185 protein-coding genes and 4 tRNA genes are annotated in these 200,445 nt (G+C 69.4%); 125 read left to right on the top strand and 64 right to left on the bottom strand.

Annotation, left to right across the window (positions count from 1 at the left end; genetic code table 11):
* Positions 1-127: 127 nt before the first annotated feature.
* From ACFUCU_RS15210 to ACFUCU_RS15200, 3 genes are all read right to left on the bottom strand, one after another.
* Positions 128-880: a hypothetical protein gene (locus tag ACFUCU_RS15210; protein ID WP_377973312.1), complete on the bottom strand. Its 753-nt coding sequence runs from the start codon at positions 878-880 to the stop codon at positions 128-130.
* Between the two features lie 140 nt (positions 881-1,020).
* Complete coding sequence (locus tag ACFUCU_RS15205) at positions 1,021-1,542, bottom strand: hypothetical protein (RefSeq protein ID WP_377973311.1); 522 nt, start codon at positions 1,540-1,542, stop codon at positions 1,021-1,023.
* 154 nt (positions 1,543-1,696) lie between these two features.
* Positions 1,697-2,245, bottom strand: coding sequence for a YceI family protein (locus ACFUCU_RS15200; RefSeq protein ID WP_290256118.1), 549 nt, complete (start codon positions 2,243-2,245; stop codon positions 1,697-1,699).
* 213 nt (positions 2,246-2,458) lie between these two features.
* Here ACFUCU_RS15200 and ACFUCU_RS15195 point away from each other — a divergent pair, with 213 nt between their 5' ends.
* The 5 genes from ACFUCU_RS15195 to ccsB are packed head-to-tail and all read left to right on the top strand — an operon-like array spanning position 2,459 to position 7,460.
* Entirely contained in the window at positions 2,459-3,124 is a 666-nt protein-coding gene (locus ACFUCU_RS15195; RefSeq protein ID WP_377973310.1) for a histidine phosphatase family protein, read from the top strand.
* A gap of 2 nt (positions 3,125-3,126) precedes the next feature.
* Complete coding sequence (locus ACFUCU_RS15190; RefSeq protein WP_377973309.1) at positions 3,127-3,738, top strand: TlpA family protein disulfide reductase; 612 nt, start codon at positions 3,127-3,129, stop codon at positions 3,736-3,738.
* A gap of 16 nt (positions 3,739-3,754) precedes the next feature.
* The gene (locus ACFUCU_RS15185) at positions 3,755-4,510 is read left to right on the top strand and encodes a cytochrome c biogenesis CcdA family protein (RefSeq protein ID WP_290256115.1); all 756 of its coding nucleotides are present in this window, start codon (positions 3,755-3,757) and stop codon (positions 4,508-4,510) included.
* Positions 4,510-6,363, top strand: coding sequence for a cytochrome c biogenesis protein ResB (locus ACFUCU_RS15180; protein ID WP_377973308.1), 1,854 nt, complete (start codon positions 4,510-4,512; stop codon positions 6,361-6,363). Before ACFUCU_RS15185 ends, ACFUCU_RS15180 begins: the two co-directional genes overlap by 1 nt.
* Positions 6,363-7,460, top strand: coding sequence for a c-type cytochrome biogenesis protein CcsB (gene ccsB, locus ACFUCU_RS15175; protein WP_377973307.1), 1,098 nt, complete (start codon positions 6,363-6,365; stop codon positions 7,458-7,460). The genes ACFUCU_RS15180 and ccsB overlap by 1 nt, the downstream gene beginning before the upstream one ends.
* Before the next feature lie 1,256 nt (positions 7,461-8,716).
* On the opposite strand, the gene ACFUCU_RS15170 is transcribed toward ccsB, so the two are convergent.
* Positions 8,717-9,124, bottom strand: a complete 408-nt coding sequence (locus ACFUCU_RS15170; RefSeq protein WP_377973306.1) for a PLD nuclease N-terminal domain-containing protein — start codon at positions 9,122-9,124, stop codon at positions 8,717-8,719.
* A 130-nt stretch (positions 9,125-9,254) separates the two neighbouring features.
* Here ACFUCU_RS15170 and ACFUCU_RS15165 point away from each other — a divergent pair, with 130 nt between their 5' ends.
* On the top strand, positions 9,255-9,569 hold the full coding sequence (locus ACFUCU_RS15165; RefSeq protein ID WP_377973305.1) for a DUF4229 domain-containing protein: 315 nt from the start codon (positions 9,255-9,257) through the stop codon (positions 9,567-9,569).
* 64 nt (positions 9,570-9,633) lie between these two features.
* Here the strand turns inward: ACFUCU_RS15165 and ACFUCU_RS15160 are convergent, their stop codons facing one another.
* The 5 genes from ACFUCU_RS15160 to ACFUCU_RS15140 all read right to left on the bottom strand — a co-directional run bounded on the left by ACFUCU_RS15160 (position 9,634) and on the right by ACFUCU_RS15140 (position 13,972).
* On the bottom strand, positions 9,634-10,515 hold the full coding sequence (locus ACFUCU_RS15160) for a 1,4-dihydroxy-2-naphthoate polyprenyltransferase (protein WP_377973304.1): 882 nt from the start codon (positions 10,513-10,515) through the stop codon (positions 9,634-9,636).
* A gap of 63 nt (positions 10,516-10,578) precedes the next feature.
* Positions 10,579-11,742: an AMP-binding protein gene (locus ACFUCU_RS15155; protein ID WP_377973303.1), complete on the bottom strand. Its 1,164-nt coding sequence runs from the start codon at positions 11,740-11,742 to the stop codon at positions 10,579-10,581.
* A gap of 7 nt (positions 11,743-11,749) precedes the next feature.
* Complete coding sequence (locus tag ACFUCU_RS15150) at positions 11,750-12,700, bottom strand: 1,4-dihydroxy-2-naphthoyl-CoA synthase (RefSeq protein WP_377973302.1); 951 nt, start codon at positions 12,698-12,700, stop codon at positions 11,750-11,752.
* A 21-nt stretch (positions 12,701-12,721) separates the two neighbouring features.
* Positions 12,722-13,162 (bottom strand): VOC family protein, encoded by a 441-nt coding sequence (locus ACFUCU_RS15145; RefSeq protein ID WP_290256106.1) that lies wholly within the window; start codon positions 13,160-13,162, stop codon positions 12,722-12,724.
* Positions 13,163-13,222: 60 nt separating this feature from the next.
* Complete coding sequence (locus ACFUCU_RS15140) at positions 13,223-13,972, bottom strand: CPBP family intramembrane glutamic endopeptidase (protein ID WP_377973301.1); 750 nt, start codon at positions 13,970-13,972, stop codon at positions 13,223-13,225.
* A 203-nt stretch (positions 13,973-14,175) separates the two neighbouring features.
* On the opposite strand from ACFUCU_RS15140, the gene ACFUCU_RS15135 reads away from it, so the two are divergent.
* Positions 14,176-15,636 carry an amino acid permease gene (locus tag ACFUCU_RS15135; protein ID WP_290256104.1) on the top strand — a complete coding sequence of 487 codons (1,461 nt, stop codon included), beginning with the start codon at positions 14,176-14,178 and terminating at the stop codon, positions 15,634-15,636.
* 137 nt (positions 15,637-15,773) lie between these two features.
* Here the strand turns inward: ACFUCU_RS15135 and ACFUCU_RS15130 are convergent, their stop codons facing one another.
* Together ACFUCU_RS15130 and ACFUCU_RS15125 are read right to left on the bottom strand one after the other, a co-directional pair.
* Positions 15,774-16,493, bottom strand: a complete 720-nt coding sequence (locus tag ACFUCU_RS15130; protein WP_377973317.1) for a dienelactone hydrolase family protein — start codon at positions 16,491-16,493, stop codon at positions 15,774-15,776.
* 159 nt (positions 16,494-16,652) lie between these two features.
* Positions 16,653-16,829 carry a CsbD family protein gene (locus ACFUCU_RS15125; protein WP_377973300.1) on the bottom strand — a complete coding sequence of 59 codons (177 nt, stop codon included), beginning with the start codon at positions 16,827-16,829 and terminating at the stop codon, positions 16,653-16,655.
* Positions 16,830-16,929: 100 nt separating this feature from the next.
* Between ACFUCU_RS15125 and ACFUCU_RS15120 the strand changes: the two genes are divergently transcribed.
* From ACFUCU_RS15120 to ACFUCU_RS15105, 4 genes are all read left to right on the top strand, one after another.
* Entirely contained in the window at positions 16,930-17,592 is a 663-nt protein-coding gene (locus tag ACFUCU_RS15120) for a pentapeptide repeat-containing protein (protein ID WP_377973299.1), read from the top strand.
* Between the two features lie 133 nt (positions 17,593-17,725).
* Complete coding sequence (locus tag ACFUCU_RS15115) at positions 17,726-18,937, top strand: thiolase family protein (protein ID WP_377973298.1); 1,212 nt, start codon at positions 17,726-17,728, stop codon at positions 18,935-18,937.
* On the top strand, positions 18,937-19,743 hold the full coding sequence (locus tag ACFUCU_RS15110; RefSeq protein WP_377973297.1) for an enoyl-CoA hydratase/isomerase family protein: 807 nt from the start codon (positions 18,937-18,939) through the stop codon (positions 19,741-19,743). Before ACFUCU_RS15115 ends, ACFUCU_RS15110 begins: the two co-directional genes overlap by 1 nt.
* A 2-nt stretch (positions 19,744-19,745) precedes the next feature.
* A complete protein-coding gene (locus ACFUCU_RS15105) occupies positions 19,746-20,633 on the top strand; it encodes a 3-hydroxyacyl-CoA dehydrogenase family protein (protein WP_377973296.1) in 888 nt (295 codons plus the stop codon).
* 42 nt (positions 20,634-20,675) lie between these two features.
* Here ACFUCU_RS15105 and ACFUCU_RS15100 read toward each other — a convergent pair whose 3' ends face one another.
* Positions 20,676-21,122: an SRPBCC family protein gene (locus ACFUCU_RS15100; protein ID WP_377973295.1), complete on the bottom strand. Its 447-nt coding sequence runs from the start codon at positions 21,120-21,122 to the stop codon at positions 20,676-20,678.
* Positions 21,123-21,204: 82 nt separating this feature from the next.
* Here ACFUCU_RS15100 and ACFUCU_RS15095 point away from each other — a divergent pair, with 82 nt between their 5' ends.
* From ACFUCU_RS15095 to ACFUCU_RS15085, 3 genes are read left to right on the top strand one after another with little or no spacing between them, the layout of a single operon-like run.
* Positions 21,205-21,834 carry a GNAT family N-acetyltransferase gene (locus tag ACFUCU_RS15095; protein WP_377973294.1) on the top strand — a complete coding sequence of 210 codons (630 nt, stop codon included), beginning with the start codon at positions 21,205-21,207 and terminating at the stop codon, positions 21,832-21,834.
* Positions 21,831-22,541, top strand: a complete 711-nt coding sequence (locus tag ACFUCU_RS15090) for a tyrosine-protein phosphatase (RefSeq protein WP_377973293.1) — start codon at positions 21,831-21,833, stop codon at positions 22,539-22,541. The genes ACFUCU_RS15095 and ACFUCU_RS15090 overlap by 4 nt, the downstream gene beginning before the upstream one ends.
* A gap of 9 nt (positions 22,542-22,550) precedes the next feature.
* On the top strand, positions 22,551-25,217 hold the full coding sequence (locus ACFUCU_RS15085) for a S1 family peptidase (protein WP_377973292.1): 2,667 nt from the start codon (positions 22,551-22,553) through the stop codon (positions 25,215-25,217).
* Between the two features lie 145 nt (positions 25,218-25,362).
* On the opposite strand, the gene ACFUCU_RS15080 is transcribed toward ACFUCU_RS15085, so the two are convergent.
* Complete coding sequence (locus ACFUCU_RS15080) at positions 25,363-27,360, bottom strand: adenylyl cyclase (RefSeq protein ID WP_377973291.1); 1,998 nt, start codon at positions 27,358-27,360, stop codon at positions 25,363-25,365.
* Positions 27,361-27,499: 139 nt separating this feature from the next.
* On the opposite strand from ACFUCU_RS15080, the gene ACFUCU_RS15075 reads away from it, so the two are divergent.
* Positions 27,500-28,558 (top strand): LacI family DNA-binding transcriptional regulator, encoded by a 1,059-nt coding sequence (locus ACFUCU_RS15075; RefSeq protein WP_377973290.1) that lies wholly within the window; start codon positions 27,500-27,502, stop codon positions 28,556-28,558.
* 57 nt (positions 28,559-28,615) lie between these two features.
* Here the strand turns inward: ACFUCU_RS15075 and ACFUCU_RS15070 are convergent, their stop codons facing one another.
* Positions 28,616-29,032, bottom strand: coding sequence for a PaaI family thioesterase (locus ACFUCU_RS15070; protein ID WP_290256092.1), 417 nt, complete (start codon positions 29,030-29,032; stop codon positions 28,616-28,618).
* Between the two features lie 185 nt (positions 29,033-29,217).
* Here ACFUCU_RS15070 and paaZ point away from each other — a divergent pair, with 185 nt between their 5' ends.
* From paaZ to ACFUCU_RS15055, 3 genes are all read left to right on the top strand, one after another.
* On the top strand, positions 29,218-31,329 hold the full coding sequence (gene paaZ, locus ACFUCU_RS15065; RefSeq protein ID WP_377973289.1) for a phenylacetic acid degradation bifunctional protein PaaZ: 2,112 nt from the start codon (positions 29,218-29,220) through the stop codon (positions 31,327-31,329).
* A 363-nt stretch (positions 31,330-31,692) separates the two neighbouring features.
* Positions 31,693-32,100, top strand: a complete 408-nt coding sequence (locus ACFUCU_RS15060; protein ID WP_377973288.1) for a VOC family protein — start codon at positions 31,693-31,695, stop codon at positions 32,098-32,100.
* A gap of 119 nt (positions 32,101-32,219) precedes the next feature.
* On the top strand, positions 32,220-32,522 hold the full coding sequence (locus tag ACFUCU_RS15055) for a hypothetical protein (RefSeq protein WP_377973287.1): 303 nt from the start codon (positions 32,220-32,222) through the stop codon (positions 32,520-32,522).
* A 21-nt stretch (positions 32,523-32,543) separates the two neighbouring features.
* Here ACFUCU_RS15055 and ACFUCU_RS15050 read toward each other — a convergent pair whose 3' ends face one another.
* From ACFUCU_RS15050 to ACFUCU_RS15040, 3 genes are read right to left on the bottom strand one after another with little or no spacing between them, the layout of a single operon-like run.
* Positions 32,544-33,146 carry a TetR/AcrR family transcriptional regulator gene (locus ACFUCU_RS15050; protein WP_364133690.1) on the bottom strand — a complete coding sequence of 201 codons (603 nt, stop codon included), beginning with the start codon at positions 33,144-33,146 and terminating at the stop codon, positions 32,544-32,546.
* 44 nt (positions 33,147-33,190) lie between these two features.
* Positions 33,191-34,540 (bottom strand): phenylacetate--CoA ligase PaaK, encoded by a 1,350-nt coding sequence (gene paaK, locus ACFUCU_RS15045; RefSeq protein ID WP_290256087.1) that lies wholly within the window; start codon positions 34,538-34,540, stop codon positions 33,191-33,193.
* A gap of 15 nt (positions 34,541-34,555) precedes the next feature.
* The gene (locus ACFUCU_RS15040) at positions 34,556-35,038 is read right to left on the bottom strand and encodes a hotdog fold thioesterase (RefSeq protein WP_377973286.1); all 483 of its coding nucleotides are present in this window, start codon (positions 35,036-35,038) and stop codon (positions 34,556-34,558) included.
* Between the two features lie 91 nt (positions 35,039-35,129).
* Here ACFUCU_RS15040 and pta point away from each other — a divergent pair, with 91 nt between their 5' ends.
* Both pta and ACFUCU_RS15030 read left to right on the top strand, forming a co-directional pair.
* Positions 35,130-37,256: a phosphate acetyltransferase gene (gene pta / locus ACFUCU_RS15035; protein WP_377973285.1), complete on the top strand. Its 2,127-nt coding sequence runs from the start codon at positions 35,130-35,132 to the stop codon at positions 37,254-37,256.
* A gap of 9 nt (positions 37,257-37,265) precedes the next feature.
* On the top strand, positions 37,266-38,426 hold the full coding sequence (locus tag ACFUCU_RS15030; RefSeq protein WP_377973284.1) for an acetate kinase: 1,161 nt from the start codon (positions 37,266-37,268) through the stop codon (positions 38,424-38,426).
* A 128-nt stretch (positions 38,427-38,554) separates the two neighbouring features.
* Here ACFUCU_RS15030 and ACFUCU_RS15025 read toward each other — a convergent pair whose 3' ends face one another.
* The 4 genes from ACFUCU_RS15025 to ACFUCU_RS15010 form a co-directional block, all read right to left on the bottom strand.
* A complete protein-coding gene (locus ACFUCU_RS15025) occupies positions 38,555-40,981 on the bottom strand; it encodes a hypothetical protein (protein ID WP_377973283.1) in 2,427 nt (808 codons plus the stop codon).
* A gap of 7 nt (positions 40,982-40,988) precedes the next feature.
* Positions 40,989-41,666, bottom strand: a complete 678-nt coding sequence (locus tag ACFUCU_RS15020) for a peptidoglycan-binding protein (protein WP_377973316.1) — start codon at positions 41,664-41,666, stop codon at positions 40,989-40,991.
* Between the two features lie 122 nt (positions 41,667-41,788).
* Positions 41,789-44,029, bottom strand: a complete 2,241-nt coding sequence (locus ACFUCU_RS15015) for a S9 family peptidase (RefSeq protein WP_377973282.1) — start codon at positions 44,027-44,029, stop codon at positions 41,789-41,791.
* A gap of 25 nt (positions 44,030-44,054) precedes the next feature.
* The gene (locus ACFUCU_RS15010; RefSeq protein WP_377973281.1) at positions 44,055-45,179 is read right to left on the bottom strand and encodes an LCP family protein; all 1,125 of its coding nucleotides are present in this window, start codon (positions 45,177-45,179) and stop codon (positions 44,055-44,057) included.
* Positions 45,180-45,398: 219 nt separating this feature from the next.
* On the opposite strand from ACFUCU_RS15010, the gene paaA reads away from it, so the two are divergent.
* Genes paaA through ACFUCU_RS14980 form a run of 6 tightly spaced genes read left to right on the top strand, consistent with a single transcriptional unit; the run spans position 45,399 to position 50,335 of the window.
* The gene (gene paaA, locus ACFUCU_RS15005; RefSeq protein ID WP_290256080.1) at positions 45,399-46,451 is read left to right on the top strand and encodes a 1,2-phenylacetyl-CoA epoxidase subunit PaaA; all 1,053 of its coding nucleotides are present in this window, start codon (positions 45,399-45,401) and stop codon (positions 46,449-46,451) included.
* Positions 46,448-46,753 (top strand): 1,2-phenylacetyl-CoA epoxidase subunit PaaB, encoded by a 306-nt coding sequence (gene paaB, locus ACFUCU_RS15000; RefSeq protein WP_290256078.1) that lies wholly within the window; start codon positions 46,448-46,450, stop codon positions 46,751-46,753. Before paaA ends, paaB begins: the two co-directional genes overlap by 4 nt.
* Positions 46,750-47,688, top strand: coding sequence for a 1,2-phenylacetyl-CoA epoxidase subunit PaaC (gene paaC, locus ACFUCU_RS14995; RefSeq protein WP_377973280.1), 939 nt, complete (start codon positions 46,750-46,752; stop codon positions 47,686-47,688). Before paaB ends, paaC begins: the two co-directional genes overlap by 4 nt.
* Before the next feature lie 11 nt (positions 47,689-47,699).
* Positions 47,700-48,263: a 1,2-phenylacetyl-CoA epoxidase subunit PaaD gene (paaD, locus tag ACFUCU_RS14990; protein WP_377973315.1), complete on the top strand. Its 564-nt coding sequence runs from the start codon at positions 47,700-47,702 to the stop codon at positions 48,261-48,263.
* 15 nt (positions 48,264-48,278) lie between these two features.
* The gene (paaE, locus tag ACFUCU_RS14985) at positions 48,279-49,511 is read left to right on the top strand and encodes a 1,2-phenylacetyl-CoA epoxidase subunit PaaE (protein WP_377973279.1); all 1,233 of its coding nucleotides are present in this window, start codon (positions 48,279-48,281) and stop codon (positions 49,509-49,511) included.
* 44 nt (positions 49,512-49,555) lie between these two features.
* Positions 49,556-50,335 carry an enoyl-CoA hydratase/isomerase family protein gene (locus tag ACFUCU_RS14980; RefSeq protein ID WP_377973278.1) on the top strand — a complete coding sequence of 260 codons (780 nt, stop codon included), beginning with the start codon at positions 49,556-49,558 and terminating at the stop codon, positions 50,333-50,335.
* Positions 50,336-50,369: 34 nt separating this feature from the next.
* Here the strand turns inward: ACFUCU_RS14980 and ACFUCU_RS14975 are convergent, their stop codons facing one another.
* Positions 50,370-50,831, bottom strand: a complete 462-nt coding sequence (locus tag ACFUCU_RS14975) for an Lrp/AsnC family transcriptional regulator (RefSeq protein ID WP_377973277.1) — start codon at positions 50,829-50,831, stop codon at positions 50,370-50,372.
* A 159-nt stretch (positions 50,832-50,990) separates the two neighbouring features.
* Between ACFUCU_RS14975 and ACFUCU_RS14970 the strand changes: the two genes are divergently transcribed.
* The 7 genes from ACFUCU_RS14970 (at position 50,991) to ACFUCU_RS14940 (ending at position 59,510) form a co-directional block, all read left to right on the top strand.
* On the top strand, positions 50,991-52,208 hold the full coding sequence (locus ACFUCU_RS14970) for a thiamine pyrophosphate-dependent dehydrogenase E1 component subunit alpha (RefSeq protein WP_377973276.1): 1,218 nt from the start codon (positions 50,991-50,993) through the stop codon (positions 52,206-52,208).
* Entirely contained in the window at positions 52,205-53,317 is a 1,113-nt protein-coding gene (locus ACFUCU_RS14965) for an alpha-ketoacid dehydrogenase subunit beta (RefSeq protein WP_377973275.1), read from the top strand. Before ACFUCU_RS14970 ends, ACFUCU_RS14965 begins: the two co-directional genes overlap by 4 nt.
* Positions 53,318-53,319: 2 nt before the next feature.
* Positions 53,320-54,936 (top strand): dihydrolipoamide acetyltransferase family protein, encoded by a 1,617-nt coding sequence (locus tag ACFUCU_RS14960; RefSeq protein ID WP_377973274.1) that lies wholly within the window; start codon positions 53,320-53,322, stop codon positions 54,934-54,936.
* A 73-nt stretch (positions 54,937-55,009) separates the two neighbouring features.
* On the top strand, positions 55,010-55,825 hold the full coding sequence (locus ACFUCU_RS14955) for an MBL fold metallo-hydrolase (RefSeq protein ID WP_290256069.1): 816 nt from the start codon (positions 55,010-55,012) through the stop codon (positions 55,823-55,825).
* Positions 55,826-55,966: 141 nt separating this feature from the next.
* On the top strand, positions 55,967-57,454 hold the full coding sequence (locus tag ACFUCU_RS14950) for a MinD/ParA family protein (protein WP_377973273.1): 1,488 nt from the start codon (positions 55,967-55,969) through the stop codon (positions 57,452-57,454).
* Positions 57,455-57,470: 16 nt separating this feature from the next.
* Positions 57,471-58,205 (top strand): GAF and ANTAR domain-containing protein, encoded by a 735-nt coding sequence (locus ACFUCU_RS14945; RefSeq protein WP_364133653.1) that lies wholly within the window; start codon positions 57,471-57,473, stop codon positions 58,203-58,205.
* 90 nt (positions 58,206-58,295) lie between these two features.
* A complete protein-coding gene (locus ACFUCU_RS14940) occupies positions 58,296-59,510 on the top strand; it encodes an MFS transporter (protein WP_377973272.1) in 1,215 nt (404 codons plus the stop codon).
* Here ACFUCU_RS14940 and ACFUCU_RS14935 read toward each other — a convergent pair.
* The gene (locus tag ACFUCU_RS14935; protein ID WP_377973271.1) at positions 59,504-60,427 is read right to left on the bottom strand and encodes a phosphatase PAP2 family protein; all 924 of its coding nucleotides are present in this window, start codon (positions 60,425-60,427) and stop codon (positions 59,504-59,506) included. The two genes, ACFUCU_RS14940 and ACFUCU_RS14935, sit on opposite strands and share 7 nt — an antisense overlap.
* 97 nt (positions 60,428-60,524) lie before the next feature.
* On the opposite strand from ACFUCU_RS14935, the gene ACFUCU_RS14930 reads away from it, so the two are divergent.
* From ACFUCU_RS14930 to ACFUCU_RS14910, 5 genes are all read left to right on the top strand, one after another.
* The gene (locus ACFUCU_RS14930; protein ID WP_364133643.1) at positions 60,525-61,553 is read left to right on the top strand and encodes an o-succinylbenzoate synthase; all 1,029 of its coding nucleotides are present in this window, start codon (positions 60,525-60,527) and stop codon (positions 61,551-61,553) included.
* 132 nt (positions 61,554-61,685) lie between these two features.
* On the top strand, positions 61,686-63,758 hold the full coding sequence (locus ACFUCU_RS14925; protein ID WP_377973270.1) for a PhoX family protein: 2,073 nt from the start codon (positions 61,686-61,688) through the stop codon (positions 63,756-63,758).
* A gap of 179 nt (positions 63,759-63,937) precedes the next feature.
* Positions 63,938-65,683: an arginine--tRNA ligase gene (gene argS, locus ACFUCU_RS14920; protein ID WP_377973269.1), complete on the top strand. Its 1,746-nt coding sequence runs from the start codon at positions 63,938-63,940 to the stop codon at positions 65,681-65,683.
* Positions 65,684-65,721: 38 nt separating this feature from the next.
* The gene (menD, locus tag ACFUCU_RS14915; RefSeq protein WP_377973314.1) at positions 65,722-67,386 is read left to right on the top strand and encodes a 2-succinyl-5-enolpyruvyl-6-hydroxy-3-cyclohexene-1-carboxylic-acid synthase; all 1,665 of its coding nucleotides are present in this window, start codon (positions 65,722-65,724) and stop codon (positions 67,384-67,386) included.
* 164 nt (positions 67,387-67,550) lie between these two features.
* On the top strand, positions 67,551-68,516 hold the full coding sequence (locus ACFUCU_RS14910) for a hypothetical protein (protein WP_377973268.1): 966 nt from the start codon (positions 67,551-67,553) through the stop codon (positions 68,514-68,516).
* 86 nt (positions 68,517-68,602) lie between these two features.
* On the opposite strand, the gene ACFUCU_RS14905 is transcribed toward ACFUCU_RS14910, so the two are convergent.
* The 4 genes from ACFUCU_RS14905 to ACFUCU_RS14890 all read right to left on the bottom strand — a co-directional run bounded on the left by ACFUCU_RS14905 (position 68,603) and on the right by ACFUCU_RS14890 (position 72,940).
* Positions 68,603-69,379 carry an amino acid ABC transporter ATP-binding protein gene (locus ACFUCU_RS14905; protein WP_290256060.1) on the bottom strand — a complete coding sequence of 259 codons (777 nt, stop codon included), beginning with the start codon at positions 69,377-69,379 and terminating at the stop codon, positions 68,603-68,605.
* Positions 69,376-70,341 (bottom strand): amino acid ABC transporter permease, encoded by a 966-nt coding sequence (locus ACFUCU_RS14900; RefSeq protein ID WP_364133635.1) that lies wholly within the window; start codon positions 70,339-70,341, stop codon positions 69,376-69,378. The genes ACFUCU_RS14905 and ACFUCU_RS14900 overlap by 4 nt, the downstream gene beginning before the upstream one ends.
* A 26-nt stretch (positions 70,342-70,367) precedes the next feature.
* Complete coding sequence (locus ACFUCU_RS14895) at positions 70,368-71,324, bottom strand: ABC transporter substrate-binding protein (RefSeq protein WP_290256058.1); 957 nt, start codon at positions 71,322-71,324, stop codon at positions 70,368-70,370.
* A gap of 296 nt (positions 71,325-71,620) precedes the next feature.
* The gene (locus ACFUCU_RS14890) at positions 71,621-72,940 is read right to left on the bottom strand and encodes an isochorismate synthase MenF (protein ID WP_377973267.1); all 1,320 of its coding nucleotides are present in this window, start codon (positions 72,938-72,940) and stop codon (positions 71,621-71,623) included.
* 86 nt (positions 72,941-73,026) lie between these two features.
* Here ACFUCU_RS14890 and ACFUCU_RS14885 point away from each other — a divergent pair, with 86 nt between their 5' ends.
* The 4 genes from ACFUCU_RS14885 to ACFUCU_RS14870 all read left to right on the top strand — a co-directional run bounded on the left by ACFUCU_RS14885 (position 73,027) and on the right by ACFUCU_RS14870 (position 77,509).
* Positions 73,027-73,818, top strand: coding sequence for a demethylmenaquinone methyltransferase (locus ACFUCU_RS14885; RefSeq protein ID WP_364133627.1), 792 nt, complete (start codon positions 73,027-73,029; stop codon positions 73,816-73,818).
* A 12-nt stretch (positions 73,819-73,830) separates the two neighbouring features.
* Positions 73,831-75,171 carry a geranylgeranyl reductase family protein gene (locus ACFUCU_RS14880; RefSeq protein WP_377973266.1) on the top strand — a complete coding sequence of 447 codons (1,341 nt, stop codon included), beginning with the start codon at positions 73,831-73,833 and terminating at the stop codon, positions 75,169-75,171.
* Positions 75,168-76,268, top strand: coding sequence for a polyprenyl synthetase family protein (locus tag ACFUCU_RS14875; RefSeq protein ID WP_377973265.1), 1,101 nt, complete (start codon positions 75,168-75,170; stop codon positions 76,266-76,268). The genes ACFUCU_RS14880 and ACFUCU_RS14875 overlap by 4 nt, the downstream gene beginning before the upstream one ends.
* 404 nt (positions 76,269-76,672) lie before the next feature.
* Positions 76,673-77,509, top strand: a complete 837-nt coding sequence (locus tag ACFUCU_RS14870) for a DUF559 domain-containing protein (protein ID WP_377973264.1) — start codon at positions 76,673-76,675, stop codon at positions 77,507-77,509.
* A gap of 113 nt (positions 77,510-77,622) precedes the next feature.
* Here the strand turns inward: ACFUCU_RS14870 and ACFUCU_RS14865 are convergent, their stop codons facing one another.
* Both ACFUCU_RS14865 and ACFUCU_RS14860 read right to left on the bottom strand, forming a co-directional pair.
* The gene (locus tag ACFUCU_RS14865; protein ID WP_377973263.1) at positions 77,623-78,048 is read right to left on the bottom strand and encodes a hypothetical protein; all 426 of its coding nucleotides are present in this window, start codon (positions 78,046-78,048) and stop codon (positions 77,623-77,625) included.
* Positions 78,049-78,062: 14 nt separating this feature from the next.
* Positions 78,063-78,734: a trimeric intracellular cation channel family protein gene (locus ACFUCU_RS14860; RefSeq protein WP_290256051.1), complete on the bottom strand. Its 672-nt coding sequence runs from the start codon at positions 78,732-78,734 to the stop codon at positions 78,063-78,065.
* Between the two features lie 57 nt (positions 78,735-78,791).
* Between ACFUCU_RS14860 and ACFUCU_RS14855 the strand changes: the two genes are divergently transcribed.
* The 12 genes from ACFUCU_RS14855 (at position 78,792) to ACFUCU_RS14800 (ending at position 92,485) form a co-directional block, all read left to right on the top strand.
* Positions 78,792-79,523 (top strand): sirohydrochlorin chelatase, encoded by a 732-nt coding sequence (locus ACFUCU_RS14855; RefSeq protein WP_377973262.1) that lies wholly within the window; start codon positions 78,792-78,794, stop codon positions 79,521-79,523.
* 87 nt (positions 79,524-79,610) lie between these two features.
* Complete coding sequence (locus ACFUCU_RS14850) at positions 79,611-81,365, top strand: nitrite/sulfite reductase (RefSeq protein ID WP_377973261.1); 1,755 nt, start codon at positions 79,611-79,613, stop codon at positions 81,363-81,365.
* Positions 81,362-82,186, top strand: a complete 825-nt coding sequence (locus ACFUCU_RS14845) for a phosphoadenylyl-sulfate reductase (protein ID WP_377973260.1) — start codon at positions 81,362-81,364, stop codon at positions 82,184-82,186. The genes ACFUCU_RS14850 and ACFUCU_RS14845 overlap by 4 nt, the downstream gene beginning before the upstream one ends.
* Positions 82,183-83,253 (top strand): sulfate adenylyltransferase subunit CysD, encoded by a 1,071-nt coding sequence (gene cysD, locus ACFUCU_RS14840; protein ID WP_377973259.1) that lies wholly within the window; start codon positions 82,183-82,185, stop codon positions 83,251-83,253. Before ACFUCU_RS14845 ends, cysD begins: the two co-directional genes overlap by 4 nt.
* Entirely contained in the window at positions 83,253-84,683 is a 1,431-nt protein-coding gene (locus ACFUCU_RS14835) for a sulfate adenylyltransferase subunit 1 (protein ID WP_290256046.1), read from the top strand. The genes cysD and ACFUCU_RS14835 overlap by 1 nt, the downstream gene beginning before the upstream one ends.
* Positions 84,684-84,760: 77 nt before the next feature.
* Positions 84,761-85,510 carry a hypothetical protein gene (locus ACFUCU_RS14830; protein WP_377973258.1) on the top strand — a complete coding sequence of 250 codons (750 nt, stop codon included), beginning with the start codon at positions 84,761-84,763 and terminating at the stop codon, positions 85,508-85,510.
* A 102-nt stretch (positions 85,511-85,612) separates the two neighbouring features.
* Positions 85,613-86,785 carry an ABC transporter substrate-binding protein gene (locus ACFUCU_RS14825; RefSeq protein ID WP_377973257.1) on the top strand — a complete coding sequence of 391 codons (1,173 nt, stop codon included), beginning with the start codon at positions 85,613-85,615 and terminating at the stop codon, positions 86,783-86,785.
* A 38-nt stretch (positions 86,786-86,823) separates the two neighbouring features.
* Positions 86,824-87,549: an ABC transporter ATP-binding protein gene (locus tag ACFUCU_RS14820; protein ID WP_364133597.1), complete on the top strand. Its 726-nt coding sequence runs from the start codon at positions 86,824-86,826 to the stop codon at positions 87,547-87,549.
* Entirely contained in the window at positions 87,539-88,483 is a 945-nt protein-coding gene (locus tag ACFUCU_RS14815; protein WP_364133594.1) for an ABC transporter permease, read from the top strand. The genes ACFUCU_RS14820 and ACFUCU_RS14815 overlap by 11 nt, the downstream gene beginning before the upstream one ends.
* 135 nt (positions 88,484-88,618) lie before the next feature.
* Positions 88,619-89,887 (top strand): uroporphyrinogen-III C-methyltransferase, encoded by a 1,269-nt coding sequence (gene cobA, locus ACFUCU_RS14810; protein WP_377973256.1) that lies wholly within the window; start codon positions 88,619-88,621, stop codon positions 89,885-89,887.
* 44 nt (positions 89,888-89,931) lie between these two features.
* Positions 89,932-91,392, top strand: a complete 1,461-nt coding sequence (locus tag ACFUCU_RS14805) for an FAD-dependent oxidoreductase (RefSeq protein WP_377973255.1) — start codon at positions 89,932-89,934, stop codon at positions 91,390-91,392.
* Between the two features lie 103 nt (positions 91,393-91,495).
* On the top strand, positions 91,496-92,485 hold the full coding sequence (locus tag ACFUCU_RS14800) for a DNA topoisomerase IB (RefSeq protein ID WP_377973254.1): 990 nt from the start codon (positions 91,496-91,498) through the stop codon (positions 92,483-92,485).
* A 21-nt stretch (positions 92,486-92,506) separates the two neighbouring features.
* On the opposite strand, the gene ACFUCU_RS14795 is transcribed toward ACFUCU_RS14800, so the two are convergent.
* Entirely contained in the window at positions 92,507-93,373 is an 867-nt protein-coding gene (locus ACFUCU_RS14795) for a DUF1206 domain-containing protein (protein WP_377973253.1), read from the bottom strand.
* A 196-nt stretch (positions 93,374-93,569) separates the two neighbouring features.
* Here ACFUCU_RS14795 and ACFUCU_RS14790 point away from each other — a divergent pair, with 196 nt between their 5' ends.
* A complete protein-coding gene (locus ACFUCU_RS14790) occupies positions 93,570-94,109 on the top strand; it encodes a hypothetical protein (RefSeq protein ID WP_377973252.1) in 540 nt (179 codons plus the stop codon).
* Between the two features lie 159 nt (positions 94,110-94,268).
* On the opposite strand, the gene ACFUCU_RS14785 is transcribed toward ACFUCU_RS14790, so the two are convergent.
* Positions 94,269-95,711: a PucR family transcriptional regulator gene (locus ACFUCU_RS14785; protein WP_377973251.1), complete on the bottom strand. Its 1,443-nt coding sequence runs from the start codon at positions 95,709-95,711 to the stop codon at positions 94,269-94,271.
* 160 nt (positions 95,712-95,871) lie between these two features.
* On the opposite strand from ACFUCU_RS14785, the gene ACFUCU_RS14780 reads away from it, so the two are divergent.
* The 8 genes from ACFUCU_RS14780 (at position 95,872) to ACFUCU_RS14745 (ending at position 107,867) form a co-directional block, all read left to right on the top strand.
* On the top strand, positions 95,872-97,302 hold the full coding sequence (locus ACFUCU_RS14780; protein ID WP_377973250.1) for a gamma-aminobutyraldehyde dehydrogenase: 1,431 nt from the start codon (positions 95,872-95,874) through the stop codon (positions 97,300-97,302).
* Between the two features lie 82 nt (positions 97,303-97,384).
* Positions 97,385-98,749, top strand: a complete 1,365-nt coding sequence (gene gabT, locus ACFUCU_RS14775; RefSeq protein WP_290256034.1) for a 4-aminobutyrate--2-oxoglutarate transaminase — start codon at positions 97,385-97,387, stop codon at positions 98,747-98,749.
* A gap of 771 nt (positions 98,750-99,520) precedes the next feature.
* On the top strand, positions 99,521-100,120 hold the full coding sequence (locus ACFUCU_RS14770; RefSeq protein WP_377973249.1) for a hypothetical protein: 600 nt from the start codon (positions 99,521-99,523) through the stop codon (positions 100,118-100,120).
* Positions 100,121-100,128: 8 nt separating this feature from the next.
* Positions 100,129-101,466, top strand: a complete 1,338-nt coding sequence (locus ACFUCU_RS14765) for a glycosyltransferase (RefSeq protein WP_377973248.1) — start codon at positions 100,129-100,131, stop codon at positions 101,464-101,466.
* Positions 101,456-103,258, top strand: coding sequence for a polysaccharide deacetylase family protein (locus tag ACFUCU_RS14760; RefSeq protein ID WP_377973247.1), 1,803 nt, complete (start codon positions 101,456-101,458; stop codon positions 103,256-103,258). The genes ACFUCU_RS14765 and ACFUCU_RS14760 overlap by 11 nt, the downstream gene beginning before the upstream one ends.
* A gap of 58 nt (positions 103,259-103,316) precedes the next feature.
* Positions 103,317-105,104, top strand: a complete 1,788-nt coding sequence (locus ACFUCU_RS14755; RefSeq protein WP_377973246.1) for a polysaccharide deacetylase family protein — start codon at positions 103,317-103,319, stop codon at positions 105,102-105,104.
* A gap of 164 nt (positions 105,105-105,268) precedes the next feature.
* The gene (locus ACFUCU_RS14750) at positions 105,269-106,864 is read left to right on the top strand and encodes an endo-1,4-beta-xylanase (protein WP_377973245.1); all 1,596 of its coding nucleotides are present in this window, start codon (positions 105,269-105,271) and stop codon (positions 106,862-106,864) included.
* A 130-nt stretch (positions 106,865-106,994) separates the two neighbouring features.
* Positions 106,995-107,867: a universal stress protein gene (locus tag ACFUCU_RS14745; RefSeq protein ID WP_377973244.1), complete on the top strand. Its 873-nt coding sequence runs from the start codon at positions 106,995-106,997 to the stop codon at positions 107,865-107,867.
* 12 nt (positions 107,868-107,879) lie between these two features.
* Here the strand turns inward: ACFUCU_RS14745 and rarD are convergent, their stop codons facing one another.
* A complete protein-coding gene (rarD, locus tag ACFUCU_RS14740) occupies positions 107,880-108,812 on the bottom strand; it encodes an EamA family transporter RarD (protein WP_377973243.1) in 933 nt (310 codons plus the stop codon).
* Between the two features lie 307 nt (positions 108,813-109,119).
* Between rarD and ACFUCU_RS14735 the strand changes: the two genes are divergently transcribed.
* The 9 genes from ACFUCU_RS14735 (at position 109,120) to ACFUCU_RS14695 (ending at position 119,755) form a co-directional block, all read left to right on the top strand.
* Positions 109,120-110,559 (top strand): FAD-dependent oxidoreductase, encoded by a 1,440-nt coding sequence (locus tag ACFUCU_RS14735; RefSeq protein ID WP_377973242.1) that lies wholly within the window; start codon positions 109,120-109,122, stop codon positions 110,557-110,559.
* A 191-nt stretch (positions 110,560-110,750) separates the two neighbouring features.
* Positions 110,751-112,160, top strand: a complete 1,410-nt coding sequence (locus ACFUCU_RS14730) for a GAF domain-containing protein (RefSeq protein ID WP_377973241.1) — start codon at positions 110,751-110,753, stop codon at positions 112,158-112,160.
* A gap of 175 nt (positions 112,161-112,335) precedes the next feature.
* Entirely contained in the window at positions 112,336-113,859 is a 1,524-nt protein-coding gene (locus ACFUCU_RS14725) for an aldehyde dehydrogenase family protein (protein WP_290256025.1), read from the top strand.
* A gap of 93 nt (positions 113,860-113,952) precedes the next feature.
* Positions 113,953-114,369 (top strand): DUF779 domain-containing protein, encoded by a 417-nt coding sequence (locus tag ACFUCU_RS14720; protein ID WP_290256024.1) that lies wholly within the window; start codon positions 113,953-113,955, stop codon positions 114,367-114,369.
* A gap of 106 nt (positions 114,370-114,475) precedes the next feature.
* Complete coding sequence (locus tag ACFUCU_RS14715; protein ID WP_377973240.1) at positions 114,476-116,053, top strand: amino acid permease; 1,578 nt, start codon at positions 114,476-114,478, stop codon at positions 116,051-116,053.
* A gap of 247 nt (positions 116,054-116,300) precedes the next feature.
* Positions 116,301-117,284, top strand: a complete 984-nt coding sequence (locus ACFUCU_RS14710; RefSeq protein WP_377973239.1) for an ABC transporter substrate-binding protein — start codon at positions 116,301-116,303, stop codon at positions 117,282-117,284.
* A complete protein-coding gene (locus ACFUCU_RS14705; RefSeq protein WP_377973238.1) occupies positions 117,281-118,126 on the top strand; it encodes an ABC transporter permease in 846 nt (281 codons plus the stop codon). Before ACFUCU_RS14710 ends, ACFUCU_RS14705 begins: the two co-directional genes overlap by 4 nt.
* Positions 118,123-118,896: an ABC transporter permease gene (locus ACFUCU_RS14700; RefSeq protein ID WP_290256021.1), complete on the top strand. Its 774-nt coding sequence runs from the start codon at positions 118,123-118,125 to the stop codon at positions 118,894-118,896. The genes ACFUCU_RS14705 and ACFUCU_RS14700 overlap by 4 nt, the downstream gene beginning before the upstream one ends.
* Positions 118,886-119,755 (top strand): ABC transporter ATP-binding protein, encoded by an 870-nt coding sequence (locus tag ACFUCU_RS14695; protein WP_290256020.1) that lies wholly within the window; start codon positions 118,886-118,888, stop codon positions 119,753-119,755. The genes ACFUCU_RS14700 and ACFUCU_RS14695 overlap by 11 nt, the downstream gene beginning before the upstream one ends.
* Before the next feature lie 111 nt (positions 119,756-119,866).
* Here ACFUCU_RS14695 and ACFUCU_RS14690 read toward each other — a convergent pair whose 3' ends face one another.
* Positions 119,867-121,363, bottom strand: coding sequence for a catalase (locus ACFUCU_RS14690; RefSeq protein ID WP_290256019.1), 1,497 nt, complete (start codon positions 121,361-121,363; stop codon positions 119,867-119,869).
* A gap of 26 nt (positions 121,364-121,389) precedes the next feature.
* Entirely contained in the window at positions 121,390-121,857 is a 468-nt protein-coding gene (locus ACFUCU_RS14685) for a Fur family transcriptional regulator (protein ID WP_290256018.1), read from the bottom strand.
* A gap of 81 nt (positions 121,858-121,938) precedes the next feature.
* On the opposite strand from ACFUCU_RS14685, the gene ACFUCU_RS14680 reads away from it, so the two are divergent.
* On the top strand, positions 121,939-123,210 hold the full coding sequence (locus tag ACFUCU_RS14680; protein WP_290256017.1) for an MFS transporter: 1,272 nt from the start codon (positions 121,939-121,941) through the stop codon (positions 123,208-123,210).
* 75 nt (positions 123,211-123,285) lie between these two features.
* Positions 123,286-124,155: a zinc metalloprotease HtpX gene (htpX, locus tag ACFUCU_RS14675; RefSeq protein WP_377973237.1), complete on the top strand. Its 870-nt coding sequence runs from the start codon at positions 123,286-123,288 to the stop codon at positions 124,153-124,155.
* An 87-nt stretch (positions 124,156-124,242) separates the two neighbouring features.
* Here htpX and ACFUCU_RS14670 read toward each other — a convergent pair whose 3' ends face one another.
* Positions 124,243-124,734 (bottom strand): YajQ family cyclic di-GMP-binding protein, encoded by a 492-nt coding sequence (locus ACFUCU_RS14670; RefSeq protein WP_377973236.1) that lies wholly within the window; start codon positions 124,732-124,734, stop codon positions 124,243-124,245.
* A gap of 202 nt (positions 124,735-124,936) precedes the next feature.
* On the opposite strand from ACFUCU_RS14670, the gene ACFUCU_RS14665 reads away from it, so the two are divergent.
* The 8 genes from ACFUCU_RS14665 (at position 124,937) to trxA (ending at position 129,292) form a co-directional block, all read left to right on the top strand.
* Positions 124,937-125,191: a hypothetical protein gene (locus ACFUCU_RS14665; protein ID WP_377973235.1), complete on the top strand. Its 255-nt coding sequence runs from the start codon at positions 124,937-124,939 to the stop codon at positions 125,189-125,191.
* 208 nt (positions 125,192-125,399) lie between these two features.
* A tRNA-Tyr gene (locus tag ACFUCU_RS14660) sits at positions 125,400-125,481 on the top strand.
* A gap of 223 nt (positions 125,482-125,704) precedes the next feature.
* The gene (locus ACFUCU_RS14655; protein ID WP_377973234.1) at positions 125,705-126,028 is read left to right on the top strand and encodes a hypothetical protein; all 324 of its coding nucleotides are present in this window, start codon (positions 125,705-125,707) and stop codon (positions 126,026-126,028) included.
* A 194-nt stretch (positions 126,029-126,222) separates the two neighbouring features.
* The gene (locus ACFUCU_RS14650) at positions 126,223-126,399 is read left to right on the top strand and encodes a DUF1059 domain-containing protein (RefSeq protein ID WP_290256012.1); all 177 of its coding nucleotides are present in this window, start codon (positions 126,223-126,225) and stop codon (positions 126,397-126,399) included.
* A complete protein-coding gene (locus tag ACFUCU_RS14645; protein ID WP_377973233.1) occupies positions 126,396-127,562 on the top strand; it encodes an EAL domain-containing protein in 1,167 nt (388 codons plus the stop codon). The genes ACFUCU_RS14650 and ACFUCU_RS14645 overlap by 4 nt, the downstream gene beginning before the upstream one ends.
* Before the next feature lie 4 nt (positions 127,563-127,566).
* Complete coding sequence (locus tag ACFUCU_RS14640; protein WP_377973232.1) at positions 127,567-128,121, top strand: GNAT family N-acetyltransferase; 555 nt, start codon at positions 127,567-127,569, stop codon at positions 128,119-128,121.
* Between the two features lie 96 nt (positions 128,122-128,217).
* Complete coding sequence (locus ACFUCU_RS14635; protein ID WP_377973231.1) at positions 128,218-128,763, top strand: acyl-CoA thioesterase; 546 nt, start codon at positions 128,218-128,220, stop codon at positions 128,761-128,763.
* A gap of 124 nt (positions 128,764-128,887) precedes the next feature.
* A complete protein-coding gene (gene trxA, locus ACFUCU_RS14630; protein ID WP_290256008.1) occupies positions 128,888-129,292 on the top strand; it encodes a thioredoxin in 405 nt (134 codons plus the stop codon).
* 122 nt (positions 129,293-129,414) lie between these two features.
* Here trxA and ACFUCU_RS14625 read toward each other — a convergent pair whose 3' ends face one another.
* Positions 129,415-129,693, bottom strand: coding sequence for a putative quinol monooxygenase (locus ACFUCU_RS14625; RefSeq protein WP_377973230.1), 279 nt, complete (start codon positions 129,691-129,693; stop codon positions 129,415-129,417).
* 112 nt (positions 129,694-129,805) lie between these two features.
* Between ACFUCU_RS14625 and ACFUCU_RS14620 the strand changes: the two genes are divergently transcribed.
* Positions 129,806-131,479, top strand: coding sequence for an AMP-binding protein (locus tag ACFUCU_RS14620; RefSeq protein WP_377973229.1), 1,674 nt, complete (start codon positions 129,806-129,808; stop codon positions 131,477-131,479).
* Between the two features lie 23 nt (positions 131,480-131,502).
* Here ACFUCU_RS14620 and ACFUCU_RS14615 read toward each other — a convergent pair whose 3' ends face one another.
* Positions 131,503-132,483, bottom strand: a complete 981-nt coding sequence (locus tag ACFUCU_RS14615) for a DNA-3-methyladenine glycosylase (protein ID WP_290256005.1) — start codon at positions 132,481-132,483, stop codon at positions 131,503-131,505.
* 135 nt (positions 132,484-132,618) lie between these two features.
* On the opposite strand from ACFUCU_RS14615, the gene ACFUCU_RS14610 reads away from it, so the two are divergent.
* Entirely contained in the window at positions 132,619-133,020 is a 402-nt protein-coding gene (locus tag ACFUCU_RS14610; protein WP_377973228.1) for a VOC family protein, read from the top strand.
* A 25-nt stretch (positions 133,021-133,045) separates the two neighbouring features.
* Here the strand turns inward: ACFUCU_RS14610 and ACFUCU_RS14605 are convergent, their stop codons facing one another.
* Positions 133,046-134,179: an SLC13 family permease gene (locus ACFUCU_RS14605; RefSeq protein WP_377973313.1), complete on the bottom strand. Its 1,134-nt coding sequence runs from the start codon at positions 134,177-134,179 to the stop codon at positions 133,046-133,048.
* A gap of 132 nt (positions 134,180-134,311) precedes the next feature.
* On the opposite strand from ACFUCU_RS14605, the gene ACFUCU_RS14600 reads away from it, so the two are divergent.
* The 7 genes from ACFUCU_RS14600 (at position 134,312) to ACFUCU_RS14570 (ending at position 142,352) form a co-directional block, all read left to right on the top strand.
* Positions 134,312-135,697 carry a cystathionine beta-synthase gene (locus tag ACFUCU_RS14600; protein WP_377973227.1) on the top strand — a complete coding sequence of 462 codons (1,386 nt, stop codon included), beginning with the start codon at positions 134,312-134,314 and terminating at the stop codon, positions 135,695-135,697.
* A gap of 17 nt (positions 135,698-135,714) precedes the next feature.
* The gene (locus ACFUCU_RS14595) at positions 135,715-136,893 is read left to right on the top strand and encodes a cystathionine gamma-synthase (RefSeq protein WP_377973226.1); all 1,179 of its coding nucleotides are present in this window, start codon (positions 135,715-135,717) and stop codon (positions 136,891-136,893) included.
* A 5-nt stretch (positions 136,894-136,898) separates the two neighbouring features.
* A complete protein-coding gene (locus tag ACFUCU_RS14590; RefSeq protein ID WP_377973225.1) occupies positions 136,899-138,176 on the top strand; it encodes a glycosyltransferase 87 family protein in 1,278 nt (425 codons plus the stop codon).
* 48 nt (positions 138,177-138,224) lie between these two features.
* Positions 138,225-138,737: a winged helix-turn-helix transcriptional regulator gene (locus ACFUCU_RS14585; RefSeq protein WP_377973224.1), complete on the top strand. Its 513-nt coding sequence runs from the start codon at positions 138,225-138,227 to the stop codon at positions 138,735-138,737.
* Positions 138,734-140,071 carry an MFS transporter gene (locus tag ACFUCU_RS14580; protein WP_377973223.1) on the top strand — a complete coding sequence of 446 codons (1,338 nt, stop codon included), beginning with the start codon at positions 138,734-138,736 and terminating at the stop codon, positions 140,069-140,071. The genes ACFUCU_RS14585 and ACFUCU_RS14580 overlap by 4 nt, the downstream gene beginning before the upstream one ends.
* 92 nt (positions 140,072-140,163) lie before the next feature.
* Positions 140,164-141,561 carry a glycosyltransferase 87 family protein gene (locus tag ACFUCU_RS14575; RefSeq protein ID WP_377973222.1) on the top strand — a complete coding sequence of 466 codons (1,398 nt, stop codon included), beginning with the start codon at positions 140,164-140,166 and terminating at the stop codon, positions 141,559-141,561.
* 5 nt (positions 141,562-141,566) lie between these two features.
* The gene (locus ACFUCU_RS14570; RefSeq protein ID WP_290255996.1) at positions 141,567-142,352 is read left to right on the top strand and encodes an SDR family oxidoreductase; all 786 of its coding nucleotides are present in this window, start codon (positions 141,567-141,569) and stop codon (positions 142,350-142,352) included.
* A gap of 25 nt (positions 142,353-142,377) precedes the next feature.
* Here ACFUCU_RS14570 and ACFUCU_RS14565 read toward each other — a convergent pair whose 3' ends face one another.
* Genes ACFUCU_RS14565 through ACFUCU_RS14550 form a run of 4 tightly spaced genes read right to left on the bottom strand, consistent with a single transcriptional unit; the run spans position 142,378 to position 146,974 of the window.
* A complete protein-coding gene (locus ACFUCU_RS14565; RefSeq protein ID WP_377973221.1) occupies positions 142,378-143,568 on the bottom strand; it encodes an acyl-CoA dehydrogenase family protein in 1,191 nt (396 codons plus the stop codon).
* A 9-nt stretch (positions 143,569-143,577) separates the two neighbouring features.
* Positions 143,578-145,098, bottom strand: coding sequence for an APC family permease (locus ACFUCU_RS14560; protein ID WP_377973220.1), 1,521 nt, complete (start codon positions 145,096-145,098; stop codon positions 143,578-143,580).
* Positions 145,095-146,309 carry a glutathionylspermidine synthase family protein gene (locus ACFUCU_RS14555; RefSeq protein ID WP_377973219.1) on the bottom strand — a complete coding sequence of 405 codons (1,215 nt, stop codon included), beginning with the start codon at positions 146,307-146,309 and terminating at the stop codon, positions 145,095-145,097. Before ACFUCU_RS14555 ends, ACFUCU_RS14560 begins: the two co-directional genes overlap by 4 nt.
* Positions 146,310-146,311: 2 nt before the next feature.
* Positions 146,312-146,974 (bottom strand): Tat pathway signal protein, encoded by a 663-nt coding sequence (locus ACFUCU_RS14550; RefSeq protein ID WP_377973218.1) that lies wholly within the window; start codon positions 146,972-146,974, stop codon positions 146,312-146,314.
* 179 nt (positions 146,975-147,153) lie between these two features.
* On the opposite strand from ACFUCU_RS14550, the gene ACFUCU_RS14545 reads away from it, so the two are divergent.
* The 6 genes from ACFUCU_RS14545 (at position 147,154) to ACFUCU_RS14520 (ending at position 153,231) form a co-directional block, all read left to right on the top strand.
* Positions 147,154-147,807, top strand: a complete 654-nt coding sequence (locus ACFUCU_RS14545) for an MOSC domain-containing protein (RefSeq protein ID WP_364133479.1) — start codon at positions 147,154-147,156, stop codon at positions 147,805-147,807.
* A 431-nt stretch (positions 147,808-148,238) separates the two neighbouring features.
* Positions 148,239-150,251, top strand: coding sequence for a DEAD/DEAH box helicase (locus ACFUCU_RS14540; protein WP_377973217.1), 2,013 nt, complete (start codon positions 148,239-148,241; stop codon positions 150,249-150,251).
* A gap of 255 nt (positions 150,252-150,506) precedes the next feature.
* Positions 150,507-150,578 (top strand) — tRNA-Thr (locus ACFUCU_RS14535).
* Positions 150,579-150,639: 61 nt separating this feature from the next.
* A tRNA-Met gene (locus tag ACFUCU_RS14530) sits at positions 150,640-150,713 on the top strand.
* Positions 150,714-150,872: 159 nt separating this feature from the next.
* Positions 150,873-151,532 carry an NAD(P)H-binding protein gene (locus tag ACFUCU_RS14525; protein ID WP_364133470.1) on the top strand — a complete coding sequence of 220 codons (660 nt, stop codon included), beginning with the start codon at positions 150,873-150,875 and terminating at the stop codon, positions 151,530-151,532.
* Positions 151,533-151,659: 127 nt separating this feature from the next.
* Positions 151,660-153,231, top strand: a complete 1,572-nt coding sequence (locus tag ACFUCU_RS14520) for a Na+/H+ antiporter (protein ID WP_377973216.1) — start codon at positions 151,660-151,662, stop codon at positions 153,229-153,231.
* A gap of 9 nt (positions 153,232-153,240) precedes the next feature.
* Here ACFUCU_RS14520 and ACFUCU_RS14515 read toward each other — a convergent pair whose 3' ends face one another.
* The gene (locus tag ACFUCU_RS14515; RefSeq protein ID WP_377973215.1) at positions 153,241-154,461 is read right to left on the bottom strand and encodes an ROK family protein; all 1,221 of its coding nucleotides are present in this window, start codon (positions 154,459-154,461) and stop codon (positions 153,241-153,243) included.
* An 83-nt stretch (positions 154,462-154,544) separates the two neighbouring features.
* On the opposite strand from ACFUCU_RS14515, the gene ACFUCU_RS14510 reads away from it, so the two are divergent.
* The 9 genes from ACFUCU_RS14510 (at position 154,545) to ACFUCU_RS14470 (ending at position 162,893) form a co-directional block, all read left to right on the top strand.
* A complete protein-coding gene (locus tag ACFUCU_RS14510; RefSeq protein WP_377973214.1) occupies positions 154,545-156,251 on the top strand; it encodes a glycoside hydrolase family 13 protein in 1,707 nt (568 codons plus the stop codon).
* An 11-nt stretch (positions 156,252-156,262) separates the two neighbouring features.
* The gene (locus tag ACFUCU_RS14505; protein WP_377973213.1) at positions 156,263-157,228 is read left to right on the top strand and encodes an aldo/keto reductase family oxidoreductase; all 966 of its coding nucleotides are present in this window, start codon (positions 156,263-156,265) and stop codon (positions 157,226-157,228) included.
* Between the two features lie 144 nt (positions 157,229-157,372).
* A complete protein-coding gene (locus ACFUCU_RS14500; RefSeq protein ID WP_377973212.1) occupies positions 157,373-158,236 on the top strand; it encodes an HpcH/HpaI aldolase/citrate lyase family protein in 864 nt (287 codons plus the stop codon).
* A 26-nt stretch (positions 158,237-158,262) separates the two neighbouring features.
* Positions 158,263-159,186 carry a DUF2797 domain-containing protein gene (locus ACFUCU_RS14495; protein ID WP_377973211.1) on the top strand — a complete coding sequence of 308 codons (924 nt, stop codon included), beginning with the start codon at positions 158,263-158,265 and terminating at the stop codon, positions 159,184-159,186.
* Between the two features lie 69 nt (positions 159,187-159,255).
* Complete coding sequence (locus ACFUCU_RS14490; protein WP_290255982.1) at positions 159,256-159,480, top strand: DUF3188 domain-containing protein; 225 nt, start codon at positions 159,256-159,258, stop codon at positions 159,478-159,480.
* A gap of 19 nt (positions 159,481-159,499) precedes the next feature.
* Positions 159,500-159,979: a MaoC family dehydratase N-terminal domain-containing protein gene (locus ACFUCU_RS14485; protein WP_377973210.1), complete on the top strand. Its 480-nt coding sequence runs from the start codon at positions 159,500-159,502 to the stop codon at positions 159,977-159,979.
* A gap of 2 nt (positions 159,980-159,981) precedes the next feature.
* A complete protein-coding gene (locus ACFUCU_RS14480; RefSeq protein ID WP_377973209.1) occupies positions 159,982-160,419 on the top strand; it encodes a MaoC family dehydratase in 438 nt (145 codons plus the stop codon).
* A gap of 15 nt (positions 160,420-160,434) precedes the next feature.
* Positions 160,435-161,712 carry an MFS transporter gene (locus ACFUCU_RS14475; protein WP_377973208.1) on the top strand — a complete coding sequence of 426 codons (1,278 nt, stop codon included), beginning with the start codon at positions 160,435-160,437 and terminating at the stop codon, positions 161,710-161,712.
* Between the two features lie 113 nt (positions 161,713-161,825).
* The gene (locus ACFUCU_RS14470) at positions 161,826-162,893 is read left to right on the top strand and encodes a UDP-N-acetylmuramate dehydrogenase (protein ID WP_377973207.1); all 1,068 of its coding nucleotides are present in this window, start codon (positions 161,826-161,828) and stop codon (positions 162,891-162,893) included.
* On the opposite strand, the gene ACFUCU_RS14465 is transcribed toward ACFUCU_RS14470, so the two are convergent.
* Both ACFUCU_RS14465 and ACFUCU_RS14460 read right to left on the bottom strand, forming a co-directional pair.
* Positions 162,890-163,378, bottom strand: a complete 489-nt coding sequence (locus ACFUCU_RS14465) for a hypothetical protein (RefSeq protein WP_377973206.1) — start codon at positions 163,376-163,378, stop codon at positions 162,890-162,892. The genes ACFUCU_RS14470 and ACFUCU_RS14465 overlap by 4 nt on opposite strands.
* A gap of 42 nt (positions 163,379-163,420) precedes the next feature.
* Positions 163,421-163,903 carry a hypothetical protein gene (locus tag ACFUCU_RS14460; protein ID WP_290255976.1) on the bottom strand — a complete coding sequence of 161 codons (483 nt, stop codon included), beginning with the start codon at positions 163,901-163,903 and terminating at the stop codon, positions 163,421-163,423.
* Positions 163,904-164,002: 99 nt separating this feature from the next.
* Here ACFUCU_RS14460 and ACFUCU_RS14455 point away from each other — a divergent pair, with 99 nt between their 5' ends.
* Positions 164,003-165,130, top strand: a complete 1,128-nt coding sequence (locus ACFUCU_RS14455) for a winged helix DNA-binding domain-containing protein (RefSeq protein ID WP_377973205.1) — start codon at positions 164,003-164,005, stop codon at positions 165,128-165,130.
* 9 nt (positions 165,131-165,139) lie between these two features.
* Here the strand turns inward: ACFUCU_RS14455 and asd are convergent, their stop codons facing one another.
* From asd to ACFUCU_RS14390, 13 genes are all read right to left on the bottom strand, one after another.
* The gene (asd, locus tag ACFUCU_RS14450) at positions 165,140-166,282 is read right to left on the bottom strand and encodes an aspartate-semialdehyde dehydrogenase (RefSeq protein WP_377973204.1); all 1,143 of its coding nucleotides are present in this window, start codon (positions 166,280-166,282) and stop codon (positions 165,140-165,142) included.
* Between the two features lie 74 nt (positions 166,283-166,356).
* Positions 166,357-166,689, bottom strand: a complete 333-nt coding sequence (locus ACFUCU_RS14445) for a hypothetical protein (protein ID WP_290255973.1) — start codon at positions 166,687-166,689, stop codon at positions 166,357-166,359.
* 55 nt (positions 166,690-166,744) lie between these two features.
* Positions 166,745-167,398: a hypothetical protein gene (locus tag ACFUCU_RS14440; protein WP_377973203.1), complete on the bottom strand. Its 654-nt coding sequence runs from the start codon at positions 167,396-167,398 to the stop codon at positions 166,745-166,747.
* Between the two features lie 9 nt (positions 167,399-167,407).
* The gene (locus ACFUCU_RS14435; protein WP_377973202.1) at positions 167,408-168,508 is read right to left on the bottom strand and encodes a WXG100 family type VII secretion target; all 1,101 of its coding nucleotides are present in this window, start codon (positions 168,506-168,508) and stop codon (positions 167,408-167,410) included.
* A gap of 185 nt (positions 168,509-168,693) precedes the next feature.
* On the bottom strand, positions 168,694-168,909 hold the full coding sequence (locus ACFUCU_RS14430; protein WP_290255970.1) for an NF038396 family protein: 216 nt from the start codon (positions 168,907-168,909) through the stop codon (positions 168,694-168,696).
* Positions 168,909-169,520, bottom strand: coding sequence for a dihydrofolate reductase (locus ACFUCU_RS14425; protein ID WP_377973201.1), 612 nt, complete (start codon positions 169,518-169,520; stop codon positions 168,909-168,911). Before ACFUCU_RS14425 ends, ACFUCU_RS14430 begins: the two co-directional genes overlap by 1 nt.
* On the bottom strand, positions 169,517-170,320 hold the full coding sequence (locus ACFUCU_RS14420) for a thymidylate synthase (RefSeq protein ID WP_290255968.1): 804 nt from the start codon (positions 170,318-170,320) through the stop codon (positions 169,517-169,519). Before ACFUCU_RS14420 ends, ACFUCU_RS14425 begins: the two co-directional genes overlap by 4 nt.
* A gap of 49 nt (positions 170,321-170,369) precedes the next feature.
* Complete coding sequence (locus ACFUCU_RS14415; protein ID WP_364133426.1) at positions 170,370-170,759, bottom strand: GntR family transcriptional regulator; 390 nt, start codon at positions 170,757-170,759, stop codon at positions 170,370-170,372.
* Positions 170,756-172,390: a hypothetical protein gene (locus ACFUCU_RS14410; RefSeq protein ID WP_377973200.1), complete on the bottom strand. Its 1,635-nt coding sequence runs from the start codon at positions 172,388-172,390 to the stop codon at positions 170,756-170,758. Before ACFUCU_RS14410 ends, ACFUCU_RS14415 begins: the two co-directional genes overlap by 4 nt.
* Positions 172,391-172,468: 78 nt before the next feature.
* A complete protein-coding gene (locus tag ACFUCU_RS14405) occupies positions 172,469-173,434 on the bottom strand; it encodes an NUDIX hydrolase (RefSeq protein WP_364133417.1) in 966 nt (321 codons plus the stop codon).
* Positions 173,435-173,445: 11 nt separating this feature from the next.
* Positions 173,446-175,710 carry an RNA degradosome polyphosphate kinase gene (locus tag ACFUCU_RS14400; protein WP_377973199.1) on the bottom strand — a complete coding sequence of 755 codons (2,265 nt, stop codon included), beginning with the start codon at positions 175,708-175,710 and terminating at the stop codon, positions 173,446-173,448.
* 97 nt (positions 175,711-175,807) lie between these two features.
* Complete coding sequence (mshD, locus tag ACFUCU_RS14395) at positions 175,808-176,827, bottom strand: mycothiol synthase (protein ID WP_377973198.1); 1,020 nt, start codon at positions 176,825-176,827, stop codon at positions 175,808-175,810.
* A 288-nt stretch (positions 176,828-177,115) separates the two neighbouring features.
* On the bottom strand, positions 177,116-177,814 hold the full coding sequence (locus ACFUCU_RS14390; protein WP_290255962.1) for a response regulator transcription factor: 699 nt from the start codon (positions 177,812-177,814) through the stop codon (positions 177,116-177,118).
* A 343-nt stretch (positions 177,815-178,157) separates the two neighbouring features.
* Here ACFUCU_RS14390 and ACFUCU_RS14385 point away from each other — a divergent pair, with 343 nt between their 5' ends.
* The 6 genes from ACFUCU_RS14385 (at position 178,158) to ACFUCU_RS14360 (ending at position 183,674) form a co-directional block, all read left to right on the top strand.
* Positions 178,158-178,892, top strand: a complete 735-nt coding sequence (locus ACFUCU_RS14385; protein WP_377973197.1) for a permease — start codon at positions 178,158-178,160, stop codon at positions 178,890-178,892.
* A gap of 179 nt (positions 178,893-179,071) precedes the next feature.
* The gene (locus ACFUCU_RS14380; RefSeq protein ID WP_290255960.1) at positions 179,072-179,692 is read left to right on the top strand and encodes an FABP family protein; all 621 of its coding nucleotides are present in this window, start codon (positions 179,072-179,074) and stop codon (positions 179,690-179,692) included.
* Between the two features lie 91 nt (positions 179,693-179,783).
* Positions 179,784-180,518, top strand: coding sequence for a flavodoxin family protein (locus ACFUCU_RS14375; RefSeq protein WP_377973196.1), 735 nt, complete (start codon positions 179,784-179,786; stop codon positions 180,516-180,518).
* Between the two features lie 22 nt (positions 180,519-180,540).
* On the top strand, positions 180,541-181,623 hold the full coding sequence (locus ACFUCU_RS14370; protein ID WP_377973195.1) for a YgfZ/GcvT domain-containing protein: 1,083 nt from the start codon (positions 180,541-180,543) through the stop codon (positions 181,621-181,623).
* The gene (locus ACFUCU_RS14365) at positions 181,620-182,027 is read left to right on the top strand and encodes an ankyrin repeat domain-containing protein (protein WP_377973194.1); all 408 of its coding nucleotides are present in this window, start codon (positions 181,620-181,622) and stop codon (positions 182,025-182,027) included. The genes ACFUCU_RS14370 and ACFUCU_RS14365 overlap by 4 nt, the downstream gene beginning before the upstream one ends.
* 75 nt (positions 182,028-182,102) lie before the next feature.
* Positions 182,103-183,674, top strand: coding sequence for a DHA2 family efflux MFS transporter permease subunit (locus tag ACFUCU_RS14360; protein ID WP_377973193.1), 1,572 nt, complete (start codon positions 182,103-182,105; stop codon positions 183,672-183,674).
* Positions 183,675-183,747: 73 nt separating this feature from the next.
* Here the strand turns inward: ACFUCU_RS14360 and ACFUCU_RS14355 are convergent, their stop codons facing one another.
* From ACFUCU_RS14355 to ACFUCU_RS14335, 5 genes are all read right to left on the bottom strand, one after another.
* On the bottom strand, positions 183,748-184,458 hold the full coding sequence (locus tag ACFUCU_RS14355; RefSeq protein ID WP_377973192.1) for a GNAT family N-acetyltransferase: 711 nt from the start codon (positions 184,456-184,458) through the stop codon (positions 183,748-183,750).
* A 54-nt stretch (positions 184,459-184,512) separates the two neighbouring features.
* Positions 184,513-185,538: a 6-phosphofructokinase gene (locus tag ACFUCU_RS14350; RefSeq protein ID WP_290255954.1), complete on the bottom strand. Its 1,026-nt coding sequence runs from the start codon at positions 185,536-185,538 to the stop codon at positions 184,513-184,515.
* A 169-nt stretch (positions 185,539-185,707) separates the two neighbouring features.
* Positions 185,708-185,962 (bottom strand): PspC domain-containing protein, encoded by a 255-nt coding sequence (locus tag ACFUCU_RS14345; RefSeq protein ID WP_290255953.1) that lies wholly within the window; start codon positions 185,960-185,962, stop codon positions 185,708-185,710.
* A gap of 3 nt (positions 185,963-185,965) precedes the next feature.
* Positions 185,966-186,241 (bottom strand): hypothetical protein, encoded by a 276-nt coding sequence (locus ACFUCU_RS14340; RefSeq protein WP_377973191.1) that lies wholly within the window; start codon positions 186,239-186,241, stop codon positions 185,966-185,968.
* A 1-nt stretch (position 186,242) separates the two neighbouring features.
* The gene (locus tag ACFUCU_RS14335) at positions 186,243-187,841 is read right to left on the bottom strand and encodes a PspC domain-containing protein (RefSeq protein WP_377973190.1); all 1,599 of its coding nucleotides are present in this window, start codon (positions 187,839-187,841) and stop codon (positions 186,243-186,245) included.
* Between the two features lie 125 nt (positions 187,842-187,966).
* On the opposite strand from ACFUCU_RS14335, the gene ACFUCU_RS14330 reads away from it, so the two are divergent.
* The gene (locus ACFUCU_RS14330; RefSeq protein WP_377973189.1) at positions 187,967-189,397 is read left to right on the top strand and encodes a PspC domain-containing protein; all 1,431 of its coding nucleotides are present in this window, start codon (positions 187,967-187,969) and stop codon (positions 189,395-189,397) included.
* Entirely contained in the window at positions 189,394-190,083 is a 690-nt protein-coding gene (locus ACFUCU_RS14325) for a response regulator transcription factor (RefSeq protein ID WP_290255949.1), read from the top strand. Before ACFUCU_RS14330 ends, ACFUCU_RS14325 begins: the two co-directional genes overlap by 4 nt.
* 167 nt (positions 190,084-190,250) lie before the next feature.
* On the opposite strand, the gene ACFUCU_RS14320 is transcribed toward ACFUCU_RS14325, so the two are convergent.
* Positions 190,251-191,468 carry a pyridoxal phosphate-dependent aminotransferase gene (locus ACFUCU_RS14320; RefSeq protein WP_377973188.1) on the bottom strand — a complete coding sequence of 406 codons (1,218 nt, stop codon included), beginning with the start codon at positions 191,466-191,468 and terminating at the stop codon, positions 190,251-190,253.
* Positions 191,469-191,681: 213 nt separating this feature from the next.
* Here ACFUCU_RS14320 and ACFUCU_RS14315 point away from each other — a divergent pair.
* The 10 genes from ACFUCU_RS14315 to ACFUCU_RS14270 all read left to right on the top strand — a co-directional run bounded on the left by ACFUCU_RS14315 (position 191,682) and on the right by ACFUCU_RS14270 (position 200,366).
* Positions 191,682-191,754, top strand: a tRNA-Trp gene (locus ACFUCU_RS14315).
* Positions 191,755-191,833: 79 nt separating this feature from the next.
* Entirely contained in the window at positions 191,834-192,118 is a 285-nt protein-coding gene (gene secE, locus ACFUCU_RS14310; RefSeq protein WP_377973187.1) for a preprotein translocase subunit SecE, read from the top strand.
* Positions 192,119-192,229: 111 nt separating this feature from the next.
* Positions 192,230-193,057, top strand: coding sequence for a transcription termination/antitermination protein NusG (gene nusG / locus ACFUCU_RS14305; protein WP_377973186.1), 828 nt, complete (start codon positions 192,230-192,232; stop codon positions 193,055-193,057).
* Between the two features lie 130 nt (positions 193,058-193,187).
* Positions 193,188-193,619: a 50S ribosomal protein L11 gene (gene rplK, locus ACFUCU_RS14300; RefSeq protein WP_003803853.1), complete on the top strand. Its 432-nt coding sequence runs from the start codon at positions 193,188-193,190 to the stop codon at positions 193,617-193,619.
* A gap of 185 nt (positions 193,620-193,804) precedes the next feature.
* Positions 193,805-194,512 (top strand): 50S ribosomal protein L1, encoded by a 708-nt coding sequence (rplA, locus tag ACFUCU_RS14295; RefSeq protein WP_290255946.1) that lies wholly within the window; start codon positions 193,805-193,807, stop codon positions 194,510-194,512.
* A gap of 110 nt (positions 194,513-194,622) precedes the next feature.
* Positions 194,623-195,738: a GNAT family N-acetyltransferase gene (locus ACFUCU_RS14290; protein ID WP_377973185.1), complete on the top strand. Its 1,116-nt coding sequence runs from the start codon at positions 194,623-194,625 to the stop codon at positions 195,736-195,738.
* Between the two features lie 137 nt (positions 195,739-195,875).
* Positions 195,876-196,994, top strand: coding sequence for a GNAT family N-acetyltransferase (locus ACFUCU_RS14285; protein WP_377973184.1), 1,119 nt, complete (start codon positions 195,876-195,878; stop codon positions 196,992-196,994).
* A gap of 292 nt (positions 196,995-197,286) precedes the next feature.
* Positions 197,287-197,868, top strand: a complete 582-nt coding sequence (rplJ, locus tag ACFUCU_RS14280; protein WP_364133372.1) for a 50S ribosomal protein L10 — start codon at positions 197,287-197,289, stop codon at positions 197,866-197,868.
* Between the two features lie 76 nt (positions 197,869-197,944).
* Entirely contained in the window at positions 197,945-198,322 is a 378-nt protein-coding gene (gene rplL, locus ACFUCU_RS14275) for a 50S ribosomal protein L7/L12 (RefSeq protein WP_290255942.1), read from the top strand.
* Between the two features lie 202 nt (positions 198,323-198,524).
* Complete coding sequence (locus tag ACFUCU_RS14270; protein ID WP_377973183.1) at positions 198,525-200,366, top strand: 5'-nucleotidase C-terminal domain-containing protein; 1,842 nt, start codon at positions 198,525-198,527, stop codon at positions 200,364-200,366.
* Positions 200,367-200,445: the final 79 nt, after the last annotated feature.

The raw sequence follows: 200,445 nt of genomic DNA, 5'->3' as shown, positions 1-200,445 counted from the left end.
GTCGGGGCCCCGGCCACACACACCTGCTCCACCACCACCACCCCCCACCTGCGCCCCCGCCCCCGGACCCCCCCGCCTCACCGGGGGCCTTCGCCCGGGTCCCGCGCCCGGCGCGTGAACGCGGCGTCTAGCGGCCGTACGGGTTCTGGCCGTACGGGTTGGCGAACGGCTGCTGCTTCTTGAAGTACGGGGCGACGGCGGGCATGTACAGGATGACGATGCCGGCGACGCCGAGGACCACGGCCAGCGTGCCGAGGCTGAGCGGGAACAGGCTCAGCAGCGACAGGGCCGCCAGCACGGTGCCGAGGATGCGGGCCCAGTTCCGGCCCTTCCGGACGTTCAGGGCCACCAGGGCGTACAGGCCGGCGCTGATCACGGCGAAGACGATGATGCTGACCATCACCGCGCCCTTGATGCTGTCGTAGCTGATGTCCGCGCCGCCGGCGGCCATCTGCTGCTCGACCGTGCTACGCATCGCGGGGTTGTCCAGGGTACCGAGCGCCAGGAGCAACGAGATCACCCAGACGACGCCGGAGGCCACCAGCAGCCAGAAGGCGGTGTTGAGCAGCTGCGGCTGGCCCGCGGCTGACTGCTGCGGCTGCTCGGACGGGTACCCGTACGGCGAGGGGCCCTGGGTGTATGCCGGGGGCTGCTGGCCATACTGCGGCTGGCCGTACTGGGAGCCGTTCTGCCCATACTGAGGCGCCTGCTGGCCGTACTGGGGTGCCTGCTGGCCATACTGCGGCGCATTCTGGCCGTACTGCGGCTGCTGCCCGTACTGCGATGCCTGCTGGCCGTACTGGGGAGCGTTCTGGCCGTACTGGGGTGTGCCGGACTCGTGCCCGTCAGGGCTGGAGGGCTCGACTGGCGGGTTGGTCATGGCGGTCCTCTGCATTTGAAGGCGAACTGCCGGGATCAGCGCCTAGACCCTGCCCCCAGCGTGGATAGTCCCACCGTACCCCGACCGCGCGCCGTTGTGGGGGAACGGATGCCGCGCACTTCCCGTGAAATACGGCGGCCTCAGGTCCGGGACTTGCCGGCTTCGAACCAGGCCTCGGCCGCCGGCAGCCACATCAGCACCGTGGCAGCGAGGCAGATGACGAAACTGGGCCAGCTTCCGCCCCCGGCCAACCCGGTACTGACGGCGGCCAGCAGGAGGCTCACGCCGGCGGCGACGGTCAGGGCGTACCGGGCCCACTCCCGGCCCTCCTTCATCTTCATGGCCAGCGTGACCTGGGCCGCCGCGAGGGCGAGGGCGATCAGCACCAGAAGCAGCAGCAGGATGCCGGGACCGGGGGAGACGACGAAGAGGACCAACCCGCCAAAGAGCCCGACGACGCCGGCCAGCAGCCCGAGGAGACCGCCGGCCACCCAAATCCAGTACGAAATCCTCAGTGGAACGGGCATCGGCGGGACCATGAACATTCCCGCGTAACCGCCCACCGGCAGAACCTCACGGAAGTTCCGGGGATGGTCTGCAGGCCACGCGAACCGGTTGGCGCCTGGCTTGGGTGGCTCGGGAAGGTCGCCGGTGGTGCTCATGAATTTCACTGTAGACGGACCCGCTGACGGTTTCGAGCCGCCACCCGGGGGCCGCCCCAATGAGCGAATGCCCCGCACCATCCTAAGAGGTGCGGGGCATTCGAGGGGCCGGCCGCGGTGGCCGGAAGTGCCCGGCGCTGCCGGGGTGTGCAGACTAGGCTGCGGGGGCGATGAAGGCCAGTTCCAGGTTGATGGCGACCTTGTCGCTGACCAGCACGCCGCCGGCTTCGAGCACGGCGTTCCAGGTCAGGCCGAAGTCCTTGCGGCTGATGGTCGTCTCGGCGGTCAGGCCGGCGCGGGTGTTGCCGAAGGGATCGACGGCCACGCCGTTGAGCTCGGTCTCGAGGGTGACGGGGCGGGTGATGCCCTTGATGGTCAGGTCGCCCTGCAGCTCGTAGGCGTCGCCTTTCTCGACAATGCCGTTGGAGACGAAGGAGATCTCCGGGAACTTCTCGACGTCGAAGAAGTCTTCGCCGCGGACGTGGCCGTCGCGGTTGGCGTCGCCGGAGTCGAAGCTGGCGGTCTTGATGGTGGCGTTGACCTTGGAGTCGGCGACGTTCTCGGAGAGGTCGAGAGTGGCGTCGGCTTCCTTGAACTGGCCGCGGACCTTGCTGATGCCCGCGTGGCGGACGGTGAAGCCGATCTCGCTGTGCGAGTTGTCGAGGGTCCAGGTGCCGGCGGTGAGGTTAGCGGGAAGTGCCATGGTGGTTCTCCTTGAGTAAGTGATTCGTTCGGATCGTTGTCTGATCGTCGGTCGCGGCCTCATTGGTTGAAGTCTCAACTAACTGCTTCACCCAGTATAAACATGCATTTGCATCTTTTATTCCACCTGCGGGGAACATTTCGGAAAAAACTTGAGTTCTACTCCTCGTAGAAGATTTCGTCATTGCCCCTGCCCTTTGAGAAACTGGTACACATGCCCCACGCGACTGTTCATCTGCTCCGCCATGGCGAGGTCCATAATCCCGACGGCGTCCTCTACGGCAGGCTCCCGGAATTCCACCTCTCCCAGCTGGGCCGGGAGATGGCGCAGACCGTCGCGGACCACTTCAGCCGCCGCGTCGCCGAGGGCGCCAACATCGTGCACCTGGCGGCGTCGCCGCTGACCCGGGCGCAGGAGACGGCGCAGCCGATCTCGCAGGCGCTGGGCCTGCCGATCGCCACCGAGGGACGCATTATCGAGGCGGCCAATTACTTCGAGGGGATGCAGGTGTCCCGCTCCGAGATCCTCAAGCCCCGGCACTGGCCCATGCTCCGCAACCCGCTCCGCCCCTCCTGGGGAGAGCCATACCAGGAGCAGGCCACCCGCGTCCGCGCCGCCGTCCAGGACGCCCGGCTCAAGGCCATGGAACTCGGCGGTGAGGACGCCCAGGCCATCCTGGTCAGCCACCAGCTGCCCATCTGGGCCACGCGCCTGAGTGCCGAAGGCCGCCGCTTGTGGCACGATCCCCGCAAGCGCGAATGCACCCTGACGTCCGTCACCTCCCTGGTGTTCAACGACGACGGCACGTTGCTGCGCGTGGACTACAGCGAACCTGCCGCCGCCCTGCTTCCGGGCGCGTCGAGCACGCCGGGAGCCTGAGCATGGAGACGACGAACGTCCGCGTCACCCGGCGCGGCCTCCTCGCCGCCGGCGGTGCGGGCCTGGCCGCGGTACTGGGCCTGACCGGCTGCGCCCAGGAAGACGACCTGGCCAAGCAGGCCAAAGCCGGGGACAACAAGAATTACGTTGCCGGCGACGGCTCCGTCACCGAATTCGCAGCCGCGGACCGCAAGAAGCCGGTGGACCTCAAGGGCACCCTCTTCGACGGCACCACCGTCACCGCCGCGCAGTTCCAGGGCAAGGTCACCGTCCTGAACTTCTGGTTCGCCGCCTGCGCCCCCTGCCGGGTGGAGGCACCCTCGCTGGAGGCCCTGCACCAGGAGTTCAAGGACCAGGGCGTGCAGTTCTACGGCGTCAACCTCCGCGACGAGAAGGCGACGGCGGACGCGTTCGACAAGACCTTCAACCTGACCTACCCGAGCTTCAACGACAAGGACGGGGCTGTCCTGCTGGCCGTCTCCGGCCTGGTTCCGCCCGGCGCCGTCCCCACCACCCTGGTCCTCGACAAGCAGGGCCGGGTGGCCTCCCGCGTGCTCGGCGAAATCGAGAAGGGCACCCTGAAGTCCCTCATCGCCGCGGCCGTGGCCGAGTGAGCCGGTAGCTGCCGCCGTGAACAGTCCCTTCGCCGAAGCCATCCTCAACGGATCCCTCCTGCTGGCCATCCCGGTGGCCCTGCTGGCAGGGTTCGTGTCATTTCTGTCCCCCTGCGTGCTGCCGCTGGTGCCCGGCTACCTCGGCTACGTGACCGGGCTGACCGGCGTTGACCTGCAGAAACAGCGGCGGGGAAGGATGCTGGCCGGGATCGGGCTTTTCGTACTGGGCTTCTCGGTCATCTTTGTCCTGCTCGGCGGGGCGTTCGGCCAGCTCGGCACGCTGATCACCGGATCCCAGAACGGCTGGATCACCCAGCTGCTCGGCATCCTGGTGATCATCATGGGCGTGGTCTTCCTGGGCGGATTCTCCTGGCTGCAGCGTGACGCCAAGATCCACGCCAAACCGCCGGCCGGGCTCTGGGGAGCGCCGCTCCTGGGCGTGACCTTCGGCCTCGGCTGGGCGCCGTGCATCGGCCCCACCTACTCCGCCGTCCAGCTCCTGAGCCTCTCCGGCGGCTCCTCCGCCGCCAAGGGCGCCCTGCTGGCCTTCGTCTACAGCCTGGGCCTGGGCATCCCGTTCCTGCTGATCGCCCTGGCCGTGCGCCGCGGCGTCGGCGTCATGTCCTTTTTCCGCAAGCACCGGCTCGCCATCCAGCGCACCGGGGGCGGCATCCTGATAGCCCTGGGGCTGCTGATGGCCACCGGCGTGTGGGGCGCCTGGGTGTCCGGCCTGCAGTACTGGTTCCAAACCGATGTGAAGTTGCCGATCTGATGAGCGAGCGAGTGAACGAACAAACGAAAACCACGCCGGACGGCAAAAGCGGCACCACCACCAAGCCCCGGAAGAAGGCCGTCTCCTCGGCCAAGTCCGAGGCGGTGCTGCCCACGCTGGGCCCGCTGGGCATGCTCCGCTGGGCCTGGACCCAGCTGACCAGCATGCGCACCGCGCTGTTCCTGCTGCTGCTCCTCGCCGTCGCCGCCGTCCCCGGGTCCCTCTTCCCGCAGCGGCCGGCCAACCCCGCGATCGTCACGCAGTACATCAAGGACCACCCCGACTACGGCAAGCTGCTCGACTCGCTGCAGCTCTACGACGTGTACTCCTCGGCCTGGTTCTCCGCGATCTACCTGCTGCTGTTCATCTCGCTGATCGGCTGCGTGGTGCCGCGCGCCATCGTGCACTACAAGGCGATGCGCTCCCAGCCCCCGCGCACCCCGGCCCGGCTGTCCCGGCTGCCCGAATACGGCACCCTGATCATCCCCGCCGACGCCGGGATCCCGGCGTCGCGCGCCATCGAGGACGCCGCGGCGCTGCTGAAGAAGCGCGGCTACCGCGTGGAGGTCAGGGACCGCGACGGCGAACGGCCCTCCGTTGGCGCCGAACGCGGCCTCTTCAAGGAAGTCGGCAACCTGGTCTTCCACACCGCCCTGATCGGCGTGCTGGTTTCCGTCGCGGCCGGCGGCCTCTTCGGCTACAGCGGCCAGCGGATCCTGGTGGAGGGCGATACCTTCGTCAACACCCTGGTGGGCTACGACCAGTTCAGCCCCGGTACCAACTTCCAGTCCAGCCAGCTGCAGCCGTACTCGATCCAGCTGGACAAGTTCCAGATCACCTTCGACCGCGAGTCCAAGGGCAAGTTCGGCCAGCCGATCGACTTCAAGGCCGACGTCACCACCAAGGAAACTCCGGACTCGCCGGCCAAGCAGGAAGTGCTGAAGGTCAACGACCCGCTCAGCCTCGGCGGCACCAGCGTCTACCTCACCGGTAACGGCTACGCCCCCGTGGTCACCGTCCGCGACGGTGCCGGAAACATCGCCATGCAGGGCCCGGTAGTGGCCAAGCTGCAGGGCGACAACTACTACTCCTCAGTGGTCATCAAGGTCCCGGACGCCAAGCCGGACCAGCTCGCGTTCGCCGGGTTCTTCCTGCCCACCGCCTTCATCACCCCCGAGGGCGTCTCCTTCAGTGGGGACCCTGATCTGTTCAACCCGCAATTGACGCTGAACTCCTACTACGGCGACCTGGGCCTGAACGATGGCGCCCCGCAGAACGTCTTCGAGCTCGACGTCAAGAAACTGACCCCGCTGAACGCCCGCAACCTGCCCACCAAGGGCATCGTGCTCACCCCCGGCGCCACGCAGACCCTCCCGGACGGCAAGGGCTCCATCACGTTCGACGGCGTCAAGCGCTACGTCGGCGTCGACATCCACCACAACCCCGGTCAGGCCTCCGCCCTGGCGTTCGCTCTGATCGCAGTCGCCGGCCTGGTGACCTCGCTCTACGTCAACCGGCGCCGGGCCTGGGTCCGGACCGGTACGCACCCGGACGGCCGGACCATGGTCGAATACGGCCTGCTGGCCCGCGGCGAGGACCACCGCCTGGCCGGCGAAGCTGCCGCGATCCGCGCCATGCTCGCCGTCGCCTGGCCGCTGGACGAGGAACCTGACTCCGCGAAGGGTCCCGGCGACGGGGCCCCGGCCTCCCAGCCCGCTCCCAGCACCATGGCGGATAATGGCCGGGCGGAGACCGTGCTGCCCGGCGCCGAGGGCGAACAAGCCCCGGAGGACGCCGCCGCAGACGCCACCCAGCCCACACCCGGCTCTACCGAGTCAAAGAAGGATCAGTAATGTTCCCCATCAACGAAACCATGGGCCAGTACAGCGAGCTCTTCATGCTCCTGGCGGCCGGTACATACACGGTCGCGTTCATCGCCTTCGCCTGGGACCTGGCCAAGAGCAGCAAGATGCTCCGTGCCGTGGACCAGAAGGCGGCCGAGCTGTCCGCCTCAGAGCGCTCAACCGCCGAGCCCGCGCGCGTCCCGGTGGGCGCCGGGGTCGGTGCCGCCGGTGGCAGCTCTGACGCCCCCCGACTGACCGGTCCCGCCGACCGGGCGGAGCGGCCCACCTCCTCCGCCGCCGACGGTGCCGGTCTGACCGCCGACGGCGGCATGCGCTACGGCTCCGAGCGCCGGGTGCCCGCTCGCGTCGCCGTCGCCCTCGCCGTCCTGGGTGCGGCCATCCACGCCGCCGGCGTCATCACCCGAGGCTTCGGCGCCGGCCGAGTGCCGTGGGGCAACATGTACGAATTCCTCACCACCGGTGCGTTCGTGGCCGTGGCAGTGTTCCTGCTGGTGCTGATCCGCCGCGACCTGCGCTTCCTGGGTACCTTCGTGATCGGCCTGGCCATCATCATGCTGGTGGCCGCGTCCGTCGCCTTCTGGACCCCCGTCGGCCACCTGGTGCCGGCGCTGCAGAGCTACTGGCTGCTGATCCACGTGTCCATCGCGGTGCTGTCCTCGGCGCTGTTCACCCTGACCTTCGCGATGTCCGCCCTGCAACTGGTGCAGTCGCACCGGCAGAAGACCGTGGCGGCCGGCGGCAAGGACAAGCTGGGCTTCATGCGGCTGGTCCCGAACGCCCTGAGCCTGGAAAACCTCTCCTACCGGATCAACGCCATCGCCTTCGTGGGCTGGACCTTCACCCTCATGTTCGGCGCGATCTGGGCCGAGAAGGCCTGGGGCCGGTTCTGGGGCTGGGACACCAAGGAAGTCTGGACCTTCGTGATCTGGGTGGTCTACGCCGGATACCTGCACGCCCGCGCCACCCGCGGCTGGACCGGTACCCGCGCGGCCTGGCTCTCGATCGTTGGCTACCTGTGCGTGGTCTTCAACTTCACCATCGTGAACCAGTTCTTCAACGGCCTGCACTCCTACTCGGGGCTGTAAGGCCGGAGGCCCACTTTGGGGCGCTGGTGCTCTGCTCCTCGGGGGGTACGGCGTCCATCCGCGGTCCAGCAGGGCCGCCCGCACGCGGGTGACCGCCGTCGGCTCCAGCCCCGGAGCGAACGGGGTCAGGTCCCACTGGGTCAGCACCACCACCCGCCAGCCGGCGTCCCGGGCCCGCTCGTCCCGGAAGATATCGCTGCGGCATTGGCGGGGTCCGGCATGGTGTCCGCCGTCGTACTGGACCGCCACCTTCTCCCGTTCGTAAGACATGTCAGGGTCTTGGATCCAGCCGCCCGTCTCGTCCAGCATCGGGACGTTGATTCCGGGCTCCGGCAGCCCATAGCTGAGCAACAGGAGCCGGAGCTCCGTTTCCTTGGGGGAGTCCGTGCCTTGCCGCATCAGTGCCCTCGCCCGGGTGGCTTTCCGGTAGCCGGCCTTCCCGGCCCGCGTCTGAAGGTAGGCGTCCACGGCCTGCAGGGTGGACAGCGGGTTGCGGCGCCTAAGCAGAAAGTCTCCGGCGATCACCAGGTCGTCGGGGCTCAGGCTGCCGGCGAGGTCGAACCCGGTCCGCAGCGGTGAGGTGCAGCGGACGTGCGCGCCCGTGACAATTTCGTCCGACGCCAGGAGTTGCTGATGGCCTACGACGCTCCTGCGCCGCACTGCCCGATGCCCGGGCTGACTTGTCAGATAGACGACGGCGGTGTCGGCGGACGCCAACGGCAACGGGAACCCCCACAGGAGTGCCGCCGAAAGATGGCTCACGACGGCGTCGGTGACCGTGGCCAAGGCGCGTGCCCGGCTGAGGAGCGTGTCCGGTTCGGTGATGTCCGCCCGGACGCCGTGACAGGGGCTGACAGGATCCCGCGCCCGGGTCCGGCCCCGGGACACCGCCGCCGCCCGGGCCTCCGCCGTGCTAAAGGGCCGGTGCAGAAGCTGGGGCGGGAGCGTGCTGGGTGGGCGCATGGAGGTCATTCTGCGCCGGTTGGAGCCGGGCAGGTGGGTTGTCCACAGGGGACCCGGGGTGTGGGGGAGGGGTGGTGCGCGTCGGACCGGCCGAAGGGACCCGTAGCAGGACCGGCGGATCCGGGGCCGAGATGCTAGGCCGGAGACGTTCCTGGCGGCGCCGGTTTGCCAGAGATGGCTGTTCGGAGGCTGCTTGAGCGACCGTTTGTGGCAAGTGGGGCCGCGGTCGATGGCCCTGGCGGACCTCAGCAACGTCGCGTGTGGAATCCAACGGGCGGTTCAGCGGGGAGGGGCTACTTGACCTCGTCGGTGCCCGGGGCGGGGTCGCCGGTGCCGTGGGCTTCGCCGGACCCGGAGTCGCCGCGCAGGTCCCGTTCCCGGGCCTCGAGGTCGTCCTTGATTTTCTTCAGCCGGTCCGCCTCCGCCTGGTTGCGCCGGCGCAGCTCGAGGTTGCGGAGGAATTCGGGGTCGTCGTCCGGGGCAGTGGGGTGGCGGTAGGTCGCGGGGGCCGGTCCTGCGTTGCCGCGGGGACGCCCGATCAGGAACCAGAGCACGGCACCGAGTACCGGAAGGACGATCTGCACCGCGATCCAGGCGGGCTTGGAGATACCCTTCACGTCGCGGGCGTCCGTGCGGATCAGGTCGATCAGTCCGTAGACAAAGACCACCAAAACAATGATTGGTACCACCACGCGGAGCATACTTTCAGTCTAGCCGCCGCCCGGCCTTTCGGCGGCGGGGCCAGGGCACGGAGCAATAACACTCTGCCGTGGACCTCCAGTGGAACAACCGGCCGCGGACCGACGGGTCCCGGACGGCTAAACTGGGACCGTGGCTTTCCTGAAATACTCCCTGATCCGCCTGGTGCTGTTCGCGCCGCTCTTTGCGCTCTTCGTCTACCTGCAGCTGGGCTGGCTGCTGGCCGCGCTCTGCGCCGGGATGATGGCGTTCGCGATCAGCTTCCTGTTCTTCCAGAAGCAGCGCGACCAGGCCACCGCGTCGCTGCACAACCGGTTCTCCGGCAAGGCCAAGCCGCTGCGCACCGCGGGCGAGGTTGACGACGCCGAGGCCGAGGACCGCCTGGTCGAGGCCCACCCGGACGTCACGGTCCGCACCGAGCGCCGCAAGGACGCCGACGAGTCCTAACCCCCCGGAGCAGGCCCGCAATCCTCGTGAGCGGACAGGTGGCCCCGAGCCCGCCTGGCGCCGCCTAGAAACCGTGGCTGAGGACCAGTCCGATGGAGAACAGCGCCGCATAGCCGAGGTTGATCAGGCCAGTCTGTTTCAGGACCGGTATCAGGCTCTTGCGGCGCCGGCCGGCGATCATCAGCCAGGACGGCATCAGGCTGGCCGGGATCAGCAGCAGCACGATCAGCATCCACGGCTTCGCCGGCGCCAGCACAATCACCAGCAGGATGGCGACGGCCAGCATCAGCACGTAGCTTTCCCGGGCGTGCTTGTCGCCCAAACGCACGGCGAGGGTCTTCTTGCCCGCCACCGTGTCCGTGGGGATGTCCCGGACGTTGTTGGCCATCAGCAGCGCGCAGGCGATCAAGCCGGTGCCGATCGCGCCGATGACCGCCGCGAGGCTGACCTGACCGGCCTGCGTGTACGTGGTGCCGAGGGTGGCCACCAGGCCGAAGAAGACGAAGACGAACAGGTCGCCGAGGCCCAGGTACCCGTAGGGATTCTTGCCGCCGGTGTAGCCCCACGCGGCCAGGACGCAGCCCACGCCCACCAGGATCAGCCACCACGCCTGCGTGATGATGACCAGCACCAGCCCGAACAGCATGGCCAGTCCGAAGGCCCCGAAGGCCGCCCGCTTCACCAGCGACGGTTCCGCGGCGCCGGACCCCACCAGCCGGAGCGGGCCCACCCGGTCCTCGTCGGTGCCGCGAATGCCATCGGAGTAGTCGTTCGCGAAGTTCACGCCGATCTGCAGGAACAGCGCCACCAGGGCCGCCAGCACGGCGTTGACCGGACGGAACGCGTCCATCTCGTAGGCGGCGGCCGACCCGATCAGCACCGGCGCGATCGCGGCGGGGAGGGTGCGGGGACGGGCGCCCTGGATCCATTGTGCGGCTGTGGCCACGTTTAGTACCTCGTTGCTTGGGGGGTGGCGGCCTGCTGGGAACAGGCCTGGTGGAAGCTTCTACTATTTTCCCTGATGCAGGGCGTCCAGCCGAACGGCCATGCCCAGCCGGTCCGGTTTCCCGTTGGGGAGCATCAGCAAGTCCTCGGCAAGGTGGATGGTCTTGGGTGCCAGCGCGCCGGTCAGCGGACCCGCCGTTCCGGAGCCCAGAAGGGCGCGGAAGTCCGCCGCGGCGTCCTCGGATCCGTCGGTCAGGACCACGTACGCGGCCAGCGCCTGCCCCCATTCGGCGGAGGGCACACCGGTCACGAACGCGGCGCGCACGCCGTCGAGCCGTTCGAGCTCTGCCTGCACGTGCGCGGCCGAAACCTTGACGCCGCCGGTGATGACGACGTCGTCCGCGCGACCCTGCACCGTGAGGGTCCCGTCGGGGGCGAGGGTGCCGAGGTCGTTGGTGCGGTACCAGCGAAGGCCGTCGCTTTCGACAAAGGCCGCCGCCGTCAGGTCGGGCTCTCCCAGGTATCCGGCAGCCACCGTGGCGCCGCCGAGCAGGATCCGCCCGTCGGCGTCGACCGCCACCTCGACGCCCTCCAGCGGGACGCCGTTGTACACGCAACCGCCGCTGGTTTCGGCCGAGCCGTAGGTGGTGACGACGCGGACGCCGGCTTCCCGGGCCGCGGCCAGCAGCTCCGCCGAGGCCGGGGCGCCGCCGAGCAGGACGGCGTTGAACCGGCGCAGCGCGGCCAGCGTTTCGGCCGACGGGTCATCGAGCAACCGCTGCAGCTGGGTGGGCACCAGGGAGGTGTAGCGGAGGGTGTCGGTCAGTTCCCCGGCGGCCGCGGTGAAGGCCTCGGGGGTGAATCCGCCGGAGAGGTCCATGGCCCAGGGCCGGGTCCCGGCGAACAGCGAGCGGACCAGCACCTGCACTCCGGCCACGAACTGCACCGGCAGGGCCAGCAGCCACTGGCCCTCGCCGCGGAGCGCGATCGCCGTCGCCATGGATGAGGCGGCGAGTGCGTCGACGGTCAGGACCGTGGCCTTGGGGGTGCCGGTGGAGCCGGAGGTGCGGACCACGACGGCGGCGCCCTCTACTCCGGGGACGCCCACCGGGCTGGCCACGGGTGAGCCGTCCGGGCCGGCCGAGAGCTCGACGGCGGGGCCCTCCCCGCCGAGGGCGGCGGCGAGGGCGGTCAGGACCTGGTCCAGGTTTGGCGGGGCGGCTGTCACGGCGGGCCTAGAAGTAGTAGGGGAACTGGGACCAGTCCGGGTCCCGCTTTTCCAGAAAGGCTTCCTTGCCCTCCACGGCCTCGTCGGTCATGTACGCCAGGCGGGTGGCCTCGCCGGCGAACACCTGCTGGCCGGCCAGGCCGTCGTCGGCGAGGTTGAAGGCGAACTTGAGCATCCGGATGGCCTGCGGGGACTGCCGGGCGATGTCCGCCGCGTACTCCAGCGCCACCTCCTCGAGCCGCTCATGGTCCACGGCCTCGTTCACGGCCCCCATCCGGACCATGTCCTCGGCGGAATATTCGCGGGCCAGGAAGAAGATCTCGCGGGCGGCTTTCTGCCCGATCTGGCGGGCCAGCAGCGCCGAACCGTAGCCGGCGTCGAAGCTGCCCACGGTGGCGTCGGTCTGCTTGAATTTGCCGTGCTGGCGGGAGGCGATGGTGAGGTCGGAGACGACGTGCAGCGAGTGCCCGCCGCCGGCCGCCCAGCCGTTGACGACGGCGATGACCACCTTGGGCATGGTCCGCATCAGCCGCTGGACCTCCAGGATGTGCAGCCGGCCGGAGCGCGCCGGGTCGATGCTCTCCTGGGTCTCGCCGTCGGCATAGCGGTACCCGTCCCTGCCGCGGATCCGCTGGTCACCGCCGGAGCAGAACGAGTGGCCGCCGTCCTTGGGGGAGGGGCCGTTGCCGGTCAGGAGCACCGTGGCCACGTCCGGGGTCATCCGGGCGTGGTCCATCACGCGGTAGAGCTCGTCGACGGTGCCGGGCCGGAAGGCGTTGCGCACCTCAGGCCGGTTGAACGCGATCCGCACCGTGGGCAGGTCCCGGACCACGGTGCCGTCCGCGGTGCGCTCGACCTGCCGGTGGTAGGTCATGTCCTGCAGGTCGAACCCGGACACGTTGCGCCACCGGGAGGGGTCGAAGACGTCGGATACCTTGGCGGGGATTTCGTTGCTCACACACCGAGTCTAGTAATCGGCTCAGCTGATGCAGAACTCGTTCCCCTCGGGGTCCGCCATCGTGTACCAGGAATGCGGTCCCTCGTTGGCGGTCCAGAGGTAGGTGGCGCCGCGGGCCTCGAGGGCGGCGCGGACCTCGTCCTTGTCGCCGCCGGCCAGGTTCACGTCCCAGTGCACCCGGTTCTTGACGGTCTTGGGCTCGGGGGCGGTCTGGAACAGGATTCTCCGAGTGGCCGGCCTGCTGGCCAGGTCCTCGGGAGGCCGGATGGCGGCGCCGGTCCGCCAGACCAGTTTCCCGCCGTGCCGGAGGGTGTCCGCCTCGGTCGCGAAGCCCTGCTCGATCATGGACCGGATGAAGTCCTCGTCCTGCGGCTCCACGGCCCAGTCCAGGGTCTCGGCCCACCAGTCGGCGAGGGCGTGCGGGTCGGTGCAGTCGACGGCGATCTGGATGTTCAGTGTCATGGCAGAAACCTACGACGGCGGCCCGCGGGGCGCCAGAGGCTGGTGCCGGCAACCAGTTGGCTACTGCAGCCGGTCCAGGACGTCCGGCGGGATCGCGTAGATGAAGATGACGGCCAGCAGGTTCTTGGCGGCGTGCACGAAGTAGGAGAACATCAGGTTCCGCCCCGTCCAGACGTATACGAACACCAGGACGGCACCCATCGCGATGTACGGCATCAGCACCGGCAGCGTCAGCGCCTCCTGGCCCACGATGTGCAGCCCCGCGAAGAGCACCACGGAGAGCGCACTGCAGACCCAGATGTTGAGCTTGCGGCTGAGTTTGCCGATCAGCAGGTGCCGGAAGATGTACTCCTCCACGAAGGGGCCCACAACCACCAGCAGGGGCACCATCAGCCAGGCCGGCACCTGCTGCATCAGTGCCTGCAGCCCGGCCTGGTTGGCGGAGGTCTGCGGCGGGCCGGTCAGCGCCACCAGGACGGCGGTCAGGATCATCGCGGCCACAACGGACGCCGGCACCATCAGCAGGGTGAACCAGGGGCGGGTGGCCAGGACCTGCAGGTCCCGCCGGACTACGCGGCGTGCCGCGGTCAGCGCCAGCGCGCCGATCACGCCGTAGAAGACCAGGTTGATCGCGTACGACGCGGCGGCGGGGTTGGGGGAGAGTTGCAGCACCACCGGCGTCAACAGATCCGCGGCGGTGGCGAAGAACGCGGCAACCGCCACATAGATGCCGGCGGCGGTGAAATCCAGCCGGGAAAACACGTAGAAATCCGGTCGCGGTGCCGGGATGCGGCGGAGATCGGTGCCCATGGAAACAGACTATCCGGCGTCGGCCCGGTGTTGCCCGCGTCACGGCAGGCCCGGCCCAGCTAGTACTATAGACGAGCCGCGCGACGCCGAGCCGCAGCCGGCTCCGGTACCACCGGCTGCCCCGTTCGCCGGGCGCCCCTGCTGCCGAACGCCCGGAAAACGCCGCCCTGTCCCGGCCAGATCCCCAACCGCAAGGAACAGCTGTGCCTCAAAGTACGTCCACAGACAAGCAAACCGCGGCCGCCCCCACCGCCGTCGACTCCTCCCTCAGCGCCGAGGGTTACAAGAAGTCCCTCAGCGGCCGCCAGGTCACCATGATCGCCATGGGCGGCGCCATCGGCGTCGGCCTCTTCATGGGAGCCGGCGGGCGCCTCGCCTCCACCGGCCCCGCCCTGGTTTTCTCCTACGCCATCGCCGGCGTCATCGCCTACCTGCTGATGCGGGCCCTCGGCGAGCTCATCATGTACCGCCAGACCTCCGGCTCCTTCGTCAGCTACGCGGGCGAGATGTTCGGCCGCAAGGGCGCATACCTCTCCGGCTGGATGTACTTCATCAACTGGGCCATGACCGGCATCGCCGAGCTGATCGCGATCGGCCTCTACTTCCAGTTCTTCTTCCCCAACGTCCCGGTCGAACTGACCGCGGTGGCCGCGCTGCTGCTGCTGGTGGGCGTCAACCTGCTCAGTGTGAAGGCGTTTGGCGAATTCGAATTCTGGGCCTCCGTCCTGAAGGTCGGGGCCATCGTGATCTTCCTGGCCGTGGGCACCTTCATGGTGGTCACCAATGCCAAGGTGGGCGAGGGCCACGCCTCCGTCACCAACCTCTTCGCCGGCGACGGCGGCATGTTCCCCAAGGGCGCCCTGGTGATGATCCTGGTGCTCAACGCCGTGATCTTCGCCTACAACGCCATCGAACTGGTCGGCATCACCGCCGGCGAGATGGAGGACCCGGCCAAGGAGGTCCCCAAGGCCATCCGCGCCGTTGTCATCCGCATCGTGGTCTTCTACGTCGGCTCAGTGACCCTGCTGGCCATGCTGCTGCCCTCGGACCAGTACAAGGCCGGCACCTCGCCGTTCGTCACCGTCTTCGGCCAGATGGGCCTGCCCTGGATGGGCGACGTGATGAACATGATCGTCATCACCGCTGCGCTCTCGTCCTGCAACTCGGGCCTGTACTCGATCGGCCGGATCTTCCGCACCATGGCCAACAACGGCCACGCCCCGCAGTGGCTGACCCGGATGTCCAAGAGCCACGTGCCCTACGCCGCCATCCTGGCGATCGGCGCGGTCTACCTGGTCGGCATCCTGCTGAACATCTGGCTGGGCGGCTCGCACGCCTTCGATCTGGCCCTGAACACGGCCTCGATCGGCGTCATCTTCACCTGGGGCTCGATCTTCGCCAGCCAGATCGCGCTGCGCAGGATCAAGGGCAACGACGCCTCCTCGCTGCCCATGCCGGGCTCCCCGTGGACCAGCTGGGCCGGCCTGGTGGCGCTGCTGGCCATCACCGTGCTGATCGGCTTCGACACGATGACCAGCAAGACCGGCGAGGTCTTCCAGCTGGGCCTCTGGACGCTGGCCACCATCCCGTTCTTCGCGGTGGTGCTGTGGCTGGGCTGGCAGAAGGTCAAGCACAACGCCCCCAAGAGCGAGCTCTACAGCTAGTTCCTCCTGTTCGGACACGTTCGGTTCGCTGTACAGGGTTCAGCCACCCACGGACGACGGCGGTCACCCGCGCTGCGGCGCGGGTGACCGCCGTCGGCTTTTAAGTCGCCGTCCAGTCCGGTATCGGGCGCGCCCCGTTAGCCCCTCAGGTGCCGGGCGAAGTGGTCCTCGATGCGCCGCCAGGCCTCCGGCGCCGACGTCGGGTCCGGGCCCACGCCCATCACGCGCAGAAGCGGGCGCAGCGGCCGCGGGCCGGCCTCGACGTCATTGAGGAAGGCATGCCCCGCCGTCGGGAACTCCTTCACGTCGTGACTGACGTTGAGCCGCTCCAGCACATCGGCGAGCTTCTCCGCGGCCCCCGGCAGTCCCCGGTCCCGGCCGCCGTAGTTGGCCATGATCGGACACGCCCCGGCCAGCTCCCGTTCCGGGTTGGAGGGCAGCTTGCCGTAGTTCACCGCGGCCGCGTCGAAGCCGTCGTTGGCCAGCAACAGGGCAAAGCCGCCGCCCATGCAGAAGCCGATGACCCCCACCTTCCCGTTGGTCCGGCCCGAGTCGAGCAGCCACCGCCGCGCCGCCTCAAGGTCGGCGAACGCCTTGCCGTGGCCCGAGGCCAGGGAGCGCATGGTGGAGACCAGGCAGCGGCGCGCGCCCCCGTCGCTGAAGAGGTCGACGGCCAGGGTGAGGTAGCCGGCGGCGGCCATCCGGTCCGCGTGGCGGACCGTGATGTCGTCCAGCCCGAAGACCTCGTGGATCATCAGCACCGCCGGGAAGGGGCCCTCCCCGTCCGGGGTGGCCAGGTAGCCCCGAAGCGTCCGGGACCCGTCCGGCCCGGCCGGGCCGAGGTCGACGTTGTGCAGGTCGGTGCTGCCGGCGGTGGGGCGGTTGGCGGTGCTGGCCACGGGGGCTCCTCGGTTCGTCGGGCGGGATGGTGGAGTCGCTGGGTGAGGGGTGAAAAAACGACGCCGGGCACGCCCCCAAAGGAGCGCCCGGCGTCGTCGGCCATCGCGGCGGGGCGGCTAGTCGCGCCGGACCGCATCCTTGACGTTCTCGCCAACCTTCCTGGCATCGGAGACCACCTGGTCCTTCTGGCCTTCGGCCTTCAGACGGTCGTTGCCGGTGGCGGTCCCGGCAGCCTCCTTGGCCTTGCCACCAAGGTGCTGCGCCTCGTGCTGAATCTTGTCGCCGAGACCCATGGGGAACCGCCTTTTTCTCCGGTTGGCTGCTTCGGTCCCAGCATAAGCAAAGCATGCTTACTAGTTCAAGTCTTTTCCGGTCGGCGCTAGGCTCGACGTCATGAAACCCGGCAAGCCCCGAATCACCGCCCCGCGCCTCCCGGACCTCCGGCTGGATGATCTCCAGGAGGACGCGGACCCCGACTTCCGCCGCGGGGAACGCTACGAGGGCCGCTCCTACCGGCAGGCCATCGCCGACGGGCTGGACCTCGCCGGCACGGACTTCGTCGAGTGCTCGTTCGCCGGGATTTCCTTCCACGAGACGCAGCTGCGCGGCGCCGGGTTCCGGGACTGCATCCTGTCCGACCCGAACGCCCCCGTGCTTACCGCCGCCCGGGCGGGGCTGACGGAGGTGGAGATCCGCAATCCGCGCTGGGGTTCCGCCGAACTCTACGAGGGGCGCTGGCAGTCGGTGCGGATCGACGGCGGAAAGCTCGACTACGTCAACCTCCGCGGCGCCACCCTGGTGGACGTGCTGATCAGCGACTGCATCATCGGGGAGCTGGACCTCGGCGCGGCTACGGCCACCCGGATGGTCCTGAAGGACTGCACCATCGGCGCCTTGGACTTCACCGGCGCCCGGCTCAAGGACGTGGACCTGCGCGGGAGCGCCTTCCGAGCGGTCAGCGGCCTGGGCAGCGTGTCCGGGCTGGTGGTTGACGAGCGCCAGTTGGACCTGCTCGCCCCGCTGCTTGCCGCGCATCTGGGGATCGCTGTCGCCTGAGCCGTTGGGGATATGCCCGAACGTCATGCAGGCGTCCCCGGTTGACCCTCTTGACCCGCCGTGTAATCTTTATAGAACGAACGGTCGGTAATTTATTCTACTGCCGGCCCCCTCTCTGGTGAAGGATGTTCTCATGGTCGAGGCTTTTCTCGTTGGCGGTGCCCGCACCGCGGTTGGCCGGTACGGGGGAGCCCTGTCCGCGGTCCGTCCCGACGACCTGGCGGCGCTGGTGGTCCGTGAGGCCGTCGCCCGCGCCGGCGTCGACCCGGACGCGGTGGAGGAGGTCATCCTCGGCAACGCCAACGGGGCCGGTGAGGAAAACCGCAACGTCGCCCGGATGGCCACGCTGCTGGCCGGCCTGCCGCTGCACATCCCCGGAATCACCGTCAACCGGCTCTGCGCCTCCGGCTTGAGCGCCATCATCATGGCCAGCCACATGATCAAGGCCGGCGCCGCGGACATCGTGATCGCCGGCGGCGTCGAATCCATGAGCCGCGCGCCCTGGGTGCAGGAGAAGCCGCAGACAGCCTTCGCCAAGCCCGGCCAGATCTTCGACACCTCCATTGGCTGGCGCTTCACCAACCCGCTGTTCCAGAAGGGTGAGCTCTCCCGCGACGGGAAGATGACCTACTCCATGCCGGAAACCGCGGAGGAGGTGGCCCGGGTCGACGGGATCACCCGCGACGACGCCGACGCGTTCGCCGTCCGGTCGCACGAACGGGCACTCGCCGCGATCGCAGCGGGCCGGTTCGCTGAGGAAATCGTTCCCGTCACCGTCAAGACCCGCAAGGGCGAGACCGTGGTGGACACCGACGAGGGCCCCCGCCCCGGCACCACCGCCGAGGTGCTTGCCGGGCTGCGCCCCGTCGTCACGGATGGCTCGGTGGTCACCGCCGGCAACTCCTCCACCCTCAACGACGGCGCCTCCGCGATCATCGTCGCCTCCGAGGCCGCCATCCGGAAGCTAGGCCTGACCCCGCGCGCCCGCATCATCGCCGGCGCCTCCGCAGGCTGCGAGCCCGAGATCATGGGCATCGGCCCGGTCCCCGCCACCCGCAAGGCCCTGGCCAGCGCAGGGCTCGGCGTCGGCGACCTCGGCGCCGTCGAACTCAACGAAGCCTTCGCCACCCAGTCGCTGGCCAGCATGCGCCGGCTGGACCTGGACCCGGAAATCGTGAACCGCGACGGCGGTGCGATCTCCCTGGGCCACCCGCTGGGCTCCTCCGGATCGCGGATCGCCATCACCCTGCTGGGCCGGATGGAGCGCGAAAACGCCAAGGTGGGCCTCGCCACCATGTGCGTGGGCGTGGGCCAGGGCACCGCGATGCTCCTGGAGCGCGTCTAATGGCCGCCGGCGGCCTGGACACCACGGGCTTCGCCACGCTCCTGGTCGAGGAGCGCGCCGACCGGCTGGTGGTGCTGCTCAACCGGCCCGAGGTCCGCAACGCGATCGACCAGCAGATGGTCGACGAGCTTCACCGGGTCTGCGCCTACCTGGAACAGACCCCCAAGGTGCTGATCATCGCCGGGACCAACGGCGTATTCGCCTCCGGCGCGGACATCGCACAGCTGCGCGAACGCCGCCGCGACGACGCGCTGCAGGGCATCAACTCGACGATCTTCGTCCGGATCGCCAAGCTGCCCATGCCGGTCATTGCGGCCCTCGACGGCTTCTGCCTCGGCGGCGGCGCGGAGCTGGCCTACGCCGCCGACTTCCGCATCGGCACCCCAGGGGTCCGGATCGGCAACCCCGAAACCGGCCTGGGCATCCTGGCCGCGGCCGGGGCCAGCTGGAGGCTCAAGGAACTCGTCGGCGAGCCCGTGGCGAAGGAAATCCTGCTGGCCGGGACCGTCCTGCGCGCCGACCGGGCCCTCGCCGTCGGCCTCATCACCGAAGTCCACGACGCGGACCGGCTCATGGATGCCGCCCACGATCTCGCGGACCGGATCGGCCGGCAGGACCCGCTGGCGGTGCGGATCACCAAATCCGTCTTCCACGCCCCCGCCGAGGCGCACCCGCTGATCGACCAGCTGGCCCAGGGCATCCTCTTCGAATCCCAGGCCAAGTTCGACCGGATGCAGGCGTTCCTGGACAGGAAAAACACCAAAACGACTTCCACACCTCAAGACCAGCACGACGGGACGAAGTAACCATGAGCAATTCCGCACAGTCCGCCCCCACCGCCGACGGCGTTCTTCCCCAGTTCGTCGGGGTGCTCGGCGGCGGCCGCATGGGCGCCGGCATCGCCCACGCCTTCCTGATCAAGGGCGCGGACGTGCTGGTGGTCGAACGCGACGAGCAGTCGGCCGAGGCCGCCCGCGAACGGGTGGAGTCAGCCGCCGCCAAGAGCATCGAGCGCGGAGCCGTCGACGGCAACCTCGACGAGATGGTCTCCCGGCTCACCGTCTCCGTGGACTACGACGACTTCAAGGAGCGACAACTGGTGGTCGAGGCCGTTCCCGAGGACTGGGACCTCAAGGTCGCCTCACTGCGCGGCATCGAGGAGCGCCTGGCCGACGACGCATACCTCGCCTCCAACACCTCCTCGCTCTCCGTAAACGGGCTGGCGCGCGAACTGGACCGGCCGCAGAACTTCCTGGGCCTGCACTTCTTCAACCCGGTGCCGGCGTCCACCCTGATCGAGGTGGTCCTGGGCGAGCAGACCTCGGACGCGGCGGCCGCCGCGGCCCGCGGCTGGGTCGAGGCACTCGGCAAGACCGCCGTCGTCGTCAACGACGCCCCCGGCTTCGCGTCCTCCCGGCTGGGGGTCGCGATCGCGCTGGAAGCGATGCGCATGGTCGAGGAGGGCGTCGCGTCCGCAGAGGACATCGACAACGCCATGGTCCTGGGCTACAAACACCCCACCGGCCCGCTCCGGACCACGGACATCGTGGGCCTGGACGTCCGCCTGGGCATCGCCGAGTACCTCGCCTCGACCCTGGGCGACCGCTTCGCACCGCCGCAAATCCTGCGCGACAAGGTGGCCCGGGGCGAGCTCGGCCGGAAGACCGGCAAGGGATTCTTCGACTGGGACAGCTGAACCGGCGTCAGGGAGCCGGCCCGCCCTCTTGAGCCGCGGCGCCTAGCCGGAGTGCGTGGCCAGTGAATCCAGCGTCCGCTTCATCCCGTCCATGGCCGGGTCCGCGAGCTTCTGGAACATGGGCCGGGCGATCGGCTCGGCCAGCTTCATCCAGCCCTTGAGCTGGAATTCCGCGGTGTAGTTGACCTCGCTGCCGGAGCCCGCGGGCCGGACCTCGATGGTGTCCACCGAGATGACGCTCTTGTTCTCGCCGCGGAGCACGATCTCGGAACCGGAGAGCTTGACCACCTCGTAGGTCAGGCTCTGGCGCTTGCCGCGGAACTCCGCCTCCGCGTGGTAGCGGTGGCCCACCGCGACCGGGCCGTCGGTGAGCTTCCTGACCACCGGCGTGCCGGGGTCCCACTCGGGCGTGTGCTCGAAGGCGGAGAGGTAGGCGAAGGCCTTGCCGGCCTCCAGCGGGGTGCGGACCGTGCCGGTGACTGTGATCATGGGCCCAGCCTACCCACGGCGTCCAGCCCCCCCGGATGGGAATGCTCAGGGTCCGCCGCTGCCGCGGCCCTAGGATGGTGCCGTGAACCCCTTCCAGCCGCTCACCCTGACCGGCCGCTACGTTGCCCTCGAACCCCTGGACCACAGCCACCACGACGGGCTGGTGGACGCGGTCCGGGACGGGGAGCTATGGAAGCTCTGGTACACCGCCGTCCCCGCCCCGGAGGCCATGAGCGCCGAGATCGACCGGCGGCTGACGCTGCAGGCGGCCGGCTCCATGCTGCCGTTCACCACCCGGCTGCTTGACCCCGCCACCGGCGAACCCGGCCGGATCATCGGGATGACCACCTACATGAACATCGACGCCGCCGTGCCCCGGGTGGAGATCGGCTCCACCTGGAACGCCGCGTCCGCGCACGGCACCGGCAGCAACCCCGACTCCAAGCTGCTGCTGCTCCGGCACGCCTTCGAGACCCTGGGCTGCCCGGCCGTCGAATTCCGCACGCACTGGCTCAACCACCAGTCCCGCGAAGCGATCGCCCGGCTCGGCGCCAAACAGGACGGGGTGCTGCGGAGCCACACCAGGAGCGCCGACGGCGCCCTGCGGGACACCGTGGTGTTCTCGATCCTGGAACACGAATGGCCCATGGTCCGGAACAACCTCGAATACCGCCTCGCCAGGCAACGGACCGAAAAGGAACCTGCCCGATGAGCAGGAACGGAGCCGTGGGCGGAGCGGTCACCTGGGACGGGGCGGTGAACGCCTGGCACGTCGGCGGCGCGGTCTACCGGATGGGCCGGCGCGAGTGGCTCACCGAGGCCGGCTGGCGGCAGGCGTACGACGCCGGGATCCGCACCGTCATCGACCTGCGCAACCCGGAGGAGATCCGCCGCCGCGAGACTGATCCGCGGGTGCCGGAGGCGGCGCTGGCGCCGTTCGACGTCGTCCATGCCCCCACCGAGGACCCCGCCAACGAAGAATTCCGGGCCCTCTGCGTGCCCTACTTGAACGACCCCGCGTCCTACCCGGACAACGCCCGGCTCTTCCCGGATCGGATGGCCCGCGTGTTCCTGGCCATCGCGGCCGCGCCCGCCGGCGTCGTGCTGCACTGCTCCGCCGGCCGGGACCGCAGCGGCATGATCGCCGCGATGCTCCAGGACCTCGCCGGGGCGGGGGAGGACGCCATCGCCCTGGCCTACGAACGGGCCATGCGCGGCATCAACGAACACCACCGCGTCTCCCCGGTCAAGCACCCGCACGAGCGCTACCTGACCGAGGCCGAACTGGCGCCGCTGCTGACCACCCGGCAGGCCAGCCTCCTGGGATTCCTGCGCAACCTCAGGACTTCCACATTTTTGGGCCACAATGGCGTAACGGAAGGGGAGCTGGCGGCCATTCGGGCCAAACTCGGACGCTAAAGTGACCGGGTGAAGATAGCAAAAAGCGTTCCTGCGCTGCGGATGACGGCCGCCGTGGCCGTCGCGCTCGCCGGAGCGTCCCTGGCCGTTCCCGCGCTCGCCGAAACGGGCTCCGTCCAGCCGACACCCGCCGCCACCTCCAGCCCCTCCGCCTCTTCCGGGGCAACGGCCGCGCCGACGACGTCGCCCGCGCCGGGCTCGCCCGCGACTGCCTCTCCCACAACGACGGCTACCGCCACGACGGCCCCGGCCCCCGGCATCAGCGAGGACGGCCTCGCCGAGGCGACCCTCCGCGACCTCGGCATGACCCTCGAGCAGTTCAACGCCGCCGGCGAGCTCGCCCGCCGCGCCGCCGACGCACTGCCCTCCCTGTCCGGACTGCCCGGCTACGTCGGCATCAGCATCAGCAACGGCAGGATCATCGTCGACGGACAGGGCGCCGAGCTGCAGGCCCGGGTGGATACCCTCAACGCGGCCGGCCCCACGGCCGTGTTCACGCTCGCAGCCCCGGCCGCGCCGGCCCCGGCACCGAGCGCCGCCGACCTCATCGCGGCCAGCACTGACCAGCTCTTCGCCGCCTACGTCCGCGACGTCGGTCCCGCAGGACTGCAGGCCGTGGCCTACGCCGGCGGCCACTTCGTCATCCGGACCGGCGGCGTGACCGCCGCCGAGGAAACCCCCGCCGCCCCCGCCACCCCCGCCCCGGCTCCCGCGGCGACGGCGACGCCCGCTCCCACCGTGGGAGCGACGAACGTCCCGGCGGGCACCAGCCCGGCCCTGACCACGGCCGCCCCCGGCAAGATCTCTCCGGCCGCGTTCGTGGCCCGCTACAAAAACGTCCAGCTGGAAAAATCCGCCCCGATCACCACCGAGGCAAGCACTGACTACTTCGGCGGCCAGGGCTACGTCACGGATGTGAGCATCATCTGCTCCGCCGGGTTCGGCGCCTATGATCCGACCGGGCTCCCGCTGATCCTGACCGCCGGCCACTGCGCCGAAGACGGCATCAGCAAGGCCACCACGGTGGAACCGGCCACGGCCTCGACCGCGGGCGGAGCGACCATTCCGCTCCCGGCCACCCGCGACCCGCTGGGTACGTTCGGCTTCAGCCAGTTCGGCGGCCCCGGTAACACCGCCATCACCGGCACCCGGGACACCCCGGGCAACATCGGCACGGACATCGCCGTCATCCAGGGCCTCGCCGCCGGCGTCACGCCCCGGCCCGCCGCCACCACTTGGGACAACGTGTCCAACCCGGCGCCGTCGTCGGTCAGGATCATCGGCACCCTCGCCCCCGTCCAGGGCCAGGCGGTCTGCCACTCGGGCCGGACCAGCGGCTGGAAGTGCGGCACCGTCGACACCGTGGGCATCATGCTCATCCCGGGACGGGCCAGCGTGGCTCCCAACGACGACAACGATCTGCGCGCCGTCCGTGCGTTCGATTCGACCACGGTGAAGTCCGCCGGCGGCGACTCGGGCGGGCCCTGGATCAGCGGCAACTTCGCCGTCGGCACGCACACCGGGGCCGAGACCCAGAACGGGACCCAGCTGCGCGCCATCGCCGCCACCCTAAAGGACGCCCTGGCCACGGTTCCCAACGTCCAGCTGCAACTCTTCCTCAACGCACCGCAACTCGACGGGACCGCCAGCGGCGCCACCCTCCAGCCGGGCACCACGATCCACGGCCGTGTCGCGGCCGCCCCCGCGTCCGCCGTCGCTTCCGGCTCCTCGGTCCGCCTGACTCGCGACGGCGGCGCCCCCACTGATGTACCCGTGCAGTCCGACGGCACCTGGTCCTTTACCCTGCCGGCGACCGAGGGGAAATACGCCTACACCGCGGCCACCGTCAACGGCTTCAGCCACTCTGAGACCACCGCATTTGCGCTCACGGCCTCGGTACTGACCGCCCCCGCCATCACCACCCCCGCTGCGGTCCCCACCGCCTCGGCACCCGCCCTGATCGAGGGCACCGGGACGCCGGGCAACACCGTCGTGGTGACCGGTGCCGTCACCGGCTCGGCCACGGTCGCCGCCGACGGCCGCTGGAGCGTCCCGTTCGGGGGCGGCCCGCTGTATGGCAAGCTCGCGGTCTCGGCGGTGCAGACCTCCCCGGGCCACGAGGACGGTCCCGCGGCCACCGCGGTATACCTGGTCCAACCACCGGTCCCCGCCTTGGCACTGTCCCTCGACGGAGCCACGTTCCGGCAGGACGCGCTGCCCAAGACCATCTCCGGCACCGGGGTGGAGGGGGCCTCGGTCAGCGTGAGCATCGACGGCGTCCCGCTGGACGCCGGCCAGGGCGGCGGCCCCGGCGTCGGCGGCAAGGCCGTCGCAGGGTCGCTGGCCTTGGCGGTCCTCGCCACCGGCGGGCACTGGTCCGTGCCGTTCCCCGCGGGACTGGCCGCGGGACAGCACACCCTGACCGTGTCGCAGTCCCTGGACGGCATCGCCTCCGCGCCGCTGTCCTCCACGTTCTCGATCAGCGCACCGGTGGCGGCCGCCGCCGCCGCGGCCGTGTCCCCGGACCGTTCTGCCGGGACTCCCGTCCTCGCCAGCACCGGAGCCGGCGGACTGGTGCCCGCGGCCGGAGCCGCCGCGGCCGCGGTCCTGCTGGGCGCCGGCATGCTGGCCCTGGGCCGCCGCCGAAAGCCGGCAGCGCAGGGATCTGCCCGCTAAATCGGACGGCCAAAGCGCCCCGGCACATCGGACCGGCAAAGCGTTCCGATAGGCAGTCCCCGGAAACGCCAAGCAGGCACAACAAAGCCCGGCGGGACGGGCCCCTTGGAAATTATCCAGGGTCCGGTCCGGCCGGGCTTTGCGTTTAGCCGAAGTTCGCGACGTAGCTTGGCTTGCCCACCTCGGCGGTGGTCACCGGGGCGCCGGTGTCGTTGACCACGTGGTCCAGCGTTCCCGCGCCCAGGTTCACGGTCAGCAGCCCGTGCAGCTTCACGCCCGGGGTGACCGGGACTTCGAAGCCGCGGGTCGCGTGGATCGAGGGATCCACGTTGGTGTAGACGTAGCTGCCGCCGCCCCAGAGTTCGTGGGACCGGACCGAATCGGCCACCTTGTACCCGGCCCAGCCGAGGACGCCGTCGTGCTGCCAGGCGGCCTGATTCGGAGCGTCGTAGGGCAGCTCGTTCTGGAAGAAGACCGTCCGTCCGCGCTCACCGTTCCAGGTCACGTTGTACTTCTGATAATGCTCCACGAACAGGCCGGTGGCGGTGACGTCGTCGCCGTTGATGGTGACGCCGTTGTCCGCCGTGTTGGTGTCCCAGCCCACGCCGTTGCCGTGGTCCGCACGCCAGGCCCAGATGTGGTCGAGGAGCACGCCGTCGCTGTTGACCTCGAGGCTGACGGAGGCCTTGCCCACGTGCGGACCGCCGATGCGGAAGAACACGTCGTGCAGGGCGGTGGGGTTGGCCGGGTCGCCGTGTTTGCCGGAGGCGTCAGTGTGGGAGGCGTTGCCCTTGGCCTTGCCCAGCCGCATCAGCGCCGGGGAGTTCACGGTGCCGGCGTCGATGGTGAGCCCGGCGACCTGGACGCCGGAGACGTCGGCGACCTCCATTGGAACGGCGCCGCCGACGGCGGTCAGGGTGGTCATGCCAAGCCCGAGGACCACGGTGTCCGCACGCTTGACCTCGACGGTGCGGTCGATGTTGTACACGCCCGGGGTTAAGAGCAGGTTCTTGCCGCGGGCCAGCTGGACGTTGATGTCCTTGGCCGAATCGGCGGGCGTGGCCACGTAGAAGTCGGAGAGCGGCACGCTGCGTCCCGCCGTCGGGCCGTTCTCCCAGGTGGTGCCGGAAGAATTCTGCCGCGCGGAGGGAACGAACACGCTGTAGCTGCCGGCGCCGTCGATGGTCAGGTACGGCTTTTCGCGGCTGACCGGGGTGCTGGCCAGCGTGGTGTACGGCGGGTCCGGGAAGGACTGCGCGGGTGCGCCGTTGACGCCGGAGAAGACCTGGTTCCAGACGGCGTTGGACCAGCCGCCGAGGGTGCTGTCACGGACGTAGTACTGCTGCTGGGAGCCGTTGATCACGAACCCGGTCTTGGAGTCGGCGATGAAGCCGCCGCTGGCGTACTGCGGGCCGGCGGTGCAGTAATCCATCAGGGTGAGGTTCCCGCCGGTGACGTTGACCCGCCGCATCGGCGAGGCCTGCGAGGCGGCCCAGAAGTTGGCCGAGGCGCGGCAGCCGTCCAGGCCGGTGACGTTGATGGTGAGGTTGGAGACCGACCGCCAGAAGTTGTTCAGGGCGATGCAGTTGTCCGCGGTCAGGCAGCGGTTGTAGGTGTCCACGTGGCCGTTGATGGTCACGTCGGTGGGGGAGTTGCCCAGGCCCGCCACCTCGGTGGAGTAGCCCACCTGGATGATCAGCGGTGTCTGCGCGGTGCCGTAGGTGCCGGGCTTGAAGAGCAGCGAGTAGCGGTTGGTGCCCATCTCGTCGTCGACCTGCTGGGCGGCGATGGCGTCGACGGTGGCCTGGATCTGCGCCACCGGCATGCTCGGATCGAAGACCCGGACGTTGGGGCCGAACGCGGACGCGGCGCCGGGTGCCGGCTTGCCCACCGCGGCGGGCTGCGCAGGAGCGGACTGCGCAGGAGCGGGCTGCCCAGGAGGGGTGGCGGGGGCTGCCGGGACGACGACGGCGGCTGGCGCGGGGCCGGTCCCGGCGGGTATGGCGGCGGTGGCCGCGGTGCTGCCGGCCAGGGCAGCGGCGAGGGCGACGACGCCTCCGACGATCAGCCGGCCTGCGCCGTGCGGGGAGGTGCGGAGGCCCGGCGGGGACGCCGGGCGGGACGGGAAGTGGGCTAGCGGCATTGCTCGGCCTGCTCTCTGTGGGGGTGGCGGGGCTCCGTGCGGAAGGTTGTGGGAGCGCTCCCAACCGGGGAAGCGTAACACCGGGCCCACGACCGGACAAGGGCTCCTCACCGTCGGGGGATCCCGTATTCTCAAGGTGATGAGCGCACAGACCCACCACGGATCCCGGCCGGGAGCGGCCCGTCCCACTCCCACGCTTGAAGACCTGGCGACGGCAGCGGGCGTGTCCCGTTCCACCGCCTCCCGGGCCATCAACGGCGGATCCAGGGTCAGCCCGGAGGCCAAGGCCGCCGTGGACGCCGCCGTGATCTCCCTGGGTTACACCCCGAACCGGGCGGCCCGCAGCCTGGTCACGCGCCGGACGTCCTCAATCGCGCTCGTCATCAACGAACCCGATGCCAGGGTCATGATGGACCCGTTCTTCGCCGCCGTCATCACCGGGGTGACCGAGGTGCTGCGGGAGACGGACATGCAGCTGGTCCTGCTGATGTCCCGGGCCAGCGGGGACCCGTCCCGGACGGTCCGCTACCTCCGCGGTGGCCACGTCGACGGCGCCATCGTCGTCTCGCACCACAAGACGGACGGCTGGACGGAGGAACTGGCGGCCTCCGGGCTGCCCACCGTCTTCATCGGCCGTCCCTGGGACACCGGCCTGGGCATCCACTACGTGGACGTGGACAGCTTCGAGGGTGCCCGGCAGGCTGCGCTGCACCTGGCCGCCACCGGGCGCCGCCGGCTGGCCACCATCACCGGTCCGCTGGACATGACCGCCGCGGCGGACCGGCTCGAGGGCTGGCGGGCGGGCCTCAAGGATGCCGGGCTACCGGCCGGGCCCGAGGAGCCGGGGGACTTCACGGCGGCCGGCGGCACCGAGGCCGCCGCCCGGCTGCTGGCCCGCGACGGCGGCATCGACGGTATTTTCGCCGCGTCCGACCTGATGGCCCGGGGTGCCATCACGGCCCTGCAGGCGGCCGGCCGCACGGTGCCCGGCGACGTCGCCGTCGTCGGCTTTGACGACCACCTGTCCGGACCGGGGGAGCTGCCCCTGACCACGGTCAACCAGCCCACCGTGGACATGGCCGCGCAGGCCGGGCGCCTGCTACTGGCCGATATCGAGAACCCCGGGGCCGGCCGGGAGCCGCTGATCTTCCCGGCACGCCTGGTGATCCGGGCCAGCACGGAGCCGGCCGCCGGCTAGGCGGTACCCCGAAAGGCGCGCCGGGTTCAGCCCTGGCGGGCCAGCACCGGACCGGGCTCAGCCCTTCCGGTCCAGCAGCAGGTTGGTGATCCGCAGCGTGCACAGCCGCTCGCCGGCGGCGTTGCTGATGACCACTTCGTGGGTGGTGACTGTGCCGCCCAGGTGGATCGGCGTCGCAGTGATGGTGACCAGGCCCTCCCGGGCGGACTTGTGGTGGGTGGCGGAGACGTCGACGCCGACCGCCGTCTTGCCCAGCGTGCTGGCGTGCTTAACCGCGGCCCAGGAACCGACGGCCTCGCCCACGGCCAGCGAGGCGCCGCCGTGCAGGAGCCCGAACGACTGACGGTTGCCCTCCACGGGCATGGTGGCCACCACGCGCTGAACCGATTCCTCGACGATCTTCACACCCATCTTCTCGTCGAGCTCGCCGAGGGTGATCTTCCAAGGCTCGTTGGCGCCGGGCTGGGTAGTCATCGGGTCTCCTCGGGGTCGGGACGGGGTGGGGCGGAACCGGAACGGGACCGGGGCGGGGCCGCAATGGTCCGCGGTACTAGTGTGCCGCAGGCCTCAGTCATGTACTGTGGTCATATTACCGAACGGCCGGTCAGTAATGTTCCGGACGTGCTGCTCTTGCCCCGCGTTGGAAGGACCCGTCAACGATGACCACCACTGCAACAGCCCCCGCATCCGCCGTGGATACCGCCGAAATCGTCCCCAGCTTCGTGCGGGGTTCTTGGTGGACGCCGGACGCAGCGGCCGCCGCCTCCGCCTCCCCGGTCCTGGACGCCAGCACGGGGGAGCTGCTCGCCAGGGTCAGCACCGAGGGCCTGGACCTCGCCGCCGTCGTCGACTACGGCCGCACCACCGGGCAGGAAGCATTGGGCCAGCTGACGTTCCACCAGCGCGCCCTCAAGCTCAAGGAACTCGCCCAGTACCTCAACGGCCGCCGGGACGAGTTCTACGCCCTCTCCGCCCAGACCGGCGCCACCAAGGTCGACTCCATGATCGACATCGACGGCGGCATCGGCGTGCTCTTCACCTTCGGTTCCAAGGGCCGCCGCGAACTGCCTAACTCCCAGGTGGTGGTCGACGGGCCGATGGAGATCCTGTCCAGGGACGGCTCCTTCGCCGGCGAACACATCTACACGCGGATTCCCGGCGTCGCGGTCCAGATCAACGCCTTCAACTTCCCGGTCTGGGGCATGCTGGAGAAGCTCGCCCCGGCCTTCATCGCCGGCGTCCCCACCATCGTCAAGCCCGCGACCCCCACCGGCTACGTCGCCGCGGCTGTGGTGAAGGCGATCGACGAGTCCGGCATCCTGCCCGAGGGCTCCCTGCAGCTGGTGTCCGGCTCCGTCCGCACCCTGCTGGACCACCTCGACTACCGCGACCTGGTCGCCTTTACCGGCTCGGCGTCCACCGCGAACACGCTGAAGTCCCACCCCAACGTGGTCAAGGGCGGCGTCCGCTTCACCTCCGAGACGGACTCGCTCAACGCCGCCATCCTCGGTCCGGACGCCGTCAAGGGCACGCCCGAATTCGACGCCTTCGTCAAGTCTCTCGTCACCGAAATGACCGCAAAGGCCGGCCAGAAGTGCACCTCGATCCGCCGCGCCATTGTGCCGCAGGAGCTCGTCGCGGACGTTGCCGCCGCCGTGGGGGAGCGCATCACCGAACGCGTCGTGCTCGGAGACCCGCGCGCCGAGGGGGTCACCATGGGTGCCCTCGCCTCCCTCGAGCAGCTCGCCGACGTGCGCGCCGCTGTCCAGTCCATGCTCGACGCCGGCGGCGAGCTCGCCTACGGCTCCCTCGACGCCCCAAAGGTCACCAGCGCGGACGGGAGCGTCGGCGTCGTCGACGGCGGAGCTTTCATGTCGCCGGTGCTGCTGCGCTGGGCCGACCCCGAAGCCGAGGAGATCCACTCGCTGGAGGCCTTCGGCCCGGTGTCGTCCGTAATCGGCTACAGCGACATCGCCGACGCCGTCCGCCTCGCCGCCCGCGGCGGCGGCTCCCTGGTCGCCTCGGTCTGCACCAACGACCCCGACGTGGCCCGCGAACTGGTCACCGGCATCGCCGCCCACCACGGCCGCGTGCTGATGCTCAACCGCGAGGACGCCCGCAGCTCCACCGGCCACGGCTCCCCGGTCCCGCACCTGGTCCACGGCGGCCCCGGCCGTGCCGGCGGCGGCGAGGAACTCGGCGGCATCCGCTCGGTCATGCACCACATGCAGCGCACCGCCATCCAGGGCTCACCCAACATGCTCACCGCCGTCACCGGCGTCTGGCACACCGGCGCGGACCGGAACTTCACCGTCGAGACCGAGGGGCTGCACCCGTTCCGCAAGCCGCTGGCCACCCTGCGCATCGGCGACGCCGTCCGCTCCGGGCTGCGCGAGGTGACGCTGGAGGACATCACCGCGTTCGCCAACTCCACCGGCGACACCTTCTACGCCCACACCAACCAGGAAGCGGCGGAAGCCAACCCGTTCTTCCCCGGCATCGTGGCGCACGGCTACCTGCTGCTCTCCTGGGGTGCCGGACTGTTCGTGGAACCCGCCCCGGGCCCGGTGCTGGCCAACTACGGCCTGGAGAACCTGCGCTTCATCACGCCGGTAGCCGCCGGGGATTCCATCCGGGTCACCCTCACGGCCAAGAAGATCACCCCGCGCGAGACCGACGAATATGGCGAGGTGGCCTGGGACGCCGTCCTGACCAACCAGAACGACGAGATCGTGGCCACCTACGACGTCCTCACCCTGGTCGAGAAGTAGCCCCACCCCTGTTGGCGCTCCCTCAGATGTGGCGCCTTCTTGCCCGACGCTCCCTCAGGTCCGGCGCCTTCTTGCCCGACGCTCCCTCAGGTCCGGCGCCTCGTAACCTAACCCTCCCTCACGTCGGGCGCGTCATAACCCAACCCTCCCTCAGGTCCGGCGCCTCGTAACCCAACCCTTCCTCAGGATGTGAGGGAGGGTTGGTCGTGGGGCCACCAGACGTGAGGGGGCGTCCTTCGTGGGGCCACCAGACGTGAGGGGGCGTCCTTCGTGGGGCCGCCAGATGTGAGGGAGGGTGGGGGCGAAGTGCCCGTTCATCCAGCCGCGCTCCGGCGTAACATCGTGCCCGTAGGAGGTGGCATCATGTCCCTGGTACTCAACACAGCCACAACCATCCTGCCCGTCGATGATGCGGCGCGTGCCCGGCACTTCTATGCGGACACCCTGGGACTCCCGCACCGCGGCGTGGCAGCGGACGGCAGCGAAATCTTCGGTTCGGACGGGGGCCCGCTGCTCCAGCTCATGCCGGTCACGGACGGAAAGCACTCCGAGCACACCGCTCTCAGCTTTGAGGTCAGCGGCATCGAACGCACGGTTCAGGACATGGAGGCCCGGGGCGTCACGTTCCAGGATTATGACCTTCCCGGACTCAAGACCGAGAACCACATCTGCACCACGGACTCAGAGAAGTGCGCCTGGTTCATGGACACCGAGCACAACGTTCTCTGCATCCACGAGAACCTGCCCGGCCCGGCCGACTACCAGCTCTAAACGGGCCGACGGCGGTGCGGGCACACGCTGGCGGGACTGCGGGACCGGCCCCGGGACGGACGCCGCCGAACGCCCGAAGCGGGACGAGGACCTGGTGGCCCACCACCCGGACCGGGAGGGTGGCCCTCGCCATCGACGTCGTAATGCTCGGATTCCCGCTATGGCTGGTCCCGTCCTGGTATCTGGTGACGTACCTCGCCGGCGCCGGGACCCTCTTCGAATCGCCCCGGGCGGTGTTTGCCAACAGCGTGTTCCAGGCCGCCGTCGTGGCCGTCGCCGTGCTCGCCAACCTTGCGGCGCTGGTCCTGGCCAGGGACCGCTCCGTGGTGCTGGTGATGGCGGTGATCCCGCTGTCCGGGGTACTGGCCTACATGGGCTGGGTCGCGGCCGTCCGCGGGTTCCCGGGAATCATCCCCGGCTAGGAGGTCCTCGCGGAGGAAGGGCTAGTCCGGGACGTGGAGGCCGTGGAACGCCATGGTGATGACGTCGTCGGCGAGCTTCTCGGGGGAGAGGGAGCCGCCGGGCTTGTACCACTCGACGATCGAGTTGATGGTGCCGAAGAGCAGGCGGGTGACGGTCCGCGGGTCGATGTCCTGGCGGAGCGAGCCCTCGTCGCGGGCGGCGGAAATCAGTGCGGCGACTTTGCGGTCGAAGGTGCGGCGGCGGGCCAGGGCGTCCCGTTCAATCTCGGTGTTGCCGCGCAGCCGCAGCAGGAGGGTGACGAACGGCAGCCGTTCCACCAGCACCGAGATGGTCTCGCGAAGCACGAACTCCAGCCGGGCGTCCGCGGAACCGGTCTGCGCCTCGGGCCGGTCAAGGATGGCCTCGAGGCCGCCCAGGGCGTGGTCGAGCGCAAGCTTCAGCAGGTCGCCCTTGGAAGGGACGTGGTGGTAGATCGCGGACTTGGAGATGCCCAGGTTCTCGGCGAGGATGCCCATCGACGTGGCGTCGTAGCCGTGACGGTTGAAGACGTCGACGGCGATCATCAGCACGGACTGCTGGTCGTAGCCGGGCCGGCCGCGCTTGGTGGATGCTGTTGTGGGCATACTCGCTAGTTTCTCATGACGGGCCGGAGTGGTTCGGGCGGTTCTCAGCCCTTGGGGCGCATGTCGTAGATCCGGCGCAGTTTGCCGTTGGAGCGCTCCAGGGAGCCGGGCTCGACGACGTCGACGGCGCAGGAGGACCCGACGTGGATCTTGATCTGCTGCTGCAGAACCTTCGCCGCCGTCGCGCTGCTCTCCACCGAGACGGCGTCGCGCCGTTCGATCTTGACCGTGAGCTGGTCCATCCGCTGGCCCTCGGGACGGGTCAGTTCCAGCTGAAAGTGCGGGCTGAGCTCCGGGATCCGCAGCGCGATTTCTTCGATCTGGGAGGGGAAGAGGTTCACGCCGCGCAGGATGATCATGTCGTCGCTGCGGCCCGTGATCCGGCCCATGCGGCGGTGCGCCGGACGCGCCGTGCCGGGCAGCAGCCGGGTGAGGTCCTTGGTGCGGTAGCGGATGATCGGCAGGGCCTGCTTGGTCAGCGAGGTGAACACCAGTTCGCCGTGCTGGCCGTCGCCCAGCACGGACTCGACGCCAACGGCAGGGTTGAACGGGTCGATGATTTCGGGCCGGAAGTGGTCCTCCCAGATGTGGCTGCCGTCCTGGGTCTCGACGGCCTCGCCGGCGACGCCGGGGCCCATGACCTCGGAGAGGCCGTAGATGTCGCAGGCCTTGAGGTTCATGGTGACCTCGAGTTCGTGCCGCATTTCCTCGGTCCACGGCTCGGCCCCGAGCACCGCGTACTTCAGCGAGGTGGAGGCCGGGTCGATGCCCTGCTTCATCATGGCGTCGGCGATGGTCAGGAGGTAGGTGGGCGTGGCCAGGATGGCGTCCGGCTCGAAGTCCTGGATGAGCTGGATCTGGCGTTCGGTCTGGCCGCCGGAGATCGGGATGACCGTGCAGCCGAGGGCCTCGGCGCCGGCGTGGGCGCCCATGCCGCCGGTGAACAGGCCGTAGCCGTACGCGTTGTGGACCTTCATGCCCGGACGGACGCCGGAGGCGCGGAGCGAGCGGGCCACGAGCTTGGCCCAGTCGGCGAGGTCCTGCTTGGTGTAGCCGACCACCGTGGCACGGCCGGTGGTGCCGGAGCTGGCGTGGATCCGTGCCACCTCGTTTTGCGGCACCGCGAACATGCCGAACGGGTACTCCAGGCGGAGGTCTTCCTTCGTGGTGAACGGGAACTTGCCCAGGTCCGAAAGCTCGCGCAGGTCGGTGGGGTGCACCCCGGCCTCGTCGAACTTCCGCTTGTACAGCGGGACGCGGTCATAGGCGTAGGCAACGGTGTGCTGGAGCCGGGAGAGCTGAAGGGCCTCGAGCTCGTCGCGGGAGATGGTTTCTTCGCGGTCCAGGACGGCGTCGCTGGTGGCGAGGGCGGATTCAGCGGTGGGGGTGGTCATCTGCGTCCTACGTTTCTATTTCTTGGAGATGGTGCGGCTGCGGCCGCGGAACTCGGCGATGAGTTCTCCCGCGCCGGCGGGGATGGTGGTGGATTCAGCGGTGAGGTCGACGGCGTCGGGGTCGGCGGCGTAGATCTGCACGTCGTAGATGCCGCTGCGGCCGGTGCTGGCGCGGCGGTTGGCGACGGCGGTGAGGACCTGGCCGCGGTAGGCGGACTTGATGAAGTTGATGTCGACGCCGGAGGCCACCGTCATGGTCCCCTCGTCATGCGGCCCGGGTTCGGCGGGGTTGCAGGCGAGGGCGAAGGCGGTGTCCCCGAAGGCGAAGATCATTCCGCCGTGGGCCATCCCGAATCCGTTGAGCATTTCCTGGCGCAGCGGCATCCGCAGTGTGGCGTGGCCGTCGGCGAGTTCGAGGACTTCGACGCCCATCCACTCGGAGGCATAGTCGTTGTTCAGGAGCGGGTGGGTCTTCCCCGGAATTGTCAGTTCAGCCATGCGTCGTTGCCTCCAGCTTTATTTACCGAATGTTCATTAGGTAATCCCATCGCGGGCCCCGCTGTCAAGGGGTGTAAGTATGCTGGGACACATGGCCAAGGGAATCTACGTCAGCGCAACCACGCCGGGATCCGGCAAGTCCCTCGTCGCCCTGGGCCTCGCGGACACGCTGCACCGGCACGCGGACCGCATCGGCTTCTTCAAACCCGTCGTCCACGGCCACGCCGACGTCGACCCCATGGTTTCGCTGATGAAGGCCCGCTTCGACCTCGACGACGCCCGGTGCCGGAGCGGGCTGACCTTCGAGGAGGTCCGCAGCCTCCTCGCCGAGGGCAAGCGCGAGGAAATCGACTCCCGCTGCGTCGAGATCTTCGCCGAGATGGGCCGCCACTGCGACGTGATCATCATCGAGGGCACGGACCTCACCGGCCAGGACGCCGCCGTCGAATTCGACCTCAACGCCCGGCTCGCCAACAACCTCTCGGCACCCGTCGTCGCCGTCGTGGGCGCCAAGGGCCGCACCGTGGCGGAGACCGCCGACGCCGTCGAGGTGGCCCGCAAGGAGCTCATTGCCGAGCGCTGCACGCTGCTGGCGATCATGGTCAATCGCGCCGAGCCGGAGGACCTGGAGGGGATCGCGGCCGCGGTCCGGCCCGGTGCCTCCGGCCGCCCGGTCTACGTCTTCCCGGAGCTGGAGGACATCGCCCGTCCCACCACCGGCGAGGTGGCGTCCGCCCTTGGCCTCGGCCAGGTGGCGGGCCTGCCTGACCTGGAGCGGGACGTGCACTCGGTGAAGGTGGCGGCCATGAACGTGGCGAACTTCCTGCACGTACTCGACGACGGCGCCCTGGTAATCGTCCCGGGCGACCGCGCCGACGTGCTGGTCGCCTGCCTGGCCTCATCGTTCTCGCCCGAGTTCCCGGTCCCGTCCGCGCTCATCCTTACCGGCGGGCTGGCCCCCGACCCCACCATCTACTCGCTGCTGGCCCAGGCGCCGTTCCCGATCTTCGCCGCCCCGGACGACACCTACGTCACCGCCAAGCGTGTCTCCGAGGTCCGCAGCGAGATCTGGTCCGGGCACCGCCGCAAGGTGGCCTCCGCGCTGGGCCTGTGGTCCAAGCAGGTGGACGAAGCCGAGCTGCTGGAGCGGCTGCACCTGCCCCGGCCGGAGCGGATGACGCCGCTGCGGTTCCTGCACGACCTGATCGAAAGGGCCCGCTCGCAGCGCCGCCACATCGTGCTGCCCGAGGGCAAGGACGTGCGGATCCTGCGGGCCGCGGAGATCCTGCACCGCCGCGACGTCTGCGACCTGACAGTGCTGGGCCGCGAGGCCGAGGTCCGCGAGCTCGCCGCCACCCAGGGCATCGACCTGGCCGGGATCAATATCGTGGACCCGGTCACCTCCGAGCTGCGCCAGGGCTTCGCGGAGAAGTACGCGGAGCTGCGCGCGCACAAGGGCGTGGACCTGGCGAAGGCGCTGGAGGTGATGGAGGACGAGAGCTACTTCGGCACCATGATGGTCCAGCTCGGCGTGGTGGACGGCATGGTCTCCGGCGCCGCGCACACCACGGCGCACACCATCCGGCCGGCCCTGGAGTTCGTGAAGACCCGCGAGGGCGTGAAGATCGTCTCCTCGGTGTTCCTGATGCTGATGCCGGACCGGGTGCTGGTCTACGGCGACTGCGCGGTCAACCCGGAGCCGAATGTCGAACAGCTCGCCGACATTGCCCTCGCCTCGGCCGAGACCGCCGCGCAGTTCGGCGTCGAACCGCGGGTGGCGATGCTGTCCTACTCCACCGGCGGCTCCGGTTCCGGGGAGGCCGTGGAGGCCGTCCGCAAGGCCACCGAGCTGGTCCGCGCCCGCCGTCCGGACCTGGCCGTCGAGGGGCCCATCCAGTACGACGCCGCCGTCGACGCCTCGATCGCGGCCTCGAAGATGCCGGGCTCCACCGTGGCCGGACAGGCGACGGTGTTCATCTTCCCGGACCTGAACACCGGCAACAACACCTACAAGGCGGTGCAGCAGTCCTCCGGGGCGGTCGCCGTCGGGCCGGTCCTGCAGGGCCTGCGCAAGCCGGTCAACGACCTCTCGCGCGGCTGCACCGTGGACGACATCCTGAACACCGTCGCGATCACCGCCATCCAGGCCCAGTCCGTGCCGGCAGCCGCATCACACGAAGTGCCCCAGCCCGTTCCGTCCGTCGACGCCCAGGCCTAGGAGGCCCCCGTGCTCGTGCTCGTCATCAACTCCGGTTCGTCCTCGCTGAAGTACCAGGTCCGTGACGTGGCGGCCGGCAGCGTCCTGGCCGAGGGGCTGGTGGAACGGATCGGCATGGGCAACGGCGGCGGCGGAGACGGCGCCGTCGAGGGCCCCCGCGACCACGCCGAGGCGCTGGAACTGGTCGACGGCGCCATCCACGAGACGCTGGGGGACCGGGCCCTGGACGCCGTGGGCCACCGCGTGGTGCACGGCGGCGAGCGGTTCGCGGAGCCGGAGCTGATCAACAACGAGATCACCCGCGCCATCGAGCGGCTCAACCCGCTGGCGCCGCTGCACAACCCGGCCAACGTCCTGGGCATCCGGGCCATCGCGAAGAAGTGGCCGGACCTGCCGCAGGTGGCCGTGTTCGACACCGCCTTCCACCGCACCCTGCCCGAGCACGCCTGGCGCTACGCGGTGCCGGATGAGCTGTACACCAACCACGGCATCCGGCGGTATGGTTTCCACGGCACCTCGTACGAGTACGTCGCGCACCGGGCCGCGGCCCTGCTGGACGTGCCGGTGGAGGAGTTCGACGCCGTGATCGCCCACCTGGGCAACGGCGCCTCCGTCACCGCGATCCACGGCGGGAAATCGATCGACACCTCGATGGGGTTTACGCCCCTCGAAGGACTGGTGATGGGGACCCGCTCCGGCGACCTGGACCCCTCGATCCTGGTCTTCCTCGGCCGCGCCGGCTGGTCAGCCGAGGACATCGATTCCATGCTGAACCGCCAGTCCGGGCTCAAGGGCCTCGCCGGGAACAACGACATGCGCTCCGTGGTCGAGGCCGCCGAGGCCGGCGACGCGAAGGCCGCCATGGCGCTTGCGGTGGCCTCCTACCGGCTGGCCAAGTACATCGGCGGTTACCACGTGGCCGTCGGCGGGGCGAAGGCGTTGGTCTTCACCGCCGGGATCGGGGAGAACTCCCACCAGTTCCGGAACCTCGTGGCCGAACGGCTCGGCGCGCTGGGCATCGAGCTGGACACCGCCCTGAACCGGGAACGCTCGAAGGAACCGCGGGTGATCTCGACGCCGGAGTCCGCCATCCCCGTCCTGGTGGTCCCCACGGACGAGGAGCGCGCCATCGCCGAGGCGACCGCCGCCGTCGTCTCCGCTTCCCGGTAGGTCCGTGGGCGTTTCTCGGCTAGGTTCCGCTGGAACGTTCGCGAAGTGAAGCCGTCGACTTGCCGGAAATGGTCGCTATGGGAGTTCCATAGCGACCATCTCTGGCAATTGGTCCCGTGCTCAGCCCCTTACGGCGACGGTGCGGCTGTGCCTGTAGGGGCGGCCGACGTCGCAACCGGGGCGGGTGCGACGGCGTCGCCGGCAGGCTGGCTGGGCTCGGACGAGACCGTGGCATCCGGGACGGTCGTTTCGGCCGGTCCGGGCGCGGCCGTCGTACCCGGAGCGGGCTGCTCCGTGGCGCCGGTTGTTGGCGTTTGCGGGGCCTCCGGCGAAGGGGTTGCCGGCGCCGTCGCGGTTCCGGTCCCACCCGGAGTGGGGGTACTCGTAGCCGTGGCCCCGCGCGGCTTGGCGCTGGGGTCGGCCTGGACCACGTCCATGATCTGCTTCTTGAAGCCCTCCAGCGTCCCCTGGATCTCCGAGAGCGGCACGTTTTGCAGGTTCCGGCCATAGTCGGCGATCTGCTGCCAGAGCGCGTTCAGTTTGGCCGTGCCATCGGCGCTCAGTGGTCCGTCGAGGGTCAGGACCAGCTGGTTTGCGAGGGCATAGGTGAGGCAGCGGACGCAGTTGTAGTTCGCGGCGGTGGAGAGGTTCTGCGGCACCACGACGTCGGCCTGCCCCACAATCAGGACCACCTGGAATCCCACGGCCACGGCCGCGCAGTCCTTGCAGCTCGCGAACGCGTAGGCCTCGTTGGTGTTCAGGACGTCCGCGCCGTCGTCGGCCCACACCAGAGCGAAGGCGACGTCGTAGACGACAGATCCGTCCGTGGTGTTCACGGCGAGGGCCTGGTTGCCGCCATCGTCGGGGGCGGCCGGCTTATCGAAGGGGAACACCCACGACGGCGCCGCCGCCGGTGCGGTGGCGCCCGCGGCGCCGGGCGACGTCGCAGAAGCCCTGGGGACCAACACCATGCTCAGTTGCGGTTCTTCCCGGGTGGGCTTGCGGGCGCCCTGCGGCCAGAGCGCCACGGTCCGACCCGCCTGGCCCTGCTTCAGGTCGCGCCCGGTGGCGGTGGGGAAGATGGCGGTGGTGGCGTCGGTCAGCGTCCCGCGTTCGTAGGGCTGGACGGGCCGGTAGGTCCCCCCGGCGGGCCACCATGCCCAGGCGAGGCCTGCCACGACGGCGGCGACCGCGGCGAGGGCCACGCCGCGCTGCCAGGCCTTGCCGCGGGTCTTCTGCCACAGCCCGGTGATGAGCTGCCGGCCCAGCCGGATCAGGATGTAGAGGATGCCGGCCACGGGCAGTGCGATGCAGATCAGTGCGAGGACCCGCACGGCGGCATCCGTGGGGTCGCCGGTTGCCAGACTGTGGGCGAGTGCGGCCTGCTGTTTGACACCGTTGTCCCAGGCAGTGCCCACCACGCGGGGAAGCGTGAGGACCATGGTGACCAGGCTGAAGACCAGCAGCGGCACGGTGACGAGGACCCAGAGAGTGACGACGGCGCGGGCCCAGGGCTTGAGCAGCTGCGCCTGCGGGTCGGTTTTGCGCCAGGGAATCAGCGCCAGCAGGGTGGGCTTGATCCGCTGGAAGAGGTCCGGCACACCGGTGGCGTCCGCAAGGATGTGGTAGCCGTCGAAGCGGACCATGGGCATGAGCTGGCGGACCATCTGCAGGATCTGGGTGACCACCACCAGGAGCAGGGCGTCGAAGCCGGTGGCCCACCAGATGCCCATGATGGCCACCGCGACGATGGCGTTGAAGTAGAGGCCGCCGAGGTCGGTGCGGATCCGGCCGGCCCGTCCCAGCCGGTAGGAGTCGGTGACATCCGTGTAGAAGGCCGGCCACATCAGGTAGAGCCCGGTGCCCATGGCTCCGGGTGTCGCGCCGCCGCGGCGGGCAGCGGCCGCGTGGCCGAACTCGTGGAAGCCTGCTGACAGGACCGTGACGACGAAGATCAGCAGCACCAGCCCCGGGTTGGCGAAGGCCTCGTGCGTGGCCGAGGCGAGTCCCTTGACCATGAGGAGCCACCAGCAGATCGCCAGGAAGGCGGCGGTAACCGCTACGACGATCAGCGGGTTGAAAAGGGTGGCGAAGGGTGCCGTGATCTTCCGTGTGCGTTCGGGGTCCGTGACCGAGTAGCGGAACCGCATGCCCAGCAGCGGGTTGGCCTTGCGGACCTCCGGCTGCGAGCCGTCCGCCAGCCGCAACAGCCCCAGCGGCAGCAGTTGTTGATCGATCAGGGTCCGGACGTTGGCGGCGCTGATGGGTTTCCCGGCGGCCGCCCCGGCGTGGGCGGCGATCTCCTCGAGGCCGCGTTGGCCGTCCACGGCCTCGAGGACCAGATACAGGAGACTGGTCAGCTGGATGGTCTGGCCGTCGGCGCGCCGGACCAGGGAAGGGGCCTGCTTGTACCCGGAGCCCTTGGTCTCGCCCAGGAGTTGGACGCCGTCGGCCAGCGCCGGCGGCGGGAGGGTGCCGGCGGTCGGGGCGGCGGCGTCGGGGGCAGGAGCCGGCGGGCCGTCCTGGGTGGACGGCCCGCCCTGCACGCTAGTCATGGACCGATTACTGCTTCAGGGTGGACTGCTGCTCGGCCCCGGCCGTGGCATTGCCGTTGATGTCCTGGTTGATGATGGCGTCCTGCTGGGCGACGGCGGTCGCGTTGCTGTCGATCGAGCCGATGTTGGCGGCGACAGCGGCGTCGATCGGGGCGGCGACGTTGGCATTGGCGGCCACCGCACCGTTGATCGGGGCGGCGATGCCGGCGTTCGCGTCGAGGTTGACGTCGACGTTGAGCAAGTTGCCGTTCAGGGCGCCGGCCGCGGTCGGGTCGGCCGTCGTGGTGGTGGTCGGGTCCGTGGCGGCGGTGGTGCCGGCGGGGTCTGTCGTGCCCGTGGTGGCGGTTCCGTCGGTGGGGGTGGCGGTACCCTGGTCGATCCCGCTGTCCTGCACGGAGTGCGCGGTGGCGTCGCCGGTGATGCCCTGGGTAATCAGGGTGCCCTGATCGGCCAGAGCCTGGGACCCGGAGCCGAAGGAGAGGACGTTCGCGGAGGCGGCTGCGTCGATCGGGGCGGCGACGTTGGCGTTGGCCGCGACGCCGAGGTCGATCGGGGCCGCGGCACTAATGCCAAGGTTGAGGTCGGCATTGAGGTCCAGGACGGAGGCGACTTCCTTGTCAGGCAGCGCGGTGGCGCCCTCGGCCATCAGTTCCTCATCGGACAGTCCGTTGGCGGCAGATTCCATGCTCACGATTGGCTCCATTTTCCGGCGCCCGTTCTGCTGCCCCCAGCGGGCAGTGTCCCCAAGGCACCTAACGCCGCTCAATAGTAAGCATGATTAGCAAATAACGCACCACCCCGGCCGGGTTACTTCAGCCCGGCCCCCGGCAGCAGTTCCGTGGCGCCGAGGGAGTCCGCCACGAATGCGTAGTCCCAGGCCCGTTCCTTCCACTGCACGTACCGGCCGGACGCGCCGCCGTGGCCGCCGTCCATCTCGATCTTCATCACGATCGGCTCACTGCCGGTGTTGACCTCCCGCAGCCGCTGCACCCACTTGGCCGGCTCAACGTAGAGCACCCGGGTGTCGTTGAACGAGGTCACGGCCGCGATCTTCGGGTACGCCGCGGCGTGGACGTTCTCATACGGCGTGTACGACTTCATGTACGCGTACACCTCGGGGTCCGTGATCGGGTTGCCCCACTCCTCCCACTCCAGGGCCGAGAGCGGCAGCTCCGGGTCCAGGATGGTGGTCAGCGCGTCCACGAACGGGACGGCGGCGACGATGGCGGCGTACTTCTCCGGCGCCAGGTTCGCGACGGCGCCCATCAGTAGTCCGCCGGCCGATCCGCCCATCGCCGCGATCCGGGCCGGGTCCACCCAGCCGGAGCCGGCCAGCCAGTCCGTGGCCGCGATGAAGTCCGTGAACGTGTTCTTCTTGTGCAGCTTCTTGCCGTCGTCGTACCAGTGCCGGCCCAGCTCGCCGCCGCCGCGGATGTGCGCAATCACGAACACGATTCCGCGGTCCAGGAGCGAGAGCCGGGCGATCCCGAAGCCGGGGTCCATGCTCATCTCGTAGGAGCCGTAGCCGTACACCAGGCCGGCCGCGCTGGAATCCCTCGCCACGGAGGCGTGCCGCAGCACCGAGAGCGGGATCCGGGTGCCGTCGGAGGCCTCCGCCCATTCCCGGGTGGCGACGTAGTCGGCGGCGGAGTAGCCGCCCAGCACCGGGCTTTCCTTGCGCAGCAGCAGCTCGCCGGCGGGGCGTTCGGGCGTCGGCAGCACGAAATCGTAGACGCGGGACGGGGTGAAGTAGGACGTGTAGCCCATCCGGATCACCGGCGCCTCGTAGTCCGAGCCCGAGACCCCGGCGGTGTAGAGCTCCTCGTCGAAGGCCGGTTCCACGGCGGGGGCCTGCTCCGGCGTGCCCAGCCCGGCCAGCGGCACCACCTGGACGCGTTCGATCGTGTCCTTCCGGATCGAGAGCACCAGGTGGGTGGCGGTGACGCCGGCGCCGTTGACGCGGACGTCGTCGGAGTGGGCGACGACGGTCTGCCAGTGCTGCTCCGCGACCGGCTTGGCGAGCTCGGCCGGGTCCACCAGGGACACCATGGAGTTGATGGCGTCCTTGTTGTGGGTCAGCAGGATGGTCTCGCGCGGGGCGCCGGAGGCGTCGGCGAGCAGGAACGGCTCGGCCTCGTAGAGGATGCGTTCGTCGCGGGAGATGACGGTGGTGAGGCCAGCGCCGGGGTCATCGAAGCGCAGCAGCCGGGTCTCGCTGAACTCGGAGCAGCCGATGCCCAGGACCAGATGGCGGCGGTCCGCGGAGAGCTCGAAACCGAGCCACATGGCGACGTCGTCCTCCTGGTAGATCACCTCGTCCTCCGCCACGGGGGTGCCGAGGACGTGGGCCTTCACCTGGTAGGGCCGCCAGGAGGCATCCACCACGGTGTAAAAGATCCGGGTGCCGTCGGGGGAGAAGGAGAGCCCGTAGAAGACATTCTCGATCACGTCCGGCAGCAGTTCGCCGGTCCGCAGGTCCTTGATCCGCAGCGTGAAGCGTTCGTCGCCGGCGTTGTCCACGGCGTAGGCGTAGAGGTTCCCGTCGATGGTCACGGCGGCGCCGCCGATGGAGAAGAACGGCTTGCCCTCGGCCTCGATGTTGCCGTCGAGCAGGACCTCCTCGCCGGGGATGGCGACGCCGACCTCGACGGCGGGCGGCGTCCAGTCCGCCACCGGGTCGCCGCTGTCCTGGGCGCGGACGCGGCACTGGATGCCGTATTCCTTGCCCTCGACCGAGCGGGTGTAGTACCACCAGCCGTCCTTGCGGTTGGGTACTGAGAGGTCCGTCTCCTGGGTCCGGCCCTTGATCTCCTCGAAGATGGCCTGGCGCAGCGGCTCCTGGTGCGCGGTGACGGCCTCCTGGTAGGCGTTTTCGGCCTTCAGCAACTCCACGACCTCGGCGGATTCCTTGTCCCGCAGCCACTCGTAGTTGTCCTCGAACACATCCCCGTGGTGGGTGCGGAGCGTGGGAACCTTCCGGGCGACGGGCGGCTGCGGAGCGGCCTGGGCGGGGGCGGATGGGCTGCCGGCGGCGGGAGTCTCAGTCATGGACCCAATCTACCCGTGACCGGTGTCAGTTCCCGTTCTGTAAACCGTGCGCGGCGATGTAGTCCGGCAGGGTCCCGGCCGCCAGCGCGGCAGCCACCTCGGCGGTGGCCGCCGGGTCCTGCAGCACGATCGACTGCCCGTCCGTGCTGGTGCCTATTCCCGCCGTCGGCAGCGTGAAGAAGGCGGCGTTCCCGGGCGGGGTGCCACGCATGCTGTAGGAGAGCCGTTCCAGGGTTTCCAAGGTAAGTCCCGGGGTGACCGAGACGTGCGGCAGGACGCCCGTGACGAAGGCGCGCGTCGTGGCCCGGTCCGCCAGGTCGCCGCTGCCCACCGCCTTGGCGAGGACCGCCTTGAGGAAGGTCTGCTGGTCCCGGACCCGCTGATAGTCGCCGTCAGGGAAGGCTTTGCGCTCGCGGACAAAGTCCAGGGCCTGCGGGCCGGTGAGGTGGTTGATCCCGGGTGTGAACGTGTGGCCGGATTCCAGGGTGGAGGTGAACGGCAGCGTCACGTCCACGTCGATGCCGCCGACGGCGTCCGCCAGGGCGGCGAACCCTTCGAAGTCGGCCATCACCGTGTGGTCGATGTGGGTCTGCAGCAGGGCCTCGACCGTCCTGGTCTGCAGGGCGATGCCGCCGAGTTCCAGGGCCGCGTTGACCTTGGCCTGGCCGTGGTCCGGGATGTCCACCCAGAGGTCGCGCATGATGGAGATGCCGTAGACGTGCTGCCGGTCCGCGGGCAAATGGACGAAGATCAGGGCGTCGCCGCGCTGGTCCGACGGCGCGCCCGCGACCGCGTCCGCCCGGGCGTTGACCCGGCTGTCGCTGCCGATGATCAGGAGGTTGAGGTCGGTCGCCGGCGGCTCCGGCGTGGGAGTGGGGGAGGGGGTAGGGCTGGGGGAGGCCGACGGCGACGGCGTGGGGGTCGGCTGCGCGGCGGGCCGGACGGTCTCGGGCTGGGGACGCCCCAACCAGATGGCGGCCACCGCCAGCACCGCCACCAGCAGTGCCGCGCCGCCGATCAGCAGGATGCGCCGCCGTCGAAGAACCGCGCCCGGCCCGGCACCGGCCCCTGTACCCGCGGCAGCCGCGCCGCCGGCCCCACCTGTACTGCCGGCCCGATCTCCCTGTCCGCCCTGAACATCGTCGTTCACGTCGCCCCCTTCCACCGCGGCCCGTTGCCGGTGCCGCGGAGTGGTCCTCACGGCCCGGGCGCACTGCCGGTCCGCGTGGTGCAGACGCTACCACCGGCTCTCGGCCCGGCCCGGAAACACGCCTGCGCCGTGGCGCCCGGTGCTTGACGCGCTCCGAACCTTCCGCATATCCTGAACGAACGGTCGGTAATTATTTATCGGAAACGCATAGGAGCAACCATGGCATCGCAGACCCTGCAGTCAGTGCCCGCCGAGCCTTCGCCGGCACGGCACGATTCACGGCTCGAGAGCCGGCACGAAATGAGCCCCGAGGACGCGGCCCGCCGTGATGCCGAAGGCCAGGCCTACTTCGACAAGGTGATGGCGGACGATTCCCGGATCGAGCCCCGCGACTGGATGCCGGCGGCGTACCGCAAGACCCTGGTGCGGCAGATCTCCCAGCACGCGCACTCCGAAATCATCGGCATGCAGCCGGAGGCGAACTGGATCACCCGCGCCCCCAGCCTGAAGCGCAAGTCCATCCTGATGGCCAAGGTCCAGGACGAGGCCGGCCACGGGCTCTACCTGTACTCCGCCGCCGAGACCCTCGGCCAGCCGCGGGACCAGATGATGCAGGACCTGATGGACGGCAAGGCCAAGTACTCCTCCATCTTCAACTACCCTGCCCGCACCTGGGCGGACATGGGCGCGATCGGCTGGATGGTCGACGGCGCCGCAATCGCCAACCAGGTCCCGCTGTGCCGTGCCTCCTACGGGCCCTACGGCCGCGCCATGGTCCGGGTCTGCAAGGAAGAGTCCTTCCACCAGCGCCAGGGCTTCGAGATCCTGCTGGAACTCTCCCACGGCACCCCCGCGCAGAAGCAGATGGCCCAGGACGCCGTGAACCGCTGGTACGCCCCGGCCTTGATGATGTTCGGCCCGCCGGATGACGACTCGCCCAACTCCAAGCAGTCCATGGCCTGGAACATCAAGCGCTTCAGCAACGACGAGCTCCGCAACCGCTTCGTCGGCATGATGATGGAGCAGGTCAAGGTCCTGGGCCTGACCCTGCCGGACGAGGACATCCGTTTCAACGAGGAAACGAAGAAGTGGGAACACGGCCCGCTGGACTGGGATGAATTCCACGAGGTCATCGCCGGCCGCGGCCAGTGCAACGCCCAGCGCCTGGAACGGCGCCGCGAAGCCCACCAGAACGGCGCCTGGGTGCGCGAGGCCGCAGCGGCCTACGCCGAGAAGCAGGCCAAGAAGAACGCAGCGAAGGAAGTCGCATGACAACCCCCGAACCCCATGCCGGCAATGTCTGGCCGATCTGGGAAGTCTTCGTCCGCTCCAGCCGCGGACTGTCCCACGTCCACGCCGGATCCCTGCACGCCCCGGATGCGGCAATGGCGCTGCGAAACGCCCGCGACCTCTACACCCGCCGCAATGAGGGCGTCTCCATCTGGGTGGTCCCGGCCGAGGCCATCGCCTCCTCCGATCCGGACGCCAAGGGCTCCTTCTTCGAGTCCCCCCAGGGCAAGGACTACCGGCACGCCACCTACTACACCAAGAGCGAGGGCGTGAAGCACCTGTGAGCACCCCCGAAGCAGTCACCACCAACGCCTCGGCGACGGACCATGACGGCGGCCACGGAGATATCTCCGTCGGTGTCGCGGGTGCGGGAGCGGGCGGCGACGGCATGGCCAGCGCCACCCGCATCACCCCCGGCAACGCCCTCCGCCCCGAGGACATCGCCCTCGCCGTCAGCCGCGGCACCGCCACACCGGACGCGGATGCCGCCGAGCTGGCCCTGCGCCTGGGCGACGACGCCCTGATCCTCGCCCAGCGCCTGAGCCACTGGATCTCCCGCGCCCCCGAGCTGGAAGAGGACATTGCCTTGGGCAACATTGCCCTGGACCAGTTGGGCCACGCCCGTTCCTTCCTGACCTATGCAGGCGGCCTGGACGGCCGCAGCGAGGACGACCTGGCCTACTTCCGCCGCGAGCACGAGTTCCGCTCCGTGCAGCTCTTCGAGCAGCCCAACGGCGACTTCGCGGTCACCATCGCCCGGCAGTTCGCCGTCAGCTACTACCAGTTCGAGCTCTACCGCCGGCTGTCCCAGTCGAGCGACGCCATGATTGCCGGCATCGCCGCGAAGGCGGTCAAGGAAGTCGACTACCACCGGGACCACAGCGCCCAGTGGGTGCTGCGCCTGGCCCTCGGCACGGAGGAATCCCGGGCCCGGATGATCCACGGCCTGGCCGTGGTCTGGCCCTACGTGGACGAACTGTTCCGCGACGACGAGCTCACCGGCCGGCTCAGCGACGCCGGCGTCTCCGTCCAGCCCTCCACCCTGCGCGCCGACTTCGACCGGCTGACCGGAGAGGTGCTGACCGAGGCCGAACTCGAGGTCCCGAAGGTCCAGCCCGCCCCCGGTGGCGGCCGCCGCGGCCTGCACTCCGAACACCTGGGCTACCTGCTCGCCGAGATGCAGGTCCTGGCTCGCGAGCATCCCGGAGCGAGCTGGTAACCATGGCCGAGATGTACCTCAGCCACCCGACGGCGGACGCTGCCCCCAGCCCGAAGTCCGCGGAGCAGAAGGCCTGGGACCTTGCCGCGACGGTCTGCGATCCCGAAATCCCCGTCCTGACCATCGCCGACCTCGGCATCCTCCGGGATGTCCAAGTGGCGAAGGAACCGGACGCGGGCGACGGCGGCATGGTCCCGGCGGTGCGGGTCACCATCACGCCCACCTACTCGGGCTGCCCGGCCATGGACACCATCCGCGACGACCTCACCGCGGCCTTCCACGCCGCCGGGTACCCGCGCGTCGACGTGGACCTGGTGCTGTCCCCGGCCTGGACCACCGACTGGATGAGCGAGGAGGGCAAGGCCAAGCTGGAGCAGTATGGCATCGCCCCGCCCTCCGGCCATTCCCGCGCCGGCGGCCACTCCGGCCCGGTCCGGCTGAGCCTGGCCGTGAAATGCCCGCAGTGTTCCTCGCTGCACACCAAGGAACTCACCCGCTTCGGTTCCACCTCCTGCAAGGCGCTCTACGTCTGTCAGGACTGTAAGGAACCGTTCGATTACTTCAAAGTCTTGTAAGGAACAGGTGCAACCATGACCGTTGTCCGCCAGACCGCCGCCGAGACGGCGGCAGCCACCGGCCGCCGTCGTGCGTCCTTCCACCCGCTGACCGTGGACCAGGTCCGCAGGCTCACCGACGACGCGATCGAGGTCACCTTCGCCGTCCCGGCCGAACTCGCCGGCCAGTTCGACTACCTGCCCGGACAGTACGTTGCCCTGCGCACCACCCTTCCGGACGCCGCCGGGGAACGGCACGAGATCCGCCGCAGCTACTCGATCTGCGCGGAGCCGCGCAGCTTCGCGGACGGCAGCAGCGAGATCCGCGTGGCCATCAAAAAGGACTTGGGCGGCCTGTTCTCCACCTGGGCCAACGCGGAGCTCAAGGCCGGGGACGTGCTGGACGTGATGAGCCCGATGGGCGCGTTCGTCTCAAAGCACGGCAGGGACGGCCAGGAGCAAAACCTCATGACGTCCATGAACCGTCCGCAGGAGATGGAAACCGAGCTCGCCGGCGAGGCCGGGAACTTCGTGGCGATCGCCGCCGGCTCCGGCATCACCCCCGTGATCGCTATCGCCCGGACCCTGCTGGCCGCGCACCCGGACACCCGGTTCGACCTGATCTACGCCAACAAGGCGGCCATGGACGTGATGTTCCTGGAGGAACTCGCGGACCTCAAGGACAAGTACCCGTCCCGGCTGGCCCTGCACCACGTGCTCTCCCGCGAGCAGCGGATCGCCCCGCTGCTCAGTGGCCGGATCGATGCCGAGAAGCTCGAGGCGCTGCTGGGCACCGCCATCCACGCCGACGACGTGGATGAATGGTTCCTCTGCGGCCCGTTCGAACTGGTACAGCTGTGCCGCGACACCCTCGCCGCCCGCGGGGTCAAGCCCGAGCACATCCGCTTCGAGCTGTTCACCTCCGGCAAGCCGGACCGTCCCGAGGGCAACATTGGCCGGCCGGTGGTGGCCGACGAATCCCAGGAAACCTACAAGATCACCTTCACCCTCGACGGGCTGCAGGGCGAGGTGGCCAGCCCCACCCACGCCCGCGAGTCCATCCTCAACGCCGCACTCCGGGTCCGCCCGGACGTCCCCTTCGCCTGCGCCGGCGGCGTCTGCGGCACCTGCCGGGCCAAGGTGGTCACGGGTTCCGTCACGATGGACGAGAACTACGCGCTGGAACAGGACGAACTGGATAAGGGGTACGTGCTGACCTGCCAGTCGCACCCCACCACCCCCAGTGTCACCGTCGACTTCGACGTCTAAACCCGCCCCATTTCCCCGTCTGCCCTTCCATGCCTAGGAGCCGCATGATTTCCCTGACCATCGCCGACGGCGTCGCCGAGATCGTCCTGGACGCCCCGCAGAAGCTGAACTCACTCGACGAGCAGGCACTGCGGGACCTGGACCGGGCCTACGACGACGCCGCGGCCGCCGCCGCGCGCGGCGAGGTGCGGGCGATGCTGCTTCGCGGCGAGGGCCGGGCATTCTGCGCGGGCCGGGACATCGCCGGCGTCACCCCCGCGAACGACGACGCCGAGGCCTACCTCGGCGGCCTGGTGCAGCCGTTGATGGAGAAGATGAGCGCCTTCCCGGCGCCCACCTTCGCCGCCGCGCAGGGCGCCTGCCTGGGGGTGGGACTGGGACTGCTGCTCGCCACGGACGTGGTGTACGTGGCGGAGAATGCGAAGTTCGGCTCGCCGTTTGCCAAGCTCGGCGCCACGCTGGACTCCGGCGGGCACTGGTACTTCACCGAGCGTCTCGGGATGCACCGCACCCTGGACCTGATCTACACCGCGGAGCTGATCTCCGGCACCGAGGCGGTGGCGCAGGGGCTCTTCAGCCGTGCGCTCCCGGCAGAGGAACTGCTGGAAACCACCCGCGGCATCGTTGCCAAGGTCGCCGGCGGGCCCACCGGCGCCTTCACCGCCAGCAAGGAGCTGGTGGCCCACATCCGCGATCAGCGGCTGGGCCTCTGGCAGTCCATGGCGGAGGAGAACTCCGAGCAGGCCCGGCTCTGCAAGAGCGAGGACTACGCCGAGGGCTTCCTGGCCTTCCAGGAAAAGCGCACGCCGGTCTTCAAGGGCTGACCCGGGCCGCCGGCGATTCCCACCACTTCCTGCGTCAGCGTGTGTCCAGGTCCTCGAAGACCAGGAACGTCTGGGTGTCCAGCACCCCCGGCATGGACTGCAGCTGGTCGAAGATCACCCGGCGCAGATCCACGTTGTCCACGGCCCGCACCAGCAGGATGACGTCGAAGTCCCCGCCGACCAACGCGACGTGGTGAACCTCCGGAATGGCCCGCAGCAGCTCGCGGAGCTCCCGCCAGGAGTGCTGCCGCACCTTGAGCGTCACGTAGGCGGAGGACTTCAGTCCGGCCTTGATGGGGTCCACCAGGGCCGTGAACTTGGTCAGCACGCCCTCGCCGGTCAGGCGGGAGATGCGCGAATAGGCGTGGGCCCGGGAAATGTGCACGTTTTCGGCCACTTGGGTCACGGACATGCGCCCGTCTCGGGTCAACTCGGCGATGATGCTCCGGTCCACCTCGTCCAGCGGCACCGCCTGCTCCGATTCGGTTCCTGCCATTTGTCTTCAACTCCCGCCGGTAACCCAGCTCACACTTACGATTTGTCTTCAAGAGTAAGCCGTTTGAGATGAAGTCTCCACGATCTTGCCCGGGCGTGGATACGAAAGCGCCTTTGGAAGCATACTTGGTGCGAATAGTGGCTACAGAAGGACGGACCAATGACGATCTCCGCGGACTCCGCTGCACAGGAATCCGAGACCCGGCAGGGCAGCGCCGCCAGCGAGGCGGTACGCAAGTTCGGGATCACGGTCGAGGATTACATGCTGCCCGCCCGGCACCCGATCCAGATGGTGAGCCCGGACGGGACGCCGAACGCGCACACCGAGCAGGGCGCGCAGCCCGGCCACGAATACGGACTCCCCGGCGATGCGGAGCTGCTCGCCGCCTACGAAGAGCTCGTCGTCGGACGCCGGGTCAACGACCAGAACTCCGCCCTGGTCCGGCAGGGCCGGATGGCCGTCTACCCCTCCAGCCACGGCCAGGAAGCCTGCCAGGTGGCAGCCGCCCTCTGCCTCGCCGAGGGCGACTGGATCTTCCCCACCTACCGCGACTCCGTGGCCGTGATGGCCCGCGGCGTGGACCCCGTCCAGACCATGACGCTGTTCCGCGGCGACTGGCACGGCGGCTACGATCCGGCCAGGCACAAGGTCGGGATCCAGTGCACGCCGCTGACCACCCAGTTGCTGCACGCCGTCGGCGTCGCCCACGCGGCCAAGCTGCGCGGCGAGGACACCGTGGTCCTCGCCATGTGCGGCGACGGCGCCACCAGCGAGGGGGACTTCCACGAGGCCCTGAACTTCGCCGCCGTCTTCCACCTTCCGGTGATCTTCTTCGTCCAGAACAACCAGTACGCCATCTCCGTGCCGCTGGCGCACCAGTCGGTGGCGCCGTCGCTCGCGCACAAGGCCGTGGGCTATGGCATGGCCGGCGAACGCGTGGACGGCAACGACCTGGTGGCGCTGCTCGCCGTGCTGGGCCGGGCCGTGAAGCTGGCCCGCGAAGGCTCCGGCCCGCTGCTGGTGGAGGCCCACACCTACCGCATGCAGGCCCACACCAACGCCGACGACGCCACCCGCTACCGCCAGGACAGTGAGGTAGCCGAATGGCTGGCCAAGGACCCGCTCACCCGGATGCGGACCTACCTGACGGAGCGCGAACTGCTCGACGACGCCGGCGCCGCCCGGATCGCCGACCGCGCCGAGGCGGTCGCCGCCCAGCTCCGAGAGGGGCTGGGCGAGGATGTCCCGGTGAACCCGCAGGACCTCTTGTCCTACGTCTTCTCCACCCCCACACCGCAACTGAAGGAACAGTCCGCGCAGCTCGCCGACGAGCTGGCCCGCGACGCCGCAGCAACCTCCGAGGAGTCCGCACGATGAGCCCCACCGTCACCACCTCCTCCGAGGCCAACGGCAACGTCAGCGCCGCCACCGCCCGCGCCGCCGCGAAGGCCGCCGTCGAAGCCGAGCAGACCGGTCCCCAGCCCCTCACCCTGGCCAAGGCCCTCAACACCGCGATGGCTGACGCCATGCGCGCCGACGACTCCGTTCTGGTCTTCGGCGAGGACGTCGGCCTGCTCGGCGGCGTCTTCCGCATCACCGATGGGCTGACGGCAACCTTCGGGCAGAACCGCTGCTTCGACACCCCGCTGGCCGAATCCGGGATCGTGGGCATGGCCGTCGGCATGGCGATGAACGGCATGCGGCCCGTCATCGAGATGCAGTTCGACGCGTTCGCCTACCCGGCCTTCGAGCAGATCGTCAGCCACGTCGCCAAGATGCACAACCGCACCAAGGGTGCCCTGAAGCTGCCCATCGTGATCCGGGTGCCCTACGCCGGCGGCATTGGCGGCGTCGAGCACCACTGCGACTCCTCCGAGGCCTATTACGCACACACCGCGGGCCTCAAGGTCTACACGCCGGCCACGGTGGCCGACGGGTACCGGATGCTCCGCGAAGCCATCGACTCCGACGACCCGGTCATGTTCATGGAGCCCAAGAAGCTCTACTGGTCCAAGGACCAGGTGGACCTGGGTGCGCTCCGGGCCGAACACGACGCCAACGCCGCACGCGGCACCTCCTCCGAGGGCCGCGCCGCCGTCGCCCGCCCCGGCACCGACGCCACCCTGATTGCCTACGGCCCGTCGGTCCCCACCGCGCTCGCCGCCGCCGCGGCGGCCGCGGAGGAGGGCCGCTCCCTCGAGGTGATCGACGTCCGGTCAATCGTCCCGTTCGACGACGAAACCGTCGCCGCCTCCGTCCGCAAGACCGGCCGCGCCGTCGTCATCGCCGAGGCCCACGGCTTTGCCTCCGTCGCCTCCGAGATTGTGGCCCGGGTCCAGGAACGCTGCTTCCACCACCTCGCCGCCCCGATCCGGCGCGTCACCGGCTTCGACGTGCCCTACCCGGCGCCCAAACTCGAGCACTACTACCTGCCCGGCGTGGACCGCATCCTCGACGCCGTCGACGACCTCCAGTGGGAAGACTGACCATGAGCGAACCGAAAGTATTTCTCCTGCCCGACCTCGGCGAAGGCCTCACCGAAGCCGAACTGGTCAACTGGCTCGTCGCCGTCGGTGACGAAATCCGCGTCGACCAGCCCATCGCCGAGGTGGAGACCGCCAAGTCCATGGTCGAGGTCCCCTCGCCATACGCCGGCACCGTCGCCGTCCTGCACGGCGAGCCCGGCCAGACGCTCGACGTCGGGAAGCCGCTGATTTCCGTGACTCCCGTGGGTGCTGCTTCCGTTTCGGCCCGTGGGGCCGCTGGTGGCGCCGCCACAGGCAATGCCGCCCCCGCCCCTTCGCCGGACGGCATTTCTGCAAGCAGCATGCCGTCCGGCTCCGGAAGGCCCGATGCCACTCCCGGGGCGGCATTGCCTGCGTCGGCTGGGCCTGCTTCTGACGCACCTTCCGCCGTCGCTGACTCACCTGCTGCTTCAGCCTCACCTTCCGCCGCTGCGGCCGAGGCCTACCGCGAGGAGGAGAAGGCCGGGTCCGGGAACGTGCTCATTGGGTACGGGACGCCGGGCGGGCATGGGGTGGCCCGGCGGACGCGGGCTCCGAAGCGGGCCTCCGGGGCCGAAGCCGGGGCTGTTCAGGTTTCGGAGGCCGAGAAGGCCGCCGATGAGCTGATCCTCATGCGGACCCGGGTGCCGGGGAAGCTGGGGGCAGTGATTTCCCCGCTGGTGCGGCGGATGGCCCGGGACCATGGGGTTGATTTGGGGGGACTCCAAGGTTCCGGGACCAGCGGGATGATCATGCGGCGCGACGTCGAGGCCGCCATCAAGCCTGCGCCGGCCGAGCAGCAAGCCGTGACCGCACCGCAGACCGCGCCGGTCTCAACACCGGAAATTACCTCCGCCGGCGGGACCGACTCCCGGACCGGGCTCGGCATCACCGGCCGGACGCCGGTGCGCGGCGTGCGCAAGGCCGTCGCCGTGAACATGAGCCGCAGCCGCTCTGAAATCCCCGAGGCCACCGTCTGGGTGGACGTGGACGCGACCGCGCTGGTCGAGCTGCGCGCCGGCCTCAAGAAGGCCGACCCGCACCACACCCCTGGCCTGCTCGCCTTCATCGCCCGGTTCGTCACCGCCGGGCTCAGGAAGTACCCGGAGCTGAACACCCGGATCGTCACCACCGGCGATGCCGACGGCGGAACCGGCCAGGAGATCGTGGCGTTCGACGGCATCAACCTTGGGTTCGCCGCGCAGACGGACCGCGGCCTGATGGTCCCGTCCATCCGGAACGCCGACAAGCTCAGCGCCCGCGGGCTGGACGCCGAGATCCGCCGGCTCACCGCCGTCGTGCGCGAGGGCAAGGCGACCCCGGCGGAACTGGGCAGCGGCACCTTCACGCTGAACAACTACGGCGTCTTCGGCGTCGACGGCTCCGCGGCGATCATCAACCACCCCGAGGTGGCGATCCTCGGTGTGGGCCGGATTATCGACAAGCCCTGGGTGGTCAACGGGGAGCTCGCCGTCCGTAAGGTCACCGAGCTCACGCTGACCTTCGACCACCGGGTCTGCGACGGCGGCACCGCGGGCGGCTTCCTGCGCTACGTCGCGGACGCGATCGAAAACCCGGGAGCCGTGCTGGCGGATCTCTAAGCGCCGGTGGGTAGAATCGAGCCCTGAACATCGCACCAACCACGCCGGCCAAGCGTCGGACTACGGAGATTTCATGTCACGATGGCTCGAAGTCGGCCAGGACAACTACGTTCTGACCACCGAAGGATCGCTGCTCAACACGGGTCTGATTGTGGGCACCGAACGTGCCATGGTGATCGATACCGGCGGCGGGCCCCGGCAGGGCCGTGAAATCCTGGACGCCGTCCGTGAAAAGACGGACCTGCCGCTGGTGGTGGTCAACACGCACGCCCACTACGACCACTTCTTCGGCAACGCCGTGTTCGCGGACGACGGCGTGACCGAGTTCTGGGCGCACGAGAACTGCGCGGCCGAGATCGAGGAGAACGGGGACGCCCAGCGCCGGCTCGTCGCGGCCGCCGAACCGGAGATGGCGGCCGCCGAGGGCGGCGCCGTGGAACTGGTGGTGCCGAACGCGATCGTGAAGGACCAGCCCGTTCTGGTGGATCTGGGCGGCCAAAGCGCCACCCTGTTCTTCCTGGGCCGCGGCCACACCGACGGCGACCTGCTGGTGGGCACGTCCACCACCCTCTTCGCGGGCGACCTGGTGGAACAGGGCGCCCACCCGTCCTTCGAGGACTCCTACCCCGAGGAATGGGCGGACGCTCTGCGGCACATCTCGGCCCTGCGGCACCGCTACGAGTTCCTGATCCCGGGCCACGGGGAACCCTGCAGCGACCAGTTCGTGAAGACCATGGCGAACACCATGAGCACCGCGGTGCGGCAGGCTACCCAGGCCACCCGGGAGACTCCCAACGACGCCACCAAGGCCATCCCGATCCTGCCCTACGGCCCCGAACAGTCGCGCTGGTTCATCCGCCGGCTGCAGGAAACCCGCGCCCACCACTAGCCTCCGCGGCGCCGGTTTGGGCCGTCCTGCAGTGACAGAAGATAAGGGTGCGCACTACTGCACCTAGACTGGGTCCTTGAAAGAAGTTCCAACACGCGCCGCAACGGTCACCGCTGCGGGTCCTGGGGGAGAAACCAACTTATGCCCGAACCGGTGGAAGACAACTCAGCTGCCACTGCTGAAAACTCAGGACAGCCTGAACTCCGGCGCCGCCGCGACCTTCGTCGCGGCGATAACGACGACTTCGCTGCCCGGACAGGAACCATGCCGGTCATCAACCCCCGCGCCTCCGACGACGCGACCGCGCCGGCCCGCCCGGCGCCGGTCCGGAGCAGCTCCTGGGCCCAGGCCGCCGAAGCCGCCGACGAGCGCTTCGGCAACCCCGCCACCGGCACCAACCCCGTGATCCGGCAGGTCCCGGCCGCCCAGCGGCCCGCCCCGGAACAGCCCGCCCAGCAGCCGGACGCCGCCCAGCCGTCCTTCCGGCGGCTCGCACCCGAACAGCCCGCCCAGCAACCTGCCACGCCCCGCCAGCCCGTCGCGCCGCCGTCGTCGGCAGCCCCGGCCGTGGAACCGGCAGAGCTGGACGAGGCGGACGAATTCCGGCCCGCCGAGCCCGCCAGCGAATCCGGCACCGTCCCGCCGCCGCCCGCACGGGCCACGCGCGCCGGGTTGCGCGCCGCGGCCTTGAGCGAGCCCGCCCCGGACTTCATCAGTTCCCCGGGCCTGTTCGTCCGCGAACAGAAGCCCCGGCCCGTCGGCGGTGTCCGTGGCGCGCTGTACAAGCTCACCGGCGGCAGCCTGAACCTGGGCCCCAGCGCCAAGCAGCGCGAGGAGGACGAGCTTGCCCGCCGCATCTCCCGCCAGCTGCAGGGCAGCTACAACACCGCCGTGCTGAGCCTCAAGGGTGGCATCGGTAAGACCTCCACCACCGTGGGCGTCGGGCTGACGCTGGCCGAATACAGGGGCGATCCGCCCTGCGCCATCGACGCCAACCCGGACTCCGGCGACCTGGTGGAACGGGCGCTGGGCGAGGGGATCTACCAGCAGCAGACCCCGCGGACCATCAGCGACCTGCTCCGCAACGTCGACTCGATCGATTCGCTGACCGCCCTGGCCCGCTACATGCACCACGCCGGCCGGCTGCACCTGATCGCCGGCGAGCAGGACCCGGAAGTTTCCGATTCGCTCACCGCCGAGGAATACCTGCGCATCCGCAAGCTGATCTCCGGCTACTACTCCGTGGCCCTCACGGACTGCGGCACCGGTGTCACCCATAACGCCATGAGCGGGATCCTGCAGTCCGCGGACAACCTCATCATCGCCGCCGGCTACGCGGTCAGCGGCGCCAAGCGGGCCCGCAGCACCCTGCACTGGCTTGCCGACCACGGCTACGAGGACCTGGCGCGCAACGCCGTCGTGGTCATCACGGACAAGGACGAGGTGTCCTCCCGCGTGGATAAGGACGCCATCGAGGACCACCTCTCCGGCATCTGCCGGCAGCTGATCGCGGTTCCGCACGACCGCGGCGTGGCCGACGGCGACCTGGTTACCCTGGACGCGCTGCGCCCCGAGACCCGCCGTGCCTACCGGGAGATTGCGGCCGCAATCGTGGACGGGTACGTTTAGCCGCTACATTTAGGCCATGAGCAACTACGTCGGGGACGACGCCACCGCCCACCTGCAGGAGCTTGTTGCAGGAACCGAAACCGTCGAGGACTTCCTGGACGGCCTCTCGGAATTCGCCGCGTCGACGCTGACCCACTTCGCTGGCACCGACATCGAATGCGGCGTCACGCTGCAGCGGCGCCGGAAAACCATGACCGTGGCCGGCTCCAGCAGCACCGCCGTCGCCCTCGACCAGATCGAGCAAAGCCTGGGCGACGGACCCTGCATCGAGGCGCTGCGGACCAAGAAGGTCATCCTGCTGGCAGACGTCGTGACGGACCCGCGCTGGCCGGAGTACCAGAAGCAGTTGGCAGCCCACGGCTGCCGCAGCAGCCTGGGCGTCCCGCTCGAAATCGGCGATGACTCCACCGCCGCCCTGAACTTCTTCGCCCCCGCCACCGGCGTCTTCACCACCGAGGTGGTCTCCGAGGCCGCCGGGCTGGCCGACATCGCCGGCCGGGCGCTGCGGCTGGCCGTCCGGATCGGCACCGCCCAGGGCCGGGCCGAGGACCTGCAGGCCGCCATGGAACACCGCACCACCATCGACTTGGCCTGCGGCGTGGTGATGGCGCAGAACCGCTGCTCCCAGGACGAGGCGATGCGGATCCTCACCAGCGTCTCCAGCAACCGCAACCAGAAACTGCGGGTGGTCGCCGCGGACATTCTCGGCAGCGTCACCTCCCACGAGGTCCACACCCACTTCGACGGGTAAAGCGCCCGAGGGCCCGGACACCTTCCATGGCGGATGTCACACACCGCCGGACACCCTCCCGGCCGGTGCCCCGGACCTAGGATGAAGGGGATGACCAGCACAGAGACCGCCCCCTTCAGCCTCCGCAGCATCGCCGTTCCCGCGTTCGGGCCGGCCCTGCTGTTCAGCTTTGGCGAGGGGGCGATCTTGCCGGTGGTGGCCCTCTCCGCCCGCGACCTCGGCGCCTCCGTGGCCGTCGCCGCGCTGATCGTCACGCTGATCGGGTTGGGCTCCTGGTTCTTCAACCTGCCGGCGTCTGTGATCACCCTCCGCTTCGGCGAACGCTGGGCGATCGTCGGCGCCGCTGCCGCCAGCGCCGTCGCCCTCGTCGGGGCCGCCCTGGCCCCGTTCGCGCCGCACGGACTCTGGCTGCTGGCCGCGTCGATGGTGGTGGTCGGGATGGCGGCGAGCGTCTTCAGCCTGGCCCGGCAGAAGTACCTCACCGAGGCCGTCCCGGTGGTCCTCCGCGCCCGCGCCCTGTCGAGCCTGGGCGGCGTGAACCGGATCGGCATCTTCATCGGCCCGTTCATTGGTGCCGCCGTCATGCAGTTCGGCGGCATCCCCGCCGCGTACTGGGCCGGCGTCGTAGGCATGGCCGCCGCGGCAGCCCTGTCACTGACCATCCCCGATCTCGAAACCCCTGCCGCGGACGTCGACGGCGCCCCCGTGCAGGCGGCCACCATGCGCAGCGTCGCGGCCTCGCACGCCGGCGTCTTCCTCACCGTGGGCATCGGTGTGCTGCTGCTCAGCGCGCTGCGGGCCTCCCGGCAGGTGGTGATCCCGCTCTGGTCCGAGCATCTGGGCCTCGATGCGACCCAGGCGTCGCTGATCTACGGCATCTCCGGCGCGATCGACATGCTGGTGTTCTACCCGGCCGGCAAGCTCATGGACCGCAAGGGCCGGCAGTGGGTGGCCATCCCGTCCACGCTCATCATGGGCACCGCGATGCTGCTGATCCCCCTGAGCGCCGGGTTCGTCGGGTTGCTGCTGGCCTCGCTGCTGATCGGCTTCGGCAACGGCATCAGTTCCGGGCTGAATATGACCCTGGGCGCCGACTTCTCGCCCGACAACGGCCGCGGACAGTTTCTGGGGATCTGGCGGTTCCTGGCCGACGCCGGGTCCACCGGCGGCCCCGTGCTGCTCTCCGGCGTCACTGCCCTGGCGTCACTCGGCGCCGGCGTGGCGTCCACGGGCGTGCTGGGCTTCGCCGCCGCCATCGTCTTCGCCATCACCATTCCCCGGCTGAAGCACCGCCGGAACTACTGAACGGGCCGCCGTCCCGGCGTGCCCTGATGGCGCGGCCGCAGCCGGAGCGCGGCGTGGCCGAAGAGCCACACGCCCGCCACCGTGGCGAGGTACCCGGTGATGACGATCAGCGCCGTGCCGGCCCAGAAGTAGTTGGTGGTGCTGCCTTCCTGGCCCGGGCCGGGCGCGATCTTCAACAGCGAGTACGCCGCCACCACAGCCGAGGCCAGCCCGGCGAGCACCGGCAGCGCCACCCACAGCCGGACCGAGGCCCAGTGCCGGTTGTACCCCTCCCAGCCGTTCCACCGCGGGCCGGTGCGCATGACCAGCCACCCGGCCGGCAGGGTGAACATGCCCACCACCAGGAAGGCGGCCACGACATCGGCCGGGCGGTGCCACTGGTTGATCAGCGTCGAGACCCCGGTGGCGACGGCGAAGGTGCCGCCGAGGAACCCGGCCAGCGGCCGCCACCGCGGCGAGGACATCAGGAACACCGCGGCCGCGGCGGACGCGGCCAGCGTGGTGTGCCCGGACGGCAGCGAATTTAGCTCCAGCGTCTCGATCCCGCGGTAGGGCCGGTCCGGCACCAGATTCTTGATCAGCTGGGTGGTCAGGTTCGCGCCCACGGCGGCGGCGACGGCGATTCCCGCGGCCGCCCAGCGCCGCTTCACCACGGTGACCACCAGGACCACCAGCGTGGCGATCAGCAGGGAGAGCGCGGGCAGCCAGTCCAGAAACTGGGTGGCCGCCTTTCCGGCGGTGCCATAGAGCTGCACCGCCTCCACGAGGGCGGACTCGTCAATGAACTGCCCGGTGGTGGTGCGCACGAAGAACAGATAGGTGGCCGCCAGGGCCACCGCGCAACCGAGCGTGCCGACGACAAAGAGGGCAGCCGTCAGCGCGTGGCTGGTGCTCCTGTACCGAAAACTCATCGTCATACAGGTTCCCACAGAACCCTTTGACTCCGCTGGGCCGAGGGGCGGAGGTGCCCGGTGACGCACGGCCCGGGGTGGTGGCCGCCGGTAGAGTACAGCCATGCCCACCAGCGCCCCGGACCCCGCCCCGCTCCCGCTCAACCCCGGCGGGTTCGACGAACTCCTCGCCGCGGCCCGGGTGGTCAGCCTGCCCATGCGGGTGAAGTTCCGGGGGATCACCACCCGTGAGGCCTTGCTGTTCAACGGCCCGGCCGGCTGGGCCGAGTTCTCCCCGTTCCCGGAGTACGGCGACGCCGAGTCCTCCCGCTGGCTCGCGGCCGCCATCGAAGCCGGCTGGCACGGCTTCCCGGAGCCGCTGCGGACCAGCATCCCGGTCAATGCCACGGTCCCGGCCATCTCCGCGGCGCGGGTCCCGGAGATCCTGGCCCGCTTCGGCCGCGTGGACGCCGTCAAGATCAAGGTAGCGGAGGCCGGGCAGACGCTCGAGGACGACGCCGCCCGGGTCGCGGCGGTGCGGGCCGCCCTGCCGGAGGCCGCGGTCCGGGTCGACGCCAACGGCGGCTGGGACGTCGATTCCGCGGTGGCCGCCTTGACCCGGCTCGCCGGCGTCGGCCTCGAGTACGCCGAGCAGCCCGTCCCGGATATCGCCGGCCTCGCCGAGGTGCGCCGCCGGCTCGGGGCCGCGGGCGTGCCGGTGCCGATCGCCGCCGACGAGAGCGTGCGGAAGGAAGAGGATCCGCTCAAGGTTGCCCGGGCCGGTGCCGCGGACCTGATCGTGGTGAAGGTGGCCCCGCTCGGGGGAGTGCGCCGCGCCCTCGAGATCGTCGCCGCCGCGGGACTCCCCGCCGTCGTCAGCTCCGCCCTTGACACCTCCGTAGGCATCCGCGCGGGCCTGGCGCTCGCCGCCAGCCTCCCTGAGCTTCCCTACGCGTGCGGCCTGGGCACCGTGTCGCTGCTGGCCGCCGACGTCGCCCGGGACTCCCTGGTGCCCGACGACGGCGCGATCGCCCTCCGCGACGTGGCCGCCGACCCGGCCCTGCTGGAGGAGCACGCGGCGTCCCCGGAGCGCCGCGACTGGTGGCTGGCCCGCGTCCGCCGGGTGCACGGGGAATTGACCCGCGCCCGGTAGGCTCCCAGCATTCGGTAGGCTCCCAGGTTTCATTGGGGAAGTTCACCGGAATTTCACTGCCGGGCCGCCGGGACGTCGCGTCCCGGTGACAGGGTGGGCGGTACCGCACCCCACCCTCTCGAAAGGTCCGCCATGCCTGAACGTCCCGGACGCCCCTTCCCGCTGCTGCCGATGCTCGGCCACACCAAGGGCAAGCGAAGCCCCGTCACCTGCGCCCTGAAGTGCGACAACGCGTGCTCCGGCGAAGTCTGCAACACCAGCTCCAACGCCTACTTCCGCGACATCGCCTCCGCCACCCTGTCCCGCCGCTCCGCCCTCGGGCTCGGGGCCGCCGGCGCGCTCGCCGTCGTCTTCGGCAACGCCGCCCTCACCGGCACGGAGGGCAAGGGTGCCAGTCTGGCCGGCGCCGCGAAGGCAGGCTTCGGCCCCTCGAAACTCCAATTCACCGCCATCGCCCCGGTGGACGTCGCAGTCGATGCCCTCACCGTCCCAGACGGTTTCACCTGGCAGCCGGTGATCCGGTGGGGTGATCCGCTCTTCGCCGACGCGCCGGACTTCGAAGTGGACCACCAAAGCGCCGCGGCGCAGGCCCGCCAGTTTGGCTATAACAACGACTACACGGACATCCTGCCCATCGACGCCAAGAACCGCCGGGCCGTGCTCTTCACCAACCACGAGTACACCAACGAAAACATCATGCTCCCCGCCGGTTTCGACCCCGCCGAGGCCCGCGCGATCGGCCGCGCCGCCCACGGCCTCACCGTCGTCGAACTCGAGCGCCAGAACACCACGAAACCGTGGACCTACGTCAAGGGCGCGCCCCGGAACCGCCGCTTCCTGACCGACACGGCGTACACATTGACCGGACCGGCCGCCGGCTCCGCCCTGGTCCGCACCGCCGCCGACCCCGCCGGACGGACCATCAGGGGAACCCTGGGCAACTGCTCCGGCGGCACCACCCCGTGGGGGACCATCCTCTCCGGCGAGGAGAACTTCAACGGCTACTTCGTCACCGCGGGAACGTCCGCGGCGGACAAGCGCTACGGCCTGACCAACAAGCCCACGGCCCGCCAGTGGGAGCTTGACGACCCGCGCTTCGACACCCGCAACCCCGGGTTCGGGAACGAGGCCAACCGCTTCGGCTGGATCGTCGAGGTGGACCCGCTGGACCCGACGTCGACGCCGCGCAAGCACTCCGCGATGGGCCGCTTCAAGCACGAAGGGGCCAACGTCATCGTCGCCGCCTCGGGCCACGTCGTCGCCTACATGGGCGACGACGAACGCTTCGACTACCTGTACAAGTTCGTCTCCCGGGACACCTACCGGGAGGGCGACCGGGCGCACAACATGACCCTGCTCACCGAGGGCGACCTCTACGTCGCCCGGTTCTCCGGCGACTCGCCCGCGGCGGAGATCGACGGATCCGGTGCCCTGCCGGCCGACGGCGCCTTCGACGGGGCCGGCGAATGGCTGCCGCTGGTGGTGGGCGGCCAGTCCAAGGTCCCCGGCATGAGCGTGGAAGAGGTCCTCGTCTATACCCGGCTCGCCGCGGACAAGGTGGGCCCCACCAAGATGGACCGCTGCGAGGATGTCCAGCCCAGCCTGCACACCGGCAAGGTCTACGTGGTCTGCACGAACAACACGGACCGCGGAAAGGCCGGCAAGGAAGGCCCCACCGAGGTCAACCCCCGCGCCATCAACCGGGACGGGCACATCGTCGAGATCTCCGAGACCGGGGACCAGGCCTCGACCACCTTCACGTGGAACCTGCTGATGGTCTGCGGTGATCCCGCCAGGAACCCGTCTGCTTACTTCGCCGGCTTCCCGGCCAGCCAGGTCTCACCGATCTCCTGCCCGGACAACGTGGCCTTCGACTCGGTCGGCAACCTGTGGATCTCCACCGACGGCGCCCCCTCCAGCACCGGCTACGCCGACGGCCTGTTCAAGGTCACCCTCGACGGCCCCGAGCGCGGCCGGGTGGAGCAATTCCTCGCGGTGCCCCGGGACGCCGAGACCTGCGGGCCGGTCATCCACGACGACGAACGCCGCGTCTTCGTCGCCGTCCAGCACCCGGGCGAGGAGGGCACCTTCGCGAACCAGCACTCCGCCTTCCCCGACTACGTGCCTGCCGGCGCAGCGCCGAAGCCCGGCCAGGCCCGGATTCCCCGCCCGTCGGTGGTCCAGGTCTTCCGCGGCGGCAACTAGCCCCTCCGCCACTGCCGACGCTCCCTCACGTCCGGCTCTATTCCGGTGGACGCCCCCTCACGTCCGGCTCTCGCGGGTCCGGATGTGAGGGGGCGTTGCAGCTGATAGGGCCGGATATGAGGGAGCGTCTGGCGCGGGGCGGAACTGATAATTTGAACAGTGTGAATAATCCGGCCGAAATGGTTGTCCCCAGAGTCCAGGCAGCGATTGCCACCGCGTTCGGCGACGAGTTCCGCGGAACGGACCCGGTGATCCGCCCCTCGCAGTTCGCGGACATCCAGATCAACGCCGCCCTGGCCCTGGCCCGCAAGGTCGGGCTGCCGCCCCGTGACGCCGCCGCCCGGATCGTCGACGCGCTGGACTTGGACGGGGTCTGCAGCCTGGTCGAGATCTCCGGCCCCGGCTTCATTAACCTCACCTTCGACGGAACCTGGATCGAGGAGCTGCTCAACGCCCCCACCGCACAGGCCGCCGGGGGCGACGGGCACGGCCCGCTGCACCGCGTCGTCGTCGACTACTCCTCCCCGAACGTCGCCAAGGAAATGCACGTCGGCCACCTCCGTACCACCGTGGTGGGCGACAGTCTGGTCCGGGTCATGGAGGCCCTCGGCCATACCGTGATCCGCCAGAACCACATCGGCGACTGGGGCACCCCGTTCGGCATGCTGATCGAGCACTGGCTGGAGGTGGGCGAGGATTCCCCCGAAGCCGCCCTGCTGGTCGATGACCCCAGCGCCTTCTACCAGGCCGCGCGTGCCAAATTCGACGCATCCACCGAGGAACCGGACGGCTTCGCCACCCGCGCACGCCTGCGCGTGGTGGCCCTGCAGGGCGGGGACCCGGAAACTTTCGCCGTCTGGGAGCGCCTGGTGGCCCAGTCCAAGCGCTACTTCAACGCCATCTACGCCATGCTGGGCATCAGCCTCACCGACGACCACATCGCCGGCGAGAGCTCCTACGACGCGCATCTGGCACAGCTGTGCCAGGAGCTCGAGGAACGCGGCATCGCCCGGATCAGCGAGGGGGCGCTCTGCACCTTCCCGGCCGGCTTCACCGGCCGCGAGGGCGATCCGCTGCCGCTGATCATCCGCAAGTCGGACGGCGGGTACGGTTACGGCACCACCGACCTGGCCACCATTCGCTACCGCGTCCGTGAGCTGCAGGCGGACCGGGTGCTCTACGTCGTCGGCGCCCCGCAGAACGTGCACCTGCGCATGGTCATGGCCACCGCGCGCGACGCCGGCTGGCTGCCGGACACCGTCGAGGCCACCCACGTCCAGATCGGCAACGTCCTGGGCGAGGACGGTAAGATTCTGAAGTCCCGCGCCGGCAACCCGGTCAAGCTGATGGCGCTGCTGCAGGAAGCCGTGGACCGGGCCCGCGCCGTCATCGACGCCAACCGGCCCGAGCTCAGCGATGAGGAGCGCGCCGTCACCGCCCGTCAGGTGGGCATCGGGGCGGTCAAGTACGCCGACCTCTCCACCGGCCACGACACCGAGTACGTCTTCGACTTCGACCGGATGCTGGCCCTCAGCGGGAACACCGGCCCCTACGTCCAGTACGCCGCCGCCCGGATCCGCTCCATCCTCCGCAAGGCCGGGGCGCTGGAGCAGCACGAGGCCGCGACCGTGACCGTGCCGGCGGCGACCATCGCCGTCGTCGAGCCGGCCGAACGCGCCCTGGCCCTGCACCTGCTCGAGTACGACGCCACGCTGCGGAAGGTCGCCGAGCTGCTCGAACCGCACCGGCTCTGCGCCTACCTGTTCGAGCTCGCGCAGCTGTTCACCTCCTTCTACGACCAGTGCCCGGTGCTCAAGGCCGAGGACAGCGTGCGGGAATCCCGGCTGGCCCTCTGCGGGCTGGTGCTGCGCCGGCTGAGCGCGGGCCTGGACCTGCTGGGCATCGAGACGCCGGAGAACATGTGAGCCAGGGCGGGGGACTGGGCGCCGTCGAGAGCGCGCGGATGGCCGTGGCCGCCCTGCTCGGGGCCGGCGTCCGGTACGTCGTCGTCGCCCCCGGCTCCCGGTCCGCGCCGATGGCGTACGCGCTGGCCGAGGCGGACACCGCCGGCCGCGTGGAACTGCTGGTCCGGATCGACGAACGCGACGCCGGCTTCACCGCCCTGGGCCTGGCCCTCGCCACCGGCGCCCCCGCCGCCGTCCTCACCACCTCAGGGACCGCCGTCGGGAACCTGCTGCCGGCCGTCATGGAGGCCAACCACGCCGCCGTGCCACTGGTGGTCCTCTCCGCCGACCGGCCCGACGAACTGCGCGGCACCGGCGCGAACCAGACCACCATCCAGCCGGACCTGTTCGGCGAGCACGTCCGCTTCGCCGTGGACGTGGCCGCCGGGGACAACCCGGTCCGCGCGGTGGAGACCGCGCTCAGCGCCGCCACCGGAGCCTTCGAGGACATCCCGCCCGGCCCCGTGCAGCTGAACCTCGCCTTCCGGGACCCACTGGTCCCCGCCGAGGGGGAAAGCATGGGCGACCCCGCCGCCCGCCGGGTCCACCACGCCCCGCGGAGCCCGCTCGCGCTGGACTTCCCCGCCGCCGACGCCGCCCTGCCGGAGCGGCGCACCGTGGTCCTCGCCGGGCACGACGCCGGCCCCGTCGCCGAGGCGTTCGCCCGCGCCCACGGACTGCCGCTGCTGGCCGAACCGTCCTCCAACGCCCGGTTCGGTCCCAACGCCGTTGGCCCCTACCGGCTGCTGCTGGAACACTTCGGCCCGGACGCGGCCCAGCCCATCGAACGCGTGGTCCTCTTCGGCCGGCCCACCCTGTCCCGGCCGGTCTCGGCGTTGCTGGCCCGCGCCGACGTCCCCTCCGCCCTCTACCAGCCGGTGCCCGTGGCCTGGTACGAACCCGGCCGCCGGACCGAGCTGCCGTTGGAAACCCTCGCGGACCTGGCCGAGTTCGCCGGCCGCGGACCCGCCGCCTGGCTGGACGCCTGGGTGCTGGCCGGGGCCGCCGCACAGCACGCCCTGGACTCCGTTCTCGCCGGGACTGCCGAGGCCACCGGTCCCGCCGTCGGCGCCCAGGTCTGGGAGCACGCCTCCGGGCAGCTGGTGCTGGGCTCCTCCAACGGCATCCGCGACGTGGACCTGGCCGGTGTCCCGCCGCAGGAACCGCGGGCCACCGTCTTCGCCAACCGCGGCCTCGCCGGGATCGACGGCACCCTGGCCACCGCCACCGGCGTCGCCGTCGGCGGGCGGCAGGAAACCACCGTCCTGCTGGGCGACGTGACCTTCCTGCACGACGCCGGGGGATTGTTCCTCGGGGCGGGGGAGGAGGACCCGGCGCTGCGGATCGTGGTCCTCAACGACGCCGGCGGCGCAATCTTCGGGCTGCTGGAACACGGCGGAATCGACCAGTCCGGCCGCTACGGCACCGCCGTCGAACGCCTCTTCGGCACCCCGCACACCGTTGACCTGTCCTCCCTCGCCGCGGCGTACGGCGTGCCGCACCGGGCCGTGACCACGACGGCGGAGCTCGCCGCGGCCCTGGCCGAACCGGTGGAGGACCGCAGCATCATCGAGGTCCGGACCGACCGGCGGCGCCTGCGGGCCCTGCACGGCAGCATCCGCACGGCGGTGGCCGCCGCCGTCGCCGGCACCCTCGGCGGGTAGCTCCGCGCCGCCCGCCTGCCTGGCGACGCGCAAATGACCCTGCGCCCGCGGAATACCCTGTGCGCAGGGTATTTTGCGGGTCGATGGGACCGGGCCGCTGCGAACTGTCCACATAGTGCCTACCCCGGAAACCACGAGCGGCACTTACGAGTCACCCTCGGATCATGAGCGAACTCCCCAGATTGATTCTGGCCCGTGAACATCTGCAGCTTGGACTGACCCCTAAGCAACTGGCCGCGCGCTGCCGGGCAGGTGCCCTCACACGGATCAGGCACGGCGTGTACGTCGACGGACCAGCATGGGCGGCCCTGTCCGACTGGGAGAAGTACCGGCTGGGCGTGAGTGCGGCGGCGGAGACCTTCGTGGCACCTACCGTGTTTGCCCGGCACTCGGCAGCGTCCGTCTGGGGCATTCCCACGATCGGCTACGGGCGGCCAATATACGCCTTGACGCTGAAGAACGACGGCGGACGGTCCCGCGCCGGGGTGAAGCGGCACTACGCGCGCTTCGCCGGCCTCGACGTCGTCGAACGGGAAGGGCTGCTGGTGACGGGGCGGATCCGAACCGTTCTGGATCTTGCGGCCTACACCCCGTTCACCCAGGCGGTTGTGCCCGTAGACCACATCCTGAAGGCGGACACCACCCGCGGGCTGGCGCCGGTTTCGAAGGAAGAACTGCTTGCCGCCGTCGAAGGGAACTACACAGCCGCCGCGGCCCAACGGATCCGGGCTGCCGTTGAGTTCGGAGATCCGAGGTCCGGTTCGGCGGGGGAGTCCTATGGGCGGGCCCTGATGTGGGCTGCCGGCTTCGAGGCTCCGGCGCTGCAGTACGAGATCCGGGACCGCGCGGGGCGGGTGGGCTTCTCAGACTACTTCTGGGCCGAGGGCCGGGTTGCGGGGGAGTTCGACGGGGTCGTGAAGTACATGAAGCCTGAATATTTGAAGGGCCGCACAGCATCGCAGGCCGTGGTCGACGAGAAACGGAGGGAAGACCGGATGCGGGCCGCCGGTTTCTCCGTGGTGCGGTGGGTCTGGCAGGACCTGATGTCACCCGCGCGGCTGGAGAGTGCGCTGTCGGCGGCAGGCGTTCCCCGCCGTCGTGCCCGGTCCGCCCGTCGGCGACCCGAATAAGTCCCTACGACGCGCAGATGCCCTGCTGCTACCGGAATACCGGCAGCGACAGGGCATTTGCGCGTCGACAGGAAGAGATCCGGACCCTAGAGCACCCGGCTCAGGAACTCCTTGGTGCGGGCGTGCTGCGGGTTGGACAGCACCTCGCGCGGGTCGCCGGATTCGACGACGACGCCGCCGTCCATGAACGTCAGCCGGTCACCGACCTCCCGGGCAAACCCGATCTCGTGGGTCACCACGATCATGGTCATGCCGGACTTGGCGAGGTCCTTCATCACGTTCAGCACGTCGCCCACCAGCTCGGGGTCCAGCGCCGAGGTGGGCTCGTCGAAGAGCATCAGCTCCGGATCCATGGCCAGCGCCCGGGCGATCGCCACACGCTGCTGCTGCCCGCCGGAAAGCTGCGAGGGGTAGTGCCCGGAGCGGTCGGCCAGGCCGACGCGGTCCAGCAGCTCCAGTGCCCGCTTCTTGGCGACGTCCTTCGGCTGGCCCTTGACCTGGACCGGAGCCTCCATCACGTTCTGCAGTGCCGTCTTGTGTGGGAACAGGTTGAAGCGCTGGAAGACCATGCCGATCTCGCGGCGCTGGGCGGCGATCTCCTTGGCCTTCAAATCGTGCAAGCGGCCGTTGACCTCGCGGTAGCCGATCAGCGATCCGCCGACCGAGATCCTGCCGGCGCTGATGGTTTCCAGCAGGTTCACGCAGCGGAGCATGGTGGACTTGCCGGAACCGGACGGTCCGATCACCACGGAGACCTCGCCCTGGTTGACGGTCAGGTCGATGCCGCGCAGCACATGATGGTGGCCGTAGTACTTGTGCAGCCCCTGGATTTCGACCAGTGGCTTCTCGGCGATGGCCGTCATCGGGCACTCTCCTCGGGGAAGTCCGTTTTCAGTGACCGCTGGGCGTCGGCGCCGGGCGTGCCGGCGGCGGCGGCCTTGGCGGCGGCGGGGTTCACCGCGGCGGGTGCCAGGTTGTCCACGCCCTTGCCGTAGTACGCCTCAAGGTAGTGCTGGCCCACCATCAGGATGCTGGTGACCAGTAGGTACCAGAACGCCGCGACGATCAGCAGCGGGATCGGCAGGTAGATCCGGTTGGCCAGGGCGTTGGTGGCGAAGGTCAGGTCCAGGGTGAACGGCACGGCCAGGACCAGGGACGTGGTCTTGAGCATGCCGATGGTCTCGTTGCCCGTGGGCGGGACGATGATCCGCATGGCCTGCGGCAGGATGATCCGCCACATGATCTTGCCCTTGGACATGCCGAGCGCCTCGGCGGCCTCGGTCTGGCCCCGGTCCACGGACTTCAGGCCGGCCCGGAAGATCTCGGCCAGGTACGCGGACTCGTTCAAGCCCAGGCCCAGTATTGCGGGGATCAGGCCCTTGCTGGGATCCGAGAGCGCGTAGCTGAACAGCTCCGGACCGAACGGGATGCCCAGGGTGATGGCCGGGTAGAGAACGGTGACCAGGCCCCAGAACACCAGCTGGGTGTAGACCGGGGTGCCGCGGAAGAACCAGACCCAGAGCCAGCTGGTGTAGCGCAGCACCGGGTTGTCGGACTGCCGCATGACCGCCAACAGGATGGCCAGAACGATCGCCAGGACCATCGAGGTGACGGTCAGGAGCAGGGTCCAGCCCACGCCCTGGACCACCTTGACGTCCAGGATGTAGGTGGCGACGACGTCCCAGCGGAAGTTGGGGTTGGTCACGAGGCTCTGCAGCAGCAGGATCAGGGCGCCACCGATGATGATGGCGCTGATCCAGCGGCCGGGGTGGCGCACCGGTACCGACTTGTTCAGTACCGGTGCTTCCTCATTCCGGTCCTTCATTGCAGCATCCGAGTGGCCGGTTAGGCTCAAGACGACGCCGCCGGGTTGAGCTCGGACTTGGTGATGGCGCCTTCGGCGTTGCCCCAGCCCTCGAGGATCTTCTTGTAGGACCCGTCAGCGATCAGCTTGGTCATGGTCTTCTGGACGAGGTCCGCGAGGGCCGTGTCCGACTTGGCGACGGCGATGCCCTGCGGAGCGGCGTCGTAGACGTCGCCGAGCTTCTCGAGCTGGCCGTTGGTCTGGGTGAGGGCGTAGCCGATGATCGGGGAATCGGCGGCCATCGCGTCGATGCTGCCGTTGACCAGGCGGGTGGTGACGTCGGTCTGGTTCTTCAGCGTCACGATTTCGATCGGCTTCTTGCCCTCGGCGGTGCACTTCTTGTTGCGGTCGGCGAGGTCCGGGTCTTCCTGCACGGTGCCGGTCTGGACGCCGATGGCCTTGCCGCAGACGTCATCGAGCGAGAAGCTCTTCGGGTTGCCCTTCTTCACTGCCCAGGCGGTGCCGGCGTTGAAGTAGCTGACCATGTTCACCGCGCCGAGGCGCTCCTTGTTGATGGTGAAGGAGGAGATGCCCAGGTCGTACTTCGGGCCGAGCGCCGGGAGGATGCCGGTGAATTCCGCGGTCTGGACCTGGACCTTGAGGCCCAGGGTCGCGCCGATCGCCTTGGCGATGTCGACGTCGTAGCCCACCGGGGTCTGGCCGTCCGGGCCGAGGAATTCGGCCGGGGCGTAGCTGGTGTCGGCGCCGATGGTCAGGGTGCCCTTGGACTTGATGGCCGCGGGGACCATGGCGGCCAGGGAATCGTCCTTCTGCACGGTCGTGGGGTCGAAGCTGGCCTTCGTCGCGCCGGAGGCTGCGGGGCTGCCGGCGCCGGACCCGGTCTCGGAGGCGTTGGTGCAGGCGGACAGTGCCAGAGCACCGACGGCAAGGACGGTGGCGGCCTTGAGCGTGGAGGCGCTCAGGAGCGAACGGGAGATCTGCATTTTTTCTTACCTTTTGTTGCAGGGGAGCCGGGAACTAAATCGGTTCATAGTGTATCGCCGAACAAGAGATGTACGTCACAGAAAACTAAGTTTCACTATTGGATAACTATAGTGAACGCTTTTGCAACCATTACCGCCGGGCAGATGTCTGGAATCCCGGATTCCGGTGTCGCGGCGGACGGTCGCCTGGTGAGCCAGGGATACGACGGCGGTGCGCCGGCCTCCCCTGCACGGCGCCGGTGTGCCGGCTTCCCGCCGCCAGCGGCTACGCCCGTGTGCGCTTGAAGAACCGGGGCTCAGCTCTCGATGCCGAGGGATTCCAGCATCGGCCGGAACTTCGCCCAGGTCTCGGCCAGCTCCATCTCCGGAACCGAACCCTCGACCACGCCGCAGCCGGCGTAGAGCCGGACCGTGTCCGGGCCCTCGACCACCGCGCCGCGCAGGGCGATGCCCCACTCGCCGTTGCCGGCCGCGTCCAGCCAGCCCACCGGACCGGCGTACGGGCCGCGGTCCAGGTGCTCGAGCTTGCGGATGAGCGCCCCGGCCACCGTGGTGGGGGTGCCGCAGACGGCCGCGGTGGGGTGCAGGGCATTGATCAGCGCCAGGCAAGTGGGGACGTGGCCCTCCACCTCGGTCAGCTCGGCCTTCACGTCGGAGGCGAGGTGCCAGACGTTGGGCAGTTCGAGGATGAAGGGCTCGCTGTGGGCGTTCATGGCCTCGGAGAACGGCGCCAACTGGGTGGTCAGCGACGCAATGGCGATGTCGTGCTCGTGGCGCTGCTTCTCGGACCCGGCCAGGACCCGCTCGGCGAAGTCCAGCGGGCTGCCCTCGACACCGTCGGCGTCCCGCCGGTCCAGGGTCCCTGCGAGAACGCGGGCCTGGGCCGTGCGGCCCTCCACCTGGATCAGCATCTCCGGGGTGGAGCCCACCAGTCCGTCCACGCCGTAGGTCCAGCACTCGCGGTACCGGACGGCCAGTTCGCGGAGTATGGCGGCCGCGTGCACGCCGTCGGGCAGGGTGGCCACGATGTCCCGGGCCAGCACCAGCTTCTCCAGGGCGCCGGTGCGGATTTCGGCGACACCGGCGGCGACGGCGGTCATCCAGTCCGTCTCGCTGAGCGCCCCGGTGCTGAGCTTGGCCTCGCGGTCGCCCTGCGGCTCCTGCTCCGGAGCGGTGTCCAGCCAGCGGTTCAGGGCGGCGCGCGCGCCTGCTTCGGTGAGTTCGACGTCGTCGGCGGTGATCTGGGTCAGCCAGGCCGTCCCGTCGCGCAGCCCCACCACGACCTCGGGGATGATCAGCCGGGATTCGTGCGCGGAAACCTTGGAGAAGGCAAAGGATCCGAAGGCCACCGGGCCGGTGCCGGGGCACTCCACCGCGTCGGTAACGTCGGCCTCAAGGACCAGGTGGCGCCACCAGATGTCGGCCTCCAGGAACCGCTCCGGGCCCGTGGCCGTGAACCGGTCCACCTCGCCGAAGCCCACCAGTCCGGCCTCGCGGCGGGTCCAGCAGAGCACGTCGTCACGGAACAGAAATGACGGCAGCCCCCCGGGGAACGAATCAGCATCGAGGGGGACTGTCAGGGTCCTGATGTGTCTGGTGCCGGGCGCGCTCGTCATGATGAGACAACACTACTCCCGCGTGTCCCGACCTCTGCCCGGTCCGGCGGTTAGGGGGAGGGTGGAAGTTTTGAGACAATGACGGGGTGAACCGAGCATCCTTGGATAAGCGTCCGGACGAAGTAGCCACGATGTTTGATGACGTCGCGCCTAAATACGACGTCGTCAACGATGTGCTGTCGATGGGACAGACCCGGCGCTGGCGCCGGATCGTCGTCGAGGCCATGGATGTGAAGGCCGGCCAGCGGGTGCTGGACCTGGCCGCGGGAACCGGCACCTCCAGCGAGCCGTACGCGGACGCCGGCGTCGACGTCGTCGCCTGCGACTTCTCCCTGGGCATGCTGAAGGTGGGCAAACGCCGCCGCCCGGACATCGACTTCATCGCCGGCGACGCCACCCGGCTGCCGTTCGCCGACAACACCTTCGACGCGAGCACCATCTCCTTCGGCCTGCGCAACGTCAACGAGCCCAAGAAGGCCCTCGCCGAGATGCTCAGGGTCACCAAGCCCGGCGGCCGGCTGGTCATCGCCGAGTTCTCCCAGCCCGTGGTGCCGCTCTGGCGAACCATGTACACCGAGTACCTGATGCGCGCGCTGCCTGCGATCGCCGTCAAGGTCTCCTCCAACCCGGACGCCTACGTCTACCTCGCCGAATCCATCCGCGCCTGGCCGGATCAGGACCACCTGGCCGCCTGGCTGCAGGAAGCAGGCTGGGAGTCCGTCAGCTACCGCAACCTCAGTGGCGGCATCGTTGCCGTGCACCGGGCGCAGAAGCCGGCCGGTCCGGCGGACGGCCCCGCCGCCGGTGCGCAGGCCCTGGCCAACCACACCGGCCCGGTCGCGAAGCTGCGGCGCAACATCGCCCGGCCCGGGCGCTAGCCCGGCGATGCCGTGAAAGTACTGATCGTCGGCGCGGGTCCCGCCGGATCCACCGCCGCGTACTACCTGGCGCAGGCCGGCCTCGAGGTTACGGTGCTGGAGAAGACCAGCTTCCCGCGCGAGAAGGTCTGCGGCGACGGCCTCACGCCCCGCGCGGTGCGGGAAATCCAGAAGCTCGGCCTGCCGCACCCCGAAACCGAGGGCTGGCGGCGGAACAAGGGCCTGCGGCTGATCGCGGGCGGCCGCACCATCGAACTGCCCTGGCCCGAGGTCTCCGACTTCCCGCAGTACGGCCTGATCCGGACCCGGTTGGGCTTCGACGAGGAGCTCGCCCGGCACGCCCAGTCCGCGGGCGCCGTCGTGTTCGAACGCCACAGCGTCACCGAAGCGCTCCGCGACGATGACGGTCGCGTCACGGGCGTCCGTGCCGCGCTGCTCGATGACGCCGGCCGGAAGACGGGGGAGACCCGGGACTTCACCGCCGACGTCGTGCTCGCCGCCGACGGCAACTCCACCCGCACCGCCGTGTCCCTGGGGCTGCCTAAACGCGACGACCGCCCCCTCGGCGTCGCCGTGCGCACCTACTTCACCAGCCCCCGCCACGAGGACGACTGGATGGAGGGCTGGCTGGAACTGCCCGGCGCCGACGGCAAGCTGCTGCCCGGCTACGGCTGGATCTTCGGCGTCGGCGATGGCACCTCCAACGTGGGCCTCGGCATCCTGAACTCCTCCAAGGAATTCGGGAAACTGGACTACAAGCAGGTCCTGCGCGAGTGGACCGCCGGGATGCCGCCGGAGTGGGGCTTCACCCCGGAGAACCAGGAGGGTGAAATCCGCGGTGCTGCGTTGCCCATGGGCTTCAACCGCACCCCGCACTACGCTCCCGGCCTGCTACTGCTCGGTGACGCCGGCGGCATGGTCTCCCCGTTCAACGGCGAGGGCATCTCCTACGCGATGGAGTCCGCCCGCTTCGCCGCCGAATACCTGATCGACACCGCCTCCCGGTCCGCGGCGGCCGGCTGGGACCGGAACGACGCCGACGCGCACCTGTCCGGGTACGCCGGCTACGTCCGTGACCAGTGGGGCTCGCACTTCACCCTGGGCCGTGCCTTCGCCGCCGTGATCGGCAAGCCGGCGGTCATGAAGCTGGCGCTGCGGACCGGCATGCCGCTGCCGCTGCTGATGAAGTTCGTGGTCCGGCTGATGGCTAACCTGACCGACCCCTCCGCCAGGGGCATCGAGGACCGGATGATCCGGGTCCTGGAGGCCCTGGTCCCGGCGACGTCCAATACCGGCACCGTTCCGGCCCCGAATCCGCGGTTTCCGCAACAAAAAGTTAGGGTTAACCCGTGACCAACTCCGCAGACCAAAGCTGGACGCACGCCGGGCACGGCCTGCAGGGCTCCGAGCCCGACCTGAACACCACCGCCATCGCCACCGGGCTGCAGCTTCCGGCAGGGTTTGCGGCGATCGCCGGCGACGCCGAACTGGGTCCCGCGATCACCACCAACCTCGCCCGCGTGGAGAAGAAGCTGCGCGAGGCGATCGCCAACTCCGACCCGCTGGCCGACGCCACCTCCCGCCACCTGGTGGAGGCCGGCGGCAAGCGCATCCGGCCGCTGCTCACCCTGCTGTGCGCGCATCTGGGGGACGCCTCGCGGCCCGCCGTGGTGCAGGCCGCCGTCGTCGTCGAGCTGACGCACCTGGCCACGCTGTACCACGACGACGTGATGGACTCCGCGCCGTTCCGCCGCGGGGCCCCCACCGCCCACGAGGTCTGGGGCAACTCCGTGGCCGTCCTCACCGGGGACCTGATCTTCGCCCGGGCCTCGATCCTGGTCTCCGAGCTGGGCTCCCGGGCCCTGGGCATCCAGGCCCGCACCTTCGAACGGCTGTGCCTCGGCCAGCTGCACGAGACCGTCGGCCCGCGGCCGGACGAGGATCCCGTGGAGCACTACCTGTCCGTGATCGCGGACAAGACCGGCTCCCTCGTGGCGGCCTCGGGCCAGCTTGGCGCGATCTTCTCCGGGGCCGACGAGTCCTACGAGGCCCTCCTGGTCGAATACGGCGAGAAGGTGGGCGTGGCTTTCCAGCTGGCCGATGACGTCATCGACGTGACCGGCGTCAAGGTCAAGAGCGGCAAGTCCCCGGGCACCGACTTGCGCGAGGGCGTGCCGACCCTGCCGGTGCTGCTGCTGCGGAAGGCAGCCGCCGACGGCGACCAGTCCGCCGTGGACCTGCTGACCCTGATCGACGGGGACCTGAGCTCCGACGAGGCGCTGGCTGCCGCCGTCGCCGGGCTGCGCGAGCACCCTGTCACCGCCCAGTCCTGGACCGTGGCGCGGGAGTGGGCCGCCGAGGCGATCGCCGCCTTGGAGCCCCTTCCCGAGGGCGTGGTCAAGGATTCGCTGACCAGCTTCGCGCACGCCGTGGTGGAGCGCAGCAGCTAGGTTCCTTGCGGTGCCGTGGCCCCTGTCCGGGCCGGCATCCCTTTGGACGCGGAATGGCCCCGGTCCTCACAACGTTCGAGTCGTCCGTTGTGCGGAACCGGGGCCATTTCTCCGTTCGCATCAGATTCACCGGAGGCATTTAGTGAACCCGTGAACAAGCGTATGACAACTCTGTCAAGTTGTCTAGGGTTTCTGTAAATTCGGTGTCACGGGTTTGCGAGAGGTCCTCGCTGCGGTCCGGGGGCACATTGAACTCCTCAGCCCGGACCTAGCCCCTCAGGCGCCGGCGTTTCTGAGTCGAAGTGCCTCCACCCGGCTGAACCGGGCCGGGGACGCTGTCCGTGATGTCCACATACGGCACCGTAATCGGTGCGCGTGCGCATGGGGTCTGTGACATTGAGCTGATGGAGCTTTCCGCATTTCTGGCAGTGCGGGGTGGAACGGCGACGACGGCGGCGCTGCAACGGGCCGGGTTTACCCGTCACGACCTCACCGCAGGCATGGACTCTGGCGTCGTCGTGAGGGTCCGCCGCGGACATTATGCCCAGCCGGATACCACCGGTGCTTACGGCGCCGCCCGCGAGATCCGGGGTCTGCTGACCTGCCTTTCGGCCGCGCCCGGATACGGCCTCTGGACGCTGAATCCTGCAGAGCAGCTGCATCTCTGCATGGGGCATCGCACGTCCCCGCCCGACGTCATCCAGCACGGCCGCCTCCTTCATCCCCGGCATCCGAACCTTCCCATGGTGGGCCTGGCCGACGTCCTGCTGCACGCCCTGCGCTGCCTGCCGGAGCTTGAGGCTCTGGTGATGGTCCAATGCGCCGTCGGCCGCGGCGACATCAGCCTGGCTTTTCCGCGCGGACGACTCTCCGGAAACCGGAATGCCCGGTCGAGGGCAGTGCTGGATCTGGTCATTCCACGGGCGGACTCGCTACTGGAGGTACTCGCAAACGTCGCCTTCGTTCGTGCCGGACTCAGTGTCCGCCGGCACGTAGAAGTACCCGGCGTCGGGGAGGTCGACTTCCTCGTCGAGGACGTGGTGATCGTCGAGACCGACGGGGCAACCCACTTGGAGCCGTATCAGGTCAAGAAGGACCGTCGACGCAACAACGCGGCCGTCATCGGCGGATACTTGGTCCTTCGGTTTAGCTATGACGACGTGGTGTACCACCCGGAGCGGATGGTGACCCAGGTCCGAGCACTCATTGATATCTGGCGGAGGGGAGATTTCCGTTCATGACACTGAACCACCGGCGATCCGGGGGCAGTTCGACGCCGGATCGGACGTTCACAGCCACCTACTGCGGCGTGTTCGTGTCAAAGTGCCCCCGGAGGGACGCAGACGGCGGGAGGCTAGTCCTCGTCGTCGTTGAAGGCCCACTCGAACATGTCGAAGACGAACTCGGAGAAGGTTCCCTCTTCGCTCTTCCACTGTCCGCGGGCGTTGTTGCGGCGGTACACGATGGGATCCGGGACGCTGAGGTCGCCCACGCGGAAGCCCCAGGTGAACTGCTCTTCCTCGTCCTCGAGGAACATCAGGAAGCCCTCGTCGTCGACTTCGAGTTCCTCGGGATCCCAGAAGTAGTGATACGCCTCCATCAGGTCCTCGCAGCCGCCTAGGGCCAGGTAAAACTCGCGGAGAACCAACGGGATGGTGAACTGGTGCTCGGCCAGGGCCTCGTCCAGCTCCTGCTCGGACAGGCCGTCCGCTTCCTGCCATTCGTCTTCGAGATATTTCGGAACAAGCGCGCGGAACTTCTCGAGGAACATGTCAGTCATGCTTCATATCCTAGCTAATCCGAGGGCCCTCTCCCCGCCCGGCCCAGGCCCAGCCGGTGCCAGCCGCGCACGGCCAGCGGAACCCGCCATCGACGCCGCCACGCGGTGACCCGGAACGCGAAAACCAGGGCCGCCACCACCGGCCCGGTGACCGGGTTGAAGGAGCCCGTCACGGACAGCGCCACCGTCAGTCCGGCGCCGGCGAACGCGGGCAGGGCGTACAGGTCGCCCGGGTCGAATAGCTGCGGTACCTCGTTGGCGGTGATGTCGCGCAGCAGGCCGCCGCCCACCGCCGTCGTCACACCCAGCAGCACCGCGGCCACCGGGTGCATCCCCGCGGCGAGGGCCTTCAGGCTGCCCGTGATGCAGAACAGGGCCAGGCCGCCGGCGTCGAAGAGCACCAGCAGCGAGGTGAACCGCTGGACGCTTGAGTAGAGGAAATACACCAGCACGGTCGCCAGCAGCGGCGGAGCGAGGTAGGCGGGGTTGGTGAACGCCGCCGGGGAGCCATTGTTGATGATGATGTCCCGGATGACGCCGCCGCCCAGGCTCACCACCGAGGCCAGCAGCAGGGAGCCGACAATGTCGAATTCCTTCCGCGCCGCCAGCAGCGACCCGGACACTGCGAAGAAGAAGACACCGGCCAGGTCCAACCACACCAGGACGAGGCTGAAGGAAAAGGTCATGGCGGTCCTGGTTATTCGGCGGGGCGGAGGGGCGGCTCCAAGGTTACGCTAACGGCTATGGATAGCCCCCTCCTGATCGCCTGCGCCCACGGAACCGCCAACCCCGACGGCGCCGCCGAAGTCAACGCCCTGCGCGCCGCCATCGCGGCCCTGCGCCCTGGACTGGAGGTCCTGGAGGCCTACGTCGACGTCCAGGAGCCCACCCTGCCCGACGTCGTCGCGGGACTCCCCGCCGGGCGGAGCGCCGTCGTGGTGCCGCTGCTGCTGAGCATCGGCTACCACGTCAAGGTGGACATCGCCCGCGCCGTGGGCAGCCGCCCCGGCACGGCCGCAGCGGCGCCGCTGGGGCCGGATCCCCGCCTCGCCGCCCTGCTTGACCGGCGGCTGCGGGAGGCGGGGGTGACGGACAACGACGCCGTGATTGTCGCCGCGGCGGGCTCCTCGGACCCCACCGCCGCGGACAACGTCGAAGAACTGGTGGGTCAGCTCCGGGACCTCCGCTCGAACCGGATCGTCGCCGCCTACGGAGCCTCCGCGAAACCGTCGGTTCCCGAAGCCGTCGCAATGCTGCGCGAGGAGGCGGCCGGGGGAGCGGGGGCCGGGGCGTCCGCCGGCGCCGTCGACCTCGGTGGCCGGGTGGTGATCGCGTCCTACCTGCTGGCGCCCGGGTTCTTCCACAACCAGCTCGCCAAGGCCGGGGCGGACCTGGTCACCGCGCCGCTGCTGCCCTCCCCGGACCTGGCCCGGATCGCCTTGGACCGCTACGACGCCGCGGTGGCCGCGTCCTAAGGTCCGCGTATGACGAATTGTTGCCCACGGTGACCCCGCGTTTCTGATCCGTTGTCGGCCGATTCGGGCCGCCCCTACAGTCGAGCCATGACTGATACAGCTCTAGCCGGAGCGCCCCAGGACCAGACCGCCGGCGGCCGTTCGGCCCGCGCCGCCAGGCCCGGCCGGCCCGCCGCCAAGCCCCACGGGCAGTGGAAGGTGGACGGCACCGCGCCGCTGAACGCCAACGAAACCTGGAAACAGGAAGACAACGGCCTGAACGTGCGGGAGCGGATCGAAACGGTCTACGCCAAGCACGGTTTCGACTCTATCGATGGCACCGACCTGCATGGCCGGTTCCGCTGGTGGGGTCTCTACACGCAGCGCAAGCCCGGGATCGACGGCGGCAAGACCGCCACCCTGGAGCCGCACGAGCTCGAGGACAAGTTCTTCATGCTTCGGGTCAGGATCGACGGCGGCGCCCTATCCACCGAGCAGCTGCGCGTCATCGGCGGCATCTCCGTGGACTTCGCCCGGGACTCGGCCGACCTCACGGACCGGCAGAACATCCAGCTGCACTGGATCCGGGTCGAGGACGTCCCCGAGATCTGGCGACGCCTCGAGGCGGTGGGGCTGTCCACCACGGAGGCCTGCGGCGACGTGCCCCGGGTGATCCTGGGCTCCCCGGTGGCCGGGATCGCCAAGGACGAGGTCATCGACCCGACCCCGCTCATCCGGGAGCTCGCCGAGCGCTTCATCGGCGACCCGGAGCTGGCCAACCTTCCGCGCAAGTTCAAGACGGCCATCACCGGCCACCCCAGCCAGGACGTAGTGCACGAGATCAATGACGTCGCCCTGGTGGGTCTGCTTCACCCCGAGCTCGGCGCAGGCTACGACCTCTGGGTGGGCGGCGCGCTCTCCACTAACCCGATGCTCGGCAAGCGCCTCGGCGCCTTCGTCCGCCCGGACCAGGCCGCCGACGTCTGGCTTGGAGTCACCAGCATCTTCCGCGACTACGGCTACCGGCGCATGCGCACCAAGGCCCGGCTGAAGTTCCTGCTCGCCGACTGGGGTCCGGAGAAATTCCGCCGGGTCCTCGAGGAGGAATACCTCGGCTACGCGCTCAGCGACGGCCCGGCCGCGCCCAAGCCGGCAACCCCCGGCGACCACATCGGCGTCCACGAACAAAAGGACGGCAGGTTCTTCATCGGCGCCACTCCGGTGGCCGGACGCCTCTCCGGCAGCCAGCTCGTGGCCCTAGCCGACACCCTCGAATCCCGCGGTTCGCGGCGGCTGCGGACCACCCCGCACCAGAAGCTCGTGGTCCTGGACGTCCCCGGCGGCCAGGTGGAACCGCTCGTGGCCGAGCTCGACGCGCTGGGCCTCTCCGCCCGGCCCTCCGTGTTCCGCCGGGGCACCATCGCCTGCACCGGGATCGAATTCTGCAAGCTCGCGATCGTCGAAACCAAGGCGACGGCGGCGACGGCGGTGGCCGAACTGGAGCGACGCCTCGCCGACCTCGTCGACGCCGGGAAGCTGCCGGAGTCGCTGTCCCTGCACATCAACGGCTGCCCCAATTCCTGCGCCCGCATCCAGACGGCGGACGTCGGCCTGAAGGGCATGATGCTTCCCACGCCCGACGGCGACCCGACGCCCGGCTTCCAGGTCCACCTCGGCGGCGGACTCGCCTCCACCGACCGGGAGGAGGCGGGCCTGGGCCGCACCGTCCGGGGCCTCAAGGTCACCGCCGACGAACTGCCCGACTACGTGGAGCGGGTGGTGCGAAAATTCGCCGACACCCGTACCGACGGCCAGAGCTTCGCCGAATGGGCCTTCGCCGCCGACGAAGGGGACCTGCAGTGACCGCTCCCCAGCCACAACCCAACCTCGCAAGTCCCAACTCGCTCCCTGTCCTCGCAAGCTCGGACCGGGGCCCTCGCGAGTCGGGGCCCTCGGCCGGGGACCTCGGTGGCCGTGGGCCCTCCCTCCGGAGCCGCGAGGAGCTCAAGGCCCACGCCGCGGCCGGGGCCGCCGAACTCGGCTGGGACGCCCCGGCCGGCGACGTGATCGACTGGGTGGCGCGCACCTTCGAACGGCCCGCCGTCGCCGTCGCCTGCTCCATGGCCGACGCCGTCCTGCCCGCCCTCGTAGCGGAACGGATCCCCGGCGTCGACGTGCTCTTCCTGGACACCGGCTACCACTTCCCGGAGACCTACGCCACGCGCGACGAGGTGGCCGCGAACCTGCGCGTCACCGTCGTGGACGTGCTCCCGGAAACCACCGTGGAGCAGCAGGACCGGATCCTCGGCAAGGACCTCTTCGCCCGTGACGCCGCCCAGTGCTGCGCGCTGCGCAAGGTCGCCCCGCTGCGCCGCACCCTGGCAGGCTACGAACTCTGGTTCACCGGCGTCCGCCGCGACGAGGCACCCACCCGCACTAACACCCCGCTGGTGACCTGGGACGAAGCCAACGGACTGGTCAAGGTCAACCCCGTGGCGGCCTGGACCTTCGAGCAGCTGGTCCAGTACTCCGCCGACAACCTCCTGCCTGTCAACCCGCTCCTTTCACAGGGCTACCCGTCCATCGGCTGCCAGCCCTGTACCCGCCAGGTCGCCCCCGGCGAGGACCCCCGCGCCGGCCGCTGGGCCGGAACCGACAAGACAGAATGCGGACTACACGTATGAGCATCAAGACCACCAACGAGGAACTGCAGCTGGCCGGGCTGGTCCACGGCACGGCTGGGACGCCGATTGCCGCCCCGGGAGTGGCATCGGGCCTGTCGGAGCCGCGCGCTCGGCTGATCGAAGATCAGCCGCGCGGCGCAGGGGCGGGGGCGGCAATCGGCGTCGCGGCCCCGGCACGTCTTTCATCCCTGGACACGCTCGAGTCCGAGGCGATTCACATCATCCGGGAGGTTGTTGCCGAGTTTGAGCGGCCCGCGCTGTTGTTTTCCGGCGGCAAGGATTCCGTGGTGATGCTGCATCTAGCCACCAAGGCTTTCTGGCCCGGGAAGGTGCCGTTCCCGGTCCTGCATGTGGATACCGGGCACAACTTCCCGGAGGTGATCGACTTCCGGGACCGGACCGTGGAACGGCTGGGTCTCCGGTTGGTGGTGGGGTCCGTGCAGGAGTTCATCGATTCCGGCGAGCTGGCCGAGCGCGCGGACGGCACCCGCAACCCGCTGCAGACCGTCCCGCTTCTGGACGCGATCAGCCGCAACAAGTTCGACGCCGTCTTCGGCGGCGGCCGCCGGGACGAGGACAAAGCCCGGGCCAAGGAGCGCATCCTGAGCCTGCGCGACGAATTCGGACAGTGGGACCCGCGCAACCAGCGCCCGGAACTCTGGAACCTGTACAACGGCCGGCACACCGTGGGCCAGCACGTCCGGGCCTTCCCGATCAGCAACTGGACCGAACTGGACGTCTGGCGCTACATCGAACGCGAGAACATCGACCTGCCCGGCCTCTACTACGCCCACGAGCGCGAGGTCTACGCCCGCGACGGCATGTGGCGCGCCGTCGGGGAAGTCTCGCAGCCTCGCGCCGACGAGCAGGTCATCACCAAGACGGTCCGCTACCGCACCGTCGGGGACATGTCCTGCACCGGCGCCGTCGAATCCGACGCCGCCACCGTGCGCGACGTCGTGATTGAAGTTGCCGCCTCCACCATCACCGAACGTGGCGCCACCCGGGCCGATGACCGCATCTCCGAGGCCGCCATGGAAGACCGCAAGAAGGACGGCTATTTCTAATGAGCACCATTCCCGCCACCCAGGATGCCGCCGCCGCAGACCTGGGTCTCGCCTCCGCCTCGCTGTTCCGTTTCGCCACCGCCGGCTCGGTCGACGACGGCAAGTCCACCCTGGTGGGCCGGCTCCTGCACGATTCGAAAGCCATCCTCGCCGACCAGCTCGACGCCGTCGCCCGCACCTCCGCGGACCGCGGCTTCGGCGCGGCGGACGGGGAGTCCGGAGGGCAACGGATCGACCTCGCCCTGCTGACCGACGGGCTGCGCGCCGAGCGGGAACAGGGCATCACCATCGACGTCGCCTACCGCTACTTCGCCACCGACCGGCGCAGCTTCATCCTCGCCGACTGCCCCGGGCACGTGCAGTACACCCGGAACACGGTGACCGGAGCCTCCACCGCCGACGCCGTCGTGGTCCTCATCGATGCCCGCAAGGGCGTCCTGGAACAGACCCGACGGCACCTGTCCGTGCTGCACCTGCTGCGGGTGCCGCACGTGATCGTAGCGGTGAACAAGATCGACCTGGTGGAATTCAGTGAGGACGTCTTCCGCGCCATCGAGGACGAGGTGCAGCACATGGGCCGCGAACTGGGGCTGGGGGACGGGGACGGTTCCGGACTGCTGGTGGTGCCGGTGTCCGCGCTCGACGGCGACAACGTCGTCGACCGGTCCACGCGCACCCCCTGGTACCGCGGACCGGCGCTGCTGGAGATCCTTGAGACCCTCCCGGCCGCCGATGAGATCGAAACCCACCTGGAAAGCTTCCGCTTCCCGGTCCAGCTGGTAGTTCGGCCGCAGGGGGCGCTGGCCCCCGACTCGCTCGCCCGCGGCCTCAACCCCGGCGCGTACCGCGACTACCGGGCCTACGCCGGCCAGATCACCGAGGGTGCGGTCAAGCTCGGCGACCCGGTCAGCGTCCTGACGCCCGGGCAGGCGCCGCGGAACACCACGGTGACCGGAATCGACTTCGCCGGCCGGCAGCTCACGGAGGCTGTGGCGCCGCAGTCGGTGGCGCTGCGGCTGGCGGACGAGTTCGACGTCGCCCGCGGCGACACGATCGCGGCCGCCGGAACGATATCCAAGTCCACCGCCGACCTCTACGCCTCGCTCTGCTGGCTCTCGCCTAAGCCCCTCCGCGAGGGCGCCAAGGTGCTGGTCAAACACGGCACCCGCACGGTCCAGGCCCTGGTCCGGAACGTTACCGGCAGGCTGGACCTCGGCAGCTTCCGGGTGGAACCGGCCTCCACGCTGGAACTCAACGACATCGGCCACGCCCAGCTCCGGCTTGCCGCCGCCTTGCCGCTGGAGAACTACCAGCACCACCGGCGGACCGGTGCGTTCCTGGTGATCGACCCTCGGGACGGCAACACCCTCGCCGCGGGACTGGTCCGGGACCACCCTGGCGACCACGAGGACGAGCGCTACAGCATCTGAGCCGCGATCTGAGCTTCGGCGGAGGCGGCGCCCAACGACCCTAGCCGCCGCCAAACCGGCGGAGGACAATGGGCGCCATGCCGGAGAACACGGCTCCCACCCCGGCCCCAGCGCCGGCCCCCGGCCCTGCGCCCGATCGCGGCCCTGGACCCGAACCCGGCCACGCCGTTGAACCCGCCGGGCCGCCGCCCGCGGTGCGGGCGCAACTGCTCGCCACCGAACACTGGAGCCTGCTGGCCTCCCGAAGCACCACCCAGAGCGAGGTGCTGACCCGGATCAGCATGTTCCTCACGCTGACCTCCGCCGGGCTGCTCAGCCTGGCCCTGGTGGGCCAGGCGACGGGGTTCACCGGGCTGTTCCCGGTGTTCGAGCTCTCGGTCCTTGGCTTCGTGACGCTGGTGGGAGTCCTCACCCAGGTCCGCGTCATGAACGTCGGCATCGAGGACCTGATGTACGTGATCGCCATGAACCGGATCCGGGCCGGGTACCTCGGCCTGGACCCCGGACTGGCGCCGTACCTGATGTCCTCCCCGCACGACGACCGGCCCGGCTCCGAGCAGACCTATTTCTTCTTCCGCAACCGGAGGCACGCCAGCCAGTTCCTGGGCAGCAGCATGGTCTTCATCGCCGCCGTCAACGCCGCGCTCGCGGGCCTCCTGACCGCCGCCGTCTCCGGAACCCTGACCGCCCCGGCGCCGGTCACCGTCGGGCTCGGCGCGCTCGCCGCCGTCGGGTACCTCGCCGTCGCCCTGGTCCGCAGCGGCCGCCGCTACTTCGGCCTCTGGACCCGCTATTCACCGAGCTTCCCTACGCGCCCCGAGGACTGACGCCTGCCCGTTGCGGCGCGCTGTGTGACGCCGCGTGAACCCCCGTGACCCCCGGTTTCCGGACCATTGAACCCGGTTCGGACGGCTCCCTAGGGTGAAGCCATGACAAGCTCACAGCCCGGGACCACCCGAATCGTTGCCGGTGAACCGGGCCCCTCCCGGCACCACAAAACCCAGCGCCGCCGCGGCCTCGAGGTGGGCCTCGCCGTCGGGCTCGCGCTCCTGATCGGTGCCGGGGCCGCCGTCGCCTCCACCGTCAGCCGCGGGCGCGGCCCGGCCCCGGACGCCGGCACGGTCGGCGGCACCCCCGCGGCCGAACTCAAACTCGGCTACTTCGGCAACATCACCCACGGGGCCGCCCTGATCGGCGTCAGCAAGGGCTTCATCGCCGCAAGCCTCGGCCAGACCAGGCTCAGCACCCAGGTCTTCAACGCCGGCCCCGCCGCCATCGAAGCCCTCAACGCCGGCGCCATCGACGCCACCTACATTGGCCCCAGCCCGGCGATCAACTCCTTCGTCAAGAGCAAGGGCGAATCCATCAGCGTCGTCGCCGGTGCCGCCTCCGGGGGCGCCCAGCTGGTGGTACGTCCGGAGATCAGCGCCCCGGACCAGCTGCGCGGAAAGACGCTCGCCACCCCGCAGCTGGGCGGCACCCAGGACGTGGCGCTCCGGGCCTGGCTCGGCAAACAAGGCTTCCACGTCAGCCCCGACGGCGGCGGCGACGTCACCATCAACCCCACCGAGAACGCCCAGACCCTGAAACTGTTCCAGGCCGGAAAGCTCGACGGCGCCTGGCTGCCCGAACCCTGGGCGTCCCGGCTGGTGCTGCAGGCCGGCGCCAAGGTCCTGGTGGACGAGAAGGATCTTTGGGACGGCTCGCTGTCCGGCGCCCCGGGACAGTTCCCCACCACCGTGCTGATCGTCAACAGGGCCTACGCCGCGGCCCACCCGGACACGGTCAAGGCCCTGCTCAAGGGCCACGTCCAGGCCGTGGACTGGCTGCAGCACGCCCCCGCCGAGGAGAAGGCCGGTGCCCTGAACGCCGCGCTCAAGGACGTCGGCGGTGCCGAGCTGCCCGCCGACGTCGTGGACCGCTCCCTGCAGAACATCGTCTTCACCGTCGACCCGCTCGCCGGCACCTACCCGAAGCTGCTCCAGGACGGGGCGGACGCGGGCATCACCAAACCCGCGGACATCACCGGCATCTTCGACCTGACGGCGCTCAACGCCGTCTCCGCCACCCACGTGTCCGCCCGGGGCCTGGGCAAGGACTGACCGCCCCGGCCCCCACCGCAACCAAGGGAGACCTCCTCATGCCGGTACTGCTGGAAAACCTCGGAAAGACTTTCGACGACGGCGCGCCCGTCCTGGAAGGCGTGAACGCCAGCATCGGCGCCGGTGAGTTCGTGGCGCTGCTGGGAGCCTCGGGCTGCGGAAAATCCACCCTGCTGAACATCATCGCCGGGCTGGAAGCTCCCACCACCGGCGCCCTCGAGGTGCCCAGCGACGGGGCGGCGTTCATGTTCCAGGACGCGGCCCTGTTTCCCTGGCTCACCGCCCGGGAAAACGTCGAACTGGCCCTCACGCTCCGCGGCGTGGGGAAAGCGGAACGCCGCCGGACGGCCGGGGAACTGCTGGACCTGGTGCACCTCTCCGGCGCGGGCGGCAAACGCCCGCACGAGCTCTCCGGCGGCATGCGCCAACGCGTGGCCCTGGCCCGGGCACTGGCCCAGGACCGGCCGTTGCTGCTGATGGACGAACCCTTCGCCGCACTCGACGCCATCACCCGGGACCTGCTGCACGACGAACTGGAACGCGTCTGGCACGAAACCGGCCGGACCATCATCTTCGTCACCCACAACGTCGGCGAGGCGGTGCGGCTGGGCCAGCGGGTCCTGCTGCTCTCCTCCCGCCCGGGCCGGGTGGTCCAGGAGTGGCAGGTCACCGCGGAACACCGCACCAACCCCGGACTGGCCGGACAGCTCACCAGCGCCATCACCGCCCGGCTACGCGAGGAGATCCGCCGCCATGCCCACTAGCCACACCGCCGCCCCGGCCGCCGCCCCCGAAGCCGCCACCCTCCCTTCCGCCGCCCGGGAAAAGTCTCTCCGTCCCGGCGTCGAGGACCTCCGACAGTTGGAGGCCGGCCTGGACTCACTGCAGTCCGCCGCCGCCCGGACCGCCCGCATCGACTGGTCACGGGTGCTGCTGCCGGTGGCCGCGCTCGCCGTGCTCCTCCTGGCCTGGCAGGCGTACGTCTGGCTCGGCATCAAACGCCGCGACCTGGTCCCCGGTCCGCTCGACGTCGCCGGGCAGCTCGGTGCCCTCTGGGGCGAGGCCACCCTGCAACAGGCCGTGGCCACCTCACTGCAGCGCGGCGCCGCAGGGTTCGTCATCAGCGTGCTCATCGCGACGCCGCTGGGCCTGCTGCTCGCCCAGGTGGCCCCGCTCCGGCGCGCCTTCGGGCCGCTGATCTCCGGACTGCAGGTGCTGCCCTCGGTGGCATGGGTGCCGGCGGCCATCATCTGGTTCGGCCTCAGCGACGCCACCGTCTACTTCGTGGTCCTGATGGGCGCCATCCCATCGATCATCAACGGCCTGATTTCCGGCGTCGACCAGATCCCGCCGCAGTACCGCCGCGTCGGCTCCGTCCTTGGCGCCTCCCGGCTGGACCTGACCCTCCGGATCATCCTGCCCGCCGCCCTCCCCGGCTATCTGGGCGGGCTCAAGCAGGGCTGGGCCTTCTCCTGGCGCTCGCTGATGGCCGCCGAAATCATCACCGTGGGCGGCAGCATGGGCTTCGGCCTGGGCTCCCTGCTCAACCAGGGCCGCGATCTCGCGGACATGACGGTGGTCCTCGCCGCGATCCTGCTCATCCTCGCCATCGGCATCCTGGTGGAACTGCTGGTCTTCGCCCCCGTGGAGAAGCACCTGCTCCGCCGCCGGGGGCTCCTGGCCGGCAGTACCCGCTGACTCCGCCAGACCAGGGATGACGGACCAGAGATGACGGACCACAGATGACAGCACAGATGACGCCCTGTGACCTCGCGTGAACCGGTGTTTCCCGGCCGCTGGTCGGCCCGCCCGGACCCGCCCTACCCTCGACGCATGACCATCCAGGACATCTATCCCGCGGCACTGCGCCTGCTCGGCCGCCCCGTACTCGTGGTCGGCGGAGGCCCCGTCGCCGCCCGCCGCGCCAAGGGCCTGCTGGACGCCGGCGCCCGGGTCACGATCGTCGCCCCCCAGGCCGGGGCCGGGGTGCGGGAGCTGGCCGACGCCGGGCTCCTGGCCTGGAAGGCCCGGCCCTACCGCTCCGGCGATGCCGACGGCGCGTGGTTCATCCAGACCGCCACCGGCGATCCGGCCGTTGACGCACAGGTCGCCGCCGACGCCGAGGCGCAGCGGACCTGGTGCGTCAACGCCTCCGACCACGAGGCGTCCGCCGCCTGGACCCCCGCCGTCGCCGTCGTGGACGACGTCAAGATCGCCATCAACGCCGGGGGAGACCCGCGTCGGGCCATGGCGCTGCGCGACGCCGTCGCCACCGCCCTGGACACCGGCGACCTGCCGCTGCGCCGCCACCGCGTTCAGACGGACGCAGCCACCGGCTCCGTCGCCCTGGTGGGCGGCGGCCCCGGCGACCCCGGCCTGATCACCGTCCGCGGCCGGCGCCTCCTGGGACAGGCCGACGTCGTCGTCACCGACCGGCTGGGGCCCCGGCAACTGCTCAACGAACTCGCCCCCGACGTCCGCGTGGTGGAGGTCGGCAAGACCCCCGGCCACCACCCCGTCCCGCAGGCCGAGATCAACCGGATCCTCGTGTCCGAAGCACTGGCCGGCCACCGCGTGGTCCGGCTCAAGGGCGGCGACCCGTACGTCCTGGGCCGGGGCGGCGAGGAAGCCGAATACTGCCGGCAGCACGGCGTGGATGTCGAGCTGGTCCCCGGAGTGACCTCTGCGGTGTCCGTCCCCGCCGCCGCCGGCATCCCGGTCACCCACCGGGGCCTGGCTAGGGGCTTCAGCGTGGTCACCGGCCACGAGGAACTCGCCGAGGTGCCGGCCCGGGCCGACCACACCGTCGTGCTGCTCATGGGTGTCGGGCGGCTGCGCGACTCCGCGGCCACCCTTGCGGCGGCGGGTTTGCCCGCAGCAACGCCGGTTGGCATCGTGGAGAACGGCTACCTGCCGAACCAGCGGGTCACGATCGGGACGCTAGGGACCATCGCGGACCAGGCGGCGGCCGTTGGGGTGGCGAACCCCGCCGTCGTGGTCATCGGCGACGTCGTCCGGGTCAGCCCCTACGCCCCGCCCCACTTCAAGACCGCGGACTACAGCACCACCTCCCCGAACACCCCGCGCGTCCCCGCCCCCTAGGCACGCCCGGAACCAGCCACCGCCCGAACCAAAGGAACACAGCCGTGTCAGCAACCCTCCCCGCAGGAACCCCCGCCCGTCCGCTCCGCGTCGCCGTGATCGGCGCCGGTCCGGCCGGCGTCTACGCCGCGGACATCCTGACCAAGAGCGAGGCCGTCACCAGCGGCGCGCTCACCGTCAGCATCGACCTCTTCGACCGGTACCCGGCGCCCTACGGCCTGATCCGCTACGGCGTGGCCCCGGACCATCCCCGGATCAAGGGGATCGTCAACGCCCTGCACAAGGTCCTGGACCGCGGCGACATCCGCTTCTTCGGCAACGTCGACTTCGGTACGGACCTCACCCTCGCGGACCTGCGCACGCACTACGACGCGGTCATCTTCGCCACCGGCGCGATCAAGGACGCGGACCTGAACATCCCCGGCATCGACCTGGAGGGCTCCTTCGGCGGCGCCGACTTCGTCTCCTGGTACGACGGGCACCCGGACGTGCCCCGGGAATGGCCGCTGGAGGCCAAGGAAATCGCGGTGATCGGCAACGGCAACGTGGCACTGGACGTGGCCCGGATCCTCTCCAAGCACGCCGATGACCTCTTGGTCACCGAGATCCCGGACAACGTCTACGCCGGGCTCAAGGCCTCCCCGGTCACCGACGTGCACGTGTTCGGGCGGCGCGGCCCGGCCCAGGTGAAGTTCACCCCGCTGGAGCTGCGCGAACTCTCGCACTCCAAGGACGTGGACATCGTCCTGTACGCGGAGGACTTCGAGTTCGACGAGGCCTCCGACGAAGCAATCCAGTCCAACAACCAGATCAAGACCATGGTCGGCACGCTGACGAACTGGATCGCCGAGCAGCCCGAGGACCTCTCCGAACTCACGGCGTCCCGCCGGCTGCACCTGCACTTCCTGCACAGCCCGGTGGAAGTGCTCGGAGAAAAAACAGCCGACGCGTCGGCGCCGGGCCGGGTAGCCGGCGTCCGGTTCGAACGGACCGAACTCGACGGCACGGGCAACGCCCGAGGCACCGGCGAGTTCGTCGACTACCCGGTCCAGGCCGTCTACCGCGCCGTCGGCTACTTCGGCTCGGCCCTCCCCGAGGTGGACTTCGATCACAGCAAGGGAGTGATCCCGAACGACGGCGGCAGGGTGCTGGACGCCGCGGGCACCCACGTGCCGGGCCTCTACGCCACCGGCTGGATCAAGCGCGGCCCGGTGGGCCTGATCGGCCACACCAAGGGCGACGCCCTCGAGACCATTACCCTCCTGCTCGAGGACCGGGAAACCCTGCCGGCCGCCCCGGCACCCGCCCCGGACGCCATCGTTGCCCTGCTGGAAGGCCGCGGCACCGGCTTTACCACCTGGGAGGGATGGCTGGCGCTGGATGCCCACGAGCGGGACCTGGGCGGCCGCGCTGCGGACACGGGCCTCCGGCGCGAACGCATCAAGGTGGTCCCCCGTGACGAGATGGTGGAGATCTCCCGAGGCGGGGTGGCGGCGCAGGTCTAGGGAATACCGCGGGGAAGTCCACGCGTCGAAAGTGGCGGCATTCGGGCCGGATAGTCAGTAGGCTTACCGTCATGAATGCACACTCGACGCTCGGGCCGCTCCGGTGAGGCTCCGCCGCAGCAACGCCTCCGGCCGCGGCTACCGGCGCGTGGCCTCCGGTTCCGGGTTCAGCTACAAGGACCTGGACGGTTCCACCATTCCGCCCGGGGAGCTCCGGGACCGGCTGGAAGGCCTCGGCATCCCGCCGGCCTGGACGGACGTCTGGATCGCCCCGTACGAGAACGGGCACATCCAGGCCACGGGTGTGGACGCCGTCGGCCGCCGGCAGTACATCTATCACCCGACCTGGCGGGAGCGGAAGGACCGGGTGAAGTTCGACCGGTCGCTCCAACTCGCCGAGACGCTGCCCTCCGCCCGGCGTGGGGTCACCCTGGACCTCCGGTCCGAGGGCCTGAACCGGGAGCGGGTGCTTGCGGCTGCCTTCCGGATGCTCGACAGCGGTTCGCTGCGGGTCGGCTCGGAGCGCTACACGAACGAAAACGGCAGCCACGGCCTCGCCACCCTGCTCTGCGCCCACGTCACCGTCCGCAAAAACGAGCTGCGCCTGACCTTCCCGGCCAAGAGCGGCAAGACCTGGGAATCCCGCATCGACGACGCCGACCTGGCCGCCGTCGTCCGCTCGCTCAAGCGCCGCGGCGGCAACGCCCGCCTGCTCGCCTACAAGAACGGCCGCAGCTGGCACCCCGTGACGAGCGCAGAAATCAATGACTACGTCAAGGAGCGCACCGGCGGGGACTTCACCGCCAAGGACTTCCGGACCCTCCGGGGCACCGTCGCGGCCGCTGTGAGCCTGGCCAGGAGCGGTCCGCAGCCCAAGGTCTCGGCACGGAAGCGGGCGGTGAGCCGGGCCATGGTGGACGCCTCCGCTGTCCTCGGCAACACGCCCTCGATCGCCCGCAAGAGCTACGTCGACCCGCGGCTGCTGGATCACTTCGCCGCGGGGGAGACCATCGACCCCAAGCGGCTGGACTCGGCCGAGTCTGAGATCCGCGCCCTGCTCTACCAGGAGGGCAACGTGGTGCCGCTGCGCTGAGGACCGGCAGCCCGGTCCCCGCTACATCCGCCCGAAGCGGGCCCGGACCAGGGCGAACAGGCCGTAGGCGATGAAGCCGGCGCCGATGGCCAGCAGCAGGAACGGGCCGAACGGATGGTGCTGGAGGGCCTTCAGGCTCCCGTCCAGCCCGGTCGACGAGGCAGGATCATCGGTGACCTCGGCCATGACAAACAGCAGGCCGGTGAGGATCAGGGCCACGCCCTTCGCGACGTGCCCGGCCACGCCCAGGCCGCTGATCAGGTGGCCGCGGTGGGTGCCCTCGAAGTGCCGCAGCTCCTCCTTGAACTTCTTCCCCAGACCCTTGACCACGAAGTACACGCCGATCCCGCCGACGGTCAGGCCCAGGCCGATCAGCAACGGACCGCCGAGCGGGCGGCTCATCAGGTCCTCGCTGAAGGCGGCCGTGGAATCACCCGAGTCACTCCGGACCCCGATGGCGAAATTCGCAAAGGTCCAGCCCACGCTGCCGTAGGCCACGGCCAGGAACCCGGAGGAGACCAGCTTGCCCAGGCGCTCCCCGCGCGGCAGGTGCCGTGCCCGCAGGGTGGCCTCGCTGAGTTGCCACAGCGCGAGGCCCGCACAGCCGATAAACCCGGACCACATCACCGCCGGCCCCCACGGGTTGTCGGCAAGCTGCTCGATGGCGCCGGTCGGCTCGGCCTGGCCCGGCGCGCCGAGCACCAGGGCCACGGCTATCGCGCCGATGACGATGTGCAACAGGGCCATCACCGCGAATCCCCAGCGGGCCACGACGTCGAGCGCCCGGCTGTTGGAGGCGGCCTCGGCCGCGTCGACGGCACCCTCGAGTCCGCCGTCGGCGTCCGGCTCCGCGCTGCCGCCGCGCACCCCGTCCGCCCGCTGTGTCATGGCCCTGAGTTTACGCGCCGGGAGGGTTCACGCCCGACGCCGCCCCCGGTGGCCGGCCCGCGTCCCGACAGACCCCGCGCCGCCGCCCGTCCCGGACTTCACACTTGTTGGTAAGTGTGCTTACTATGTGCTGGGGCATGGTTGAACCTTGGCCGTGCCGGCCCGGACCCGCAGACAGACGATAGGACAGCTCATCATGGCAGGAAACCTCGTTGCACGCTCCATCCACGACTTGACCGCAGGCGCCTGGTTCGGCGGCTCGCTGATGGGCGCGATCGGACTCAATGGCGCCACCGCGGAGGCCAAGGACCCTTCCGAGCGCACCCGCCTCTCCAGCCTCGGCTGGAAGAAGTGGGCCCCGTACCAGACCGCCGCCTTCGGCGCGCACTTCCTCTCCGGCCTGGCCATCATGTGGGAGAACAAAGGCCGGATGGCCAAGCAGGACGGCGTCACCCGGCTGAGCATCTACAAGTCGATCGTGACCGCGGCCGGTGCGGGCGTCACCCTCTACGCCGGCATGCAGGGCGCCAAGGTGGAGAAGCTCGCCGCCGAAGGTGCCGATGGCGCCACGGAACCGAAGCCGGGCGCCTCCGAGGAACTCCGCTCCGCACAGCAGCAGCTGAAGATCCTGCAGTGGGCCATCCCGGTCTTCGCCGGCTGGGTGATCGTCCTCGGCGCCAAGCACGGCGAGATGCAGCGGCCGAAGAATGTCCTCAAGGGCCTCGTCCGCTCCTAACCGCTCAGCAGTACCGTCCTTCCACGGCACCACCACGGCGGGGTCGGAATCGGCCCGGGAACCTTCCCGGCACCGGATCCGGCCCCGCCGTGCTGTGCGGGCAGGCAGTCATCCGGCAGATTCGGAGCCGAAGGGCGGGCCAGTCGGGGGAGCGGGGTCTCAGCGCGGGTGGCGGGCGCTGAGCCGCTGCACGGCCAGGGCCAGCCAGAGCTGGACCCGGTCCGCGGTCTGGGCCGGGTCGTACCCGGTCAGGTCCGTGATCTGGGCCAGGCGGTAGCGCACCGTGTTCCGGTGCAGGGTCAACTCCTCGGCCACCGCGGCCACGGAGCCGTTGTTATTCAGGTAGCTCTCCAGTGTTGTCATCAGTTCCGCCCCGTGCGCGGCGTCGAACTGCCGGAGCGGGTTGAGAGACTCGTTGGCCATGTCCGCGAGCGGGACGTCCTCGCTGGCCAGCAGGAGCGAGGTCAGGCTCAGCCGTTCCGGTTCGTTGACGGGAAGGCCGTGGCTGGCAGCCTCGCGGGCCTCGAAGTAGCTCCAGCGCAGCCCGTTCGGTTTGGTGTACGCCCCGCCCAGTCCGATCGTGGCGTGGATACCCGCCTCGGCCAGGTGGTCGCTGAGGTTGCGGGCCAGGGCGCTGGCGCCGCTGCCGTCGTCGGCGACCACCACCACCAGGTCCTTGCCCACCACGGCGGTCACGGCGGCGCGCAGCGGCTGCGGCAGCGAGGAGCTTCCCAGCTGCTTGGCGTGGGCAGGCGACTCCGCCAGCAGCACCACGTTTTTGCGGGTGCTGTCGACGCCGATCCCGGCGAGCCGGCGGCCCGCCTCGGTGGGCTCGAGCGTGCCGTGGATGACATCCTCCAGCACCTGCCCGGCGAGGGCCCGCTGCGCCTGCCGCTGCTTGACCATGTTGTTCAGTTCGACGCTGATCAGGTTCTGGGCGTAGCCGATGATCCCGGTGTCCTCGAAGGGCTGCTTCACCCACAGGGTGCAGGCGTCCCGGCGCCCGGTGGGGATCGGATAGGACGCCCAGCCGTCGGTGCTGGGGGAGGGGCCGCCCGGGGCACTGTTGTACAGCTCCGCGGTGAACTGGGTCAGGACCAGATCGGTGCGCAACATCGTCCCGAGGTGCTTGAGCAGTTCGGCCAGGCCGCCGCCGGTGAGCAGCGCCCGGGCCAGGATCTGGTGCCCGGCAATGAGCCGCTCCAGCTTGGCGTAGTGGTCCGCGGACTGGGCGTCCGCCACCAGCTTGCCGATGGCGATGAACGGCGTCTCGTAGGGAACCTCCACCACCGGCAGCCCCCAGCGGTTGGCCTCCGCTACCAGGGCCGGCGGGACCGTCTCGTGGGTGAGGCCCACGCCGAAGCCGATCCCCACCGCGCCGGCCCGCTGAACCTGCCGCACGAAGCGGCGCTGCTCCGGGGCGGACCGGAGCCGCATCCCCGTGGTGAGGACCAATTCCCCGCCGTTGAGGAAGCGCTGTGGGTCCTCCTGCTCGGTCACCGCCACCCAGTGGATGTCCTGGTGCCAGGTGGTCTCGGCCAGGCCGGCCTTCGTCAGCCGCAGGGACGGAACCCCCAGCAGGGCGGCGAGAGAAATTGCCATGGATTCAGGATAGCCGCGTGCTGGTCAGGCGCACTAAAGGGCCGCCGGGCCGGTGTGCAGCTGCCTATTCCACCCCCAAGCGCCCTGGCATAGGCTCGGAGCAGTCACCGATCCCCTCATCCCTGCCTGACCCAGGCCAGCACGAAAGAGGTTGTACACCGTGGTTCAAACCTTGCAGAACTTCATCAACGGCGAGTTCGTCACGCCCGCCGGCACCGGCCTGCTGGACATCGTCAACCCCGCCACCGGCGAGGTGGTGGCGAAGTCCCCGATCTCCGTGCAGGCCGACGTCGACGCCGCCATGACCGCCGCGAAGGATGCCTTCGCCAGCTGGAAGCACGTCACCCCGGGCCAGCGGCAGCTGATGCTGCTCAAGCTCGCCGACGCCGTCGAGGCCAACAGCGACGAGCTCGTCGAGGCACAGCACCGCAACACCGGTCAGGTCCGCTCGCTGATCGCCGCCGAGGAAGTCGCCGCCGGCGCGGACCAGCTCCGGTTCTTCGCCGGGGCCGCAAGGCTCCTCGAGGGCAAGTCCGCCGGCGAGTACATGGAAGGCCACACTTCCTTTATCCGCCGCGAGCCGATCGGCGTCGTCGCCCAGGTGGCCCCGTGGAACTACCCGTTCCTGATGGCCATCTGGAAGATCGGCCCCGCCCTGGCCGCCGGCAACACCGTGGTGCTCAAGCCCTCCGACACCACCCCGGAATCCACGCTGGTACTGGCCCGCCTCGCGGGCGAAATCCTCCCCGCAGGCGTGCTCAACGTGGTCCTCGGCACCGGCGAGACCGGAGCCATGATGGTCGAGCACAAGGTCCCGGGCCTGGTCTCCATCACCGGCTCCGTCCGGGCCGGCATCGCCGTCGCCTCCGGCGCCGCGAAGGGCCTCAAGCGCGCCCACCTGGAACTCGGCGGCAAGGCCCCCGCGATCGTCTTCAAGGACGCGGACATTAAGAAGAGCGCAGCGGCGATCGCCGAGTTCGCCTTCTTCAACGCCGGCCAGGACTGCACCGCCATCACCCGCGTGCTGGTCGAGGATTCCGTCCACGACGACGTCGTGGCCGCCATGGTGGAGCACACCAAGACCCTGCACACGGGCTCGCAGAACGACGAGGACAACTACTTCGGCCCGCTGAACAACGTCAACCACTTCAACGCGGTCACCTCCGTGGTGGAGAACCTGCCGGAGAACTGCCGGATCGAAACCGGCGGCCACCGCGCCGGGGACAAGGGCTTCTTCTTCGAGCCCACCATCATCACCGGCGCCAAGCAGACCGACGACATCGTTCAGAAGGAAACCTTCGGCCCGGTCATCACCGTGCAGAAGTTCAGCAGCGAGGCCGAGGCGATCGAGCTGGCCAACGACGTCGACTACGCCCTCGCCTCCAGCGTCTGGACCACGGACCACGGCACCGCGATGCGCGTCAGCCGCGACCTGGACTTCGGCGCGGTCTGGATCAATACCCACATCCTGCTCACCGCCGAGATGCCGCACGGCGGCTTCAAGCAGTCCGGCTACGGCAAGGACCTCTCGATGTACGGCGTCGAGGACTACACCCGGATCAAGCACGTCATGAGCGCGCTCGACGCATAACGCTGTCGCATAACGCTTCTGCCTAGCGCTGTCGCATAACGCAGGCTCCTGCCGACCACTTCACCCTGAGAAAGGCCCCGCAATGACCACCACCGCCAACGAACTCACCTACCGCCTGGAGCAGAAGCGCCGCGTGCAGGCCGACTTCCCCGGCCCCAAGTCCGTCGCCCTGACCGAGCGCCGCAAGGCCGTCGTCGCCTCCGGCGTCGCGTCCAGCGTCCCGGTCTACGTCGCCGACGCCGACGGCGGCATCATCCAGGACGTTGACGGCAATTCCTTCATCGACCTCGGCTCCGGCATCGCCGTTACCAGCGTGGGCGCCTCCGACCCCGCCGTCGTCGGCGCCGTGAAGGAGGCCGTGGAGCACTTCACCCACACATGCTTCATGGTCACCCCCTACGAGGGCTACGTCGCCGTCGCCGAGCAGCTTAACCGGCTCACCCCGGGCGACCACGAGAAGCGCACCGTGCTGTTCAACTCCGGCGCCGAAGCGGTCGAGAACGCCGTCAAGGTGGCCCGCCTCGCGACCGGCCGCGACGCCGTCGTCGCCTTCGACCACGCGTACCACGGCCGCACCAACCTGACCATGGCGCTGACCGCCAAGGCCATGCCGTACAAGACCAACTTCGGCCCGTTCGCGCCCGAGGTTTACCGCATGCCGATGAGCTACCCGTTCCGCGAGGAGAACCCGCAGATCACCGGCGCCGAGGCCGCCAAGCGCGCTATCACCATGATCGAGAAGCAGATCGGCGGCGAGTCCGTGGCCGCGATCATCATCGAGCCGATCCAGGGCGAGGGCGGCTTCATCGTCCCCGCCGAGGGCTTCCTGCCGGCCCTGGCCGCATGGGCCAAGGATAAGGGCATCGTCTTCATCGCCGATGAGGTCCAGTCCGGCTTCTGCCGCACCGGCGAATGGTTCGCCGTGAACCACGAGGGTGTCGTCCCGGACATCATCACCATGGCCAAGGGCATCGCCGGCGGCATGCCGCTCTCCGCGATCACCGGCCGCGCCGACCTGCTCGACGCCGTCCACCCGGGCGGCCTCGGCGGCACCTACGGCGGCAACCCCGTGGCCTGCGCCGCGGCACTGGCCGCGATCGGCTCGATGGAGCAGTACGACCTGAACGCCCGCGCCCGCCGCATCGAGGAGCTCGCCACCGGCAAGCTGCGCGAGCTCGCCGCCGAACTCGGCGAGGGCTCCGTGGTGGGCGACATCCGCGGCCGCGGCGCCATGCTCGCCGTCGAACTGGTCCAGCAGGGCTCCAAGGAACCCAACCCGGAGCTGACCAAGGCGGTTGCCGCCGCCTGCCTCAAGGAGGGCGTCATCATCCTCACCTGCGGCACCTACGGCAACGTCATCCGCCTGCTGCCGCCGCTCGTCATCAGCGACGAACTGCTCACCGACGGCCTGGAGGTCCTCGCGGCCGCCATCAAGGCGCACGCCTGAGCGCTCAGCCTCAGGTAAATCGGCCGGACGGCCGGCCCGGTTCCTGAGCCGGGCCCGGTAAGCACCCGGCAGCAGTACCCATCCGAGCAGCACCCCCGCATCGCGGGGGTGCTGCTTTTTTGTTTCCCCTCCGTCGCTCCGGCCCCTTGGGCAACACTCACGGGCCCCGCCGGAGTCTGGCCGGGTACTAAAGGCCCTAGCGCGCGTAGCAACAGGTAGTCGGCGGGAAATACCCATGTCAGAGCCGCATTTCGGTCCGCGTAGCCCCGGGCCGCCGACTACTCAGACCGGGGCCGGCGGGGGACCTTTGCCTAGGTAATCACTCGGTCCTTTTTGTAGTACCGGCTACTCGTGTTCGCCCTTCGGCCGCCTCCGTACCGTGGAAGTGAAGAAAGGGCCGGCAGCCAATGCTGGCTGGCCCCTATGAGGGGAGTCGCCATTGAAAACCTCATCACAACTCAATCCCCGGCGAGGGACCCGGGGAACGCAGGGGAGACCTCCTGCCTGACACGGCACCCACGGCCCAGGCAACCGGAGCTTAGTCCGGTTCACTCCGCTACCGCGGACCGGCCACCACCCTGCGTTAGCGCGCCCCGCTACCGGAACCCACTCTGTTCCGGCGGGGTATGCACCGTGCGCGGCCACCGCGCCATGGACGTCAACGATGCCGATCCGTGGGGGGCCGTGGCACCAACTTTTGCACGAGAGAGGGGACATGCAAATGATTCAGCTTCTACCTACCCAGAGTCCAAAAGACCCGGGAGTCCGGGCATGACCGCCGCCGTTGCCGTGACCACTGCCATCGCGGTGCCCGCGGAGACGACCTTCGGCCGGGACGGGGCGCTGTTCGAGGCTCTGCTGGGCTTCGTCGCGCAGATGAGCCTGGTGCTGTGGGCGCTCGTGATCTTCACCGTCCTGATCCGCTTCGTCGGTATCCGCGTGTACCGCCGTGCCGCCCGGCGCGGTGCCGCACGCCAAGCCGCCGTCGTCGCCCCGGTGGACTCCCCGGCGGACCTGCTGCCTCCGGCGGTTACCGCCGTGATCGACGCAGCCGTCGACGCGGCCCAGCCTGCGGTCTCCGCCGTGATCGACGCCGCTGTTGACCTGATCCAGCCGCCCGAAGCGCGCCCGGCCACCGTCGCCGCCAGCGTGGCGCCGGTTGCGGCCGCTCTCCCGGCGGAGGATCCGCGCGGAGCGGGCATGCCGCCCGCCGTGCCGGCGCCCTTCCCCGCCACCGCGGCCCCGGCCCTGGCGGCCCATGGGGCGGGGGCGGCCATCACGCTGCCCTACCGGAGGCCCCGCGACCGGCACGCCACGGCCCGCGCCGATGAGCACGTCCCCGCCATGTCAGCGAGGGCAGCGAAGCCGTGAGCCTGGATATGCCGCTGCTGACATTCTGGCTGTTCGCCGGCGTCAGCATCCTGTACATCATGCACTTCGGCCTGTACCTGGTCGGCGCCAATTTCTACGACGTGTGGCAACAACGCCGCAAAGCCGTCCGGGCCGTCCGCCGCCGCGTCGACTTCGAGCCGGAGTGCGCCGCGACTGCCACCTGGACCCGTCGTGCGGCGCCCGAGGTCCCGGGGCTGGTCTCGATCGTCGTCGCCGCCCACAACGAGGAAGCCGTCATTGTCCGGACCCTGGATTCGATCGGACGCAGCCTGTACCGCTCCTTCGAGGTGATCGTGGCGGATGACGCCTCGACCGACCTGACCGGCCGGCTGGTCCGGGACTACCAGGTGCGCCACCCCGGCATGAACCTGCGGATCGTGCGCATGCACCACAACGTCGGCAAGGGCGCCGCCCTCAACGCCGCGCTGCGCCGGCACGCCCGCGGCCAGTTCGTCATGACCCTGGACGCGGACTCGATCATTGCGCCGGACGCCATATCCAATGCCCTGGCCTATTTCGAGGACCCCTACGTGGCCGGTGTTGCCGCCAACGTCAAGATCCTGGAGGAGACCACGGCGCTGGGCATCCTGCAGCGCTTCGAGCACATGATCGGCTACCGCTCCAAGAAGCTGTACTCCCTGATGAACTGCGAGTTCGTCGTCGGCGGAGTGGCCTCCACCTACCGGATGCGGGTGCTGCGGAAGGTGGGCTTCTACGACACGGACACCCTCACGGAGGACATCGGCCTGAGCGAGAAGGTCACCAGCCTCGGAAACCGCCGCTTCCGCCTGGTCTACGGCTCCGATGTCGTAGCCAAGACCGAAGGCGTCATGACCCTCCGGGCGCTGGCGAAGCAGCGCTACCGCTGGAAGTACGGCAGCCTGCAGAACCTGATCAAGTACCGCGGCATGATCTTCAACCCCAGCCGCCGGTACACCCGGACCCTGACCTACTACCGGATGCCGATGGCCCTGCTCAGCGAGTTCACCCTGCTCATTTCCCCGCTGGCGTGGACCTACGCCGTGTACTGGTCGCTGGTGACCAGGACACCGGCGCTGGTTCTGGGCGCCTACCTGACCATCACGGCCTACACACTGATGACCATCTGGCTGGATGAGAACCTCAGCTCCCGCGAGCAGATCCGACTCACCGTCTACGCGCCCACGGCCTACTTCCTCTTCTACATCATGGACCTGGTCCAGCTGACGGCGGCGGTCCGCTGCATCGTCCGCTCCCGGGGTCTGTTCCGCCGTCCTGCAGTGAACACGTGGAAGTCACCGCAGCGGGCCGGGAGCACGACGGCGGTGGTAGCCCATGGCACGTAGGCGCCCCTGGATCCTGAGGCTGCTGCTGAACCCCCTGGTGGTCATCGCGGCGGTGGTCGCCCTCGTGGCTGCCGGCTGGATGATGTACACGGGCGCGACCAACGGCATCGCCCAGGCCCGCCCGGGCGCGAACCTGCTGCCGACGCTGGCGCGCACTGCGGGCGGCGCCGCCGGATCTGTCTCCGGAACGGCTGCCGCGTTGCCCACCGCTGGCTGGACCGTCAACCACAGCGGGGACGCCAAAACCTCCCTCGACGTGACCGACGGGCAGGTGATCGGCCAGGCGCTGAAGCTGGACGTCACCAGCTACGCCTCGGGCGACATCACGCTGACCAGCCCCCGCGTCAACGTGGAACCGGGCAAAACCTACCTGTTCAAGGCGTATGCCGCCAGCGAGGCGGATTTCACCCTGCTCGCCCGGCACCACCACGCCGACGGCTCCGCCACCCTGGAACAACTGCGCAACCCGCTGCAGAAGCCCGGCAATTCCCCGTTCACCGTCAGCGACGCCTTCGACACCAACGACAAGACCACGGCGGTGGAGTACGTCTTCCGGATGGCCTCCAAAGGCACCCTCCGGGTCGAGGGTGCCTACCTGGAGGCGGCCGACGATGTCCGTGTCCCGCCCGCGTCCCCGGCCGGACCGAACCTGATTCCCCCACCCGGCCCGGCCGGGCCCCAGCCCGGCGACGCCGACGGCTGGGCCCCCTTCACCTACGGGGCGCTGGCCATGCAGTCCGGCCGTGGCGTGGACCAGGACGGCAGCTACTTCTGGACCCGCATCACTAATTACCAGAACGGCGAGGGGAAGTGGCAGTACCCGCCGGTGACGGTGGCCCCGGACCGGTCTTACGAATTCGGGGCGAGCTACCGGGCCGACCGTGAGGTGGACGTCGTGGCGGAGTTCGAACTGGCCGGGGGCGCACGCATATTCCGGAACCTGGCGACCCTGCCGCCGGCCGGGGAATGGACCACGCTCCGGGACGTCGTCCAGGCCCCCGCCGGAGCCGCGTCCGTGATGGTCACGCTGATTTCCCACGCCAACGGGAACACCGCGGTGCGTGGCTACACACTCAAGGACATCACCCGGCCCGGGCCGCTGCGCTGGAGCCAGCCGACGGTTTCCCTGACCTTCGACGACGGCTGGCAGTCGGTGTATGACCGGGCTCTTCCGCTGTTGAACAAGCACAACTTCGTCTCCACGCACTACATCAACGCCAGCTCCATAGAGACGCCGAACTTCATGACCGCGGCCGAACTCCAACAGTTGCACCGCTCCGGGCATGAGATCGCCGCACACAGCTACCAGCACGTCGACCTCACCTCCATCGGTACCGCCCAGCTGGACGAGCAGCTGCGTAAGAGCGAGGACGGGCTGGCCGCGGCCGGCCTCGCCACCGACGACCTTGCCCCTCCGTATGGGCGGATGGATCCACAGGTCCAGTGGTACGCAGGGAAGTACTTCAACGTCATCCGCGGCACCGACGACGGCATCAACACCCGGCAGAACCTCGACCCAGAGGACCTGAAGGTCCTCTACGTCACCGACGAAACCACGCCGGAAACCCTCAAAGAAGCGCTCGCCGAGACCAAACAGGCCAACGGCTGGCTCATCGTGGTCTACCACCAGATCTCGGCTCCCGATTCGTCGGGCACCCAGGAACACACCATCGCGGCGGACCGCAGCACCATCACGAGCGACGCCCTCACCACCCAGCTCCAGATCATCGCCGACAGCGGCATTCCGGTGCAGACGGTAGCGAAGGCGTTCATGCAGCTGCAGGGACCCTGACCGCCGTCCGGCGGTGCGGCCCCGCAGCTGAGGTCACCCAAGAGATACGGAGAAATTCATGACCAGAACCAGATCCGGCTTGGCGCGGGGGCGCGCCTTGCTGATGACCGTCGGGGTGGCGGTGGGGGCCATGGGTGCCGCACTGCTCACGCCCGCCGTGGCTAACGCCGCCGTGGACAACCCCGCGGCGACTCCGCTCGTGTCCTTCACTTTCGACGACAGCATGGCAAGCGCCATCACCCAGGCCGCCCCCACGCTGCAGAAGTACGGGCTCACCGGCACCAGCTACGTGATCACCAACTGTGTCGGAATGACGACGGCGCCCAACACCTGCCGGGCGAACACCGATGTCCCGTACATGACGTGGGACCAGATCACGCAGCTGCAGAACACCTACGGCTGGGAAATCGGCTCGCACACCGTGGACCACCAGTGCCTGGTCAGCGTCGGCAATGACTGCCAGGCCACCAAGCTCACCGCCGCGCAGGTGGAGGCCGAGCTGGCCAACAGCCGCTCCGCCCTGGTGTCGCACGGCTTCAATCCGACCGCGTTCGCGCCGCCCTACGGCGACTACGACATGTCGGCCCTGGCCCGCATCGCCAAGTACTACAGCTCGATGCGCGGCTTCGCGGACACCGGCAACAACCCCTGGCCGCTGGGGGATTACCTGCTCCGTGACGTCCCTGTCCAGGAGGTCACCACCCCGGTCTCGAACCTGAAGGCCCAGGTGGACGCGGCCATCGCCAACAAGACGTGGGTGATCTTCACTTTCCACGACATCCGGCCCTCGCCCAGCCAGGTCCCGGACGACTACCAGTACGGCACCGCCGAGCTGGACCAGCTGGCCGCGTACGTGAAGACCAAGGTCTCCGCGGGCCTGATCAAGAACGTCAACGTCAGCAAGGGCCTGGTCAACGGCAGCCCCAACAAGCTGCCCAACGCCTCGTTCAACAACGGCATCGCCGACGGCTGGACCACCGATGCTCCGGCCGGCATCACCGCCGACGCCGGTACCAACGGCAACTACCCGGACGCGGCCAAATCGGTGAAGCTGGTCTCCGGCACCACCTCCCGCCACCTCTTCTCGCCCAAGGTTCCGGTCACGCCAGCCACGAACTACATGTTCAAGGCGTACCTCAACGTGGCCGCGATCAGCAGCGGTGAAGTGGGCTTCTACGTCGACGAATACAACTCCGCCGGCCAATGGATCTCCGGGCAGTTCCGTAAACGGGAGAACACCAGGTGGGTGGAGTCGATGAACTTCACCTACACGCCTAGTTCCACCAGCGTCGCCTCCGCCAGCCTCCAGGTGTACGTCACCGGGACCGGCATCACGGCCTACGTGGACAACATGCAGATGTTCGCCCTCGGCGCCGAAACCGCCCCGCCGCCGGCCACCAACCTCGTGGCCAACGGCACCTTCGACGCCGGCATCAGCGCCGGCTGGACCACCGATTCGGCCACCACCATCCTGGCCGACGCCGCCAACCACGGCAGCCCCGCCAACCCGGTGAACTCGGTCAAGATGACGGCCACGACGGCGAACAAGCACTTGTTCTCGCCGCAGGTCGCCGTCAGCGCCGGAACGTACAAGATCGCCAGCTACCTCAACGTCACTGCACGGACCAGCGGTGAGGTGGGCTTCTACATCGACGAGTACAACTCCGCCGGCCAGTGGATCTCCGGCCAGTACAAACTCGGGGTCACCGCCGGCGGTGTCACCAACGTGGACCTGACCTACTCGCCGAGTACGACGTCGGTCGCCAAGGCGAGCCTCCAGGTCATCGTGCAGGGGAACTCCGCAATCCAGGGGTACTTCGACGACGTGCGCTGGACCAAACCGTAGAGCCTCTGCCCGGTGCACGAGGGCTGCGCGCCTGGCACAAAGAGAGTAGAAACGAAAGGACGATTGGAGACGCAATGGGCGGGCGCCGGGCATCACGGTTGGTGGTGCTGGCGTCCGTCCTTGCCTTTGCCGCGGGGTGCACGCCGCCCGCCCCGAAACCCGACGTGACCATCGACCTGCTCCGCCAGGACTGGGGGCACACCCCCGGCATCACGGCCGACGGCGGCGCCCTGCAGGTCTCCGCGCTCCAGCGGACCATCGTCGAACAGGACGGCTCCGGTGGCCAGCCCAACCCGCCGGTGAACCTCGCCGGCACCCACCTGGAGGCGGCCGGGGACTTTACCCTCGCCGCCACCTTCACGAACATCGGCACCGACGCGACGTGGACCGTCTACAACCAGCCGCCGATCATCGCCGACGAATTCCGGGTCGAACCGGCCTCCCTCCGGCTCACGCTCCAGGGATCGGCCCTGCACATCGCCGTGTTCGACGGGAAACAAAAGAAGGACGTGACCCGGCCGGCCCCCGTGCACGACGAGACCGTCACGCTCAAGGACCCCGCGGCCGCCCTGACGGTCAACCGGTCGGGGGACACCCTGAAAATCCTCAACGGCCCGGACACCCTCTCCTCCCAGCCGCTGGCGAACATCTTCTCCTCCGGCAGCCTCTGGTTCGGGTTCTCCACGGGAGCGGGCAGCTTCGAGGTCACCTCGCTCACTGCGACGGCGCCCGCGTCCACCGGGCTGCGGGCCTCCGGCGCCGCGGTGGCCGGCGACGGCTCCGCCACCAACGGCCTGCAGGCGCTCGCCGCCAAAATCCGGCCGGACTTCCGGATCGGGGCCGCCGTCGCCCTGGGACCGCTGACGGGGGACCCGGACTACGCCCGCGCGTTCGCCGGCAACTTCGGCGCGCTCACCCCCGAAAATGCCATGAAGCCGCAATTCCTGTCCCCGGCGCGCGGGCAGTACACCTTCGAGGAGGCCGACGCGATCCTGGCGATCGCGCAGAGCAAGGGAATGGCCGTGCACGGGCACACCATCACCTTCTCCGAGGCACTGCCGCGCTGGATGCAGGACCTGCCCAGCGGGACCGACGCCGAACGCCGCGCCAGCGCCGGTGCCCTCCTGGACTACGTGAAAACCATGGTGACCCACTTCAAGGGCCGGCTCGCCTCGCTCGACGTCGTCAATGAACCCTTCGACGTGGACCAGGGCACCAGCATGCAGAAGAACGTCTGGTACCGGGTGCTCGGCGCCAACTACCCGGCCGTCATCTCCAAAGCCGTGTTCGCCGCGGACCCGGACGTCCGCCAGTACATCAACGAGAACGGCGCCGACGTCCCCGGCCGCCGGCAGGACGCCCTGCTCAAGCTCGCCCTGGACACCAACGCCGCGGGCGGCCACATCTACGGCGTCGGCCTGCAGGCCCACATCTACGACCTGAAGACCGACGCCATCTCCGCTGCCGACCTCACCAAGACCCTCGGCAAGTTCGGCGACGCCGGGCTGCGGGTACGGATCTCGGAGAACGACGTCACCGACGGCAAAGGCAAGCAGGCCCAGGCCGAGCAATACGCCGCCGTCCTCTCCACCTGCCTGCGCTCGCAAACCTGCGTTTCCTACACGACCTGGGGAGTTGACGACCGCTACGACTGGCGGATCGAGGACGACGGGAGCCTGCAGCAGGGCCACGATTTCCTGTTCGACGGCGGCAAACCCACCCCCGCCTATGACGCGCTCCGCAAGGTCCTGGGCGGCTGAGCCCCAAACCTCCCGCATCCGCGCATTGCTGGGCTAGAGTCGTGCCAACACTGCAGGAATGCAGGCCGGCCAGCGCAGCCCGGAATCCCGGGCGGATGCCCGGTCCTGCCCGGACCCACAAGGGGTACACATGCGATACATCGTCGGCTACACCCCCAACGACCGCGGCGCTGACGCCGTCGCCCTCGCCTCCGCCATGGCCCGGGCCCAGGGCGCCCACCTGGACCTGGTTCACGTGGTGGACCGCAATACCCCGTACGTGGCGCTGAACCCGCAGGGTAACCGCGTCAGCGCGGCGGAACAGTCGGTGCTCACGGCGGAGCGGCAGGGCCTGGCCCTCGTCCCGCAGGGGCTGCAGGCCCGCTTCCACGTCCGGCAGGCGGAGTCCTTCGCCGCCGGACTGATCGACGCCGCGAAGGAATACCGGGCCGGTCTGATCGTGGTGGGCGCCGCCGGCAACGGCCTGTTCAAGAGGTTCAGCATAGGCAGCGTGGCCAACGCCCTGCTGCACGCCTCCCCGGTGCCGGTGGCGCTCGCTCCCCGCGGTTACCGGCGCACCGAACCCGTCAGCCGCCTCACCCTCGCCGTGGGCCAGCGCACCGGCGCGGAGGCGGCGATCGACGTCGCCATCGAATCGGCCGAACGCCGTGGCGTGCCGCTGCGGCTGGTCTCCCTGGTGGAGCTGGACGCCGAGGGCGACGGCGGCGAGAACGTCAACGCGGCCCACGTCCACGCCAACACGGTCCTGAGGGCGGCCGCCGAACGGCTACCGGAGGGTCACCACGTCAGCGTCGAGGTCGCCCACGGCCGGACCATCGAGGAAGCCATCGACGACCTCGAATGGGACGACGCCGAAATCATGATTGTCGGGTCCTCACGGCTGGCGGAGAAGAACAAGCTGTTCCTCGGCAGTACGGCCAACAAGGTCCTGCGCGCCCTGCCGGTTCCGATGGTCGTGGTCCCGCGGGACTACGTCCGGATCGACAGCAGCCCGGAGGACTAGGTCTACTAACAACTAGGCGGCGGTGCGGGCGCGCTTCCGGGTCACCGCGTTCCTGCGGGCGGCCCGGAGCATGTCCGCCGTCAGCAGCAGCAGCGCTAACCAGACGACGCCGAAGCCAACCCAGCGCTCCGGGGTCATCGCCTCCTTGAAGACCACCAGCGCCACGATGAACTGCAGCACCGGGGCGAAGTACTGCAGCAGCCCGATGGTAGTCATCGGCAGCCGCCGCGCGGAGGCGCCGAAGAAGAGCAGGGGCACGGCGGTGATCACGCCCGAGGCGGCGAGCAGCCAGAAGTGGCCCGCGCCGTTGCTGGTCAGGGTGGCTGCACCGGTGACCGCCAGGACCACCATCGCCACCGCGGCGATCGGGGCGAGGACGAACGTCTCCACGCTGAGGCTGGTGAGGGCGTCAACGCGCGGGCCCACCCGCTTCTTCACGAAGCCGTAGAGGCCGAAGCTGAAGGCCAGGGTCAGCGCGATCCAGGGCAGCTTGCCGTAGGAGTAGGTCAGGACGCCGACGGCGACGAAGCCCACCGCCACCGCCGCCCACTGCAGCGGCCGCAGCTTCTCCTTCAGGACCAAGACGCCCAGCAGCACCGAGACCAGCGGGTTGATGAAGTACCCCAGCGACGTCTCCACGGCCTGGCCGGTGGTCACGCCGTACGTGTAGGTCACCCAGTTCACCGCGATCAGGCCGGCCGCGAGGGCCAGGGTGCCGAACACTGTGCGGTTGCGGAAGGCGGCGCCGATGGCGGGCCACGCTCGGGACACGGTGATCAGCAGCGCACAGAACAGCAGCGACCAGACGACGCGGTTGGCGACGATCTCCACGGCTCCGGCCGGGTTCAGCACATAGAAATAGAGCGGGAGCAGCCCCCACAGCCCGTACGCGCCGATGCCGAAGAGGATGCCCGTCGTCGTTTCCTTGTCCGCTGCCTTGTCCATGACCGAGCGCGTTGCCGCCGGGCCGGGACAGCTGCCGCGGGCGACGCCGTTCACTGCGGGGGAAGCGTCTCCCGAAGAGGTCAGGGCGGTGGGAGCGGAGGATCCGTCGGAAGTAGGCACAGGAGACATAACATCACCTCCGCGGACCCTATTCCTCCCGCCGGGCCGTGTCCGGGATGCCGCCGCACTGCGACGTCCATCACGCCCGCTCCCGTTTTCCGGGCCGGGAGCGGGCGCGGGCATCTAGAATGGAAGACTGCGCGCCGCATCGTGCCAGCGCATCCGCCAAGAGTCAGAAGGGTTCCCGGTGTCCAACTCGGCCGAATCACCGTCCAATCGTCCCCTCCGCGTCGCCATCATCGGCGCCGGACCGGCCGGCGTCTACGCCGCGGACATCCTGACCAAGTCGAACCAGGTCAAGGACGGGGACCTCGAGGTCAGCATCGACCTCTTCGAGGCCTACCCGGCGCCCTACGGACTGATCCGCTACGGCGTGGCCCCGGACCACCCCCGGATCAAAGGCATCGTCAACGCCCTGCACAAGGTCCTGGACCGCGGCGACATCCGCTTCCTCGGCAACGTCACCTACGGCCGTGACCTCACCCTCAGCGACTTCCGGGCCTTCTACGACGCCGTCATCTTCGCCACGGGTGCGATCAAGGACGCGGACCTGAACATCCCCGGCATCGACCTGGAGGGCTCCTTCGGCGGCGCCGACTTCGTCTCCTGGTACGACGGGCACCCGGACGTGCCCCGGGAATGGCCGCTGGAGGCCAAGGAAATCGCGGTGATCGGCAACGGCAACGTGGCACTGGACGTGGCCCGGATCCTCTCCAAGCACGCCGACGACCTCTTGGTCACCGAGATCCCGGACAACGTCTACGCCGGGCTCAAGGCCTCCCCGGTCACCGACGTGCACGTGTTCGGGCGGCGCGGCCCGGCCCAGGTGAAGTTCACCCCGCTGGAGCTGCGCGAACTCTCGCACTCCAAGGACGTGGACATCGTCCTGTACGCGGAGGACTTCGAGTTCGACGAGGCCTCCGACGAAGCAATCCAGTCCAACAACCAGATCAAGACCATGGTCGGCACGCTGACGAACTGGATCGCCGAGCAGCCCGAGGACCTCTCCGAACTCACGGCGTCCCGCCGGCTGCACCTGCACTTCCTGCACAGCCCGGTCGAGATCCACGACGACCCCGCCCACCCCGGCAAGGTCACCGGCATGACCTTCGAGCGCATGCAGCTCGACGGCACCGGCAACGCCAAGGGCACCGGCGAGTTCGTCGACTACCCGGTCCAGGCCGTCTACCGCGCCATCGGCTACCACGGCTCGCCCCTGGCCGAACTGGAGTACGACGCCCGCCGCGGCGTCATCCCCAACGAGGGCGGCCGCGTGCTGGACACCGCTGGCAGCCCGGTCCCCGGGATCTACGCCACCGGCTGGATCAAGCGTGGCCCGGTCGGCCTGATCGGCCACACCAAGGGCGACGCCCTGGAGACCATCGGATTCCTGCTGGAGGACCGGCTCACGCTGCCCCCGGCGCAGAACCCGGACCCGCAGGCCATCATCGACCTCCTCGAGGAACGCGGCGTCGAATACACCACCTGGGAAGGCTGGAACAAGCTCGACGCCCACGAGAAGGAACTCGGCGCCGCCTGGACCTCCGCCCACCCGGCCGACGGAATCGAACGCGAACGCGTCAAGGTGGTCCCGCGCGAGGACATGATCCGGATCTCCCGCGACTGACGCCGCGGCAGTCCTGCACTGTCGACGCGCATCATGCCCGCCGCCCCCTGAATAACCGGGGCGGCGGGCATTTTCCGTATCGCAGGCCACGAACGACGTCGGTCCATCCTCTGGCGGGCGGCGTGCCGCGACCGTAGACTCGACGGGACGAGTTGCAGTGCATCGACGCCGATGCCGGCCAGGGGAGTTCAATGAGGAATCCGCTCCAGCAGCCAGCCCCGCACGGATCCTACGCCGGACCCGACCCGGAGCTGCGGCAGCGGTATGCCCGCGCCGGGCACGAACTCCTCGGCGCCGCGGGTGACACCGCCGGCCTCCCCGACGGCCCGGTCCCCGGCCTGCGGAGCCTGGTCCAGGAATCGTGGCAGCGCTCCGCCCGATCACACGCCAACCCGGACAACCCCGAGGCCCCGCTGGCCATGGACCGCGAGGAACTCGAAGAATACCGGCGGCAGCACCCCTTGGCCGCCATCATGCCCATCATCCACAAGCTCCTCATCCTGCCCAGTCACGACAGCGGCATGCTCGTGGCCGTGGGTGACGAGGTAGGCCGGCTGCTGTGGGTGGAGGGCAACCCGGTCCTGCAACGCCGGGCCGAATCCATGATGTTTGTCCCCGGGGCGGACTGGTCCGAGGCCACCGTGGGCACCAGCGCCCCGGGGACCGCCCTGGCCCTGGGCCGCGGCATCCAGATCGCCGGCGCCGAACACTACAAGCGCTCCGTCCACCCGTGGAGCTGCACGGCCGTGCCGTTCCACGATCCGGACTCCGGCGCCCTGCTCGGCGTCGTCGACATCACCGGCACCGAGAACGCCGTCGCCCCGCACACCCTGTCCCTCGTCGAGGCGACCGTCGCCGCCGCCCAGGCGCACCTGCGGGTGGAACGCCTGCAGCGGGAAGCGGCCCGGCTCACCACCCCCGCAGGCCGCCAGACCAGCCCGGCGGCCGGCGGATCCGCCGCGACCGCCGCCGGACGGGGCACAGGAAACGCCGGTGGCACTCTCTACCGCAACGGGCTGCAGCTGCTGGGCCGGGACCAGGCGGTGCTCACCCTCGACGGCCGGACCGTCACCCTCTCGGCCCGGCACAGCGAGATCCTGGCCCTGCTCAGCTCCCACCCGGAGGGCCTCAGCGCCGAGCGGCTCACCGCCCTGCTCTACCCGGGAGACGGTTCCACCACCACGTTGCGGGCCGAGATGGTGCGGCTGCGGAAGGTCCTCCAGCAACTCAACCCCGCCGCCGTACCCGAATCCCGGCCCTACCGCCTGCCGGTGGACCTGGTCCCGGACACCGGACAGGTGCTCGGCTGCCTGCAGCGCGGCGCGCACCGGATCGCGCTGGAACTCTACCGCGGCGCCGTCCTGCCCGGCTCCGAGGCGCCCGGCGTCGTCGAACTCCGCGGCCGGGTCGCAACACTGCTGCGCGAGGCCGTCCTCACCGACGGCAGCGCCGATGCCCTCCTGAAGTACGCCGCCCTGCCCGAGGCGCGGGACGACGTCGAGGTCCGCTCCGCGGCCCTGCGCCTGCTTCCGGCCCGCTCGCCGCGCCGGGCCGCCGTCGTCACCGAACTGGAGCGGCTCGAAGCCGAACTCAGCGCCTGACCGGCCCGCGGACCCCCGCGGCAGGAGCCGCCACCGCGCCCGCCGTGCGGAACGTGACCCAGGTCACGCCGATGCAACCTGGTTGCAACCTTCCCGCTCCTACGCTGGGGGCAGCGGCGGCCGGCGATGTCCCGGCCGCGTCCGCCACCGACCTTGCACAGCAAAGGAGCTAGCAATGACTGTTTACGCACAACCCGGTACCGACGGTTCGAAGGTCCAGTTCAAGGACCGCTACGAGAACTGGATCGGCGGGGAGTGGGTGGCCCCGGTCAAGGGCCAGTACTTCGAAAACATCACCCCGGTGACAGGCAAGGCCTTCTGCGAGGTGGCCCGCGGCACCGCCGAAGACATCGAGCTCGCCCTGGACGCCGCGCACAAGGCGGCACCCTCCTGGGGCAAGACCTCCGTCGCCGAACGCGCCGCGATCCTGAACAAGATCGCGGACCGGATCGATGAGAACACCGAGCTGCTGGCCGTCGCCGAAACCTGGGACAACGGCAAACCGATCCGGGAAACCCTCAACGCCGACATCCCGCTCGCGGCCGACCACTTCCGCTACTTCGCCTCCGCCGTCCGCGCCCAGGAGGGCCGGCTCTCCCAGCTCGACGACGACACCACCGCCTACCACTTCCACGAGCCGCTCGGCGTCGTCGGCCAGATCATCCCCTGGAACTTCCCGATCCTGATGGCCGTCTGGAAGCTGGCCCCCGCCCTCGCCGCCGGCAACGCCGTCGTCCTCAAGCCCGCCGAGCAGACCCCCTCCTCGATCCTGGTCCTGATGGAACTGATCAGCGACCTGCTCCCGGCCGGCGTGGTCAACGTGGTCAACGGCTTCGGCGTCGAGGCCGGCAAGCCGCTCGCCTCCAGCCCCCGGATCCGCAAGATCGCCTTCACCGGCGAGACCACCACGGGCCGCCTGATCAGCCAGTACGCCTCCGCGAACCTCATCCCGGTCACCCTGGAGCTCGGCGGCAAGAGCCCGAACATCTTCTTCAACGACGTCGCCGACAGCAACGACGCGTTCTACGACAAGGCCCTGGAGGGCTTCACGCTCTTCGCGTTCAACCAGGGCGAGGTCTGCACCTGCCCCTCCCGCGCCCTGGTGCAGGAAGGCATCTACGACTCGTTCATGGCCGACGCCCTCGCCCGGACCCAGAAGATCATCCAGGGCAACCCGCTGGACACCGACACCCAGCTGGGCGCCCAGGCCTCCAACGACCAGCTGGAGAAGATCCTCTCCTACATCGACATCGGAAAGCAGGAGGGGGCCAAGGCCCTCACCGGCGGCGCCCGCGCAGAGCTCGACGGCGACCTGGCCGGCGGCTACTACGTCCAGCCCACCATCTTCGAGGGCCACAACAAGATGCGCATCTTCCAGGAGGAGATCTTCGGCCCGGTGGTCTCGGTGACCCGGTTCAGCGACTACAACGACGCCATGGGGATCGCCAACGACACCCTCTACGGCCTCGGCGCCGGCGTCTGGTCCCGCAACGGCAACGTCGCCTACCGCGCCGGCCGCGAGATCCAGGCCGGCCGGGTCTGGGTGAACAACTACCACGCCTACCCGGCCGGGGCGGCGTTCGGCGGCTACAAGTCCTCCGGCATCGGCCGCGAGAACCACGCCATGATGCTCGACCACTACCAGCAGACCAAGAACCTTCTGGTCAGCTACAACGAGAACAAGCTCGGCTTCTTCTAAGCCGCGGCAGCGGCGGGCCGGCCCCCACCCGGGACCGGCCCGCCGCACCCCCCATTCGCCCCTCCCAGCCCTTCCCGCCTCCAGGAGTTCGCCATGACCCAGCCCGTGCTCGACGCGGCGTCCACCCTCCCCGGCGAGGACTTCTCCAGGGTGGCCCTCACCCCCGAAGCCGTGGAGCTGCTGCGCAAACTGTGGGACCAGCACGGGCCGCTGATGTTCCACCAGTCCGGGGGCTGCTGCGACGGCTCCTCGCCCATGTGCTACCCGGCGGGGGAGTTCATCACCGGCGGCTCCGACGTGCTGCTGGGACGCTTCGACATCGCCGCGGACACCGGCGCGGGAGCAGCCCAGCCGATCGAGTTCTGGATGTCCCGCGAGCAGTTCAACTACTGGAGCCACACGCACCTGACGGTCGACGTCGTCCCCGGCCGGGGGAGCGGCTTCTCGGTCGAGGCACCCGAGGGGAAGCGCTTCCTGATCCGCTCCACGCTGATGGACTGGCCGGTTTAAGGCACCCTCACCGTCTCACCATGTGGGATTAAAGCGGCCGTCCAGTGGATGGACACTACTATTAATAGGTCCGTTTTCCCCAGCTATAGAGACCGTGGACCTTCCTATGAACCTTTTCCGGACCAAGTCCGTCGAGCAGTCGATGGCCGACGCCGATGAGCCGGGCCGCAAGCTCAAGCGCTCGCTCAGCACCTGGGACCTGATGATCATGGGCGTCGCCGTCGCCGTCGGCGCCGGGATCTTCTCGGTCGGCGCCAAGGCCGCCGCCAACTTCGCCGGCCCTGCCGTCACCATCTCCTTCGCCATCGCGGCCGTCACCTGTGCCCTGGCCATCATGTGCTATGCCGAGTTCGCCACCGCCATCCCCGTGGCCGGCTCCGCCTACGTCTTCACCTACGCCACCATGGGCGAGGTGCTGGCCTGGATCATCGGCTGGAACCTGATCCTGGAACTGTTCACCGCCGGCGCCGTGATCGCCAAGTACTGGGGCATCTACCTCAGCAAGGTCTTCGCGCTGATGGGGCTCGACGTCCCGCCGTCCATCTCCCTCGGCGGGATCGACCTCTACTGGGGCGCCTTCCTGATCGTGGCCATCTTCACCGTGCTGCTGGTGCTGGGGACAAAGCTGTCCGCCCGCGTCGGGAATGTCTTCACGCTGATCAAGATCGCCGTCGTCCTCTTCGTCATCGTCGTCGGCTTCACCTACGTGAAGTTTGAAAACTACAGCCCGTTCGTCCCGGCCTCCCAGCCCACCGGCGGCACCGGCACCACCGACGTGCTCAAGCAGTCCTTCTTCGGCTTCCTCACCGGCGCGGCCCCCGCCCAGTACGGCACCCTCGGCATCTTCGCCGGCGCCGCGCTGGTCTTCTTCGCCTTCATCGGCTTCGACGTCGTCGCCACCTCCGCCGAGGAAGTCAAGAACCCGCAGAAGACCCTGCCGCGCGGCATCTTCGGCGGCCTCGCGATCGTCACCGTGCTCTACATCCTGGTCTCGCTCGCGCTCACCGGCATGGTCCCCTACAGCAAGCTCGCGGAGGCAGAGAGCCCCACGCTCACCACCGCCTTCGAGGCCGTGGGCAACAACGACGCCGCCAAGGTGATCGCCTTCGGCTCGCTGGTGGGCCTGACCACGGTGATCATGGTGCTGCTGATGGGCCTGTCCCGAGTGGTCCTCGCGATGAGCCGCGACGGCCTGCTGCCGCGCTCCCTGTCCAAGACCAGCACCATCCGCGCCACCCCGGCCCGGCTGCAGATCATCTGCGGTGCCGCCGTGGCCCTGGTGGCCGGCCTGACCAAGGTGGACCTGCTGGAGGAAATGATCAACATCGGCACGCTGTCCGCCTTCGTGATGGTCAGCCTGGGCATCCTGGTCCTGCGCAGGAAGCGGCCGGACCTCAAGCCCTCCTTCCGCGTGCCGTTCGGCAAGGTGGTCCCGGTGGTCTCCGCCGTGCTCTGCCTCTACCTGATGACCAACCTCGCCGTGGAGACCTGGATCTTCTTCGCCCTCTGGCTCGTGGTGGGCATCATCATCTACTTCTCGTACGGACGCCGGCACTCCCGGCTGAACGAGAAGTTCGCCGAGGCGAGGGCATCCGTCAGCGGCCCGGCCGCTGCCGGCGCCGGCGAACCCGGCGCTGCAGACGAAAAGGGCAACGTGGCCTCCGAGGAGGTCTCCCGCCCCTAGCGGGCGGCCTCCCGCAGCACCGCACAGCGGGGTCATTCCGTCCCGTCCGGCACCGCCGGACGGGCCCGGAGTGGCCCCGCTTTGCTGTGCCCGGCGACCTGTCTCAGAGCCGTAACAATGCCCCGGATGTGGTTGACCTCACAGTAGCCTTAGACCAAACTTGATATTTGAACGTTTGTTCGAAAAGCGAACATTGGCGGTGGTGGGGGCGAGTCACTCCCGGGCCGCAGTGCACAAAGGAGTGAACATGTTACGTCGTACCTTCTCTCTGCTGGCGGCCGCGTCCGTCCTGGCTCTCACGGCCTGCGGCAGTGGATCACCCAGCTCGACGGGCGGCACCGCCCAGGGCGGGGCCGCCGGCGGGGGAGACCTGACCAAGGTCAGCGTCGGCGTCATTCCGATCGTCGACTGCGCGCCGGTCTACCTGGGGAACAAGATGGGCTTCTTCAAGGACGAGGGACTCCAGCTGGACATCCAGACCGCCACCGGCGGCGCCGCGATCGTCCCCGGCGTCGTCAGCGGCAGCTTCGATTTCGCCTTCTCCAACCTGATCTCCGTGATGGTCGCCAGGGACAAGGGCCTCGACTTGAAGTTCGTCGCCAACGGCGCCTCCACCACCGGTGAGAAGGGCAAGGACGTCGGCGGCGTCGTCGTCCCGGCCGGCTCCCCGATCAAGTCCGCCAAGGACCTGGCCGGCAAGACCGTCTCCGTGAACAACCTCTCCAACATCGGCGACACCAGCATCAAGTCCGCGATCGAGAAGGACGGCGGCGATCCCTCCTCCGTGAAGTTCGTCGAGGTGGCCTTCCCGGACGCGCCGGCAGCCATCGCCAACAAGCAGGTGGACGCCGCCTGGATCCTCGAACCCTTCATGTCCAAGGCCCTGGCCGACGGCGGCTCCGTGGTTTCGTGGAACTTCGTGGACGTCAGCCCCAAGCTGGACATCGCCGGGTACTTCACCAAGGCCGACACCATTAAGAACAAGCCGGAGCTGACCCAGAAGTTCACCCGGGCCATGAACAAGTCCCTCGAGTACGCCCAGGCCCACCCGCAGGAAGTCCGGGACATCGTGGGCACCTACACCAAGATCGACGAGGCCGCCCGCTCCAAGATGACCCTCACGCACTGGACGGTCACCTTCGACAAGGACGCCTTCAAGACCCTGGGCGACGCCGCCGCCAAGTACGGCACCCTCTCCAAGGCCCCGAACGCGGGCGACCTGCTGCCGTGAGTGCCGACGCCCTCGCCACCGGCGGCCGCACGACCCGTGCGGGACGCGGCCGCCGTACGGGCAAACGCGCCTTCCCCGGCCAGCGGCTGCTGGGCCTGGCCGGGATCCTCGGATTCCTGGCCACTTGGGAGCTGATTCCTCGGCTCGGCCTGATCGACGCCAAGTACCTGCCGCCGGCCAGTGAGGTGGTGATGGCGCTGGTCCGCGACCTGGGCCTCACCGCGTTCTGGGTCTCGGTGGGGGAGACCATGAAGGCCTCGTTCCTGGGGCTGGTCCTCGCGATCGTCCTCGCCGTCGTGCTGGGCTTTGTGATCGGGTCCAGTACCTTCCTCCGCCGGGCCACCAACTCCACGGTGGAGTTCCTGCGGCCCATCCCGTCGGTGGCGCTGATTCCGCTGGCCGTGCTGCTGTTCGGCGTGAAGCTGGAATCCTCGCTGATGCTGATCACCTACGCGGCCTTCTGGCAGGTCCTGATCCAGGTGCTCTACGGCGTGGCCGACGTCGACATGGTCGCCAACAACACGGCCAAGACCTACGGGCTCGGGCCGCTGGCCCGGATCCGCTACGTCGTCTTCCCGACGGCGCTGCCCTACCTAATGACCGGCGTGCGGCTGGCGGCCACCGTGGCACTGGTCCTGGCCATCACGGCCGAGCTCGTGATCGGTTCCCCGGGCCTGGGCCGGGAGATCGCGCTGGCGCAGTCCGGCGGCGCCATCTCCGGGATGTACGCCCTGGTGCTGGCCACCGGCCTGATCGGCGTCGTGATCAACGCCCTGATGCGGCTGATCGAGAAGAAGACGCTGTCCTGGCACTCCTCCGTCCGCTCCGAGGTGATCCTATGAAAGCCCTGAAAACCCTGGGCTACGTGCTGGCGCTGCCGGTGCTGCTCGTCCTGCTTTGGTGGGCCTCCACCCTGGGCGCGGTGAACTTCTTCGTGCCGACGCCCGCGGCGCTGGTGCAGAAGTTCGCCCAGACCTGGTTCGGCCCGCGGTTCTTCTCGGACGTGCTGCCGAGCATCGGCAGGCTCCTGGTGGGCGTCGTCGCGGCGATCGCGATCGGCGTCGTCGGCGGCGTGGTGATCGGCTCCGTCCGGTGGCTGCGCGCCCTGCTGGAACCCACCCTGGAGTTCTTCCGGGCCATTCCGCCGCCGGTGCTGGTCCCGGTGCTGATGCTGCTGATGGGCATCACCGACTCCATGAAAATCGCGGTGATCATCTCCGGCTGCGTCTGGCCGGTGCTGCTGAACACCATCGAGGGTGTCCGCGCCGTTGACGGGGTCCTCTCCGATTCGGCCCACACCTACGGAATTTCCGGCTGGGCCCGGGTCCGGTATCTGGTGCTGCCCTCGGCCAGCCCGCAGATCCTGGCCGGCGTCCGCCAGTCCCTCTCGCTCGGGCTGATCCTGATGGTCATCTCCGAAATGTTCGCCTCGTCCTCCGGGCTTGGCTTCACCATCGTGCAGTTCCAGCGTTCCTTCGCCATCCCGGAAATGTGGTCCGGCATCGTGGTGCTGGGGCTGCTGGGCGTGACGATGTCGTTCATCTTCCAGTGGGCCGAGCGGAACATCCTGCGCTGGTACCACGGCCAGAAAGAGGTAGAAAATGCAGCCTGACACCACCCCCGAGGCGGGGACCATCCGGCCGGAGGCCATGCTCTCGGTCCGCGGACTGAAGAAGGTCTACCAGACCGACGGCGGCGACATCGAAGCCGTCCGCAACCTCACCTTCGACCTGCGCGCCGGGGAACTGGCATGCCTGGTGGGTCCTTCGGGCTCGGGCAAGACCACCCTGCTCAAGTGCATCTCGGGCCTGATGGCGCCCACCGAGGGCGAGGTCCTGCTCGACGGCAAGCGGGTCTCCGGGCCGCCGAAGAAGATGGCGGTGGTCTTCCAGGAGTACGGCCGCTCCCTCTTCCCTTGGATGCGGGTCCGGGACAACGTGGCGCTGCCGCTGAAAAACCAGGGCGTGCCGAAGGCCGAACGTGACCGGCTGGTGGACGAGGCGCTGGAGGCCGTGGGCCTGTCCCACGTGCCGCGGTCCTACCCCTGGCAGCTCTCCGGCGGCATGCAGCAGCGCGTGGCGATCGCCCGCGCCATCGCCTACCAGCCCGAGGTGCTGCTGATGGATGAGCCGTTCGCCGCGGTGGACGCCCAGACCCGCGCCGACCTGGAAGACCTGATCCGGACGATCTGGAAGAAGTTCGGCGTTACCGTCCTCTTCGTCACCCACGACATCGATGAGTCGGTCTACCTGGGCGAACGGGTCATCATCCTCTCCAGCTCGCCCACGGTGGTCCAGGAGGACATCCGGATCGACCTGCCGGTGGAGCGGGACCAGCTGGAGACCCGGTCCCTGCCGCGGTTCACCGAGCTCCGGCACCACGTGTACGAGCAGATCCAGCTGGCCAAGAAGGGCCACCGCCCCGCCGCGGCGGAGCCCGCCCAGGCCGGCAGTGCGGCCAAACCCGCCTGAGTCTGTCCCGCCTGAGCCTGACACGGCCGCCACCGGCGACACACAACAGCGCCCCGCCGCGGAAGATCCGCGGCGGGGCGCTGTTGTGTCCTGCTGTGTGTCCGGGGACACTTAGGCCATCTTGTTGGCGGCCTCGGCGTCGGACGGGTTGGCGGCACCGAGGTTGGAGCGCAGCTTGGCGCCGAGCTCGGCGTCGACGTTGGTCCAGTACTGGATGGCGCGTTCCTTGATGTCGGCGTTCTTCACGCCGCCCACGGCGGTGGTGATGGTCTCCAGGAACCGGGCCTTGGCGGCGTCGTCGTAGACCTCGCGGTACATCGTGCCGGCCTGGCCGAAGTCGTCATCCTCGGCGTGCAGGGAGTGCGCGGAGAGGGTGAGTGCGCCGTCGTTCTCCCAGCCGCCGGCCGGGTTCTGCGGCTCGACGGCGGCGGGGCCGCCCAGGGAGTTCGGTGCGTAGACCGGAACGGTGGGCGCGTTGAAGTGGTAGCGGGCCGCGCCGTCCTGGCTGTAGTTGTGCACCTCGTTCTTCGGGGCGTTGACCGGCAGCTGGGCGTGGTTGGTGCCGACGCGGTAGCGGTGCGCGTCCGCGTAGGAGAAGATGCGGGCCTGCAGCATCTTGTCCGGGGAGGCGGCGATGCCCGGGACGAAGTTCGACGGCGCGAAGGTGGCCTGCTCGATCTGCGCGAAGTAGTTCTCCGGGTTCTTGGTCAGCTCCATGGTGCCGACCTTGATCAGCGGGTAGTCGCCGTGCGGCCACACCTTGGTCAGGTCGAACGGGTTGAAGCGGTAGGTCTTCGCGTCCTCGTAGGGCATGACCTGGACGTGCAGGTCCCAGGCGGGGAAGTTCCCGGCGTCGATGTTTTCGCGCAGATCGCGGATGTAGAAGTCCGCGTCGTTGCCGGCCAGTTCCGCCGCCTCGTCGTTGGTCAGGGACTTGACGCCCTGGTTGGACTTGAAGTGGTACTTGACCCAGAAGCGCTCGCCCTCGGCGTTGATCCACTGGTAGGTGTGCGAGCCGTAGCCCTGCATCTCGCGCCAGGTGGCGGGCAGGCCGCGGTCACCCATCAGCCAGGTGACTTGGTGGGCGGACTCGGGGGAGAGGGTCCAGAAGTCCCACTGCATGTCGGCGTCCCGCAGGTGCGAGCCCGGCAGACGCTTCTGGGAGTGGATGAAGTCCGGGAACTTGATGCCGTCGCGGATGAAGAACACCGGGGTGTTGTTGCCCACGAGGTCGTAGTTGCCCTCGGAGGTGTAGAACTTGATCGCGAAGCCGCGCGGGTCGCGCAGGGTGTCGGCCGAGCCGGCCTCGCCCGCGACGGAGGAGAAGCGGATCAGCATGTCCGTCTCGGTGCCCGGCTGGAAGAGGGCTGCCTTGGTGTACTTCGAGACATCCTCGGTGGTCTTGAACGTACCGAAGGCACCGCCGCCCTTGGCGTGCACGACGCGCTCCGGAACCCGCTCGCGGTTGAACTGGGCGAGCTTTTCGATCAGGTAGTGATCGGTCAGGATGATGGCGCCGTCGGCACCGACGGACTGCGAGTGGGCGTCCGACGTGACCGGCGCGCCGGACTGGGTCGTGGACACGGGCGCAGAAATGTTCTGAGTCATCATTCTCCTCAATTGTTGTTGTGAACCTAGTTGCTGTGGGCGGGCAGTTTTTGGGTGCGCTGGCACTCTTCGCAGATGCCCTGGTACAGGACGTCGGCGATCTGGATGGTCATCGGTGCGGTCCCGGAGCCCCAGTGCGGGGTCAGGCAGGGGGCGTGGCCGACGGCGCACTCGACGTCCTCCACGCGCCCGCACCCGATACAGACGGCGTGGTGGTGGTTGTCGCCCACCCGGGTCTCGTACAGGGCGGGGGAGTGCGGGGGTTCGAAGCGGCGCAGCATTTGCAGCTCGGTGAGGTCGCCAAGGACCACGTAGACCGACTGCGCGGTGAGCTCCGGGAGTTCCTCCCGGGCGGCGGCCAGGATGCGCTCGGCCGGCGAGTGCGGGTGGCGTTCGACGGCGTCGAGCACGGCCAGCCGCTGCTTGGTCACCCGGCGGCCGTGGGCGCGCAGGGCGTCGGCCCATGCGTCGCTGCTGCCCGGGTTAGCGTTCATGGACCCATTCAAGCATCTATTTTGAGCAAGTCGCAATAAGGCTGGACTTAGTTAGCCTTGCCGTCCCATTAGAGTTGCCGGGTGGGGAAATTCCTGGCTGACATCACGCCGCTACGCGAGAGCCCGGCGTTCCGCCGCCTGTGGCTGGGAACCGCGGCTTCCGCCGTCGGCAGCCAGCTCACCCTGGTGGCCGTGAGCCTGGAGGTGTACCGCCTCACCCAGGACAGCTTCTACGTGGGCCTGCTGAGCATCTTCGCCCTGGTCCCCCTGATTCTCGGCGGGCTGCTGGGCGGATCGATCGCCGACGCCCACGACCGGCGCCGGGTGGCCCTGCTGGCCTCCTCCGTCCTCTGGCTGACCACCGGCTGCCTGGCGCTTCAGGCCTGGCTGCAGGTGGGCAACGTCTGGCTGCTCTACGCCCTGGTGGCGGTCCAAAGCGGCGCCCAGGCCATTAACCAGCCGGCCCGCAGCGCCATCATCCCGGTATTGGTCCGCAAGGAACTGCTGCCTGCCGCGAACGCCCTGTCCATGATGAGCATGGGCCTGTCCATGACCGCCGGGCCGCTGCTGGCCGGCGTCCTGGTGGCCACCATCGGCTTCGCCTGGACCTACACCATCGACGTGGCCAGCTTCGCCTTCGTGGTCTGGGCCCTGGTCAAGCTGCCGGCCATGCCGCCGGACCGGGTGACGCACCGGGCCGGGCTGCGCTCTGTGGTGGAAGGCTTCCGCTTCCTCGGCACCCGACCCAACCTGCGGATGACCTTCGTGATCGACCTGATCGCCATGATCCTCGCCCAGCCGCGGGCCCTGCTGCCGGCCATCGGCGCCCTGATGATCGGCGGCGGTGAGGCCACGGTCGGCATCCTGCTGGCCGCCACCGCCGTCGGCGCCTTCCTGGCCGGGCTGTTCTCCGGTCCGCTGGGCGGCGTCCGCGCCCAGGGGACCGCCGTGGTCTGGTCCGTGATGGGGTGGGGCGCCTCGGTCGCCGGGCTGGGGCTCGTCGTCGTCCTGGCCGGCCGCTCCGGAGGTGCCGGGGTGACGGCCTGGCTGATTCCCGCCGCGCTCTGCTGCGCGCTCGCCGGCATCGCCGACTCGGTCAGCGCCGTCTTCCGCACCACCATCCTGCAGTCCGCAGCGCCCGATCATCTCCGCGGCAGGCTGCAGGGCGTGTTCGTCGTGGTCGTCGCCGGCGGGCCTCGCGTGGGGGACCTGCTGGCCGGCGGCGCAACCAAGCTGCTGAGCGAGGGCTGGGTACTCCTGGCCGGGGGCGTCCTGTGCGCCGTGGCGGCCTGGCTGGTGGCACGGTGGCAGTCCGGTTTCCTGCGCTATGATGCCCGGAACCCGGTGCCGTAGCAGTTCGTTTCCAGAGTGGAACGGGCCCGGTGTTTCCGCACCGGGGGACGGTTCCGGTTTGGCTTGGGAGGATCTGTGCACAACCATCACAACGGCCTGAAGACGGCCGCCCTGTTCGGTGCCCTGTGGGCGGTGCTGCTGGCACTGGGTGCCCTGATCGCGTCCGGGACGCGCAGCTCGGCCCCGCTGTGGATAATGGCGCTGATCGGCGTCGGCACCACCTTCTACGGCTACTGGAACAGCGACAAGCTCGCCATCCGGGCCATGCAGGCCTTCCCGGTCGCAGAGGCCGAGGCGCCGCAGCTGTACCAGATCGTCCGGGAGCTTTCGGCCCGGGCCAACCAGCCGATGCCAAGGATCTACATTTCCCCGACCATGGCGCCCAACGCGTTCGCCACGGGCCGCGATCCGCAGCACGCGGCCGTCTGCTGCACGCAGGGCATCCTGCAGCTGCTGGACCTGCGGGAGCTCCGCGGCGTCCTGGGGCACGAGCTGATGCACGTCTACAACCGGGACATCCTCACCTCCTCGGTCGCGGCCGCCGTCGCGGGCGTGATCACCTCGGTGGGGCAGTTGCTGCTCTTCTTCGGCGGCGGGGACCGCCGGAACGCCAACCCGCTAGCCCTGCTGGCCATGTCCATCCTGGCGCCGTTCGCCGCGTCCCTCATCCAGATGGCGATCTCCCGCACCCGCGAGTACGACGCCGACGAGGACGGGTCGGCGTTGACCGGGGATCCGCTGGCGCTGGCCTCGGCGCTGCGCAAGATCGAACAGGGGGTGCAGCTGGCGCCGCTGCCGCAGGACCAGCGGCTGGTCAACGCCTCGCACCTGATGATCGCGAACCCGTTCCGCGGCGGAGGTATGGCCCGGATGTTCTCCACCCACCCGCCCATGGCCGACCGGATCGACCGGCTGGAGCGGATGGCGGGCCAGCGGCTGGGCTAGGGCCCCCGCCCCGCGACACGGAAAAGACCTGCCGCTGCCGGAATACCGGGAGCGACAGGTCTTTTGCGCGTCGAAAACTGTGCGAGGTTAGCTGCGGAAGTTAACGAACTGCAGGTCGGCCTCGTCGAAGTTCTTCAGCAGGGCCATGGTCTCCTGCAGGTCGTCGCGGGACTTCGAGGTCACGCGGAGCTCGTCGCCCTGGATCTGGGACTTCACGGACTTCGGTGCCTCGTCGCGGATCAGCTTGTTGATCTTCTTCGCCAGATCCTGCCCGATGCCTTCCTTGATGCTCGCCTCCAGGCGGAACTCCTTGCCGGAGGGGTAGGGCTCGCCGGTGTCCAGGGACTTCAGCGAGATGCCGCGGCGGATGAGCTTGGACTGCAGGACGTCGAGGACGGCCAGAACGCGCTCCTCGGAGTTGGCCTTCATCAGGATCTTCTCGCCGCTGAAGTCGACCTCGGCGCCGACGCCCTTGAAGTCGTACCGCTGGGCCAGTTCCTTCTGGGCCTGGTTCAGCGCGTTGGCAACTTCCTGCTTGTCGACCTTGCTGACGACGTCGAATGTGGATTCGCCTGCCATGACTGTCCTCCTGCTATTTGTCGGTGATGTTTCGCTGTGCCGGCCCTCGGAAAGGGCGGTACTTCCTGCCATCCAGCCTAATACGGATGGCCCGGACGGAGCGGGTGCGTTCACAGTCGGCTCAAAGCGAAACGCGGGTGGGAACGAAGGTTGGCCCGGCAGGGTTGAAGGCGTTGACAGAGTTTCACGAAAGGCAGGGCCCATGAGCCGCAAAGCCATCCAATACGTCACCGCCACCACCGCTGCGGCCGCCGGTTCACTGACGACGGCGGCCACCTCCATGGCCGCGGCCGCCCTGGCCGCCTCGGTGGTCCTGAGCCCCACCGCTGGGACGATCGCCCGGCTCGACGGCGTCCACGCCGACCTCGCCCGGGCCGTCCAACTGAACCAGGTCACGTCCGAGCAGGCGGCCCGCTTCGAGGCCAGGCTGGCCGGACGCATCCTCGGCGAATCCTGACCGCAACCCACTTAGCCGCGGCCCGCTTCCGCCGCGTGCTGCCGCCGTCGTTCCGGCCCTTGAGTGGCCTTCACGGGGAGCTGCGGGGCCGATTCGATTCTTCGGCGGAAGTTCTGTAAAGTTGTCTTGCCCGCGGTTGCCGGACACGGAACGAACTGGAAACAGGACGGACCAGAACGGTGGCGCGAGTGATCTTCTTTTGAAGTTCGGCAGATTACCCGAGCGGCCAAAGGGGGCTGACTGTAAATCAGCTGGCAACGCCTACGGGGGTTCGAATCCCTCATCTGCCACCCTCGGAAAAACCTCCGGAACCATCACGGTTCCGGGGGTTTTTCTTTTGCCCGGCGTCACATGCGGGCGCAGACTGCGGGCCACCGCGCCGGTCCGGCACGCCCGGGGTTATTCTGGCGCTGGAAAGGATGCGACATGGAGATCAGCCTGGCGGCGGGAAAGGGAACGCTCACCCTCGACCGGAGCGGCATTCTGCGTCTGAGCTGGGCAAAGGGTTCCTCCGTGGAAGCCGTTGACGCCATGGAATCCGTGCTGGCGGTGGGCAAGGTCAGCGCAGGGCGGATGCTGCCCCTGCTGATCGACATCAGCGACGTCAATGTCAGCGCCGGCGCGAGGAACCACTATCTGGAGAGCCGCTTCGTGTGCGCCGTCGCCCTCGTGGGAGCCACCAATGTGGACCGCGTGGTGGCGGCGTGGATGCGCCGCGGCAATGACTGCCCCCAGCGGTACTTCACCGACATCGACGACGCCGAGGCGTGGCTAAACGGGCTCGAGCGGCCGCCAGTCGCAGGGCATGCGCCCGCCGTCGAACCTACCCCGGCCTAACTCCCGCCGCGGGCGCGAACCGCCGACGAATCCACCCTTGCGCGGGCACCCGGACATCCCGCCCAGCCCGGCGCCGCGGCACCCCACGTCACCCCGCGGCGCGCCGAAAAAGTCATCTTCCGTGCAATCGGTTTGCGGACCCCTACCGGGAAGTAGGGTTGTGCCGTTATTCGTGTTGAAGCATAGGAGCTGAAGTGAAGTCGTTTGCATGTGGTGACGTGGTCCCGGGCTGTGAAGCACGCTGGGTCTGCAGCACTGAAGATGAAATCCTGGTCCAGGTCGGTGCGCACGCCGCGTCCGTCCATGGCCTGACCGAACTGCCGCATGAGCTGGTCTCGTCGGTGCAGAAGTCCATCCGCCCGGTCAGTTGAGTCACGGGGCGGGCAGGTCGGGCCCGGAAACCGGCACGGTAACGCCGCCGGACTGGGACGCCCTGCTCGCCGCCGCCTGCCGCGGCGAGGGCCTGGCGACGGCGTATCAGCCGATCGTGGACACCTCCCGCGGAAGCGTCGTCGGGTACGAGGCCCTCGCACGGTTCCCCGGCTACGCAGAGAAGAACCCTGAGGTCTGGTTTGCCGCGGCACGGACCCACGGCAAGGCCGCCGAACTGGAGGCCGCGGCACTGCGGATGGCCCTCCGGGCGAGGGCGGCACTGCCGGCAAACTGCTTCCTGACGGTCAATATCTCCCCGGAGCTGCTGACCTCCGAATGCATCCGTTCCGTCTGGCGGGACGAGGGCCAGCTGGGCGGCCTGATTGTTGAGCTCACCGAGCAGACCCCGATTGATTCCTACGTCGGCCTCGAGCCCGACCTGAACCAGCTGCGCTCGGCGGGCGCCCTGATCGCCGTCGACGACGCCGGTGCCGGGTACGCGGGCCTGCGCCACCTCCTCGCGCTGCGGCCCTCGATGATCAAGATCGACCGCGAGCTGATCCAGGACGTCGACCGGGACGAGGCGAAGCGGGCCCTGATCGAGATGATGGGGGCCTTCGCAAGCCGCGTCGATGCCTGGATCCTGGCCGAGGGCGTGGAGCGGTCCGAGGAACTCGACGCCCTGGTGGCACTGGGCGTCCCCCTGGTGCAGGGCTACTACCTTGCCCGGCCCGGGCCGCCCTGGGCCGGAATCGAGCTCGACGTTGCCCACCGGCTGGCCAGCTCCCGCAGGGTCGCGGACAAGACGGTCATCAGGGACATCGTGGAGGCGGCTCCTGCCGTCCCGACCATCGCCGCGGCGGCCGATGCCTTCGGAGCCAATCCCGGACTGGAGGATGTGGTCCTGCTCGGGGAGCACCTGCGGCCGGTCGCGCTGCTGGATCCGGGCGCGGCGGCGATGGGCGTGGTCAGCCAGAGTATTCGAGTCAATCTCGACACCCCGCTGGACCAGGCCCTGGCGCGGTCCATGACCCGGCCCAGGGAGCAGCGCTACGAGGCGCTCCTCGTCACGGACAACGCGGGCCGGTTCGCCGGGGTCGCCCGGATGGAGCGCATGATCCTTGCCCTGGCCGCACCCGGAACAGATGCGGTGGAAGGATAGCGGTATGCCCCTTCCTGATTCCTTGTTGGCCGCCGACCTGCCGGACGGCGTCGTTATGCGCATCGTTCGGGAGGACGACGCCGGCGAGCTCGCCGATGCGTACCGCCGCAACAGCGCGCACCTCGCGCCCTGGGAGCCGGTCCGCGGCGAGGACTTCCTGACCGCGGCCGGCCAGCTCGCGAATACCCGGGGGAAGCTGGGGATGTTCGATGCGGGAACCGGTGTGCCCTGGATCCTGCTCTCCGGACGCCGGGTTGTGGGCGGAATGACCCTGAGTGGCATCGTGCGGGGCCCGTTCCTCAGCGCCAATCTGGGCTATTGGGTGGACCAGGATCTGAACGGCCGCGGCATCTGTTCGGCCGCCGTCGCCCACGTCCTCAAAGCCTCATCCACCACCCTGGGACTGCACCGGATCCAGGCGGCCACCCTGCTCCACAACGGCGCCTCGCAGAAGGTGCTGCGGCGCACCGGCTTCGAGGAGATCGGCGTCGCCCCGCAGTACCTGAACATCGCCGGGCGCTGGCAGGACCACCTGCTGTTCCAGCGGCTGCTCTACTGAGCGTCCGCGCGGAAGGCAGCGGCGGACTTCCGAACGCCGATCCGCCGCGCGGCGTCATCATTGGCACCATAGTTACCCGCGGGTAACATAGCTGGCATGCATCTGCTGCTCCGCACCCTCTTCCTCCTGATGAACGCGTCCCGGCGCCCGAAACTGGGCATCTGGGATGCCGCGAGCCTGCCGCTCCGGGTCCTGCCCACGGACATCGACATCGCAATGCATGTCAACAACGGCATGTATTTCTCGCTCATGGACCTTGGGCGGTTCGACCTGATGGCGCGCAGCGGCACCTGGAAGGCCATGCGGCGGCGCGGCTGGACCCCCGTGGTGGCGGGCGAGACCATCGCGTTCCGCCGTTCCCTGCAGCTGTGGCAGCAGTACACCATCGAGACCAAGGTGATCGGCCTGGATTCCAAGGCCATCTACTTCGAGCAGCGGATGGTGGTCGACGGCGAGATTTACGCCCGCGCGCACATCGCCACCCGATTGGTCAGCAAGGGCGAGCCGGTCAGCCAGGAGGACATCCTGCGCGAATTCGGCGAGCCGCCCGCCGGCCTCGAACTGCCCGAATGGCTGCACTCCTGGCGCGAAACCAACGCCCTCCCGGGTGCCCGCCGCCCGGCGCCGCACCTCTGGGGCTGACCGGACGTACTCACCTCCGCGCCCGCCGGGGGACCCGTCCGGGCACGCGTGCGGGGCGGACGCCCGGATGAGCCACGAGCGAAACACCGGCGACTTTCCGGCCCGTCTCGCGTACCGTTGAGAAATGGCAACCGTAGACATTACAGGTGAACAGTTCGCAGCGACCGTCGAGGACAACGATATTGTCCTGGTAGATTTCTGGGCCGAATGGTGCGGCCCGTGCAAGCAGTTCGGCCCCACCTACGCCGCCGTTTCGGAGAAGCACCCCGACGTGGTGTTCTCCAAGGTGGACACCGAGGCCGAGCAGCAGCTGGCCGCCGAGGCCGGCATCACCTCGATCCCCACCCTGATGGCGTTCCGCGAGAAGGTCCTGGTCTTCTCCCAGCCCGGCGCCCTGAACGCCCAGCAGCTGGAACAGGTGGTGGACGCCGTCAAGGCACTCGACATGGAGGAAGTCCACGCCCACGTGGCCCGCTCGCAGGCCGAAGCCGCCACCAAGCAGGACGGCACGCAGATCCCCGACGCCTAGGCCCCACGGCCGGCGTTACAACCAACGCGGGGCCGCCCCAGCCCCATCCTTCCAAGGATGGCGAGCCTGGAGCGGCCCCGCGTTGCGTCGTTTAGGGGCGGTGGGCTGCCCCGCCGGATGGGCTAGACGCGCTCCACCTTCACCGGCTCTGCCAGCAGGGCGCTCATGGACTCGTTCAGGTCCTGGAGGGCGCTGCCCTTCGCGTGGCGGTCAAGGTCCTCCTGGCTGGCCCACTGCTCGGTCAGGACCAGGCGCTCTTCCGTGGCCTCGGTCAGTTCGTAGCGCAGGCAGCCGGGTTCGTTGACCACCTCGTCGATCGCAATCTCGAGGGCAAGCTTCACGCGGAAGAATTCGCCGTCGTTGGGGATGAAAGTGGCTCGCAGATCAATGGGTTCGCTCATGTCCTCCAGCCTAGCTGGCGTCCCCGGGCGGCGCCCCGGGCGACCGAAAGATTTCCTAGGACATCCACGCTTTCCTCTTCTCTTGCCGACGGCGTGTTGGTAGCGTCACATCATGCTTGCGTACACCGCCGGGGACACTGACGTCCCGCTGATCGATGAAACCATTGGCGCGAACTTTGAGCGGATCGCCGCCCGGTTCCCCTACCATGACGCCCTCATCGAGGCCGCCGCCGTCCCGGGCGGTGAAGCCCGGCGCTGGAGCTACGCCAAAATGAACGACGACGTCGACCGGCTGGCCCGCGCGCTGCTCGCCGTCGGCGTCGCCAAGGGGGAGCGGGTGGGAATCTGGAGCCCGAACTGCGCCGAGTGGACCCTGCTGCAATACGCCACCGCCAAGATCGGCGCCATCCTGGTCAACGTCAACCCGGCCTACCGCAGCCACGAACTCGAGTTCGTCGTGAAGCAAAACGGGATGAGGATGCTGGTCACGGCGCCGTCGGACAAGAACAGCGACTACACCGCCATGGCCCGGCAGGCCTTGGCGGAATGCCCGGAACTGAAGGAACTCGTGTTCCTGCCCGCGGGCCAGCCCGGACTCACCGGGGCGGAGCCGGAGAACGACGCCGAGCAGGGCTACGCGGAGCTGCTCCGCCGCGCCGACGACGTCCCCTATGCCGCGCTCAAGGACCGGATGGCGGGTCTGGATCCGCACGACGCCATCAACCTGCAGTACACCTCCGGCACCACGGGCTTCCCCAAGGGCGCCACGCTGACCCACCACAACCTGCTCAACAACGGCTACTCGATCGGTGAGCTGCTGGACTACACCGAACACGACAGGGTGGTCCTGCCGGTGCCCTTCTACCACTGCTTCGGCATGGTGATCGGCAACCTCGCGGCGCTCAGCCACGGCGCTGCCACCATCATCCCCGGCCGCGGCTTCTCGCCGGCCGCCGCGCTGGAAGCCGTCCAGGACTTCGGCGGCACCTCGCTCTACGGCGTCCCCACGATGTTCATCGCCGAGCTGGCGCTGCCGGACTTCGCGTCCTACGACCTCTCCACCCTGCGCACCGGGGTGATGGCCGGTTCCCTGTGCCCCATCGAGGTGATGAACCGGGTGATCGCGGAGATGAACATGCGCGATGTGGCCATCTGCTACGGCATGACGGAGACCTCGCCGGTGTCCACCATGACCCGCAGCGTGGACACCATGGAGCAGCGCACCCAGACCGTGGGCCGGACCATGCCGCAGCTGGAGAGCCGCATCATCGATCCCGTCAGCGGCGAGGTGCTGCAGCGCGGCGAGATCGGCGAACTGTGCACCCGCGGCTACTCGGTGATGCAGGGGTACTGGAACCAGCCGGAGAAGACCGCCGAGGCGATCGACCCCGAAGGCTGGATGCACACCGGCGACCTCGCCCGGATGGACGAGGACGGCTACATCGTGGTGGAGGGCCGGATCAAGGACATGGTGATCCGGGGCGGCGAGAACATCTACCCGCGCGAGATCGAGGAGTTCCTCTACACCCACCCGGACATTCAGGACGTGCAGGTGATCGGCGTTCCCGATGCCACCTACGGGGAAGAACTGATGGCCTGCGTGATCCTCAAGCCGGAGGCCGGCACGATGGACGCCGAGTCCCTGGCCGGCTTCTGCCGCGGCAAGCTGGCGCACTACAAGATTCCCCGGTACGTGGAGGTCCGCGACAGTTTCCCGATGACCGTGTCCGGCAAGATCCGGAAGGTCGACATGCGGCAGGAGGCCGTGGCGCGCCTGGGCCTCTGACCCGGGTCCCCGGCCGGCGGGTCCTAGTGGTGGCGGTGGTCCTGGATGGTCATCCGTGCGCCGAAGACGGGTTTCCGGAACCCGCTGAGCCCGATCATCCGGACCACCCGCTGGCGGTGCCCGGCCCAGGGCGCCAGCAGCCGGATCATCCCGGCGTCGTCGGTGCGCCGGCCGGTCAGGGCCGCGCCCACGTAGGCGGCCAGGTGGTAGTCGCCCACCGCGATCGAATCGGGACAGCCGTGGGTGCGCTGCACTACCTCGGCCGCTGTCCAGATCCCGACCCCCGGGAGGGTCTGCAGTTTGGTGGCAGCCTCCGCCGAGGGCAGCCCGGCCAGCCGTTCGAGCGCCGCGGCGGAGCGGAGGACGCGCATGGCCGTGTCCGAGCGCTGCGGTCCGACGCCCGCCTTGTGCCACTCCCACGAGGGAATGGCGAGCCACTGCCGGGGCGTGGGCTGGACCATCAGGGTGTCCGGGGCCACGGTGCCCGCACCCGGTGCCGGCGTCCCGAAGCGGTAGACCAGGTAGCGGTAGCCGCGGCGGGCCTCGATCACGGTGACCTTTTGTTCCATGATGGTCGGGATCAGGGCGTCGACCATGCGACCGGTGGCGGGCAGCCGGACGGCAGGGTTCCGGTGGCGGGCGTCCCGGACCATGCGGGGGAGCGTGGCGTGAAACGACGGCTCGTCAAAGCCAGTCCAGTCGTCGTCGCCGCCCAGCAGCCGGGGAACGGCCGCGACGGCCTCCTCCGCGCCGGGACCCCATGCCCGGGCATCGACGAAAGGATCCGACGCCGGCCCGTGGGAGACCAAGCGCAAACTGGCCGGACCGGCCGCGGTGGTAAAGGCCAGCCACACGCCGTCGGCGGCGACCTTGACGGCCGGGTCCCCGTGGCCGCGGCGCAGCGGGCTGATGGTCTGCAGCAGGTCGAACGGGCCGCCCGGACGCCAGCGCAGCGAGGCATCCGCGGACGCGGACGCGCCGGCGGACAGTTCTGCGGTGGTCATGCTTCCATGTTCCCACGGAGCTCCGACGCCGAGTCGAACGGCCCTGACCGGCGGCCCGACTCCGGTCCTACAATCCCCCCAGGAGAAGCTGGTCCGGGCCGAAGGTGCGGACCTCGGCGAGGGCAGGAGCGGATCATGGGCGGCGGCGTGGTGCACTTTGAACTTCCCGCGGACGACGAGGACCGGGCACGCGGTTTCTACAAGGCGGTGTTCGGCTGGACCTTCCAGGTGATGCCGGAAATGGAATACAGCCTGGCGCTGACCACTCCGATGGATGAGCACGGCCGGCCAGCGGTGGCGGGGTCCATCAATGGTGGCATCTTCCGCCGCGGCGAGCTGCGCGCGCCCGTGGTCACCATCGACGTCGAGGACATCGACGCCGCCCTTCGGGACATCGCCGCCCGCGGCGGCGCCGTCCTGCGCGGCAAGATGGAGGTGCCGGGGTCCGGCTGGAACGCCTACTTCACCGACACCGAAGGCAACGTGGTGGGGCTGTGGCAGAACGCCGCCCCCGCCGGGGATGCCGCCGGCGGTTAGGGCAGCGTTCAGTGCCAGGACAGGGTCAGTGCATCCCGCTGGTCAGCCACAGCGCCACGACCGCCAGCGGCAGCGTGAGGACGACGGCCGCGAGGCCGGCCAGGGCGAAGCCGCCCCAACGGATCTCCACATTCAAGGCCCGCAGCCGCTCGTGCCAGAGCAGGGTGGCCAGGGAGGCCCACGGGGTCACCAGCGGACCCAGGTTCACGCCGATCAGCAGGGCCGCCAGCCGCACGGGCGAGCCGCCCACGGGCTCGAGGGCCAGGTAGGCGGGGAGATTGTTGACGACGTTGGCCGCCCCCGCGCCGAGGCCCGCCAGCTGCAGCAGCGCGGGCAGGCTGTCCCCGGACCCGGCGATTCCCGCCAGGGCACGGGTCAGGCCGTTGGAGTGCAGGGTCTCCACCACCATGAAGAGTCCCACCGTGAGCACCAGCGGGCGCCACGGCACCATGGACCAGCGCAGCGAGGACCGGCGGCGCCAGAGGAACAGCACCAGCAGCACCGCGGCCGCGATGCCGGCCGGGATGTAGACCGGCAGGCCGGAGACCAGGGCCGGCAGCAGGAGAATCATGACGCCCGATGACGCGTAGAGCAGCACCTTGTCCCGGACCCCGTGCGGGGCCTGGCGGCCGTACCCGCCGCGCAGGTCCTTGCGGAACGCCAGCCACAGCAGCACCAGCGGCAGCAGGATGCCCACCAGCGAGGGAGCCCAGACCAGGCCCGCGAAACCGGCGGGGCTCAGGCCCAGCCGGGACTGGGCCAGCAGGTTGGTGAGGTTCGAGACCGGCAGCAACAGCGAGGCCGTGTTGGCCAGCCAGATGGTGGTCAGGGCGAACGGCAGGGGAGGGATGCGCGCGTGCACCGCCAGCAGGACGACGACGGGCGTGACCAGCACCGCCGTCGTATCCAGCGACAGGAAGATGGTGGAGACCGTGGACAAGCCGATCACCAGCAGCCACAGCAGCAGGACCCGGCCCCGGCCCCACGCCGCCAACCGGTCCGTCACCGCCCGGAACAGGCCGGCGTCGTCCACCAGTTCGGTCACCAGGGACATGGCCACCACGAACGCCAGCACGGGGACCGTGCGGTCGGCCAGTTCGCCGAACGCCGGCAGCGGCAGCAGGCCCACCGCCAGCGCCAGGACACCGGCCAGCAGCATGCCGCCGGGAACCGCGTAGCTGCGCAGCGCAGGCAGCCAGGAATTTCGCTTCACCGGCTAATCCTCGCACCCGCGCGGGCCCCGCATGGCACGGGAGCGGCCCGGTGACGCGAAGACGGTAACTTGGTAGTCATGAAGTATGCGCCGTCCGTCCTGGACCTCATCGGCAACACGCCCCTCGTCAAGCTCAACCACGTCACCGAAGGCATCGCCGCCACGGTTCTGGTGAAGGTGGAATACCTGAACCCCGGCGGGTCCATCAAGGATCGCATCGCGGCGAAGATGATCGACGAGGCCGAGCGCAGCGGCAAGCTCAAGCCCGGCGGCACCATCGTGGAACCGACCTCCGGCAACACCGGCGTCGGCCTGGCCCTGGTGGCCCAGCAGAAGGGCTACCGCTGCATCTTCGTGGTCCCGGACAAGGTGGGCGAGGACAAGCGCTCCGTGCTGCAGGCCTACGGCGCCGAGGTGGTTGTCACCCCCACCGCCGTCGCCCCGGACAGCCCGCACAGCTACTACGGCGTCTCGGACCGGCTGGTCCGGGAAATCCCCGGCGCGTACAAGCCGGACCAGTTCTCCAACCCCGCCGCCCCCGGCAGCCACTACGAGACCACCGGCCCCGAAATCTGGCGGGACACCGACGGCCGGGTCACCCACTGCGTGATCGGCGCGGGCACCGGCGGCACCATCACCGGCACCGGCCGCTACCTCAAGGAAGTCTCCGCGGACCGGCCCGAGTCCGAGGGCGGCGTCGTCAAGATCATCGGCGCCGACCCCGCCGGCTCGGTCTACTCCGGCGGCACCGGCCGGCCCTACTTCGTCGAGGGCGTCGGCGAGGACATGTGGCCCGGCAACTACGACAAGGGCGTCCCGGACGAGGTCATCGCCGTCACCGACGCCGACTCCTTCGCCATGACCCGCCGCCTGGCCCGCGAGGAGGGCCTCCTGGTGGGCGGTTCCTCCGGCATGGCCGTGGTCGCCGCGCTGCGGGCCGCCAAGGACCTGCCGGCCGACGCCGTCGTGGTGGTCATCCTGCCCGATTCCGGCCGCGGCTACCTGGCCAAGATCTTCAACGACCAGTGGATGCGCTCCTACGGCTTCCTCGCCAGCGGCGACGAGGCCTCCGTGGAAGAGGTACTCAAGGCCAAAACCGGGGAACTGCCCGACCTGGTGCACATCCACCCGAACGAGTCCGTCCGCGACGTCATCAACATCATGAACGAGTACGGCGTCTCGCACATCCCGGTCCTCTCGCAGGAACCACCCGTGGTGATGGGCGAGGTCCTCGGCTCCGTCGACGAACGCACGCTGACCGCCAAGCTGTTCCGCGGCGAGGCGGCCCTCACGGACAAGATCTCCGAACACATGGAGCCCCGCCTGCCCGTGATCGGTTCGCTCGAATCGATCTCGACCGCCCGCGAACTCCTCTCCGACGCGGACACCCTGATGGTGACCTTCGTCGGCGCGCCGGTGGGCATCCTCACCCGCCACGACCTCCTCGCCTACCTCAGCAACTGACATCTCCAAGGAGTCCCATGTCCTCGTCTGACAGCACCCCCGCAGGCTTCAACACCCGTGCGGTCCACGCCGGCCAGGCTTTCGAGCCGCGCACCGGTGCCGTGGTCCCGCCGCTGCACTTCTCCTCCACCTATGCCCAGGACGGCATCGGCGGACTCCGCTCCGGCTACGAGTACGGCCGCGGCGGCAACCCCACCCGCGACGCGCTGCAGGAGCAGCTCGCCGCGCTTGAGGGCGGATCGCACGCTTACTCCTTCGGCTCCGGCCTGGCCGCCGAGGACTCGATGATCCGCGCCCTGACCCGGCCCGGGGACCACATCGTCCTCGGCAACGACGCCTACGGCGGAACCTACCGCCTGATCAGCCGCGTCCTTGGCGAGTGGGGGATCGGCAACACCCCGGTGGACATGTCCGACCTGGAGGCCGTCGCCGCCGCGGTCGCCGCCAACCAGACCCGGCTGGTCTGGGTGGAGACCCCGTCCAACCCGATGATGAAGATCACCGACATCGCCGCGCTCGCCACGGTGGCGCACGACGCCGGGGCCCTCCTGGTTGTGGACAACACCTTCGCGTCCCCGTACCTGCAGAACCCGCTGGCGCTGGGCGCCGACGTCGTCGTTCACTCCACCACCAAGTACATCGGCGGCCACTCCGACGTCGTCGGCGGCGCGATCGTGGTCAACGACCCGGAGCTGGCCGAGAAGATCGGCTTCGTGCAGTTCGCCGTCGGCGCCGTGTCCGGGCCGATGGACGCCTTCCTGACCACCCGCGGGCTGAAGACCCTCGGCGTGCGGATGGACCGGCACAGCGACAACGCCCAGGCCGTTGCCGAATGGCTGCTGCAGCGCCCCGAGGTGGAAGCCGTGCTCTACCCGGGCCTGCCCTCGCACCCCGGCCACGAACTGGCGAAGAAGCAGATGAAGAAGTTCGGCGGCATGGTCTCCGTGCAGTTCAAGGGCGGCGAGCAGGCTGCCCGCACGGTGGCGGAATCCACCTCCGTGTTCACGCTGGCCGAATCCCTCGGCGGCATCGAGTCGCTGATGAACTACCCCTCGGAGATGACGCACGCCTCCGTCAAGGGCACCGAGCTGGCCGTCCCGGAGAACCTGCTCCGGCTCTCCTGCGGCATCGAGGACGTGGAGGACCTGATCGCGGACCTCGAGCAGGCCTTCTCCCGGCTCAAGCCGGGCAGCTAGCGCCGGTGTCCGTTCTCTCCACGCCGGCCCGCACCCCGCTGCGCGGCTGGCTCGCGACGGCGGCCGGTGCGGCCGCCGTCGTCGTTGCCCTGGTGGTCCTCTACACGGCCTACGAGCCGCTCATGAACGACTTCGAGGTCTACTTCTACGGCGGCAACCGCGTGCTGCAGACCGGCGAGACCGGGGTGAACGAACTCTACGCACCCCGGGAAGGGCTGCCGTTCACCTACCCGCCGTTCGCGGCCCTGGTCTTCGCCGCGATGGCCCTGCTGGGGTCCGCCGGCGGCAGCACGGTCTTCACGGCGACGGCGCTGCTGGGCGCCCTCGTGGTCTCCGCCTGGCTGACCCGGCACTACTTCGGACTGGGCCGGTGGCGGGACGCGGCGGCCGACTGGCGGTTCCGCTCCGTGACCCTGGCCGGCACCGCCGCGGTGCTGCTGCTGGGACCCTGGCGGGACACCTTCGACTTCGGCCAGATCAACATCATCCTGATGGGCCTGATCCTGGCCGACTTCGCCCTCTACGGAAAGTCCCGCGCGGGGGAGCTGCGCTGGCCCGCGGGGCTGCTGATCGGCGTCGCCGCCGGCATCAAGCTGACCCCGCTGGCGTTCGGGCTGTACTTCCTGGTCCGCCGCGACTTCAAGGCACTGGCCTGGATGGCCGCCGGCTTCTTCGGCTCGATCGCCCTGGCCTGGGCGCTGCTGCCCGCCGCCTCGGTCACCTTCTGGACCAAAATCCTCCCTGACACCGGCAGGATCGGCGGCCCGGGCTACGTGGACAACCTCTCGGTCAAGGGCCTGCTGCTGCACCTGGGCCTGCCGGACGCCACCTCCACCACCCTGCTCTGGCTGGTGCTGTCGCTGGCGCTGGCCGCCGTGGCCGCGCTGGTCATCCACTGGGCGCTGGCCGCCGACGAGAACTTCGTGGCCGTCTCCGCCACCGCCGTGCTGATGCTGCTGGTCAGCCCCGTCTCCTGGTCCCACCACTGGGTCTGGATGGCCGTCGCGCTGCCCTGCCTGGGCTTCGCCATCCACCGGGTGCCCTCCCGGAACGGCCGCATGAGGATCGCCGGGTGGGTCATCCTGGCCGCCACCGGCGCCGCGTTCTACCTGACGCCCAAGTACCTGGCGGTCCTGGCCGGGGCGCACGAGTGGGGCAAGGGACCGCACACCCAGTGGCAGCTGACCCTCGCCAGCCTGGGCGTGCTGTGCGGGATCGCGATGCTGGCCTACTGGGCCCTGGCGTACCGGCCGTCCCGCACCGCCCTCCGCTCCCGGGCCTGATCCCGGAAAACTCTGGCTTTCTTGAAAGAAGTCAGCTAGCCTGCCGGTATGGCACTGAGATCCGACTGGTCCGAACGCACCTGCAGCATGGCCCGTGGCCTGGACATCCTCGGCGACCCCTGGGGCGTCCTGGTCCTCCGCGAGATCTTCTTCGGCAATGGCCGGTTCGATGCGATCAAGGACCGGCTGGGCGCCTCCGACTCGGTGCTGACCCGGCGGCTCGCGGCGCTCGTCGACGCCGGGCTGCTCACCCGGCGCCCCTACGACGACGGCGGCCGGAGCCGGGAGGAATACGTGCTCACCGCCAAGGGCCAGGACGCGCTGCCGGTGCTCAACGCCGTCGTCATCTGGGCCGAAAAGCACCTGCCCGCCCCCACCCCGGAGGCCCACATGTTCGTGGTCCACACCGGCTGCGGGCAGCGGACCAGCTCCGCCGACACCTGCACCGGCTGCGGCGAGCGGCTGAGCGCCGGCAACACCAGCTGGCATAGCCTCACCCGGACAGACCGGCCCGTCCCGCTGGCCACAGCCCCCGCTCCGCGGAACGGAGCCGCGGCATGAGCGCCCGGCCCGCCGGTTCTGCGGACGTCGCCGCGTCGACCCGGCCCCCGTCGGGCCGCCGGCACCGGATCCACCCCGCGTGGACGGTGGCCGCCGTCGCGTTCCTGGCCCTGGTGGGCGCGGCAGGATTCAGGGCCGCTCCCGGCGTGCTGATGGTCCCGCTGCAGCAGGAATTCGGCTGGTCCACCACGGTCCTCTCCGCCGCGGTCAGCATTAACCTGGTCCTGTTCGGCCTCACCGCACCCTTCGCTGCGGCCCTGATGGAGCGCTTCGGCATCCGGGCCGTCACCGCCGTCGCCCTGGCGCTGATCGGCGCCGGCAGTGCCCTCACCGTCCTGGTGAACCAGTCCTGGCAGATCCTCCTCACGTGGGGGCTGCTGATCGGGCTCGGCACCGGCTCCATGGCGCTGGTCTTCGCGGCCACCATAGCCAACACCTGGTTCGCCACGAGGCGGGGCCTGGTGACCGGCATCCTCACTGCCGGAAGCGCGGCCGGGCAGCTGGTCTTCCTGCCCTTCATCGCGGCCCTGGCCCAGCACCCCGGCTGGCGGCGGGCCTCCCTGCTGATCGCTGCCGGGGCCCTGGCCGTGGTCCCGCTGGTGCTGAAGTTCCTGAAGAATTCCCCGGCCGACGCCGGCGTCCTGCCCTACGGGGCCGAGACCCCGGAGGCGTCCGAGGCCGGCCCGGCACCCGTCCCGCGCGTCAACGCCGCCGTCCGGGCCCTTCGGGTGCTTCGCCGGGCCAGCAGGATCCGCACCTTCTGGGCCCTCGTGGCCGGCTTCGCCATCTGCGGCGCCACCACCAACGGGCTCATCGGCACCCACTTCATCCCCTCCGCGCACGACCACGGCATGCCGGAGACCACGGCGGCGGGGCTGCTGGCCGTCGTCGGGATCTTCGACATCGTCGGCACCATCGCGTCCGGCTGGCTCACGGACCGCTTCAACCCGCGGGTGCTGCTCGCCGTGTACTATCAGTTCCGCGGCATCGGGCTGCTGGTGCTCCCGCTCCTCCTCGGTGCCGAGGTCCAGCCCAGCATGATCGTCTTCGTTGTCATCTACGGCCTCGACTGGGTGGCCACCGTCCCGCCCACCGCGGCGATCTGCCGTCAGGTGTTCGGCGCCGACGGGGGCGTTGTCTTCGGCTGGGTGTTCGCCGCCCACCAGCTCGGCGCCGCAGCGGCCGCGCTGGCCGCCGGGGCCGTCCGGGACGCCACCGGGCAGTACACCTACGCCTGGTTTGCCGCGGCCGCCATGTGCACCATCGCGGCGGTCATCAGCGCCACGATCCGCAAGGACGCCGGGCGCGACGCCAAGGTCGCGGTGCCGGCCTGAGCACTCGGTAGGATGAACGGCGGGGACGGGCACAGACGCCGCCGGCGCGCTGCGCCGTCGTCCCGCTGCAGCATCTATTGGGGGATCCACACATGCCACTGCTCGACACCGACTACCCGCACGCCCCGCCGTCCGCACACCCGGACGCCCCGGCGAGGGTTCCGGGCCGCCGACGCCTCGGCGTTGCCATCGCTGGCGCCCTGCTTCCGCTGGGTCTGGCCGCCGTCGCCCTGGCTGTGTGGCACTGGCTGTCCGGCTGGGGTGAGCAGGGCCTGGACTTCAGCGTCTACTGGTACGGCGGGAATATCCTCAACGGCGCGGGCCCGGCGGCGTCGGAGCTCTATCGGGGCAATGTCGACTGGGCCGGAGGACCCGGCCTGCCATTTACCTACCCGCCCTTCGCCGCCCTCCTCTTCAGCCTGCTGGCCCTGCTGCCCGAAAAGATCGCACTGAACCTGTTCAACACCGCCGGAGTCCTCACCGCGATCTGGGTCGCGGTCCGGGCCCTCCGGTACTGGACAGCAAAAACCGACTGGCGGGCCGTTTTCAGGTCACTGAGCAACTACTGGGCCGCAGCCGTGCTGGTCCTGGCCGTGCTCAACCTCGGCCCCTGGCGCGAGACACTGGCCTTCGGGCAAATCAATATCCTGCTGATGGGCATGATGGCGGCGGACCTGCTGGCGCGGAACCCCCACCGGGCGCACGTTGTCCCCGGCAGCGGGTTCCTGGTGGGGGTCGCCGCGGGGATCAAACTGACGCCGCTCGTCTTCGGGCTGTACTTCCTGGTGAGGAAGGACTGGCGCGGCCTGCTGAACATGGGCGCGGGATTCCTCACCACCGTGCTGCTCGGAGCGCTGCTGCGCCCGGCCGAGTCCGTGGAGTTCTGGTTCCGGATCCTGCCGGACACCTCGCGGATCGGCGGGGCGGGCTACGTGGACAACCTCTCGCTCAAGGGCGCGCTGTTGCACTTTGGAGTTCCCGAGGACGCCGTGACCGTGCCCTGGCTGGTGCTGAGCCTGCTCGTGGTGGCGCTGGCGGCCGGCATCATCAAGTCCGCGAGCGAACAGGGAGCACGGGTGGTCGCCATCTCAACGACGGCTCTCACCATGCTCTTGATCAGCCCCGTCTCCTGGTCCCACCACTGGGTGTGGGTCGCCGTCGTCCTGCCGGCCTTCGCCTGGACCCTGCGCGAAACCCCCGACCTCTATCGTGGGACGCGCTGGCTGATGGGTGCGGTGCTGGGTGTCTCCGTCCTGGTGTTCTTCTTCTCGCCGAAGACGATCGGCACGGCGTTCGGCGCGCAGAACCTCGACGTCCAGACGCCGGGGCTCTGGATCATGGCCTCAAGCGCCGGGGTCTTCTGCGCCGTCGCCCTGCTGTTGTGCTGGCGGCTGGCCCTGCGCCGCGGGTCGCTGGCCCACGCCTTCGACGTGCACACCGCGCCAACGACGGTCCGCGAACCGGCTGCCGCGCGGGCCGCGCTAGGCTGAGGTGCATGACCGCGTCTCCCGCTGCCCCCGACCCCGCCCCGGTTCAGCGCAGGACGGCAATGGTGACCGGCGTCGGGCGGCTCGCGGGCCTCGGGGCCGGCATCGCGCGACGGCTGGCCGCCGACGGCTGGGACCTGGTGCTCACCTACTGGCAGGACTACGACGCCCGGATGCCCTGGGGCGTCCAGCCGGACGATGTCGAACGCCTCACCGCCGAACTGCAGGCCACCGGGGCGGCGGTGGTGGCGGTACCCGCCGACTTCGAGGATCCGCAGGCCGTCGACGTGCTGATGGCCACGGTCGCGGAGGAGGCCGGCACCCTGCACGGACTGGTGCTCAGCCACGCGGAATCCGTGGACTCAGGCATCCTGGACACGTCCCTGGCGAGCTTTGAACGGCACTTCGCCGTCAACACCCGCGCCAGCTGGCAGCTGATCGCGGCGTTTGCCAGGCAGGCGCCGGCCGAAGGCGGCGCGATCGTGGCGCTCACCAGCGACCACACCGCCTTCAACCTGCCCTACGGGGCGTCGAAGGGTGCCCTGGACCGGGTCGTGATAGCCGCGGCGCGGGAGCTGGGACCGCAGGGGATCAGCGCCAACGCGCTCAACCCGGGCCCCGTGGACACCGGCTGGATGGATGCGCAGCTGCGCCAGGACCTGGCCGGGCGGCAGCCCGGCGGACGGCTCGGCACTCCCGCGGATGTTGCCGGGACGGTTGCGTTCCTGCTCTCGCCCGAGGGCCGCTGGGTATCCGGGCAGCTGGTCAAGGCCGACGGCGGTTTCTCCGCCTGACGCCCCGGAGCCGGGGCCCGAACCGCTAGCGGAAGGCCGGGAGACCGGTGATGTGCTGGCCCAGCACCAGGGTGTGCACCTCGTCGGTGCCCTCGTAGGTGCGCACCGATTCGAGGTTGGCCGCGTGCCGTAGCGGTGAGTAGTCCAGGGTGATGCCGTTGCCGCCCAGGATGGTCCTGGCCTCCCGGGCGATCGCGATGGCTTCCCGGACGTTGTTGAGCTTGCCGAGGGAAATCTGCTCGGGCCGCAGTTGCCCGGCGTCCTTGAGCCTGCCCAGCTGCAGGGCCAGCAGCGTCCCCTTCTGGATTTCCAGCAGCATGTTCACCAGCTTCTCCTGCGTCAGCTGGTAGCCGGCCAGCGGTTTGCCGAACTGCAGGCGCTCCTGCGCGTAGCTGAGCGCCGCCTCGTAGGAATCCCGGGCCGCGCCCATGGCACCCCAGGCGATCCCGTAACGGGCCTCGTTCAGGCAGCTGAACGGGCCGCGCAGTCCGCGGGCGGCCGGGAGCAGCGCCTCGGGTCCCAGCCGGACGCCGTCGAAGGTGATGTCGCACTGGATCGAGGCGCGCATCGAGAGCTTCTGCCGGATCGGCGCGGCCGTGACTCCGGCGGTGCCGGCCGGAACAAGGAAGCCGCGCACGCCGTCGTCGGTCATCGCCCAGACCACCATGATGTCCGCCACGGACGCCAGACCGATCCAGCGCTTGGCGCCGTCCAGGATCCAGCCGGCGTCCTCGCCGCTGCCGTCCCGGCGGGCGAAGGTTTGCATGGCGGCGGGATCTGAGCCGGCGGTGGGTTCGGTCAGGGCGAAGCAGCCGATCGCCTCGCCCGCGGCCATGCGCGGCAGCCACTGCTGCTTCTGGTCCTCGGAGCCCCACAGGTGGATGGAGGTCATGGCCAGCGAACCCTGAACCGAGACGAACGTGCGGATGCCGGAGTCCCCGGCCTCCAGCTCCATCGCGGCCAGGCCGTACTCGACGGCGGAACGGCCCGGGCAGCCGTAGCCCTCCAGCTGCATGCCCAGCACGCCCAGCTCACCGAGCTCCGGGGCCAGGTCCAGCGGGAAGACGCCCTCGTCGAACCACTCGGCAATGCCGGGCCGGATCCTCTGCCGGGTGAAGTCGCGGACCTTCTCCCGGACGGCCAGCTCCTCGGAGCTGAGCAGGGAATCGATGGCGAGGACGTCGGAGACGTCGGACACTTCGGCGGGTCGGCTCATGCGGCCATCCTACGGCCGGGCGCCGTCGACCGCGGGCTCCGTCCGCGTGGGCCGGACGAAATAGTCCCGCGTGGCGGGGACGAAGCGGCAGACGGCGGCGAGGACCACACCCAGTGCCAGCAGTACCACCCCGCTGACGAAGGCCCCGCCGACGCCGAAGATGGTGGTGTTGCCGTAGCCCGGGTCCCACATCTGCACCGCGGAGACCACGAACGCTGCCGTCAGCGCCACGGCCCCGACGGCGGGCAGGATCCCGCGGAACCACAGGTTCCGGGCCGAAGCGCGCAGGGTCCCGCGGAAGTACCAGACACAGGCGAACCCGGTCAGGGCGTAGTAGAAGGCGATGAAGAGGCTGATCGAGCTGATCGAATCGGCCAGCAGGTTCTGGCTCAGGATGCTCATCAGCACGTAGTAGCCCACCGCCGCGGCGCCCATCACCTGGGTGGAGAACCCGGGGGTCTGGTTGCGCGGGTGAACGTGGGCGAAGCGCCGGGGGAGCGCGCCGTGCACGCCCATCGAGAGTGTGCCGCGGGCCGTCGGGAGGACAGTGGTCTGGGTCGAGGACAGCACCGAGGCAAGGACCGCGACCACGATCAGCCAGCCCCAGGGGCCGAGTACGGTGTCCTTCATCGCCAGGAAAACGTCGCTGCGGTTGGCCTCGTTGCCCAGCCCGATCCCGTCCGTGCCGACCGAGGCATACATCATCACCAGCATCGCCACCGAGACATAAATCGCCACCAGGACCACGGCGGAGAGCACCGCGCCGCGGCCGGGAGTGGTGGCCGGGTGCTCGGTCTCCTCGTTGACCGCCAGGCAGGTGTCCCAGCCCCAGTAGATGAACAGGGCCAGCAGCACCCCGTGCACCGCAGCGCCCGGATCGGTGACGAGCGCCGCCGGGTTGAACCAGGCCGGGTCGAACGGCTGGCCCGAGGCTGCGGGGCTGCCGGCGGCGATCTGGACGATCAGGGCCACGGCGAAGATGCCGAGGGACACGTACTGGACGTAGGTCAGGGTGCGCTGGACGTGCTCGCCCAGCCTGATTCCGCGATAGTTCACCAGGGTCATGAAGACGATGAAGACGACGCCGGTGGCCGTCACCACCAGCGGGTTGCCGGCGAGCGACCCGTCGCCGATCAGCAGCCAGAGGTACTGCCCGGCGACCTGGGCGAGGTTCGCCAACACCACGATCCCTGCCAGCGCCACGCCCCAGCCGCCCAGCCACCCGGCCCACGGGCCGAAGGCGCTGCGGGCCCAGGTGAAGGTGGTGCCGCAGTCCGGCATGGCGCTGTTGAGCTCGCGAAAGGCGTACGCGATGAAGAGGACCGGAATGAAGCCCAGGAGCAGGATCAGCGGCGTCGCATTGCCGTTGACGGCCACGATCAGGCCCAGGGTGGCGGCGAGGGAGTACACCGGGGCCGTGGAGGCCAGGCCCAGCATGACGGAGTCGCCCAGGTCCAGGATGCCGGCGCGCAGACCCTTGGCCGGGACCGCGTCCGCGGCTCCGGGCGCCGTCGTGGAGGGGATGGTCATAGCGCGATACCTGCCTTGGTGGAGTTCTGGCCGGCCGGGGGAGCGGGGGCCGGGGCGTCAATGGTGTTGGGGACGAAGCGGCAGAAGTAGTCGGTGACCGGGCCGTCGGATTCGCGGATCCCGCAGCCGACCGATTCGCCGTCGACCACCCACAGCCCCAGCACCGGCCGGTTGCCGTCGAAGTCCGGCAGGGCATGGAACTGCTGGTAGCACCAGCCCTCCCGGCCGTAGTCCCCGGGCTGCTCCAGGCTGAGGCCGTCGGCGTGGATCCGGATGTTGTCCCCCTCCCGGCCGTGCAGCGGTTTGGCGACCCATTCCCGCAGCGGGCCCGGGCCGTCCAGATAGGCTGGCAGCAGGTTGGGGTGGCCGGGGTAAAGGTGCCACAGCGCGGCAAGGAGTGCCTTGTTGGAGAGCAGCATCTTCCACGCCGGTTCCACCCAGCGGGGATTGGAGGCCCGCTGGAAGAGCCGCTGGCCAAACGGTTCCTTGATCATCAGCTCCCAGGGGTAAAGCTTGAACATGGTGCTGATCAGGTAGTTGTCCAGGTCCACGAACCGGTTGAGGTTGGGATCCCAGCCGATGTCCGACATGTTGATCCCAACGGTGCTCCAGCCGGCCTGCTCGGCCACGTCGCGCATGTACGCGGCGGTCATCCAGTCCTCGCCGGATTCCTCCTCCTCAGCGTGGGCCACGTGCAGGGTGCTCATCCCGGTCCGGTACTGGAGCTTGCGCCACTGCCGGATCAGGGCCTCATGGATGCCGTTCCACTGGTCCTTTTCTGGGTGGACGTCCTGCAGCCAGAACCATTGGGCGACGGCGGCCTCGATCAGGCCGGTGGGGGTGTCCGCGTTGTACTCGAGCATCTTCGCCGGGCCGCCGCGCCCGTCGTAGACGAAGTCGAAGCGGCCGTAGATGTCCACGTCGCCGGCCTGCAGCGATGCGGCCGCCAGCTCGAGTGCCTGCGGGCCGATGCCGATCCCGCCCATCGCCCCGGTGGCCAGGAACTTTGCCGCTTCCAGGCACATGAGGTGCATCTGCTCGGCAGTGGTCTCCAGCGTCTCCACCTCGTCCATGGTGAATTCGTAGTAGGCGTCCTCGTGCCAGTACTCGAGGGTTTTCCCGTCGGGAAGCTCGGTGGTGGAAAACACCAGGCCCTGTGATTCGATCCGGGCCTTCCAGTCCGGGCGGGGTGTGGAGTGCAGCCGTTTCATCCCTAGCCTCCCGTGCTTCCGCCCTTGGCGCTGCCGCCGAAGCCGCCGCGGCTGACCGTTCCGCCCTTGGAGCTGTAGCCGGTGGAGGCCTTGGCGCCGGAGGGGACGGTTTTGCTGAAGCTGGGGTAGGCGGAGCGGTTCTGGCCGATGCCGGGGACGCTGGCGCCGCGGGAGTAGAAGTACCAGGCGTAGATGCCCGAGCTGCGGCCGGCGGTGCTGCTGTTGCCGCACTGGGAGTCGTCCACGCGCTCGCCGGTCTCGTCGTTGAAGCAGACCTGGGCGTAGTCGGCGTCGTCGCCGCCGCTGGAGACCATGGCGGTGATGGTGCCGGCCAGCAGCGCGGTGACACCGAGGCCGACGACGACGGTGCGGCGCTGGGAGCGCTTCTTCCGCGCCGCTGCGGCGCGCTCGCGGTCCCGCTCGAACGGATCGAACACGGCGGTGGGGCCGGCCTCCGCCTGCCCCTGAGCCGGTGCGGGGTTGGTACCGGCCTGATCCAGCAGTTCGGGCCGGAGTTCGGGCTGGGGGACCTGCCAGGGTGGCGGCTTGGGACCCTTCCCGGGCGTGGTCGCGTCGCCTTGATTGGCAGCCTTGTCAGCGGCCCGGTCGCCTGCCGGCTCCCCGGGCTGGTCCGCGGCGCTGCGCCCGCCGTCGTGCGTGTCCATGCTTCCCCCTGCGTGGTTGCTTCTCCGAATGGCGGGCCTGCGCCGGCCGGGACGGCCCGGCACTCCGGCGGACCGCGGAATTCTGAAAGCCAGCCTAACCGGCAAACAGCCGGTCCGCAGCGGATTCGACCGCTCAAAAACCCGGCCGCGCTGTCCCCGCACCGGCCTACACTGGTGCCATGGAAACCGCATCTGTGCTTGCCGTCTGCGTGGTGCACCAGTTGCTCGGCGATGAGGGACGGCTGGGCGTCACCGCCATCGACAAGCGCCCGGTCCAGGGCCCGGTCAAGGTCCACCGGCTGGGACTGCGCGGCGACGTGCAGGCCGACCGGCTGGACCACGGCGGCGAGGACCAGGCGCTCTACGCCTATTCGCAGGACGACGCCGACTACTGGGCGGAGGAACTGGGCCGGGACATCCCGCCGGGGTACTTCGGCGAGAACCTGCGGGTGGCTGGCCTCTCCGCGACGGATGCGGTGATCGGCGAACGCTGGCGGATCGGGCTGGACCTGGAGGTGGAGGTCACCTCGCCCCGCGTTCCGTGCAGCACGTTCCAGCGCCGGGTGGGGGAGCCGCACTGGGTCAAGCGCTTCACCGAGGCCGGCCGGGTGGGGTCCTACCTGCGCGTGGTCAAGCCCGGCACCATCCAGGCCGGCGACCACATCCACCGGCTCTACGTCCCGGCGCACGGCGTCACAGTCGGCAAGTGGTTTGCCGACCCCACCCCCGAGGACGCGGACGCCCTGCGGGACGCCGAAGCGGACGGCTCCATCCGGCTGCAGCCCGAGTACCACCGGATGTTCGAGAAGCTGCAAGCCGGCCGCATGGCCTGAAGCGGGCCGTACCCCCTGCGCCGGCCCTGGACAGGCCTCGGCCCTGGCTGCCGGCCGGTGTGCGCAAGCTCACCGCCGTCGTCGTCGTTCTCCGTTGGCGCCCGTGCGGGGCCATGGCCTACACTTGAAACATCCCCCACTCCGGAAATCCCTAATTCCTGCCCAATTTTTGAGGCAGGACTGGTAAGTGTTGGGGCCCGCCATTGTGAGCGGGCATTTTCATAGGGAGAGCCGGCTAAAGAAAACGCTGTACAGACTGCTGGGATAGCAGCCAAGAGATGCAGCGTGAAGTCCTGCCAGGGATTGCGAAAGCGCCGGACTTCTGTGACCGGCCGGTCAAAGGATGCCCGGCGTTAGTGCGTCACGCGTTCTGCGGCTCCGCTCACCTCGGGTTGTGCCGCTTGGCCCCTATGGATGAGGAAGAATCACCTATGCCCGAAAATCAGGACCACTCCGTCGACACCGAAACCGCCACCGCGACCGGTACGTACGACGTCGAGACCACCGAAGCCACTGCCGCCGGGACTCCGGCCGAGCAGCCCGCTGAGAACGCCGGCCAGGAAGAAGAGGGCGTCAAGTTCGTCGACCTCGGCATCGATGGCCGCGTCCTCGCCGCCCTGCAGGACGTCGGCTACGAGAAGCCGTCCCCGATCCAGGCGGCCACCATCCCGCTGCTGCTCGAGGGCCGTGACGTCGTGGGCCTCGCCCAGACCGGTACCGGCAAGACCGCAGCCTTCGCGGTGCCGGCCCTGTCCCGGCTCGCCGAACTGCACGACCTGAACGGCCCGTCCCGCAAGACCCAGGCCCTGGTGCTTGCCCCGACCCGTGAGCTCGCGCTCCAGGTGGCCGAGGCCTTCACCTCCTACGCCAAGCACATCGACGACTTCACCGTCCTGCCGGTCTACGGCGGTTCCGCCTACGGCCCGCAGCTGGCCGGCCTGCGGCGGGGCGCCCAGGTTGTTGTCGGCACCCCCGGCCGCGTGATCGATCACATCGCCAAGGGTTCCCTGGACCTGTCCGAACTCCAGTACCTGGTGCTGGACGAAGCCGACGAGATGCTGCGCATGGGCTTCGCCGATGACGTGGAGCAGATCTTCCAGCAGACCCCCGAGGGACGCCAGGTTGCCCTGTTCTCCGCCACGATGCCCGGCCAGATCCGCCGGATGTCCAAGCAGTACCTGAACAACCCGGCCGAGGTGCAGGTCAAGTCCAAGACCACCACCGGCGCCAACACCCGCCAGCGCTACCTGCAGGTCATGGGCCCGCACAAGCTCGACGCCATGACCCGCATCCTCGAGGTCGAAGAGTTCGACGGCGTCATCGCCTTCGTGCGCACCAAGATGGCCACCGAAGACCTCGCCGACAAGCTCCGCGCCCGCGGCTTCCAGGCTGCCGCCATCAACGGCGACATCCCGCAGCAGCAGCGCGAGCGCACCGTCGACGCGCTCAAGGAAGGCCGGATCGACATCCTGGTCGCCACCGACGTCGCCGCCCGCGGCCTCGACGTCGAGCGCATCAGCCACGTCATCAACTACGACATCCCGCACGACACGGAGTCCTACGTGCACCGGATCGGCCGTACCGGCCGCGCCGGCCGCTCCGGCGAGGCGATCCTGTTCATGACGCCGCGCGAGAAGTACCTGCTGCGCTCGATCGAGAAGGCTACCCGCCAGCCGGTGGAGCAGATGCACCTGCCCACCGCCGAGACGGTCAACACCCTGCGCTTGGGCAAGTTCGCGGACAAGATCACCGAGACCCTCGAGTCCGAGGACGTCGCGGCGTTCCGTGACCTGATCTCCTCCTACGAGGAAGAGCACGGCGTACCCGCCGCGGAGATCGCCGCGGCCCTGGCCGTCATGGCCCAGGGTGGACAGCCGCTGCTGGTCAAGGAACTGCCGGCCGCTCCCGAGTACCAGAAGCGCGAACGCTCCAAGGACGGCTTCGGCTCCCGCGGACCGACCCGCACCCTCACCGAGGGCAACGCCACCTACCGGATCGCCGTCGGACGCCGCCAGCGCGTCATGCCGGGCTCGATCGTGGGTGCAATCGCCAACGAGGGCGGCATCTCCTCGGCCCAGATCGGCGGCATCGACATCCGCTCGGACCACTCCCTCGTGGAGCTCCCGGCGGACCTCAGCCCCGAGCAGCTGAAGGCCCTGTCCCGCACCCGGATCGGCGGCGAGCTGATCCACCTGGAGCTGGACAACGGCCGGAAGCCCTCCGGGGACCGCGGCGCAGGCCACGGCGGCCGTGGCGGCTACTCCGGCGGCAGCGGCAACTTCAAGGGCAGCGGCGGCTTCAAGCGCGAGTTCCGTAAGAACGACGGCGGCGAGCGTTCGTCCGCTGACCGCGGCGGCCGCTCCTACAGCGACCGTTCCGAGCGCAGCTTCGGCGACCGCAAGCCGCGGACCGAGGGCGGTTTCAAGCCCCGCAACAAGTGGTAACCACCTGTAGCTAAGCACTACCCGGACGGGCCGGCTCATCGCGAGCCGGTCCGTCCTTTTTGTCCCTCCACTTTTGCCGTGTCCGGGCGCGACGTAGCCTTCGTCACATCCTGGCCGGGAGGGGTCCCGCCATCGGCGTTTCGGAGGCCCCGGGTGCCGCTGCATCGGCTTCCTGGCGCGGATTTTGGGGGTAGCGGGCCGCCGGCTGCGCCGATTTGTTGGGAGCGGAATCTTCCGGTAGAGTATTTACTCGTTGCCCCCCTAGCTCAGTGGTAGAGCGCGTTCTTGGTAAGAACGAGGTCACCGGATCGATTCCGGTGGGGGGCTCTGAATGAGGGCCTGCGTCAAGGCGGTTTTGACCGGCTTGACGCAGGTTTTTCTCATTCGTGGCGGTGTAGCTCAGTTGGTTAGAGCGCACGACTCATAATCGTGAGGTCGGGAGATCGAGCCTCCCCACCGCTACAGACAAACCCCCGGAAGTGCGAAAGCGTCCGGGGGTTTTCTGTTTCCCCCAATGTCGGGCGTTGCGCTATCACCTCCGGTGCCCATCCGGGCTGTTGAGCCGTCCGACGTGTTATCGCAAAGGGTGCGATGGTCGGCGGGGTGGGACAGAATGGAACGATGACGAAAATTGCGATCATCGGCGGCCACGGCAAAGTGGCCTTGAAACTATCCGGCATCCTCACCCAAGACGGGTCCCAGGTGACCTCGGTCATCCGCAACCCCGAACACCGGGACGACGTCGCCGCCACCGGCGCCACCCCCCTGGTGCTGGACGTGGAAAACTCGACGACGGCGGAGATCGCCGCGGCGCTGGACGGCCACGACGCCGTCGTCTGGTCCGCCGGAGCCGGCGGCGGAAGCCCGGAACGCACCTACGCCGTCGACCGTGACGCGGCCATCCGCTCCATGGACGCCGCAGACCAGGCCGGCGTGCGCCGCTACGTCATGGTCTCCTACCTCGGCGCCGGCCCGGACCATGGCGTCCCCGAGGACAACAGCTTCCACGCCTACGCCGAGGCCAAGGCGGCTGCCGACTCCCACCTGCGCCAGAGCGGCCTGGACTGGACCATCCTGGGCCCGGGCTCGCTGACCGACGGCGAAGGCAACGGCCTGATCGAAGCCAACCCGGCCGACACCTCCGACGGGACCGGCACCGCCCGCGCCAACGTCGCGCTGGTCGCTGCCGCCGTGCTGGCGGAGCCGAAGACCGCGGGACACACCATCGAATTCCGTGACGGTTCGACTCCCGTGGCGGACGCCCTCAAGTCACTGGTCTAGGCCGTACCGATCCCCGGGCCCGGGGGCGCAGGCGCGCCCCCGGGTAGGGTGGTAGGGGCTCCCGGCCGCGCCGCAATGGCAATTGCGCCGACGGGCCGGAAGCAATCACCCCGGGGAAAGTGAGCACATGGATCTTTTGGCCCTCATTATTGGACTACTGCTGGCCACCGTCGTGGCCGTGGGTCTGGGGGACAGGCTCCGGCTGCCCTACCCGGTGCTGATGCTGATCCTGGCCGTGGCGCTGACCTTCATCCCCGGCTTCCCCGAGGTGGACATCACCCCGGAGCTGATCCTGCCGGTCTTCCTCCCGCCGCTGCTCTTCGCCACCGCGCAACGCAGTTCCTGGGCCGTGTTCAGGGTCCGCTGGCGCACCCTGCTCATGCTCGCCGTCGCCCTGGTGGTGGTCTCCACCGCCGTCGTGGCCGGTGCCGCGTGGCTGATGATTCCTAGCATCGGCATCCCCGCCGCCATCGCCCTCGGGGCCATGGTGGCACCCCCGGACCCCGTCGCCGTGGATTCCATCGCCGGCCGGGTCCACATGCCCCGCCGGCTGATCACCGTGCTGCAAAGCGAGGGCCTGTTCAACGACGCGGCGGCCATCGTCATCTTCCAGGCCGCCGTCGCCGCCTCCGTTTCGGGCACCAAGCTGGGGCCCGACGTCGTCCTCCAGTTCGCGCTCGGCGCGGCCCTGGCCGTGGGCGTCGGGATCGCCATGGGCTGGCTCACCGGCCTTGTCACCCGGCTGGTGCAGTCCATGGTGGCCCGGAGTGCCGTCACCCTGGTGGTGCCGTTCGCCGCCTACATCCTCGCCGAGGAGCTGCACGCCTCAGGCGTCATCGCCGTCGTCGTCACCGCCCTTGAGGTGCAACGGCACTCACGGCCGCAGGACGCCGCCGAACGCATCACCCGGACCGCCTTCTGGGACGTCGTGGAACTGCTGGTCACGGGCCTGGCGTTCGGGCTGGTGGGCCTGGAGATCCGGCAGGTCATCCACGATGAGGGCACGGCGGTCCTGGGCATGGCCGGGACGGCGGCGGTGATCTGCGTGTTGGTCTTCGCCGTCCGCTTCGGCTGGCTGGCGCTGATGTCCGGGCTGGCCCGCAGCAGCAAGAACACGCTCCGGCCCACCTCCGCCAAGGAAGTGCTGATCCTTACCTGGTGCGGCATGCGCGGCCTGGCCACCCTGGCCCTGGCCCTCGCGCTGCCGCTGACCCTGGAGGACGGCTCACCGTTCCCGGCCCGCAGTGAGCTGCTGGTGATCGCCTGCGCCGTGCTGCTGGCAACGTTGGTGCTTCCCGGGCTGACCCTGCCGTGGCTGATGCGGGTGCTGAAGGCCTCCGAAGACGGGTCCGTGGAGCGGGATGCCGCCCGCCTGCTGGCCGCCCGGGCCCAGCAGGCCGCCGTCGCCGCCCTGAAGGACCACCAGCTGATGAAGGAACTGCCGCCGGAGAAGGTAGCGCTGGTGAAGGAGAAGATGACCCGCCTGCACGCCGAGCTGCTCGACGGCAGCCTGCGCAACGAAAGCCTGGGGGACAAGCGCAAGCGCGGCCGGGAGCTGGCGATCGCGGTTCAGACCATCGCCCTGGATGCGGCCCGCCAGGAGGTTGTGGCTGCCCGGAATGAACCCGACATGGACCCCGAGGTGGCGGACCGGGTGCTGCGGCAGCTGGACCTGCGCACCATGACCATGCCGGAGTAGCTGCGGCCGCTACGGCCTCAGCTGCAGGTCCAAGGCGTTCGCCTCGACGTAATCCAAGGCGTGCCGGACGGCGCCGACCGTCACGATCGCATCCCCGAGCGTTGACACGGTGACGCGCGGGGGAGTGGCGGTCAGGGCCGGCAGGGCGGCGTTAATGCCGGGCAGCAGCGCGCCCGCGGAATCGGCGACGGCGCCCCCGATCACCACCTGCTCGGGGTTGATGAAGCTCGCGATCGCGGCGATCACCCGGGCCATCCGCTCGGCGAGGCGGTCGAGGATCTCCAGCGCGGCAGCGTCCCCGGCCGCGGCGTCGGCGAAGACCCGCCGGGAGCCTGCCTGACCTCCGCCGGTGGGACCCCCGGCCTCCGCCTGCCACGTCCGGGCCAGGCTCGCGATGCCCGCGCTGGAGCCCACCCCCTCCACGAGGGACAAGAATCCCATCTCGCCGGCGCCGCCCGCCCGGCCGTGCAGCAGCCGGCCCGATTCCAGTACCCCCGCGCCGAGGCGTTCACTGGCCAGCAGCACGACCAGGTCGGCCACCCCGGCGCCGGTTCCGCGCCAGCGTTCGCCGAGGGCCGCGAGGTTGGCGTCGTTCTCCAGCCGCACCGGCCAGCCGTGGCGTTCGTGGAGGGCGGAGCGGAGCCCGACGTCGAACAGGGTCCAGAAATGCTGGGCGGCGAGAACGGCACCCTCCCGGTCGACGGGAGCGGCGATGCCGGCCGTCACCGCCAGCACTTTCTCCGGGGTCTCGCCGGCCTCCCGGAGTGCGTCCAGGCAGGCCCGGTCCACCACGCTGACGCGCTCCTCCGCCGGGATGTCCGTGGCCCGGAAGGCCGCACTGGACCGGCCGAGGACGGTGCCGCGCAGGTCCGCGACGGCCGCCGTCGTGGTCCCCGCGCCGATGTCGATGCCGAGGACGACGCCGGCGCGGGCATTCAGCTCGAAGCGCCGCGCAGGCCGGCCCTTCCGCGGCTTGCCGGCGGCAGGGGCGGAGGCGCCGTCGCGCGCCGGGGTGTCCAGCTCCCTCAGCCAGCCGCTCCGGACCAGATCCTCGCAGACGGCAATCACGGTGGCACGGGTGAGTCCGGTGGCTGTCATCAGGCCGGTGCCGGTGGCCACGTCCGTGGTCCTGATGTGGGCGAGCACCGCCTGGGCGTTGACCCGGCGGAGGGACTGCGGCGTACCGGCGGCGTGCGGCTGCGGAATCTTGACCTCCCTGTAATGCGGCACCCATAATTGAGCGGTAATAGATTTAGTTTCTATCTAAATTATGCTGTCCAAAGTATCAGACCCGGCTCTCAAAAGGACTTCACTTGTCGAACACCGCCACGCTGGCCACCCTGTCCGGATCCGACGCCGCCGCCGACCCGAACTGGTGGCGCCAGGCGTCTGTCTACCAGATCTACCCGCGCAGCTTCTCCGACTCCAACGGCGACGGCATCGGTGACATCAAGGGCATCACCGCCAAGGTCCCGTACCTGAAGGCCCTCGGCATTGACGCCGTCTGGCTCTCCCCGTTCTACCCGTCCGCCCTCGCCGACGGCGGCTACGACGTCGACGACTACCGCGACGTCGATCCCAAGCTCGGTACCCTCGCCGACTTCGACGAGATGTCGGCCGCGCTGCACGCCGCCGGGATCAAGCTGATCGCCGACATCGTCCCGAACCACTCGTCCAACCGGCACGAATGGTTCAAGGAGGCCCTCGCCTCCCCGCGCGGCTCGGATGCCCGCGAGCGTTACATCTTCCGCGATGGCAAGGGCGAGAACGGCGAGATCCCGCCCTCGGACTGGGAGTCCGTCTTCGGCGGCCCCGCCTGGGAGCGCATCACCGAGCCCGACGGCACGCCCGGCCAGTGGTACATGCACATCTTCGCCAAGGAGCAGCCGGACCTGAACTGGTCCAACCGCGAGATCCGGGACGACTTCCTGAAGACCCTGCGCTTCTGGTCCGACCGCGGCGTGGACGGCTTCCGCGTCGACGTCGCCCACGCCCTGACCAAGGACCTGACCGAGCCGTTGCTCTCCAAGCTGGAACTCAGCGAGGCCAACACCGGCACCGACGGCTTCATCGACGGCTCGCACCCGTTCTGGGACCGCGACGAGGTGCACGAGATCTACGTCGAGTGGCGCGAGGTCTTCAACGAATACAACCCGCCGCGCACCGCCGTCGCCGAAGCCTGGGTCCACGCCAGCCGCCGCGCCCGCTACGCCAGCCCGCAGGGCCTGGGCCAGGCGTTCAACTTCGACCTGCTGCAGGCCGACTTCGACGCCGACGAGTTCCGGGAGATCATCACCCGCAACCTCGCCGAGGCCACCGAGTCCGGTGCCTCGTCCACGTGGGTGTTCTCCAACCACGACGTCGTCCGGCACGCCACCCGCTACGGCCTCCCGCAGGGCGGCGGCAAGCACGCCAAGGGCCAGGACGGCAAGGGCTGGCTCCTCGCCGGCGCCCCCGCCGAGGAACTCGACATCGAACTCGGCCTGCGCCGCGCCCGGGCCGCCACGCTGCTGATGCTGGCGCTGCCCGGCTCCGCCTACCTGTACCAGGGCGAGGAACTGGGCCTCCAGGAAGTCGGCGAAATCCCGGACTCCGAGCGCCAGGACCCCACGTTCTTCCGCAACAAGGGCGTCGAGATCGGCCGCGACGGCTGCCGTGTCCCGCTGCCCTGGGAAACCGAGGGCAGCTCCTTCGGCTTCGGCGCCGGCCCAGCCCACCTGCCCCAGCCCGAATGGTTCGGCCGCTACGCCGTCGCCGCCCAGGACGGCCAGGAGGGCTCGACCCTGGAGTTCTACCGCAAGGCCCTCAAGCTCCGCCGTGAGCTGCAGGCCTCCGAGGAACTGGAATGGGTGGAGAACAGCGACGCGGGTGTCCTGCACTTCCGCCGGCACGACGGCTGGCAGTCGGTGACGAACTTCGGCTCAGACGCCGTCGACCTGCCCGCCGGTGAGGTCCTGATCAGCAGCGGACCCCTCGACGGCGGCCGGCTGCCCGGCAACACCACCGTCTGGCTGCGGTGAGTCCCGAAGAAGTGCCCCCCGTCAAGGAACTGAACCCCGCCCAGGAATTGATTTATGGCTGCATGGGCCTGGGCGGCAGCTGGTCGGCGGAGCCGTACACCTCTGCCGACGTCGATCAGGCGGCGGCCGCGGTTGATGCCGCCCTGGAGGCCGGCATCACCCTGTTCGACCACGCCGACATCTATCGCGGCGGCAAGGCCGAGGCGGTGTTCGGCGAGGTGCTGGCACGGACGCCGGGCCTGCGCGAGCGGATCCGGCTGCAGACCAAATGTGGGATCCGGCTAGGCGAGAACGGGCTCGACGCCTACTACGACCTGAGCGGCGAGGCCATCCTGGAACGGGTCAACGGCAGCCTGGCCCGGCTCAAGACGGACTACGTGGACGTGCTGATGCTGCACCGGCCGGATCCCCTGCTGGATCCGGCCGAGGTGGCCTCCGCCGTCGGCCGCCTCATGGCCGAGGGCAAGGTCCACTCCGTTGGCGTGTCCAACATGTCCGCGGCGCAGATCGAGCTCCTGCAGGACCGGCTGGAGGCACCCGTCGTGGCCAACCAGTTGGAGATGAGTCTTGGGGCCCGGGCCTGGCTGGAGAGCACGGTCCTGGTGAACCACGCCGACGGGACGGACTACAGCTTTCCGCACGGCACCGTGGAGCACTGCGTCCGCCGTGGCATCGGCCTGCAGGCCTACGGGGCGCTGGCCCAGGGCCGGTATACCGGTGCGGCGGGCGGTGAGGATGCCGCCGCAAGCGCGACGGCGGACCTCGTCGCCGCGATGGCGGCGGAGAAGGGCACCACCGGCGAGGCCGTGATGCTCGGCTGGCTGATGAAGCATCCGGCCGGCATCTCCCCGGTGATCGGCAGCGCCAACCCGGAGCGGATCCGCGCCTGCGCAGGAGCGGCGGACGTGGCCGCAGCCATGACCCGGCCCGAGTGGTACCGGCTCTGGATCACCGCCCGCGGCAGCAACATCCCCTAACCCACACCACGGGCCGGAAGGCGCGGCTCTGATAAGCCCATCTGCCGGCCCGTGGGCGGCGGGAACGTGATTTTGGTCGTAATGGTCGCCCGGAACCGGGGTATTACTTGGCGGCCGGACGTTCCGGGCGGCTAGCGTATAGGCATGACCTCTACGACCACCGCCGGGATTGTCCGGCCCCAACGCAATGTCCCGGCCGAGATCGCCCGCTCCTGGCTGCTGGTCAACGCCATGAAGCCGGAGCTGTTCACCGAATCCTCGGAGTCCCGCGCCGACGCGATCATCCTGGACATCGAAGACGCGGTGGACCCCTCCCAGAAGGACCAGGCCCGGAAGCACGTCGTCGACTGGCTGACCGCGGGCGGCAACGCCTGGGTCCGGATCAACGACGCCACCAGCCCGTTCTGGGCCGACGACCTCGCCGGCCTCCGCGGCACCCCCGGACTGCTCGGCGTGATGCTGGCCAAGACCGAGTCCGCGGACCAGGTCACCGAGAGCTTCCACCGCATGGACGGCAAGACCCCCGTCATCCCGCTGGTTGAGTCCGCCGTCGGCATCGAGGAAGCCAACCACATCGCCAAGGCCCAGGGCGCGTTCCGCCTCGCTTTTGGCTCCGGTGACTTCCGCCGCGACACCGGCATGGCCGCCACCCCGGAGGCCATGGCCTACCCGCGCGCCAAGCTCGTCGTCGCCAGCCGCGTCGGCAACCTGCCCGGCCCCATCGACGGCCCCACGGTGGGCACCAACCACCCGATCCTGCGCGAGCAGACCGGCATCACCGTGATGATGGGCATGACCGGCAAGCTGTGCCTGGCCATCGACCAGACCCACGTCATCAACGAGGTCATCAGCCCGACGCCGTCGGACGTCGCCTGGGCCACGGACTTCATGGCCGACTTCGAGGCCAACGGCCGCGTCATTCGCGACGGTTCCGACCTGCCGCGCCTGGGCCGCGCCGAGAAGATCATGAAGCTCGCGGTAGCCTTTGGGGTGCAGCCGGCCCTGTAGCCGCGCCCGACCCGTCAGGAGACCCCGTGATCCATGCCAACGAGCTGGTTCACGGGGTCTTTTGGGATCAACCGGAGAATCCCCGCGCCGCCCTGCGCGTCCAGGACGCCGCGGGCGGCTTCCGGGATGTGGAGCTCGACGCCGGAACCCGGCTCGGGTTCCGGATCTCGGTCCCCGGCAAACACTGCCTGGGCCACCACAGGGTGCACGGCCCGGCCGAGCGGGACCACATCCCCTGCCCACGGAACGCTCACGCCGAGCGCGGGAACCAGTGCGGCCCCTGCTTCGCGGCGGACGATTCCCGCCTGATCCACGACTTCCACCGCGGCGGCCGCGTCCCGCCGCCCGGCCTGCGGGCCTACCTGATGCAGCCGCATTGGCTTTACGTCGCCTCCTTCGCCCACGGCGCCACCAAGGTGGGTACGGCCTCCGCGCTCCGGAAATGGCACCGGCTCGCCGAACAGGGCGCTGTGGCGGCACGGTATATCGCCCGGACCGACGACGGCCGGATCGTTCGGCTGCTCGAGGACCTGGTCACCCGGGACGCCGGCCTGCCCCAACAGATCCGGTCGGCCGCCAAAGCCGCCGGCTTGGCCGACCCGCGCCCCGCGGCCGAGATGGATGCCCGCAACGCCGAGGAAGCTCAACGGGCCAGAGCGCTGCTGAGTGTGGCCGGCGGCGACGGGTACGAAGTGGTGGACGAACCCTGGACCCGGCCTGCGCTGGCGGACCTGGCCTGCGGCCACAGCCCCCGGCACCCGTACCCGCACCCCCTCGACGCCGACGCCCACGGCTTCACCATCCGGTCCCTGAGCGGCGGGATCGCCCTCGCCGGCCTGATGGACAACGGGCCGGAGTTCGTCGTCAACCTCGGAGACCTGAAGGGACGCCTGCTGGAAACCGGGGAGCACCACTCCGAGGTGCCGGCGGTCCAGGAGTCGCTCTTCTGAGCCGGAGCCCCCACACCGAAGCCTCCAAACCGGGGCGGGCCGCCCGGTCCGGCCCCGTAGAATGGCAGGGTGCTGAACGAATTCTGGGCCACCGCGCCGACCCGCTACAAGGTGCTCGTCTTCGGAGCCATGGGACTGATCGCCGCCGGCATCATCCTCACCCTGATCGGCAACTCCACCGGTAACCAGGCGCTGTCCTTCACCGCCCTCGGCGTGATCGGCGCCGGCCTCATCCTGCACATCGCCGGCATGGTGGTCCGCGGCCAGGCGATCCGCAAAAAACTCCAGCGGTAGCGGCCGCTAGGCTGGACTCATGACTATTAATCCGGACCTGCAGGGACGCAGCTACCCTGCCGCAGAGGTGTACGACGTCGGCCGGGAAAAGATCCGCGAATTCGCGCGCGCCGTCAAGGCCACCCACCCCGCCCACTTCGACGTCGAGGCCGCACGGTCGCTGGGCCACGCGGACCTGGTGGCACCGCCCACCTTCGCCATCATCGTCGCCCAGCGCGCCGACGCCCAGCTGATCGCGGACCCGGCCTCCGGCATCGACTTTTCCCGCGTGGTCCACGCGGACCAGCGCTTCGTCCACCACCGCCCCATCACCGCAGGGGACCGGCTCGTAGCCGAGCTGCACGTCGACGGCGTCCGCGCCATGGGCGGAGGGGCCATGATCACCACCCGCGCCGAAATCTTCGCCGTCAACGGCGACGACGCCGGAACGGATTCCGGGCAGCGCGTCCCGGTCGCCACCACCACCTCGTCCATCCTGGTCCGCGGAGAGGGACAGTAACCATGACCCCCACTTTCACAGAACTCACGGTCGGCCAGGACCTGGGCAGCCGCACCATCGAGGTCACCCGCACGGACCTGGTCAAGTACGCCGGCGCCTCCGGAGACTTCAACCCCATCCACTGGAACGAGGCCTTCGCCACCGGTGTCGGCCTGCCCGGCGTGATCGCGCACGGCATGTTCACCATGGGCGCGGCCGTCCAGCTCGTCACCGACTGGGCCGGCGACCCCGCCGCCGTCGTGGACTTCCAGACCCGCTTCAGCAAGCCCGTCCCCGTCGCGGACACCACCGGAACGCCCGACGCCGGCGCCGTGATCGAGGTCGCTGCCGTCATCGGCGCGCTCGACGCCGAGGCGGGCACCGCACGCGTGGACCTCACCGTCGCCTCGGGCGGCCAGAAGGTCCTGATGAAGGCCCAGGCCGTCGTCAAGGTGGCCTGACCCGATGGCGCTGCCGTGACGGTCGGAACCCCGCAGGCCACCGAGATCACCCGGTGGCGCAACGCGGTGGTCGCGGCGTACGCCTTCAGCGGCGTCGCCTTCGCCAGCTGGGTGTCCCGCATCCCCGCCATCCGTGACGGGCTGGACCTGACTCCCGGCACCGTGGGCCTGCTCCTGCTCTGCATGACGCTGGGGTCCTTCGTCTCCGTATCCGCGTCCGGGCTGATCGTGCTGCACTTCGGGTCCAAGCAGACCATCCGGATCGGCAGCATCATGGTGGGCACCGGGCTGGTGATCGCCGGCATCGGCACCTCCGTCCTGGTCAGCCCGCTCGCGGTCGCGGCCGGGCTGGTGGTGGTGGGCCTGGGCACCGCCAGCTGGAACACCGCCTCCAACGTCGAGGGGGCCGCCGTCGAGCGGGCTGTGCGCCGGCACATCATGCCGCGACTGCACGGCGCCTTCAGCCTCGGAACGGTCGCGGGGGCCGGCGCCGGAGCGTGGGCCGCCGGCGCCGGGATCCCGGTCGCCTGGCACCTGGCCGCCGTCGGCGCCCTCGTCGCCGGATCCGTGGCTACGGCCGCAACCTGGTTCCGCGCTGACGTCACCCCTGTGACCGCCGACGAACCCTTCACCCCCGCTGGCCCCGATACCTTCGAGGACCCGTCCACCGGGCCCATCCCCGTGATCAGCCAGGCCACCCAGGACGCGGCCGCGCCTCTGGACAACAAACGCCAGATCGCGCAGGCCTGGCGCGACCGCAGGACCCTGCTGCTGGGTGTGCTGGTCCTCGGCCTGGCCCTCGCCGAGGGGGCTGCGGGGGACTGGGTGGCGCTGGCGCTGGCCGACGGCCACGGCCAGACGCAGGCCGCCGGGGCCGCCGGGTACGGATTGTTCGTCACCTTCATGACCGTGGGCCGGTTCGCCGGAACCGTGGCGCTGGACCGCTTCGGCCGGGTCCTGGTGATGCGCTGGTGCGCCGCGCTGGCCGTCGGCGGCCTCGCCCTGTTCGTCTTCGCCCCGGTGCCGTGGCTGGCCTACGTGGCCCTCGCGTTCTGGGGACTCGGCGCGTCCCTGGGCTTCCCGGTTGGGATGTCCGCTGCGGCCGACGATCCCGTGCGCGCCGCGGCGCGGGTTTCCGTGGTGTCCACCATCGGCTACGGCGCGTTCCTCTGCGGCCCGCCGTTGCTGGGACTGCTGGCCGAGCACGTGGGAATCCTGCACTCCCTGCTGGCCGTGATGGTGATGCTGGTGGTCAGTTTCCTGCTCTCCCCGGTGGCGCGGAAGGCCGCTTGACTCCTGGCCCGCCGGTCCGGTGCCAGCCGCATTCACACGCGGGTGCCGGCCTGCCTCCCCGGGCGGGCACCCCGGCTTTCGGAGGGGCCGCCGAACGCGGCTAGGCTGGAGGGGTGACCCAGACTCTGCTTTCCTCCCTGACCACCGCCGGCGTCGGCGGTCCCGCCGCCCGCTATGTGGAGGCCCGGACCGAGGCGGAGATCATCGACGCCGTCCGCACCGCCGACGCCGCGGGGGAGCAGGTGCTGATCCTCGGCGGCGGCTCGAACCTCTTGGTAGCCGACGGCGGGTTCGCCGGCACGGTGGTGAAGATCGCCTCGGAGGGATTCACCGTCAACGCCGAGGACTCCTGCGGCGGCGTTGCCGTCGTGGTCCAGGCCGGTCACAACTGGGACGCCCTGGTGGAACACGCCGTCAGGCACGCCTGGTCCGGCATCGAGGCGCTCTCCGGCATCCCCGGTGCCACCGGCGGCACCCCGGTCCAGAACGTCGGCGCCTACGGGGCCGATGTCTCCCAGACCATCGCCGCGGTCCGCACCTGGGACCGGCAGCGGAACGCCGTGCAGACCTTCACCAATTCCGAACTGAAGTTCGGCTACCGCGACTCGATCCTGAAGCAGACCACCGTCGAGGGTTCGCCCCGCTACGTGGTCCTCACGGTCGAATTCCAGCTTCCGTTGGGACGCATGAGCGCCCCCATCCGCTACGCCGAGCTGGCCCGGGCCCTCGGAGTCGAGGTCGGCCAGCGGGCCTACTCCAACGATGTCCGCCGCGAGGTGTTGCGGCTGCGGGCCTCCAAGGGCATGGTCTGGGACGCAGGGGACCGCGATACATACTCCACCGGGTCATTCTTCACCAACCCGATCGTGCCGGCCGAGACCGCGGACCGGCTGCCGGCCGACGCGCCCCGGTTCCCCGCGGGCGCCGAAGGCATGGTCAAGCTTTCCGCGGCCTGGCTGATCGACCGGGCCGGCTTCGGCAAGGGCTTTGGCCTTGAACCGGACAGCGTGTCCGGCGGCCGGGCCTCCCTGTCCACGAAGCACACCCTCGCCATCACCAACCGCGGCGGCGCCAGCACCGATGATGTGCTGGCCATCGCCCGCGAGGTGCGCAGCGGCGTCGCAGACCGGTTCGGCATCGAGCTGCATCCCGAACCGCTGTTGATCGGCGTCGAACTCTAGCCCACGGGATCCTGGGCGGGTTCTTCCTGCCGTGCGCGGGTCTTCAGCGCCGACGCCGCCAGCGCGTGCGCCCAGCCCGCCAGCGCCATGGTGGGGTAATAGACGGCCGCGGAAAGTGTGCTGGCCCGTATCCCGCCGAAAGCATGGTTCAAGCCCAGCACCATGGCAGCGATGGATGCCGCCGTGCCCAGGGCGGTCAGCGCCACCAGCACGTGGACCGAACGGGGATGCTCACGCCAGCCGCGCAGCAGCCTAACCTTCCCAGGCGCCGCAGCGACCGCCCGGCCTCCGGCCGAGAGCGAGGCGTACCCGCCGGCCAACCCCAGGATTCCCCAGATGAGATAGGGCTCCGGGTCGCGTCCGCTCGCCTCCTGGCCCAGGGCTCCCGCCGTCGCGGCGGTTCCTGCTGCGACGGCAAGGGTGGCCAGCGACAGCCACAAGAGGCGGACGCGTCCCACCCCGCCAAGTAAACTCCCCACAGTCATCGGACCAGCCTACGGTAGGGGCCGGGCCACGTCAGCAGCGGACTAGTTTCGTCCCCGCCGCGGGACCACCTTGGTGAAGAGCATGAACGTGAAGCCGGAGGCGGCCGCGCCCAGGAGAAACACCTGGCAGAAGGCCACGGACTGCACGCTCGGGCCGCTGCGCAGCATCAGCCCGGCGCACGCGAACGCCACCGCTCCGGCCAGCAGGGCCAGGGACCCCAGCAGCAGGCTCTGCACCGTGGCGGGGAACGCGGCGCCCGGGTCCAGCTCCAGGTCCCGGCGCTCCTGCTCCCTGGGGGTCCGGCGGGGCTGCAGGGTGGCGGCGGTCGCGAAGCTCACGACGGCGATGGCCATGGCGGCCACGGAGACGGTCTGGAACGTCGTCATCAGGGGGGAGAGGCGGGTGCCGCTGGCGATGGCGACGGCGAGTCCCGCGGCCATGCCCACCGCGCTGGCGGCCCAGCCCAGCAGGGCCAGCCTCCGGCAGAGCGGCCGCAGCCGGGGCCACACGTCTCCCAATGTCATTGATCCAGTTTAAGGACTCCGGCTGGGCGGACGCTGGGAGGGCTCCGGGGGTTCCGCATGTTCCCGCGGGCGGACGGAGGGCGGCCCTAGGATGGTGCCATGAAACCCGCCGGTCCGCGCCTGACCCGTCCTCTGCTGGGGCGGCTCCGGCTCGTGTCGCAGGGACTGGTCGGGGCGGGCTTCGCTTCGGTTCCGGAGGCGGTGCGGACCATGACGGCGATGCAGGCCCAGGACCTGCCGGCCGCGCTCTGGGCCGTAGGCGTGCGGGTCCCCGGGGCTGCGTTGGCCGACGTGCGCGGCGCCCTGGACCGCGGCGAGGTGGTCCGGTCCTGGCCGATGCGCGGCACTCTTCACCTGCTCGCTCCCGAGGACCTGGGCTGGATCCTGCAGATCACCTCCGGCCGGCTGCTCCGGAGCCTGGGCGCACGGCACCGGCAACTGGAGATCACCAGCGCGGACATCGACGCCGCCGCGGACGCCGCGCTGCAACGGGTCGCCGGGGGTGCCGCAATCAGCCGGGCGGAGCTGTTCGAGGCGTTTGATCAGGCGGGCCAATCCCCGGCCGGGCAGCGCGGCATCCACCTGCTCGCGGCCCTCTGCCAGCTGCGCCTGCTGGTCCTGGGGCCACTGGCGGGCAACCAGCAGCTGGTGGTCGCCTTCGATGACTGGATCACGGCGTCGCGGACCCTGGACCGGGCGGAGGGGACGGCCGAATGGCTGCTGCGCTACCTGCGCAGCCACGGCCCGGCCACGGAACGGGATTTCGCCTGGTGGTCCGGGATTCCGCTCACCGAGACCCGCGCCGCTCTGGCGCAGATCAAGGACCAACTGGCGGAGCTGGAGTTCGAGGGGAACCGGTACTGGCTGGCCCCGGAAACCGCGGCGCTGCTGGCCGAGGGGGTGCCCGGCGGCCGCTCCGTGCTGGCACTGCCGGGGTTCGACGAGTTAGTCCTCGGCTACACGGACCGGTCCGTCGTCCTCCCGGCCGACCATGCTGACAAGATCGTGCCGGGCGGCAACGGTGTCTTCAAGAAGACCATCGTGGCCGGCGGGCAGGTGGTCGGGACGTGGAGCGCCGCGGCGCGTCGGGGCCGGCCGGGCGCCGGCCGGAACCAGGGCGTCGACGTCGTCGCCGAACCCTTCGAGACCCGGGACGGACTGCGGCCCGCCGCCCGGCAATCGTTCGAGCTGCGGGCCGCGGAGTACCGGCGGTTCCTCGGGCCTTAGCCCCGGGCGTCAGAGGGTGCCGGTGGCGATCTTGAGCATGCGGCGCAGCGGTTCGGCCGCGCCCCAGAGAAGCTGGTCACCCACGGTAAAGGCGCTGATGTACTCGGGGCCCATCTCCAGCTTGCGGATCCGTCCCACCGGGATGTTCAGCGTGCCGGACGCCGCCACGGGGGTCAGATCAGCCATGGACGCTTCCTTGGTGTTGGGCACCACGGTGGCCCACTCGTTGTCCGCGTCCAGCAGCTTCTCGATCTCGGCGACGGAGAGATCCTCGCGGAGCTTCAGCGTCAGGGCCTGAGAGTGGGAGCGCATGGCGCCGATCCGGACACAGAGGCCGTCCATGATCACCCGGTCCGCGGCGGAGGTGCCGAGGATCTTGTTGGTCTCTACGCCGGCCTTCCACTCCTCCTTGGACTGGCCGTTGCCCAGGTCCGCGTCGATCCACGGGATCAGCGAGCCTGCCAGCGGCACGCCGAACTGGGTGGCGTCGATGTCGGTGCGCTGGTGGGCCAGGACCTTGCGGTCGATCTCGAGGATGGCCGACGCCGGGTCGTCCAGTTCCGTACTGACCTCGGCGTTGAGCGTGCCGAACTGGCTGAGCAGTTCACGCATGTGCCGGGCGCCTCCGCCGGAGGCCGCCTGGTAGGTCATGGAGGTTCCCCATTCGACCAGGCCGTTGGTGAACAGCCCGCCCAGGCCCATGAGCATGCAGGAGACGGTGCAGTTTCCGCCGATGAAGTCCTTGATCCCGCCGTCCAGGCCGGCGTCGATGACGTCGCGGTTGATCGGGTCCAGGACGATGATCGAGTCCTCGCTCATCCGCAGGGTGGAAGCAGCATCGATCCAGAGGCCGTCCCAGCCGCGGCTGCGGAGTTCGCCGTGGACCTGCTTGGTGTAGTCACCACCCTGAGCGGTAACGATGATCGGCAGCTTCGCGAGGGTCTCGACGTCGTAGGCGTCCTCCAGCTTCCCGGCCGCGCCGGACGCTACACCGGCGATGTCCGGGGCTGCACCGCCGGCGTTGGAGGTGGAGAAGAAGACCGGGTTGATGGCGGCGAAGTCGCCCTCGTCCTGCATGCGCTGCATCAGGACGGAGCCGACCATGCCGCGCCATCCGACCAGTCCGACGGTCGGGGAAGCTGCTGTAGTCATGGGGCCAGTTTAGACTTCACGCCGCCGGAGCCGCAGTCGGTTACGCCACAGCCGGACGGTTGCGGCGTAACCGGCTATTCGGCCGGCCGGGGCAGGTCACGGGCCTTGCGGAGCTTCTCGGCCTTGCGTTCCTTGATGAAGCCGGCCCAGCCGGCAAAGAGCGGAAACAGAACCAGTACGTACATCCACCAGATCTCGCCCATGATGTGCCACTGGTCCGTCAGGGCCATCTGGACAACCGCGTAAAGCATCAGCCCGAACAGCGCCGTCATCAGCAGGGACAGGAACAACAGCCCACCGGAGGAGTTGACGGGCTTGATGACGCCGAGGCCGTCGTCCTTACGGACCCCGTATTCCTCGTCGGTATAGGCGACGATCTCACCATTTTCGGCAAGGCGGTGCCTCATGGGTTCCTTCGGCGCAGGCGAGGGCGTGTATCCCGGTTCCTGCGGGACATCCCGGCTACGCCTCGCCACGGGACTCCTCAATGCCGGCCAGCAGTCCGGCGTCGTCCAGCGGGGCGCTCTCTGCAACCTCGTCGGTGGCGAAGTCCGGAACGCCGGTGGCCCAGTCGTTGCCGTCGCGGCGGACCAGCAGGTGCTTCTCCTCCTGCAACGTCTTGAAGACCAGGTAGGCCGTGCCGCCCGGGTGTTCCTCGACGTGCTGGCGGAGCACCCGCAGGATGGCCTCCGCGGAGCCGATGGTGGGATCCTGCGCGAACGCAAACCAGGTCCCCAGGGCGCGAGGCTGCAGCATGAGGGCTACCTCCGGTGCCTCGATAAGCACCACGTTGTCCATGCTGTCCTCGGTCAGGAGGGACAGCTCGGTCCAGCGCGTCGCATGGCCCATGGCCGTTGCGACGGCAGCGGCGACGCCCTTGACGCCGACCTGGTCGTCGTCGGAGACGACGGCGAGGTCCCGGGCCAGCAGGGAGGATGCGCCGGCCGTGTTCAGCGTGGAGTCCTCGACGAGTTCCTCGGCGCGGAAGACGCTGACGGAACGGTCACGGGAAGGTCCCTCGAAAACGTTGAGGAGGTAGGCGAGTTCGCCCACCCCAAAACCGATGACGTCGACGCCGAGGCGCGGTTCCTGGGTCGTTTCGTGCTGGACGGTCATCTAGGTCTCCTAATCTCCAAAGCCGAAGAACTTGGCCACGGACTTTCCTGCATTCTTGACGTTGTTGGCGGTGTCGCTGACAAACTTGCCGGGGTCCTTCACGGCATTGACCACACCCTCACCGATGTCCTTACCCACGCTGGTGATGGTGTCCCAGTTCTCGTAGACCGCGATTCCCACGCTGGCCACCTGGCAAACGGTGCCGGCGGGCGGGGGAAGGAAGCAGCCGACGCCGAGAAGGGCTTTGCCGGCGCTGGCCGCGCCCCCCTTGATGTCGCCGTCGGCGAACTTGGCGACCGAGTCATACGTGTTGAAGCCGACGCCGGCCCAACCCAGGCCGCGGGCGATGCCGGACTTGCCGAGCCACTCCAGGCTCGTGCCCTTGCCGAGCCAGGGCTTCTCCGCGATGAAACCGCCGAGCTTGTCCAACGGCTTGATGAAGTTGTTGAGGTTCTTCAGCGACGCCGCGTCCGAGGCCTTGTCGATCGCGTTGAGGGTGCGGCTGGCCTTGGAGGAATCCTTGAGCAGCCCTTCAAGGGTCTTGTTGCCCGCTGTGGTCTGCCAGAGGTTGCGGATCTCGAAGCCCGGCCCGCCCAGCCGGTGCCTGCCCTTGGTGAAGAGGGCGTTCACCAGTTCGGCGCGCTGGTTCTTCAGTACCCAGCCGTACTGCCCGACGGTCTTGGCCAAGGTGAGCGGGGTCTTGATGTTCTTCTGGATTCCCATGAACGTCTTGAGTCCCGCGGCGCCGCCGGCGAGGATGCCTCCGGCCACAGCCCACGCCCCAGGGCCGGAACCGTGGCCGAGCGGACCCAGCGGGCCGCCGCCGGACCCGGCCTTGGCGTTACTGGCCTTCTCCTGCTCGTCGGCCTGCGTCAGCAACTGCCTGGACTGCTGCTTGAGCGCCCGGGCGGTCTGCTGGATCAGGGCGCGGTGGCTGCCGTTCCACTCCGAGGTGAAGCGCGCGCCGTCCGCACCCTTCCACGACGTGTTGTTGTTGATGGCCGCCGTCAGGGCCGTCGACTGCTGCAGCAGCGTCTCCGAAGTCTGTCCGAAGCTTTGCGCCAGCATGCGCAGCTGGGCGACGTCGGCGCCCCACACGTTACCTGCCACGATGTACATCCCCCTTTGTCGGGCACCAGCCTACTGTGCCGCCGCCGCACTCCCACGTATTCCCCCGGCCGCTGTCCACCTCAGCGAGGGGGACCCGTGAACCGGACCGCCCCAATCTAACCCGGTTGCCGGCAGGCCGCGATGGGGTGCTCTCCCCATCCGGGTCCGCCGGGCGAAGGCGCCCGCTACTCGCCGTCGTCGGCCAGCAGGGCGCTCTTGCGCCGCCGCAGCGCGAACATGGCGCCGAAGGCGAACACCTGGGTGACAATCACGAGCACGATCGCCCCGGCAATCTTGTTGCCGCCCAGGATCATGGTCAGTCCCACGATCGCGGACAGCAGCGCCAGCAGCGGCAGCAACATGTAGCCCAGGACGAACAGGGTTTCGGGTTTACGCAGCATTATTTGGCCTCCGTACGGCGCCAGAGGGTGATCCGGTAGCGGGTGCCGTTGGCGGCGGTCAGCCAGCCGTCGGCCGGGTAATTGGTTTCCGCGCGCCACTCGTAGCCGAGCTCGGGGGCGAAGGTGTCGCCTTCGGCTGCGGTGTCGATGGTGGTGACGACGGCGACGTCGGCCAGGTCCAGGGCCTGCGCGTAGATCTCCCCGCCGCCAATCACCCAGACCATCTCCGGGCCGGGGGCGAACTGGGACTCCAGGAGCGCCTCATCGAGGGATGCCACGGCCAGGGCGCCCTCCGCCTCGGGGGTGTCGCCCCAGCCGTCTTGCCTGGTGATGACGATGTTGGCCCGGCCGGGCAGGGGGTGGAATTTGGCCGGGAAGGACTGCCAGGTCTTCCGGCCCATGATGACCGGGTGCCCCGCGGTGAGCCGGCTGAAGTGCCGCATGTCCTCGGGCAGCTCCCACGGCATGGTGCCGCCCTGGCCGATCACTCCGGTGCTGGTCTGCGCCCAGACCAGGCCCAGGCCGGTGAGGCTGCCGTGCAACTGGTCGGTGAAGCCGCCGGGCTCGGCGGGGGCGGCCGCCGTGTTGCCCTGCTGGGGATCGGTGCTCATACGGCGATCGGGGCCTTAATCGTGGGGTGGTGCCGGTAGCCGACCACCTCGAAGTCCTCAAGGGTGTAGTCGAAGATCGACGCCGGGGTTCGGGTGAGCTTCAGCGTCGGGTACTCGTACGGTTCGCGTTCCAGCTGGGTGCGGACCTGGTCCACGTGGTTGTCGTAGATGTGCACGTCCCCGCCGGTCCAGACGAATTCACCGGGTTCCAGCCCGGTCTGCTGGGCGACCATCAGGGTCAGCAGGGCGTAGGAGGCGATGTTGAACGGGACACCGAGGAAGAGATCCGCCGAACGCTGGTACAGCTGGCAGGAGAGTTTGCCGTCGGCCACGTAGAACTGGAAGAACGCGTGGCACGGCGGCAGCGCCATGTTCTTCAGCTCCGAGACGTTCCAGGCGGAGACGATGTGCCGGCGGGAGTCCGGGTTGCTCTTGAGGTTGTCAATGAGTTCGGCGATCTGGTCGATGTGGCCGCCCTCGGGCGTGGGCCAGGACCGCCACTGCACGCCATAAACCGGGCCCAGCTCGCCGTCGGCGTCGGCCCATTCGTTCCAGATGGTGACGCCCTGCTCCTGCAGCCACTTCACGTTGCTGTCGCCGCGCAGAAACCAGAGCAGCTCGGCGGCGATCGACTTGAAGTGCACCCGCTTGGTGGTGATCAGCGGGAAGCTGTCGGCGAGGTCGAAGCGCAGCTGTCGGCCGAAGACGCTGCTGGTGCCGGTCCCCGTGCGGTCGGACTTGTGGGTGCCGTGCTCCAGGACGTCGCGAAGCAGGTCTTCGTAGGGCGTTGGGATGCTCACCCCACCAGTCTACTGACCGGAGTCCTGCGGCGGTGTCCGGCGGTCAATCCTAGTCGAAGGTGCCGGACAGCCGGCCCCGCACCAGCTCGAGGACTGCCGCATCGTCCAGATGGGCAGAACGGGCAGCGGCGATGAGGCGGTCGGCAGCCTGCTCCACCTCGACGCCGGCGCCTCCCGGGCTGGCCCCCGGTGGCAGTGAGGTTGCCACCGTCGTCCCCTTCCGGCGGCCCGTCTCGACCAGGCCGGCGTGCTCCAATTCCCGGTACGCCCGGGCGACCGTACCCGCGGCGATGCCCAGGTCCGCCGCCAGCCGCCGCACGGTCGGGAGGTGTGCCCCCGGCTCGAGTGCACCGGCGGAGATCAACGCCGCAATCTGCGCCCGGATTTGTTCGAACGGGGGAACTGCCGAGCGGAGATCGATGGAAAGTCCTGCGGTCATGCGGCCGGCTGTGGGGTGGGACGTACGAAACCTCGGTGCGGAAGACGGACGGGCACGATGGCGATGACGATGGCGGCAGCAACGAAGACGCCTCCCGCCAGGGATGCGGGCCACCACTCACCGACGGAGTACCCGAAAGGCACTCCGGTCCCGGCCGGCGCGAAGACCGCAGCCCATGCCGGGGTTTGGGTCATCAGCAAGGCGGCGGTCAACGCGGCGAGGAGCGACGACAGGGTCCTCACGGCCCGGTGCACGGTGACGGCCCGGAGCGCTGCGTCCGGCCCGTTGGGCACGCTTCGCCGGAACCGGGCGAGAAGTGCGACCGGCAGGGAGGCGGCCGCACCGACAGCCGCCAGCCCCGCGATGGGCAGCCAGTCCGCCGCACCGCCGAGTGAACTCTGACCGATGGCCGTGATTGCCAAGGCCAGCAGGAATGCGACGAGCGCCAGGACTGCCGTGGTCAGCATCGCCGGGCCGACGGTCCGGCGTGGCTGGCTGCGGGGGACTCCGGCGTCGCCGTAGTTGTGCCGGAGCACCAGCTCCCCGGCGGCCAGGACGGCCGATGAGGCAACCGCGGCGACGGTGGCGAAGACGGCCCAGCCCAGCTCGAAGGTTTCGGCAGCCGGACCGGAGAGGACGAATGCCCCCACCACCAGCGGCAACCCGGCAGCAGCGGCGTGGAGCGGTCCGAGCGAGGACAGCAATCGCGCCGCCGGATGCTGGCCGGATCGCAGCCCCTCAACCGGACGGTTATCGGGTCCGAGCAGCGACGCCGCCAGCGTGGGCGGCCGCCAGCAGAACATCACCAGCAACACCGCCATGCCGGCCAGTCCGGCCGGATTGACCCACCCCGTGGAAACGGCGGCCGGATCCGGGTGTGTCGCGTAGTTGCCCGCGATGACGCCCAGGCCCGCGGCGATGGTGGCGACGGTCCTGAGCAGGCGGTTCATGGCGATGCTGCGCAGCGTCGCATTGTCCGCGGCGTCGAGGGCCTCCAGCTGACGGCGGCCGGCGATGAGAAGGAGCACCAGCACAGTGCCGCCGGCCAGGACCACCAGGGCCGCGCCGAGCCAGGCGGCCAGTTCCAGTCCGGGGATGCGCCCGTCGCGGCCCCCCAAGTGCAGGGGGACGGATCCGTCGTTCACGGTGACGGCCGGGACGGCGTCGAAGCCCGGCAGCATCGCGACGACGGCGATCAACGCGCCGGCCGCTACGAAAATCCCGCCCGTCACCAGCGCCAGGCGGCGCGGCAGGAAATCCCGGATCCGCCGAACGGAGAGCACCGTCCGCCGTCGCGCCTGCTGGGGCCCGGGGTAGCTGAGCTGGCCCACGGCGTGCACCGCGAGGCAGCCCAGGACCGGCCAGGCCAGGGCTAGAACGACGGCCTCTGTAACCCTGGGATAGGGCGCCGCCGAGGGATTGGCCGGGATGATGCCAAGGTTCATCGCGCCCTGAAGCGAGCTGGCAACCCAGCCGATGATCCCCACCCAGAGCGCATGATTGGACAGCGATGCGGCCGACGTTCCGGTGGCGGGATCGTGGCTCACCCAACGGAGCACGATGTACACCACCATGGCGCCCAGCGAGAGCCCCACCACCAGCATCGATGGCACGTACAGAAGGCCCGGCATAAGATCCCCCAATGATCCGCCTAGTTTGTATCAATCAGTTGATACAAACTAGGCGGGCGGGGAACCGGGGTCAAGGACCTAGTCGTCGAACGGGCGGAACTGCTCCACGGCGATGACCTTGCCCTTGGCCCGCGAGACGTGGCAGACCACGAGTTCGCCCGGCGCAAGATACGGATCCGACTCCGGCAGCAGGGCGCGGAGCCGGGAGTTCATGTGCTTGCCCAGCTGCGCGAACACGGTGGGGAGCGCCGGGCGGTGCGTGCACAGCGCCACCGGCCGTTCCTTGTCGAACAGGCCCTCCACCACGTTGGCAGTCTTGTGCGGGCTGCGGCTGTGCAGGTGTTCGGTGAGCGAATCATGCAGCTTGACCTTGGCCTCCACGGCCTTGGCGTAGGGCGCGACGGTGGCGACGCAGCGCAGCCACGGGCTGGTGACCACCCGGGAAGGGCGCCACGCCTGCAACAGCCGGCCCACGGCCTGGGCCTGGCGGGTCCCGGTGGCGGCCAGCGGACGGTCGCCCTCAGCCTTGGACCAGGAGGAGCGGGGCTTGGCCTTGGCGTGTCGGATCACCACAAGGGGCCAGGTCTCCAGCTCGTGCCGCTCGTGGGCTGCCACCAGGGCGTCCAGCGGGGCGCGGTCGGAGGGATTGGTGAGCAGGCGGGCGGCCTTCTCCGGCGCGCACCAGAGGACACTGTCCACTTCCTTGCCGTCCGGGTGCAGGGGAGCGCCGTCGACGTCGACCGCCCAGTAGTGCACCACCTTCAGCCCGGCGTTGACCCGGTAGTGGATCGGCGGCAGGGGGATGCCCAGCGGCGCCCGCAGGCCGATTTCCTCGGAGACCTCCCGCGCCGCGCACTCGGGAACCGTTTCGCCCGGATCCAGTTTTCCCTTGGGCCAGGACCAGTCGTCGTAGCGGGGCCGGTGGATCAGCAGGACCTCCAGCTTGTCCTTCTTTACCCGCCAGGGCAGGGCCCCGGCGGCGACGACGGCGATCGTTTCGCCGGCATGCTCGGTCTGGTCGGCTGCCAGCGCGTCGCTGTTCACTACCGGCGGCCCTAGCGCAGGCTCGCCGGGCGCTGCCGGGAACGGGACGCGAGCAGCCAGGATTGGACGTCCTGCAGTTCGGTGCCGTCCTCGGCGAGGTGGTGGCGGGACCATTCGCCGCTGCGGTCCAGGTGCCAGCTTGCCGTCGCGGGATCCATGTACCGGCGGAGCATGTCCAGCACGTAGGTGACGTCGTCGCTGCTGGAGAGCTGGACCAGGGCCTCGACCCGGCGGTCCAGGTTGCGGTGCATCATGTCCGCGGAGCCGATGTAGACCACGGGGTCCCCGGCGTTGGCGAAGGCGAAGACGCGCGAGTGTTCCAGGAACCGGCCCAAAATGGAGCGGACCGTGATGTTCTCGCTCAGGCCCGGCACGCCCGGCCGCAGCGAGCAGATGCCGCGGACGATCACGTCCACCTTCACGCCGGCCTGCGAGGCCCGGTAGAGGGAGTCGATGATGGCCTCGTCGACCATGGAGTTGACCTTGATCTGCACCCGGGAAGCGATGCCGGCCCGGGCGTTGCGGATCTCGGTTTCAATCCGGTCAATCAGGCCGGACCGGACGGACCGCGGCGCCACGAGCAGCCGCTTGAATGTGGACTTGGGAGCGTAGCCGGAGAGCTGGTTGAACAGCCGGGACAGGTCCTCGCCCACCTGCTCGTTGGCGGTCAGCAGGCCCAGGTCCTCGTAGTAGCGGGCGGTGCGGGGGTGGTAGTTGCCAGTGCCGATGTGGCAGTAGCGGCGCAGCCCGTCCACTTCCTGGCGCACCACCAGGGAGAGCTTGCAGTGGGTTTTCAGGCCCACGATGCCGTAAACCACGTGCACGCCGGCCTGCTCGAGCTTCCGGGCCCAGGAGATGTTGGCCTGCTCATCGAAGCGGGCCTTGATCTCTACCAGGGCCAGGACCTGCTTGCCCGCCTCGGCGGCGTCGATCAGGGCGTCGACGATCGGCGAGTCACCGGAGGTGCGGTACAGGGTCTGCTTGATGGCCTGGACCTTGGGGTCCGCGGCGGCCTGCTCCAGGAACGCCTGGACCGAGGTGGAGAACGAGTCGTACGGGTGGTGCAGCAGGATGTCCCGGCGGCGCATCGCCGCGAAGACGTTGGCCGCCTTCGAGGTCTCGGACTCGTTCAGGTAGCGGGAGGTGTGCGGGACGTGCTTGGGGTAGTGCAGGTCCGCCCGGTCGATCCCGGCGACGACGGAGAGGCCGCGCAGGTCCAGCGGCGCGGGCACGGAGTACACCTCGGATTCCTCGACGCCCAGCTCACGGATCAGCAGCGCCCGAATGTTGGGGTTGATGTCGTTGGTGAGTTCCAGCCGGACGGGCGGGCCGAAGCGGCGGCGCAGCAGTTCCTTTTCCAGCGCCTGCAGCAGGTTCTCGGCGTCGTCCTCTTCGACCTCGACGTCCTCGTTGCGGGTCACGCGGAAGGTGTGGTGCTCCAGCACCTCCATGCCGGCGAACAGCTGGTCCAGGTGGACGGCGATGACTTCCTCGAGTGCGATGAAACGGGCCACCCGGCCGGGCACGGACCCGGCGCGCGGGCCATCGATGGAGATCAGTCGCGGCAGCTGGTCGGGGACCTTGACGCGGGCGAAGAGTTCCTTGTCGCTAACCGGGTTGCGGACCACGACGGCGAGGTTCAGGGAGAGCCCGGAAATGTAGGGGAACGGGTGGGCGGGGTCCACGGCCAGCGGCGTCAGGATCGGGAAGACCTTCTCGGCGAACATGGCGCTGAGCTGGTCCTTAGCCTGGTCGTCCAGCTCGTCCCAGTGCATCAGGTGGATGTGCTCGTAGGCCAGGGCCGGGCGGATCTGCTCGGCCCAGACCCGGGCGTGGCGCTGCTGCAGGCGGTGCGCCTCCTCGCCGATCTGTTCCAGGACCTGCATGGGGCTCAGCCCTGCGGGGGACGGCACGGCGAGTCCGGTGGCGATGCGGCGCTTGAGGCCGGCCACCCGGACCATGAAGAACTCGTCCAGGTTGGAGGCGAAGATGGACAGGAAGCTGACCCGCTCCAGCAGGTGCAGGTTCGGATCCTCGGCCAGTTCCAGGACGCGGGCGTTGAAGGCCAGCCAGCTCAGCTCGCGGTCCAGGAATCGGTCCGGGCTGATGTCGCCCTCGGGTTCGAGGTTCGGGGCGAACTCCGGGATGTCGATCCGGTCCTGGGTGGCGCGCGAGGCGGGAACTTCGGAGGAGCCGAACCGGGCCCGCGCCGGCCGGGAGGAGCTGTTCTGCGTTCCGGCCTCAGACGTGGCCGTCCCGGCGTGGTCCCGTTGCATGGTCTCTCCTAATGCTGGCGCGATGTAGCTTCAACCTTACAAGGATTCGCACCCCGGTGAGCCCGTTTGACGCCTGGTCCGGCGGCCGTGGTGCGGCTTAGCCGGCGGTCCGCGGGGCGTACATGACGTCCATGTCCCAGCGGGTGAAGCCGAGCCGGCGGTAGAGCGCGACGGCGGGGATGTTGTCGCCGTCGACGTACAGCATCACCGCGTGCAGGCCCTGACGCTGGAGGTGCCGGATCCCGGCGACGGTGAGGGCCTTGCCCAGTCCGGTGCCCTGGGCCTCCGGGGCGACGCCGACGACGTAGACTTCGCCGATCGCGGGGTGGTCGCCGTGCCGGGGATGGATCTTGGTCCAATGGAAGCCCAGCAGCCGTCCCGAGGCGTCCTCGGCGAGCAGGAATCCCTCGGGGCTGAACCAGTCCTCGGCCATCCGGGCGTCCAGGTCGGCCCGGGTCATGGCGCCCTGTTCGGGGTGGTGGGCGAACGCGGCACGGTTCACCGCCAGCCAGGCCTCCTCGTCCCGTCCCGGCTCGAAGCCGCGCAGGGTCACGCCCTCCGGCAGCGGCACATCGGGCAAATCCGAGGCTGCCGTGGCCAGCCGCATCTTCCACAGCTCCCGGACCGGGACGTACCCGTACCGGGCGGCAAGATCCGCCGCAGCCTCGTGGTTGCCGTGCGACCACGCCTTCAGGCCATCGAAGCCACGGACGCGCTGCAGTTCGCTGACCAGACGGTCCGCCACGCCCTGGTTGCGGTAGCTGGGGTGCACCGCCACCTCCAGCACCGCGCCGTCCTCCGGTTCCCCGATCACGACGGCGACGCCGGCCAGGTCGTTGCCGTGCGGACCGGCGGGAGTGTCGGCAGCCTGCGGGGCGGCGACGTCGGCGTCCGTCGCCTTGCCGGAATAGTCTGGGGAGTAAAGCGCCAGGGTCATCACCGAATGCGGGCCGGCGTCCGCAGCGCGCAGGGTGACCAGCGTCTGCTCGGACAGGGGCGGGTTGCCGTCGGATTCCTCCGCGGCGGCCACCAGCGTCCTGACATCGCGCAGCAGCTGCTCATCGACAGCTCCCTGCAGGGTGAGTACGGGCCAGTTTTCCGGGTGCGCGGGACTCATGGTGCAAGGCTATACGTCCCCGGCCCGGGGTGGGGGTATCCGTCGGATTTGATGCATCGCCGGCGGATGCGTATAGTCGGTAACTCATCCGGCACAGGGATCGATTGAACAGATCGCTGTTTCGGAATGTGAGGGGGATCCACCAGTGGGGTGGCCTCGATACGTTCGACCCGTATGTCCTCCACCAAAACGCCGTACGGCACATAGGAAAGGCCCCGGACCTGATGGTCCGGGGCATTTGCTGTTTTTTGCGGTTTGTGTCGGTATGTCTCCGCCGCGTCGCCGGGGCTACGCCTCGGAGAGTTCCTCGTCCGGCTGCCGGGCCAGGGTGAGCCGGTAGCCGACGTTGCGTACCGTGCTGATCAGGTTTTCGTGGTCCGCGCCCAGCTTGGCGCGCAGGCGCCGGACGTGCACATCGACGGTGCGGGTGCCGCCGTAGTAGTCGTAGCCCCAGACCTCGGTGAGCAACTGCTGGCGGGTGAACACGCGCCCGGGGTGCTGCGCCAGATACTTCAGAAGTTCGAATTCCTTGAACGTCAGGTTCAGCACGGCGCCGTTGACCCGGGCGGTGTAGCTGGCCTCGTCAATCACGACGCCGGCGGCCCGGATCTCGGTGGGGGTGTCGTCCTGGTCCGGCATCGCGCGGGCAATGCCGAGCCGGATCCTGGCCTCAACCTCGGCCGGGCCGGCGGACTCGAGCAGGATGTCGTCGACGGCCCACGCGGAGGAGACGGCGGCCATGCCGCCCTCGGTGAGGATCAGCATGAGCGGGGCGCTGAGGCCGGTAGCCTTCAGCAGCTGGGTCAGCGAGCGGGCGCCCACCAGGTCCTTGCGCGCGTCGAGCAGGACGATGTCGCACGGGTCGGTCTCGAGCAGTGCCGTGGGCTCAGCCGGCAGGATGTGGACCCGGTGGTTGAGCAACTCAAGCGCAGGCAGGACGTCCACCGATGAGCCGGTGCTGTTCGTCAATAACAGGATGTGCGACATGGTTCCTCCAAGGGGTGTCCGCGCATCGTTGGGCGTTTGTGCCGGGCTTTCACCGGCCGGTACTGGACTCCCGGTCCGGGCTCCGGTGTGGGGAGCCCTGCTTGAAGTCTGGTGCAGCCCTGGGTGGGCCGGCCGGGGGAGCGTAGCTGAGGCTCTGAGTATACCCAAACGCCCTCCAACCGGCACGGTTTCGCGGCCTGCCGCGCCCGCTGCTGCGACACAAAACGTTCATATAGGGCAGGATTGACCGGAGAACCGCCGCGGGAAGAACCGCAGTCCACAGAGCAGCCAACACGGCAGTCAACAGAGCCGCACGGGGGAGAACCGCATTGGGAAGAAGCGCATGAAGTCCTGGAGCGTCGGTGTTATCGGCCTGGCCGGGCTCGCCGCGATCGTCGCCGGAGCCTACTCCACCCCGGAGGTCCTGCTGGCCGTCGCCGTGCTGACCGCCGCCCTCGTGGGCTTCGGCTGGCCGCATTTCCTGGGTATCCCGGCCAAGAAGACCCTCGCCGCGCTGATCGGGCTGCCGGGGATCGGCTCCGCGGTGGCCGCAACCTACCTGCCGGGTCCGGCCTTCCTGGCCTGGACCCCGGCCTTCGTCGCCGCCGGCGTGATGGCGGTGTTCGTCATGCAGCTGATCCGCGGCACCGGCCAGGCGCAGCGGCTCGAATCCACCCTCGGATCCTGCGCCGGGGTCCTGCTTTCCTGCCTTGGCGCCGGCTGGATCGCCTGCTCCCGGTTCAACGGGGTCAAGGAGATGCTGCTCATCGCCGCCATCAGCGCGGCGATCGCGCTCGCGGCCGGGCTGATCCGCTGGCCGGACCGGGTGGTGGCACCCCTGGGCATCGTGGGGGCCGGGCTGGCCGGGCCGCTGGCGGGCCTGGCGATCTCGACCATCGCCGTGGTGCCCGCGGCACTGGTTGGAATAGTCGTCGGCGCCGTGCTGGTCAGCTTCCGCCGCCTCGTGATTATCCGCGGCGAAACCCTGAACCTCGCCGCGGTCCTCGGAATGGGGCTGGGACCGGTCTCCGCCGTCGGATCCCTGGCCTACTTCATCGATAAACTCCTCATCCACTAACGCGTTAGGATGTCATCATGTCCGTACTTGCATTTGAAATCTTCTTCCTTGTCCTGCTTGCCGTGGCCGGTCTGTCCATGGCCTGGTTCGCCGGTTTCGTGGTCTACCGCCTCTTCAAGGGCCAGAAGTAACCACCGCCCCGCAACTGCCCGGAAACCGTCGCTTTAGAGGTCATCGCCGTGCCCATTGAGATCCCGACCGATCTGACGCCCGAAATCGTTCCGCTGTCCTGGCTCATTGGTGAGTGGGAGGGCCGCGGCCGGCTCGGCGCCGGGGACGAGGATTCCGAGCACTTCCTGCAGCACGTCTCCTTCACCCACAACGGCCTGCCCTACCTGCAGTACAGGGCCGAATCGTGGCTGACCGACGACGAGGGCACCAAGCTGCGCCCGCTGACGGTGGAGACCGGCTTCTGGGCCCTCGACCGGAAGCAGCGCGAGGAGGACGGCGGTCCCGGCCTGATCCCGGCCGACATCGTCCCCGTGTTCAAGAGCGCCGAAGAGGTCGAAGAGCTCCGCAACGCCGACGGCGGGTTCGATATCTCCGTCTCCATCGCCCACCCGGGCGGCATCTCCGAGCTGTACTACGGCCAGATCAAGGGACCGCAGATCCAACTCAGCACGGACCTGGTGATGCGCGGCAGCCACTCCAAGGACTACACCGCGGCCACCCGCATCTTCGGGCTGGTGGACGGGAACCTCCTCTGGCGGTGGGACGTTGCAGCCGGCAAGAGCCAGGCCGGCGACGGCGGCAGCGGCCTGGAAGCCCACGCCTCCGCCATTCTCAGCAAGGTCGGCTGACAGCGCAGCTGCCCGGGACCGCTCCCCGCCGCCGGCTTTCCATAAGTCCGCATCGAACGCGGGGAGCAGTGCCAACAAAGGGAGCAGTGCCATGAATGATCCGCAGACCAGCGAAGCCGGCAAGCGCCGCTACGACGACCTCTCCGCCGTCTTCTTCAACGGCACACTGAAGAAGTCGCCCGAGACCTCCAACACGGACGGGCTGATCCAGATCAGCCGCCGGATCATGGAGAAGCAGGGCGTCGCCACCCGGGTCATCCGGACCGTCGATCACGACATCGCCAGCGGCGTGTATCCGGACATGCGCGAGCACGGCTGGTCCACCGACGCGTGGCCGGAGCTGTACCCGGCGGTGCGGGACGCGGACATTGTCGTCGTCGCCGGCCCCATCTGGCTGGGCGACAATTCCTCGCAGACCAAGAAACTCATCGAACGCCTCTACGCCCACTCCGGCGAACTGAACTCCCGGGGCCAGTGGGCGTTCTACCCCAAGGTCGGCGGGTGCCTCATCACCGGCAACGAGGACGGCATCAAACATTGCGCCATGAACGTGCTCTACAGCTTGCAGCACATCGGGTTTACCATCCCGCCCCAGGCCGACGCCGGCTGGATCGGCGCCGTGGGACCCGGCCCCAGCTACCTCGATGAGGGCTCCGGCGGGCCGGAGAACGACTTCACCAACCGCAACGCCACCTTCATGACCTGGAACCTTTTGCACCTGGCCCGGATGCTCAAGGACGCCGGCGGGATCCCGGCCTACGGCAACCTGCCCGAGGCCTGGAAATCGGGCACCCGTTTTGGCTTCGAAAATCCGGAATACCGCTGAGGACAGAGGACTTCTACTTCATATGAGCACCAAGAGCCCTTTGCTGTCGCGCCCCGGGGCCGTGGAGGCCGCCGGACCCGACGCCGGCGTGGCCGCCCACTACGGCGAGCCCCTGCGTGAGCAGCGCGCCCTGGCGGCCGGCGCCGCCGTCGTCGACCTCTCCCACCGCGGGGTGGTCACGGTCACCGGACCCGACCGCCTGAGCTGGCTCAACACCCTGTCCTCGCAGCAGGTCACGGCACTGCCCCCGGGCCAGTCCACCGAGCTGCTGCTGCTCAGCGTGCAGGGCCGGATCGAGTTCGACGCCCGCGTCGTCGACGACGGCGCCACCACCTGGCTGATCGTCGAGGCCGCGGAGGCCGCCCCGCTGGCGGAGTGGCTGAACCGGATGAAGTTCATGCTCCGGGTGGAGATCGCCGACGTCTCCGCGGACTGGGCCGTGCTGGGCAGCACCCGGGCTGTCCCCGAATGGGACCGCCTGACCGTCTGGGAGGATCCGTGGCCGCACGTCGGCGCCGGAGGGTACTCCTACGCCGTCGTGGCGGAGCAGGAGCACCCCGGGCTGGAGCGGCCGTGGTTCGAATACCTGGTCCCCGCAGCGGACCTGGAAGCCACGGTGGGTGAGCGCCCCCTCGCCGGCACCCTCGCCGCGGAGGCGCTGCGCATCGCCGCCTGGCGTCCGCGCTGGGGTGCTGAGACCGACGAGAAGACCATCCCGCACGAGCTGGACCTGCTGCGCACGGCCGTCCACCTGGCCAAGGGCTGCTACAAAGGCCAGGAAACCGTCGCCCGCGTCCACAACCTCGGCCACCCGCCCCGCCGCCTGGTGTTCCTCCAGCTCGACGGTTCCCAGCACACGCTGCCCGCCGTCGGCAGTGACGTGCTCGCCGGCGACAAGAAGGTCGGCACCGTGACCTCGGTGGGCCAGCACTACGAAATGGGCCCGGTGGCCCTCGCGGTGATCAAGCGCTCCGCCGATCCGGCGCAGGTCCTGACCGTCGCCGACGGCACCGAGACGTACCCCGCGGCCCAGGAACTCGTGGTTGCGCCCGACGCAGGCCAAGTCGTCGGCCGGCAGACCGGATTCCTCAGGAGCCCCCGATGACTGGCGAACAGCATTCAGCCACGCAGGCCCCAGACGCGGACGCCGTCGACCTCGCGCACGGGCTTTTCGACGCCGCCCGGGAGGGTGACACGCCGCTTCTGGCGGCGTACCTCTCCGCCGGCGCCCCCGCGACGCTGAGCACCGCCTCCGGGGATTCCCTCCTGATGCTGGCCGCTTACCACGGTCACGCGGAGACGGTGCGGCTGATCCTGAGCCACGGCGGGGACGCCAACACCGCCAACGACCGCGGCCAGACCCCGCTGGCCGGCGCCGTCTTCAAGGGTTACCGCGACGTGGTCGAGGCACTGGTCGACGCCGGTGCAGACCCCGACGCCGGCAGCCCCTCCGCCCGGGACGCGGCCACCATGTTCGCGCGCAGTGAGATCCTCGCCCTGTTGCGCTGACCTGGCTGTCCCACCCCGGCTGTAGTCTCAACGCTCCACCTTCACCCCGGCAGTAAGCACCTAAAGGAAGAACCGATGGAAAACGTAGCGCGGCCCTGGGCGGCCCTCTGGTCCCTGGTGATTGGGTTCTTCATGATCCTGATCGACACCACCATCGTCTCGGTGGCGAACCCGAAGATCATGGAAGGACTCAACGCCGACATCAACTCGGTGATCTGGGTGACCAGCGCCTACCTGCTGGCCTACGCGGTGCCGCTGCTGATCACCGGACGCCTGGGCGACCGCTTCGGTCCGAAGCGGCTCTACCTCACCGGCCTGGTGGTCTTCACCCTCGCCTCACTCTGGTGCGGGCTCTCCGGCGACATCCAGACCTTGATCGCAGCCCGGGTGCTGCAGGGCCTCGGTGCCGCGCTGATGACGCCGCAGACCATGGCCGTCATCACCAGGATTTTCCCGCCGGACCGCCGCGGTGCCGCCATGGGCATCTGGGGCGCCACCGCCGGCGTCGCCACCCTGGTGGGCCCCATCCTGGGCGGCGTGCTGGTGGACGGGCTTGGCTGGGAATGGATCTTCTTCATCAACATTCCGGTCGGGATCGTCGGCTTCGTGCTGGCCTCCCGGTTCGTCCCGGCGCTGGGCACCCACCCGCACAAGTTCGACATCCCCGGCGTGCTGCTCAGCGCCGTCGGCCTGTTCCTGCTGGTGTTCGGCATCCAGGAGGGCGAGACCTTCAATTGGGGCACCATCAGCGGCCCGATCACCGTGTGGGGCCTGATCATCGCCGGCATCATCGTGCTCGTAGGCTTCGTCCTCTGGCAGCACTTCAACAAGGGCGAACCGCTCCTGCCGCTGGGCCTGTTCAAGGACCGCAACTTTTCGCTGGCCAATATCGCCATCACCTCGGTTGGCTTCACGGTCACCGGCTTCGGCCTGCCCCTGATCTTCTACTACCAGGTGGTCCGCGGCCTCACGCCCACGCAGTCGGCGCTGATGATGGTGCCCATGGCCGTTATCTCCGGCGGCCTGGCCCCGGTGGTCGGCCGGATCATCGACCGGGTCAACCCGAAGTACATCACGGCCACCGGTCTGGTCCTGATGTCCGTGGCCCTCTTCTGGAACTCCTCGCTGATGCACCCGGACACGCCCATCTGGCTGTTCCTGCTGCCCAGCACCGTCCTCGGCTTCGCCAACGCCGGTATCTGGGCTCCGCTGAGCTCCACCGCCACCCGCAACCTGCCGCCGCGGCAGGCCGGCGCCGGCTCAGGCGTCTACAACACCACCCGACAGATCGGCGCCGTCCTGGGCAGCGCCGCGATTGCCGTGTTGATCCAGTCCCGGCTGGCCGCAGAGCTTCCCGCCGCGCCGGGATCGGCCGGCAACGCCAGCCCGATGGCCTTTGGCGGCGCGCTGCCGCCGCAGCTGCATGAGGGGTTCTCGACGGCGATGGGCCAGTCCATCCTGCTGCCCGCCGTCGTCATCCTGCTCGGTGCAGCCGTGGCGCTGTTCTTCGCCAAGCCCCAGGTCACCCAGCCGTGGACGGCTCCGGCAACGGAGTCCAAGCCGACGTCGGAGTCCGCAGCTCCGGAGCCCGCGACGGACGGCGGCCGCGACGCCGTGGCCGACGGCGTGGAAGCCCGGCAGGTCTAAGGCGATTCGCCCGGGCCGCTCGATGGGATGCCCCGTCGAGCGGCCCTGAGGGGCCGGGGCCGCAGGGGCTGCTCTAGCCCAGCAGGACGCTGGTCTGGATTCCGCCGGCGGTGAAGCCCAGGCTCCGCGCGAGGGCCAGCGAACCCTTGTTGCTGACATCGGCACGCCACTGCAGGGTCAACCCTGAGGCGAGGGCCTCGTGGGCGGCTATAGACGCGGCCAGCGTCCCGAGCCCGCGCCGGCGCCACTCCGGTGCCACCAGGACCCCAAGGTGCGCCAGGATCCCCTCCCACTCGCTGTAGGCGCCGCAGGCCACGGGGGAACGGTGGCCGTCCTCGACGTGCATGATGGTGAACCGGTTTTCCAGGTCCGCCAAGCCCACCTCGTTGACGTCGTCCGGCGGGCACAGGCCCTCGAGCTCGATGGCCTCGGGGTTGCCGTGGGAGACGGTGAGCTCCTCGGCAGGCTGCCTCAGGGGCAGGTCATCGGCGAAGAAGAGGGCTGCGGCGCCGAGGCCGTGGCCGCCCCGGGCACGGGTGATCGTCAGGAGTGTGACGTGCTGGGCCAGCTCCTCGTCGGAGTAGGCTTCGGCGGCTTCCAGCGCCCAACCCGGTCCCACCAAGGCCGAACCGCCGAACAGCCGGACGAACTGCAGCGCCCGGGCGTCGTCGACGACGCGTGTGACGCGCTGCCCGCCGGAGGCCGCGAACGCGCCGTCGTCGAGCCCCAAACGGCGGGCCCACGCGAGCTGGATGATGTCGGCGGAGCCGGGCGTGAGTGTCATGGTTCAACCCTACCCAGACCGGTAACTGCGCCGGCCCACCCCGGCTGCGGCGGCCTAGCCGAAGAGGACGGCGGCTTCCTCGTAGCGGTGCTGCGGGACGCTCTTGAGGTTGCCCAGGGCCGCCTCGAAACCGACGTGGACGATGTCCGTGCCATTGAGCGAGACCATGGTGCCCCAGCGCTCCTCCACCACAGAGTCGATGGCCGCCATGCCGAGGCGGGTGGCGAGGACCCGGTCGAAGGCGGTGGGAACGCCGCCGCGCTGGATGTGGCCGAGGACCGTGGCGCGGGTTTCGATGCCGGTGCGGGCCTCGAGTTCGGGGGCCAACAGTTCGGCGATGCCGCCCAGCCGGGGGCGGCCAAAGGTGTCCAGTCCGCGCTCGGAGTGCGGCGATTCCTGGCCCTCGGGGACGAAGCCCTCCGCGACGACCACCAGAGGTGCGCGGCCGCGCTCATGGGCGGAGACCACCCATTCGGTGATCTGCTCCATGGAGGCCTGCTGCTCGGGGATGAGGATGGCGTGGGCGCCGGAGGCCATGCCGGCGTGCAGGGCGATCCAGCCCACGTGCCGGCCCATGACCTCGGCGATCATGGTGCGGTGGTGGGATTCACCGGTGGTCCGCAGCCGGTCGATCGCCTCGGTGGCGATTTCGACGGCAGTGTCGAAGCCGAAGGTGTAGTCCGTGGCGTCGAGGTCGTTGTCGACGGTCTTGGGGACGCCGACGATCTTGAGGCCGGCGTCGGTGAGGCGCTTGGCGGCCGCGAGGGTGCCCTCGCCGCCGATTGCGATGATGGCGTCGATGCCCAGCCGGTCCATGTGGGCCTTGATGACCTCGGGGCCGCCGTTGTTTTCAAACGGGTTGGTGCGGGAGGTGCCCAGGATGGTGCCGCCCTGCTTGGCGATGCCGCGGACCATGGTCCGGGGAATCTCGATGATGTCGCCCTCGACGACACCGCGCCAGCCGTCCAGGAATCCCACGAACTCGTGGCCGTGGACCGCGATGCCCTTGAGAACGGCGCCACGGATGACGGCGTTCAGTCCGGGGCAGTCGCCGCCGCTGGTGAGGATTCCAATTTTCATGTCTGGGCTCAAATCCTGGTTTGAAGGTGTACGGGCAGAGCGCCACGCTGAGCTCACCAAGAAGTTTAGCCGGGGATGTGGGGCAGGACACAAACCGGTTCCGGAGGCCCGGACGCACGCTGCCCCCGCCACGGGCGGTGGCGGGGGCAGCGTCAATCATGAGCCGGGGTCAGGGGCGGTTCGCGCGGCGCTCCAGGAACGTCTGGGCGATGATGGCGTTCTGCTGGTCCGGGAGGAGGGCCCAGGCGGCCAGGTAGAACACGAAGGCCGGGCCGGGCAGCAGGGCGAAGAGGAGGAACGCGATCCGGACGTAGGCGACGTCCACGTTGAGCCTGGCCGCGATGCCGCCGCAGACACCGCCGAGCCACCGCTGCGGTCCCCGGCGCAGGCCGAGGCCCCGGACAATGCTGAAGAACTTTTCCATGGATTAAGACTTCCTTGTAGTAGTGGCTTTGTCACGCTTGCGGGCGGAGACCAGGCCGCCGATCACGAGGGCCGCGCCGGCCCCGATCATCAGGCCGATCAGGACATAGGTCCCGTTCAGGACCACCAGGCCCAGGCGGGAAATGATGATCAGGGCGGCGAGGGCCAGCACGATCAGCCCCCACACCACCGTCCCCACCCGGGCGCCCTCGCTGGCGGGTGCGTTCTCCGTGACCAACGGGGTGCCGTCCGGGGTGGTTCCCGGGTCGTAGCTGCTCATGTCAGTTCCCTTCCTTCACGGTGATGTTGCTCAGGGTGCCGGAGACTTTGATGACCAGGCGGGACCCGGCGACGTCCGTGTTGTAGTCGCTCTGCTGGCTGGTCATGCCGCCATGGTTGCCGTTGGAGTCGTTGAGGTTTCCCATCGTCAGGTCCGCCCGGATCTGCACGGGGACGTTACGCGGAATCAGCACGGTGATGTTGCTGGCGGTCGCGTCCAGAGGCACCACGACGTCGGAGCTCAGCGGTGCGTTCAGGTCCAGCCGGGTCAGGTCCACCGTGCCGCTGCCGCCGGTGATGTCGAAGCCGTCCGCGGCCTGCCCGATGGTGGTGGGCGCCCAGTCGACGTTCTGGAACCGTGCCCGGTCCGCGTTCGGGACCAGGCCGTAGACCGCCCCGGTGACCAGCGCCACCACGGCGAAGAAGCTGAGGATGCCGGCACCACGGCCGCGCAGGCCGCAGACCAGGATGCCGAGGCCCAGGACAGCGGCTCCCACCGCCCAGACCACCGCGTTGCCGGCCGGTCCGAGGTTGATTGCGTGGACGGCGTCGAGAGCCTTTAGCCCGCCGCCCGCCAGAAGAGCGAGGCCGGTCGTGACGGCGACGGCGGGGGCGCCGGGACCGGCGGACCTGACCTTCGGAGCGGGTACCGGCGCATATGCGGACGGGCCTGCGGTATAGCCCGGCGCGGTGGCCGCGGGCGACGCCGTGTAGTCCGGCCCGGTGGGGTAGATCGTGGTGGGATACGAGGCGGCCGGATAGGTGCCCACGGGCGGGGTGCCGCCTGACGGGGAACCCGCCGGGGTGCCGGTCCCGGCCGGTGCCGGACCATACGATCCAGGGCCGGTTGCAGTAGGGCCGGTTGCCGCTGGGCCCTGCGGCGGGAACCCGGCGCCGTGGGTCTCGGCGGGCCGGCGCGTCCTGCCCCGCTGGGAGAAGTAGTAGAAAGCGTAGATCGCCCCGCCCACCCAGAAGACAGTCCACACGACGGCGCCGAAACCGTACCGGTCCCAGCCCCAGACGCCGTTGCCCAGACTCGGGAAGCCGATCAGCGTGGTGATCAGCGCGCCGGTCATACCGGTGCTCCACCTTCCGGCGGCCGCCTCCTGGACGTGGATCCGGCCGTCGGGTTCGGGCAGCAGGGCCCAGGCCAGCCCATACAGCAGGACTCCGACGCCGGCGAAGACCGTCAGGACGATAAGGATGCCGCGCACAATCAGGGGATCGACGCCCAACCGCCGGGCGATGCCGCTGGCCACACCGGCCACCCAACGCTCGCGGCCCCGGTGGATGCCGTGGCTGCGGATCCAATCGAAGAAGTTCTGCTGGGACCCGGTCGGCCGACGGTCGCCGGCGTAGGGCGGCCCCGGGGGCGGCGTGTACGGCGGGGTGCCACCGGAGGGAGGGGTGTAGGGCGGCGGGGTGTACGACGGCGGTGCATACCGGGGCGCGCCGTCCGGTTCCGCCGAGGAAGCCTGCGACGGTCCGGAAGACGAGGGCGCGGAGGCGTCCGCCGTGCTGTCCGCCGGGTCACTGGCGGGACGGCCGTCCGGCTGGCTGTCGGCGGCCGGGACCTCATCGGGGTCAGGGTGCGTGTTCATAGTTCGATCCTCCCGCCGGCGGGACCGTCCGCTCTACTGGGGAAACCCCTGACCGGTCCCTGACCGGCCCCCGGTTCGGGCCGTGAACCGCCTCCGGAAGGCCCCTGCCGTGCTTGGATGGATCCATGACCACCGCGCCACTCCGCCCACCGCTGACCCGCGGCGGCGACCGCATGATCGCCGGTGTCTGCGCTGGGCTCGCCCGCCACCTGGGCTGGCCCGTGCAGATGATCCGCGCCGGGATGGTGGTGGCCGCGTTCGCCGGCGGCGCCGGCGTCGCGTTCTACGCCTGGCTCTGGATCATGGTGCCGACCGCGGACGAGAGCGCCCGCCGCAACGCCCGGCCTCCGGCGTCGCCCATCGCCCCAGCCGTGAGCGCCCCCGTGCAATCCCCGGACGCCCAAGGAAACACGGCCACCGCCGGGGAGCCGTGGCGTTTCCGGCTTGCCGGCATGCCCTACGGGAAGGAGATCCTCCTGGGCGTGGGGCTGCTGCTGGCCGCCGGGATCCTGGTGGCGCGGCTGTTGGGACTGGACGTCCCGCTGGGAACCCTGATTCCCGTGGCCGCGATCCTCGGCGGCGCCGCCATCGCCTGGATGCAACTGGATGAGACCCGCCGGACCGGGATCATGGACAAGGCCAAGGCAAACCAGGCCGGCGGCTGGGCACGGCTCGCGGCCGGCCTGGCGCTGGTGGTGGCCGGGGTCCTGGTGATGGTCTCCGGCTCCGGATCCTGGCAGCAGACCTGGCTGGCACTCCTGGCCTCGGTGGCGGTCCTGGGCGGCGTCGCGCTGGTGCTGCTGCCCTGGGGGCTGAAGTTCTGGCGCGACCTCGAGACCGAACGGGAGGGCCGGGTCCGCGCCACCGAACGGGCCGAGATCGCCGCCCACCTGCACGACTCGGTGCTGCAGACCCTCGCGCTGATCCAGCGCCGGGCCGGCAACGAACAGGACGTCATCCGCCTGGCCCGGGCCCAGGAGCGCGAGCTCCGCGGCTGGCTGTACCGCAACGCGGAACGGGACGAGGGGCAGCTCTCGGATGCCCTCCAGGCCGCCGCCGCGGAGGTGGAAGACGCGCTGGGCCAGCCCGTCGACGTCGTCAGTGTCGGGGACAGCGCCATGACCGGAAGGCTGGAGGCCCTCGTCATGGCCGCCCGGGAGGCCATGCTGAACGCCGCACGGCACGGCGGCGGCCCCGTCTCCGTGTACCTCGAAGCCACCGGCGGGGCCGCGGAAATCTTCGTGAAGGACCGCGGCCCGGGATTCGACCCGGCCGCCATCCCCGCGGACCGGCTGGGCGTGCGTGAATCCATCATCGGCCGGATGCGGCGGCACGGCGGAACGGCTGTGATCGTCAGCAACCCGGACGGCACCGAGGTCCGGCTCAGCCTGCCCCTGGTCCCCGACACGGCGACGCCGCCTGCGTCGCCGGCCACGCCGGCAACGCCCGCCCCGGCCCCGGCACCGACGCTGGCACCGACGCCGTCGTCCGCCGCCACCTCGCCCGTACCGACTCGGCACACACCCGCCGGCACCACCACGAAGGACACGCCATGACCAGCCAGCCCGACAGCCCCCTGCCCGCGGGAGCCCCCGTCCCCGCCACCCGGGTGGTGATCGTGGACGACCACGCCATCTTCCGCTCCGGCCTGAAGGCTGACCTCGACGCCGGGATCGCCGTTGTGGGGGAGGCCGCCACCGTCGAGGACGCCGTGCGTGTCATCGGCGAGGCCCTTCCGGACGTGGTGCTGCTCGACGTGCACCTGCCGGGCGGAACCGGCGGCGGTGGCCGGGACGTCCTGGCCGGCTGCGCCGCGCTGCTGGGCACCACCCGCTTCCTGGCCCTGAGCGTCTCCGACGCCGCCGAGGACGTCGTCTCCGTGATCCGTGCCGGGGCCCGCGGCTACGTCACCAAATCCATCTCCGGCGCAGAAATCAGTAACGCCGTGCGCCGCGTGGCGGGCGGGGACGCGGTCTTCTCCCCGCGGCTCGCCGGTTTCGTGCTGGACGCCTTCGGGACCTCACCCGCAGACATCGCCGACGACGAGCTGGACCGGCTCTCGGCCCGCGAACTCGAGGTGATGCGGCTGATCGCGCGAGGGTACAGCTACAAGGAGGTGGCCAAGGAACTGTTTATCTCCATCAAGACCGTGGAGACCCACGTCTCGGCCGTGCTCCGCAAGCTCCAGCTCTCCAGCCGGCACGAACTGACCCGCTGGGCCGCCGAACGCCGCCTGCTCTGACCCTCCCTCAGATCCGGTGACATAAAACCCGACGCTCCCTCACGTTCGGCCGGGTTAACACCGATGCTCCCTCACGTTTAGCCGGGTTAAAGCGGACGCTCCCTCACGTCCCGGAAGGATGTGAGGGAGCGTCGCTCGTTTCGCTGCCGAAGGTGAGGGAGCGTCGGTTACTTGGCCTTGCCCAGGAATTCCTGCAGGCGTCCGACGCCGGTGGCCAGGTCCTCGTCGCCGAGGGCGTAGGACAGGCGCAGGTAGCCGGAGGGGCCGAACGCCTCACCGGGAACCACGGCCACCTCGACCTCGTCGAGGATCAGCGCGGCGAGCTCGGCCGACGTCGACGGCGCCACCGGCCCGTTCGCCGTCGGGAATTCCTTGCCCAGCAGTGCGCGGACGTCCGCGTAGACGTAGAACGCGCCCTTGGGGGTGGGGCAGTCGACGCCCTCGATCGCGTTCAGCCCGGAGACGATCGCCTTGCGGCGGCGGTCGAAGGCCACCTTCATTTCCTCCACGGCGGTCAGCGGACCGGAGACGGCTGCCAGTGCCGCGATCTGCGGGACGTTGGAGACGTTGGAGGTCGCGTGCGACTGCAGGTTGGTGGCGGCCTTGATGACGTCGGCCGGGCCGATCATCCATCCCACCCGCCAGCCGGTCATGGCATAGGTCTTGGCGACGCCGTTGAGGATGACCACCTTGTCCCCGAGGGCAGGCACGGCCGTGGCGATCGAGGTGAACGGCACGCCGTCGTAGGTCAGGTGCTCGTAGATCTCATCGGTGACCACCCACAGGCCCTTGGCTGCGGCCCACTCGCCGATCGCGGCGACCTGCTCGGGGGAGTAGACGGCGCCCGTGGGGTTCGAGGGGGAGACGAACAGCAGGATCTTGGTCCGCTCCGTGACGGAGGCCTCGAGCTGCTCGACGGTCACCAGGTAACCCTGCTCCGGCCCGGCGAAGACCTCCACCGGCACGCCGCCGGCCAGCCGGATGGCTTCCGGGTAGGTGGTCCAGAAGGGTGCAGGGACAATGACCTCGTCACCCGGATCCAGCAGTGTGGCGAAGGTGTTGTAGACGGCCTGCTTGCCGCCGTTGGTCACCAGGACCTGTGACGCCTCGCACCTGTAGCCGGAGTCCCGGAAAGTCTTCTCCGCGATGGCTTGCTTCAGCTCGGGGAGCCCGCCGGCGGGGGAGTAACGGTGGTACTTGGGCTGGCGGGCGGCCTCGATGGCGGCATCCACGATGTAGCCCGGAGTCGGGAAGTCGGGCTCGCCGGCACCGAACCCGATGACCGGACGTCCAGCCGCCTTCAGTGCCTTCGCCTTGGCATCGACGGCCAAGGTGGCGGATTCGGCTATGGCGGAAATGCGCTTGGAAATGCGGGCGGCAGGCATCGCGGGTCCGTTCTTCGCGTCAGCACGGGGCTGGATGTGGGATTCGACGGAATCTACTCTATGCTGTTCACCGGATCCTCCGGGATGCCAGGGAGCCGGTTCGACGTGGACGTAGTTCATGCGTAGAATGGATCTCCGGTGTTGAAAACACGATGATGGCGTGCGCCTCAGGGAAACCTGTTCAGTCCGCCGCCGGCACGGTTTTTAATCCATAGGGTAGTGGCGCAATTGGTAGCGCAGCGGTCTCCAAAACCGCAGGTTGCAGGTTCGAGTCCTGTCTGCCCTGCGCAAGCTGTTCCGGAATGCACCGGAACCAGCGCAGCAACCATGGTTCAGTCCGGAGCCGGGTATCCGACATCGCGAGGATGAGTGAGGGTCAGGTGACCGAAACAGCTGCCAGCAGCTCCAAAGGCCGCCCCGCCAAGAAAGCCCCCAAGGCCGGCTTCTTCGCCCGGATCGCACTCTTCTTCCGCCAGGTCATCGGCGAACTGAGGAAGGTCGTCGCGCCCACCCGCAAGGAACTGGTCAACTACACGCTCGTGGTGCTGGTGTTCGTGGTCATCATGATGGTCGTCGTCACCCTGCTGGACCTGGCCTTCGGGACCGGCGTCGGCTGGGTCTTCGGCGGAACGGGTCCCACGGACCGCTAAGGCGACCGTCCGCAGGCCGCGTGCCGCCCCGGGAAATCGGGGCAGTAACGGGGTGTGCGGAATTGAGTCATTTAAATAGGCATGTTAGGCAATGAGGAAGCAGGAGACCAAGTGTCTGAGCAGGAGCTCGAGGTAACTGAGACTGAGCTGGAGAAGAGCCAGGACGCCGCGGCGGAAGCCGCGGAGGAGTCCGAGGCTCCGGCTGCTGCGCCCCAATTCGACGACGCCGCCGACGCTGACGCGAACGACGCCGAGGACGAGGCTTCCGCCGGCTCCGAGGACGAGGGCGAGGCGGAAGAAGGCGATGCCCTGGCAGCCGCTGCCGCCGCGGCCGAAGCCGACCCCGCCGAGGAATTCAAGGCCAAGCTGCGCCGCCAGGAAGGTGACTGGTACGTCATCCACTCCTACGCCGGCTACGAGAACCGCGTGAAGGCCAACCTCGAGACCCGCATCCAGACCCTGGACATGGAAGATTACATCTTCGAAATCCAGGTCCCGATGGAAGAAGTCGTCGAGATCAAGAACGCCCAGCGCAAGATCATCAACCGCGTCCGGATCCCCGGCTACGTGCTGGTGCGCATGGACCTGACCGACGCCTCATGGGGCGCCGTCCGCCACACCCCCGGCGTGACCGGCTTCGTGGGCAACGCCCACAACCCGGTGCCGCTGCGCCTGGACGAGGTCTTCTCCATGCTGGCCCCCGTCTTCGAGGGCGAGCAGGCCGAGAAGGGCAAGCCGGTTAACAAGCAGAACCAGACCCCGGTTGCCGTGGACTTCGAGGTTGGCGAGTCCGTCATCGTCAAGGAGGGCCCGTTCGAGACCCTGCCCGCCACGATCTCGGAGATCAAGCCCGAATCCCAGACCCTGGTGGTCCTCGTCTCCATCTTCGAGCGCGAAACCCCGGTCACCCTGGCGTTCAACCAGGTCAGCAAGATCTAGCACCGATTACAGAATTCGCTCCAGGCTGCCCGCTTTGCGGCCCCGGAGCGGCCGGCCGCCTCGCCATGGCGGCCAACCACCTGGGACACGCTCCTGTGTCCCAGGACGAAATTGAGAGAAGGACCCTACATTGGCTCCCAAGAAGAAGGTCACCGGCCTCATCAAGCTGCAGATCCAGGCAGGTGCCGCTAACCCGGCCCCGCCGATCGGTCCTGCGCTCGGCCAGCACGGTGTCAACATCATGGAATTCTGCAAGGCGTACAACGCTGCAACGGAAGCCCAGCGCGGCAACGTCATCCCGGTTGAAATCACCGTTTACGAGGACCGCTCGTTCACGTTCATCACCAAGACCCCGCCGGCCGCCGAGCTGATCAAGAAGGCTGCAGGCGTCGCTAAGGGTTCGGCTACCCCGCACACCGTCAAGGTTGCCAAGCTGACCCAGGCCCAGGTCAACGAGATCGCCTCCACCAAGATGGAAGACCTCAACGCCACCAGCCTCGAAGGCGCAGCGAAGATCATCGCCGGCACCGCCCGCTCCATGGGTATCACCGTCGAGGGCTAGCCCCCACCCGCTGGGAGAGCACCGCCGCGGAACACCGCGAACGGCAGTGACCAGCACCCGTCGGGCAACCGGCACCCCCTAATTATCGAAAGATCGGAATCCCGGACACGCCGTCCGGATATATCCGACTGTGGCAGGGCCCAGCGCGGTCCGCAGACCACAACTGCACAAGGAGAAACAGCAGCATGGCAAAGCGCAGCAAAGCATATGAGGCAGCCGCCGCCAAGATCGACGCGGAGAAGTTCTACGCGCCGTTCGAGGCAGTGACCCTCGCCAAGGACACCAACCCGTCCAAGTTCGACGCCACCGTTGAGGTCGCCTTCCGCCTCGGCGTCGATCCCCGTAAGGCCGACCAGATGGTCCGCGGCACGGTCAACCTGCCGCACGGCACCGGTAAGACCGCCCGCGTCCTGGTCTTCGCGACCGGCGACAAGGCCGAGGCCGCGATCGCAGCCGGCGCCGACTTCGTTGGCTCCGACGACCTGATCGAGAAGATCTCCGGCGGCTGGACCGACTTCGACGCCGCCGTCGCCACCCCTGACCTCATGGGTAAGGTTGGCCGTCTCGGTAAGGTCCTGGGTCCGCGTAACCTGATGCCGAACCCGAAGACCGGCACCGTGACCGCTGACGTCACCAAGGCTGTCAACGACATCAAGGGCGGCAAGATCGACTTCCGCGTCGACAAGCACTCGAACCTGCACTTCATCATCGGCAAGGTTTCCTTCGACGCCGTCAAGCTGGCCGAGAACTACGCCGCCGCACTGGAAGAGGTCCTGCGCCTCAAGCCGTCCGCTTCCAAGGGCCGGTACATCCAGAAGGCCACCGTAGCCACCACCTTCGGCCCCGGCATCTCGGTTGACCCGAACGTCACCAAGGTCCTGACCGAAGCGTAAGCTTCCGGACCCCGCGCCCGCGCCGCCCTCGGCGGCACGCGCCAGCGAAGACCGTCCCGCACCCGCGGGGCGGTCTTTTCTGTTGCCGGCACCGCGGCTAGGCTGTGCGGGTGAATCCAGCACCCCACCGCATCGACGAACTGCGCCTCCCCGCCTCGCGCGACGACGACGCCGACGGCGCCGCGGAGTTCCGGGAGTTCAATGAACTCTGCGACGTGCTGGCACTCGAATCGTGGGGCAACCACGACCGGACGTCGGCGGCCCTGGCCCGCCTGCGCTTCTGGCAGGAGACCGGGTACGGCCGGACCCGGCTCTTCGTCGTCCGGTCCGAAGGCCGGATGGTGGCCCGGGCCAGCGTCCGGCTGGGCCTGACCGAAAACCTCGACCGCGCCGGGATCCAGGTCGCGGTGCTGCAGGCCCACACCGGGCGCGGCATCGGACGTGCCCTGCTGGCTCACGCCGAAGCCGCCGCGGCCGCCGAGAACCGGTCCGTGTTCCTCGGCTCCACCCAGCACCGTGCGGATTTCGACCTCGACGGCGGCGCCGTGGTGCGCCCCGCCACCGGCACCGGGGCCCTCCCGGCGGGGGCGCGCAGCGTCCGCTTCGCCACCGCCGCCGGCTACCGGCTCGAACAGGTGGAGCGGTACAGCAGCCTGGACGTCGCGGCATCGGCCCCGGAGTTTGACCGGCTGGAATCCGAGGCGCTGGCGAAGGCCGGCGGCTACGACATCCTCACCTGGACGGACCGCTGCCCGGAGGCGCTGCTGCCGCAGCTGGCCGTCCTGATGTCCAGGATGAGCTCCGACGCCCCCAGCGGCGGCATCAGCTACGAAGAGGAGCACTGGGACGCGGCGCGGGTCCGGCACGTGGAGAAAACCTGGCGGGAAGCCGGAAACACCTCGCTGGTGGCCGCCGCACGGCACCGGGACACGGGGGAGCTCGCCGCATACTCGGTGCTGGAACTCCCGGCCGGTAAACCCTGGCTGGCCGAGCAGGACGACACCCTCGTCGCCGCCCCGCACCGCGGACACCGCTTGGGCATGTTGGTGAAGATCGCTAACCTCCGCCGTCTCGCCGGGGCTGCCCCCGCCGTCGAACGCGTCACCACCTTCAACGCGGCCGAAAACGGCTACATGCTCGCCATCAACGAGGCCCTGGGCTTCCGGCCCGCGGGCTGGGACGGCGAGTGGCAACGCGTCACCGGGCCGGGCCTGGCGGGGGAGTAGCCTGCGCCGCCCCCGGTCCTACCGGCAACCAAAAATCCCCGTGGCGGGGCATGGAACGCAGGGGGTTTCGGGCATATGCTGACGCTCAAAGCCTGGCACCAGCGGGGCCAGGCTAATGCGGCAGAATGGCTGGGAACATGACCGCTCAGGCAGGCGACGTACGGATCGAGCAGCTCTGGATCCCGGATTCGTTGGAGGGGGAGGACGCGGCGGACTTCATCGCCGCCGTCGAGGTGGGACGCAAGGTCCGAATGGCGACCTGGGGCACCGACGACCTGGCCTATGCCCCTCAGGAGAAGCTGCTGGAAATGGCCGACCCGTATGAACGCCAGGTCATCCTGGTGGCCAAGGTGGACGGACGGATCGTGGGGACCGTGGACATCGCCCTGCCGCTCGCGGACAACACGGAACTGGCCGAGTTCACCCTGGACATCCTCCCGGACTTCCAGGGTCACGGCGTTGGGCGCCAGCTGCTCGAGGCCGCCGAGCACTTCGCCCGCGACGAGGGCCGGCGGATCATCCTGATTGACACCAACCACCCCGGCGTCACGCTCGCGGACCAGTCGGCGGGCCAGCTGATCCCCGGGGCGGGCCGGGGGTACGTCCCGCTGAACAGCCGCGAGGTGGAGTTCGCCCGGCTCACCGGCTACACGCTGCAGCACATCGAACAGTTCAGCGCCTGCACCCTGCCGCTGGACAGCCAGCTGGTGGCGGACCTGCAGGCCGAGGCAGAGGAGGCCAATGCCGGGCGCTACCGCCTGCACCACTGGACCGACCGGTGCCCCGACCGCTGGCTGGAGGCCGTCGCCCTGCTGGAGAACCGGGCGGGCGACGGCGGGGTGCCGGAGCAGGAAGAGGACGCGCTGGTGTTCGACGGCGAACTCCTGCGCGAGACCGAGGACGTCGCCATCGCGCAGGGCCGCCGGACCGTGGTCACCGCCGTCGAGGAGATCGCCAGCGGCACGCTGGTGGGGCTGACCACCATCAGTGTCCTGGGACTGCGCCCGGACGTCGTCTTCCAGGACGATACCGTGGTGCTGGCCGAGCACCGCGGCAATAAACTGGGCCTGCTGATCAAACTGGCCAACATGGAACGGCTGTCGGAACAGTTCCCGGACGCGCGGGTGCTCTACACCTGGAACGCCCCGGAAAACCGCTATCTCCTCACGGTGAACCAGAAGCTCGGTTTCACCACGGCCGGTGTCACCGGGCTGTGGCAGAAGGAACTCCCGGACCTGAGGCCCAGCACCAGTTGACCCCGATTTGGTGGGGCCCGCCCCCATCCCGTACCCTAGAAGAACCAAAGACCGTCGGTTGTTGGAAATCCACTCTCCTGAGCATCGCTCACTTCTGCAGTTGTGTGCGGGGGATTCAAGTTGGTTTCCGGACGAAGGCCCCTCAACGCAGGGCGGCCGGCGCAGGTGAACGAAGCAAAGCTCCGCGGCACGCCGCGTCGAGACAAGCCCCGTGCATCTGCGCGGGGCGTTTTTAGTTTAGCGATCCTGAGGGGACCCGGACACACCGGCATTTATCCCCGGAAGGAGGGTTATGGCAACGCCTAGCAAGGTTTCAGCAGTAGCTGAGATCACTAACGATTTCAAGGAATCGAACGCAGCTGTCCTGACCGAATACCGTGGGCTCACCGTTGCACAGCTCAAGCAGCTGCGTGTTTCTCTCGGCCAGGAAACCAAGTTCTCGGTCGTCAAGAACACCCTGACCGCCATTGCAGCCAAGGAAGCCGGTGTCGAAGCATTCGACGGCCAGCTTGCCGGCCCCACTGCAATCGCGTTCATCAAGGGTGACGCAGTTGCCGCTGCAAAGAGCCTGACGGATTTTGCCAAGGCCAACAAGCAGCTGGTCATCAAGACCGGTTACTTCGAGGGCAAGGCACTGAACGCCACCGAAGTTGCTGCCCTGGCAGCACTCGAGTCCCGCGAGCTCCAGCTCGCCAAGGTCGCAGGAGTCCTCAAGGCCCCTGCTGCCGCAGCCGCTCGTATCATCGACGCTCTGCGCCTCAAGCTTGAAGAAGAGAACGGTGCCCCGGCAGCAGCCGAAGCACCCGCCGCTGAAGAAGCCCCCGCAGCAGAAGCCGAGGCTCCGGCCGAAGCCGCAGCCGCCGAAGAGAACTAACTCTCTCTCACCCAAGACTCCGGTGTGACGGCACGGCCAAGCCCGCCAAGCACCACTATAGGAAGGACGCCAAACCATGGCGAAGCTCAGCAACGAAGAGCTCATTGAAGCTTTCAAGGAACTGACCATCATCGAGCTCTCCGAGTTCGTCAAGCTCTTCGAAGAGACCTTCGAAGTTACCGCAGCTGCTGTTGCTGTCGCCGGCCCCGCCGGTGGCGGTGCCGCTGAGGAAGCCGAAGAGAAGACTGACTTCGACGTCATCCTCGAGGCTGCTGGCGACAAGAAGATCGCAGTGATCAAGGAAGTTCGCGCCATCACCTCCCTGGGCCTCAAGGAAGCCAAGGACCTGGTTGACAGCGCCCCGAAGGCCGTCCTCGAAGGCGCCAACAAGGAAGCTGCCGAGAAGGCCAAGGAGCAGCTCGAGGCTGCCGGCGCCACCGTTACCGTCAAGTAACGACCGGCTCTTCGGAAGGCCTCACGCCTTTCAGCTCCGGGAAACCCCGTCCACTCCGGTGGGCGGGGTTTCCTGCGTTCCGGGGCAGAGAACATCCGGTAAACGCTCGGAAAATGATCGTCCCCTCTCCTTTTCAGCCGGGTGCCGGCGGCCTAGACTGTGGCATTGTGCCAATCGGCCGCCAACCCCGAGGAGTCCATCCATGACCGATCCGAACCCCCACGTGTCCCGCCGCGCGATGCTCGCGGCAGCCTTCGTCGGAGGCAGTGCCGCGGTGGCCGCCGTTGCCGGAGCCCCGGCCGCGCAGGCAGACGCCGGCGGCCAGGGGGCTGCGAAGAAGCAGTTCACCCTGACCGTCCTGGGCACCACCGACCTGCACAACAACGTCTTCAACTGGGACTACTTCAAGAACGCCCCCTACGCGGACACCGCCGGGAACAAGATCGGCATCGCCCAGGCCGCCACCCTCATTAAGGCGGTACGCGCCGAGCGCGGGGCCGCCAACACGCTGACCATCGACTCGGGCGACACCATCCAGGGGACCCCGCTGGCCTACTACTTCGCCAAGGTCAACCCGATCTCCACCGAGGTGAAGCACCCCATGGCGCTGGCCATGAACGCCGTCGGCTACGACGCCGTCGCCCTCGGCAACCACGAATTCAACTACGGCATCCCCCTCCTGCGGACGTGGGAGAAGCAGCTGGACTTCCCGCTCCTGGGCGCCAACGTCCACGACGCCGTCAGCGGCAGCCGGGCGTTCACGCCCTACGTGCTCAAGCGCGTCAAGACCGAGAGCGGCTGGGTCACCGTGGGCCTGGTCGGCTTCGTCACGCCCGGGTGTGCGCTCTGGGACCGCGACAACGTCCACGGCAAGCTGGACTTCAACGGCATCGTCGAGGAAGCCAAAATCGTCATCCCCGAGATGAAGGCGGCCGGCGCCGACGTCGTCATCGTCTCGAGCCACTCGGGCGCCACCCCGGGCTCCTCCTACGGTGACGCCCTCCCGTTCCCTGAGAATGCCTCCACCCAGCTGGCCGAGGAGGTCCCGGGCATCGACGCGATCCTCGTCGGCCACGCCCACCTGGAGATCCCGGAGCGTTTCGTGACCAACAAGGCCACCGGCCGCCAGGTGCTGCTGACCGAGCCGCTCAAATGGGGCATGCGCGTCGCCGTGATCGACCTGCAGCTGAGCAAGGAGCAGGGCCGGTGGAGCGTCGCCGCGGCGCACGCCCACCTCCTGGACGCAAAGACCGTCGACGCCGATCCCGCCGTCGTCGGCGCCGTCCAGGCCGGCCACGACGCCACCGTCAAATACGTCAACCAGGTGATTGGCACGTGCACCGCGCCGCTGAGCACCGCGACGGCCTGCTGGTCCGACTCCGCGGCGATCGACGCCATCAACTACGTCCAGGCCAGCACCATCAAGGCCGAGCTCGCCAACGGCCCCTCCGCCGGCCTCCCGGTACTCTCCATCGCCGCGGCGTTCTCCCGGTCGGTGGACGTCAAGGCCGGTCCGCTGACCATCCGGGACGTGGCGGGGCTGTACATCTTCGACAACACCTTGCTCGCCATCAAGGTCACCGGCGCGCAGGTCAAAGACTACCTGGAGTGGTCGGCCCAGTACTTCAAGCCGGCCAGCGGTACCAGTGTGCGGGCGGACCAAATCACCAACGCGGCCACCGCGCTGGCCCCCAACGGCACCCCGGACTACAACTACGACGTTGTCTACGGCCTGGACGCTCCGCTGAACTACGAGATCGACCTCGCCCGGCCGGTGGGGGACCGGATCCGCAACCTCAGCTACGACGGCGCCCCGCTGCCCGCGGGCAAGGCGTTCGCCATGGCGATCAACAACTACCGGCAGAGCGGCGGCGGCAACTTCCCGGCGGTCAAGGCCGCCCCGGTGCTCTCGAACAGCCAGCAGGAGATCCGGCAGCGGATCATCGACTACGTGGTGGCGCAGGGAACCCTGGACGCCGCGGTATTCAGCCAGTCGAACTGGCGCCTGACAGTTAACGACCAGCCCCTGACAGTCACCGCCTGACGGCCGCCGCGGCGGTCCGTCCCGGAGCCTAGGGACGACGGACGACGCGGGGCCCCGGCGGCCCGCCCCCGAACCGGGC

This window comes from Arthrobacter sp. NPDC057259, from assembly GCF_042668995.1.
Taxonomy (GTDB): Bacteria; Actinomycetota; Actinomycetes; order Actinomycetales; family Micrococcaceae; genus Arthrobacter.
Note: the sequence above shows the minus strand (reverse complement) of the source record. Positions and strands in the feature narration are given on the sequence as shown.

What these genes read in the sequence shown, in the direction of transcription:
- ACFUCU_RS15210 (WP_377973312.1), bottom strand. Translation starts at nt 880, where the DNA reads ATGACCAACCCGCCAGTCGAGCCCTCCAGCCCTGACGGGCACGAGTCC.
- ACFUCU_RS15205 (WP_377973311.1), bottom strand. Translation starts at nt 1,542, where the DNA reads ATGAGCACCACCGGCGACCTTCCCGAGCCACCCAAGCCAGGCGCCAAC.
- ACFUCU_RS15200 (WP_290256118.1), bottom strand. Translation starts at nt 2,245, where the DNA reads ATGGCACTTCCCGCTAACCTCACCGCCGGCACCTGGACCCTCGACAAC.
- ACFUCU_RS15195 (WP_377973310.1), top strand. Translation starts at nt 2,459, where the DNA reads ATGCCCCACGCGACTGTTCATCTGCTCCGCCATGGCGAGGTCCATAAT.
- ACFUCU_RS15190 (WP_377973309.1), top strand. Translation starts at nt 3,127, where the DNA reads ATGGAGACGACGAACGTCCGCGTCACCCGGCGCGGCCTCCTCGCCGCC.
- ACFUCU_RS15180 (WP_377973308.1), top strand. Translation starts at nt 4,510, where the DNA reads ATGAGCGAGCGAGTGAACGAACAAACGAAAACCACGCCGGACGGCAAA.
- ccsB (WP_377973307.1), top strand. Translation starts at nt 6,363, where the DNA reads ATGTTCCCCATCAACGAAACCATGGGCCAGTACAGCGAGCTCTTCATG.
- ACFUCU_RS15170 (WP_377973306.1), bottom strand. Translation starts at nt 9,124, where the DNA reads ATGCTCCGCGTGGTGGTACCAATCATTGTTTTGGTGGTCTTTGTCTAC.
- ACFUCU_RS15145 (WP_290256106.1), bottom strand. Translation starts at nt 13,162, where the DNA reads ATGACACTGAACATCCAGATCGCCGTCGACTGCACCGACCCGCACGCC.
- ACFUCU_RS15140 (WP_377973301.1), bottom strand. Translation starts at nt 13,972, where the DNA reads ATGGGCACCGATCTCCGCCGCATCCCGGCACCGCGACCGGATTTCTAC.
- ACFUCU_RS15125 (WP_377973300.1), bottom strand. Translation starts at nt 16,829, where the DNA reads ATGGGTCTCGGCGACAAGATTCAGCACGAGGCGCAGCACCTTGGTGGC.
- ACFUCU_RS15120 (WP_377973299.1), top strand. Translation starts at nt 16,930, where the DNA reads ATGAAACCCGGCAAGCCCCGAATCACCGCCCCGCGCCTCCCGGACCTC.
- ACFUCU_RS15115 (WP_377973298.1), top strand. Translation starts at nt 17,726, where the DNA reads ATGGTCGAGGCTTTTCTCGTTGGCGGTGCCCGCACCGCGGTTGGCCGG.
- ACFUCU_RS15110 (WP_377973297.1), top strand. Translation starts at nt 18,937, where the DNA reads ATGGCCGCCGGCGGCCTGGACACCACGGGCTTCGCCACGCTCCTGGTC.
- ACFUCU_RS15105 (WP_377973296.1), top strand. Translation starts at nt 19,746, where the DNA reads ATGAGCAATTCCGCACAGTCCGCCCCCACCGCCGACGGCGTTCTTCCC.
- ACFUCU_RS15100 (WP_377973295.1), bottom strand. Translation starts at nt 21,122, where the DNA reads ATGATCACAGTCACCGGCACGGTCCGCACCCCGCTGGAGGCCGGCAAG.
- ACFUCU_RS15090 (WP_377973293.1), top strand. Translation starts at nt 21,831, where the DNA reads ATGAGCAGGAACGGAGCCGTGGGCGGAGCGGTCACCTGGGACGGGGCG.
- ACFUCU_RS15080 (WP_377973291.1), bottom strand. Translation starts at nt 27,360, where the DNA reads ATGCCGCTAGCCCACTTCCCGTCCCGCCCGGCGTCCCCGCCGGGCCTC.
- ACFUCU_RS15075 (WP_377973290.1), top strand. Translation starts at nt 27,500, where the DNA reads ATGAGCGCACAGACCCACCACGGATCCCGGCCGGGAGCGGCCCGTCCC.
- ACFUCU_RS15070 (WP_290256092.1), bottom strand. Translation starts at nt 29,032, where the DNA reads ATGACTACCCAGCCCGGCGCCAACGAGCCTTGGAAGATCACCCTCGGC.
- paaZ (WP_377973289.1), top strand. Translation starts at nt 29,218, where the DNA reads ATGACCACCACTGCAACAGCCCCCGCATCCGCCGTGGATACCGCCGAA.
- ACFUCU_RS15060 (WP_377973288.1), top strand. Translation starts at nt 31,693, where the DNA reads ATGTCCCTGGTACTCAACACAGCCACAACCATCCTGCCCGTCGATGAT.
- ACFUCU_RS15050 (WP_364133690.1), bottom strand. Translation starts at nt 33,146, where the DNA reads ATGCCCACAACAGCATCCACCAAGCGCGGCCGGCCCGGCTACGACCAG.
- paaK (WP_290256087.1), bottom strand. Translation starts at nt 34,540, where the DNA reads ATGACCACCCCCACCGCTGAATCCGCCCTCGCCACCAGCGACGCCGTC.
- ACFUCU_RS15040 (WP_377973286.1), bottom strand. Translation starts at nt 35,038, where the DNA reads ATGGCTGAACTGACAATTCCGGGGAAGACCCACCCGCTCCTGAACAAC.
- pta (WP_377973285.1), top strand. Translation starts at nt 35,130, where the DNA reads ATGGCCAAGGGAATCTACGTCAGCGCAACCACGCCGGGATCCGGCAAG.
- ACFUCU_RS15025 (WP_377973283.1), bottom strand. Translation starts at nt 40,981, where the DNA reads ATGACTAGCGTGCAGGGCGGGCCGTCCACCCAGGACGGCCCGCCGGCT.
- ACFUCU_RS15020 (WP_377973316.1), bottom strand. Translation starts at nt 41,666, where the DNA reads ATGGAATCTGCCGCCAACGGACTGTCCGATGAGGAACTGATGGCCGAG.
- ACFUCU_RS15015 (WP_377973282.1), bottom strand. Translation starts at nt 44,029, where the DNA reads ATGACTGAGACTCCCGCCGCCGGCAGCCCATCCGCCCCCGCCCAGGCC.
- paaA (WP_290256080.1), top strand. Translation starts at nt 45,399, where the DNA reads ATGGCATCGCAGACCCTGCAGTCAGTGCCCGCCGAGCCTTCGCCGGCA.
- paaB (WP_290256078.1), top strand. Translation starts at nt 46,448, where the DNA reads ATGACAACCCCCGAACCCCATGCCGGCAATGTCTGGCCGATCTGGGAA.
- paaD (WP_377973315.1), top strand. Translation starts at nt 47,700, where the DNA reads ATGTACCTCAGCCACCCGACGGCGGACGCTGCCCCCAGCCCGAAGTCC.
- paaE (WP_377973279.1), top strand. Translation starts at nt 48,279, where the DNA reads ATGACCGTTGTCCGCCAGACCGCCGCCGAGACGGCGGCAGCCACCGGC.
- ACFUCU_RS14980 (WP_377973278.1), top strand. Translation starts at nt 49,556, where the DNA reads ATGATTTCCCTGACCATCGCCGACGGCGTCGCCGAGATCGTCCTGGAC.
- ACFUCU_RS14975 (WP_377973277.1), bottom strand. Translation starts at nt 50,831, where the DNA reads ATGGCAGGAACCGAATCGGAGCAGGCGGTGCCGCTGGACGAGGTGGAC.
- ACFUCU_RS14970 (WP_377973276.1), top strand. Translation starts at nt 50,991, where the DNA reads ATGACGATCTCCGCGGACTCCGCTGCACAGGAATCCGAGACCCGGCAG.
- ACFUCU_RS14965 (WP_377973275.1), top strand. Translation starts at nt 52,205, where the DNA reads ATGAGCCCCACCGTCACCACCTCCTCCGAGGCCAACGGCAACGTCAGC.
- ACFUCU_RS14960 (WP_377973274.1), top strand. Translation starts at nt 53,320, where the DNA reads ATGAGCGAACCGAAAGTATTTCTCCTGCCCGACCTCGGCGAAGGCCTC.
- ACFUCU_RS14955 (WP_290256069.1), top strand. Translation starts at nt 55,010, where the DNA reads ATGTCACGATGGCTCGAAGTCGGCCAGGACAACTACGTTCTGACCACC.
- ACFUCU_RS14950 (WP_377973273.1), top strand. Translation starts at nt 55,967, where the DNA reads ATGCCCGAACCGGTGGAAGACAACTCAGCTGCCACTGCTGAAAACTCA.
- ACFUCU_RS14945 (WP_364133653.1), top strand. Translation starts at nt 57,471, where the DNA reads ATGAGCAACTACGTCGGGGACGACGCCACCGCCCACCTGCAGGAGCTT.
- ACFUCU_RS14940 (WP_377973272.1), top strand. Translation starts at nt 58,296, where the DNA reads ATGACCAGCACAGAGACCGCCCCCTTCAGCCTCCGCAGCATCGCCGTT.
- ACFUCU_RS14935 (WP_377973271.1), bottom strand. Translation starts at nt 60,427, where the DNA reads ATGACGATGAGTTTTCGGTACAGGAGCACCAGCCACGCGCTGACGGCT.
- ACFUCU_RS14930 (WP_364133643.1), top strand. Translation starts at nt 60,525, where the DNA reads ATGCCCACCAGCGCCCCGGACCCCGCCCCGCTCCCGCTCAACCCCGGC.
- ACFUCU_RS14925 (WP_377973270.1), top strand. Translation starts at nt 61,686, where the DNA reads ATGCCTGAACGTCCCGGACGCCCCTTCCCGCTGCTGCCGATGCTCGGC.
- argS (WP_377973269.1), top strand. Translation starts at nt 63,938, where the DNA reads ATGGTTGTCCCCAGAGTCCAGGCAGCGATTGCCACCGCGTTCGGCGAC.
- menD (WP_377973314.1), top strand. Translation starts at nt 65,722, where the DNA reads ATGGCCGTGGCCGCCCTGCTCGGGGCCGGCGTCCGGTACGTCGTCGTC.
- ACFUCU_RS14910 (WP_377973268.1), top strand. Translation starts at nt 67,551, where the DNA reads ATGAGCGAACTCCCCAGATTGATTCTGGCCCGTGAACATCTGCAGCTT.
- ACFUCU_RS14905 (WP_290256060.1), bottom strand. Translation starts at nt 69,379, where the DNA reads ATGACGGCCATCGCCGAGAAGCCACTGGTCGAAATCCAGGGGCTGCAC.
- ACFUCU_RS14900 (WP_364133635.1), bottom strand. Translation starts at nt 70,341, where the DNA reads ATGAAGGACCGGAATGAGGAAGCACCGGTACTGAACAAGTCGGTACCG.
- ACFUCU_RS14895 (WP_290256058.1), bottom strand. Translation starts at nt 71,324, where the DNA reads ATGCAGATCTCCCGTTCGCTCCTGAGCGCCTCCACGCTCAAGGCCGCC.
- ACFUCU_RS14890 (WP_377973267.1), bottom strand. Translation starts at nt 72,940, where the DNA reads ATGACGAGCGCGCCCGGCACCAGACACATCAGGACCCTGACAGTCCCC.
- ACFUCU_RS14870 (WP_377973264.1), top strand. Translation starts at nt 76,673, where the DNA reads ATGGAGCTTTCCGCATTTCTGGCAGTGCGGGGTGGAACGGCGACGACG.
- ACFUCU_RS14865 (WP_377973263.1), bottom strand. Translation starts at nt 78,048, where the DNA reads ATGACTGACATGTTCCTCGAGAAGTTCCGCGCGCTTGTTCCGAAATAT.
- ACFUCU_RS14860 (WP_290256051.1), bottom strand. Translation starts at nt 78,734, where the DNA reads ATGACCTTTTCCTTCAGCCTCGTCCTGGTGTGGTTGGACCTGGCCGGT.
- ACFUCU_RS14855 (WP_377973262.1), top strand. Translation starts at nt 78,792, where the DNA reads ATGGATAGCCCCCTCCTGATCGCCTGCGCCCACGGAACCGCCAACCCC.
- ACFUCU_RS14850 (WP_377973261.1), top strand. Translation starts at nt 79,611, where the DNA reads ATGACTGATACAGCTCTAGCCGGAGCGCCCCAGGACCAGACCGCCGGC.
- cysD (WP_377973259.1), top strand. Translation starts at nt 82,183, where the DNA reads ATGAGCATCAAGACCACCAACGAGGAACTGCAGCTGGCCGGGCTGGTC.
- ACFUCU_RS14835 (WP_290256046.1), top strand. Translation starts at nt 83,253, where the DNA reads ATGAGCACCATTCCCGCCACCCAGGATGCCGCCGCCGCAGACCTGGGT.
- ACFUCU_RS14830 (WP_377973258.1), top strand. Translation starts at nt 84,761, where the DNA reads ATGCCGGAGAACACGGCTCCCACCCCGGCCCCAGCGCCGGCCCCCGGC.
- ACFUCU_RS14825 (WP_377973257.1), top strand. Translation starts at nt 85,613, where the DNA reads ATGACAAGCTCACAGCCCGGGACCACCCGAATCGTTGCCGGTGAACCG.
- ACFUCU_RS14820 (WP_364133597.1), top strand. Translation starts at nt 86,824, where the DNA reads ATGCCGGTACTGCTGGAAAACCTCGGAAAGACTTTCGACGACGGCGCG.
- ACFUCU_RS14815 (WP_364133594.1), top strand. Translation starts at nt 87,539, where the DNA reads ATGCCCACTAGCCACACCGCCGCCCCGGCCGCCGCCCCCGAAGCCGCC.
- cobA (WP_377973256.1), top strand. Translation starts at nt 88,619, where the DNA reads ATGACCATCCAGGACATCTATCCCGCGGCACTGCGCCTGCTCGGCCGC.
- ACFUCU_RS14795 (WP_377973253.1), bottom strand. Translation starts at nt 93,373, where the DNA reads ATGACACAGCGGGCGGACGGGGTGCGCGGCGGCAGCGCGGAGCCGGAC.
- ACFUCU_RS14790 (WP_377973252.1), top strand. Translation starts at nt 93,570, where the DNA reads ATGGCAGGAAACCTCGTTGCACGCTCCATCCACGACTTGACCGCAGGC.
- ACFUCU_RS14785 (WP_377973251.1), bottom strand. Translation starts at nt 95,711, where the DNA reads ATGGCAATTTCTCTCGCCGCCCTGCTGGGGGTTCCGTCCCTGCGGCTG.
- gabT (WP_290256034.1), top strand. Translation starts at nt 97,385, where the DNA reads ATGACCACCACCGCCAACGAACTCACCTACCGCCTGGAGCAGAAGCGC.
- ACFUCU_RS14770 (WP_377973249.1), top strand. Translation starts at nt 99,521, where the DNA reads ATGACCGCCGCCGTTGCCGTGACCACTGCCATCGCGGTGCCCGCGGAG.
- ACFUCU_RS14765 (WP_377973248.1), top strand. Translation starts at nt 100,129, where the DNA reads ATGCCGCTGCTGACATTCTGGCTGTTCGCCGGCGTCAGCATCCTGTAC.
- ACFUCU_RS14760 (WP_377973247.1), top strand. Translation starts at nt 101,456, where the DNA reads ATGGCACGTAGGCGCCCCTGGATCCTGAGGCTGCTGCTGAACCCCCTG.
- ACFUCU_RS14755 (WP_377973246.1), top strand. Translation starts at nt 103,317, where the DNA reads ATGACCAGAACCAGATCCGGCTTGGCGCGGGGGCGCGCCTTGCTGATG.
- ACFUCU_RS14745 (WP_377973244.1), top strand. Translation starts at nt 106,995, where the DNA reads ATGCGATACATCGTCGGCTACACCCCCAACGACCGCGGCGCTGACGCC.
- rarD (WP_377973243.1), bottom strand. Translation starts at nt 108,812, where the DNA reads ATGGACAAGGCAGCGGACAAGGAAACGACGACGGGCATCCTCTTCGGC.
- ACFUCU_RS14730 (WP_377973241.1), top strand. Translation starts at nt 110,751, where the DNA reads ATGAGGAATCCGCTCCAGCAGCCAGCCCCGCACGGATCCTACGCCGGA.
- ACFUCU_RS14725 (WP_290256025.1), top strand. Translation starts at nt 112,336, where the DNA reads ATGACTGTTTACGCACAACCCGGTACCGACGGTTCGAAGGTCCAGTTC.
- ACFUCU_RS14720 (WP_290256024.1), top strand. Translation starts at nt 113,953, where the DNA reads ATGACCCAGCCCGTGCTCGACGCGGCGTCCACCCTCCCCGGCGAGGAC.
- ACFUCU_RS14715 (WP_377973240.1), top strand. Translation starts at nt 114,476, where the DNA reads ATGAACCTTTTCCGGACCAAGTCCGTCGAGCAGTCGATGGCCGACGCC.
- ACFUCU_RS14710 (WP_377973239.1), top strand. Translation starts at nt 116,301, where the DNA reads ATGTTACGTCGTACCTTCTCTCTGCTGGCGGCCGCGTCCGTCCTGGCT.
- ACFUCU_RS14700 (WP_290256021.1), top strand. Translation starts at nt 118,123, where the DNA reads ATGAAAGCCCTGAAAACCCTGGGCTACGTGCTGGCGCTGCCGGTGCTG.
- ACFUCU_RS14695 (WP_290256020.1), top strand. Translation starts at nt 118,886, where the DNA reads ATGCAGCCTGACACCACCCCCGAGGCGGGGACCATCCGGCCGGAGGCC.
- ACFUCU_RS14690 (WP_290256019.1), bottom strand. Translation starts at nt 121,363, where the DNA reads ATGACTCAGAACATTTCTGCGCCCGTGTCCACGACCCAGTCCGGCGCG.
- ACFUCU_RS14685 (WP_290256018.1), bottom strand. Translation starts at nt 121,857, where the DNA reads ATGAACGCTAACCCGGGCAGCAGCGACGCATGGGCCGACGCCCTGCGC.
- ACFUCU_RS14670 (WP_377973236.1), bottom strand. Translation starts at nt 124,734, where the DNA reads ATGGCAGGCGAATCCACATTCGACGTCGTCAGCAAGGTCGACAAGCAG.
- ACFUCU_RS14665 (WP_377973235.1), top strand. Translation starts at nt 124,937, where the DNA reads ATGAGCCGCAAAGCCATCCAATACGTCACCGCCACCACCGCTGCGGCC.
- ACFUCU_RS14640 (WP_377973232.1), top strand. Translation starts at nt 127,567, where the DNA reads ATGCCCCTTCCTGATTCCTTGTTGGCCGCCGACCTGCCGGACGGCGTC.
- ACFUCU_RS14635 (WP_377973231.1), top strand. Translation starts at nt 128,218, where the DNA reads ATGCATCTGCTGCTCCGCACCCTCTTCCTCCTGATGAACGCGTCCCGG.
- trxA (WP_290256008.1), top strand. Translation starts at nt 128,888, where the DNA reads ATGGCAACCGTAGACATTACAGGTGAACAGTTCGCAGCGACCGTCGAG.
- ACFUCU_RS14625 (WP_377973230.1), bottom strand. Translation starts at nt 129,693, where the DNA reads ATGAGCGAACCCATTGATCTGCGAGCCACTTTCATCCCCAACGACGGC.
- ACFUCU_RS14620 (WP_377973229.1), top strand. Translation starts at nt 129,806, where the DNA reads ATGCTTGCGTACACCGCCGGGGACACTGACGTCCCGCTGATCGATGAA.
- ACFUCU_RS14615 (WP_290256005.1), bottom strand. Translation starts at nt 132,483, where the DNA reads ATGACCACCGCAGAACTGTCCGCCGGCGCGTCCGCGTCCGCGGATGCC.
- ACFUCU_RS14610 (WP_377973228.1), top strand. Translation starts at nt 132,619, where the DNA reads ATGGGCGGCGGCGTGGTGCACTTTGAACTTCCCGCGGACGACGAGGAC.
- ACFUCU_RS14605 (WP_377973313.1), bottom strand. Translation starts at nt 134,179, where the DNA reads ATGCTGCTGGCCGGTGTCCTGGCGCTGGCGGTGGGCCTGCTGCCGCTG.
- ACFUCU_RS14600 (WP_377973227.1), top strand. Translation starts at nt 134,312, where the DNA reads ATGAAGTATGCGCCGTCCGTCCTGGACCTCATCGGCAACACGCCCCTC.
- ACFUCU_RS14595 (WP_377973226.1), top strand. Translation starts at nt 135,715, where the DNA reads ATGTCCTCGTCTGACAGCACCCCCGCAGGCTTCAACACCCGTGCGGTC.
- ACFUCU_RS14585 (WP_377973224.1), top strand. Translation starts at nt 138,225, where the DNA reads ATGGCACTGAGATCCGACTGGTCCGAACGCACCTGCAGCATGGCCCGT.
- ACFUCU_RS14580 (WP_377973223.1), top strand. Translation starts at nt 138,734, where the DNA reads ATGAGCGCCCGGCCCGCCGGTTCTGCGGACGTCGCCGCGTCGACCCGG.
- ACFUCU_RS14575 (WP_377973222.1), top strand. Translation starts at nt 140,164, where the DNA reads ATGCCACTGCTCGACACCGACTACCCGCACGCCCCGCCGTCCGCACAC.
- ACFUCU_RS14570 (WP_290255996.1), top strand. Translation starts at nt 141,567, where the DNA reads ATGACCGCGTCTCCCGCTGCCCCCGACCCCGCCCCGGTTCAGCGCAGG.
- ACFUCU_RS14565 (WP_377973221.1), bottom strand. Translation starts at nt 143,568, where the DNA reads ATGAGCCGACCCGCCGAAGTGTCCGACGTCTCCGACGTCCTCGCCATC.
- ACFUCU_RS14560 (WP_377973220.1), bottom strand. Translation starts at nt 145,098, where the DNA reads ATGACCATCCCCTCCACGACGGCGCCCGGAGCCGCGGACGCGGTCCCG.
- ACFUCU_RS14555 (WP_377973219.1), bottom strand. Translation starts at nt 146,309, where the DNA reads ATGAAACGGCTGCACTCCACACCCCGCCCGGACTGGAAGGCCCGGATC.
- ACFUCU_RS14550 (WP_377973218.1), bottom strand. Translation starts at nt 146,974, where the DNA reads ATGGACACGCACGACGGCGGGCGCAGCGCCGCGGACCAGCCCGGGGAG.
- ACFUCU_RS14545 (WP_364133479.1), top strand. Translation starts at nt 147,154, where the DNA reads ATGGAAACCGCATCTGTGCTTGCCGTCTGCGTGGTGCACCAGTTGCTC.
- ACFUCU_RS14540 (WP_377973217.1), top strand. Translation starts at nt 148,239, where the DNA reads ATGCCCGAAAATCAGGACCACTCCGTCGACACCGAAACCGCCACCGCG.
- ACFUCU_RS14525 (WP_364133470.1), top strand. Translation starts at nt 150,873, where the DNA reads ATGACGAAAATTGCGATCATCGGCGGCCACGGCAAAGTGGCCTTGAAA.
- ACFUCU_RS14520 (WP_377973216.1), top strand. Translation starts at nt 151,660, where the DNA reads ATGGATCTTTTGGCCCTCATTATTGGACTACTGCTGGCCACCGTCGTG.
- ACFUCU_RS14500 (WP_377973212.1), top strand. Translation starts at nt 157,373, where the DNA reads ATGACCTCTACGACCACCGCCGGGATTGTCCGGCCCCAACGCAATGTC.
- ACFUCU_RS14485 (WP_377973210.1), top strand. Translation starts at nt 159,500, where the DNA reads ATGACTATTAATCCGGACCTGCAGGGACGCAGCTACCCTGCCGCAGAG.
- ACFUCU_RS14480 (WP_377973209.1), top strand. Translation starts at nt 159,982, where the DNA reads ATGACCCCCACTTTCACAGAACTCACGGTCGGCCAGGACCTGGGCAGC.
- ACFUCU_RS14465 (WP_377973206.1), bottom strand. Translation starts at nt 163,378, where the DNA reads ATGACTGTGGGGAGTTTACTTGGCGGGGTGGGACGCGTCCGCCTCTTG.
- ACFUCU_RS14460 (WP_290255976.1), bottom strand. Translation starts at nt 163,903, where the DNA reads ATGACATTGGGAGACGTGTGGCCCCGGCTGCGGCCGCTCTGCCGGAGG.
- ACFUCU_RS14455 (WP_377973205.1), top strand. Translation starts at nt 164,003, where the DNA reads ATGAAACCCGCCGGTCCGCGCCTGACCCGTCCTCTGCTGGGGCGGCTC.
- asd (WP_377973204.1), bottom strand. Translation starts at nt 166,282, where the DNA reads ATGACTACAGCAGCTTCCCCGACCGTCGGACTGGTCGGATGGCGCGGC.
- ACFUCU_RS14445 (WP_290255973.1), bottom strand. Translation starts at nt 166,689, where the DNA reads ATGAGGCACCGCCTTGCCGAAAATGGTGAGATCGTCGCCTATACCGAC.
- ACFUCU_RS14440 (WP_377973203.1), bottom strand. Translation starts at nt 167,398, where the DNA reads ATGACCGTCCAGCACGAAACGACCCAGGAACCGCGCCTCGGCGTCGAC.
- ACFUCU_RS14430 (WP_290255970.1), bottom strand. Translation starts at nt 168,909, where the DNA reads ATGCTGCGTAAACCCGAAACCCTGTTCGTCCTGGGCTACATGTTGCTG.
- ACFUCU_RS14425 (WP_377973201.1), bottom strand. Translation starts at nt 169,520, where the DNA reads ATGAGCACCGATCCCCAGCAGGGCAACACGGCGGCCGCCCCCGCCGAG.
- ACFUCU_RS14415 (WP_364133426.1), bottom strand. Translation starts at nt 170,759, where the DNA reads ATGACCGCAGGACTTTCCATCGATCTCCGCTCGGCAGTTCCCCCGTTC.
- ACFUCU_RS14410 (WP_377973200.1), bottom strand. Translation starts at nt 172,390, where the DNA reads ATGCCGGGCCTTCTGTACGTGCCATCGATGCTGGTGGTGGGGCTCTCG.
- ACFUCU_RS14400 (WP_377973199.1), bottom strand. Translation starts at nt 175,710, where the DNA reads ATGCAACGGGACCACGCCGGGACGGCCACGTCTGAGGCCGGAACGCAG.
- mshD (WP_377973198.1), bottom strand. Translation starts at nt 176,827, where the DNA reads ATGAGTCCCGCGCACCCGGAAAACTGGCCCGTACTCACCCTGCAGGGA.
- ACFUCU_RS14390 (WP_290255962.1), bottom strand. Translation starts at nt 177,814, where the DNA reads ATGTCGCACATCCTGTTATTGACGAACAGCACCGGCTCATCGGTGGAC.
- ACFUCU_RS14385 (WP_377973197.1), top strand. Translation starts at nt 178,158, where the DNA reads ATGAAGTCCTGGAGCGTCGGTGTTATCGGCCTGGCCGGGCTCGCCGCG.
- ACFUCU_RS14375 (WP_377973196.1), top strand. Translation starts at nt 179,784, where the DNA reads ATGAATGATCCGCAGACCAGCGAAGCCGGCAAGCGCCGCTACGACGAC.
- ACFUCU_RS14370 (WP_377973195.1), top strand. Translation starts at nt 180,541, where the DNA reads ATGAGCACCAAGAGCCCTTTGCTGTCGCGCCCCGGGGCCGTGGAGGCC.
- ACFUCU_RS14365 (WP_377973194.1), top strand. Translation starts at nt 181,620, where the DNA reads ATGACTGGCGAACAGCATTCAGCCACGCAGGCCCCAGACGCGGACGCC.
- ACFUCU_RS14360 (WP_377973193.1), top strand. Translation starts at nt 182,103, where the DNA reads ATGGAAAACGTAGCGCGGCCCTGGGCGGCCCTCTGGTCCCTGGTGATT.
- ACFUCU_RS14355 (WP_377973192.1), bottom strand. Translation starts at nt 184,458, where the DNA reads ATGACACTCACGCCCGGCTCCGCCGACATCATCCAGCTCGCGTGGGCC.
- ACFUCU_RS14350 (WP_290255954.1), bottom strand. Translation starts at nt 185,538, where the DNA reads ATGAAAATTGGAATCCTCACCAGCGGCGGCGACTGCCCCGGACTGAAC.
- ACFUCU_RS14345 (WP_290255953.1), bottom strand. Translation starts at nt 185,962, where the DNA reads ATGGAAAAGTTCTTCAGCATTGTCCGGGGCCTCGGCCTGCGCCGGGGA.
- ACFUCU_RS14340 (WP_377973191.1), bottom strand. Translation starts at nt 186,241, where the DNA reads ATGAGCAGCTACGACCCGGGAACCACCCCGGACGGCACCCCGTTGGTC.
- ACFUCU_RS14335 (WP_377973190.1), bottom strand. Translation starts at nt 187,841, where the DNA reads ATGAACACGCACCCTGACCCCGATGAGGTCCCGGCCGCCGACAGCCAG.
- ACFUCU_RS14330 (WP_377973189.1), top strand. Translation starts at nt 187,967, where the DNA reads ATGACCACCGCGCCACTCCGCCCACCGCTGACCCGCGGCGGCGACCGC.
- ACFUCU_RS14325 (WP_290255949.1), top strand. Translation starts at nt 189,394, where the DNA reads ATGACCAGCCAGCCCGACAGCCCCCTGCCCGCGGGAGCCCCCGTCCCC.
- ACFUCU_RS14320 (WP_377973188.1), bottom strand. Translation starts at nt 191,468, where the DNA reads ATGCCTGCCGCCCGCATTTCCAAGCGCATTTCCGCCATAGCCGAATCC.
- secE (WP_377973187.1), top strand. Translation starts at nt 191,834, where the DNA reads ATGAGTGAGGGTCAGGTGACCGAAACAGCTGCCAGCAGCTCCAAAGGC.
- rplA (WP_290255946.1), top strand. Translation starts at nt 193,805, where the DNA reads ATGGCAAAGCGCAGCAAAGCATATGAGGCAGCCGCCGCCAAGATCGAC.
- ACFUCU_RS14285 (WP_377973184.1), top strand. Translation starts at nt 195,876, where the DNA reads ATGACCGCTCAGGCAGGCGACGTACGGATCGAGCAGCTCTGGATCCCG.
- rplJ (WP_364133372.1), top strand. Translation starts at nt 197,287, where the DNA reads ATGGCAACGCCTAGCAAGGTTTCAGCAGTAGCTGAGATCACTAACGAT.
- rplL (WP_290255942.1), top strand. Translation starts at nt 197,945, where the DNA reads ATGGCGAAGCTCAGCAACGAAGAGCTCATTGAAGCTTTCAAGGAACTG.
- ACFUCU_RS14270 (WP_377973183.1), top strand. Translation starts at nt 198,525, where the DNA reads ATGACCGATCCGAACCCCCACGTGTCCCGCCGCGCGATGCTCGCGGCA.